Source organism: Natrinema ejinorense, assembly GCF_002494345.1.
In the GTDB taxonomy this organism is placed as follows: Archaea; Halobacteriota; Halobacteria; order Halobacteriales; family Natrialbaceae; genus Natrinema; species Natrinema longum.
Genome location: NZ_NXNI01000001.1, coordinates 113,119 through 332,566, shown reverse-complemented (window position 1 = coordinate 332,566; position 219,448 = coordinate 113,119). Strand labels below are relative to the sequence as shown.

Sequence of the window (219,448 nt, the reverse complement as noted above, 5' to 3'; positions counted from 1 at the left end):
ATCGAGATCGTCCAGCACCGCGCCGACGATGTCCGGTTTCACCGCGACGACCACCACGTCGGCGTCGGCCGCCTCCGAGACGTCCGACGTCGTCCGGTCGACGTAGTCAGCGACCGACTCGAGTGCGTCGGGATCGAGATCACACGCGATCACCGTGTGGTTCCCGGCCCGCCAGAGGCCCTTGATCAGGGCGCTCCCCATGTTGCCACAACCGATAACGCTCGTCTGTACCATCTTGTCTAGGGTGAGGAACCGAGGGAGACATACCAACTTTGGTTTCGATCCCCCGCAGTCACACTCGGCCGAATCCGAGAAGCACCGAGGAGATCCCCTCGACGATCGTCTCCCAGACCGAAATCCCGGTCAGGATCTGCAACACGGTATCGAGCCCGAAAAAGAGGAAGAGTCCCGCGCCGGCGAGGTGGGCCAGCCTGGCGTCGAAGCGGTGGGAGAACCGATCGAAGAAGTAGGCGTTGGCCGCGCTCACGGGCACGATCGCGAGCATCTCGCCGGCCCAGATCGCGGGATGGGCACCATACTGCACCGCGAGCCCGATCGTGACGAACTGCGTTTTGTCACCGAACTCCCCGACAGCCATCAGGGCGAAGATCGGGACGAACCCGCGGAGGTACGGCGGCACGTCGTAGCCGAAAAGGGAGATCTCGATCGCGTCGGCCGTCGCCGCGCCGCCGTTGGCCACCGCCGGCCGCGCGCTCGTCTCGGGGGCGGACCTGACGAGCAACGCCGCAAAGAGCAGGAACAACCCCGCCGTGACCGCGTCGAGGTAGACGGGCGGCAACACGCCCTGGATCGCCGCTCCGAAGAGGATCTCGAGGGCCGTCCAGCCGGCGAAGGCACTCGCCGCGGCGGCGACCACGATCCGAGGATCGTATCGTGTCGCCAGCGCCGCGATGATGAACTGCACCTTCTCGCCGGGGAGCACCGACAGCTGCAGGACGAACGCGGCGACGAGGATCTCGAGCCAGCCGGTCATGCGTGAAAGGTGCTGTGGGAATGCTGTCGCACAGCGATGTCACCGATCACGTCGCGGTTTAGTCGCGTCTAATGTATATGTGTTATCGTCTAATGGATACGTATCATGGGCCAAACTGCGGACGTGTTGCCGTGAGCACGTCGAACGACGGGCGGTTGGCCGAGTCGGCTTACCGATTGGGAATCGCGTTCCGAGCCACCAGTCACTCCATCGGCGAGACGTCGGTCACCGTCCCGACGCCCTTGCTGCGACCCTCGCGGAAGACGAACTTCTGGCCCTCCTCGACGAGATACGGTCGGAACTTGAACTCGACGGTGGTCTTGCCGGTATCGCCCGGCAGCAGGCGGCCGTTTTCGGGATAGAAGGCGGCGGCCTCGCCGATCGTCTCGAGGTGGACGACGGGTTCGTACCCCTCACCGATTCGGGTGGGGTGGTTGAGCACCATGACTTCGGCCTCGAACTCCCGGACCGGATCGGGGTCGGCGTCTCGAGGCAGCAAGACCATGCCGCGCTCGATCGCGCTCTCTTTGATGCCTTTGAGTGCGATGCCGACGATCCGGCCCGCCTGAGCCTGGTCGACCCGGTGGTAGTGCATCTCGATCGACCGGACCTCGACCTCCTGGAAGCGGCCGTCGGCCATCGGCCCGATCAGGAGTTCGTCCCCGGCCTCGACCTCGCCGGCCATCACCGTTCCCGAGGCGACTGCGCCGACGCCCGTGACCGAGTAACTGCGGTCGACGTACATTCGGAACTCGCCGGTGTCCTGGGACGTCTTGGGGAGCCGGTCGAACAGTTCGTCGAGCGTCGCGAGGCCGTCCATGGTGATCGCGCTGGTTTCGACGATCGGGACGACCCGCTCGCTGACCTCCTCGACGGCGGCATCGATGCCGTGACGAGCGACCCGCAGCGGCGACTTGTCGACCTCGCGGAGGAGTCCTTCGACCTCGCGTTCGACCTCTTCGATGCGCTCTTCGTCGACCGTGTCGGTCTTCGTGATCGCGACGATCGTCGGGAGGTCGGTCGCGAGCAACACGCCGAGGTGCTCTCGAGTCGTTCGCGTCGGCCCGTCGTCGGCGGCGACGACCAGCAGGCCGTAGTCGAGTTTCTGTCCGACGAGCCCGCGAATCGTCGTCCGGAGCCACGGCTCGTGGCCGACGGTGTCGACGAACGAAACGAGCCGATCGGCTTCCTGCACGACTTCCGCGCGGTCTGCCTTGCGGTTGGGGTTCCGGACCCGGACCGGCCCCTCGTCGTCGAAGCCGTAGACGGCGTAGGACAGATCGGCGGAGAGGCCCCGTTCGACCTCGTGGGGCTGGACGTCGAGGAACGCGCGGGTCGCGCCGTCCCCGTCGTCGGGTTTGCCCGTGACGAGCGACCCCACGAGGGTACTCTTCCCGTGGTCGACGTGGCCCGCCGTCCCGACGACGACGTGTTCGTCGTCCGTCTCGAGGACGCCCCCCTCGCGGACCTGTGCGACGCCGACCAACCCGTCGTTGATGCCCCAGGTCTGGACGTCTTCGATGTGCGCGTCGGCCTCCTCCGCGAGGAGCGAAAGGACGTCCATCGTCTCGGAGAACGTGTCGGGATCGACCCCGGCCAGGCCGCCGTCGTCGGTGACGCCGACGACGTACGTCGCCTCGCCGTCGCCCGAAAGGAGGCGGTGTCGCAGTTGCGCGGCCAGGCTCTCCCGTCGCCCACCCTCGAGGTGGACGTCTCGTGACAGTCGTTCCTTGAACTCGACGTTACCACCGTCCTGTTCGCCACGTTCCAGGGCCCGCTCGAGGAGGGCCCGGTCACGGCTCATATCCCCTGGTAGACGGGCACACGGCAAAAGGCTTCTCGTGGGTTGCCACAATATACCACACTACGGCTCTCGAATCGGGAAATACGCCGTCGACCGCGTCAGCCAGCCGGTTCGTGAGTTCGCTGATTCGACGACGACCAGCGGTCCGAGCGTGCCAGGCTCGCTTTCAAGCCCCTCGAGTTCGTACCGTCCCCTATGTGCGTCAGCGGTCTCTGTCAGATCTGCGAGTCCCGGCCCGCAGAGAAGCAATGCCCCAACTGCGGCACGCTCGCGTGCGAGGCCCACTTCGACGAGAGCCTGCGACTCTGTGCCGACTGTGCCTCGCAAGCCCAGCCGGGACCCGGAAACGACGACGTCGAGATCAACCGGTTCTGATCCGGAGCGACGAATCCACGGCATGACCTCGATACGTGACCGATTTCGCGAGGCCCTCGGCGTCGGCGAGACGTATCGCCTCCGACTCGAGGAGCGCGACGGACGGCTCGTCGCTGCCCATCCGAACGACTCGAGTCCGCTGGACATCGCCGTCGTCGAGGGACTCGAGCGGCTCGAGGAGCGGCCGCCGACGGAGCCGGTCAGCGTCGAAATCGTCGCTCGAGTGGTCGACGGTCGGGTGGTCGGGCGAGTGGTTAGTGCGGAACGTGAGCCCGGGTCGCCCTCGTAACCGAGACCGCGCCTATCGCGGCTCTGACTCGCAGACGGGCGGACGAACGGACGCGTAATGTCCGGTTCTACTCGGCGAATTCGTGTCGAAACGGCGATTACGGACAGACAGTCAACTTTTTGTTCGATCTACTGCAGTGATAACTATGCCCTTCAGCCGTCGTCGATTCGCTCTTGCCAGCACCGTCTCTTTGCTCGGAACCGCCGGCTGTAGCGGTTCCATGGATGCCGACTCGCTCCAGGAAGTACATCTGGTGTTGTCGAATCGGACAGACGAGTCGCAAACGTTTCACTTCGCGCTGGAAGCGGACGACGGTCTCGGCCAGTGGCACGATTTCGAACTCGCTGCCGCTGGGTACCGCGAAGTCGTTATCGAACCGGAATCAGAGCGTGAGTGGGCGGGATTTCACGCCGTCGCGGGCGACAACCAGGTATCCGGAACGCTACTGGGACAGGGGGACGAGCAGACCTGTCTCCAACTCGACTACCGGATCACGGAAGACGAGATCCACGCAACGATGTCGACGAACCAGTCGCTCTGTGACTCGTGATCGGTACGCTTTCGAGTACCGAGAGCGTTCTCGTCGAATCCGGCAACTCGAGCCGCCGTCGAAGCCACTACCGATACTGATTCAGCCGCTCTTTGAGTCGCTTTGCGGCCTGTCCGCTGGCGCTGGCGAACTCCTCGCCGTCGTCCTCGCCCGCGAAGATGATTCCCCGCGAGGAGTTGACCAGCCCGACGCCGTCGGCCAGTCCGTACTCGACGGCCGCCTCGGCGTCGCCCCCCTGTGCCCCGATACCGGGGACGAGGAAGGGGAGATCCGGTACCTGCTCGCGCAACTCCTCGAGCTCTTCGGGCTGGGTCGCGCCGACGACGAGGCCGACGTTGTCGTTCTCGTTCCAGAGATCCGCCAGCGCCGCGACGCGCTCGTAGACGGGTTCGCCCGTCTCGAGTTCGAGATCCTGGATGTCGGCCCCGCCCGGGTTCGAGGTCCGACAGAGGACGAAGACGCCCGACTCCTCGTTGGCCAGAAACGGCTGCAGGGAGTCCCGCCCCATGTAAGGATTGACGGTGATCGCGTCGACCGTCTCGAGCAGCTGTGCGTACTGTCTGGTCGTGTTGCCGATGTCGGCGCGTTTGGCGTCCAGCAGGACGGGGACGTCTTTGCCGTGGGCATAGGCGACGGTTTCCTCGAGGGCGGCCCAGCCGTCGGGATCCTCGTAGAAGGCCGCGTTCGGCTTGAAGACGGCGGCGTGTTCGTGGGTCGCGTCGATGATGCGGCGGTTGAACGCCCACCGGGGAAGGTCGTACTCCCGGAGGTGGTCGGGGAGACGGGACGGGTCGGGATCGAGGCCGACCGAGACGACGCTGTCGACCGTTCGGATGCGGTCGTGCAAGCGATCGAAGAAGTTCATGCCGGAAGTGGCCTCCCGACGGTCGAAAAGGTTGCTATACCGCTGGACGAGACGGCTCGACGATGGAGCGACCGTCTCACCGATCATCACTCGTGAGCGTTGTGAACAGTGGCCGTTCCAAATCCTTTAGACAGCAGCTACTTCATTCGTATCGTGATCGACTACCGTATGGGAATTCGACAGAACGCGGTGTCGCTCTCACGCCGACTCCGTGAACTGGTCCGGTCGACGCTCCGCGGCCCCGGAAACGAACGGGGAAACGGAACGGACCCCGACGACGAGGCGGAAACCGCGGTCGAGTCGCACGGCAATCTGTTTCACTGCTCTCGGTGCAGTGCCGTCTATATCGCCACCGAGAAGCGCGTTTGCTCCCAGTGTGAGACGGAAGTCGACCAGGTTCGGTCCACCCTTTCCTGTAACGACCGATAACACACTCGACCGTCGATACCGCCGTCTTCGAAACCGTCATCTACTGGGACGGCTCGAGTACTTCGATCAGGTTTCCTTCGGGATCGCGCAGGAACATGATCGTCGTCCCGCTCTCGGTCGTCCGGGGTCCGCTGATCGTCGGGACGTCCGCGGGGAGGGCATCGGCGAACGCCTCGAGATCGTCGACCGAGAGGGCGACGTGCGTTGCGCCCGGTTGGTTAAGTCCCGCCGCCGGAGAGCCCCGCGCCTCGGGCTCGTACTCGACGAGTTCGATCCGGGTTCCGTCCGCCTCGAGATGGGCGAAGTCGGCGCTTGCACCCTCGACACCGACGGCGTCGGAAAACGCCTCGCCGCCGACGCCGAACCGATCGGCGACCGGGAGTCCGAGGACGTCCCGGTAGAACGCGAGCGTCTCCTCGAGGTCCGAGACGGTGATACCGACGTGATGGGTACTGAGATCTGCCATTGTCAGGTGGTACGAGCGCGCGTGAAAAACGCTTCCGTCTGCGGGCCGGTCGTCCGAACAGGTCGATTTTGGGGCATCTCGCTCGTCGTCAGCGAGTTACTCCGCTGACAGCTCCGGCAGCCCCGCTTCGATCTCGTCGCGTCGGTCTTCCAGCCACTCGGGGAGGACGAGTCGATCACCGAGGGACTCGAGGTCCTCGTCGACCGTATACCCTGGCTCTTTGGTGGCGAATTCGAAGAGAACGCCGCCGTGTTCGCGGACGTACACGGATTCGAACCACTTCCGGTCGATGATTTCGGTCGGCCGGAGCCCCTGTCCGGACAGGACGTCGCGCCACTCGGACTGGTCCTCCGCAGTCGTCTGGAACGCCACGTGATGGACGGTCCCGGCACCGGGCTGGCCCCGGGGTGCCTGGGGCTCCTCGAGGACATCGACGACGTATCCGAGATCACCGCTGCTCTCGTATCGGCGGCGGCTACCGTCGGCGCCGGTTTCGCTGTACCCCATCGTCTGCAGGACGCCCTCGGTCGGCCCGGCCGTCGCCAGCGACAGCGTCACGCCGAAGAAGCCCCGAATCGCGTGTTCGTCGGGAACCGGCCCCTGGGGCAGATCACCGGCAGGTGCGTCGCCTCGAGCGACGAGTTCGATCGGGAGGCCGTCCGGATCCTCGAAGGAAACGACGGTGTCGCCGAACCGGTCGTGTTCCTCGGCGTCGATGCCGGCTGCTGCCAGCCGATCCGTCCAGAACTCGACTGCCCGCTCGGGAATCAGGAAGGCGACCGCACTGGCCTGGCCGGTGCCGACCTGCCCCTGTCGGGCGTCGGGATACGGAAAGAACGTCATGCTCGTTCCGGGGCTCCCGCCGTGATCCCCGTAGAACAGGTGATAGACGGCGACGTCGTCCTGATTCACGCTTCGTTTCACCAGCCGGAGTCCGAGCGTTTCGGTGTAGAACTCGAGGTTGCGGCGGGGATCGCTGCCGATGGCAGTTACGTGGTGGATGCCGGGAATGTCCGCGGGCATACGAGCCTGTACGCGGTTCGAGTGGAATAATCCCGCGGCCGGCCGAGGCGAGGACGGTGAACCGGTTCAGGTTACACCGCCTCGAGGAACTCGCGAAGGCGAGCACCGTAGGCGTCCGGTCGGTCGGCCATGACCCAGTGGTTCGCATCGTCCAGTCCGACGAGTTCCGCGTCGGCGACGTCCTCGTTCAGTCGTTCGGCGTAGGAGACCGGCTGGAACTCGTCGTCGGCACCCCACAGCAGGAGCGTCCGGGCCGTAATCTCACTCGGGTCGATCTCGGTCGTGTGACTCGTGTTCGTCCCGATCGCGTTTCGCGAGAGCGAGACGACCGCTTCCTCGGAGTCCCAGGGCGCGAGCATCCCCTCGACGAACGTTTCGTCCGGTTCGCCGGCCAGGGTATCCCGGAAGAGCCCCTCGAACATCTCCTGTAAGTCGTCGGGGCTCATCCCCTCGATCGTCGAGGGGAGGCCGAGATCGACGATCGTCTGGATCGGCCACGAGTCGTAACAGACCGCGTTCGAGAGGACGAGATCGTCGACCGCGTCGGGATTGTGAGCGGCGTACCGCAGCCCCACGCCACCGCCGAGGTCGTGTCCCACGAACGTGATCGTCTCGAGTCCCAGTTCCTCGAGCAGGCCGTCGATCATGGCCTCCTGTGCCCGGATCGAACGGTCGAAGCCGTCGTGCATCGCCGAGTTGCCGTAGCCGATCATGTCCGGCGCGATGACTCTGTACTCGTCCGACAGCGGCGGTGCGACCTCGTGCCAGAGGAACGACGACGTCGGAATGCCGTGGCAGAACACCACCGGCTCGCCGTCGCCGTCGTCGTTGTAGGCCACCTCGAGGTCGTGGTCGTCGACGGTAACGGTCGTCGTCTCTTGAGCCTCGGACCAGGTTTCGTACTCCATGCCGTGTCGCGCTGCCACGCCGGTGACATTAGTGATTGGCGTCCGTCGGAATGCGGACGGATTCGCGTCGCCGGGCGCCGTTGCTCGAGTCGATTACGGCTGCAGTTCCTGTGTCGCGTCCGCAAAGCGATCGGTGTTGAGGGAGTAGACGTGTTGTCTGGCGTCCGTAAAGGAGATCTGCGAGTCCACGAGGTCGTGGTCCTCGAGTTTGTTCATCGCGTAGCGAACCGTTCGAGTCGGGAGCAACGTCTCCTCGGCGAGTTGGGATTGCGTCAGCGATCCCTCGTGTGCGAGGACAGTCAACACGAGTTTGGCGCTCGGCGGAACGTCATCGACGGCAGCCGGCGCGGTTGTCGACGTGAGAACGACCTGCTCAGTCATGTACCGGGCGTTCGCCACGGACCGTCTTCAATGATCCTCTGCAATGCATCGGGTCTGCACAACCGTTGTCCGGACGACCGGGGGACCGAACAGGGCAGCGGGGATCACACCCCGAGCGCGTCGGCCAGCTCGTGGAACGATTCGACGGTTAGATCCGGCCGACCGGCGACCGATTCCCACGGTCGTCCCTTTCGATCGGCCCACACACCCTGCATGCCGGCGTGTTTGGCACCCATGACGTCGTACCAGATGGCGGTGACGTGGACCATCTCGTCGATCGGCGTTCCGGTCCTCGCGGCCGCGTGACGATAGAGTTCGGCGGCGGGTTTGAACGTCGCTACCTCGTCAGCGCTGATCGTGTCCGCCAGGAGATCGTCGATATCGGCGTGGTCGATCATCGATGACAGCATGTCGGGATCGCCGTTCGAGACGACATAACAGTCGTAGCCACCGTCCCGAAGCCGTTCGATTCCGTCTCGCACGTCGTCGAAGACCTCGAGTTCGTGGTAGACCGCCAGAATTTCGTCGCGTTCGGCTTCGGTGATGTCGACGCCGAACACGTCCAGCGCGTACTGGAGCGCGTCGCGGTTCATCTCGTAGAACGGCTGGTAGGCGTCGAGATAGTTCGCGACGAGCGTGTACTCGAGCGACCGGTGGCGCCACAGGGTCGATACCGGCTCGGGATCGTCGACGCGATCGGCCAATGCCTGCATGGCCGCATCGACGTCGACGATGGTGCTGTAAGAGTCGAACGTGATCGTCGTGACGCGGTCAGGATCGAACGACATTCGACCGAACCGTCGGTGCGAGCGCGGATAGCTCTCGGGTGATCGTCTCGACTCGCACCGTGCTAATATAAACGTCACCCGCCCTCCGTCGCCGGTTCGTGCACCGAAGCGGTCCGTGTGGCTGTCGATCACCGCCACGAACACGGTTTTGTATCGTGTCACCGTGAAACACGACATGGCAGGGACGGCCGTCATCGCCGGCGTCGGTCCGGGACTCGGAGCATCGATCGCCAGGAAATTCGTCGCCGAGGGCTGTCGCGTGGGACTGTTCGCCCGCTCGGCGGACTTCCTCGAGCAACTGGCGGCCGACCTCGGCGACGACGCACTCGCCGTTCCGACGGACATCACGGATCCCGACGCGGTCGAGGCGGGGTTTCGAGCGGTTCGGGACGCCTTCGGCCCCGTCGATATCCTCGTCAATCACGCGAGCGGCGGGTCCTGGAAGGGGATCCGGGACATTTCACCGTCGGAGTTCGAACGGGCGTGGCGCGTCTCGGCACAGGGCGGTCTGTTGTGTTCACAGGCGGCCGTCGACGACATGCTCGCCGAGGGCGGTGGCACGATCGTCTTCACTGGAGCGACCTCCGCGGTTCGGGGTCGCGGCGGCGCGGTCGGATTCAGTGCCGCCAAGTTCGCCGTCCGTGGACTGGCCGAGTCGATGGCTCGAGAACTCGGCCCCGAGGGGATCCACGTCGCCCACGTGGTGATCGACGGGCAGATCGAACCGCCGGCGGTTCGCGACGCACAGCCCGACCGCGAGGAAGACGAGTTTCTCGATCCGGACGCGATCGCCGACTCCTACTGGCACCTCGTCACGCAGGATCGGTCGGCCTGGACGCTCGAACTCGACGTCAGGCCACACGTCGAGGAGTTCTGATCGGTCCGGACCGCCGGAGCCGACGCGGACGCTCGAGCGAGCGCGATCGGCCCCCCCGGACGAGCGTTTATTTTTCGCGAGGGTGATGGGTCAGTATGACACGTGTCGCGCTGATCGCCCACGACGAGAAGAAGCCCGATCTCATCGAGTTCGCACAGACCCACGAAGCGCAACTCCGAACGTACGAGCTGATCGCGACCGGAACCACTGGGAAACGGCTCATGGAGGGGACCGATCTCGAGGTCGAACGCAAGGAGTCCGGCCCCCTCGGTGGCGACCTGATGATCGGGTCGGAGATCGCGGAGGGAAACCTCGACGGGGTCGTCTTCCTTCGGGATCCGCTCCGGGCCCAGCCCCACGAGCCCGATATCTCGGCGCTGCTGCGGATCTGTGACGTCCACGACACGGCGCTGGCGACGAACCTCGCCTCCGCGGAGTTCCTCATCGAGGGATTGGCAGAGTAGCCGTCAGCTGTCGGCGAGGCGCGATCGGTCCGGATTGAAAACCGATTCCGTCTCTGCGACGGGAACGCTATTTAATGCGTCGGCTTCGAAGGTACTGGTATGACAGTATACGAGAGCGACCTCCCCGGCGTCGGGAAGAAATTCGAGGTCGAACTCGAGGATGGCGAGCGGCTCGTCATCGTGACCCACAATACGGGGAAACGAGAGGTGTACCTGAAACCGGATGGGGACGCAGACGGCGAGAAGATCTTCGAGGCGTCGGACCGCCTCGCCCGGAAAATCGGCACGATTCTGGAGGGAGCGTACTTCCAGCCGGTACAAGCCGAACAGGTGGAGACGATGCTCTCAGACGACACCTACCTCGAGTGGTACGGCGTCGCCGAAAGCGCCGAATTCGCCGGCCAGAGCCTCGCCGAGTCGAATATCCGCGATCGGACGGGCGTCTCTATCGTCGCGATCCAGCGCGGCGAGGAGTTGATCTCGCCGCCGACGCCGGAAACCGTCCTCGAGGTCGGCGACACCGTAGTCGTCATCGGCGACCGCGAGGACTGCGCCCAGTTCGAAAACCTGCTCGGTGCTGGTCTCGAAGAGTGATCGCGACAGATGCCCTCGGTCGAGGTGAGCGCTAGTGGCGACTGAAACGGCGCTCGTCGACGTCGGGATTCTCTTTATCGCGGTCGCACTCGCGGGCGTCCTCTCGAGTCGGATCGACCAGTCGGTGATCCCGTTTTACATCGTCACCGGCGTCTTGCTGGGGTCGAACGTGCTCGGCGAACTTCCGACGCTCGCGGGCAGCGAGATCGGAATCGGTGGTCTCGCAGTCACCGTTCCCGAACTCGCCGTCGGCGGCGTCGACCTCCTCGCAGCGCTCGGTGGGCTCGCACTCGGCGAAACCGACTTCATCGTCGTCGGTGCGGAAATCGGGATCGTCCTCCTGTTGTTCTTCCTCGGGCTCGAGTTCAACCTGAATCGACTGATCGCGAGCAAGGACCGGATCGGCAAGGCCGGCTCCATCGATCTGGTCATCAACTTCGGTATCGGGCTGGGCTTCGGATACCTGGTCTTCGGGAGCTTCCTCGCGGCCTTTCTCACTGCGGGGATCGTCTACATCTCTTCGAGTGCCATCATCACGAAGTCGCTGATCGATCTGGGGTGGATCGCAAACGACGAGTCCGAACCGATCCTTGGGACGCTCGTCTACGAGGACCTGTTCATCGCCGTCTATCTGGCGATCGTGTCCGCGCTCGTCCTCGGGGGCGGGGATCTCGGGGACGCGATGGGGCAGATCGCGATCGCGATCGGCGTCATCCTCGCGTTGCTCGCGCTCGTCACCTACGGAACCGGTACCTTTCAGCGCTTTCTCGACGCCGAGACGAACGAGTTCGTGGTCGTCCGGGCACTCGGCGTCACGATCCTGGTCGCCGGAGCAGCGCTCGCACTGGGCGTCAGCGAGGCCGTCGCCGCGTTTTTCGTCGGCATGACCTTCTCCGCGACCGATCACGTCCACGACCTGGAACGGTTGCTCGAGCCGCTCCGCGATGCCTTCGCGGCGATCTTCTTCTTCTGGATCGGACTCGTCACCGATCCGGGACTGTTCACGCTCCCCATTCTCGGGCTGATCGTCGCCGCCGTGATCGTGACGACGCCGACGAAGATCATCAGCGGCTATCTCGGCGGGCGAATCTACGACCTCGACGACCGCCGATCGCTCCGGGTCGGCTTCGGCATGGCAACCCGCGGCGAGTTCTCCCTGATCATTGCGAGCCTCGTCCTGTCGGGTGCGGGCACGGGTATCGCGACCGGCACAGCCACCGACCTCTACGCCTTTGCCGTCGGCTACGTCCTCGTCATGAGCATCCTCGGCACGTCGCTCATGCAGTACTCGAGCCGGATCGAACCCGTCGCCGTCTCGCTGCTCGAGCGGCGACGCACAGGGGCGACTCGATCGACGAACGACTGAACGCTTGGAACCGTCGAACCCAGTCACACACGGCGTGACGGCCAACGGTTCGGATCGGAAGGGATAGCTTCAACTCGCTCGAGCCCTCTCTCACACCTATGCCACAGGCGGTCGTCTTCGACCTCGATTACACGCTCGCCGTTCCCGGACGGGATCGCGCGACCATCTTGGAGGAAGCCACGACCGCGGCGGGTGCGCCCTCGCTCACGCGCGAATCGTACCTTAAGGCCCACCGCCGGAACCTCACCACCGAGACGCGCGAACCCATCTTCGCCGACCTGCTCGCAGACACCGACAGCGATGCCGATCCGGCCGCCGTCGCGACGGCCTATCGCGAGACGATCGCCGACGACCTCGAGGCGCTGCCGGGCATCGAGTCCATGCTTGCAGCCCTCCGCGAGGAGTATCGCGTCGGCTTGCTCACGAACGGTCCCGTCCGCGCCCAACGAGACAAACTCGAGACCTTGGGCTGGGAGGGTACGTTCGACGCCGCGCTGGTCACCGGCGAACTCGAGGCCGGCAAACCGGATCCGCGGGCGTTCGAAGCGATCGCGGCCGAACTGGGCGTCGACCCCGCCGACGCGGTCTACGTCGGCGACGAGGTCGAGGCCGACGTTCGCGGCGCGACCGACGCCGGAATGGCCGCGATTCAGGTCCTGCTCGATGGCGGCCCCGACCCCGATCCGCGCGCAGCCGCTTCCGTCCACCAGGACGAGATCGCGACTGCGGTGCCAGCGATCCTCGCGGACCTCGAGTGAGACGACCATGCCGTGCTCCGGGACGGCGACAGCCGGTCGACGAGACGACCGAGCGGTGATCGACCGCCGGCTGCTCGAGTCCGACGGCACTGGGGCGGTGAGTCACTGGTCGCAATCCTCCGTGGTATCGGGCATCGGGCCGGTGAGTGAGCCGTCTTCAGAGACTACAGGGCCGTCGTCGTCCGTTCCCAGCCGTTTGCCCGCCGTTTCGAGTGGCCCGTCCGCTGGTTTCAGCGTTCCCGCTTTGCCGAGTCCGAAGGCTGGCATATTGTTGTAGACGGTCTCGTAATCGTCCTGGTCAACGAGGTACGTTTCGTGGAAGATCCCGACATCTCCGGTTCGTCCACTCGATCGGTTGTAGTCGACCCACGCAGGGACGTGCTTCTGGTCCGCATCGCGGGCGTATTCTCGGAGCCTGTCGAACGACTCCCAGTATTGAACCATCAGAATCGTGCGCGTGTTGAACGTAGTCTCGTAGCTCACGAGCCCGGAATCGTCCTGAGATTCGAGTTCCCGTATCATCCGCGGCATCGTCAACGCGATGGGGAGCCACTCGTGTATCTTCCAGTAGCTGTTGATGCACATCCCGATGAGGAATACGACGAACGGTTCGTCTCTCTCGGCCGTCATCCGTTTCTCGTCCATTGTCTCCTCCGAAACCGCGGGAGTAGATCAATGGCGTACCGACAGAAGCCACTTTCACCAAGATGTTGGGCCGAACCGCTATGCCAGACCACTCGTCAGTAGCCAGCGTGTCCGAAACGCGACCACAGAGAGCCCTCGCTTCGCTCGGCGAAGACCACCGGGCCCTCCCTCGATCGTTTTCACGGCGTCGTCACTCGTCTTCGACTCGTGACGTTCGTGAGAAGCATGCCCGGGGAGGGCTCCGAACCCGATCTTTACATGCCCATACTTGAATGTTAAGTCAGCATGACTGCGAACCCGGAACAGTCGATCAAGCGCCTCCGCGAACGAATCGACGAGGCCGAAGACATGAGCGAGGCCGACGCCGATGCGCTCCGACGGATGTCCGATCGCATCCGTATCCTCGGCCCGTCGAAGTACTCCGACTTCGCTCACGAGAAGTATCTCATGCGAGGCGTCAAGATGGCCCAGGAGGTCGGCGGCCTCGCCGACGCCCTCGAGGATCGCGACGCGGCCGAGCGCCTCGTCGCTTGGATCAACACTGAGAAGGCTGACTCGCCGGAGACCAACAAGGACTATCGCGTTACTCTCCGGCAGTTCGGCAAGCTCGCCAGCGACGACGATGTCGACGAGATCCCCGAGAGTCTGGAGTGGGTCCCGGGCGGGTACCCCAGCAACTACGATCCGGCGCCGGATCCCGGCGACATGCTCCGCTGGGAAGAGGACGTCCTCCCGATGATCGACGCCTGCTCGAACCTTCGCGATCGCGCGCTGATCGCGCTGGCCTGGGACCTCGGCCCACGACCGTACGAACTGTTCGACCTCACGCCGAAGCAGATCTCCGACCACAAGTACGGCCTTCAGGTCACCGTCGACGGGAAGCAGGGCCGTCGGTCGCCCGTCCTGATCCCGTCGGTCCCCTACGTTAACCGCTGGCTCGAGGTCCATCCAGGCAGCGGGAGTGATCCGCTGTTCTGCAAACTCAACTCCGGCGACTCGATCTCGAACAACCGTGTCCGCGACATCCTGAAAGAGAAGGCCCGAAAGGCCGATGTCGACCGGCCGGTCACGCCCTCGAACTTTCGGAAGTCCTCGGCCAGCCATCTCGCCAGTCAGGGGGTCTCCCAGGCCCACCTCGAGGACCATCACGGCTGGACGCGTGGCTCGGACATCGCCGCTCGGTACGTCTCGGTCTTCGCCGAGGCGAACGACCGGGAGATCGCGAAGGCCCACGGGAAGGACGTCCAGGAGGACGAACACGACGACCTCGCTCCGCTTAAGTGCCCCCGCTGCGACCGGGAGACGCCCCGCGAAAACGATGTCTGTGTCTGGTGCGGGCAGGCTCTCTCCCAGCGGGCTATCGACGAGGAAGACGAACTCGAGCGCCGCTGGATGGAAAGCGCCGGCGAGGTCGCCGACCTTGAGGATCTCACCCTCGACGACATCATGGAGGCGAAAGACGCCGTCGACGATAACGCGGCCCTCCGGCAGCTGCTCCTCGGCGACGACTGAAGACGACGCCAACATCTATTCGTCACCTCCGTCGGCATCGACAAGTTCGAGGACGCGTTCGATATCGTCCGAGATCGGGAGGTCCGCCTCGGCAATCCGCTCGAACAGGTCCTGCTTTTCTTCGACGGTCTCTTTCGCTTCGGTCTCGGGGTCAGGGGTTTTGGTACTCATTGGTCGATCTGGGATCGGATGTACTGCTGTTCGTCTTGCGGGCGATCCTCCAGCGGGATGCAGGTCACGAGCCGACCGTTGGGCTCGGCCAGCAGCATCATCTCCGTGACCTCGTGAAGTCGGACGCACTCTGCTGGCGGACTAGCCGACGGGTAGTCGATCGGGATCGCCTCGAGCCACGCGACCGCCGGGTTCAGCTGTGGCCGCGGCGATCGCTCGGTCCAGCGCTCCGGGAAGTGCGGATCGACCTCGAGGTCCTCGTAGCGCGGCGTCGGCGTCACGTCGACGTCGCTCTCGACGATGCTCATGGGGCGGTCACCCCGACTGCGAGCAGGCCGATCGTGACGAGGCCGAGGACCATCACGAGTACACCGCCGAGTCGCGGATCGACGCTCGCTCGTTCGCGATCGCGCCACACCTCACGCACACGTTTGTAGTAACCGAGATCGTGGACGATCCATCGCGCCCGGTTGCGGTGGACACCGAGCTCGTCTGCGAGATCGCCCATCTCGATCCCGCCGCTGGTCAGCTCGTCGATGTCGTCTTCAGTTACGCCAGCGGGAAGGTCAGTCCCGGTTTCTTCCTGGACGTCGTCGCCGGCGTCGGCCGGCGCGTCGTCCGCGGCGTCCTCCTCGAGGACATCGGTCTCTGCCTCTGACTCAGAGTCGATATCACTGGTGGGTGTGTCCTCGGTGGAGGTGCCGCTCCCTGCTTCGTCGACGAGGCCGGCACTGACGAGACGACCGTAGCCGGGCCCGACATCCGGGGCCGGTGCAGCAGGGTAGACGTCGAACTCCCGGTCGGAGCCTTGCCTGGCTGTCGACGCGAGCGTGACACGGCGGGCTTTCCAGACGCCGCCGTTCGGCGCTTCGAATGGTTCCTCGTCGATCTTGGCGACCTCGAACGGCGACGCCCACTCGTACCCCTCGGCCTCGAGTGTGATTCGGTCGCCTTCGTGGACCGACAGCAGCGTGTCGACGACATCGCTGGTGGTAGCTGCTTCAGACATCGCGATCACCCCGATCCGGGACCGCGTCCTCGCCGATCGCGACGCCGTCGTCGGTCGCGACGATCGTCTCGCGGCGGAACACTTCCTCAAGGCCGCCGTCGGCGACGACGCCGGCCCGCTGCTGGACCGTCTGGCAGAGCGGACACCGCTCGCCCGTCTCGACGATGACGTGGTTGATGTCGGTCGCGTCCGGACACCTGTGAGCGGTCCGACTGTCGTCGATCTCGAGGTCGCCCTGGCAGTCCGGGCAGCTCGTCGCCGGGATCGCACCGCGGGCAACGACCGTCTGGTAGTCGCAAGGCTCACACACGAGGACGACGAGGTCGTCGGGATCGTGACCGCCGTCGGTCACCAGCTTGCTCGCCTTCGAGAACTCCCCACCGTCAGGGACGGTCTCTTCCTCGTCGGCCTCGAGGGCGACCTCGCAGTCGTCACAAGTGTGGGTCTCGGCGAGTCGGCGCGGGTCGTCACGAACGTCGGCGACTGGTGTCTCGAGGATCTCGCCACAAGCGCTGACGTGCTCGCTTCCCTCGAAGTACATCGAGGCGTGCCAGTCGCCATCGATGTCCTGGACCCAGCAGACGATGCCCGCGTCGGCGTCGAAATGATCCGAGGGGACACCGTGGCGGTCCTCAAGCGAACAGTCCTTACAGACGCGACGGCCGGGGGCAGTCGGCAGCCCACACTGCGTGCACTCTCTACTCATCGTTACCACCCGCAGGTTGCGCGATCAGGACTTCCTCGTCACCGTCGTCGACGAGGATCATGTCGTCGCCAATCGTCGACGCCGCGCCCGCGATCTGCTCGGCAGCCGACCGCTCAAGCGCTCCGACGACTTCGTAGCGGGCGGTCATGCCGAATCACCCTGCAGTGCCTCGAGCCGCTCTTTCTGTTCGTGGTACGCCTTCGTACACTCGCCGGAGTGCAGCGGGTAGCCATCTTCCGTCGTCGGGTGCTCTCCGCTGTGGATTTCTTCGTGACACTCCCAGCACGTGGGCGGACGGCGCGTCTCGAACGCCTCGTCAAGCCGAGCAGGGTCCCGGACTCGGATCGGCAGCCCGACACAGCCGTGCGGGCACGCCAGCCCGATCGCGTGGGCGGGTACGTCCTCCCGAAACTCCACGCGGAGATCGGCCCCGCACCCGGGACACTGGTAGATCGAGATCACGTCGCCGAGTTCGTCGTAGTCGCCGGCGTCGTCCGGGTCGATCATGCTTCCACCCGCTCGCGCTCGAGCGTGTCCTGGTCGGTCTCCTCTTCGCTCTCCTCGTCCTCGAGGACGTACGCGACCGGGACGATCTCTTCGTCGACGAAGCGGGCGAACTCCTCGACGGTCATGCCCTCGGGTTCCCAGATCGCGAAGTAACCGGAGCCGTAGACGACCAGCCGGACGAACATGTCCCGCCAGTGGGTCGTCAAGGCGACGCCAACGTTGGACTTGACGCCGTCCTTCTTGAGCGCGCCCTTGCCCCACTCGATCGAGACATCGTCCATGTTGTACTCGCGGGAGGCCATCTCGATCGTGTAGTCTCGGCCCGCGTCGCGTTGCTGGCGGACGAACTCTGCGGGAGAGAACCCGACGGGGTCGATCCCGAATCCAGTCCGTTTGACGAACTCCGTGAACGGCCAGTCGACCTCGAGGTGTTCGTCGTTCTTCGGCGGTGTGTGCGTGCGCTCGGAGACGACCCACCCGCCGTCCTGGACGTCGGCGATCCAGTCCGAGGCGACCGTGCGTTTGCGCGTCTCGCGTTCGACCTCGATCTCGTGACCGTCCATCCCGACGATCTCCTCTTCCTTCGGGACGCGGCCAGCGACCTGTCCGCGCTGGACGGTCAGCTCGTCGTCGAGGTAGCTGACCGCCGACTCGACGTGGAGTGCGCGGTGCGTGTCGTGGTAGTTCGCGAGGGGCTCGTCAGCGGTCTCCTGGAGGAACGCGAGCGTGCCGTCGATCATGCCGACTCACCCCGCGCACTCTCGAGATCGCCCTGCTGTTCCTCGATGATCTCTTCGGCAGTCGTCGAGATCGTCCGGCGCGGGACGATCGCGGAGCCGAGGAGTCGGTCGCGTTCGATCGAGCCCGCGATGACGTCCCGCAGCGGCATCGTTCCCCGGACGCTCCAAAGTTCGCTGGGGTATCCGAGCGAGCCGTCGATGCGCTTGGAGTCGTACTTCTCGGACGGGGACCAGACGTTAACGTCGCCCTCGAGGTCTCCCGTGACGACCACCTGTTCCTCCTCGGTGGCCTCTTCGATCGCGTCTAGGTAGTCGTTGACCCACTGGCGGTACTGCTCGAGTGTGAGAACGTTCGCCATCAGACGTCACCCCCGTCGAACCCGATGGGGACAGTATAGTTGCTCGCGAGCCACGCGTCGTCGCTCTCGCCCTCGATGCAGTAGCGGTGTGCGCCGGCCATCGGGCCGCCCTCGAGCAGCTCGGGCGTGTCGGCGTTGGCCTCGGCGTCGTCGAACTGCTTGGCGGTCTCGAGGCGACGAACGAGTGCGACCGCCTCGTCGACGCCGCCGTCCTCGAGGCGCTCGAGGGAGCCACGGACGACTCCGGGCAGGGTGGTGTTGGTACTATTCGATCCGTTATCGTCTTCTGTATGGTTGTCGTCTGCGTACATGGTTACGGATGTGCCGGGGCGGGAATCTGCCCCGGATGGTTGTCGTCTGTAACCCGCGGACAGCCGGGGCGCGAGAGTTGGTACCTTGGCGCGCTCCGGCGATGGCCGCGAGTGCTTGGTTCTGCTGTTGGTCCCACGGTACACTAAAAGTGATCCGCGTCGTTTCGAAACAGCGTTTGGCGAGTAACCGGCTTCTACTACCGCTGTTACCCGCTGTAGCTGCCAGTTTACTATGGCCGCGTGTGCTGTCGTGGATCATGCGTACCGTGGTTCTATCGCGAGTCGGGTGCTGGTGACACCCGGCTCACTGCAGTTTAGTTGGTAGCTGGTGCTTCATCGACCGAGTCATCGGCCGACTGATCTGGTCGACGATTGTGACGATCGAGATACTCCCCGATCGCCTCTCGGATAACCTCCGAGCGGCTTACCGAGTCGCCCGGTTCGCTACGCTCGTAGGCAATCTCGTCGACCTCATCGATCATTTCGTCCGGGAGGCTTACCCCTGGAGATGCCATCATCACCACGTTACCAGTGTACCAGCATAAAGGTTTGGTAGCTCACCAGACTGTTTGGACCACTAGCATTTATGGTACCAAGCTACCAATCCGGTAGTATGGCAAATACTGGGATCACTGTCCCCGACGAACTGCTCGAGGACTTCGACGACAAGGTGTTCGAGCTAAAGGCGGAGGGGGAGATTGACCGCGACGCCTCGAGGAGCGAGGTCATTCGGACCCTCATGGAAGAGTGGGTAGAGGGAAACTCGACATCCGATTCGACGGCGACGGCAGCGACAGCTGACTGAGGGTTTTGGATGGGGCTGCGGAGCGTTCACAAATCTGATTCTGAAACTACCCAGACACGGCAGGAGTGGTTAGTCGAAAAATATGAATCGGATCGGTTACGAGATCGTTTGTTAGCGATCGGCCTCAAACTGTTCGTCCTTGATGGCCCAGCACTTGGTTTCGTTTCTATAGTCCCGACGGCGATGCTCTACATTGTGCTGTCTGCGTTTCCAGTAGGAGGGTTTGTTCCGACGGACCTTCGGATGGGTGCGATCTGGGCGCTCCTAACCGGCTACGCTTTTTCGGTCGAATACTGTTTCACAACTCGCCACACTCCTGAGTGAGCACCCTATCCAATACGGCGAAGGAGTCGGGTGAGTATTTCCTGGCCGTAATTTCTTCGCGGGAAACGGTACTTGGATAGTTCGGAAACATGACCAGCTAAGACCATCACGATCGCCGGTGGGATCATCGACGGACTGAGCCACCAGCGGAGGTCTTGGAGGTGTGTGTCTACTATTGGATACGACCCTGCAAGTAGGAGTGCTACCGCAGCGTTGCCTGTGGTTTGGAGGGTAACGCTCCCGATCGCGATGGCCATCGCGAACATCATATTGGTGTAGAGCGCCGTGATGAACCGGCTTGCCATCTCGTCGTTCGACTTCTCAGTGGACGATCCACCCGTCCAACTGTACTCCAGTTTCGCATCACGAACGATTATTTGCGCCATCGAAAACCCGAACGCTATGATAGCAACTGAATAAAACACTACCAGGTCCGTCAAAATAGCGAGGACGAGAACTGGGACTGTGTAGGTGAGCGACCACACACAGCTGGTGGTGGTCATAGTCGTGGCGTTGACTATGTATCGGAAGACCAACTGTGGGAGCGTGACGCGCTCACTCATTGGTGCAGAGTAGGCTGCTGTTGCCAATATGTGTTATGTATCATGTTTGATAGTCTCTCGAGGACCAAACTCGACCGGCGCTTCTAACTCTGGGTCGACGACCTCGTACACTTTCGCGTTCGTCTCGCCGGGCATCCTGATGAGATCGTAATCAGCCATCTTGCTCAGATAGTCCCACGCACGCCGCCAGCCCACGACATTGTGCCCGCGACCCTCAAAGATCGCATCCTGGTGCTCACTGTAGGCCGCTCGCATTTCGTTTCCCGAGGCCGGTCCAATCGCTCGAACGATTTCGTACAGCCGCTGGTGGGGAAGCGGCAGCGACCGGAGGTTCGCCTTCCGAATCTTCTGCATCGCATGCTCGAACGAATCCGCGACATCCTCGTCGTAGAAGTGATCGTGGTTGCGCTCGAGGGCCAACTCCGCAGCGGAGAGTACCGACTTGATCGCCCACCGAGCGACCCCGCCAGTCTCGTCGGCGATCCACTCGAGGTGGTTGTTCTGGGTCGGGTCACCGGTCAATCCATGCTCGACGCGGGGCTCGAGGATATCAACGAGCTCGTCGACGCCGTACTTGCCGAACTGGATCTGGGACTCGCCGTGGAAGTGGGGCCGGAGATCGCGATCGACGCGATTGAGCCATTCGACTTGCTGGTGCGTGATCGCGATGACCGACACGCCGTCGACGGCGAAGAGATCCTCGAGGACGTCCAGGTCTGGGATGACATCGGCCTCGTCAAGCACCAGGACGTACGGCTGGCCGTCGACGGCAGCCTCGAGGGCATCGACGAGTTTCTCCCGCGGCTGGTTTTGATGGACGACGCCCCCATCGTCGTGTTTGGTCACGGCTTCGTGGAGGATCATGTTCCGTGTCTTGCCCGAGCATTCGATCACGGCTGACTCGAGGGCATACCGCTGGCGGAGATCGCGAAGCATCCAGCGGGCCGACGCGGTCTTCCCGACGCCACTCGGCCCGTAGATCAGGACATCCTGTGCTCGCCGCCCGTGCTGTGTTGGTCTGAGCAGGTGGGAGAGTGACTGTAATTCGGTGTTTCGATGGAGGATCTGGGCATCGTAATCGTCGTCGAAGACCCACCGGGATTCAATCATACGCGACTGTTTCGATGGGTGTCATAAAAGCCGTAATGGGCTCCGTTTCGAAACAGATCTGCCGACACTCTTATCACGAAACCATCCAATCGAAACGACATGAATCGGCGAGAACTATTCCTTGGAGTGGGTACCACACTCACTGTCGGCCTTGCTGGCTGCTCGAGTGACCAGACCAACGCTGGAAACGGGAATGGGAATGGCAACGGAAACGAGGACGGGAACGGCAACACAGACAGTAGCGGGGGCGAGACTGAACCGTCGGATGATAGCGACGACACGGAAACCTCCGAGTCAGAATACGCGATCGAAGGAGACGTCCCCGAAGAGCTGCGTGTTGGTGAAGAGTATCGGTATTCGGTGACGATTTCGAACGAGGGCGATGGCACGGGAGATGGCGAAGCTCGGTTTGGGCTGGAGGCAACGGACAGGGGAAGCGGTTCCACAGACTCGCTGTTTGAGGAAACAATCGAGCTCGAGCCCGGTGAATCGGAGAGTTCCGAATCGGGTACTGGTTCGTTTGACGAACCGCGGACCATCGAATGGCGCTTTTGGGTGGAAGGGCCGGACAACTCCGACGAGGACATCCACGAAACGGTAGTCGAACTGCCCGATACCGAGTTCGGTGACACGTTCCAAACACCGACTAATCTCGAGCTTACGGCAGAAAACCCACGACTTGCAGACCGCTACGAGTATGAGAATTGGTCCGGTGAAACAGAAACGAAGCAGGCGGAATCTGGCGAACAGTTTGCCTTTATCGATTTGACAGTCGACAACGTAGGTAGCGAAACACGAGAATCGTCGAACCGCTTGAGCTTCGAGCTTATCTACGATGGCGCGCTGTACGAGCCACTTGGTGTCGAGTACGAACGCGAAGATAGATACGGCGGGTTGAACGATCTCCCCAGCGGAACTGGCGAAAGTGGCGTCCTGCCGTTTTCGGTTCCCGACAGTGCCGACATATCGGACCTTGAGTTGTACCACACCGATAGCGATTACGAAGCCGGCGAAGAGTGGGAGGTTCGCTGGAGCTGACTGTGAAAAGAGAGGGAACTACGTCACGACCGCGACCAGAAACGTGCCCTGTTCTTGCACGGTCGTGATCCCGCAGTCGGCGTCAGCGAGCGTCCGCAACACACCAGGCGGGACGCGATCGACATCCGGCCCCAGAACGACCTCGAGGACGCGCCGGCCGCCCTGGTCACGACGATCGACGAGCCGGGCGTCGTGAACGGTTGGGTGATCGGGCACGGCCTCGGCAGCGCGCTTGGGGTCGGCAGTCTGGACGCTCATGCGGTCACCTCTTCCCAGACGCCAGCGCGTTCAGCGGCCTCGGAGTGCTCCTGCAGCCACTCGCGGGCCTCGTGAACGGCGGCCTCGATGTCTTCGTCGTCGTGGTGCTCGACCCACTTGCCGTTACGCAGCGCGACCGTTGCGCAGGTCTCGGCAACGAGGACATCGAGGTGTGCGTCGAACGCGTCGCCGAGTTCCTCGGCCGCGCCGCCGACCGCCTCCGCGATCTCGTCGTCCCAGCCGTAGCGGCCGTCGGCCTCGTCGTTCGCGTACCAGGCGTTCCCGATCGCCTCGGCGAAGTAGTAGACGAGCTCGTCGCCGTCGTCGACTGTGTGCATCCAGTCCTCGAGGACTCGCGAGTCGAACTCGTCGACGCGCTCGCTGACCTTCTCCTTGACGACCTCGTTCCCGCGGTAGCTTCGTCGTGGCATCACTCCCCACCTCCGAACTGCGCGGCTTCGGCGACCTCACGCGCTTCGCTGACAGCGTCGGCGTCGATCCCGACATCGGTCGCGTACTGCTCGAGGACGTTCATGGCGCCCTCGTCGTCGCGACCGGCACGCTGGAACAGCTGTTCGAGGACGTCGACGGCGATCCGGTCGTAGATCTGGCGACCATCGTCAGCGGCCTCGGTCTCGACCCGCATCAACCGACTCTCGGGGAATGCGTACGTCTTCGACGGCTCGCTTTTGACGTTCGAGCAAGTAGACCACGTTGAAGACTCGGTCGTCTGCCGCCGACCCGAAGCGTCGGTTCCCGTAGTTCTCGAGCAGGTCGTAGCCATTCTCGTTGCTCCAGTCGAGGGCCGTCTGACCAGTATCTTCGACCACGTGAACGGGCCGCCCTTGCGCGAGATCGATGCACACGTCGCCGGTCTGGATGTCAGTGTCGTCGGTCATGTCGGTGTCGTCCGCCTGCAGTTGGTCGTCCGCACTCGTTGCGTGACTGTCCTCCTCGCTATCGCCGCTGCCGTCGGCCCGGAGCTCGGGCCCGGCGACCGCTGCGGCGATCTTACCCTGGCGGATGTCCTCCTGGGCCTCGCGCTCGAGCCGATCGCCGCGGAGACTTTCGTGCTTCTTGCTCGCTGCCATCTCAGCACACACCTCCGAACCTGAGAATGGTCCACCCGAATCGGCCGAAGTCGCCTGAGGCGAGCTCCTCGATTAGGACCGTCTCCCCCTCTTCGGTCGTCGCGTCGACGAACTGCTCGCCGGTGCCGGTCTCGAGTACAACCGGCATCTTAGAACACCTCCTCGAGGACCTCGCGAGCCTGGTCGACTGCCGAGACTGGCCGTTCGTCCCAGCCGATCTCTTCGTCGACGAACTGAAGCCAAATCTTGAGACCATCGTTCGCATTGTCAGCCTCCGGGTGGTCGGCCAGCCGGCGGGCGTGTAGAATCGGCCCCTCGAGCGAGAACACGGGGACCGCGCCCGAGTCATTGCGGTCGGCCTTGGCCTTCGTGACGACGATCCGGTCGCGCTTCCGGTCGACGTGATGATGTCGCTGCTGGGCGTCTTCGCCGATGTAGCCGTAGTTCCACGAGCGGCGCTCGAGGACGACGTCGTCGATCTGTGCCTGGTCCGCTTCGATACTCGAGTCATCGCTCGTCCTGGCCGCCATGACGCCACCGTCGGTCGCGACCGTCGCGTGGTCGCTGCAGAACCGCGACCCCTTCATGGCCTCGCCGTCGCAGCGGGCGCACGTACGTTCGTGTTCGATACCGTTTTCCGGAACTGCGTTGTAGCGTTGCATTGTCCTTCTACCCGGAGGACACAGGTCCGGTGTTCCAAGCACCGGGCCGAGAACGGTTTTCCCGACCACCCTGCGCCTCACAGTCATTACTCTATTCTCCATTGGCATAAATATTGTGCATCTTGCACATCTATTATGACAATCCACACCGCAAGGGCTTAGTGCGCACAACTGGGACTTATGCACATGGCGACTGCACAGACACCTCAAGACATGGATGCGGATGACCTGACACGGACGGATCGTGCCATCCTCGACGTGCTAAAAGAGGGGTGCGGTGGCGACGAGCCGTGGGGGATTGCAACGAAGGGGCGTCTCGTCGACGAAACCGATTTCTCGAGAAACAGTGTCTACAACCGCCTCGAGGTACTCGAAGCTGCAGGTTTCGTTGAACTGACCCACGAACCGACTCGGGAGTTCAAGTTCGTCAAAGACCCTCGCGAGGACGGTGATCCCGATGAGTAGCACCCAGTCCACCGACGAGCGGACTATTGACTGGCCTCGAGGCCACGATCGAACCGACCCAGCCGACCGCGAACCCTACCCGGGCGATCTCTCACCGACGCGCAAAGAGTCGTTCCAGTCGATCGTCGACGAGCTCGAGAAGTGGGAAGCCACCGAGGGCAGCGTCCAGATCGAGACGGCGAGCCAGCACTACGTGGACAGACCGAACATCCCCCACCAACACGACAGGCCCGACGACGTCGGCGTCGCGGCGTACTTCCGGCGCGAAAAGGCGACGGCCGACGAAGAGTTCGCTGTCTCGTGCGACTGCTGGGAGACCCAGCGCGAGAACGCACGAGCGATTGCACTCTGGGCCCGCCGACAGCGCCTGGCCGAGCGCTGCGGGGTCCGGACTGCCGCCGATACAGTCGAGACCGCCCGACTCCCTCCAGCTGACGAAGAGGCGATCGCCGCGCCGCCCGCCTCGAGCAACGATGATGGACTCGACGAGGAACCACACGAGGTCCTCGAGGTCGCACCGGACGCGCCGGATGAAATCGTCCAGGCGGCGTTCAAGACACAGGTGAAAGACCTCGAGGGCCACCCCGATACGGGCGGCTCGAGCAGACGGTTTCAGAAGCTAAAGCAGGCGCGGGACGTACTACTTGATTAGAATCTCTTTGTTCGGTCTGGCAGCCAGAGCGGTTTTTCACCGTTCTCTATTTTCTCGAAATGCTCTTCGCAGAGGAGGAGTTCGTCTGGTTTTTCAGTCGCTTCTGAGGTAACTTCTCCTACTCTCCGAAGACGCTCGAGTGTCTTCGTGGCATAGTCTGCTTCATTTAAACAGGGCTTGTCCTCGGTGTTGTAGCCACACCCCATCGAATCGGGTCGGTTGTTCTTCAGACCCCGAAAGCACCGTTGACAAATTACGCCAACTGACTCCATTGGCGGCCCCATCTCCATAAGCGAGCCTTTCGACCTCCGATCTTCTCCGCAGATAACACACTCCATATTCCAACATATTGATGGACTCTACAAAGAAGTATCCCCGTGATCTGATGTGAAGCGCCGTGACTTTTTATCCGAAGCCCCGGCCAACGCCGGCGATGCTCACTGATCGACGAGAGGACCTCCTGATCGCCGTCGCACTGGCCGAGTTCTCAGTTCACTACGAGCAAGCTGATCCCGAGCTCGCCGAGCGCGCCTGGCAGTTGGCCGCCGATCGGCTCGTCGATCACGATGTCGGGCCTGCAGAGGCCGTCGACGCGCTCGAGATCGGCGAATAGCGCGACAGTCTTATCACGAAACCGTCCAATCAGCGTGATATGAACCGACGGAACGTCCTCCTCGGAGGTTGTGCCACACTTTCGACGATCCTCGCCGGCTGCTCGAGCGACGAAACCAGTGATGACCCTGACAGTGACGATGGGTCTGAGAGTCCTGAAGAGGGCAATACGGGAGAGGGGCAACCAAGCAGTAGCGAAGAACCAGGCCCACCGGAGGTGGGGAAGATCGAACTCGTCAGCGAGTGGCAGGAGCCAGGTGATATGGAAGACAACGCGATCGAGTCTGGATCGTTGGGTGAACGAAACTGGAGTGCGTTCCAGTTTACAATTTACATCGATGAGGGTGAGCTTGAGTACACATACCAGTACGATCTCTATGGGCCCGATGACATACGGCGCGTGAATATCTCTGAGACAAACTCCGAACTGACTGGGGAAAGTGGGTGGGGGCGCTATGAGCAGAGCGTTTATCTCAACCCAAGAAGTGACTGGCCTGCTGGCGAGTACCGTGCAGAGGTTACTGTCAAGGACGAGAACAGCGGAGAGGTCAGCGAAACCAAGTCCACAACCTTCCGACTCGAGTAGCACTCACCTCTCGGCGATCTCCAGATCAACCCGCCACCGGTGCTCCTGATAACCCCCGTGAGAGAGTGACCAGTTCTGGAGCAAATAATCGCCACTCTCGAACCCCGTCCCGCTGGGGGCCGTGATCGTCACAGTCTGCTGGCCGTTGCTCGAGTCTTCGAGACGATCCGGGCCATCGGGGACGATCCGCTCGACGACCGCATCAGGGACGGTCGCCGTGTCCGCGAGCATCGCCGCCTGCTCGGGGGTTAGTCGCAGCGGGAGTGTAGTCGTCCCGCCCGTCGTCGTCCCGGAGCGCGAGACCTGTCCAACCTGCCGGTCCTCGAGGGCGATCGTACCGCGGTTGGTATCGATCGTCCAGAATCCGCCGGCCTCGTCGACGGGGTCGAACGCCGGCGATCGCGGCTCGAGGCGCTGGAACGTCAGCGTAAGCTGGAAGCGGTCAGCCGCGACTTGCTCTTCCTCGTAGCTATTGATGTACCACTCCGATCCAGCTTGGAATGGGGGCTGCTCCGAGTCAGGAGCCTCGACGATCGTCGGGTTATCACGACCGGCGGAGTCGATCGCACGGAACTGGCCGCCGTAGCCCACCTGAATGCCGACATCGCCAGCGCGGTCGAACTGTCGCCAGTGGTCGATATCATCACGTGTGGCCTCGAAGGACAACGAGAGCGTCTTCGGCGAGAGTTCGGGTTCCGTCGCCTGGATCATTCGGCGACCGATCGCCCAGCCGGCGAAGTCGAATCGGACGATCGCGCTGCCAGTGCCGGTTGCCACGACCGTACGATCGGACATCGCAGTTCGCGAGATCGCCGCGCCGCCGGTGCCGGACGCCAGCAGAGACCGATCCGCCGTAGCTGTCCGCGAGATCGTCGCACTTCCGGTCCCACTGGCCGTTGTCGATCGCGAACTCGTCCACTCGCGTGACACGGTCGCCGAGCCTGATCCGGTGGCGGTGACCGTCCGATCGAACCGAACTAAGACGCTGGTCGAATCGCTATCATCGTTACTCGAGACGGTCGCAGTCTTCGATCCGTGGTCCCCGACTTCGGTCGGCCACTCGAGGACGATCGTCGTCGACGTGCTCGCATCCAGGCTGACCGTTTGCGAGTCCTCGAGTGTTCCCCCAATTTCGAGCGTAATCTCTTGCTCGCCGGCCTTCCCGCCCTGGTTATCGATCTGCGTGTCGACTGTCAGCGTCTCGTTCTCGTCGATGGGACTGTTCGTCGACGAGACCGTGACGACGAAGTCGGCCGATGGTGCGTTGTGGACGTAGGTGTTGAGGTCAGATGCGCCAGTATAGGCGATATTATCGGTCCCTGGGGCCCAGGTAACTGAGTTGACGTAGGGGTAGGATCCACTTGCTTCAGTGAGAGTCACATCCAGCGTCCAATCGCTCGTCAGATGGACGTAGGTGTTGCTATCGTAGGAGCCGTACGCGAGATAGCTCGCATCTGGAGACCAGGCCACCGAAGTGACTCTACGCGTCGCTTGAGTGAGCGGGCTATTGGCTATCGGCGACCAGTCGCTTGTCGCGTGGATGTAGACGTTTTCATCATCTGACCCGTACGCGACATAATTCGTGTTTGGTTCCCAATCAATACTACGGACGACCCCAGTCGCCGCAGAGAGGGGGCTGTCAGCTATCGGAGACCAGTCGTTCGTCGTGTGGACGTGAACGCTGTTCCCGCTAGTACCATATGAGATATAACTACTATCCGCCGACCAAGCGACCGTGTAGACACTATTTCCAGATTGGGAGAGGGGGCTGTCGGCTATTGGCGACCAGTCACTCGTAGCATGGATGTAGACGTTATTGTCAGTTGACCCGTACGCAATGTAATTTCCGTCTGGCGACCAGTCCACTCCGTAGACGCTATTCCCGGCTTGAGAGAGAGTCTGTGAAAGCCCCCAATCAGAGACAGAATGGATGTAGACGTTATCGTCAGTTGACCCGTACGCAATATATGAACTGTCGGGTGCCCAGCCAATATCTTCGATAGAACTGCCTGCCGCCGACAGGGTCGTTGCCAGCGACCAGTCACTCATCGAGTGGACGTAGACGTTCCCGTCGTACTCCCCATACGCGAGGTAGGACCCGTTCGGGGACCAAGAGGTCGCGTAGCTCGTGCTGTTCGCCTCGGAAAGCGTCTGTGAGAGAGACCAGTCAGTCGACCCATGGCCAAATCGCAGTCGAACGCCCGGACTCTCCCACGGCCCCTCTGGATCGGTCGTCTTGACTCGAACGGATGTCGTCGCTGACTGCTGGTCCCGGAGGTTCAGCGTCGTCGAGCCGATTTCGAGTAGCTGGCCTTTGACCGCCTCGACAGGCGGTTCATCCATGTCCGAGACCAGGAACTCGACTGCCGTGTCGCTGGCGTCGTCTGCGAGATCCCAGCGGTTGCTGTCGAAGATATTCTCGATAGCATGGTCTGGAAGTTTGTCCCAGTTAGGATGCTGCTCGAGGACCCAATCGCCGAACGCGGTCCGATCGAATCGCAGGTCAGCATCGAAGATCAGGCCGTCTTCGGCGGCTTCCACGAATTCGTAGTGTTCTGTGGCGACCTCGAAGATGAACGTGTTGCGTATCTCGCCGTCAGTGTCCAGAAACGTCCCCGTGTGCTGATTGTCGGTATCAACAAGATCCTCCGGGTTCTCGAGCATGGATTTACTGCGTCGGTAGTTCGACAGTGTAAGTCACTGTCCCCTCGTCGGTATCCGAGCCGATCGTGACGGCTGCAGCCTGCAGCGTCCCGTCGATCTCGCCCTGAAGTGGCCCGTCATGCATCGCTGTCGTCGACGAAGAACTCGGATGCAGTTCTGCGCGCTCGAGCGTAACCGGGGCTGCGATGTCGCTGTCCGAACCCGAGAGCGTGATCGTGAGATCGGTCGGGTTCGTACTCGCGTCGCTCCAACTGGCGCGACTGTCGTTGTGGATATCGATACGAGTTTCTTCGTTGCCTGCGTCGTCGATCAGCGCGACGTGTGTCCAGCCGTTTGTCGATGTGATGTACTGTCTGAGGTCGGTGAATCCTGCTGCGTTGAAGTTTGACATGGGTCTATCTCAGGGTTAGTTCGTTCGCCCTCTGCGGAACAGCTCCGACGAGAGGACGAGGTTCAGTTCGCCTCGGTCAGCGGGTTCGGCCGTGATCGTGTTCGACCCCGCTTGGAGTTCCCCAGTGAGGTTGATCGTCTCCTCCCAGCTTGTGGTGTTGTCGCCGGAGATCGTCGCGATCTGAGTCCCGTTGACCGTGATCGTGATGTCGCTGGGGTAGTACTCGGAGCCGTTGAACGTCGTCGTCACGCCAGGTTGAAACGCCGCCTCGCTCGAGGTCGTGTCTTGGTTGACACCGCCCTCGGTGGTTGTACTGTCGACTCCGTGGACGTGTTGGCCGTCGGCCCAGTAGCCTGCCGCAACTGCGATGTCGAGCGATCCGTATTCGCTGGTGAAATCCGTAGTGGCTTCAAGCGAGTAGGAGTCTCCGTTTGCGTTTTCGGGAGCCTCGAGTGCCGGGAAAGGGATGGGGGATTCGGTGATCTCGCGCACACGGATGCCGTCGGAGTCTGGATAGTAGTCACCGGATGAGTCGTTTTTGAGCCGCACGGAAAGGCTCCGAACGCCCATCCCGCCTGGGCTGTTCGTCGGTGTTAGGGCCGCAACCACCGCCACCTCGGATGTATCGACACTGAACGAACCGCTGGTCGGAACGGAGCCGATAGTCGACCAGCTGTCGTCGAGCGTCTGTGGCGAACTGTAACCGGCCCGGCCAGTCGCGACGACCGTCTGGTAGTCGCTGTTGTTCGAGCTCGTCGTGTCGACGCCGTGAGAGTGCCGCCAGCTAAACTTGTGTTCGTGTCCGACGCTTTCGACCGGCGATCGCCATGCACGGCCCTGGACGGTCAGTTCGACGGTCTGTTCTTTGACGATGTCGTCCGGCCAGTTTGGGATCTCGAGCGTCTGGGGTGTGCCGCTTTCCGCCGGGTTCCACCCCGAGGTGGCCTGGCTCCTATCGACGAACCCCTGATACCCGCGATTGAACTTCTGGAGATCGGTGTTTCGCTTCGCGTCGCCCTGATTGCTCGACCGCGTCCGGAAGCGATTCGAGAGCGTGACCTGCTGCGTTTTGCCTTGCCCGTCCCAGCGCGTCGTCAGCGTGACCACACGAAGCGAGCGGGAGATGTTTTCCTCGGGGTAGTCGACGTCGACACGATCGCCGAGCGCGAGGTCGACGCCGAAGACGGTCGCCTGGACCTCGATCGCCCGCGGCTCGCCGTCGTACTCTTGGACTTGTGTTTGGGCCAGTTCCTCGAGCCGGTCTTGATCGATGATCTCCTTGTCCTCGACGCGCCGCCAGACGGGGCGTTCGCCGGCGGAGTAGCCGGAGACGACCGCCTCTGCCGTCCGCTGGTCCGGGCCGTCCTGCGCGCCGAGTGCGCGGACGTGCGTGACTTCCTCGCGGATGTCGAGCGTCTTGGAGAAGCCGTCGCCGATGTTGCCCTCCGCGGGCCCGAGTGTGATGTTGCGATCCGACCCACGCCGGTCGAGATAGTCGACCGTCCAGTCGGCGTTGTACCGGATCTCCGCGCCGGTGGCCTTGCGCTGGTCGCGGATCTGCTTGCTTCGCGATGCGTGGCTCGCCGAGTAGGAGATCGCCGAGGCGACCGTCTCGATCGTACCCGCTGACAGCGTGTCGACCGCCGTGATCGCGTCGGTGACGATCGTGCTGTCCGCGACGTTCTGATACGTCAGGTTCGCCGGCGTCGGCTCGGCGTCGGAAGCGTCAGTCTCCGGGCTCGAGAGTTGGACCGAGACGGTCCCGCCCTCGCTTTGACTGTCCTCGAAGCGACCGCCGAAGACATCCGTGCCGCCGGCTGCGACGAACAGTTTGTCGTTGCGTTCGTCGAGATCGTCCTCAACGTTGCTCCAGTCCGAGCGATATACCGTCGCTTCGGCGCGTGCCTGTTCGTCCAAGTCCTCGGTCCGCGACGCGCGGATGGCGTCGAGTTCCGAGACTGTGCCGTCAGTGTGTTCGATTCGCAGTGTGAGCATGTCTGAGGATTAGCGTTCGACCGCCCGCCAGCGGTCCTCGTCGCGGAACTCGACCTCGGTGCCGGTCTCTGCGACGACATCGCCGAGACGGCTCTCGATGCGCTCGAGGCGGTCCAGCAGGTCGTCGGTCCGGTCGGTCGACTCGAGGGCGCGCTCCATGTCGTCGCCGACGTCGCCGACAGTGACGCCGCTGTCCCGGGCCTTGTCCGTCGTCGGCGCGTCGAGGATTAGTTCGGGTCCCTGCTCGGCGAGCATCCCGATGCCGGGCGTCTCGGCGACGCCACCGCTCGCGAACGGGCTGATGCCACCGATCGTATCACCGATCGTGTCGCCTATCGATCCACCGAGCGCATCGTCCGTCGACGTTGGGTCGTCAGAGAATCCGATGTCCCCACCACCGCTGCTATCGTCACCGCCACCTCCACTGCTCCCACCACCGAGGCTTGGGCGGTCTGGCCAATCGATATCGAGGTTGCCCTCATACGCTTTCTTGACGATCTCGGGGGGTTCGGGCCAGTTGATGTTGATCTGCAGTGCTTCAGTGATTGCATCAGCGACTGTCTCGAACGCCGACACAACCTTGTCTTTGGCCGTCCCCTTGACCCAGTCGACGACCTTCTGCCACTGGTCTTTGAGGGTGCTATTCCCAACAAGGCCGTCATATAGCCCGCCGAAGACAGCGATGATTCCATCCAGGAGCGTGCCGAACGCCGCGGTGATGTCCTTATACGCCTGGCCCGACTCGACGTACGTTTTTAGATCGCTGACGAATTTCGTCGTCACCTTCCAAATCTTGCCGTTGAGGCTCAGGTACGCCTTGACTGCCGACTCGACACCATCCAGGAGCGTGCCGAACGCCGCGGTGATGTCCTTGTAGGCCTGGCCCGATTCGACATAGGTTTTCAGATCGCTGACGAACCGTGTGGTTACGTTCCAGATCTTACCGTTAACACTCAGGTATGCCAGGACCGCCGAGCGGATCCCTCGGCCGACAGAGTAGAACGCGTTATAGAGGTCGTCACGCCCGAGACTCGAGACCCAGTCGACGATTGACTGGATACCCGATTGGATGATCGACGAGGATCCACGAATCAGCCGGCCGATCGTCGTATCTGCGACGGTCAGAATCACGCCGAAAAGCGTCTTTGCAGCGGCGTGGAGGATCCTGGGGCCGTTGTTCCGCAGCCACGATGCAACCGTTTTGATAGAAGACTGTGCAGACCCGTCGCCATTGGGTCCGGTCAGTCCATCCAAGAGACTCGAGGCAGCCGTGACGATCGCGTCGAACGCGATGCTGGCTGCTGTCGAGAGGTCATTGACAGCATCCTCTTCGAGATAGTTGGCGACGGTCTCGACACTGCCGGTGATCGTCTTTGGCCCATCGGATGCCAGCCACTCGGTGACATTCGTAATCGCCGTTCGGATCGCCTTACCGAGTGCCTGGAAGCCCTGGCCGATCAGCTTGATGCCGGATGTCTTGAGCCAACTCACAGCCGAACCGATCGCGGAGTCAAGCTTCCTGCGGAGGTTGTTGAAGACAGCGACGACCTCATCGAAGCGCCCGGTTGCGATGGCGATGAAGCTCCCTACTGCAGCAGCGGCGGCAAGCATCGGTGCGCTGATTGCGCCGACTGCAGTGCTGACCGCTCCTGCAGCATACGAGAGAGCGGTCATCACAGCCGACAGCCCTCCGATCTTCGCGACGACGCCGCCCATGACAACTCCGATGGATCCAATGGCCCCACCGACCGCAGCGACCTTGGCGGCGAGACCGTCGGTCCTCTCGTTCAACGCACCGAACGCTTCGGCAGTCGTCTGGACACCCTCCGACTCGGTCACGAAGTCGTTGATCGTCTCGACAGCGCCGGTCAACACTTCGACAACGTTGGTCAGTGCTGGCAACAGCACCTCGAGGACGATCGTCCCCGTTTCGGTCAGTGGCGGGATCGCGTCAATCACCGCGCCCCCGAACGTCTTGAGTTCCGGCGCGAGTTCGCGAGTGACGCGGAGCATCCCGTCGAAGGCGCTGCCTCCGTTGGTCGACAGGTATCTGATGAACCGCCGAAGCGGCGGCAGCGAACTTCTTGCAAGATCGGTGATCGCGCTCGCCACCTGCGGGATGACGTCCATCGCGAGTTCGCCGTACTCGACCATCGCATCGCGGAACTGGTCGACCGGCCCGATCGCCTCAAGAATCCGTTCGACGAGCGTCGGGAGCGCCTCGACGGCGTCGACGAGGAGCGGTCCGAAGACGTCTCCCAACGGCTCGATGAGCTCCATGATCTCCGTCCGCGCCTCGCCGAACGCCGTCTTCAACTCCTCCATGTGGGTGACGGCACCGGTCGCCGCAAGCCCACCGAAGACAGCAACGAGACTCCCAGCCCCTGCGGCCAGCGTCCCGACGACGGCGGCCAACGGGAAGAGCGTCGTCGCTAAGGCACCGAGTGCCGGGATGAGAGCGGTCGAGATACCGACTGAGAGCGCGGTGGTGGCGGTCGACGCTGTCGCACTCGCAGAGCCGTATGCACTGACACCGCTGGCAGCCCCTGCTGCAGCGACACTCACCCCGCCGAGCCTTGCTGCTGTTTTCACCGAATCTTCGCCGAGTCGGTCTACTCGCCGGGCAGCCTGACTGGCCTCGTCGCCGAACTCGTCAGTACGTGCCCGTGCGACCTCTAAACTGCTGACATAATCGCTTGTGTCAGCACTTACCTCTGCGTGGAGTGGATTTCCTGGCATAATTCTGAAAATAGGTTCGGCGTCGGTCAGGCGGTCACACCGAGATCGTCGAACATCTCGCGTCTGGCCTGCTGCTGGCCGCGCTGTAGGTCACGCTTCCGTGCCGACATTCGCGTGCCTGTGCGCTGCTGAGACTGCTGGGACTGCTGGCGTTCGCGGACGATGTACCCCAACTTGAGGCGGGCCAACTCCTGCTGAGAATACTGGCTGATGTCCATGAACGTCAGTCCGCACTCGCTGTGCAGCCACGCGTCGAACGATGCTCGGAGCTCCGCCCGACTCAGGCCTGATTTCCCTCGGTCGCTCCCTGGGCCGCTTCCTCGAGAGCCTCGACGAAGACATCGGGATCGCCAGCGTCGAACAGCGTCGCCAGTACGGCGTTCCCGAGCGCGTCAGTCACCGCTGGCCGGACATCGTCCCAGGAGTCGGCGCCGAAGTCCTCTGGCTCGTGGACGGCGAACTCATCGAGAAGATCGGCAGTCAGCTCATCGGAGAGTTCCTCCGGTTCGTCCTCGAGGCGTTTCGTCCACTCGTTGCGCTGGCCAGTCGTCGCGGGATAGATCTCGACCTCATACTCCTGGTCGTGGATCTCGACCGTCTCCGTGGTGGCGAGCAGTTCGCCATCGCTATCTCGCTCGTGCGACGCTTCCGTGATCGACGGGGTAGTGTCTGTGTCAGACATTAGTTCGTGGCCTCCAGTTCGATGGCGGGATCTCCGCTTGCCGAGAACGTTTCCGAGATCGATGCGACAGCCTGATCGGCTTCGACGGTCCGGCTGGCGGAGTCGGTCGCGGTTGTGTTCTTGAACCGGACGATGCCGCCCGAGAGCTCGTGTTCGATGTCGGCCTGGACCTTCTGGAGCGCCTCCATCATCGACTTGTGGCTGATAAACGATCCAGCCGCGTCGGCGTCGACGCTGGCGGAGCGGTTCCCGGCGTCGATCGCCGGCGCTCGCGTCTGGTGGAGCGCCTGCGTGTTGATGTTGTTCTCGACCGTCCAGGACGCCGAGTTGATTCGGGGGCGGACGGACTCGCCGGCGGGGCGCTCGAAGCGATCACCGACGAAGAACTCGAAGCTCGAGCCGATCGGATCGGAGTGGCTGCCAGCGCCGGTCGGCGGGACGCCGCGATCACCGTCGACGGGCTGGTCATCATCCGAGTACTCGAGACCGCCGGTGAGGTCGCAAAGCGTCGTCCCCGAGCCGTCGGAGATCTCGACGTTGCCTTCCGGGTTGTCGGCGAGCCAGATGGCGTCGATGTCCGCGAACTCGGTGGTCGTCGTGACGGCGGTCGTGCCGTCGAGCGCGATCGTCTCGGTCGTGCTTGCGTCCTCGTTCTCGATGGTGATCTCCATCGTGTCCGTATCCTCGGTGGAGACGATCTCGAGGGTTGTCGACGCGCTCGGCTGATGGATCTTGACTGAGCGCGCTTTTCGCGCCACCAGCGAGAGTTCCATCAGGATCGGCTGGTCGCCCGACGGGTCGAGCGTCGGGCTGGCCGAGTCGACGCCACCGCCGCGGACGACGCTGTACTCTCGAACACCGGCGTCGTCGTTGCCGCCACCATACTCGCGACGGCCGACGGCGAGGAGCGTCCCGAGGAGGTCGTTGAACTCGTCACGAAGGATTCCGTACGCAGAGGCGTCGACCGGGTTGCCGTCCGTGTCGACGAAGAACTGCTGGAGGTCGTAGCCAACTGTCGCCTCGGGCTCTTCGGGCCCTCGGTTGTGATCGACGGCGTCGGCGGTTCCGACGCTGTCTTGTCGAGCGACGGTCACGCCGGGGTCCATCTCGAACGTCCGGATGGCGTCGCTGAATCGGTTCCACTCGGGATCGGTGGGGACTTCGCCGGGAGAGGGTTCGACAACCCACTCGTAGCGGCCTGGTAAGTGGCCGGCCTCGGCGGTCGTCCCGCTTTGGGATTCACTGAGACTCATTCGTTATCTCCTGATTTCGTGTCGGGGTCGTACAGCGAGATGCCGTCAACCGCGTCGGCGACGGCCTCCGCGACCTCTTGGACGACTTCCTGCGAGATGCCGGAGTCGTAGAACTCGATCCCCGGCGGATCGTAGTGGTCGCCTATGAGTTCCTCGCGGTAGAACTCCCGAAGCTGCTGGTTGTCTGTCTGAAGTCGCATGAGAACGTAGTCCGCTACTGGGTCTGGATCTCGGCCCCAACTGGCGTCATCGGGTCGGTGCTATGGAAGTCGGCTCCACGAATAGAGAACGACGCACTGCTCAATCATCACCGATGGCGTCGCATCGTAGTCGTTCGGCGCGTCCGCACCCCGGTAGCTGCCGAGTCCGTTGAACTCGGTGTCCTCGGGCGTGGCGTTCTCGAGGCAGACGTCCTCGACCTCGTTGATGAGCTCGTCGACGACGTCCTCTGCGTCGACGGGATCATGCTGGGACGTGTTGCCGGTGTAGCCCTCCTGGCTGGCTTCGGCCCGCGCCGTAACGAGCAGCTGTCCAGTACGGTCCTGGCCGGGACCCTCGGCAGTGATAAAGTTGTAGCCAGTGCTGCCGGGCGCCGTCTCGTTCGTCCGCTGCACTGTCAACGACGGGTACGTCTCGCCGACGTCATCGAGGGACTCGCCGATCGGGATGAACGCCTCGTTTCCAGGATCGACGGAGAGATCGTAGCCGACAGCGCCGGCTGGATCCCAGTCCTCGAGCAGCGCCTGGTCGATGAAGACCTGTTCGGCGCTGTCGGAGAGGCGTTTCTTGGTCATAGCTCGACAGCCTCGAGTTCGAGTGTCCCGTTGTGCTGATCGGCTTTGGTCTGGATCTCGTACATCGTCTGGTCAGCAGCATCCCGGATTCGAACCGGGGAATCGGTTTCCTCGCCCCAGCCGGTCCACTGCTGACCGGTGTCGTCCCGGACGCGAACGATGACGTCGATCTCCGATGTCGTCCCCGAGCGGTCTCGGTCGCTGTCCGCCGACGGCGAATCGACGCGCGCATCGTAAGCCGCGTTGGGGAGATCGGGGTAGGACACGCTCCAACCGTCGCCCTGGTCGTAGTCGACTGAGGGTTCGTACACTTCGATAGTGGTGTTGTGGAGCGTGCTCGAGTGGACGCGACGGAGTGCGCTCTTGACGGTATCTCGAGTCATCCGTCGTCCTCCAGCTCGTCGCCGAATCGGTAGGATTCGACGGTTGCCTCGTACTCGAGATCCTCGTCCGGGACGTGTCCGAGCGTGTCCTTCGCCTCGAAGTTGGTGATAACGACGACACCGAACTTGGCCTCGCCAATGAGGTCCTTTGCGTCGTCTCGACTGATTTTCTCTCGAGTCATCGGTTACATCTCCTCCAGCGTCCATGACTGCACTTCTGCCCATTCGCCGACCTGGCCGAGGTCGTTCTCCTGCCGCTTCTCCAACCGGACCGTGTCCTTCTCGACATCGTCGAACTGGGGGTCCAGAAGGATCATGCGGAAATGGAGTTGTTTCCACATGCTCACGGTGACGGAGGTTTGCATCAGGACTCGCTCTCCATCGGTGGGCGAGGGGATCCGTTGTACCATCACTCGGCCCTCCGATCAAGCAGGTAAGCAACCGTGAACAGCACAGTGATGATCGCCCACGAGATTATCCCGTGCACCCCAACTGCCGTGAGCGCAGTCATCGCCCCGAAACCGAATCCGTACAAGTAGGCTGAAGCGTGTTTCAACCCCATCTATGCGCTCACCTCGATGTCAGCCGACGCCGATGGGTCGACCTCGTCGGCAGTCGGGAGGTCGTCGGGCCGTGTCGGGACAGCACGGACGCTCGCTCGCATCGTTCCGGACTCGATCAGCCCCTTCTCCGTGATGATCTCCTTGACGCGGCGCTCGAGCGCGAACGCGATCGTCTTGACGAGTTCTCGCGGGCCGTCGATCTGCGAGAGTGTCTTCCGCGTGTTGTCTCGAACGAACGCTGAGAGATCCTGCTCGGCTTCGGCAAGTGCCGGCCGGAAGAACGGCTTGGGATCCATCTTCGAAGTCCCGTATTCCAGGTAGACGGCGTATTCGACCGCGGTACCGACGTACCACGTCCCGCCGTCACCGGTCCACTTGTCACGCTCCTCGCGGAGCTGTCGTTTGTGGGCCTCGAGGCCCTTGATATCGAAATCGAAGCCGGTCATCGATCAAGTCCTTTGGCGTCCGGCACTTCGATCGAGGCGCTCGGCTTATCGGCGCCGGCGAGCGATCCGGTCGGGTCGAGCGTCACAGCCACCTGGCCGTAGGTCGTCGCCGACAGGCCTTGGCCAGTCTCGCCCTCGAAAGAGACGTTACCCCCGCCTTCGCCAGCGGACGAGATCTGGCGTTCAGGACCGCTCGCGACGAGATGGGCCGCCAGTTGCGTGACGACGTCGTCGCGTGCCTCGGTATCGACGTTCTTGCCCTCGGTTCGCCGATCGTACATCCGACCGGCCGCGTCGATGAGCGCCTGTAGTTGACTGTCCGAGAGATCTGTCGATCCGAGTGCGTCGGCTACGTCGTCGGGTTGTACGGTCATCTCTGGAGAAGGTGGTTACTCGCGAGCCTCGGTGATCGCGTCGAGGGCGGTATCGCGATCTTTGCCGTCGCGTTCAGCGGCCTCCAGTGCTTCGAGCGCGTCCTCGGGATAGTCGTACTCGTCGAGCGTGTCTTGGATTTCCTCCACGGTTCGCTCTTGAGGAGGGAACGGTGGCATGTCACCAACCGGATCACCGCCACCGCCCTCGTCGATGGGTTCGACGTCGTGCGGGTGTGCAGCGGCGATCTGGTCGGCGATGTCCTCGGGGAGCTCTTCGCCGGGTTCGATGACGCGGTCGTTAGCGTGGTCGCGGAACGCGTGCGACCCGACCCACCGATACTGGTCGCTCACGACTGATCCCCTCTGACATCAGCCGGCAGGGCATCCTGCATTGGTCGAGGTTCTGCAGTCTGGTCGTATCGGAGACCGTCTACAGTCATGATTAGACCCCGCTGTAGTTGACGACGCCGAGGATGTCGTCGTAGGTCGATCGGAAGAACGGCACGCGGCTCGAGAGTGCCTTGTATCGAGTCGCCATCGGGCTGGGGTCCCAGGAGAGGTTTGTCGGCCCCTGGGCGTTCACGACGGACATGACGCGCGAGTCACGCACGACCATGACGACCTCGTCGTCGGGGATGAACGGCGTCTCCCGCAGCGTGACGTACGGGTGGTCCTGCTGCAGCCGCTGGCGGATGCTCATGTTGCCGTCGCCGCGCGGGTCCTTCTTGTCCAGGACGCTGTTGTGCGTCTGGTTGTAGTAGAGGTAGACACCGCGGCTGCGGGGCATCAGGTTGCGGTCGTTGTCGGAGCCGACCGTCTCGAGGTCCGAGACCATCTGCTCGACGGTGTCCTGGACGTTCGACGCCGACGCTTCCTCCCACGCGCCCGGTGCGTTGCCGGAGATCCGGGCGTCGGTCGTGAGGTAGCCGTCGACGGAGAACTGCCCGCCGTTCGGACCGGCGATCTCGACGCCCCACCCATTGGCCATGATGGCGTCTTCCTTCTCGCGGATCAGTCGGCCGGCCTCCTCGGCCTTGCGGGCTTCCTTGTCTGAGCCCATGTTCTCACTCTGGGCCTGTTCACGAGCGCCGATCGAGTAGTCGACGTGGATGATCGGCTGGGCGACACCGACGGGCAGCGTGGCCGTGCCGTCCTCTTCGCTTTTGGCCTGGCCGTCCATCGAGACGGACGCCTCTTGCTGCATCTGGCTCTCAGCCTGCTCGGTGTAGACGGTGAACGACAGGTCAGAGGAGACCGTGTCGATCCCGAGTGCGTCGTCGAGCAGCGTCAGCTCGACTTCGACCTCGTCGATGATCTCGTCCGAGCGATTCGCCCACTCGTCGTAGTCGTAGAGCTGGGCGTTCGCCCGGACGGACGTGTCGTCGTCAGGCCGGGGGTTCAGGTACCCCTTCGTGAATGCGCCGTCGAGCGTGTCCCAAAAGGACGGGCCACGCTCGCTGTTGGCGCGGATCTGCCGGCGGGCCTGCTGGCGCTGCTGGGGCGTCTGCCCGAACAGCGCAGCGCGGTGTAGTTGCGTCGGCGGTTCGAGATCGTCGGGAGTTCCAGTGTTAGCCTGCATCGGTTAGAGCACCTCCACGGAGAGGCGGGCGCGTTCACCCGCGGCCGCTCCGGAGTTGTCGTTTGCTTCGCGAGCGACTGCCAGCGCGGCGCCGCCAGTCGTCGTGATCTTCAGCGAGCCGTCGTCGTTGGTCCCGAGCCGGTCGCCCGGCGAGACGTTCGCGTTCGACGCCGTCGCGAGGTCCGAGCCCGAAGCGAGGAGTGCGTTCTGGACCGTCTCGCCGCGGGTGAACACTCGGATCTCGACCAGCGTCCCTGCCGAGATCGTCTGATCGATCGGATCGGTGTCGGAGACGTCGCGCTTGGGCGGCGTCTTCGGCACCCTCGCGAACTGTGCCTCCGGCCCCAGTTGGTCGACCGTCGAGACGGCGTCGTAGATCGGTACGTCGTCGGCGTTCGTCCCCGTCTGGACGAGGACCTCACCGGGCGTGAGGTCGCTGCCGGCCTCGCCTTCCTTGTAGCGCGGTTCGTCGTAGGTCCGGCCGGCGATGTCGGTGATGCTCTTGGACATCAGAGGTCACCTCCGATGGTGCCGTCGCTGTAGTCGTCGAGGTCGTCACCGCCCGCGGCGTTCGCGGTCGCCCTACCGGCCGCGCCGGACGCGCCGGGTAGCGTCGCGTTGCTCGACACCCCGGCCTCGATGTCCTCGAGGACCGGTTCGGGCGTCTCGAGCAGCGTCTCCTTGTCGTCTTCGTCGTACTCCGAGGAGTTCGCGACGATGCGCTCGACGCGCTGTTCCTTCTCACTCTGCTCCTGTGCGTTCGCGACGACGTCCTCGAGGCCATCCTCGGTGACGAATCCCTGGTCGGCGAGCGCGCCAGCCAGGTCGTCGACCGACATGTCTGCAAGGGTGTCGCCGCTGCTGCCACCGTTGCCGGTGGGGTCAGTGTTTGCCGTCACGTCCTCGTGGATGAGCTCGACGCGCTCGTCGCAAGCATCCTCCAGCGATTCGGCCGTGATGGCGCTGTTGCTCGTGATCTCGTTGATGAGTTGTTCTCGGTTGTCCATTGTAGATCCCGGCTCGTCGGCCGGGTCAGAACTGTTTGCCGCCGGGGTGCTCCCGACGTCCACTCCGGATTCCGCCGGTTCGTTAGAGGTCTCTTCGTCATCGCTGTCCCACCCAAGCATGGTGAGGAGGCGCTCGCCGAGCGACTGTTTGGTCTCGTCGTCGGGGTTATCGAGATCTAAGCCGTCGGTCAAATCTGCGCCACCGTTGGAGTGGGCGATCGTCTTGGCTGCCTCTCTCCCGTCACGTGTTTCCACGCCATCGGGCAGATTCGTGTTACCTTCGACAGTATCCTCGCCCGTTTCGGGGTCATCGGCCGCGGCATCAGACCAGTCGTCGACATCGGCGTTCGCGACCGGTGCCCGGACGACGTCAGCGTTTGCCGTCGCCTGCTGGGGTTTGAAGCCACAGCCGTCCTCGAGGGAACAGACCCCCGACTTCGTTGGGAGCAGGGCGATGCTGTCAGCGTTCGCGATCGCCTCGGCCTGGTCTCGATGGGCTCCGTCGTACGTCCCCGGCGGAAGCGGTTGTGGGAAGTACTGCGAGGAGACATCGAACGGGTCGCCGTTCTCGAGCGCGTCAAGGAGCGCCTCGGCCGCCTCGGCATCCTCGTTCGCCACGGCCTCGCCGTCCGCGATTGCCTCGACGCGGTCGACGTTTACGGCAAGGTCCGCGTCGACCGACCCGTCGCCGTTCCGCGAGGGATTCTCCGCGTGGCCGACAACCTTCCGTTGCCGTACCTCGTCGTCGCGATTGGCAGAGACGTAAAAGCCGTCGTGGTCAGGGTCGTACCAGGGCCGGTCGGGAAGATTCTTCGGGTGGTTGATGGTCAGCGGCGAGCGGTCCCAGTCCGGCGCCGAGTTCGCAACCGACTGCTCGGGGACGTACCCGCCGGCCAGTTCCATCGGCCGGATGAACGTGACATCCTTCGCGACCAGATGGCGATCGCCGTTGATCGTTCGCTCTTCTACCTGGTCGGGATCGACGCTGTTGGCGATGAGTGTGTAGTGCATGGTGGATCTGTCAGGAGAGGTCGGTCGGATGGACGGCCTTGTCGTCGACGTACACGTCTCCGCTGCCCTTCTCGCAGCGGACGCCGTGATACGGCAGCCCCCACTCGGTGAGGTGGGCCGCGATCTGGTTGGCCTCCGACCACGGCCGGGCCGTCCAGACGATGACCGTCCCGCCGGCGTGGTAGTGCTCGCGAACGCGCTCGACGATGTCCTCGTTCGGTTCCGGACGCTCACCAGCCCAGTAGGCGACATCGCCTGCCGTGAGCGTGTTGTCGAAGTCGACGAGCAGCCGCTCTGCGCCGTCGATCAACGCTGGTGTGTCAGACATGTTAGGCCCCACTGAGGACTGTGCCCGGAACGCGCTCGGCGAGCGGCGAGGTGGGTGGAGAACCGCCGACCGAAGGCAGGACTACGCACGTCCCGTTCGGGTGAGCAGGGGGTTTGAGCCGGTAGACCTTCCCGCGCCACTCGACGGCACCGTTTCGCATCTCCTCGAGCGTGAGCTCGGTGCCGGAGAGCCGTCGGCAGAACGGACAGCTGAAGTCCGGCGTCGCCTGCCACTCGCCGTGGCCGACGACGTCGACTCCCGCCCGCTCGTAGTTCCGAAGGGTCGCGTCGGAGTGCGCCTCGATCGTTTCCGATCGCGCCAGCGTTTCAGCCCGTGTCCGTTGCAGGTCCCGGACTTCGCCGGTGAGTTGGCGGGCCATCTTCTTCGGGTTCCACCCCTTCGCGAGCCCTTCCGTGAGTGTCTCGCGGACGTCATCGGCATCGTCCTCCGCGATGCTCTTGAGATCTTCATACGTCCGGGTGTACGCCTTCTCGAGCGTCTTCGAGAAGATCGGTCGCGTGACGATCTCGCCGTCGGGGATATTTTCGACGCTCGCGCCCTGTTGTAACAGAAGGCCCGTCGACTGGTTGACGCCACGAACCACGGCGCTGCGGATGTATGCCGCCGTCCAGTGCTTGCCATCGCGAACGTCCTCGGACGGCATCGGCTCGAGGACCTCGTCGCGAAGCGCCTGCCGGAGCCACCGGACGAACCCCCTGATCTTGCCCCGATCGGTCGGGAAGTCGAACGACTCGCGCTCGTCGGCGTTAGCCCGGAGGCCGAACGCGTCGTTCTGGTAGCCGACGGTCCGGCGGACGAGGCCGCGAACGCGTTCCCATCGGCGCCGCATCTCCTCGAGGAACTGCTGCTCGACGACGGTCGACGTCGCCCGGCCCTGGCGGTTGGCCGTCAGACTGTGAGTGTGGGAACTGCTCATCAGTCTGCCCACCCCCCGCGCCATGCCTCGGTGCCGAGCGCCTCATCCTTGAGAGCCCCGCACAGCCGTTCGCTCTTGAGTTCGCCCATGCAGCAGGCCCCACCGCAGTCGAACTGTGCGCCCATCGACGACCAGGCGTCCAGCAGGATCACGCGGGCCGGCGTCTCGGCCTTGCGCCACGAGGGTGGCATCGACCAGTCGTTGGCCGTGAGGTCCGCACCAAGGATATCCAGCCACCCGGCGAGCGTGCCGGTCGTGCTGTTTGCCTCGACGACATCGTCTGCCGGGTCCTCGAGATCGACGTCCGGGCCCTCCGTCGCCTCGAGGTCTCCAGCCCGGTAGAAGTTGACCGTCGCCTCGTCGAGCATGATGACGGCGTACACCGGCGAGTCGCTGCTGGCCTCCATCCCATCGACGGTGCCCTCCTGGACGGCGTCGTCGACGAGGCCCTTTCCGTCAGGAGTGTCGACCCAGTCGCCGGCCTCGTAGCGGGCCGCGTTCCCAGTGAACTGCTGGAACGACTCCTGTACTCGCGGGTCATCCTCATCGAGCGGTGTGTTTGCGGTTGCGCCCTCGCGCTCGGGGAACTCGCCCGACTCGACGAACTCCTCGGCACGCTCGCCACGCAGCTCGGGGACCGCTGTCTGGAGGTTCGTCACGACCTCCGACCGCGTCGACATGACATCGGCTTCCTCTTGCTCGGACATCTCGGTGAGGTCCGGCCAGATGAAGTCGAACCACTTGCCCTCGTAGTCGGGGAGGACGCCGTCGTCGAGATGATGCTGGATGACCGCCCGAGCGATGTAGGGTTCGGCGTACTGCCGCTGGCGCTCCGCGATCATGCCGAGATACTGGCGTTCGTCCTTCTCTGCCGACGCGAGCTCGCCCAGCGATGCGCCCTCGAGGACGCGCTGCGGGATACCCGTCTGCGTGGAGAGCGCCCGGACGTTGTTGTCGACGATCCCCGTCGGATCCTTGACCTCGCCGCCGAGGCGGTTCACGTCAGCGCCCTTGGTACGCAGGAACGGCTGAAGGCCGTGGTACCAGTTCTGGAGGTCCTCCTCCATCATGTCCATCGCGTCGCCGCTGGTGTCGACCTTCTCCGGATCGAGGTTGACGTTCAGCCCGTAGTCCGCTGCTCGATAGGAGAGCTCTGCCGTCGACCCGAGCGTCTTCTCGATGTCGAGGATGTTGTTGAGGACGGGCTCCTGCCGCGGTCGGGCCCGTGTCTCGCCGTCGTCCAGGACGCGTGCCGGGACGTCGACGACCCGTGAGTGGTGGACGGTGAGCGTCGTGTTCTGCTCGTCCTGCGTGCCGGCGTCGGCGTCATCGCCGAGGTCGATCTGGTACTTCACCGGCTTGCCCCAGCGGTCCGATCCGGGTTCACCCCACTCGATGTCCTCGATCATCGGCTCCGGGTAGACCCGGTAGCCGTTGATCATGTCGAGTCCCGACGCGTTCTCGACGCCGGTGAACTCGTCTTCGAAGTCCCCCGGGCCGTTCGTGTCAGCGTAGTCGATCACCAGCAGGCCGTGGCGGCCGATGCCAGCCATCCGGTCGACGCGGTGGGCGTAGTGCCAGAGATCGTGTTCTCGATCGAGCTTGGTGATCTTCTTCTCGAAGTCGGTTGGTTCGCGCTGGGCGTCCTCCTCCTGGTCGACGCGATCGCGAACCTCCGGCTCGTGCTTCCACGTCGTCTTCGGCTTCTGGGCGACGACAGCGTACGCGTACGCGTTCCGCAGGTAGAGCGCGTAGTAGTTGTCGGCGTCCCAGTCGGCGTTGTTGCCGCGGTTCGGCCAGCCGAAGGTGTCGTACCAGTCGCGGGCTTCATGCCCGGAGTCGCCGAGCTCGTTCGCGAGCGACCACCGCAGACCGTCGATGACGGCGTTCGCCCGGAGCGCTATATCGCCGGCGTCCGGCTGCTCGCCGTGCTGTGTGTTCGTACTCATTTTGTATCAGTCACCAAACAGGGGACGGCTTCTCCTCTTCAAAGTCGACGCGGTCGATCCAGACTGCCATCAGTGCCGCGTCGAGGTAGTCGGGAGAGTGGCCGAGTTCCTCCTTGATCGCGTCCTTACTCGTCGCCTGGTAGACCTCGGCGCCGTTCTTGCCTCGCGAATCCAGCGTCCGCTCCTCGTACTGGATCGCTCGGGCAGCGGCGAGCGCCTCCTTCCGGAGCTGCTGGCTCGCGATACTGCCACCCTCCTCGAGGAACTCACCGAGGTGGTAGAGCGCCTCGGCCCACTTGTCCTTCCACCGGGTGCCCTCGACGGGTTTCGTCCCGTTCTGGAAGCCGACGACGTTGGGGCATCGGTCGTTGACGTAGTCGTGGAAGCCAGGCGCGTAGCCCTTGTCCACGGCGACGTCCGGCGACGGCCACTCGGAGAGGCCGGACGTCGACGCCGTCCCGTCGACGACGTCGGGCTTCTGCTGCTCATGATTGTCGCCCTGCTCGGCGTAGTGGACGCGGAGCTCGAGATCGTGAACGCCGATCATGACGGTGTTGTCCGTCGTCCGGGCAACGTCGATCCCAACGGACTGGGGCGTCTCCCGAACCTGGCCGAGCTGCCGGTCGTATGCCGACCGGACGTCGCCCGGCTCGATCGGCCGGAGGACCGACGCCCCGCCAGGTGGGACGATGCCGCAGCGGCGCCGGTACCACAGCGAGTGGAGGTCCTCGCGGAACTCATCATTCGGGAGCTTGCTGCGATCATCGGGCAGAACTGCGCTCCTGTCTTCGGGATCGGCGCCGAGCCACGGATCCGACCAGCGGATCGCCTGCTCGAGGCCTGGCCAGGGTTCGTCGTGGTACTCCCGCCAGTCCTTCCTGAGCTTGTGGACGGTCGCGAGGCCGCCGATCTCCTCGCCCTCCTCGAGGCCGCGCTCGATCCTGACGGGCTGGGCGTCCCAGGTGGGGAACTGCAGGTGATGCCACTCGTCGTTCTCAATCAGCCGGTGGACGACATTGCCGCTGTCCTCCGGTGGGTTCGAGATGACAAGGATGCGGTCGTCCGCGTCGGTCCCCGTCGACCGGACGGCCTCGATGTGGTCGTCCGTGACGCCTGGCTTGTCGGCCTCCTCGACGATGTAGATGACGTGGTCGTTGTGCGGGCCCTGGAGGTCGTCCGGATACCGTGGGGAGACGCACTCGAAGAACCACTCGTCATCCAGGCCGGTCCGGATCTCGCGATCGCCGTCCATCGTCCGCCCGCCGAACATCGCCGGCAGCGGGCTATCCCGATACAGGGAGCGGGCCGGCTTCCAGATGTTCGTCTTCAGCGTGCCGCTCGTGCCGGCGGTGACGTTCACGATCGTGTCCGGGTTGCAGTGTAGTGCAGCGACGCCGCCCCCCGCTGCGATGTACGACTTCCCGACGCCGTTGGCCGCTGAGATGACCACCTGCTCGTGTTCGTGGAGCGCTGCGAGGATCCGGTCCTGGACGAAGGTCCGCTCGAGACCGAGGAGATCCTCGATGAACCGGGCGTAGCGATCCGGCCCCGTCGACGGCGCGTACTGCGCCATCACGTCCCGAATCGTGTCGACATCGACGCCGGCGTCGGTGGTCGTACTCATTGGAGCACCTCGCGAAGTGCGTCAGCGACGTCTTCCTGAGAGTCAGCCAGCTGGGAGTCGGGATCCTCGAGGAGACCGAAGTCTTTCAGCCACTGCCGGCGGTCAGTGCTGAGTTTCTTCTGGGCTGCCAGCACGACCGACTCGCGGTACCGTCGTTGGGTCTCGGTCTGCCCCTCGCCGACCGGGACGATCTCCGTTTCCTCGTCGACGAGCGGGTGGCCGCTCTCGAGCCCCTCGGGTTTCTCGTCTGCCCACCGATCGAGGCCGATGTCCTTTGCGTGGGTCACCGAGATCCGGAACAGCTCCGACTCGATCCCAAGCACTGGGTCACCGTGGAGCTCGCGATACTGCTCGAGGTAGTCTTCGAAGACGTCGTCGACGAACTCGCGGAGCGCGTCGTCAAGGACGTTCTGGTAGTACGAGTTGTGGTCGGCGTAGGCCCCATGGGTGACGGCGTTCGTGTTCTCTTCGGGAGCGCCGGCGCCCTCGCGCTCGCCGCCAGAGCCGCCAGCGCCGCCGTGGAACTTGCAGGGCCCCGAGTCGTTTTCAGTTCCCCAACCCTCCGGGTGGCCGCACGGCTCGCCGTTCCGGTTCGTTCCCGGACACCCACCGGAGTCGCTATCGTCGTTCATGGGGTTGATTGTATTTCAGGAATCGAGATCGAGCGCCTCGAGGACGTTTTCCGACCGGTTCGATGGCGTGTAGCCGGTGATGAACGCCCGGTGGCGGGCCACGTCCCACGGGACGTCCTTTCCGTCTGCTGGTGTGGGAAGCGAGAGGTCGATCACCGTCTCGTCGTCCCGGAGGAACCAGTGTGCGCCGGCGGCGTTATCGTAGACGTCGCCCCAGTCGAGCCGGTATACCTCGAGACCGCTATCGGTGCCGCCCTGGGCGTGGAAGTACGCCTCGGCGAGAACGTAGCACGCACCCTGGATGGGGTCGCCGTCGACGGCGTATCCGTCCTTCCGGACCCCGGGATGATCACGGATGTACTCCCGAAGGCGGTGGGCTGTTTCGTTCGGTTCGACGAGGATCTCGATCATGAGTTAGTCAGCCTCCGAAGCGCCTTCGTCGACGACGTCCTGTGCGGCCTCGCCGAGATCCTCCATCCCCTGCTGGATGTCGTCGGCGAAGATCCACACGAGTGTGACGCCCAGAGAGTACGCCGCCCAGGACAGAGTTGGGCCGCCGGCGACAACCGTTTCGACAGTCTTGGTCAGACCGAGCAGCGGGAGCGTCGGGCTCGAGGCGAGCTGCGTTGTCAGGCGCTTTGCCCGCCGACGAGTCTGTCCTCTGAACGAAAGCATCGGTCAGTCCCCGCTGCGGTCGCGTACCTCCTGGTACTCGACGTAGTCCTCTCGAACCAGCCACCACTCGAGGATGTCCGGACCACTGATGAGGACCGTGCCGAAGACCATCGCGACGATCGGCTCAACGCTGGCGTACTCGATGAGATACAGCACAACGCCGAGGACGACGATGTAAAACACGTACCGGATTGAGCGCCACATGTTTAGTGAAAGGTTGTAGTGCCGGCACGTACGCTCGACACGGCGGTTGTGTTCTCGAAGCGATTCTGCGATTCGTGACTGTGATTTTTGCGTCGACATGTCATTGGTCATCGGATTTGCGGCCGATAACGTAGGCCAGCGTCCCGATCCCGAGCGCCCACCAAGGTTCGTGTAAGAGAGTCCGGAGTGTGACGCCACGCTCACCGATGAGGAAAGCAATCGTACCGGCGATGATCCCAGCGTGGACCTCGTTGTACGTGATCGGATGGTCGATGATCGGGAGTCGCACGAGGACGCGATCGCCCTTGCGGAGTCGATCGTCGATGCACTCGGGTTGTGTCATCTGTGGAAAAGACGTCCGTGATCGGAGTCGAACCGATCCCGCGCTCGAGTGGTGTGTCGCTCGTGAAAACCCCGGAGTACCCCTACCCCGAAGTTGACAAGAAACGGGAGCGTGGCCTGCCTACAGGACGGACTCAGTGGAAGCGGTGCGCCGGGTCCCGTGGTGACACGGGAGGTCTTCCCGACCAGATCCCGGCGCGGTCGGGGCGGCCCGTGGAGTCTGTTAGTCGCGGGATGGTACCCGCCCCGAAACGAGGAGATCAGCGGGAGCGATGACAGTCCCCTTCGGCCCGACGCAGTGGGGAGTAGGCAACGCCGGGCCACATCGGGGACACGGTGTTAGATCGAGGCAGGATCGTCGGGAACGACCATGTAGCGGTCGTCGTCGGCCTTCGACTCGTCCGACGTCATCCACGGACCAGCCCACTCGATGAGTGCCTCGTCGTCATCACCTCTCGAGTGCTCGCGCCAGAGCGACACGTAGCTGTTGAGTTCGTCGACGATCTCGAGGACGTCGTCGTACTCGTCCGGACGAATCGTACCGACCGAGCCGACGTGACCGTCCGGCTGGACGGTGATGGAGGGGCCGCCCGAGATGAGGTGCAGTCCCTCGTACTCGGTGGACTCTCCCGCGGGGATCTCGCCCTCGAGGACATCGTAGAGGTCGTACTCACTATACGGATCGATCGGTGCATCGGGGTCTTTGGGTTCCATGATGAATCAGTGAATTACCGTGGTCGGACTGATGTCCGACCGGTCGTGATCGTGGTGCCGTCGGCGTCGACGACGATCTCCGAGCGCGGGTTGTTGAACGTCGGTCGCCAGTGGACCTCGTCGACGACGCCCTCGAGGCGGCGGCCGGCGAACTCGAGTTCGACCGGCTGGCCCTCGTCGATCGGATGGACCGTCATGGTCGCTTGCGAGCTCGGCGGACACAGACTGTCGTTGCGGCCTCGAAGACCTCGGTGTCCAGGCTGGCGTAGTCCTCGAGGGATTTCAGGTGGCCGACGGCGTGTTTCAGGAGATCCAGCCGTACCGGTTCGCCGAGTTCACGGAGTCGGCTGCAGAGGTTCTTCGCCCTCGAGAGTGCTTCTCGCCGGCTCAGCGGATCCGAATCGGCCCGCCCAGCGATCGCCCCACAGTCCTCGCAGACCGTGCGGGTGGGATACTTCGCGATTGCCGTGTTGTCGACCTGCCGCGTTCCGCGGAGTGGTCCTTCCGGGCCAATCTCCCCGGGCTTGGTTTTGTGGGCCCGAATCGACTCGGCCCGGGAGGCCTTCGGCTCGAGGTCGTGTCCAGTAACGCCTGCGAACGCTCGAAGGTGGCTCTCGTTGGCTTTCAGGCGGCGAAAGCAACTCGAGCAGATCTCCGGGTTGTTGAACACGTAGCGTCGGAAGACGCGATCGGGTTCGTCGCGGCCCTGGACCTCGTCAACAGTGTGGGCTGTGGTGGACATGGGTTTCAGGAGAAGCCGCTGGCTGTCGGCCACCCCCCGATGTCGTCGTTGCCTCGATCGGGGAGCGAAGTAGAGACAGCCGTTACAGTCACTGAAGGAGATATATAATCTTAAAAACGGAACAACAGGCGTCAGATTTCCGGTTATCGAGAGGGGATCTCAAAATCAGAATCTACTCGGGGAGGGTGGCTTATAAGTCAAATCTATTATATCGCTCTTTCAAAAATTCTCTTGAAACATCATAAATTAATTGAACAGCCTTGTCACGGGACATGGGATCATCAGGTTCTCTGGCAGGGTTGGAGTCGGCATGACGAGCCTGAGTACCTAATGCTTCTGGACTGTTTGCAGTCCTAGTAAACAGGTCTTCGTCACCCTCACTAATCCATGAGTTCTTGCTCGGATTCGTACCAATTTCATCCCTGACCCATTCATAGACACGATAAAGATTCACCCAGTCGTATCCATTATCAATAAGTTGGATCAATTCTGACGATTTCTGGTCCTGTTCTGGAAGATCAATATAGAGGTTCTCATATTCAAGGTCTGGTAGACCCTCTACCTGTTTTATCTCTTCACAGTTACTGCCTAAGTCACGAACTGTATTAGTGTCTGATATATTAGTGACAACAGGAACGGTGTCTGTCCGTTGTGATGGACTTAATGTATGGATCACATGAGGGCTTCCATCAGGAAGGATTACTACATTATCTGCTGCTGGGGGATGAACAGTATCAATACTTCCGAGTACAGATGCTCTCATAGAACACATCAGTTTTTTTCCTTCTTCAAGGACAGTAGAGGGTTCCTCAAACTCATTAAAACGATTTGACTCTAAAAAGGCATGAGTATCTGTGAATGTTATTTGCGGTTCATCCGTGTAAATACACCCAAGTAGGATTAAATCGTTCCTCTGACCTGCGAGGCGTACTTTCCATCCCATGACATTCACAGATACCAGAACAGAATAGTTAAAATTCGTTCTTTAATGCTGTTTGCCAGCTATAACTGAGACATGTACTCTTGCTGTGCCTTGATCAGGTTGTACTCGCTTGGATCGTAGTAGATCCGCCGACGCTGATCGTCTGGGTTGCGGTAGGTATTGATGAGCCTTTTGTCGACGAGATCGTTCGCGACGTCGCGGATACGTCGCTTCGAAAGCCCCGTCGCATCGACGAGCGAATCCTGGTCATGGACCTCGCCAGTGATTGCGAGGTAGACCAGACGGGTTGCTGGCGGTTCGTCGAGGACCTCTGGGGGCAGTTGTTCAGGCATTGTTCCGTTCACCTCGCTCGAAGTCGATCGCGACGACGCCGGTCGGCTCGAGGATCGTCATGTCCAGGCGGACCGCGTCCGACCGGCAGATGAACGCTTCGAGGCTGCCGCCGCGGGTCGTGACCGTGACCATGTCCTCGAGCGGTCGGAACTCTTCGTGACCTGGCGGGGTCGCCGGGCCCGTGATCTCGACCCAGCCCTGTGGGATCTCGCGGGCTATCTCGAGATCGATCACCAGACAGCCATCGCTGGGGTCGTTGCCGAAGCGCTCGAAGCGGTCGCGGGCCTCCTGGAGTGTCTCGAGTGACGCAGGCCCGTCGACTGTCGCGACGGGAGCAGAGTCGAGGGCGTTCTGCCAGAGCTCATGTGTGTCTTCGAAGACGCTCATGCTGATCCCTCCGCGAAGTCTGCGAGGGTCGGTTCTGCCTCCCACTCGATGGCGTCGACATCGGGGATCTCGCTTGCCGGGATCGTCCAGCAGCGGTTATCCCGCATCGCTGTCGCCGGCGAGTTCAGTACACCCTCCTCGGGCGTGTCGTTCAGGACCTCCGCGGACCAGTTGCCAGTTCGGTCCTTGGAGACGACCATGATCCGCCCGCTCTCGTGGCGGGCGTAGTAGATGTCCGCGCCGCTATCTTCTTCGAGGACCTGGTGGTTGAAGTCGATCGCAACGGCGGTCTCCTCGGTGATGTCCTCGAGGGAAGGATGTGCTTCGATCCATGTCTTCAACCACTGGTTTTGCTCGCCGATCCGCTTCCCTTCGAGCGGGTAGTAGACTGGTGCCGGGAACGTCTCCTCGAAGAAGTCGCCGAACGGCTCGAGGTACGCCTGCCCGGTGAGCATCATCAGCTCGAAGTTCGGGGAAAAGTCCTCGGGAAAGTCCTTCCAGGCGACATCGTTCCCGCAGGAATTGCCCTCGTAGCTGTTCGATCGGTACCAGAGTGCCTGTTCGACGTCGGCCCGCCACTCCTGGAGCTCGTCCTCGTCGAGATCTCGAACCGAGGTGTCGTACGGTTCGAGGCACCAGCCTGGACCGACGAGGCCGTGCTCAGCAGAGAGGATCAACCAGTTGTCGCAGTAGAGTTCAGCCCATCGACGCTTGAACTGGAAGTGCGCCGACGTGTAGAGGTCCTCGGCGGCGGTCTCTTTATCGGCCTTCTTGCTCCCGCAGCTGACGATCGCGAAGGTCTGGATGGCCTGGTTCGTCTCGGAGTCGCGATCGAGATTCATCTTCATGCCGTCTCACCTCGAACTGCGCCGCGGACCTTTCGCGAGTCGGCCTTCGAGCAGTCGAAACAGAGCGTGTTATGCGGGTGGTCGTGGCCACGGTCAATCGCATAGAGTTCGCGATCGACGGCCTCCGGGTCGAACGTTTCACCGCAGTAGGTGACGCCGACAAGGCTCTCGACGCAGTAGCCGCTGTGGCCGTTGTCGAGGTTGACCACGTAGCCGGTCGTCATGGGTTGTCACCTCCTTCGCTTCGCGTAGAGTTCTCAGATTGTGTGACTGGCTGATCAGTATCCGCGCCTGCTGATCGCCCGCCATCCGCGACAGCGAGCGGTGAACTGCTTGCTTTCGCCGTCGAATGCAGCCTGTCTCCTGGCGCGACATCAGTTCCCCCGAGACGGTCCTCCGGGAACCGAAGGTAGCGACCGACGCCCTCGTCGGAGAACTCCCCGAGCGAGCGCTGTTCCATCCGCGGCACCGGGCACGGTACCGACGGGCAGTGGGAGAAGAGCCACCACACGTACTGCCATGGGATCGCGGACCGAACCGCCTGCTTTCCCCACTCCTTTGGGACGCCCTTCGCCTCGGCCAGTTCGGCGACCGACTGGTTCTCTCGCGTATCCACGGTGACCGACGCGTCGCCGTCGACGTAGGCGTCGGGCACCTCGAAGGTAGTCTCGAAGTGCCGCTCCAGGTCGAAGTCCTCACCGAAGAACAGACCGTTGCACCGGCAGTTCGCATCGAGATCACCTGCTTTCGTCGCGCCGGGCACGTTCTCGATGATGTAGTGACCGGCATGGTCGAGGAGCCACTCGCGGAACTCGTCGGTGATGCGCGGGTTCTCGTCAAGCGCCGCCTTGGCGCTCCCGTAGTACGTCGCAGACAGTGACGAGTAAGCGGTGCAGGGCCAGGAGACCCAAATAGCGTCGGCCACGACGCCGTCGAGCGGCGGCCCGTCGTCGGCGAGCAGGTCCGCCTGAATGAACTGGCCTGGATACTCGTCACCGTATGGCTGTATGTCCACGCCGAAATACATCCGACGGGGGAACCACTTGTCGAGAGCACGCCCGACACCACCACGGCCGCAGAACAGATCGGCGACCTGAACTCGCCATTTCTGAGTCCACGTCTGCGGCCAGTGCGACCGGTCGAAGCGCGGGCGGTCTCGGACGCCACCCGACCGCTCAGTACCTCTTGTGGATGTAACGCTTTCATCACTCATCGTCGTCACCTCGAAGCTGCTGGATTCGTTGATTCGCCAGTCCGATCACGTCCGCTCGCGGCTCGTCGACTCTCGAGAGGTTCGTTTCGATCTTCTCGCGGAGTTTCCACCGGTCGTTGATCCCCAGTCGAGTCCGGCCCTCGTCGTCTTCGACTTCGAAGAGATCACCGTTGCGGCACGCGGCTCTGATCGCTTTTCGGAGTTCCTCGAGGCCGTAGCGCCCGTAGCCCGCGCCGTGCAGTGTCCCGATGACCGAGGACTTCTTTGCGAGCGGTGGCTGGCAGTGGCCCGAGTTGTGATCGACGGCGCGGATGAGTGCTTCGTAGACCTCCTTCGAGCGCTTGCGCCATTGTGCTTCCGTCTGGTCGTGCTCTTTCTGTAGCGACATGATCACGCCCTCCCGAGGTAGCGGATATGGTCAGTCTGGGGTTCGATCGCGACACCATCGTCAAGCATCTTGTTCATGTCCGAGTGGAGCCGATCGGCACTCCAGCGGTCGTCATCCTCAGTCATGGCCTCGATCACGCGATCGCGCGGAACACCACCGTTGTACTCGTCCTCGAGTTCGTTGATCGTCGACGCGAGCACCTTTCGACGCTCTTTTTGACTCTTTGACTGGCCGGTCTCGACGACGTCGGCGTCGAACTCGCCGTCCTCGTTCTTGCCAACATCTTGCATAGATCGGCCGGCCATCTCGGTCGCGATCTGTGCGTGACGTTCGGTGATGGTATCCGAGAGTTCGAACTTCGCAGCGGCCTCGGCGATCCGGACTAACGCCTCGAGGTCGCGGAAGGTGACCGGGACCGGCGAGTTGTCGCTGACATCGTACAGCCGCCGGATCTCAAGGAAGCTGTCCCGCAACTGCTCTTTGACCGCCTCGCTCTCGAATGGCGGTGCCGACTGTTGCTTCGCAACGGCGATCCACTTGCGGAAGAGTTCCGCGTCGACGATCGGGTCGGCAGCGTCCTCGTCTGTGTCGGCGACCTCACTATCCCGCTTTGCAGCATCGCGTGCGTCAAGGACGTGGTCGGCCAGCTCGCGGTCATCGTCCTCATCAGGCTGGTCCTGGACGGTGAAGATCAGGTCGAAGCGGGACAGTAGGTCCGACCGAAAGTCGAACTGTTCCGGGATGGGTTCGTACGGATCGAACCGCCCGTGTTTCGGGTTCCCTGCAGCGATCACCGAGGCCTGTGTTTCGAACGTCGCCTGCTCGCCGGCGATCGTCGCGTTGATCTTCTGCTTCGACATCGGCTCGAGCATGTGCGCCCGGACGTCGGGGTCCATGTCGTCGAGTTCGTCGATGCAGACCGTCCCACCGTTCGCTTTCACGAACGCACCGGCTTTCAGGGACCATTCCCCGTCGCCGAAGTCGTCCTGTTCGGCAGTGACGGTGAGGCCAGGGCCAGATGCTCGCCGGCTCGTCACACCGACGGTCCGCCAGCCGATGGATTCGGCCCTGTCGATCAGCTTCGACTTGCCGGTTCCGGGATCACCGATCAAGAAGACGTTCAGCGTCGACCGGTCGGTGTCGCCGTCGGCGTACTGAATCTGGCCGCCCGAAACCATCGCGAGGATGAGGGCTTTCTTCTCGAGGTCGTAGCCGTAGATCTTCGTCGAAAGAGACTGCGCGCCCACGTCGAGTGGGGATCCCTCGGCACCGTTCGCGAGGTCGCGGATGCGTTTTCGCTCGGTGTCCGTAACGTCGAGATCTTGCTGATCGGTCTGTTCGATCTCGATATGGTGCCCCTCGAGGTAGGGGTCGAACTTCGGCTGTTTCTTCGAGCCCTCGGTCTCCTGCTCGAAGTGGATAATCCCCGAGACGACAACCCGGTCGCCGACGGTGACATCACCGGCAATATCGTCCTCGACGAACGCGTCGATCTTCTGGCCGGCACCGTCGGCGAGCTCCGGCGGCACCTTGATCCGCAGTTTCTGCGCGTCGACGAACTCTGACTGGTCGAAGTTCACACGGAAGGGGCCCTGCCGCTCGCAACCCTTGCACTCGTGTGGTTCTTGGAAGCTTCCATCGGACTGGGGGACCCGGTTGAGGGTGCTGCAGAGCTGGCACTCGAACGCTGCTTCCTCGATCTTGGGGTAGACATCGGAGGTCTTCGTGATCTCCCCGCGGATCCCGCGGTAGTCCCCGAGGTGCTTCGACGGGGAGAACCCACCAGGGTAGAACGTGTACTCTTCCGGGAGGTTGTAGATGCGTGCGTGGGCTTGCCCGAGACTCACGTCGATCGGGAGATCGTAGAGCCGCAGCGCCTCCTCGAAGTACCGCCGCATCTGCTCGGGTTGCTCGAGGACGTCGTCGGCCAGATTCGGATCAGACCGGTAGATGTCGTCGTAGTTGATCTGGAGCGAGCGCTGTTCGTTCGGGTACTTCTGGGCGAGCTCCTTGATCTGGGTGCGCCCAGATTCTCGATCGTCGTAGTACGCTCGGAGGAAGTCCCCGAGCTCGTCGACGAGGTCTTTGCTCGATTCCGCCTTCGGCTGTGATTGTGACATGGGATCGATCGTGGCCGCGGTCTTTTTCCTGAGAACAAAACCGAATCAGCCGGTTTCGTCCGACAACGACGGCGTCGGACGGCGTCGGATTCGGCGGACCCTCAGGTAGTCGACAGTTGCTTACACAACTACACTTGCATCCGATTACAGCGAGATTTAGGGAGGTGGAACTCCTCGCTGGAAAATACCCATCTTCAGTTCACCCCCTCTGAGGCAGTTTTGTTCTCGGGAAAAAACGCCGCACCGCGTTTTGCCTCAGCGGCATCGACGAGCAGTTTCTTGCTCCCGTCCTGTTTGCCGACCTCGAAGCCACGGGCCTCCGCAGCCTTCCGCATCAGCTTGTAGCAGTGTTTTGCGCCGGGTTCGCCGTCGAAAACACTCCACATGATGTCGTTGTAGTCCAGTGCGGCCTTCCCGTGACCATCGCTGGCGCGACGGAAGGCGTGTTCGCGAACCTTCCCAATCTTCTCGTTGAGCGTCAGTCCATCGTACGGGCGCTCGTCGTCGATTTCGGATAGCCGTAACTCGAGAGCCGTCACGTCGTCGGTGAGATCGTCGTACTCTTCGCGGAGATATCCGAGATCCCTCTCGAGGTCGTTGACCTTCGAGAGTGCCCGTTGGGCGACCTGGAGGGCGTCCTCCGGGCGGACGTCGGGCTCATCTTTAGACACGGCGGATCACCACGTAGCCCGTCGCGCACTCGTTGCAGACCGTCAGCTCACCGTGCTTCGGGTGGTCGATGACAGCGTCGGCATTGTCTGTGCAGCCGAGCGCTCCGCAGAACGGGCCGAACCCGTCGGTGGCGGAACTCACGCTGCGACACCCCCTGTTGAGGTCTCTATCGCAGGATGTGGTTCATCCGCTCCAGGAGCTAACTGAGCAGAAACGGAGTGCCCACGTCCTTGATAGGGGGTTCTTACGTGGGCATGTAAAGAATTTGATGAGTGCCCGGGGAGGGCTCCGAACCCTCGATCTCCGCATGTCCCAGGTTCGAGGCTCGGCAGTCCTCGAGGGACACGGAGGCTTCCAAGGCGAAACCGCACCGAATCTCTGAACCCTATGAGTGCGGCGCTATGTCCAGCTAAGCCACCCGGGCTCGGTTACGGGTAGTGCGGTGTGTTTCTTTAACCTTTGTATTCGAAGTCGCCGTGCAACGTGGACCCACGGATTTATCACACGGTATTACGAACTGCGGGGCATGAGCGTTCCCGGTATCGTCACCTCTACTCTCGATGGCGAGGAGATCGCGGCGCGGGTCTCTCTTGGCAGCGATGACGAGCTCTTCATCACCCCCACGAGAACGATCGTCTACCGCGCCGACGGACTCCTGAGCGACGAATCGGCCGACGAATACCCTCACGACGCCGACCGATTGACCATCTCGGAGGGCCGACGCAAAACCAAGTTCACCCTCGAGTATCCCCTCGACGGTGAGCGGACGATCACCGTTCCCGGAAGCAAAACCGACGACGTCCTCCATCCCGTCCTCGCCGGCGTGTTAAACGGGAACGGGATCACCGACCCCGGCGAAACCGTCGTCAAGACCTACCGCTTTAGCGAACTGACGCTGATCATCACGAGCGATCGGCTCGTCAAACACATCGGTAACGCGGTCTGGGACAGCGACTTCGAGGAGTATCACTTCGACGATATTACCAGCCTCTCCTTCGAGGACGGCAGCGTCGCGACCCAGATCGTCCTCATCGCCAACGGCCGCCCCCAGCGGATCAAGGCCCCCAACGAGGAAGCGAACGATCTCCGGGAACGGCTTCAGCGGGCGCTGTTCGACTATCACGACGTCGGCTCGCTCGAGGAACTCAACGAGCGGATCGGCGAGAGCGACGAGGAAGACGCCGACAGTGGCGGCTCGGTCGACTTCGGCGGCGGCGTGGATCCCCTCGATGCTGATCCACCCGAACCCGACGATCACGACGTCACCAGTGAAGCGGTAAGGGAGACAGGGAGCCAGGACTCGACCGATCCAGTTGCCGGTGGCGGAAGTGACGGCGTGTCCGCGACGGAAGCGGCGACGACGGGAGCCGACGGCCAGTCATCGCAGTCATCGACTCGAGGGACGGCGACGACCGACGAGCAGACGACCGATCGAACGAGTCCGACCGAGGCCACGGAGGTCGAGACCGGATCGGTCTTCGAGGAAGCGACCGAAACGGATCAGTCGGCCGCTGCCAACGCCGTCGCCGACGCCGTCGACGCCGCTCCTGCCACCACGACCCAACCCGATCCCGAACTCCTCGAGCGACTCGAGGCCCTCGAGACGGCAGTCGAACGGCAAAGCGAGGTCATCGAGCGACAACAACAGACGATCGAGCAGCTGATCGTGGAACTCCGACAGGGTCGGTAGTGACGTGAGCGACGCGTCGTCGCTCCAGTATCGACGTTAGTCGTCTCGGCCGGTTACCTTTCGGATACACGAGGAGCCGAAGGGGCCGAGTTCTCCCACCTCGAACCTGATGAAGTGTCCCGTCGAGAGTCCGGAGCCACAGCGACGACAGGTGAACTCCCCGTCTTTCGTGACGACGTCCTGCTCGAAGCGGACGTACTGGCGGCTCGTCGGGCGGACGACCCCGTCGTCGCGCTCGATGATCCCGCGGAGCGCCGCCTGATCGAGGATCGTCCGCGTCACCGTCAGATCGGTCGTCACCGTCTCGATCCGGTCGACGGCGTCGGCGAGCGGGAGCGATTCGTGCTCGAGGTGGGCGAGGAGCGACAGACCGAGTTCGACGCGGTCGTCGTCCGCCTCGACAGTTACCTCGTCGCCGCGCTCGGTTCGGTCCCCATCGCCATCCATCTGTCTGTGCTGTCGTCCGCGCGCGAATAAACGTTCCCCCTCTCGAGCCCATCGAGCGTACAACCGGACAACGGGCATCGATACCCGTTCCCACGCGCTGGGAATCCGCCGGTCGTTGATACTGTCCGTTCCCTCCATTCCAAGAGAAGACAACACACACGACCGGAGCAGAGACTCCGGCGATCACAGATCAATGACTCAGACGATCGTCGATACGACTGCCGACGGACTGGCCCGGAACGGAGAGCGCGACACGGACCGCGAACGACGGGCGTCGGAGTGTCCGGAGTGTGCGGGTACGGTCGACCACGACGAAGAACACGGCGAGCGAACGTGTACGGAGTGTGGACTCGTACTCGACGCGGATGCGATCGATTACGGCCCCGAGTGGCGCACCCTCGACGACGAAGACGGACGACGGGTCGGGCCACCGGTATCGACGCTCCGACACGACAAGGGGCTCAGTACGACGATCGGCTGGCAAAACGAGGACGCCTACGGGAATCAACTCTCCGGACGAAAGCGCAAGCAACTCCAGCGGTTACGGACGTGGAACGAGCGATTCACGTCGAAAAACGCCGCGGAACGGAACCTGAAACAGGCCTTCGGCGAGATCGAACGCATGGCGTCGGCGCTGGGACTGCCGGAGCCCTGTCGCGAGACGGCCGGCGTCCTCTATCGCCGTGCCGTCGACGACGGGCTGTTACCGGGTCGTTCGATCGAGGCCATTGCGACTGCCTGTCTGTACGCGGCCGCCAGACAGCACGGCACCCCACGGACGCTGGTCGCGTTCGAATCGGTGAGTCGCGTCGAAAAGCTCCCCGTTCAACGGGCGTATCGCTATCTCTCGACGGAACTCGGCCTCCAAATCGAGCCCGCCGATCCCGTCCACTACCTCCCGCAGTACGCCTCCGAACTCGAGATCAGCGACGACGCGGAGCGGGTCGCACGAGAGATCCTCGAGGCGGCCAAGCACCGGGGCCTCCACAGCGGGCGGAGTCCGGCCGGGCTCGCAGCGTCGGCGATCTACGGTGCTGCGCGGCTCACGAACGACCGACTGACGCAGGAAACGATCGGCGAAGAAACCGGCGTGAGTTCGGTGACCGTCCGGAACCGATACCGGGAGTTACTGGACGCCTACGGGGAGGCCCGTGATCGATAGATGTCCCGGAGACAACTCGAGCGGACCGTCCTCGAGGCGCTGGCCGATGGGGAGCCCCGCTACGCCGTCGATCTCGCCGCGCGGATAGACGAACATCCGGTCACGGTCGAGGGGGCCTGTGATCGCCTCCGTGAGGATGGCGGCATCCGTTCGGTCGGCTGTCGCCGCTACGAGATTACCGCGACCGGACGCCGACGACTCGCGGACGTGCAACCAGCAACGAGCGGTTCGGACGTTCGTACCGAAGGACGACCCTGAAATCCGCGCCGCGCGAACGGCTCGGCGGTTCGAGACGGGCCGGGGACGCTCTTCCTCGAGGTTTTAGGATTCGTAGCCCGCGTACTCCATGAGGTCGGCGAAGACCTCGGTATCCATCGCGTCCCGGTAGACGATGCCGTTGACCATGCCGCCGGGATAGGAGTCCCCGTTCATCGCGTGGTTGACCTTGTGGCAGTGCATGAGGTAGATGCCGGGGTCGGCGTTGGCCTCGAACTCGACGGTGTGGCGTTCCGCGGGCGCGATATTGGTGACGTCCTGTTCGTACTGGGCGGCCTCGGGAACCTGCCCGCCGTCTTTCTCGACGAGCCGGAACCGGTGATTGTGCGTGTGCATCGGGTGGGACATGTAGCCAGCGTTGACCATGTGGAGGCGAACGGTGTCGCCGTGGTCGACGATGATCGGGGAGCCCTCCTCGGGATGGAGCGTCCGCGGGAGGCTCTTGCCGTTGATCGTGAACACGTCCGGGTTGCGATTGCGGGGACTGTAGTCGACGTCTTCGCCGGCTATCTGCCGGTTGACCCGCGAGTCCCAGTCCTTCAGGGTGAAGAAGTACTCCTTGTCCGCGGGCTCGTACCCCTTCGGATCGACGCGGAAGATTCCGTACATCCCCATGTCGATGTGGCGATGGGTCTGGTAGTGGCAGTGATACAGATGCGTCCCCGGGACGTTCGCCGGAATCGTGTAGGTGTGTTTCTCGCCGGGGTCGACCCGAATACCGGTCGTCGTTGGCACGCCGTCGTTCTCCCAGGTCTTCTGTGCGCCGTGGAAGTGTAGCGTGTGCGGGTGGTCGTTCCCGGTGTTGTCGAGGGTCACTTCGATGTCGTTGCCCTCGGTCGTCCGGAGGATCGGTCCGGGAACGCTCGGCTTCCCGTCGTCGGCCTTGAACGCCCAGACTCGCGGGAGTTCCACGGGACCCCCCATCGAGTCCATCGGATGGACGGCGTGTTGGGCCGTCACCGACTGCAGCGTCACGCTGCCGCCCTGCTCGTCGACCTGTACGACCTCCGGGGCGCTCGTCCACGGGAGGGCTGGGCCCGAGGGCTCAGTCCCCCCCTCGGACGGCTCCGTGGATTCGGCGCTCGGCTGGGCACCCCGACTCGTACAGCCGGCCATGCCAGTCAGTGCCGCCACGCCGCCGGTCGCAGCAACGAATTCGCGTCGCGATAGCCCCAGTCCGGGTGCACCGATACGATCGCTCATAACAACTGGACCTAAAAACGACCGACGTATAACGGGGCAATCCCGTTCTCGGGAACCGGGATTCCCCGAGAACATGTTCTCGGCAGGTATTTAAATGGTTCCGGGCGAGGATCGAGGGGTCGCCCCATCGCCGATGGTTTCGACTGTGACGGAATCGCCTCACCCGAACAGCCCGCGTCGCGCGGGTCGAGAGCCCAACTCGAGCGAGACGGTCCGTTCGGATCCCTCACGGGTGACCCGCAGATCGACGGTATCGCCCGGCCGAGTCTCGAGTGCGAGGTAACTGCCCAGCTCCTCCTCGGTCGTCAGTTCCTGCCCGTCGATGGCGAGGATCACGTCTCCGCCGATCGGGATCCGTCCTGCAGTCGTATAGCGAACGTCGTCACTGGGCTTGATCCAGCCGTCCGCCGGCCCGCCGGTGACGACGTCGGCGACGAGCAGTCCCTCCGATTCCTCGAGGTCGTTTGCCGCCGCGACGTCGGGCGTCACCTCGGTAAACGAGATGCCGATGTAGGCGTGTTCGTAGCGCCCCGTTTCGATGAGTGCCGGGACGACCCGTTCGGTCAGCGCCGCGGAGATGCCAAAGGCGATGTTGTCCCCGCCCCCGGAGTTGATGACTGCTGCGACGCGGCCCTCGAGTGTCATCAGCGGGCCGCCGCTGTTGCCTGGATTGACCGCGGCGTCGGTCTGGACCGCGTCCGGGATGGTGTAACCGGTCGGTGCCGGGATCGATCGATCGATCCCGCTGATGATCCCGGTCGTGACCGTTCCTTCGAGGTCGAAGGGGTTTCCGATCGCGACCACTTCCCGTCCGATGCTGGGTTGGTCGTCGACGAACGGGAGCGGGCTCGCGGCCGACGGGACGTCGTCGACCGAGATCACGGCCAGGTCGCTGTGCGGGTCCCGCCCGGCGACGGTTCCCGACCGCCAACTGCCGTCGTTGAATCGGACGTCGGCCGCGGACGAGCGACCGACGACGTGGGCGTTCGTGACGACGTGCGTGTCGTTGAAGACGAATCCAGTTCCCCGGCCGTTCTCCAGTCGAACCATCACGACCGAGTCGATCGTCTCGGAATAGACGGTCGTATACGCGCTATCGGCCGTCCCGGACGCCGCATGGGGGCCCTCATCGGTCTCGGGGTCCCCATCCGACGACTTCGTGAGACACCCCGCAACCCCTGCGAGCAACGCAACACCGCCGCGGGTAAGCAGTCGTCGACGGGTGGGTGTCGGAGTCATCAGGCTGTCCTGACCTTTCATTTCCAGACACCTATACGTTAATGATGGAGACAGTCACGACCGCTATCGGAAGTCAGTTCTCTCCCTATCGGTCCCGTGACTCGGTCCGGTTTTCGCTCGCTCCGAGCCGTTTCCGGCGAAGAGGGCCGAACGTCTTCGTCCCCAGCTACAACTCCGCGGGCCGTCTCGAGTCGACCATGCCCGAACGCACGTCGCTCGAGGATCTCGAGAAGGCCCCTCACGCCGAGGTATTCGAGGAACGAACGCCACGAACCGTTCGATTGCAGCTCACAGCGGACGAGCGGGTCCCGAAACATCGCCATCCGGAGTCCAACGTCGTCTTGCACGTTTTGGACGGTGCCGTCGAGTTGACCCTCGGTGACGACGTCTACGATCTCGAGCCGGGGGACATCGTTCGGTTCGACGGCGATCAGGACGTCTCACCGTACGCGGTCGAGGACAGTACGGCGCTGGTCGTCTTCGCACCGAAAGAGACGGGGAACTGATCGCCCTCAGCCGACCGTCGTCGCGACGCCTTTCGTCTGTCGGTAATCGCTCGCGAGCAGCGCCTCGAGCCGGGAGACGATCGCCTCGCGGTCGCCCTCGACCCACTCGACGGGCGCGTTGATCGGAACGACCAGGAAGCCACGGCCGCGAACGTCGCGGGCGTGCAGCGACTCCATCTCGAGGTCGATTCGGTGGCGCTGGGTCGTATACTCCCGGAGGACGTGGTCGGTTGCACGCGCCCCGACCGGCAGGAGAACGTGAGCGTTGATCGCGCGAAGCTCGGCGTCGAAAAAGCGCTCGAGGTCGGCGTACTCCTCGTCCGTCGGTGCCCGCCCGTCCGGGAGCGTACACATGTGGAGGTAACTCCAGAAGCAGTTCTCGAGGGTGGGGGCGTCCCACGGCCCGCCCGCGAAACCGACCTCCCGAAGGACATCCTGGACCGCGAGTCCGTCCTCGCGTTCGGTAAACGGAACGCCCGTCGATGCGCCCCCGTGAACGCCGGGGTGGTCGCCGATGACGTGGAAGTCGGCGTTGGCGTCACCGTAGCCGAACGCGGCCGTCCGATCGTCGGGATCGGAACGGTCGAACGGCGGTCGGAGTCCGAACGGGTTACTCGTCCTGTCGGTGACGGTTTGCACGGCCGGGATGAGGTGACCGGCGATCAAAACCCCACCGGTCCCGGCGGCCGGCTCGAAGGGCGGGCGTACTCTCCGTCGCGAGTTCGATGGCGGAGTATTTATATGTCAGCTGTCCTATCTTGTTGCGTGTGTATCAGGTTGGACACTACGGTGGTGCGCTCCTGGCGTACGCGCCGCTTGGCACCATCGCCTCGCTGTGGGGACACGTGGAGGTCGCGATCGTCGGCGGCCTCGTCTGTGTCGCCCTCTCGACGAGTCCCGACTACGATCACCGGGTGCCACTGATCGATCACCGCGGTCCGACCCACACGATCCTGTTCGCGTTGCTCGTCGGTGTCGGAATCGCCGGCCTGACTGCCGTTCTGGTCGACGCATCCTCGGCGTTCGCGGATGCCGGCTTCGTCGCGTTCGCCTTCCTCGTTGGGGTCGTTTCGATCGGCTCCCACCTCCTCGTCGACGCGCTGACGCCGATGGGAGTCCGCCCGTTCTGGCCGCTTTCCCGTCGTCGCTACTCCGCCGGCGTGACGACGGCAGCGAATCCCATCGCCAACTACGGGCTGTTGGGGGGCGGCATCGGGGCCGTATTCGCCGGGACCGCGGTCGTCGTGGCCGTCGGCTGAGACCGATTCAGGAGCCCGAACGGAGAATCACCGCCGACCAACGAGGACCGATTATGGCGAGAGCGGAGTATCCGCGTCACGCGTGGCATCGGCACCGCGAGCGAGGACGATCCCGGCGACGAACGTGACGAAGAGTGCGGCCGCAGCGACGAGATACGGCGTCTCGAGTGCGGGATTGATCGCCTGCCGGCCGAAAAAGAGGACGCCGACCACGAGCGGTGGTGCCGCGAACAGCGGGGCGAGGACGCGGCCGGTAAACCGACGCCGGCCGACCATCGCGGCGACGATGGCTGCTCCCAACAGGACGAGCGTCACGCCGTACTGGGTCATCTGCATCGTCGGCGAATAGTTCGAGATTTCGGCGCCGATGACCGGACTCAACACGACGTGTGCGGGCAGTGCTACGATTCCGAGCGCGAGCGCCCCGATGACGTGTGTTCCAGTCAGTCGCGGTGCCCAGACCAGCACGGTGGCGACGAGGAACAGCGTAAAGATGAGCACGGCCGTCCAGAAGTGCAACGAGAGGATGTCGATCGTGTACTGCTGGACGGTTTCGCGGCCGAGAGCGACCTGCACCGGCGTCAGGACCATCCCGAGGACGAGCAATCCGGCCACCCGCCGGTTGACGTCGGGGAGCCGCCAGGCTGCGAGCGCGGAGCCGATGATGGCGAAGCCGGCGAACATCGCGACGAACCGGTGGAACCACTCGTAGAAACTCGGGAGACTCCCCGGCAACAGGTTGTACGGACCGGCGTCACACTGGGGCCAGTTGGCCTCACAGGCCAGCCCGGATCCCGTCGCCTTCGCCGCGATCCCCAGCAGGATCGTCGCGGCGACCAGCGCGAGCGTTGCGGTCAGCAGGTGTGGAAAGCCGACCCGATCGATCACCGACCGAAGCCTCGAGGTTGGTGTGTGATTATCGTACGACACGGGCGTTCTGTCGGGGGTTAGGACGGCCGGTACTTATGTTGACCGAGTTCTCCAGTCCCCTGGGAACCATCGATCCGTCGATCGGTCGCCGATCCCTGTACGGGCGAGTTGTCCGACGGACTCGCGGATGCGGCTGTCTTTCACCGTCGATGGACGACGGCTCCTGTCAGCGAGGCTACTGGTTCCGTCGTATCGCCCTCGTGATCGGGACGACTGAGGCCCCGGCCGGTCCGTCCGCGCTCCCATCATTCGCAAGCCGGACCTCTATGCAAATACTTGTCATAGCGTTGGAGACACGAGTCACCATGATCGCCACTCGAGAAACAGCAGGCGGGAACCGGTGGGGGCGATGAATTCGGACGACGAGCCGCCGGCAGACGAGGAGCCGTTTCACCCGCTCGGTGGGGCGTGGCAGGACGATCTCGAGGAGTTGCTCGACGAGACGGAGTACGATACGGAACTCGGGATGGAGATGGGGAAAGACGCCATGCGGGTCACGAAAGGGGAGCTCTCGGAGGAGGAGTTCCACGAGAAGTATCACGACGACGTGATGGCGGAGTTCGGCGAGGACGAACGCCCGATCGCCAGTCCGGACGACGCCGAGAGCGAGGCGGAGGGGATCGGATCGACGCTCCTAGGGCTCGCCCGTGGCGAGGAGTCCCGTCGCGAAATGCTCAAAAAGGCGGGAGCCGGTGTGGGATTCGCGAGTCTCGGATGGGGTGCGGTCGATCAGCAGGAACCGGAGCCAGAGCCCGCCGTCGAGGAGGCAGGGGAAGTCGAGGGTGCAGACGAGGGAACCCAGTGGGGGATGACGATCGACCTCGAGCACTGCGACGGCTGTCTCTCCTGTGTGACCGCCTGTAATCAGGAACACAACTGGGACGAGGGAGCGAACTGGATGTACGTCCTGGCCTTCGAGGACGGCAACGTCGAGTCGCCCGAGCCTGACGATTTCGAGAGCGTTCACGACTTCAACTACCTCGTCCGACCGTGCCAGCACTGTACCGACGCACCGTGTGAAAAAGTGTGTCCGACGACGGCCCGCCATACTCGCGACGAGGGCGGCCTCGTGTTGACCGACTACGAGGTCTGTATCGGCTGTCGGTACTGCCAGGTCGCCTGCCCCTACGGGGTCAACTACTTTCAGTGGGACGACCCGGACGTCGACCGGTCGGAACTCGAGCCAGAGGGGATCTACGACGAGCGTGGACGGCCGGTCAGCCGGCGGGCCCCACGCGGCGTCATGTCGAAGTGCGTCTTCGATCCGGCCCGTCAGGACGGCAACGCGGGTGAGGAACTGATCGGAACGACTGCCTGTGAACAGGCCTGCCCGCCGAACGTGATCCAGTTCGGCGACAAAAACAACCCCGCGAGCGATCCCCAGCGATACGAGAACAATCCGGCCAGGACGCGAACGGTGATCAATCTGTTTACGGCGCTCCCGTCGCCGAATTCGGTCGAATCGTCGCTCGAGGGCGTCGACCCGAATCTGGACGCAGTCATCGATGCCGTCGACGATCTCACGGAAACCTTGATCGCCCTCGCGACAGCCGTCAAAATCACGCAGACGGACTACGAGCAGGACGCGCCACCAGGAGATAGCCTCCCGGAGAAAGAGGAGACGGTGCTCTCGGTCGTGAGCGCGATCGAAGGGAGTGGAGTCGACCTCGAGAGCGAGAACGTCCTCTCCCGCCTCGGGCTGACGGTCGAGGGGTTCGAGGGACCGAGCCAGGACATCGACATCTCCGATCGGGAAGACGTCGCCCAGGAACGACTCGAGGATTACGTCGACGCGCCCGAAGAGGAGTTCGAACTCCTCGCGGACATCGGCACGAATCCCAACGTCACCTATCTCGGAAACGCGCCGGGTCCCGAAGCCCACCAGGTTCCCGGACCGACGTCCTACGAAGACGTCGGGATGGTCGATCGGCGGCAGAACGTCCTCGACGATGAAACCGTCGGTCTCGGGCTCCGGGACGAGTAGCACCACCGACCTGTCTACGCCGTCTCACCGTCGGACGGGATACCAATCGCCACCCCCGGTCCGCCCAGCGTCCGCGAGTACGGCCACCACTCCGACGGCGGCTCGCAGTCGGCTATCGACGGTTTTCATATCTCTCGAGTCGAACGATCGGTATGGAGTTCCGTCAACGACTCATCGCAGGGAGTATCTGGATCGGCGTCGCCGCGGTGATGGCGACGACGCTCGAGCCGGGTATTCCGACGTCGGTCGGCGCAGCAATGCGGCTGTTCGTCGTCGTCATGGCCTTGTTCCTCGCAGCCGTCTACGTGTTCGATCCGTGGAACGTCGTTACCGACCCCTTCCGACAGGGCTAGTGGCAGTCCACGCCCGACTGGGGGATCGAATCCGGCGGTCTGCTCCCCGCCGACCTGCAGTCGACGGGTGGAACGGGACGAACACGGACAAGTCTGACCGACGGCACGACAGCGTTCTTCGAAAATCGAGCCGTTAGACCGTCGCCCTCAGTCGTCGGCCGGCGCGAGCGGTTGCTGGTCGGCCGCGAGCAGTCGATCGAGCGCGTCGACCATCGCCGTGACGCTCGCGCGAGTGATGTCGGCCTCGCTGCGGGCGACCGTCACCGAGCGGTCGTTGCGACCCATCGTCACCTCGACGGTGACGACGGCGTCGGTGCCGCCCGTGACCGCGTCGACGTGGTAGGACTCGAGTTCGGCGTCGGCCATCGCCCCCAGCGCCTCGCGGACGGCGGAGACGGCGGCGTCGACGGGGCCCGAGCCGGTCCCGCTGGCGACGCGTTCCTCGCCGTCGACGGCCAGCCGGATGCTCGCAGTGGGGACGGCACCCCCGCTGGTCGCGGTGAGATCGAGCAGGTCGACGACGCGATCGCGATCCTCGCCGGTGACGTCCTCGGCGATGGCCAGCAGATCGGCGTCCGTCACTCTGCGGCCACGGTCGCCGAGTTCGGTCACCCGGTCGGCGATCGCCGCGATCTCGTCGTCGTCGGCTTCGACGCCGTGTTCCTCGAGCGTCGCTTTGACGCCCGCCCGCCCGGTGTGTTTGCCCAGTGCGAGTCGACGCTCGCGGCCGACGGTTTCGGGCGCGTAGGGTTCGTACATCTTGTCGTCTTTGAGCGTCCCGTCGGTGTGGATCCCGCTCTCGTGAGTGAAGGCGTTCTCGCCGATGACCGCCTTGTTCGGCGGGAGCTGGACGCCGGTCGCCCGAGAGACGGTCTGGGCGAGTTCGTACAGCTCCTCGAGATCGAGCGTCTCGAGGTCGTAGACGTGAGAAAGTGCGATCGCGACCTCCTCCAAGGCGACGTTGCCGGCGCGTTCGCCGAGCCCGTCGACCGTACAGTGGACGAGGTCGGCCCCCGCCGAGACGGCCGCGAGCGCGTTGGTTACGCCCAGCCCGAGATCGTCGTGCGTGTGGGCACTGACCGGCCCGATTTCGGCGAGCCGGGAGACCGCCTCGTGGGTGTGTTCGGGCCCCGTGTGGCCGACTGTATCGGCGAAACAGAACCGATCCGCGCCCGCCTCGAGGGACGTTTCGGCCAACTCCTCGAGGTAGTCGATGTCGGCCCGCGAGCCGTCCTCGCCGATGACCTCGACCCAGAGGTCGTGGTCTTTGGCATAGGCGACGAGTTCGGCGGTTCGCTCGAGGTTGTCCTCGCGGGAGGTACCGACCTTCCCTTCGATGTGGCGGTCGCTGGAGGGTACCACGATGTGGACCCCGTCGACGTCACACTCGAGCGCGAGGTCGATGTCGCCTTTCATCCCGCGACAGAAGCTCGTGACGCGGGCGTCGAGATCGAGGTCGGTTACCCGCGAGATCGCCTGCCGCTCACCCGCGCCCGTACAGGCGCTGCCGGCCTCGATGACGGAGACGCCGGCACGCTCGAGCGACCGAGCGATCTCGACCTTTTCGTCGGGTGACAGCGAGACACCCGGCGCTTGTTCGCCGTCACGAAGCGTCGTGTCGAGAAGGCGCACTGTCCGATCCGATGCGATCGTCTGTTCGGGGGAGTGAGTTACAGGCAAGAGTGGTGAATTGCGGTTACTGCGGTTACGTTCGTCGGAGAATTTCACGCCCAGCCGGGTCGCCCCGACTTCCTCTATCCTCGTCAGATGGCGTCTGGCGTGCCATTGTATCTCGGTACAATGTATCACGCTCTCTTAAAACCGCCGGTTCCGAATCACGCGCTCCGGTATCGTGATGCGACTCGAGTCGGGTCGTCGACGGTATCAGCCGTCCTCGAGACGCAGTCGATCGCCGGGTTCGACGTCAGCCGCGGTGCCGGCGGGAAGTTCGACGATCAGGTCGGCCTTCTCGCGGGCGAATCCCCGCCACGGCCGAAGGGTTTCGACGCGCTGGACGACGCCGTCGACGACCCAGACCGCGTCGATGGGGACGAACACGAACAGGGTATGTAGGTCGCGGGTTCCGGTCGAGTCGAACCGGAAGGCCAACGCGTACTCGTCCGGCAGGGAGCGACGAAACATGAGTCCCCGCGTCTGACTCACGATCGAATCCGCGGTGTCGACGGTCGATGCCAGCGTCTCGTGGCCCCGTTGGGCACCTGAATCGCCATCCGTAGCGGGTTCGTGGACGAGTTGCACGCCCTCGAGTCCGCCCGGCGAGATCAAAAACGTTCTCGCTTGTGGCTGGCCCGACTCGTCGACGACGGACCGGCATGGCCGCCTGCGATCCGCGCTCAGAGAAGCGCCACGGCGACGAGACTGGCCGAGGAGACGGTGTTGATCAGAACGTGCGTCACCGTACTGCTCGCAGTGCCCCATCGGTGACGGACGACACCGAAGACGAGTCCGAGCGTCAGCAACGTCGTCAGCCGGATCACCGACAGATCGACGAGCACGTGTTTGAGGGCGAAGAGGACCGCCGTTACCCCGATGCCCACGGGAACACCCCAGTCGTCGACGAGTTCCGTCTGAACGATTCCCCGCCAGACTTGCTCCTCCGAGATTGGAACGACGATTCCGTTCCCGACGAGAAAGAGGAGCGCGAGCGCAGGTGTGGCTTCGAACGCGTCCGTCAGGCTCTCGCCGAGAGCCCCACTTGCGTCTCCGAGGCCGAACAGCGCCGTATCGAGCTGCCCAGCGCCAACGGACAACCCGTACCCGACGACCGCAGCGAGGACGCCCACTCCGAGGGCCCGCAGGTTCCAGTTCCAGTCCCACGATTCGCGGGGTTGTCCCTGCCGAAGTGCGTACCAGCTGAGGATCGCCGCGATAAGCGGGAATCCGATCGCGAGAACCAGAAAATCAGCCAGCAGCGGGTCGATTCCGACCGACCCAGCAGCCGAAACGAGTCCACGACGGAACGCGAACTCGAGGACGATCCAGCCGGCGACGACGATCGCAGCGAGTTCGATCGGTTTCGATCCGGTCATACACAACGTTCAGCCAGCAAATATATTTGTTTTATCACTCGAGTGCCGTGGATGGGAGACGAGTCGGCGGTCGCGATGTGCGGCGTGCTCGGAGCATTCAATTCCGTCCGGCTCGAACCCGAACCAGGTATGGAGAAAACGCCACAGGGAACCCCAGTCGGCGTCGACGACCCCTACGAGTTCGCGGGCCTCTGTGACCATCTCACCGGCGAGGGCCAGTGCCGATACGCCTTCGAACACTACCAACAGGACCCACAGTTCGCCAGCGAACGCGCGGACGACGACTACGCGTGTCCCGTCGTCGACCCCGAAACCGACTGGTCGTGGGCCGACTGTCCCCACTTCCGCTCGCGCAACCGCGACCGGGAGTGCGTTCGCTGTGGCCTCGCCGAAAAGCGGATGGCCCACGACGACGAGCGGCCGCTGCTCGAGGAGCACCACCTCTCCTACGAACGCGACGGTGAGACGCTGTCCCACGAGATCACGATCTACCTCTGTCGATGGTGCCACGCGAAAGTCCACAACTCGTGGGCGCGGATCACCGACGATGCACCGCCGGATCCCGACGCGATCGCGGCACTCGAGGAGCGGCGGAGCCAGGAACGATCGGAACTGGGGTTCGAATCCGCGGCCGAGCGATACGACGAACTCGACCGATGATCGGTCGAAGAGCCTACACCCTGGCTCAGACCAGTTTTCGCAACAGCCCGTAGACCGAATCGCGCAGCCGATCGGGCAGATACCGGGCGTACAGCCCGTACTGGGCGAACGGGCCGACCGGATACCGCGCCGGCGGATCGCGGGCGGTGGCCGACTCGAGGATCGCATCGGCGACGTCGTCCGGTTCGGAGGCAAAGGGACCGCCGCTCCCGCCGCCGATCAGCTGGGCGTCGTCGTAGAGTTCGTACAGCGACTCGTAGGCGGGCGTTCGTTCCTCGTCGGGGAGTTCCTCGTCGACGCGCTCGGTGAACCCCGTCTCGACCGGACCGGGTTCGACGAGGACGACGTCGATACCGAACTCGTCGACTTCCGTCCGCAGCGAGTCGCTCATCGCCTCGAGAGCGTGTTTCGAGCCCGAGTACGCGCCCGAGCCGGGAAGGGAGATCCGGCCGGCGACGCTCGAGACGTTGACGATCCGGCCCTCGCCCTGAGCGCGCATATGCGGCAACGCCGCACGGGTCAGTCGGTGGGGACCGTAGACGTTGACGTCGAACTGTCGGTGGAGATCGACCGTCGCGATGTCCTCGAGCGCACCCATCTGGGCGTAGCCGGCGTTGTTGACGACGCAGTCGATCGCACCGGCGATATCGACCGTTTCCTCGACCGCCCGTGCGACCTCCTCGGGGTCGGTGACGTCGAGCGCGAGCGTCTCACAGCCGGCCTCCTCGAGGGCTTCGATATCGTCGACGTTTCGTGCCGTCGCGAACACCTGCCACTCCTCCTCGAGGAAGGCACGGGCGGTCGCGCGGCCGATACCCGACGAACAACCCGTAATGAGCACCGATTGCTTTCGCGTGTAGCGGTCGCTCTCGACCGTCGTGGTGGCGTCGCGATCGCGTTCGTCTTCGACGACGGTTCCGTCCAGCCCGTCATCGGCTGTCCCTTCGACGTCCTCAGCGGTGGCCATACGTGATCGGTTCGAGAGACGATACCTAAGTATCGACGGTTTGTCGCGCCGATCGTACTGTTCGGATTCGAACGAGATCGGCGCACGCTTCGGAACGGTCCGACAGGGGGGACGGTTTCAGAGCCGTTATCAGCCGCGAGCGGCATTAAAACGTATGTCCCTCCCGGTTCCGGACGCGTTGCTCGGCGTTCTCCTGGCGACCGTCGCTGCCGTCGGGTTCGCGGGCCAGTTCCTGTGCATTCGGCTCGGAACCGACGAGGGGACGGTCGCCGACGCGGTCCTCGTCGTACTGCTCTGTCACGTGATCCTCGTCGTCCCGGCCGCGTTCGTGTTGCACGCGCCGCCCTACGCGGCGCTTTTCACGCCGCTCTCGGCGATCTCGTTCGCAGCCGCAGGTATCGCCGGCATGCTCGTCGCTCGAGTGTTGATGTTCACGAGCATCGAAGCGCTCGGCGCGAGCCTCACCTCGCCGGTGATCGCCTCGAACGCCCTCTTCGCGACGGTCTTCGCCGTCGTCATCCTCGAGGAGCGACTGACGGCCGGCCACTTCGCGGGAATCGTATTGATCGTCGCCGGGATCGCGGTCGTCTCCTGGGAAACGGCCGCGACGACGAGTCCCGACCAGTCGCTGCGCGAAACCGGCGCGATGTTGGTGTTGCCCCTGGCCGCCGCCGTCTGTATCGGTATCGAACCGATCTTCGTCTCGATCGGCCTCGCCGAGGGAACGCCGATCCTCCCCGGGCTCGGCGTCATGGCGACGACCGCAACGATCGGCTTCGTCGGCTACCTGGGCTGGACCGGATCGCTCGCCACCGGCCCCGTTCGTAGTTCGTCCACCGCGTGGTACGTCGCAGGCGGCGTCTCGACTACCGTCGCCTTCCTCGCGTACTTCGCGGCGCTTGCAGTCGCGCCCGTCGTCCTCGTCATGCCGCTGTTACAGCTCACGCCGCTGCTCGTCGTCGTCCTCTCCGTGCTCTTTCTCCCGCGCCAGCTCGAGCGCGTGACCTGGCGTGTCACCGCCGCCGCGCTCGTCGTGGTGGTCGGTGCGACGCTCGTTTCCGTTATGGGATAGCGTCTCCGACCACGACCCCCGAGGGCTACCCGTCGAGACCGGGTTTGGCGTCGTCGGCGTACCGATCCGCGAGTCGAACCGGCTCCGGGAGTTTGTACGACGAGGCGAGCGCGAGGACGATATCGGCTGCCGTCTCGGGGCCGACGCGGTGGCCCGGGCTGACGTAGAGGGGATTGATGTACTGATTGGGAGAGTCGTACTGGCGCGTCTGGACGGCGTAGCCAAGCAGGGTTCCGTCGGGTGCATCGACTCGCGCGTTCGATTCGATCGCGATTTTCGTTCCTTCCGGCAGCTCGTCGACGGCTTCGACCGGGGTTCCACAGAGCAGACTCTTGGCGACGCCGATGCTGGGGACATCCCTGACCACGCCGATGTGCGTCGCGATGCCGGCCTGCCGGAAGTGAATCCGACCGCTGCCGTCGAACAGGAGCAGGTCGGGATCGACCGACAGCTTCGCGAGCGCTGCGAGGATCGGCGTCCCTTCGCGAAAGGAAAGGAGGCCGGGGATGTAGGGGATCTCGAGGGGCGTTATAGCGGAGACGCGCTCGATCACCTCGCCGCCGCACGTCGCGACGACGGCGCTCAGGGCGCGGTCCTGTTCCCCCGCCTCGTTCTCGAGAAACGACTGGTCGACGCCGACGACGACCGGCGGTTCAGCCCCGCTCGCGGTCGCCTCGAGCGGATTGGAAAGAGTCGTCGGGTCGAACGAAACGTCGTCCTCGAAGACGGCGGCGTCGGCGATCTCGCGCTGGAGGGCCTCCATCTCCGCGCGCGAGAGATCGGCGTCGGGTGCGAGATCGGGGCGGGGATCGTGCATCTGTATGGGGGTGGTAGACGCCGAGCGAAAATCAGTTGCGGGGTCGTGTGGGGAGACCGCCGGTGGGGATCAGAATCGGCCGCGTCCGGGGCCGCCCGGTCCGCCGGGACCACCGGGGCCGCCGGGCCCGCCACCGCCGAACTCGAGGCGGTTCGGCGCGCTGACGTTGCGGTTTTGCTTGACGTACTGGCCGTAGGCGAGGCCGATCACGAGCCCGACGAGGTGGGCCATGTGTGCGATATTGCCACCGCCACCGAATCCGAGGAAGAAGACGCTAATAAAGGCATAGCCGGCGGTCAGCAGCCAGATCGGAACCGGGAGAATGAAGTACAGGTACACCTTGAGTCCGGGGTTCAGGATCGTCAAGACGCCCAGGATGGCGAGGGCCGCGCCGCTGGCACCGAGGACGGCAGTCGAACTCCCTTGTGCGACCGTGATACCGACCTGACCGAGCCCGGCGAGGACACCGCTGACGATGAAGAGGATCGCGAAGTTCCGCGAGCCGACGTACCGCTCGACGAGCGGCCCGAAGAAGAATATCACGATGCTGTTCCCGACGATGTGCATGAAATTGACCGGGCTGTGGGCGAAGATCGACGTGATCCACGTCCAGACGTACTCGACGTTCCACGACGTCAGCATAAACAGCGACCGGTGGAGAGACTGACTGCCGATCAACAGCACGAGCCATTGGGCGAGGAACGTGAGCCACATCAACGCGAGGAACGTGTAGGTCGCGTTCCCACGGAAGTACGCTAACGGCCCACCGGTGCCGGTATTGATCGGCACTTTGTCGGCGAGACTCGAGACCCGCGACTGTCCCCCGCCGTTGACGCTATCGTCGAAGCCGCTGTCGAAGACGCCCTGGGGATCGTTCCAGTTTTGCAACCCCGAACAGTCGTGGTTCTCGGGGAGTCGGTGGTCGCCACAGTAGGTCCCACCGCAATGCCGACAGTTGTACGGCATGTTTTCGTCCTTCCCACACACGTCGCACTTGGCCATTGAGCAGGAGTATGTTCGGCGTCGCTAAGGGATTTGGGATTTTTCCGCCGTCGTTCAGACGACCGCTGTCGGTCAACGCCGGTAAGCGCCGTTGCTGGCTGGTCGATCCGCGCGCGGACTGTACATTTTTGCCTCCCCGTCCCCCACACTCGAGTGTGCAGGAGTACGAGCGCAAGCAACTGCTCGAGCGCGTCGAGCGCGAGGGTGCGACCGTCGGCGCGGACATCCCGGAGACGATCGAGATTCAAGGCGAGGAGATCGATCTCCGGACGTTCGTCTTCGAGATCAAGCGCCGCGAGACGGTGCCCGCCGGCGAACGCGAGCGCGTCGAGCAGGCCAAGCGGAACCTACGCCGGGAGCGCCTCGAGCGACTCGAGCGGATCGAGGAGGGGACGATCAGTCGCGAGAAAGGCGAGGAACTCGCCGGGAGCATCATCGGGATCGATCGAGCGCTGAACGCCCTCGAGAACCTGGGGCCGACGGACTTGGAACGCGAACAGCAGGTCCAGCAGGCACAGGATCGCAAACGCTGGATGTCCTTCCTGAAGAAGGCGCTGGGCCAGGAGGACGACGCCAGCGCACGGAGGGGGCGATGACGACCAACGCCGAACTCGCCGCCCGCTTCGAGGAGTTCGCCGACCTGCTCGAGGCGGACGACGTCGAGTACAAGCCCCGCGCGTACCGTCGCGCGGCCGAGAACATCCGATCGTATCCGTCGCCGATCGCCGACCGGATCGAGGCCGGTGACCGTGACGCCATCGAGAACATCGACGGCGTGGGCGACGCCATCGCCTCGAAGATCGTCGAGTACGTCGAGACCGGCGGGATCGAGGAACTCGAGGAACTCCGCACCGACCTCCCCATCGACATCGCCGACATCACGCGGATCGAGGGCGTCGGCCCCAAGACCGCGGGCAAGCTCTACCGCGAACTCGGCGTGCAGACCTTAGACGACCTCGAGGACGCGGCCGAGGCCGGCGAGATCCGGGACGTGAAGGGGTTCGGCCCCAAGACCGAGGAAAACATCCGCGACAACCTCGAGTTCGCCCGTACCGTCGGCCAGCGCCAGTTGCTCGGCGAGGCGCGACCGCTCGCCGACGACGTGCTCGCCTTCCTCGAGTCCCTCGACGACGTCGACCGGTGTGAGGTCGCGGGCTCGATCCGGCGGTGGCGCGAGACGATCGGCGACGTCGACGTCCTCGCGGCGACCGACGATCGCGAGGCGGTCGTCGATCGGTTCGTCGCGTGGGACTCGGTCGACGACGAGATCGAGTCCGGCCCCGAGAAGGCAAGCGTCCGCGTCGGCGAGAGTCGCGTGGACCTGCGGGTGGTCGTCCCCGAGGAATTTGGCTCCGCGTTGCAGTACTTCACGGGGAGCAAGGATCACAACGTCAGCCTGCGCAACTACGCGATCGATCGCGGGATGAAACTAAACGAGTACGGCGCGTTCGACGTGAGCGAGGTCGCGGATGCGGAGACGGGCCAGCGCGTCGGCGACCGCGTCGCGGGCGAGACCGAGGCGGGAATGTACGAGGCGCTCGGACTCCCGTGGATTCCCCCGGAGCTTCGGGAAGACCGCGGCGAGATCGACGCCGCCGAAAACCGCGAACTCCCCGACCTCCTCACGCGCGAGGACGTCCGCGGCGACCTCCACACCCACACCGAGTGGTCCGACGGCAACACGACGATCGAGGCGATGGTCGAGGCCGCCGCCGACCGGGGCTACGACTATTTCGGAATCGCCGACCACGCGGAGGGTCCCGGTATCGTCGGCGGCATGGGGCTCTCCGACGCCGAGATCCTCGAGCAGGTCCAGGAGATCCACGCGGTGGGCGAGGAAGCCGAGATCGAGGTCTTCGCCGGAATCGAAGCCAACGTCGACGCCGCGGGCGAGATCGACCTTTCCGAGGCGGTGATCGAGGCACTGGACGTGGTCGTCGCGTCGACCCACAGCGCGCTCGGACAGGACGCAGAGACCGCGACGGATCGGCTCGTCCACGCGATCGAGAACCCGGCGATCGACGTACTGGGCCACCCCAGCGGCCGCCTGCTCAACGAACGCTCCGGGCTCGAGTTCGACGCGACCGCGCTCGGGGCGGCCGCCGCCGAACACGACACCGCCCTCGAGGTCAACTCCAACCCCCGTCGGCTGGATCTCTGGGGGAGCGCCGTCCAGGCCGCCCGCGAGGCGGGTGCGCCAATCGCGATCAATACCGATGCCCACCAGCCGTCGACGCTCGAGTACATGCGCTGGGGCGTCCACACGGCGCGGCGCGGCTGGGCCGAACCGGGCGACGTGATCAACACCTGGGAGCTCGCGACCCTTCGGGAGTTCCTGCACTGACCTCGGTACCGACCACGATCCCGATGCGCCTCCTCGTCGACGTCATGTGTGGCGGGCTCGTCTCCTATCTGCGAATGTGCAACCACGATACCGTCTACGCCGGGGATCGCGGGCTCGAGGCCGACGACGACCTGCTCGCCGTCGCCCGGGACGAGGATCGGACGGTCGTCACGCGTGACGTCGACCTCGCCGGCCGTGCCGAGGACTCGATCCTGCTCGAGTCACGCGAAGTCGAGACGGGGCTCGCGGCGCTCGCCGCCGCGGGAGTCGATCTCTCGCTGGCGGTCGCTCCCGAGTTCTGTGGGCGGTGCAACGGCCCGCTCGAGGCGGTCGCTTCGACGGCGTCGACGCCGGCGTACGCACCCGACCCGGCCGACCGCGAGGTGTGGCGCTGTCGGGACTGCGGACAGTACTTCTGGCGTGGCAGCCACTGGGATCGGGTCGCTGAAACGCTTTCGAGTGCCCGAGAGTCGGCGACGGAGCGGTGACTCGAAACGGCACCGGCGGCAGTCGCCGACGGCCGTTCGTCAAGACGACAGTACGGATCCATACCGCTCGTCGATTGGGGGCGGCGGAGTGAACGGCTCTCGGGCGTTAGTAAACCGCGACGTCGTCGAACCGGCCGTCGTAAGCGATGTGGTGTGGGTGGGTCGGCTCGGTGCCCGAGAGGAAGAGCCGATCGACCTTCTTCCAGGTGTTCTCGTAGGCGAAGTGGCCGAGTTCCATCGCCGTCGTCCGCCAGCGCTCGAGGCCGTTGTCGTAGACGACACGGCGGCCGATCCCGTCCGCGAGCGCGGTCACGATCTCCGCCTCGTTCTCGAGAGCCACGTCGAACCCGGTATGAGCAACGCCGACGGATCGCGGCATGTGTGCGTACGAGGAGGCAAACGGGGGGAGAGAGAGGCCAGCGGTGAGCTTACGCGCGCGACAATTGTTCGTGGGCAGGTGTCGCGGGTTGAAAATTTCGACGGCGTCGACCGTCTCGGCGTACGTCCGCAGGTCCGTCTCGGAGAGGCTCACGTTCGCGAACTCCGGATGGGGGACTACCACTGCCGCGTCCTGGCGGTCGAACTCGGCCATCGCCGCCTCGAGCGGGATGAAATCCGGGACGGGCTCCTCGAGGCCGATCGCGAGGACGTGCTTGCGATTCCGCCAGGAGCCAGTAAAGACCTCGCGACCGGGAAGCACCAGCAACTCCTCGTCGGAGTAGGCCGCGGCTCGCTCGCGGATCTCCGGGAGGCGGGTGAAATGGGGTGCGTAGACGATCGCATCGAGGTTGGCCCGTTTGGCCCGTTCGACGACGCGATCGTCGAGCACCTTCACGTGACAGTCGATTCTGAACGTCACTCCGTCGGTCACGATCACTACTTCCGAGACGGTCGAGTTATGCATTCTGATTTGGCGGCCGCCTCCCAGCAGCCGTCTCGACCGATGACGGCCGTCGGTTCGTCGCCGATTCCCCGCTGGCTGCCGTCCGATCGTATATTCTGGCCGAAACGCGGGCTGCGAAAAGATCATTAGGACGGCCGTTCGAATTCCACTATCGAATGGCCTGGGAATGTGGGATCGACGGCTGTGGCGCAGTCTACGAGGACGTCGAATCGGCCGTGGTCCATCAGGCGACGGAACATCAACGCCGCGAGTGCAAGGTCTGTGGGACCGTCGTTCCCGACGGCTATCTCGCGATTCGGCACGCCTTTACCGAACACAGCCGCGCCGAATACGTCCGTGCCTACGGTGCGAGCTCCGAGGAAGTCCGGGAACGCGAGGAGCTACTCGAGGAAATCGAGTCGGAGGCGAATATGCAAGCGATCGCGACGGAACTGAAAGGATAGCGAGCGCCAGCCCGGTTCGGCGCAGTACCGGTTTCGTCGCCGATGGGACGACTCCGCGTCTGTACTTGGCGACGATTTCGGACATACGGTCGGCTGGCTCGTTACTGTCTGCGAGACCCCCGGTCTCGTACGATTCGCACGGTCCGACGACCTATCGTTCGTCGCTATCGAGCACGCGAATCTGGTCGCCCCGAACCGTGACGGGAATCGGGACCGTCGCCTCGTACAGTTCGACCGTCACCTGATCTTTGCCTTCGTCGATCCGCTGGACCTGCGCTTTTTCGCCTTTGAACGGCCCGGCGATGAGTTCGATGATGTCGCCTTCGGCGATCCCCTCGACGTCGGGCTTCGGCGAGAGGAAGTGTTCGACCTCGGAAATGTCCGACTCGCCGGGGACGATGCTCTGGGCGTGTGGGATGTCCTCGAGCACACGGTTGAGGGCGGCATCGCCGTCGGCCTCGACCATGACGTACGAGGTCAACGAATCGGGTGCGAGCGCGGCGTGAATCTCGGCTTCCTCGCGGTTGATGATCATGTCCGCGACGGTACGTTCCTGGCTCGCCGTCGTTTTGACAGCGAAGATTCCCATTAGATGCCACCACCGCTGGTCAGGAACAGCATGATCGTGCCGATGAGGAATCCGATCAATCCAACCAGGATGATCCCTGCACCGGCGATTTTCGATACCTGGAGGAACTCCTCACTAGTGGGTGTGGTCGCCATTTTCAGCACCCGAACGTACGAGGTGAGGTCGTACGGAACGTCCATATATGTCTATTCACAGCGCGGCGTCTTTTATCTGTCTTTCGTGTCCGTGTGGCAGCCACGTCGACTGCGACGTCGGGCCAGCGTCGACGTCGCACTCGACGACCCCGTGTCCAAACGGCTCGGCGTCGACTCCCCGTCGATGGCCGATGACGACGCCGACGGAGCAATCGAGCACGAAGCGGAACGGGAAGCCGAGATCGAGGACGAACTCGAGCGGATCGATCGCGACCCCGACGAGGTCGATACGGGTGACGACGATCTCGTCGGGGGCACGGCGTGATCACGGCTCGTCAAAATCGAGGGCCGTTCCGTCCGTCGCTCACGGTCCCGCCCCTGGGGGCCGCTCGCGCGGTCGACCACCGATCGGGACACGGGCCCGTTCGGCGTCCGGCCGGGCCGCGAGCGTCAGGTCGACGGACTGGCGTTCGCCGTCCCGAACGATCTCGAGTTCGATCGTCTCGCCGGGTTCGGTCTCGAGTGCGAGATACGACGAGAGCGCCGCCTGGGTCGGGATTGCCTGGCCATCGACGGCGATGATCACGTCCCCACTGCCCGGTCGGTCGGTGCTGGCCGGCTCGAGGACGCCGTCCGCGGGCGCGTCCGGGACGATTTCCAGGACCAGGACGCCGGTCGCCTCCTCGAGATCGACCGTCTCGGCGATCTCCGGCCCGACGGGCTGAACCCCGACGCCCATATAGGCGTGTTCGTACGCGCCGTCGTCGATGAGCGCGGGGACGACCCGGTTCGCGAGCCGCGCCGAGATGGCGAAGCCGATCGTCTGGGAGGCGCCGGCGAAGACGACGCCGAGTACCTCGCCCTCGAGGTTCACGAGGGGGCCGCCGCTGTTGCCGGCGTTGACGGCCGCATCGGTCTGGATGGCAGCCGGAATCGAGAACCCGGTCGGGCTTGGCAACGACCGGTCGATTCCACTGACGATCCCCTGAGAGATCGAGGCGTTGAACCCAAGCGGGTTGCCGAGGGTCAACACCTCCTGTCCGATCACCGCACCGGACTCGACGAACGAGAGCCCAGCGGCGATCTCCGGCATATCGTCGACTTCCAGGACGGCGAGATCGCTGTAGACGTCCGTGCCGACGATCGACGCGGTTCGCCACTCCTGATTGCGAAACTGAATTTCGATGCCGTCCTCGGGGGCGGTCTGGACGACGTGGTTGTTCGTCACGATGTGCTGGTCGTCGACGGCGAACCCGGATCCGAGTCCGCCACCGCCACCGGGACCGGGGCCGCCCGTCCCGGCGACGGTGACGAGGACGACCGAGTCGATCGTCTCCTGGTAGACGGTCGAATACTGGCTCTCGAGTTGATCGGGTCCCCGTTCGTCCGGCGTCGTCTCGTTCGAACTCGCGTCGTCGTTCTGTGCACCGCCGGTTATGACACTGCCGAGACCGAACGCTGTCGCGGCCCCGGCGGCGGTCAATAGCCGTCTGCGAGAACAGTGGTCGGGATCTGGCGTCACGCCAGATCCCACTTCGATGAGGTGGATAAAACGGTAACCAGCATGGGCAGCGATCGAACCCGTTCCCACGGACTGCCGGGTTGTGCCGGTCGAGAACGGGACGTCAGTTCTCGCGTGCCGACTCGACCGCGTCGACGAACGACGCGGCCGTCTCTCGGACCTGCGCCATATCGCCGTCGGTGACGGCCGCATCGTCGATGATCGCACCGCCCGCACCGACTGCCGCCGCGCCGGCGTCGAAGAAGTCGGCGACGTTGTCCCGCGAGACGCCGCCCGTCGGAACGACGTCGACGTCGCCCAGCGGCCCCGCGAGCGCGCCGATGTGGCTGGGTCCGACCGTCGACGCGGGAAACAGTTTGAGGAGATCCGCGCCGGCTTCCATCGCCGTCACGGCCTCCGTGGGGGTCATGACCCCAGGCGCGACGAGGACCCCGTGTCGGTTGCAGGTCCGCACGACGTCGGCGTCGACGTGTGGCGAGACGACGAACGATGCGCCCGCGTCGATCATGGACTGAGCGCTCGAGGCGTCGAGGACGGTCCCCGCGCCGACGACGGCGTCGGTGTCGGCGAGTTCCCGGTCGACGGCCGCGAGTTGTTCGGCCGCGCGCGTTCCATCCGCCGTGATCTCGAGCGCGTCGACGCCGGCGTCGTGAATCGCGCGTGCGACCGGCACGATCCGCTCCTCGTCGACACCGCGAAGGACGGCGATAACGCCGCCTTCGACGATCCGGTCCCGGACAGTTCGTTTCTCGATCATGCGGCTGCCCCGCCCCCAGTGGTCGTTGTTCGACGCCCGTGTGCGAACCGTGCGTGCTTCGACAGGATGTACATTACAGAGAGGACTGCGCACCCCGAGTTCAAGAAATTTACTCACAATAGAGACAATCGAGGATACCGACGCGTCAGTCCTCGAGCTTGCGGATAGTGACCGACTGGGCCTCGTAATCCTCGAGGAACGCGCCGGTGCCGCCGACGGTGTAGCGCTCGCCGTCGACCTCGAGTTCAAACGCGTTCTCGATCGGGAGCGTCGAGGTGACCGGCCGGACGAGACTCTGTCGAACGTCGACGACCTCGCCGGTGAGCGACGACGGGAGGTCGGCGTCGCCGACCGGTGAGCCGGTAACCGACGCCTCGATGCGGGTGTCCGTCGCCCGATAGAGCGCGATCTGGAAGACCGCGCTCCGGAATCCCTCGTACGTACAGGGAAGGTCGTTGGGAGTCGTGACGTACCGTTCCTCGGCAGTCGGCCAGTAGTTCGCCAGGAAGGAGCCGGCGAGGACGGGAACGAGTTGCTCCTGGGTGAGTGCGATCGCCCGCGTGTCGCTCGTGGCGGTCGTGAGTATCTTGCTGGGTGCGAGCAGCCCGTGTTGGCCGTCGACCGTCAACATCGTCGGGACGAGCGCGTCCCAGGTACGGACCGTACTGGCCGTTCCGGCCAGCGAGGCGATGTCCTGGTCCCCCTCCGTCGCACCTAACAGGAGGAGGACGAGCACGCCCCGCTCGACCGTGGCTTCGAGCGTCGACCGGATCTGCGGGAGCACCGCGGCGGGCAGGGAAAGCGTCACTTCCGTTTCGGCCCCGGCCAGCAGGTTCTCGAGTCGCTTGAGTACCGTCTGCCGGGATTTGATCACCTCGAACTGTTCGTCGGCGCGTTCGGTCGCCGTATACCGCGATTGCAGCTCCGGCTCGATCTCGTCGATGCTATCAGTGAGCCGACCGACGACCGTGTCGGGCTGGACGGGGCGAATGACCGTCGGGACCGAGTGGTCGTCGACCTCGACGAAGCCACGCTCCTCGAGCTCTTCGCTGATGCTGTAGACGTAGCGCTTCGAGACGTCGGCGGCGTCGGCGATGGTACTCGCTTTCGATTCCCCGTGATCGAGAATCGCGAGGTAGGTGTCAGTTTCCTTCTCGGAGAGCCCGAATCGCTCGAGCAGTGCCGCAAGCTCGTCGTCGTCCATGTGTATCCAGTACGTCACAGATCGAGCGGTCGATGTAAAGTATGCACGGTCCGGCCGCCGCCTGCGAACGGATCGGCGACCGCTGGACGGGATCCGGTCGCTGGGCACCGCCCCGTCCCGCGCTACGTCTGCAAAGTGGGAATACATTTTTCAACAAAGTTTATTGGCCCCCGAGTGGAGTGTAAGAACGATGGAACTACACGGCGCCCTCAATGACTTCAAACGGTCACAGGGAGACCCACGGCGGTTTCCCGGTGAGCGCAGATCCACGGCGGGACTCTTCTCGGGACTCGACGAGCGTCTCGTCCACGTCGCCGCCGACGGATCGATCAGGGACTACTCCTATCCGCTCTCGGGGCTGTCCGGCATCGACCGTTCCCGCTTCGGGCTCGAAACGGATGGGGACGTTCGCTGGTTCGACGACAGCTGTGAACAACGGTACCTCGCGAACACCGCGATCGTCGAAACGGCCCACACCGTCGGCGACTCGAGCTGTATGCAGTACGACGTCACGATCGGGCGGCTCCATCTGACTCATTTCGTCCTCGAGGAGGATGCCGGGATTTCCGGCGACGTCACGCTCCATGCCTGCCTAGGGTTCGCTCCGGAGGGGCGAGCCGGACGGGTCGGTCAGCTCTGGCACGACGACGCCGTCGAGGTCCACCACGACACCGAGCGGGATTTCCTCGCGGCCTCGACCGGCCTCACCGTGAGCGGGCAGGTCCCCGAGCGATTCGCGGAGCTCCTCGCGGCGGAGCCGACCGAGTTCCCCCGATCGCCGGCGGACGACCGCTACGAGGAAGCCCGGCTCAGTCCGACCGCGATGGCCGAAATCGAGCTTGTCGGCTCGGCCCCGAGCGCGACCGTCGCGACGTTGCTCTCGGACGACGGCGACCGAGCCGACACGCTAGAGCGCATCCGGACCAGCGTCGCCGAACACGCTGATCTCGAGGCCGTGCTCGCGGCGGGTCGCGAACAGGCTACGGATCAGTTGCCCGTTCCGGATCACGGCATCGAAGATGGGACCTCGGATCTCCGCGCGCTCGCGTTGTTACGGGCGCCGACGGGGGCACGGATGGCCGGCCCCGAGTTCGACCCGTTCTACCGGTATTCCGGCGGCTACGGCTACACCTGGTTCCGAGACGATGCGGAGATATCGCGGTTCCTACTGGAGACCGATCGGCGGCTGGAACTCGGGCTCGGGTCGTGGCACGCGAAGAGCGCCCGTTTCTACGCCGAAACGCAGTTGGCCGACGGGACCTGGCCACACCGAGTGTGGCCACACAGCGGCCGGCTCGCACCCGGCTGGGCACACGGCCGGGTCGAAAACGGCGAGTCGGCGGAGTATCAGGCCGACCAGACCGCGAGCGTGGCGGCGTTTCTCGCGACGTATCTCCGTCACGTCGATCCCGATGACGAACTGATTCGAGAGACGCTCGCGGCCGCGGTCGACGGCCTGGACGCGTCGCTCGCCGCTGACGGCCTCCCCGAACGCGTCCAGAACGCCTGGGAGAACATGACCGGACGGTTCACACACACCTCGGCGACGTTCCTCGAGGCCTACGCGGCGATCGCGCGAGCACCGGTCGACGAGGCGCTCGCGGCGCGGGCCCGAGAGCGTGCCCGAACGGTCTACGAGGCCCTCGACGACCTCTGGGTGCCCGAACGCGGGAGCTACGCGATGCGGATCGAGGACGGCGAGGTCGACGACCGACTCGACGGGAGTACGCTGGCGCTGGCGTCGGCCCACACGGAATACGACGCACTCGAGGGCGTCGAGGACGACCGGCTCGATCGGCTCGTTTCCCACGTCGAAACGACCATCGACGGGCTCTATCGGAACCCGGAGGGGTCAGTCGAGGGGCTCGCTCGCTTCGAGGGAGACCCCTGGCGCGGACGCGAACAGGAGGGCGAAAAGATCTGGACGGTGACGACGGCCTGGGGCGCCCACGCCGCGATCGAACTCCGTGACGTACTGGCCGCAAACGACCGGGAGGAAGCCGAGACGTTCGACGATCGCGGTCGGTCCCTGCTGGAACTGGTCGGCCCCGACGGCCCGCTTCGCCGGGCCGGGGGCTACCTCCCCGAACAGGTGTTCGACGACGGCACGGCCGACAGCGCGACGCCGCTGGGATGGCCCCACGCGATCCGGCTCGCGACGGCGAGCGCACTCGCGGAGACGGGGCCACTGACGCGTCCCGACGACGAGGAGCGTGTGCCGGTGCGGGACTAACGGATCTCGATTGCTTCGGAACGGAAACCGGGCGTCGACGCCGGATCAGGTCGTGGCTGGCGGCGCGTTGCGTTCGTGAGAGACGACGTTACGACCGGTTTCGGAGTCGAACAGGTGAACGTCCGACTCGTCGAACGTGAGCGAGACCCGATCGCCCGGCTCGAGGTCGACGTCCGAGTCGACGCGGGCGATGAACTCGCTGCTCAGGTCGAGATGGAGGAAGTTGTCGGAGCCGACCGGTTCGACAACGTCGATGGTCGCCGTGATCGAGTTGGCTGCACCCCGGTCCGCGATCCTGACGTTTTCCGGGCGGACACCGAGCGTATACCGACTCGACTGGAGTCCCTCCTCGTGGCTGTCGACGTACGCCGCCGAGAGTTCGAACTCGAACCCGCCGTCGGGACCGGTCAAGCGGAGTCGGTCACCCTTCGGTTCGACGGCGACCTCGAGGAAGTTCATCGACGGCGAGCCGACGAAGCCGGCGACGAACTCGTTGACCGGGTTCTCGTAAACGTCGGTTGGCTTCCCCTGTTGCTGGAGTTTTCCGCCATCGAGGATGACGATTCGATCGCCCATCGTCATCGCCTCGTGTTGATCGTGCGTGACGTAGACGGCGGTGATCCCGAGTTCGTTTTGCAACCGCTGGATCTCGGCGCGCATACTCGTCCGGAGTTTGGCGTCGAGGTTGCTGAGTGGCTCGTCGAACAGGAACAGATCGGGTTCCCTGACGATCGCTCGCCCGAGCGCCACCCGCTGTTTCTGACCGCCCGACAGCTCGTCCGGTTTGTCCTCGAGGAGCTCCTCGATGTCCATCATCTCGGCCGTTTCGACGACCCGCTGCTCGCGCTCGGACTCGCTCAAGTCGGTACTCATCCGGAGCCCGAACGCCATGTTCTCGAAGACGGTTTTGTGAGGATAGAGTGCGTAATTCTGGAACACCATCGCGACGTCGCGATCCTTCGCGTGGACGTCCGTAACGTCTTCGTCGCCGATCCGAATTCGTCCGGACGTCGGTTGCTCGAGGCCGGAGAACATCCGAAGCGTCGTCGTTTTCCCACAGCCCGACGGGCCGACTACGGTCACGAACTCGCCGTCCTCGATCTCGAGGTCGAGGTCGTCGACGGCGACGACCGACCCGGCGTCGTATTCCTTCCGCAGCGATTCGACCGTTACTCGTGCCATTTTCGTGTCCGTTCGGTTAGGCGACGTATAATCTTTTCCCAAAAGATAGAATTTGGGAAGTAATATTACACCAAATATATCGGCTATTGTCTTTTCGTCCGAATGCGCGACAGGACGGGAGGCGGCAGACACGTCGAAGAGTCAGTTCGACACAGGCCCGTACATCGAGCGAGAGGCCCTGAAACGACGATAGAAGCCGATAAACATCGATACACGGTATGCGTTCCCCCTCTGACGGGGCAGCATCCTAACAATTAAATATATGAAGATATTATTCATCACTGTTTGCCATGACACTGTATCGCAGGAACGCACTCAAGGGGATCGGCGGGGTTACAACGTCGCTAACACTCGCGGGATGTCTCGGCGGACTGCTCGGTGGCGGTGACCAGGGGACGACCCTCTGGAACGAGTTCACGGAAGGCGAGCAGGAAACCCTCGACAAACACCTCGAGACGTTCAACGAGGGGCGGGACGACGAACTCCAGTCCGAGAACCTCTCCGATCTGGAAGGACAACTCAAGACGGCCATCCCGGCAGGGAACGGCCCGCACACCTTCCCATGGGCCCACGACCGGATCGGGAAGTATCAGAGCCAGGATTTCCTCTACGACGCGGCGAAGGATGTCGACCTCGACCTCGAGGGAACGTTCACCGAAAACGCTGCAGCGGCAGTTCAGTGGGATGACGGCGTCTACGGCCTCCCCTACGGGTCCGAGACGGTGTCACTCATGTACAATCCGGATCTGGTCGAGGAACCGCCGGAAACGGTCTCGGAGATGGTCGACATCATGGACGAGCACCACGAACCCGAAAACAGCACGTGGGGGCTCTCCTGTCCGCCGACGACGGGCTACTTCGTGAGCGCGTTCTTGCAGGCCTTCGGCGGAAACATCTACGATGAAGAGAACCGGGACGTCGGTATCGAGTCGGACGCGTTCATCGAAGGACTCGAACTCCTCGAGAACACCGTCTGGGAGTACGTCGCAGACGATACCACGTACGGTGGACAGATGCCGCCGTTCGCCGACGGCAACGCGCCGTTCGCGATCAACGGTCCGTGGCAGGTCAGTGGCTTCCGCGACAGTGGCGTCGACGCTACTGTCGCACCACTTCCCGAGGTCGACGGTGGCAGTCTCACGCCGTACACGGGCGTGCAGACGTGGTACTTCACGTCGGAACTCGACGGTGCGGAGGAGGCGGCGTTCGATACGACCATGGAGTGGGCGGAGTGGTACGCGACCAGCGAGGACGTCATCATGGACAACGCAACCGAACACGGCCTGATTCCCGTTCACCAGGAGTACACCGGCTCCGACGATCTCGGCGAGGACGTCGCAATGTTTGCCGAAAGCGTCGATATGGGGACGCCGATGCCGGTCGATCCGCGAGTGAACCAGGCGTTCTGGACCACGTTCGAGAGCGGACTCGAGAAGGTCTTCAACGATCAGGCGGGTGCCAAAGAAGCGATGACGTCGGCCGCCGAAGAGATCCGCAGCCGCTGGGACTAACCGCGCTCAATAGCTTCACTCCATGTCAACGTCATCATTCCTCAAACGCGTGTCCGAACGGGGTCAACAGCGGCTTCCCGGCGACGCGACGGAGATCGATCTGTTCGGCCTTCTCCTCGTGTTGCCCGGCGTCGTCCTGTTTGGCTCGTTCATGCTGTTCCCCATCACCTTCCTGATCTACCTGTCGCTGACCGACGCGACCCACGCCGGAACAGTCATCGGGGGCGGCTCGAGCGTGATCGGACTCGAAAACTACAAGCAACTCTATTCGGATTCGCAGTTCTGGACCTCGTTTGGAACCACCTGGTTGTTCGTCGGCGTGAGTCTGGTCGTCAAGATCGCGCTCTCGCTCGGGCTGGCGATGGTCCTCACGCACGCTCGCGTGGTGGGCAAGCGATTCATGCGGGCCGTCGTCATCGTCCCGATGGGGTTCCCGACGGTCTTTACGATCACGGTCTGGAAAGGGCTGTTCAGCGGTGCTCGGTTCGGCCCGCTGAACCAGTTGCTCGATTATTACAATAGTGCCATCACGGGTCTCGTGAGCGCGATCGATACGGTCGTCGTTTTCGCGACGATCAACGCGCCCGAACTACTACTCGCCGACGTCCCGGTCGGGTGGCTCACCAGCGGTCGATGGAGCGCGTTCCTCGCGTACGTCACGACGGAAGTCTGGCTAGCATACCCGTTCATGGTGATCATAATCGTGAGCGCGCTTCAGGACGTCCCGGCGGAGCTCCACGATGCGGCGAAGGTCGACGGTGCGGGCTACCTCCATAGATTCCGGCACGTCACGCTCCCGTCGATCAAGCGCCCGGTCATGTTCGGCTCGATCCTGACCGCTGCGACGTCGTTTCAACAGTTCCTCGTCCCGTGGATCTTCAACAAGGGCGGCCCCTCTCGCCAGAACGAACTCATCCTCGTCTACGGCTACCGTGAGGCGACCGCCCTCGACGAGTACGCCTTCGGCTCCGCGATCATGGTGACTGCTATCGCGTTCATCGGCCTGTTCATGTGGCTCGCGGTGAGGAAAGGCGACCTCGCCGAAGGGGTGAACGCGTAATGACATCGTCCGAAACCGAGACGCAGGTCGACGAGCAGATCGGGAGTAACGGTCGAGACCTGAGAGATACCGCGAAGACGATCGCCGCAAGCGGCGGAGCGATCGGCATCCTGGTAGTGCTCATGTTCCCCATCTACTGGGTCTTCACCGCGTCGCTCTCCCAGGGATCGGGACTGATGAGTACCGAGGGCATCTTCGCCGATCCGTCCAGCTACAACCTCGAGGCCTATCGGTGGGTCCTCTTCGAGTCGGCGTTCCAGGACGCGCTCGTCAACAGCCTGGTCGTCGTCTTCGTCACGGTCAGCGTGTCGATGTCGGTCGTCATCCCGGGTGCGTACGCACTCTCGCGACGCGACTTCCTCGGCCGCGAGAAGATCCTCTACGGCTACGTCCTGTTCACACAGGTCGGTGCTGGCCTCTCGATCGCGACGTTGATCGCGCTGTACGCGCTGTTCGTTAATCTCGGACTGAGCAACAACCTTCTCGTACTCGGTCTGTTCTACGCAGCCGGGGCGATCCCGTTCAACACGTGGTTGCTCAAGACGTTCATGGACAACATCCCGGTCTCCTACGAGGAGGCCGCGATCGTCGACGGCGCCGGCCGGTGGGACGTCATTCGGGAAGTGATCCTGCCGCTGTCGAAACCCGGTATCGCAGTCGTGCTCGTCTTCACCTTCCTGGCGGGGTGGAACGAGTTCATCATCGCACAGACGCTACTCCGGCCGAACAATTACACGCTGGCGGTCGAACTGTTCTCGCTCGCGCAATCCGGCCGGTTCGAAACGCCGTGGACCCAGTTCTCGGCGTTCGCGCTCCTGTTTGCCTCCCCGGTCGCGATCATCTACTTCTTCGCACAGAATTACGTCGAGAGCGGCCTCTCCTTCGGCGGCATGGAGGGCTGAGGACGCTTTCGAGCGGTCATTTCGTTCGCAACTAGTCGTTACCGCAACTCGCCAGCGATGCCGAGACGTCGGGTGCCGTCCCGACCGTTCGACGGCTGTAGATCGGCGTTCAATGGCTCCCGTCGCTCTCGAGGACGACTACGGTCTCGACCGAGAGCGACCGCTGTCCGTCGACACCGTCACCCACGTTCGACCCAGTCAGAAGGTCGGTTTCGACGACAGGTTCGTCGATCTCGACCGTTGCGGTCCCCGCTCCGAAGTGAAGCGCCACGACGAGGCGGCGACCGCTTTCGGGGTCCCGCCGAGCGAACGCGACGGCGGCGTCGGTGTCCACGTCATAGGGAATCCGCTCGAGTTCCGCCCCGGCTTGCAGCGCTGGATCGGTTTTCCGAAGGTCGATGAGTCGCTCGTAGTGCTCGAGCAGTTCCTCGTCGAACGCGTCCCAGTTCATCGGGTCGCGTCGTCCCGTGACGCCGGTTTCCTGTCCGTAGTAGAGCATCGGTGAGCCGGGGAGTGTGAAGGTCACAGCGCCCGCGGCCAGTTGCGCCGCCCGTCCGTGCTCGGCGAGATAGCGATCGGTGTCGTGGTTCTCGACGTACAGCAACCACTGCGAGTCGGGGTGGGAACCGCGGCGCTGCCGGTTCTCGACCGCCTCGAGGATCGCGTCGGCGGTCGTCGTATCCAGCCCGGCCGCGGAGTCGGTAAACTCGTCGGCGACCGCGTCCTCCTCGGTCGCTGTCGCCTCGTCGGCAGGGTCGTCCGTCCCGTCGCTCGTGCGCGAGTCGTCGGCACGACCGTCAGCGAACGATTCACCCAACTGCTCGAGCGTGTCGTGGAGGACGTCGTCGTGATGCATGTGGAATCGGCCGCCACCCATCTCGGTATCGGAGGGCAGCGTCTCGTCCAGGAGAAAGAACTCGCTATCGCTGCCGCCGACCCGGTCGTACACCTCGGTCCAGAAGCTCAAGGGCACGCCCCAGGCGACGTCGGCCCGAAACCCGTCGACTTTGTCGGCCCAGAAGTCCACGACTTCCAGCAGGTACGCTCGGACCTCGGGATTGCCGTAGTTCAGGTTCGGAATGCCGTCCCAGCCGAAGTAGGTATCCGCGTCCCGCTCGTCGAAATCCTCCCAGCGGTACCAGTCTCGATATCGGTCGTGATCGGGATGCGTCTCGTCGACTGCGGCCTCGTAGAACGGATGCGTATCCGCCGTGTGGTTGATCACGAGGTCAAAGACGACGCGGATACCCCGGTCGTGGCAGGCGTCGACCAGCGCCTCGAGGTCGGCCATCGTCCCGAGATCCGGGTCGACGCTGTAGTAGTCGGTCGTGTTGTAGCCGTGTGGGCCACCGAACTCCATCGGCGTTCCGAACCCGCTTTCGGCCTCGAGAAACGGTGTCAACCAGAGGACGTCGATCCCGAGGCGCTCGAGGTGATCGAGTCGATCCGCGATCGTCTCGAACGTGGGATCGTCCCGATCCGGGAACCGGCGCGTGAAAATCTCGTAGACGACCGAGTTGACGGCCCACTCGGGCGGTTCGAACGGGTGGACGACGCTGACCGTTGCCTCCGTCCCCTCGCCGTCGGGGACCAGTTCGACCGCATCCGGAACGGAGTGTCGCTCGTCTACGGCGACGGCGTAGACGCGGGTCGGTTCGTCGATCGCGCTGACGGGAATCGTGCCGTCGGCCTCGAGGACGTCCTCGTTCCGGTCGTCGACGTAGAACTCGATATCTGGGTTGCCGTCGCCGACGACGCTCGCGGTCGCCGAGAGGTGTACCCGGCCGTCCGCGACCGTCGCGTCGAGTTCGACCTGCGGTCGGGGCGCGTCGTCGTCCGGCTCGGGAAACGCGCGAACCGCCAGTTCGTGCGTTCCGTCGGGGGCCTCGAGCGCGAGCGTGTACTCGCCCGGCACGTCCGGTTCGAACTCGGCGACCGGGCCGTCGGTCGGTGTCGCCGTCGAGTCCGCGGGCGAATCGAGCACCGTCCAGTCGTACGTGGCGTCGCCGTCGGGATTCCACGGCGCGAGGTCGTCGCGCGCCTCCATCTCGTTTCCGGTCGGGTCGACGATACCTTCGTCGACGGTGACGAACCGCGGCGGCCCGGGGTGGTGTGAGCCGTCGCCGCTCTCGAGTCGAGGAGTGGAGTCGGGTTCGCCGCCGTCTGCACAGAGCCGTCGCCAGTCCATGGAATAGCTTCCGGCTCGGAAACTAAATGTGTGGTGTATTGGTACACCACGATTCCCGGACGACGACCGACCGTGCTGTCGGCCGCAGTGAGCGCTCCGCCTACGCCTCGTCGAAGAGCTCCTCGCCTTCGACCATGTGGTCCTCGACGGCGTCCATGTCGAGGGTGACGCCCAGACCGGGGTCCTCGGGGATCTCGATGTAGCCGTCCTCGATGACGTCCTCCTCGACGAGGTCCTCCCACCAGCCGAGTTCGTAGGAGTGGTATTCCACCGCAAGCGAGTTCGGGATCGCTGCGCCGACGTGGGCGCTGGCGACCGTCGCGACCGGCGAGGCGACGTTGTGCATCGCGACCGGGACGTAGTACATATCGGCGAGGTCGGCGATCTTCCGCGTCTCGCGCATGCCGCCGACCTTGGGCATGTCCGGCGCGATCATGTCGACGGCCTGCTCCTCGAGCAGGCGGCGCTGGCCGTGCTTGCGGTAGACGTTCTCGCCGACGGTGATCGGCGTCGACGTCGACTGTGTGACCTCCCGCTGGACGTCGTGGTTCTCCGGCGGCACGGGGTCCTCGAGCCACCAGACGTCGTACTCCTCGAGTCGCTTCGCGAGACGCTTCGCGCTGCCGCCGGAGAACGTCCAGTGACAGTCGAAGGCGACGTCCGCACGGTCACCGACGCGCTCGGTGACTTTTTCGACGATCGCAGCCTTGTGTTCGATCTCGGGATTCCGGAGGTGACGGTTCGCGCGGTCCTTCTCGTGACCGCTCGGCACGTCGAGGTCGAATTTCAGGGCGTCGTAGCCCAGTTCTTCGACGACGCGCTCGGCCTCGTCGGCGCAGGCCTCGGGATCGGCCTCTTCCTCGGTGTGGCAGTCGCAGTAGACCCGCATCTCGTCGCGGTACTTGCCACCGAGCAGCTGGTAGGCCGGCACCTCGAGGATCTTGCCGGCGAGGTCGTGGAGTGCGACCTCGATCCCCGAAATCGCGGTGACGGTGACGCCGCCGATCGAGCCCTCGCCGGACATCTTCTGGACGAGGTGTTCGGTCAACCGGTCGATGTCCAGCGGGTTCTCGCCCTGCAGGAACGGCGTCATCCGTTCGATGAGTTCCGGCGCGCCGGCCCCCCAGTAGGCCTCCCCGGTGCCGACGATCCCCGCGTCCGTGTAGATCCGCACGAGCGTCCACGGGAAGTTGCCGTCGACCATCGTCGTCTGGACGTCCGTGATCTCGACGTCCCGGCCACCGCCACGCTCGCGAGTGACCCCCATCGTCTCTGCCGAGAGGTCTCGCATCGTGTACTCGGCGTTCGGATCGTGCAGCTGTGAGTAGTCGACTCCCATGGATAGACATTCACTCCAATGGTAGTAATAGTTTCTACCTCCCGTGGACGCGGTACCGGTGTCGTCGCTGGTCGGAACATCGGACCCGAGACGAATGAAGCCGTTGCTTGCAACGGTCGCCCGCTCTCCTCGAGCGAGAGCGCGGCGTCACTGACCGTTACCGGCGACTCGCCTCACGCTCGAGTTCGTCGCGGACGTCCTCGAGGTCGACCTCGAGCGACTCCATCGCCGCGAAGGCGGCTCGTTTTTCCGCGGTGCGTCGGTCGATCGCCGCCGGCCCGACGGCGAACTCGATCCGACGGACGCCCTCGGCAGGGCTCGAGCAGCCGACCACCGCGACGGGGCCGATTTCGCGCGTGTTCCGCACGTGGGTCCCGCCACAGGCCGTGGCGTCCCAGGGCTCCCTCGAGGTGGTCGTTCCGGTAACGCCCTCTCGGCTCACTCTGTCGGTTTCGTCCGCGATCGTGACGATCCGGACCCGCCCCTTCTCGACGGCGGCCGCGTCGATCTCCGGATCGAAGCCGATGTCGTCGCGCTCGCGGGCCGCCGAAATCGACACGTCGTCCCACGATACCGGCCGCGACTCCCAGACGACGCGGTTGACGCGCTCGTCCAGTTCGATCAGCGTCTCGTCGTCGAGGGTCGCGGTCGTTTCGAGGTCGACCCGAACCGTCTCCGATCCGATCTCGAGACCGGCGTCCGTCACGTCCTCGAGCAGCCGCCGCGCGGCCCCGACGAGGACGTGGCCGGCGGTATGGGCCCGCGTGCAGTACATCCGGAACGACCGGTCGACCGAACAGAGGACGCGCTGGTCCGGCCGAAAGGACGGCTCTGCGGCCAGCACGTGAACGACCTCGCCGTCGACGAGCTGGACGTCCGTCACCGCGATATCGCCGATCGTCCCGCGATCGGCCGGCTGTCCACCGCCCGCGCCGTAGAAGTGACTGCGCTCGAGCCAGACCTGCCGGCCGTCGATCGCCGTCACCTCGGTCTCGAATCGCGTCACGTACGGCTCCGCTGCCGCCCGTTGCCCGGTCATCGGTCACAGTGGGTCGTCGGCGCTTAAAAGTCTGGCCGCCGAGACCGTCTCCGAGCCGAGAATAGACCCCCCGTTACTCCGCGAGGGTCACGTCCAGTCGCTCCTCGAGGGCTTCGATCAGACCGCCACCGACGCCGGCCTGCGTCGCGCGCCCCTGTTCGACTGCGAGGATGTCCGTCTCCGAGGCCCCGAGCTCGTCGGCGAGTTCTTCCCGCTGGAGGCCGGCCTCCCGCCGTGCCTCGACGAGGGCCTCGCCGTAGTCCGAAACCAGGTACGGCAGCGGATCGTCGTCGTAATTGGTTCCCTCGCTCTCCCAGTGTTTGGAGTCACCGTCCCAGACGGGGTTCGCTTTCGCGACGTTCTGGGCTGCCTTCTGCCGGCGGCTCGGTTCGTCGTCGGAGCCCGCGTCCTGCTCGCTCCGCGCCCGATTCCGGTCCTCGCCGTGTGTCTTCGAGTCGTCGTGTGGCGCGCAGTCCGGACAGACCTCGAGCTCGGCTCCGGAGACCGATGCGAGCGTGAGTGAATCGCTCTCGGCACCACAGAGTTCGCAGTTCGTCCCGCCACCGCCACCGGACGAACCGGTCGAGTATTTGGCCATGCGAGGCCTTGGCATCTGTCGCATTTCAACTAATCGGTAGCACGGACGGCCGACGACACACCGTCTCACGGGGATCGCCCGAGTGTCGGCTCGAGCGTGCCACGCAAAACCCGGTCCCGTCCACGAGTCGACTCCGGGATCGATGTCGCGACGAACTGGCTCCCCTCGGATCGCCGTGGGATGTCGCTAGCGACCGCCGTACTTCAGGACCGTCGCCCGCAACGGCAGCGCCAGCCCGCCCACCACGGGGAGAAACGCGAATACGGCGAGGTCGACGGCTAACGTGGCGGAGCCGGCCAGCGACACGCCGAACCCAGCGAGCGGGGCGAGCACTGGAACGACGTAGAGATACGACGGCGTCCAGCCCGCGCCGCGTCTCGTGTGGCGGACGATCACGCCGAACAACAGCGGCATGAGGACGGCTCCCGCGAGCAACGGACCGCCGATCAGCGTCGTCGTGGCCGCCAGCACGAGCGCGACGACGATCGTCTCGTCGATCGTCAGCGGCCCCCACGTGTTCTCCCGACGAACCACTCGAACGACGAGCAGGCCAAGGACCGCGAGGGCGACGACGCCCGCTAGTACGCCGTACCAGAGCCACCCCTCGAGTGGCGGGGTCACGACCGTGACGGTCCGGACGAACCCCACAGGTGTCTCGAGACCGTGGCGGCTCTCCGAGAGCAGCGTCCAGACGGCCGCCGGATCGCCACCGGTCACACGCAGGGCCGCCCGAAGCGAGTCGAGCGCTGCCCGATGCTCGATGGCAAACTGACCGAGACCGGCCGCGTAGACGAGCACTGAGAGCCAGAGCAACGGCAACGAGAGGTTTCGCCGTCGCCACCAGGCCGCGATCGAGGATTCAGCGTCCGATCGAGACGCGGATCGCGAGCGCGTCCCGCGGGATTGACCGGTCCCGTTCGCACTCGCGCCGTCCCTGCGTTCGCGTTGACTGCTCGATCCCGATCCGCGACGCCCCGTTCCACCGGTCCCGGTCGACGTCCCACCAGTCGTACCGGCCGTCGACGCGCTCGAACCGGCCGCTGCCGAGGAGGAGGTCCCACCCCCCACCCCGGCCGCCGATTTCGCGCCGCTCGCGCCGGCCGCCGAGGACGCGGACGCGGACGCCGTCTCCGATTCCGAGTAGCTCAGTTCCGTCCCGTCGGAGTCGTCCTCGTCGCCGTCGTCGGTCTTCCAGACGTCGGGTGAGGGGAGCCCGCTGGTCCGTTTCGCGACGTACTCCTCGTGGCCGAGTCGATCGTAGGCCTGTCGCTCGACCGGATCGCCGAGAATATCGTACGCCGTCTGAACGGCGGTGAACTGGGCCTGTGCGCGATCGTCGTCGTTCAGGTCGGGGTGGTAGACGCGAACCTGGTCGCGATAGGCGTCCTTGATCTCGTCCTGAGAGGCATCGGGCGGGATCTCCAGCAGATCATAGAAATCGTCTGTCATATGAGCGGGGGATCGATGTGGTCTGCTACGGGGATTAGCGGGGAGGGGTTATAATTTCGGTGCTCTTTCCAGTTCGGTTATACGGCCGAACGGGCGGCATCGAAGGTGTTCGACTGCCCGGCCGGCGACGCTCCGCCCGGTGCATAGCCAACGGCGTCGGTTCCACGCTCCGGAACCGGGAGTATTGCGACCGCGTCGGCCGAACGCGCCCCGATTAGGAGAAATCCCCGAGCGACGACTGGCCGGCCGACCGATCGTCGTGGGCCGGTTCCAGATCCGACCCCGGCGCCGCTCCCTCAGGGGCTGACGCCCCGTCCGGATCGGTGTTCGCGCCCGCTGGGTCGCCCTCCCAGCTCTCGAGGCTGGCCTGATCGGCGGCCGCGAACTCGAGGTTCGCCACGCGGACGCCGAGCTTGCGGACGGGCTCGCGATCGAACTCGGCGAACAGGTCGCGAGCGATGCGGTCGACGAGGTCGGGATCGTCGACGGGGCCGGGCAGCGACCGCTCGCGGGTGTTGACGTCGTACGGCGGCGTGACGGCCTTGACCCCGATCGTCCGGTATAGCGCGCCTTCCCGCCGTGCGCGGTCGGCGACGGCGGCCGCAAGCGTCTCGATCAGGTCGTACTTCGGGGCCGGGTCGTCGACCGGTTCGGCGAACGCCGACTCCCGTGAGAAACTCTTAGGGTCGCCTTTCGGTTCGACCCGCCGGTCGTCCTCGCCGCGCGCGCGGTCGTACAGCTCCCGACCGCGCTCGCCGAATCGCTCGACCAGCGGTTCCGGGTCGGCCTCGGCGACGTCGCCCGCCGTCTCCAGCCCCAGCGCCCGCAGTTCGCGGGCCGTCACGGGACCGACGCCGTGGAGCAAGTCGACCTCGAGCGGGGCGAGGAACGCCTGCACACCGTCGGGGTCGACGACGGTGAGGCCGTCTGGCTTGTCGAAGTCGCTGGCGATCTTTGCCGTACTCATCGTGGGTGCGACGCCGACGCTGACGGTGACGCCGACCTCCCGGCGGATACGATCTTTCACGTGCCGGGCGAACCCCTCCGCCACCTCCCAGGCCGTCCGCTCGGTCACGTCGAGGTAGGCCTCGTCGATGCTCACCTCGCGGACGACGTCGGCACAGTCGTGGAGGATCTCCCGGACGTCGCTCGCGACCGCCTCGTAGTAGTCCATGTCGACGGGGCGGTAGTAGCCGGTCGCCTCGCGCTCGAGGTCGTCGTCGACCTCGTCGTCCTCGAACGCCCCGCGCCGGGGGAGCCGCTCGAGGGCCGTCGAGATCGCCTGTGCGCTCTCGACGCCGAACTCGCGGGCCTCGTAGCTGGCGGTGGCGACGGCACCGATCGTCTCGCCGTCCTCGTAACCCATGCCGACGACGACGGGTTCGCCCCGGAGTTCGGGCTCGCGCAACCGCTCACAGGAGGCGTAGAAGCAGTCGGCGTCGACGTGACAGACGATCCGATCCTCGTCGTCCTCGCTCTCGACGCCCGGGAGTCGCGGCCCGTCGGACATTCGTTACCCGTCGATACGTCCGAACGGACGTGAACGTTGTGCCCCGTGACTGACGGGGTAAACGGGTCTCGAGTGTGCACGCTACACGGCCGTCAGTTGTACTCCCGCCAGCGGTACCCACACTCGGTACACTTGAAAAACCGCGTCGGCGGTTCGTCGGCCGACGCCGTCTGCTTGAGCGTGTACCAGGCTTCCTCGGCACCGCACTCGTCGCAGATGATATCCGTCGCCTTCGGTTTGCCCTCGAAGTTGGCCTCCTCGCTCGACTCGATCACGTCATCGTCGGTCTGGGACTCCGTCGTGACGAACGCGTCTTCCTGCTCGCGGTCCCGTTCGCTCGAGGCCCCGCAGTCGTCGTTCGTACAGACCATGCGCTCGCCCTGCGCTTTCATCATCGAACCGCAGTCGTCGCAAAACTGCATACTTCCCGTCTACGAACTCGGCACGCAAAAACACACCAGTTGGCCGGCAACCAGCAAACTCACTCCGTCCCCTCGAGTGCCTCGTCCTCGAGGACGAACGGACAGTCCGCAACGCGGAACGTCGATACGCTGGGCACGGTGAGAATCTCGGCGTCCTCGTGAGCGCACGCGACGTCGGGTGGCTCCGAGAAGTAATCACAGCCCTGGCAGTAGGATCGCTTCTCGACCTCGCGGATCACCCGACCGTCCGGCCCGCCCGATGGCCCGTCCGCGTCGGCGGCCTCGAGTCGTGCCCACAGACGGTCGCTGTCGGTCTCACCGGTCTCCTGCCGGTCGAACAGTTCGTCGAAGTCGGGCGCGCTCGATGGTGACCGATCCGAGTCGGTTCCGTCGGCCGCTCCCTCGGCGCTCGCGGCGAGGTCACCGAGTGGAGCGGATCGACGACTCCCATCAGCGTCGGTGTCGCCGCTGGAAGCGCCAGCCGCCACCGGGTCGGGATCGCCATCGCCTTCGTCGTCTGGGTCGCCAGCCGCCATCGGGTCGGGATCGTCGCCCTCGTCGTCGGAATCGCCAGCCGCCGGCGGATTCGACTCGTCGGGATGCGTGAATTCGAAGCGGTCCTCGGCCGCAGAATCCGACCCGTCAGTCATCGAGAGGGTCCTCCGTTTCGGTCGGTGAAACCGGCGTCTCGGCGTCATCGTCGACCGATTCGGCCTCCGCTTCGACCGCCGCGAAGACCCCCGCGGTCGTCGGCCCGTCGTCGGCCTCCACGCGGCCCTCGAGGGCCGGCGGATCGGCCGTCTGCAGTCGGTTGGAGCCGAAGACGGACGCCTTTTTCGCGACATCGGTGAACGCGCTCGCACAGTGGGGACACTCGGGTGCGGTCAGCAACGCGATGCCGACGCTCGAGCCACAGTCCTCACAGTTCGCCGTCGTGATTCCGAGCCTGTTGGCCGCCAGTTTGAGTCGGTCCGTGGCGGTTCGCCGGCGCTGTTGTGCGGCGAGCTCCTCGCGCTGCTCCCGGAGATCCACGACCGCCCGAGCGAGCAGCGTCGATCGGTCGGCGAGTCCGTCCGTCTCCGCGAGGAGGTCGTCGAGGACGATCTCGAAGTTGTCGAACCCGCCCTCCACGGTCGATTCGAGGGCCGCAAGGTCCCTGTGGGTCGCCTCGAGATCGTCCGCGGTGGCTCGATCCGGGTGGCGGTGGTCCGCCGGAGCTTTGTCGTCGAGTTCCCCTTTGAGCTGTACCACGCGAGCACGGACGTCCGCGAGGAGATCGGTGAACTCGTCGCGCTGGGCCTCGAGTTCGTCACGGTCGGCGACCTCGAAGTCGTCGTCGGTCGCGACGGTCCGGACGGCCGTCACCAGGCGACGACAGAAATCGTCGCGGCTCTCGCCGCGTCGCGTCGCTTCCGCCACCACCCAGTCGTCGACCCCTGGCGGGAGTGGAACGGAGACGCTGCCCTCGTCGCGATCCTGACTCGGCATCTACCCGTAGTAGGGACATCAACCGTATAAGAGTTTGTGAGAGTTTAGAGCGTCCCCCGATCGAAACCAGCCGTCACCGGATCTTTCGGACGTTACTGATGTCGAAGCCGCCGTCGTGAATCTCCGTTTCGAACCGGACGATGTCCTCGTCCTCGAGTCGGGAGAGCACGCCGCGGAACTGCTCGACGACGAGGGTTCTGGCCCGTTCCGAGCCGCCGCTTTCCCACTCGAACAGCAGGGTCCCGTCGGTGGCTTCCTTGAGCCGGCCGAGCTCGGTCTGTTCGAGGAGCTCCGAGTTGACCAGCAGGAGGATCAGGCCGCCCCATCGATGAGAGGCGCGTTTGAGCCCCTTCAACAGGACGGTCAGGTCCGACCAGCCGAGCCGGTCGTCGGCCGCTGCGACCAGGTCAGTGACCGAATCGATCACGACCACGCTATCCGCCGCGTGGTCGGTCAGGTACTCCCCCAGCGCCTCGAGGACGTCGGTCCGATCGTTGTGACTGCCGAGTTCGGTGATGTCGGCCATGCTCTCGGCGTACCAGTCGGTCGGGACCGGCGTCAGCTGGAAGTACTCCTCGGCGAACTCGACGTACGTTACGTCGTCCATTCCCGTCCGGACGAGTTCGTCGTCCATGACGAACTCCATCTCGGTGACGACGGCACTCCGTTCGTCGGTAAACGAGACGTAGTGGACGTCGTCGGGAACCGTCGTGCCGGGCTCGAGGTCGCCGTAGTAGAGATCGAACAGCTCGGGATCGGCGTCGATGAGCCCGCTCATCGCGGCGCTCGTGTAACAGAACTCCCGCGCGCCGGCCCCGGGTTCGCCCGCCAGAAGGACGACGCTCCCGGTCGGTGCTCCACCACCGATCATCCGATCGAGCCGCGAGATTCCCAGCGGCATCCGCTCCATACGTGTCCGTTCAGTCGGATCCGCTTACGTGTTGTGGGCAACTTCCGCTTCGTTGACGGGCGTCGAGAGCGGGTCGACCGAAACCGCTTCACCGACCGCTGGCATCACTCGTCCGTCCGAACGTGAGCCCCGGTCTCGGCCGCCGCCGTGAGAACGACCGTTCCCTCGAGTCCGCGAGCCGAGAGCGCGTCTTCGGCCGCAGCCGTGGCCTCGTCGGCGTGGATGGTATCGGTGACGCCGTAGACGACCGGTCCCCACGACGACTGGCCGACCCCCGAGAGAACCGGACACTCCCGGAGCGATTCGACGAGTTCGCCCGCGGGTGGCCGAAAGACGCCCCCCTGGGCGTCGGCGTACCAGACGCCGTTCTTGCGCCCGATCTCGGCGATCGCCTCGCCGAACGCCTCGAGGCGGCCAGCCGCCGCGGCCGGGAGCAGTCGTCGAGTGACGACGCCGGCGATCTCGTCGGCGATCGCGGGATCCGCGCGTTCGACGACCGTCCGCATGCTCGCGTCCTCGTCGTCGCCGCTGCGGCCGGGGTCGGCGTCGGGGACGACGACCAGAAACCGCCAGTCTGCGGGCAGTTCGTGACGGGCCACGACCGGGGGGACCGTCCAGTCACCCGCCGCCGGCGGCTCGGTCGTAAATCGGTTCGTCGGATGGCCGGCGTCGACGACGAACCCGCCGCCCTCGAACGTCGCGACCCCGACGCCGCTGCGGCCGCCCCGACCCATCGCGGGCGCGTGCTCGCGGATTCGTGCCTCGAGACCGTGGGCACGCGCCGTCGCCGTGAGCACGGCGAGTGCGAGCTGGGTCCCGCTCCCGAGACCGACGTGGCGTGGCAGCGATTCCTCGAGCGCGACCGCGACGCCGGGGACCTCGAGGATGTCGGCGGCGCAGTTCGCGTACTCCAGGACCAACGGATCGTCGGCCTCGACGGAAGCGGCGGGGTCAGCGGTGACGGTTACCCGCGGCTCCGCGAGTCCGATGCCGATACCGCCGTAAAGCCGATCGCGAGCGAGCGAGAGGTTCTGGAAGCCGACGTGGAGTCGCGCCCCCGCGCTGACGGTCGCCATATCGCGGCGTAGGGGAAGCGCCGTCAAGGGGATTGCGACGGTGGCAACGAATGAGACGGTCCCCTGTCCCGAGCAACCGGCGACTCCACGGACGGGTCGTGGGAGCGCCGGAATTGCCTGACAACGATCCGTATGCCCCCGATTTCGGGCGCGTCTCCCGGTTTTCCGTGTGCGACGCCGAGCCCTCGCTACGCGTCGTCGTCCTCGAGTCGACGGCTCACTCGCTGTAAGACGTCGGTCGCGCGTTTGACGTCGGCACCGCGTTCGACGAAGACGAGCGTTCGTGGCGGGGTCGTCGCCGTCGGTCGTACCCGAAGGTCGAGTTCCCTGGCCGTCTCGGCCGCTGTCTCCTGCCCGGCCTCGAACTCGAGGCGAGCACGATCCTCGTGGACGAACACGCGAGCGAGTCGGTCGTCGCGGCGAGCGATGTCGTAGGCGCGAGCGCCGTCGGGCGTCGGTTCGACGTCTCGATCGGCGTTCCTCACGGCGAAGGACGCGAGTTGGCCGTCCTCGCGGCCGTCGACTTCGCTCGAGAGGAGTTCGGCGATCCGGCGACCGTCGGTGATCCGATCCTCGACCATGTCCGTCGCTCGGTCTCGCGGGATTAACCGTCTTCGGTGTCGCGGACGGCCGACCGGGCGATCGGGACGAGATCGTCGACGTCGATGCCTTCGCGGCGGGCGTAGACCACCGCGGCGGCCTCGATCGTCAGGCCGAGTTCCCGCTGGAGGGTGTTGATCGCGCCGACGGCCTCGTGTTTCTCCATCCCTTCGGCGACCAGCGAATCGAGCACCCGTTCGAACGCCGACCGTTCCCGCAGGAGGTCCTCGTCGGGGACGAACTCCTCGGGCACCGTTACGCCGACGGGATCGAACGTGACCGCGAGGCCATCGTCGTCGCGCTCGAGGAGCCCCTCCTTGGTCGCGATATCGATCAGTCGCTTGGCTTGATCGGGGGAGAACCAGTCCCGATCGAGCGAGAGGGCGACGACGAACTCGTTTTCCTTGAGGCGACGGGTGCCGTTCTGGATGAACGGGGCGGCGACCGCGACGCGAAGGCTCATCGGAGACGACTTGCTCGAGCGGTGAGAAAACGATGGCGGTTCCGGTCGATTCGGGGGCGAACGGAGCGCCGTCCGGTGGCGATCAGTCGGACGCGCGACCGCCGCCACCGCTGTTTCGGTCCGCCCGGGACGGTGGAGGGAACTCGGCGGCAGTCGGCTCCGGCACGTCGGGGAGGACACAGCGGTCGGGTTCCCGGTTGACGTGGCGGTACTGGTCCGGCGCGTTCGCGAGCGGGTGGGCGGGGTTTTGATCGCTGTCGATCCGGGCGGCCCGCACTTCGTCGAATCCGTTGAGCCGGGCGCGAATGCCGCGCCAGTGATACCGCGTCGCGGTCGGGATGGAGACGGGACGGGGCGGCTTCCCGTCCGGATGTCGCGTCGCGAGGATGGCACTGTTGACGTTACTGGCGAGCGCGTCGTGGTCGATGAGGACGCCGACCGAGGCGTCTCGTGGCGCTCGCGCGGCGAGGACGTCCAGTCCGAGGTGGAGTGCCCGATACTCCGCGACGTTGTTGTCCGGCGGCGTGTCCGCGGTCGCGACGCGTGCGACGCGGGTGCCGTCGCGCGTTTCGATAACGGCGCCCAGTCCGCCGCCCGGTCCCCGGAAGGACCCGTCGGTAGCAACGTAGAAGTCACGATGGTGGGTCCGCGGGGGATGGGCGATGTGGGGCGTGGGCGACTCGTCGAACAAGTCCCGCAGTGCGGGCCGGCCGTGAGCGGCCATACCAGTAGTACGCGGTGTAGGTTTCTTAAAGTTATGCCAGTACTCGATCCGTGCGACGAACTCGTCCCGAGAGGCGCGCTCCTCGACGAACGTCCGGGGAGTCCGACCGTCTCGACTCCCCGATCGGCCACGACTACACCGGGATGTACCGCGTCCACGACCGCACCACCGTACCGCGTCTCGGCGACCCCGTCGAGCACGCGGGCGTCGAGAAGGGGTCTCGCTGTCCGTCGGTGAACGCTCGCTCGCGGATCGGCGGCCACCGCCGGAGCGTCTGACAGCGCGGACGCGAGCGGACGACCGACCGGCCTCGATTCGTGGCGCTGACGGACAATTATCTGACATCGAAACAGTCTCGAGACGGTATATACGACCCGAATTCGACGAAATCGAGGGGTTCGACGTTCACAACTGACGTCCTCGCGGACGGTGTCGGATCGATCGGGACCGGACTCCCAATCTGTGTTGGCAGTAGGTGTAATATCACCGGGTACCTGGAGAGTGTATGAACCAGACGACTGCCAGCCGGATGGAAGCGGCCTGTGCGCTCCTCGCGGAATCCGAACGCCGGTTCCTGCTCTACCAGCTGGCCGACGATCGAACGGTGAACCTCGAGGACGTCGTCACGCAGGTCGCAGCCTGGGAGTGTGACGCCCGTGCCGACGCGATCGACAAAGAGGTTCGACAGCGCGTCTACGTTTCGCTGGTCCACAACCACCTGCCGCGACTCGCGGATTACGACATCATCGAGTACGACCTGCGCAGCGGTGACATCGTCCTTGCGGACGGATTCGACGACATCAAACCCCTGCTCGAGCAGTTCAGGCAAACCGAAGAAAAGCCCGAGATCCGCGAACGGGCACCGCTCTGAGTCGGCCGGAGAAGTAGCCGAGTAGCTGTTTTGTCTGCGCGAGTTCGTTTCAGCGAACGCCTCGTCGCCTCGAGTCGGCGTTTCCTGGCCGTGAGCGTACTGCATCGCCGGCCCCGGAGCGATCAGTAACACATAACTGGGTTATCAATTTTCGGAACGGGTTTCAAAGACGAGAACGTTAGGATGAGAGACCAGGAGTGGTGACGATGTCAGACAGAAGACAAGAAGGGGAGCCACCACCGGTGCGAGAGATCGAATTCACGTTCGACGAGTGTGCGTATCCGTTCGTCGCCGTCTCGGAGCGGATCGATTGTCGGGTCGATCTCGCCGAAATACTCCCACGCGGCGATGGAGAGTACGCGGAGTTTTTCACTGTAACCGGCGGTGACCCATCCCAGGTTGTCAGCCTCGCCGAGGCTCACGAACGCGTCGACGCCCACCTTCTCAGCGAGTACGAAAACGGTGCGCTCTTCGAATTCCTCGTTTCGATCGACTGTCCCGCGGTGGCGCTTGCCGAACTCGGGGCGCTTCCGCAGATCGTTCACGGGAACAGCGGCACTGGACACATCGTCGCCGAAGTACCGCCACAACACGAGACGGGTGCGGTTATCGACTCGTTCCTCGAGCGGTTCCCGGCGGCAGCACTCGCCGCAAAGCGTACGAAAGACGCGCTCACGACCCCGTTTAGTCAGATCGCGTTCCACCAGGAGCTTCGGTCACGGCTCACGGAACGACAACACGAAGTACTCGAGACCGCGTTCGAGGCCGGCTACTACGAGTGGCCCCGCGAGTGCTCGGGCGAAGCGGTCGCGGCCGAACTCGGGATCACGTCGCCGACCTTCTCACAACACATCCACGCTGCCGAACGAAAGCTCCTCACGATGGTGTTCGAGCGGACTCGAGAGACGCATCGGCACTGACGCGCTCGAGGGTCTCGGTGTTACACTGCGACGACGACTCGCCCATCGCCGTGGACGGTGACGTCGCAGTCCTCGAAGCGAAAGGAGAGGCGTTCGGGTCGTGCCCGGCCCCGGGTGCGCGTAAAGAGTCGGTCCACGGCCTCCGCATCGACGACGTCGTACAGCGGTCGCATGTCGGCTGGCTCCATGCCCGTGACGGCCGCGACCGTCCGAACGATCGACGACGACGGCAGGTCGGTCCCGTCCCAGTCGTACCGGGCGGTATACGGCTCGGAGTCGGAGCCATCGCCCGGTGAATTCGCCGTCGACGTCCCGTCGTGTCGTGTCATGAACGTGCCTCCGTCCGTCCCGAGGGACCCGACGAGTTTTAGTTCAGTACCTATACCTCATGGTCGCGGGTTCGACTGACTGGTATTCCCTATGGGGGAAGCCTCGCCGTCGTCGGGCTGTGCCCGACTGCCTGAGGGATCTTCGATCCCTCCCCGTTTACCGCGAGGAGGATGTCACCGGCGAGCCCACTCGAGCATTCGCTCGTAGACCGGATCGGACGCCAGCGCCGCCGCGTCGCCGACCAGCACCAGCGCGCGCTTGGGTCGGGTAAGGGCGACGTTGATCCGTCGGTAGTCCTCGAAGATCGGCCCCTCGAGCGAGCCGGTCGCGGTAAAGGAGACGACGATGACTTCCTGGCTCGATCCCTGGAAGCGATCGACGGTGTCGACGGCGACGTCGTCGGGCACGTGCGTCGATATCTCCGACACCTGCGCGCGGAAGGGGGCGATGACGCCGATCTCCGAGCGCTCGAGGCCCGCTGCCTCGTAGGCCTCGATCAGCGCCGCGATCCGCGCGGCCTCCGCGCTGTCGGTGTACTGGCTCCGATCGCCCTCGACGTCGACGAACGAGACCGGATCCTGCAGCGACTCGGGAAGGCGATCCCGGGAGACGCCCTCGAGATCGTCCAGGGTCCGCGCCGCGACATCGGGCGTCGCGGGCCGGAGTTGGCCGTCGTAGAACTCGTTCGAGGCGAAGGCCTGGATGCGCTGGTTCATCCGGTACTGGCGATCGAGCATCACGCCGGCTTCGGGATGAAGATCGACGAGTCGTTCGAACAGCGACTCGGTGAGGTCGTTTTCGGCCCGAACGACGGGCGGAAGCTGCTCGTGGTCGCCGACGAGGACGAATCGCTCGGCCAGGTTGATCGCCGCGCAGGTTCCGGGTTCGGTGAGCTGTGCGGCCTCGTCGACCAGCGCGACGTCGAACGCCTGCTCTTTCATCACCCGCGAGCCGCAGGTCGACGTCGTCGCCGCGACTACCTGCGCGTTCTGCAGCGTCGCGACGCGATCTTCGGGATCACCCGCCCGTTCGAGCCGGTACGGTTCCATGTCGTCGCGGATGCCGCTTTCCGAGCCGACGCGGACGACCCGATCTTCGTCGATCACGTCCTCGAGTTGCTCGAGCAAGGCCTCGAGCGCGTTGTCGACGGCGCGATTGGTAAAGGCCGACAGCAGGACCCGCTCGCCGCGTTCGACCATCGCGCGGATGGCCCGAGCGATGGTGTAGGTCTTCCCGGTCCCCGGCGGCCCGTGGATCAGCGCGCAATCCGTCGCCCCGACCGCCTTCGTGACGGCCTCGTTCTGTCGGTCGTTGTTGTCGATGAACGTCTCCTCGATGGTGTCGAACGCCGGTTTTGCCCGTCCGAACAGGATCTCTTTTCGCCGGTCGTCGCCTTTCAGGAGCGCGTCGTGCATCGCGACGAGCAGGCGATCGGTCGTCAACTCCGATGGATAGACGTCGAGCCGGGTGACCTCGACCGGTTCGTCAGCCGTGATGACGATTTCGTCGTCCAACCGCTCGATTCGGGCGAGTTCGGAGCTACCGCGAACCGGATCCCCGTCGCTTGCCAGCACCAGATCTCCCTCCCGGAGCTTCGAGTTCGCGCCGCCCGTGTTGTGCGCCCTGAGTTCCCAGCGGCCGCCCTCGAGCGGTCGCTTCTCGAGGAACTCGAGATCGATGAGCGCGCGGTCGTCGTCGGCCCGCTCCTCGGCCGTCTGTTCCCAGAGTTTGGCGTACTCGCGGTGAACCTCCCGGCGTTCGTCCTCGATCGCCCGGTAGAAGCGATCGAAGTACTCGAGTTCCTCGTCGGGCAACGACTGGCCGATCTGACCGGCTTTCGACTCCTGATCCAGCCGGCCGGAGACGACCATGCAGGTGTCCTGTTCGAAGCAGTACTCGCACTTCGCGTCGGCCTCGTAGCCGGTCGGAATATCGCCCGCCGTCTCCATCGCCGCGATCTCGTTGCGCAGCCGGACGACGTACTTCAGGAGGCCATCGCCCATCGTGAACTCCTTTGCGGGGGTCAGGTCGCCGGTCTCCTCGTTGCGATCCAGCGCCGAGTTCTTCGTGTAGAGGAGGGTCCCGATATCGACGTCCCCACCGTGTTCCTCGAGCAACAGCGCGTAACAGGCGGCCTGCACCTTGTCCTTGAAGCGGGGCTCTTTCTTCAGGTTCTTGCCCGTCTTGAGTTCGACCGGCGCGCCCCGTCTGACGGCGTCGGCCCGGCCCCGAATGCCGAACGTCTCGCTGATCAGGAGCTGTTCCGACCGCCAGCTGTCTTCTTCGGTCAGCCGACCCTGCTCGAGCCAGCCCTCGATGGCCGTCGCGTTCTCCCTGATCTCCTCTTTCACGGCCGCTGGCGTCTCGCCGAGCAGGCCGAGCTGGAGCCCGCGTTCCTCGACGCGAGCCTCGATCGATTCCTCGAGGTCGCGGCCACGAAGCAGGTCGCCGAAGACCTCGTGGACGAGGGTCCCCTTGACGACGGGGTAGTTCAGTGGCACTCCCGAGAGCTTGTTCAGGTAGTAGAGTCGGGGACACTCGACCCAGTTACGGATCGACGTCACGCTCACGAGAAAGGAGGGTTCGACGACGACGTAGGAGTCGCCCGTCGTCGCGTACTGCGTCTCCCCCTGGTACTCCTCTTCTTTGGCGTTCGTCACGAGCAGTTCCATCCCCGGCTCGAGCAGTTCGGCCGACTCGGTCCACTTGTTCCACAGCGTTACCGTCGTCGTTTCGCGACCGTCCGCGACGGTCGCCGTCCCGCCGTCGCCGCGAGCGGGTGACTCGCCGTTCCGTGCGTCGTCGGCCGGCCGAAGCGGCACCTCCGCGAGTTCGCTTTCACCGTAGCTCGTGGCTACCGACCGTACGTCGACCTCGCCCGCGACGGTTCCGCGTACGTGCACAGCTATCGTCAACGGTCGAGCGATCAAAAACGCTATCGGTCACGGGATCCCGATCGAGTAACCGGCTCGAACCCGTCCGTCGACCGGCGTTCGATCCCGGTAACGACGTTTTACCGACGGTTTCGATCTCGCTCGAGCGATTACGGTGGCCGGAACGGACACGGCGCTTTTGGGATCGCGAACCCTACGTTCGATGGCATGAGTGACCCGAACGGCGACGATCGTCGGACGAGCGACGAGTCCGAACCGGGAGTCGATACCGGGACCGACGCTCCCGACGGACCGACCAATCGACGGGAAGAAGCGTCCGCCGATATCGACTCCGGCACCGGCGTCGGGGACCGGACCGAGACGGGGAGCGACCCGCGCCACGAGTCCACCCAGGTCGCAAACGAGGAGCGCCGGCGTGGCACGTCGACCCTGAGCCTCCTCGTCGCCGTGTTCGGCGCGTGGATCGCCCTCTCGGTGCTGGTCTTCGACGCTGCGGCCGCGTCGCTGTGGAACAACGTCCTGGTCGGCCTCGTCGTCGTCGTCGCCGCCGGCTACAATTACTACCGGGTGAAAAACGACGTCCCACTCAGTGCCGGCATCGCCACACTGCTCGCTCTCGTCGGGGTCTGGGTGATCGTCTCGGCCGCACTGCTCGAGATGACCGGCGGGCTGTTCTGGAGTACGCTCGCCACCGGGTTCTTGATCGCCGGACTGGCGGGATACAACGCCTACGAGGCCCGCGAAGCCCGAACCGTCGCGACCGAATCCGGACCGGGTGCTTAGACCCCGTACTCGGTCTCGAGGCGCTTGACGCGGTGTTCGGCGGCGTGGTGACCCATCGCGACGACGGAAAAACCGACCATGATGACGGCGAAGGTAATCGAAACCGCCGGCGAGACGCCGTTGACGTAACTATTGCATACCTGACCGAGCGCCAGCGAGAGCGGGGCCAGCGTCAACAGCGCGCTCTTGGCGGGAGTGGCCCGAAACAGTTCGACGAACGAGAGTGAGTGGCGACCGGACATGGGGAAAGTGTCGGTTACGCTCACTTCGGGGGAGCCAACGTATTCCTTTTGATTCGCATAGCTCGAATCGGCTGTTGGAAGACCGAACAGTCCGCGTCCGGTTCCGTTCGGTGCAATCGATACGTTCATTCTGCCGGCAGTCCAACCCTCGCGTATGCGGATTCGCGAGTGGCAGGATATACTCGAGGACGTCACCGAACGGACCGTCGATCCGGAGGACTGGCGTGCAGTCGCCGGCGACCGTGCCGGCGGCGTCGGCGAAGACATGTATCTCGCGCATCCTCGGGCCGGCGTCTTCGTCCTGAAGACGTACGCGAAGAACCCCTTCGAGGTTCGCGGCGTCGGCACGCACGTCGCCCGCAACCTCGACGACGAGATCGGCTCGTTCATGCCCGAACGCGACTCCGGCGGGCGCTTTGCGGTCCAGTCCCCGCCCGAGGACGAGGAGCAGGCCGAGACGGTCGGGAAGCGCCTCGAGACCGTCCTCGAGACCCACGCGGACGCACCGACCCGGCCACAGGACCTCTTCGACGACGTGATGGAGGCCCTCGAGAGCCCCGCCTTCGGGCCGATGGAGTACGACCAGTACGACCGGCCCGACGAACTCGAGGAACTGGCCGAGCGGTTCGAGGAGGCCGACGACCTGCTGAACGCGGAACTCGAGGACCTGATCGAGACCGACGAGGTCGATCGAGGCTTCATGTGAGCGGGGTCCGACTCGGCAGGTCACCAGCGACGCCCGTCGCCTGCGTCTGCGTCCGATGACTCTTTGGGAGCGGGCTTCGACGGTAGAGCCATGCCACCGAGCGCAAGCGCAGAGGCCGTCGTCCGCGACTACTACGACGCACTCCGCGACGGCGACCCGCTTTCACCCTACTTTTCGGACGCCGACTCGACCGTCAAGTTCGGCATCAGCGAGTCCCTGTTCGGCGGTGACGACGTCGCCGCGGCCCTCGAGACACAGACCGAGACGACCGACGAGTGGGTCGTCGAGAGCGGCCATCTCGTCGTCACCGAACGCGACGGATTCGCGACGGTCGCCGACGAGGTGGTGATGGCCTGGACGAAAACGACGACCGGCGAACGCTACCGGTTCGACAGCCGCTGGAGCGCCACGCTAGTCGAACGCGATCCGGACGACTCGAGCGAGAGCGACTGGGCCTTTACCACGATGCACGTCAGCGCACCACACGAGTTATGAGCCGGAGTCGCGGTTCGGGACGCGGCCCCTCGCGCTCGAGCGGGGTAACTGACGGGGCCAGACAACTCAAGGCCGTCTTCGTCCTGCTGGTCGGACTCTCCGGCGGCTCGATCGCCCTTCAGAGCGGCGCCTCCCCGCTGGTCATCGGCGCGGCGATACTCGGCGGCGTCGCCGCCGGGAGCGCGTTGCTCTGGTATCTGCTCTGGATTACGACCGAGTGACCGCGTGTCCGAACTGGCTTCCGGGTTTGTCGCCTACGGCGACAAACGCTGGGGGTCACGCGAAACTCGGTTCACTCGTTTCGCTTGCTCTCAACGGCTTCGTCTACGGACTCAGACGTTGACGATATCGAGGAAACCGACTCGCGCTACGCGCTCGTGGTTTCCACGCGCTCCCAGAGTGCGTCCCATGGACGCAGTCGCTGGCGATCTCGCGGGAACAGCGAGAGACTCACTGCGTTCGCCTCTCTGGCTCCCGCTCAACGGTCAGCGACCTCGCTACGGTGAGAGTCGCTGACGGTCTCGCGGGAAGAGGACCGCTTCTCGGATGTTGTCCAGTCCGAGGATCGTCATGATGAGGCGTTCGCCGCCGAGCCCGAAGCCGGCGTGGGGCGGCATGCCGTACTTGAACATCTTCGTGTAGTATTCGAACTGGTCGGGATCGAGCCCCTGCTGTTCGAAGCCCTCGATGAGCTTCTCGTGACGGTGTTCGCGCTGGCCGCCCGAGACCAGTTCCATGCGCGGATGCATCAGGTCGAAGCCGGTCGACAGCTCCGGATCGTCGTCGTGGTCTTTGATGTAGAAGGGCTTGATCTCGCTTGGCCAGTCCGTGATGAAGTAGTGGCCGCCGACGTCGTCGCCCAGCGCCTTCTCGGCCTCCGTCGAGAGGTCGTCGCCCCAGACGAGCTGTTCGTCGAGTTCGCCCGTCGCGTTGATCCGCTCTATGGCGTCCTCGTAGCTGATGCGCGGGAAGGCTTCCGCGGGTGCGCTGAATTCGTCTTCGAGGCCCAGCGCCTCGAGTTCGTCGGCGCAGTTGTCTGCCACCGCTTCGTAGGCGGCGCGGACGACGCCCTCGACGACGTCCATGGCGTCGTTCTGGTCGCAGAAGGCACCCTCGAAGTCGATCGAGGTCGCTTCGTTGAGGTGACGCGGCGTGTTGTGTTCCTCGGCGCGGAAGATGGGACCGATCTCGAAGACGCGTTCGACGTTCGAACCGGCGATCAGCTGCTTGAACAGCTGGGGCGACTGGTTCATAAAGGCCTCTTCGCCGAAGTAGGTGATCGGGAAGAGTTCGGTACCGCCCTCGGTACCGGTCGCGACGATCTTTGGCGTGTTGATCTCCGTGCAGTCGAACGTGCGGAACTGCTCGCGAACCGCACGCAGGATCTCCGAACGGATCTCGAAGACCGCCTGCACCTCGTCCTTGCGCAGGTCGAGGGTGCGGTTGTCGAGTCGCGTCGAGAGGTCGGCGTCGACCTTGCCGGAGGGGTCGAGGGGGAGTTCCGGGTCGGCGGGGGCGATAACCTCGACGGACTCGGGCGTGACTTCGACGCCCGTCGGCGCGCGCGGTTCCTCCTCGACCGCACCGGAGACTTTGACGACGCTCTCGCGGGACGCGTCGAGTCCCGTCTCAACTAGGTCCTCGTCCATCTCGTCTTTCTCGAACTTGATCTGGATCTTGCCCGAGGTATCCCGGAGAATCAGGAAGGCGATGCCCCCGAGATCGCGGATCTCGTGGACCCAGCCGGCGACCGTCACGTCGTCGCCCGGCTCGGCGTCGGCAGTGTAGGTTCTATCCTGCATACCACCCGATTGACGCAGGCGGAACTTAAGCACAGTCGTTCGGAGTCGCGCTCGTCTCGCCGATCGGATTCACTCCTCGAGCGCTCCCACGAGTTCGGCTAGGGATCCACATCGGTCGACAAATGTCCTCGTCCGTCCTCTTTTTGTCGCCTCACGCACTGTGTGGAAGTATGGGCGACCTCGAGCGACTCGCCGACGACGTTCGTCGGGCAGACACGGTCGTCGCCTTCACCGGGGCCGGTATTTCGGCTCCCTCGGGCGTGCCGACGTTCCGGGGCGACGACGGCGTCTGGGAGCGATTCGACGAAAGACAGTTCGCCTACGGCCGGTTCCAGCGCGATCCCGAGGGGTTCTGGGAAGACCGCGTCGAGTTACAGCGGACGATGTTCGACGGCGACTTCGAACCGAACACGGCCCACGAAGCGCTGGCCGCGATGGGACGGGACGGCGACCTCGAGGCCATCCTCACCCAGAACACGGACGGATTACACGGCGAGGCAGCGGCGGTCGGCGGCGAAACGAACGACGCCGAACCCAACACTGCGCGCGACACGGACCCGACCGTCCTCGAGCTTCACGGCAACTCCCAGCGGGTCCGCTGTACCGACTGCGGGAACCGCCGGGACGGCGATCCGATCTTCGAACGGGCAGCCGACGGCGACCTGCCGCCGACCTGTGACTGCGGTGGCGTGTTCAAACCCGACGTCGTCCTCTTCGGCGAGCAGCTCCCGGGGGCGGTCATCCAGCGGGCTCGATCGCTCGCCCGCGAGAGCGACGTCTTCCTCGCGATCGGCTCCTCGCTCGTCGTCGAGCCCGCAGCCTCGCTCCCGCGACTCGCCGCATCGACCGGCGCGACCGTCGGCATCCTCAACCTCGAGTCGACGCCGGTCGATGGGATCGCGGACATCGTCTCTCGCGAAGACGTGACGGACAGCCTCCCTCGATTACGGGACCTCGTCCTCGAGTGATGGGGCGTTCGAGGGACTCGCTCGCGCACTCGACGGAGAGTGACGGCGTCGGCGTCTGACAAAACAGTCGAGACCGGGGGGAGACGCGCTCGAACGGGATCGACGGCGCGCGTCAGGCGTCGTTGGCCGCTTCGACGGTCTGTCGAACCGCCTCGATGCCCTCGTCGTGCGCGAGGTCACCGACGACGATGACGTCGGCGTGCTGGGCCATCGAATACGCGGAGTCGTAGTCGTGAATCCCGCCGCCGTAGAACAGCGTCGATTCGTCGGTGGCGTGGGCCGCGGCCTCGACGACGCTCTCGTCACCGAGGATGCCGGAGTACTCGACGTAGACGATCTCCTGCCCGAACATGTGCTCGGCGACCGTCGCGTAGGCGGCGACGTCGTCCGCGCCGAGATCGCAGTTGGCCTCCGTTAGCTCCGCGACGTCGGCCTCGGGGTTCATCACGATGTAGGCCTCCGTCGTCGTCCGTTCCCAGTCGAGGTCCCCCTCGAGTCGCACCCATTCCTTGTGGGCCTCGGTGATCCAGAACGGCGAGCCGGCGTTGAAGACGGTCGGAATCAGATAGCCGTCCAGCGCGTCGTCCTCGAGGACGACCTCGGGGTTGGAGGGCTCCTGATAGAGGGCGACGTCGTGTTCGGCACAGGCCTCGATGACGGCGCTCATGTTCTCCTCGGTGATGCCCATGGTGCCGCCGACTTCGATCGCGTCGGTGCCCGTTGCACAGAGATCGCCGTAGGTCACACCCTCCGGTAACTCCTTGTCCGGATCGAGCTTGAGAATATGGTTCCAGTCATCCCAGGGGGTAGTCATACCGCGTCGTTTCCCGACAACCAGCAAAAACGCTACGGAACGGCCCCGTTCCGAGCCCCATCATCGAGATAGGCGTCGAAACGATCCGTCGAACGTCTCGGGGCGACAGGTGGGGGGTAACCGCCCCCCGATCACGATCGACGGCCGGGACCGATCGAAACGCCTCGCGGAGACGGGGACCGGTGCTCGTGAGACGGGACCAGCGAAGTCTGGGGTCCAGAGCCGGTCACTGCGTCGCTGATGCCGTCAGGTCACAGCTGTTCGGCGCTGACAGCGCGGAGCGAGCTGTCGTTCTCGACTTCCCAGATCCGCAATACGAGGTGGGCCTTGCAGTAGTATTCGGCGGTCTCGAGACCGGTCTCTCCGTTCTCGAGGACGAGCTGGCAGGTACCCCCGTTCGAACACTCTGGTGAATGTTCACACATTTGAACTCGGTTGAACTACTCGTCTCCCGGTCAAGACTTTGTCGGTGAAAGAGTTCGGTCGTCGCGCCCGAAGTGGACCCGTGCTATCGATTCGACCCGTCATACTCGGGGATACCACCGGCTACTGACGGCGATCGGACTGAGACGTTCGCGAGCGCCGACAGCACGGTCGAGACAACACGCGGGTCAGTTTCGACCCCCCAGTACGGGCGTGGACTGCCGCTAGACGCCCTGACTCATCAGGTGGCTGCGCAACACGTCGGCTTCCTTGTTCCCGGAGCCGGTGTTGACGATGACGACGGTTTCGTCGCCGTCGAACGCGCCGCGTTCGGCGAGTTCCCACGCGCCGCTCGCGGCCGCCCCTGCGCTGGGGATCAGTTCGAGGCCCGTCGTCTGGGCCACCCGGACGGCGGCTTCGAGGATGTCGGGATCGTCGGTCGCGACCGCGCCGCCGTCGGTCTCGCGGATCACCTCGAGCACCCGCGCGCTCGCGGTCGGGTCCGGCACCTCCAGTTCGCCACAGATCGTGTCCGGGTGGTCGACCGGTTCGTGTTCGTCGCGGCCGTCCTCGAGGGCATCGACGATCGGCGCACAGCCGGACGCTTGCGCGGCGTAGAGGGCCGGCGTCTCGTCGATCAGGCCCAGTTCTCGGAACTCCCGTGTGGCCTTGGCGAGGCCGACGAGTCCGGTGCCGGCTCCCGTCGGATAACAGATCGCGTCGGGCACCGCCCACTCGAGCTGTTCGGCGAGTTCGTAGAACAGCGTCTTCGCGCCCTCGTGACGGTAGGGAGTGTCGAACGACCGGAGCGAGTACCAGTCGTCGTGTTCGGCCAGTCCCTCCTCGAACGCAGCGGCGGCGTCGTCGAAGCGACCGCCGACGACGTTCATGTCGCCGCCGTGGACGTTGACCATCGCCTTGTTCGTAAAGCCGGACCGTGAAGGGAGATACGCGTGTGCCTCGAGTCCCGCGCGGGCTGCGTAGGCCGCGGCGGCCTGGCCGCCGTTGCCCGTCGAGGGGAGCGCGACGTCGGTCGCGCCGTGCTCGAGTGCTGCCGTCACGGCCATCGACGCGCCGCGATCCGTGACCGAGCCCGTCGGGTTCCGGCCCTCGTCTTTGATCAGGACGCGTCCGACGCCGAGTTCGTCGGCCAGATCGGGACAGTCGACCAGCGGCGTGGCTCCTTCCGCCGTCGTGACCGCGGACTCACGGGCGACGGGCAGCAGTTCCGCGTAGCGCCACTGCGAGTCGAACGGCCGAGATGCGAGCCGCTCGCGATCGAGGTCGATCGCGTCGTACTCGTAGGTCGGATCGAGCGCACCGCCACACGCCGGACACTGGTGTGATTCGGCGGCGTCGACGGTGGCCCCGCAGTCGACACACTCGAGGCCGTCAAAGGCGGCTGTCAGGTTCATACTGGGATGTTCGCGGCTCCGAACTAAGGGTTGTCCATCGACGGCTCAGTCCGACGCGGGGAGCGGCGATCGATCGCGATCGAAGCGAGCGGTGAGTCTCGGAGTCGGTGACCCGAACGAGAGAACGAAGAGATCAGTTGTCGCCGGTCTTCGACTGCCACTCGTAGTCGCGGCGTTTGGCGGACTTGCCGAAGCCACACGACGAGCAAACTTTCTTTTTCGTGTGATAGGACTTCTCTCCGCAGCGACGACACTTGGTGTGGGTCGTCTTGTTCTTCTTTCCTTGGCTTGGGGTTCCTGCACCAGTCATGGAGTGATCGAGACGACGTTATCGCCGCGTATAATGGTTGTGTCTTCGACTGGCGCCTCGTCGTCGATGCCGCCCTCGACGGGAATCGTGACGTCCTCGAGGACCAGGTTCATGTGTTGGTCGTAGCCGGCGAGTTCGCCGACGTACTCGTCGCCACTTTTGAGCCGCACCGAAACGCGTTCGCCGAGCGACGCCTCGAGGACGTCCAGCGGTCGTCCACTCATACGCAACACCGCAGGAGATGGATACTTAATCGTACCGGTCCGGACTCCGTCGTCTGACGGCGAGAGGACGCTACTCCCTGCCGTGGCTCGGCGAGACACGGGTGGCGTTTCGACGGTCGTCTCGAGTCCGAGACCGCGTGGCGAGGTGGCGGCATCGTCCCCCTGGCGAACCAAACGGCTAAGTGTACGCTCGTTGACCGACTGATCATGGGAGAGAAGAAATTCACCATCATCGAGTTGCACTTCGACGGCGACACGCAGTTCGGACCCGGAACGATCGGCGAGGCGCTCCCGATCGGCGGAACGAGTTCGACAGCGGAGACGGATTCCGAGACGGAGACCGAACCCGACGAGAGCGTGGCCGCGGACGACTCCGGCGGCAAAGGAAAAAGCGCCGCCGGCGCACTGATCGCACTGGTCGTCCTCGTCGGGATCGCCGCCGCCGTCAGGAAGTTCCGGGGCGATGACGAGGAGTCGGAACTCGAGCCCGAAGAGGAGCCGGACGTCATCGTCAACTAACCGCCGACCGTCCGGCGACGGCCCGCCAACCGGCCGACGGCACCGGGTCCCGACCGAGCCGAACGCTTTTGCGCTTCCTTCCCGTACCCGTAGTCGTGAACCTCTATCGTAGCGCTCGGGCCGTCGCCGGAGCGTCCGGTGACGACGCGATCGACTGGCGCTCGGCCGCCGACGCCGCCAAGGCGGCGACCGACCCCGGGTCGCTCGTCCTCGAGTCCGGCGAACGCGAGGCCTACGCACGCGACGTCCGTGACGCACGAGCGGCCGTTCGAACGGTTTCCGGCGTCGAGTTCGACGTCCCCGAGACCGTCGAGATCCAGAACCGCCACCACTGGATCGACGCCAACGTCGCCACCTTCGAGCGCGTCATGAGCACCCTCGAGACCCACACCGGCGCGTTCCCCGGCGTCGCCCGGACGATCAACACGGGGACGATGACCGTCCTCCTCTCGTTTCTCGGGCGGAACGTCCTCGGCCAGTACGATCCGCTCTTGCTCGCCGACGCGCCCGCGAACGATCACGCCCTGTACTTCGTCCGGCCGAACATCCTCAACGCCGCCGAGAAACTCGACGTTGACGCCGATCGGTTCCGCCGCTGGATCGCGTTCCACGAGGTGACCCACGCCGCCGAGTTCGGGGCCGCACCGTGGCTCTCGGATCACCTCGAGACCCGCATGGAGGAGGGGATCGCGACGCTCTCGAAGGGCTCGTTCGACCGGGAGGCGTTCCGCGATCTCGACGCGGCGATGACCGTCGTCGAGGGATACGCCGAACTCCTGATGGATCATGCCTTCGACGAGGAGTACGAGGACCTCCGGCGCAAACTCGACGAGCGACGGCAGGGCCGGGGCCCGCTCCAGAAGCTCTTCCGTCGCCTGCTCGGGCTCGGGCTGAAGGAACGCCAGTACGAACGCGGCAAGAACTTCTTCGAGCACGTCGTCGCGGTCCGGGACCTCGAGACGGCGAGTCTCGTCTGGGAGGGACCCGAGTACCTGCCGAGTCACGACGAACTCGACGCGCCGGGGTCGTGGATCCGACGCGTCGATCGTCGATAGGTGACTGCGTCCGGGCGATCGCTCTCTAATAGGTCTGCCGACAGTTTCCGACGGGCTGCCCGCCGAAACGGCGAGTGGAACCTTCAACGTTATATCGGTCGGGCCGAAAGCGTGGCGGTAATGCGCGAGGAGGCGACGGCGTTCGTCCCCGGCCACGTTACGGGCTTTTTTAGCACGCACCCGGACGAGGATCCGACGAAAGCCGGCTCACGGGGAGCGGGACTAACGCTTACTGACGGTGTCGAAGTAACGGTCGAACCGGCGGAGGAACCAACTATCGTCCTCGACGGGGCGGAAACCGACGTCGAACCGGTGACGACCGTCCTCGAGACCCTCGAGGTGACCGCCCGCGTCGAGGCCGACTCCGAGCTGCCGATCGGGGCTGGGTTCGGTGTCTCCGGTGCAATGGCGCTTGGCACGGCACTCGCGGCCAACCGCGTGTTCGAGCGCAAACTCTCCGCGAACGAACTCGTGACGGTCGCCCACGGTGCCGAAGTCCAGGCCGGGACGGGACTGGGCGACGTCGTCGCCCAGGCACACGGCGGCGTTCCGATCCGCCTCGAGCCGGGTGGCCCACAGGACAACAAACTCGACGCGATTCCGTCGCGGGCGCGCGTCGAATACGTCTCGTTCGGCGAACTCTCGACGGCCGACGTGCTCTCGGGGGAGACCGAGGAACTGACGGCCGCCGGGACGGAGGCGCTCTCCCGGCTGGTCGAGGAGCCGACGCTACTGTCGTTCATGTATGCGTCGCGGCTGTTCGCACGCGATGCCGGCCTCCTCACGGAGCGGGTCACGGAGGCGATCACCGACGTCTCGGCGGTCGACGGCCAGGCATCGATGGCCATGCTCGGTGAGACCGTCTTCGCGCTCGGAACGGGGCTGTCCGATGCGGGGTACGATCCGTCGGTCTGTGCGACGCATCCGGCCGGTGCGGTGTTGAAGTAAGCGCTCGCTTGAGCGGACGGGGACCGTCTCACGCGCAGTCCTCCCGGCCGCCTGCGAGCGGGCCGACACCATCGCGTTCGGCTGGTATCGGACCGACCCCCGCGGCGGTGTGTCACGCGAGCGATCGGCTGGGCGGTTCGCGGCCGCCGCCGACCGATCGGGCCGTTTTTTATCGACCCAATCCAGTAATCGATCGTGAGCGACTACGACACCGTCTCTGCCGACGTCGAGCACGAGGAGGAGATCCCGGAGGACCACCCCAGATATCAGGACCTACTCACCCGGCATCGGATCGAGAAGGGCGTCGAAAAAGGAATCACACACCTCCAGGGGATGCACGCCGAGGGACGTGGCAGCGCCTTCGATTACCTGCTGGGCGAGGAAACCCTGCCCAGCGCCGACGCGGCCGAACGGGCCGCCGCAGCCCACCTCCTGCTGGCGGATCACCCCGTCCTCTCGATCAACGGCAACGTCGCGGCGCTGGTTCCCGGCGAAATGGCCGCCCTCGCCGACGCCGTCGACGCCGACCTCGAGGTCAACCTCTTCAACCGCACGCCCGAGCGGATCAAGGCCATCGCCGACCACCTTCGGGAGCACGGCGCTGCCGACGTGAAGGGACTCGAGGCCGACGCGCACATTCCGAACCTGGATCACAAGCGGGCGAAAGTCGACGCCGACGGCATCTACGAGGCCGACGTGGTGCTCGTCCCCCTCGAGGACGGCGACCGCGCCGAAGCCCTCGACGAGATGGGGAAGACCGAAATCGTGATCGATCTCAATCCGCTCTCGCGCTCGCCACAGGTCGCCGACGTGCCGATCGTCGACAACATCATCCGTGCGATCCCCAACGTGACCGACCACGCGCGCGAGTTGGCGGACGCGGACGAGGCACGGCTGCGAGCGATTACCGACGACTTCGACCGGGAGCGGGCGCTCGAGGAAGCCGAAACCCGCATTCGGAACGGCATCGATCGGTAGCGAGGCTCATCGTCGAACGGGCGGCGCTGTAGCGCTGGTTCTCGATGCGTTCGACGTGGTATCGACTCGGCGATCGGATCGGTCTGGTCACTACTCGGGAGTTCCCACGCCGAAATTCGGATTCAATATATCGTCTTTTGGTTTATCAGGAGAGGACGACGGCGTGCTCGTCCGATCGTTCGACGGCGAACGACCGCGATAACCACGTCTGCGTCGCTGCACGCTCGAGTACTCGGCTGTCCGTGACTGAAAAACACTCCAGCACTCCTCGAGGAGGGCCGCCCACGAGTTATCGGGAAGACGATCTTCGGGTTCAAATATTGGAAGCGGAGAACCTCGCGAACTCCTTCTCGACGACGGGCCGGCCCTCGGTTCGCTGGCCGCGCGAGTGCGACCAGCCCGTGAATCGGTTCGGGTACTAGAACCGGCCTCGTCTCCCTATCAGTTGCTTCTTCTATCGAGATCCGAATGAGAGACGTAGATCTCAATGACTCAGCCAATCGAGGGCGAGACGAGAACGTTCGAGCGAACGTTCACAGTCGAAGACGTCCAGCAGTTCGCAGCACTTTCCGGTGACGACCAACCCCGACACACCGAACCGGACGAGGACGGGCGAGTGATGGTACAGGGGTTGCTGACCGCGACCCTGCCGACGAAAATGGGGAGCGATGCCGAAGTGTTGGCCAGTACGATGGAGTTTAACTTCCACCAGCCAGTCTATACTGACGAATCGATCACGTGTCGATCGACGTACGACACTGTCGTCGAGCGAGATGACCGCTACGAATTCACCTCGGACGTCGTTTGTGAGAACGAGGCCGGGGAGACCGTGTTGACCGCGACGATCGAGGGAATCATTCTGAAAGACGCGTGAACGGCCGGCCGCCGTCATACGGGTTGCTGGCCCGAGTGACCGGCGACCCACGGACGAGTTGTGGGGTTGCCGACGCTGACTGACAGCGGTCCGTCTCGCTTCTCGAGCGCTGTCCACAGAGAATGGGGCCGTGAACACGTCGTGAGCCTCGACCGTCGAATCGCTTATCGCTCCTCGCCAGGTTGTCACGAGTATGACCCGCACGACGTACCAGTGTCCGTGTGGTGCCCGCATCGAATTCAGACACGACCTCGAGAAAGAGCGGGGAACGGTAACGCCGAGCTGGAAGTGTACGGACTGTGGGACGCCGGTCCCAGGGATGACCGCGGAGAAAATCAGACACCAGCACCCGTCCTGACCGTCGCCTCGGTGTGAGGCGACCCGCTCGTGAGAACCGTCGTCGGAACCAGATCTAAATGGCATAACGATATATCAAACTCGTCCGATCGGCTCGGGGCAAGTTCGGGATATTGATATCCACAAACCACCAGTGTACGTACAAGTTGTGTGAGAACAGCAGGAGAGTCTGTTGACGGTTTCGTTTAGAACATTATTGCAGTGAAGACACTGGCCACTACGTGCGAATCTAACCGACGGGGACGTCTATCGTCGGCTATCGGTTATCGAGGAAATCTTTACACTGAAACATCGGTTCGGCGAGACGCTGCGGGTAGAACGCGGTTTGGCCAGTTCAGAGTGAGGAAGTTGCCGTTGCTGGCAACTATCAGGCCCGTACGCCTGCCGGTTCTGGAGCAATCCGGCGACTCTTCGCCCACGAGCCGATCGCGCCACCCAGCGCACCGGGGATAGCGTAGAACGCGAGCACGAGTATGCCGAGGATGAACACGCCAGTCGATGCGACGAGGCCCCCGAAGAGGAGGGTCGTGAATGTCGCAAAGGCTAACACGACTAGCGATCCGAAGACGGTTGCTATACCGCCATGAACCGCGCCAGAACTCATCGTTCCGCCAGCGAGGTAGCCGGCGGTGAGCCCACCGAGGACGCCGATCGTTCCCGAGTACAATACCACCATCGAGGCTTCGGATCCCACGTATATGAGACCGCTAATGAACCCGAGTGCGAGGGTCACGACGAACCCAGTTATTACAGCTGACCATTTGATACTCATCATCAATTGTTAGTACGCTGTCAAACGATATAAAGAACACTTCCGAAGATAGAGATAATCCAATTATACAGATAAAGGCACTGTCTAGTTGAGTCAGTTTGAGAAATGAGCAGGTCGTTGAGTGAATTGGCTAAGATGCTCGCAGACCTGCTCAGCGAGAGCTATGCGGCGGATTTAGAAGAATCTTGGGAGAACGAGCGGACGGCGACGCCCGTCAGGGCGTTCGCCGTCCGCCTCCACCAGACTGGTTGTTCGCTTCGGGAGACAACAACGATTCTCGCTGAATTAGGCGTTGAACGTTCTCACGGAGCGGTTTGGAACTGGGTTCATCGGCTGTCTAACAGTGGATGCGACCCGCCGACGGCGACGCCGTCGCGGGTCGCTGTCGACGAAACTGCTGTCAAGATCAACGGCGAGTAGTCTTGGTTGTATGCTGCAATAGACATCGAGACAAAAGTAATTCTCGACGTTGCGTTGTTTAGTCGACATGGCACCGATCCGGCGGCTGCGTTTCTGCAGAAACTCCGCGAGAAACATGATCTCTCCGAGGCTGAGTTTCTCGTCGATCAATTTGGCTATCGGACTGCCCTTTCCCGAGTCGGACTGAGCGGTCGGGTCAACTATACCGACCGAAACCTCATCGAAAAGTGGTTTCATACCCTCAAAATGCGCATCGACCGGTTCCATAATTCATGGGTGGGCAGTCGGTCAAGCGTCCGAGAGTGGCTTGAACAGTTCGTGCATTACTACAACCACCAAAGACCGCATCAAGCTCTCGATGGAAAAGCGCCAGTCGAGGTGATCCAGAACTAGACAGTGCCCAGATAAACAATACCTACGTAATATGATATAAATCGATGTTAGAAGATAGATTCCGTACGATTACCGCAGAACGATACGATTTACTTAAAATATATCTTTCCATATTTGTTGTGTGACAATACGTTCGGAAATCGACTACGGGACAGTCAAGAGGGAGAACGCGCCGACAGGACGGCGTGGAGCGTTCTAGTCTCTGGCCCTTTCCGCTCCTGAGGCGTTGATCGGAGGTTCGTGGACGGCTATCCGAAGAGATTCTGGAGGGTCAAGACGACGAAGAGCAGAATCACCGCTTCGGAGATGATCCAGGCGTTGCCGTTCATCCAGTCGCGGATCTTCGGGAGCGTGGTTTCCGCTCGCTCGCCCAGCACGAATACGCCAAGCGACGGAAGTGCCAGGATGAACAGCGTGAGCAGGACGAACCCGGCCGCATCCGTGACCGGGGCGCCGTTCGCCGCGAGGTAGGTGCCGACGCTCATCGAAGTGACGATGTCGGTCGGGAAGAAACCCAACAGGAGGAACCCCAGTCGAAACGAGAACCGCGGCGTCGCGGTGGTCAGCTTGCCCATCCACGCCGGTGGCTCAGACACGTTCCGCTTCCGGTAGGTGTCCACCGCTGCATAGAAGAGGAGGACGAGAACGACGACGTAGAGCAACTGTTTTGCGCTTGCACCGAGAAATCCGCCACCACCACCGAAACTGTTCCCGAGGAGGTACGCGATGCCGACGACGAGACTGATCGAGAGGAACGCACCGAAGACGTACGCCGTCGAGTTCGCTCGCCACTTTTCGCTTGTGGCGAGGAAGATAGGGGAAAGTATCTGTGGGCCCGCAATCATCACGATGGCCAGTGGGAGTACTTGTACGAGGCTCATGACTCGTCCCTCTCATGACCCGATTCGTTCTGCCGACCGGCACCCCCGTTTTTCGGAACGTGCGCCATAGACAACATCAATCTCCTTCTCTCGGAGAACCGTAAGCCAGCAACGGCAATTAGTGTTATTACATTTATATGTATGTTACTTTCTCTTTTTCATAGGTCCTGCACTCGTTTGTGGTTGCGTCGCTGCCAATCGGACCCGGCACCACAGCGAGCGCGTTGACGTGATTTCGGGGACCAAGTCGCTCGGCGACGGGCGGAGACGGAATCTCCCATGGGTACGGTTCACCCCGTTCCGATGTCGGTCCGGTCCGTTTCGGACGGAGGGACGTCTTCCATCTCGCCGACGGTCTCTGCGAACTCATCAAGCGTGTGTTCGGGTTCGACGTCGACGCGCTCGTGATCGGGGTCGGCCAACACTGGCAGGATCATCCGAACGAACGTCACGATGAACACCATCAGGAACGGGCCGAGGAAGATGCCCGACCAGCCGAACAGCGGCGGGCCGAACAGGTACGCGAACATCACGAGCCCAGTGTTGAGCAGTCGCCCGGAGAGGTACGGCCGGATGTACGTCCGGACGAGGTTGTCGAACGCGACGACCATGACCGCGAGGAACGCTATCGGGAACCAGAGGAGTCGCGGATCGACCGTCGCCGCCTGAACCGCGAGGGCCCCGGCGATCGCGAAGTAGACGATCGACCGACCGACGAGCGGGACGAGCGTGAATAGCCCTGTGACGACGGCGAACAGCACCGCCGATGGGATCGCCAGTCCGCCGGGCGCGACGACGTTAAACAGCGTGTAGACGATCGCCGAGAGGATGATAACCGCGAAGATCGTCATCGTGTAGCCGAAGTAGATCGAACCCAGTCCGCGATCGATGGCCGAGAAGTATTCGGTCGTTAGGCTGTCCTCGCCGAATACGTTCGATTCGAACCAGTCGGCGATGTCGCGGTCGCTGACCAGCAGGAAAAACGCGATCAGCAGCGAAATAAACATGTTGAACAGCACCGCGCCGATCGCCCCAACCGCCTGACCAACGGAACCGAGCAGGGTCTGCACCGACGGGTCCTGGATCAGAACGGCCGTGGTGTCGTACACCTCCGAAGGTGTGTTCGGGAGGTCGGTAACCTGAACCGGCAACTGCGCGAGGATTCTGTCGATCGGCAGGTCAGCGACCGCCGTCACCAGTTGCCCGAGCGCGACGAGCAAAATCACACCGAGCATCATCACGATCGGGACGACGATCAGGAGCAGCGTCAGCGCCGCGACGAGGGTCGGCGAGGCGATGCGCCGTTCGAGTCGCTGCGTGATCGGCCGCGCAACGTAGTAAACGAACAGCCCGAGGACGAGCCATGGGAGGTACTGGTCGACGACAAGTCCCAACACGGCCAGCAACGCAAGCCCCAGAATCCACCACCCGAGGCGGTCGTGAGCCGGCCAGACGCGGACGTTCCGGATCCGTGAATTGGTTCCATCCATAGATAGTGATACCATACCAACACCATTAACAAAATTGTACCCTCGGACGGAATTACTGGGAAACGGACTTCGAGACGGCGCAGCGGTGGAGCCGTGTTCGGTTGTTCACGTTCACCTTTGTCGCACTGCTGTACGATCTCTGGCGACTCACGGCCTATCTAGTGAACGTCGGAATGGGCCGTGATATTCGCTCATCACCGGCCGGACGATATCTCCGCGAGGGCGGCTGAAACTGCAGGCACGTTCCGTAGTCTCCCCGCGGAGAGCCACAGCATCCGTCCTTTCTGTTGAATCTTGCGTGGTGGGTCGTGTAACTGCAGATCACCGATCGTCGGTGAACTACACCAGCGGATTCAGGTACAAACGTCTCAAATCGAGCTGACTTCTCTTCGATCTCGTTTGTAGCGGTGTTAGATCCCGAAAACGTGCCCGGACGTGTGGTGCTTCCGGCCGTCGGCGCTCGTATTTTTCCGACCCCGTGAGACCGAAACACGGATTTAGCCTCGTGAAACAGTATCGGACGAGATGATCCGTGGTGGCACGCTCACGATCCGTCTCGAGCAGGTGATCGGCCCGTGACCGCGGTCGCGATCACGGACGCAGTCGACGCCTATCTCCAGCGAAAGGCCGTCGGCGATCCCGACAGCTCGGGTGCGGGTGCCTACGCCGCCAACGCCGAGTCGATCCTCCGGCGATGGGCCGAGTGGCTCGAGCGGGAACACGAGATCGGTTCGATCGTCGCGCTGTCGGTTGAGCACATGCACGCCTACGCCACGGAACTGCGTCGTCGAACCGAACGCGGGGAGTACACTGCGTCGACCGCCGACACCTACTACGCCGTGGTGCGGGCGTTTCTCTCGTGGTGTGTCCGCGGCGGGATCCTCGAGGACAATCCCGCGGCGAGCGACCGCGCCGAGGCTGCGCTACCGACGGCCGAGACGCGATCGCCGAACGACTCCTGGACGGCCGATCGGCGCCGCGAACTCGAAGGATACGTCAGGGAGCGGGCACTCGAGGCCGGCTCGCGTTCGACGAGGGAGCGACGCACGCGGTTGCGCGAGTACGCGATGGTGGCCGTCCTCGCCCACTCGAGCGTCCGCGGGGCCGAACTGTTCCGGGCGCCCGAAGACGACCGACGAACGGGTGCGACCTGGGACGACGTCGACTTCTATACGGGGACGATCCGCGTGCTGGGGAAGTCCCAGCGCCTCGAGGACGTTCCCCTCCCCGCCCGTGCCCGGACGCCGTTGCGTCGGTATCGGGTCGTTCTCGATCCGCCGTCGAACGACTGGCCGCTGTTTCCCACGGGGCACGCGCCGTCGATCGCGAGTCGGGTGCGAGCGAGCCTGCACGAACGGGGGTACGACGAGAGCGAGATCGACGCCCTGTTCACGGACGCGACGGCGATGGAACTCGCACGCGAGCGATCGATCGCGCCCCCAGCGATCACGACCGAGGGCGCCCGATCGGTGTTGAAGCGCCTCTGTGAAGGGGCCGGCGTCGACGTCGACGGGAACTACCTGACGCCACGGGGTGTCCGTCGAGCGGAGACCGACGATCCGTATCGACGCGAGGCGACGGCATCGAAGCCGACGCTTCGGGCATCGGTACTCGAGCAGTCGATCGCCGTGCCGAACGACCAGCCGTCGATTCGCGATATCGACGCGGGGCCCCACGACGAGTCGACGGAAACCGACTGATGAAAGCACCGGGTTGCTGTCGGAGGAGTCGATAGTCGGGTAGCCACAGGAAGCGGCGGTTCGGGTTGTGGGAGCCGGTCGGTTTCCCTAGACGAGCAGCCAGAGGAGTACCGTCAGGAGGAGCGTCAAGAGGAGGACGGTCGTCCCGATACCCGTCCGGAGGTGGATCGTGGACGGGCGACCGCCGTCGGTCGGTTGGCGCTCGTCGCCGTCGACCAGCCAGTTTGGAAGCCGGCCGGCGGCTGCGTCGACCGCGAGGACGGGATTGTTGCCGATCCAGTAACAGCGCGTGACCGCGCCCACGACGGCCCGGTCCACGGCAGCATAGGTCTCGGTGACGGCGAGCATCGTCCAGCGGCTGACGCTGTAGGTCGCGGGGTAGACGACCATCGCCGGATCGCCGAGGTCGAGTTTCGAGAGCGGCTTCCGGACGACGGCGAACCCGACGAGGCCGAGCGCCGTCAGGATGCCCGCTGTCCGGAGGTGACTGGCACTATAGGGGTGGAGTTTGCTCTCGCCGCTAGGATACGCGAACTCGAAGTGACCCGCACTTTCGTGAATCGTCGGCGCCAAGTCCGCCAACCCTTGCCACCAGACGCCGAAGAGAAGACAGGCACCGCCCAGTCCGAGCATCGCGACGGTCTGTCCGGGTTTGGCATCGGCGACCTCGATATCGCTCTCGCCGTGGAAGAAGACGTAGTAGCCGAGCTTGATGAACGATAGGAGAGTGCCGATCGCGCCGAGCCAGAGCAACCAATACAGCGCCTGGAGTTCCGGCTCCCCGTAGTAGTGAGGATTGGCCGCGTCGAAGAGCATCCCCTTGCTCACGTACCCGTTGAAGCCCGGAATCGCGGTGATCGAGAGTGCGCCGAGCCCGAACCCGATCGCGGTCAGGGGCATCTCACGCCAAAGCCCGCCGAGTTTGTAGAGGTCCTCCTCGCCGGTCCGGTAGATGACGACGCCGACCGCCATGAACAGCAGGCTCTTGAACAGGATGTTGTTGAACAGGTGGCTCATCGCGCCGGCGACGGCGAGCTCGGAGTACACCGTCGTCCCAATCCCGATTCCGGCGACGATGTAGCCCAGCTGCGCCTGGATGTGATAGGACAGCAGCGCCCGCATGTCGTGTTGTAATAGCGCAAAGGTCGCGCCGTAGACGGCCATCAGCCCGCCCATGTACGCGATATAGATCCCGAGGTCGCTCTGGGCATCGACCGGGAACGCCCGGTAGAGGACGAACGCGCTCGTCTTCGTCGTGTACACCGAGAGGAAGACGGAGGCCGCGATGTGCGGTCGCGGATAGGTGTCGGGCAGCCACGTGTGGACGCCGATGAAAGCGACGTTGACGCCCATCCCGAGTACGGCGAGTAAGGCCGGAATGCCGTCAGCGATACCGCCCGCGTCGTAGACGAACGTGCCCGCCTGGATGTAGTGGACGGCGACCGCCATCATCACGAGCACGCCGCCGGTGCCGTGGAACAGCGCGTACCGGAAGCCGGCTCGGACCGCCTCGCCGCCGTAGTGCCAGACCACGAGCGTGCTGGTGACGGCCATCAACTCCCACATGAACAAGAGCACGAGCCAGTCGCCGGCGAAGGCCGCCCCGATCGACGAGGCGACGTAGACGAGCGCGAGCGCGACCAGCGTCTCGCTGGCCTCGCTCGAGTAGGCGTAGATGACGCTACAGACCCCGAGGAAGCCAAGGCCGAGGCCGACCATCCGGGAGAAGTCGTCGACGTAGAAGGGGACGACCTCGAAGCCCAGGAAGGTTCCAGCCAGGTGTTGGCCCTCCGGTGCGACCAGCGAGACCGCCAGGACGGCCGCGAGGCTGAGTGCGCCGACGGCGAAGCCGGCGATCCGTGGCAGGACGAGCACGAGCAGCGCCGCCGCGAAGACCAAAAGCGGCGGGTAGGCCATCGAGAGGACGTCGAGTGCCATTAGTCGGTCACCTCCGTCACGAGTTCATCGAGGGGAGCGGTTCCCAGCTTATCGAACGGCATCCCGAAGACACCCTCGACGATCTGTCTCGCCAGGTCGAGGAAGACGGCGTAATCGGGGCCGATCCCGAGGACGACCGCACCGGTCGCGATCACGGCGATCGGCGCGAGCATGAGCCACGTGCTCTCGGTAAACGGCGAGTGTCGTTGCCAGCCGTCGGCGGGCGGCCCGCCCGTGAGGTGGTCGTCGTGATCGCCGTGGTGGTCGACGGCGTCGACGGCGTCGTCGTGGTCGTCACCAGTGTCGTCGTGATCGACGGGGTCGTCATCGGAGCGATCGGCGACTTCGGTTGGATCAGGCGACGCATCAGCTGCGTCGGCGGTCGTGTGGTCGCTCGGGTATTTGTCGACGGCGTACTCGGCGTCCCCGTCCGGTTGACCTGTGGGTTCCGTGTCGGACACCGCCGAGGAGTCCGACGGTTCTCGGTCGCGTCGGCCCTGTTCACCGCCGTCCGTGGCGATGCCGTCGTCCGGTTCACCGGGCCCGTACGAGCGGAGCACGCCGCCTCGGGGGAACTCGAGCAGCGGTTTGGCGTCGTGTCGGTCCTCGCTCTCGAAGAAGGCGGTGTAGACGACCGGCCAGAAGTAGGCGACGTTGAGGACGGCCGACAGGAGCAGTGCGGCGGCGAACAGCCAGTACTCGCCGCCCATGGAACCGGCTCCGATCAGCATGTAGAACTTGCTGACGAAGCCGGCGATCGGCGGCAGCCCGGCCATGCCGGCCGCGCCGACCGTAAAGGCAGCCATCGTCAGCGGCATCCGTTTGCCGATGCCGGCCATCTCGCTGATGTAGTCGGTGTGGGTCTCGACGTGGATCGCACCGGCACAGAAGAACAACGTGAGTTTCGCAAAGGCGTGTGCCGGAATGTGGAAGAGAGCACCCACCATCGCGTAGGGATGGAGCATCGAGAGGCCGAGGACGATGTAAGAGAGCTGTGCCGTCGTCGAGTAGGCGAGCCGGCGCTTGAGGTGATCCTTCCGCATCGCGATGATGCTCGCAGCGGTCAGCGTGAACGCGGCGACGAGCGCGACCGGGATGTTCAACCCGACCTCGCCGATACCGGGCACGTCCAGTGGCAGGTCGTGAATCAGTCCGGGCCCGTAGACCTCGAGAATGACGCGAGCGATGCCGAACGCACCGGATTTGACGACCGCGACGGCGTGGAGCAGCCCGGAGACGGGCGTAGGCGCGACCATCGCGTCGGCGAGCCACGAGTGTAAGGGCATCAGCGCGGCCTTGACGCCGAAGCCGGCGATCAGGAGGAAGAAGGCGGCCTGTGCGTAGACCGGCTCGGCCCCCGCGGCCGTCGCGAGTGCCTCCATCCCGCCGGCCTCGAAGGCCAGCGTCGGGTCGCCGACTACGCTCGTCAGCCAGTAGATCATGACCGTGCCGGCGAGCAGGAAGACCCCGCCGCCGAAGAACGTGTACGTGAGGTACTTCCGGCCGGCGATGCGGGCCTCGCTGTCCTCGTTGTGAGCGACCAGCGGGTAGGTCACCAGCGACAGCAACTCGTAGAAGACGAAGATCGTCACCAGGTTCGCCGCGAACGCGATCCCGACGGCGGCCGAGAGGCTGGCCGCGAAGGAAGCGAAAAAGCGCGTCTGGGAGTGTTCGTCGAGCCCGCGCATGTAGCCCGTTGCGTAAAAGGACGTGAAGATCCAGAGGAAACTCGCGAGCAAGGCGAAGAAGACCCCCAGCGGATCGGCACGCAGGGCGAAGTCGACTCCCGCGAGGAACTGGATCCCCGTCGAGTCCGCGAGGCTCCACCGGAAGGTTTCGCCGCCCATGACCGCGGGGAGCATGCTGACGACGATCCCGAACTTCGTGAGTGCGGCCAGCACGGACCACCCTTCGCGGAGGTTCGGCCGGCGATGCGACGCGACGATCAGGGCGATGGCGACCGCCGACACCAACACGGCGGCGAGCGGTCGGATGTCTTCGACCATTAGTTGAACACCTCCGTCAGGAACGGCTCGAGCAGGTCGGCGAACGCACCGCCCGAGAAGCCGAGGGCGACGGCACCCAGCGCGGCGACGACGACGACCGCGACCATGCCGACCGAAACGGCGTCTGCGCGGTCAATCTCGGCCGCGGCGTCGGCATCACCGCCGTCCGTCGCGACCGGGCCGGACGCGCGCGGCGATTCGACGGCCGCGGGCGGCGTGAAGTACATCTTCTCGAGCAGGCGGGCGGCGTAGGCGAGGGTGAGCATTGTACTGAGGAAGATCACGGCGGCGACGGGCCAGAGCCGGGACTCGACGGCACCCAGCGCGATGTACCACTTGCCGACGAAGCCGACGCCCGGCGGGACGCCGACCAGCGAGAGCAAGAGGACGGCCATCGAACCGGCGACGATCGGCCGCTCTTTCGCGAGGCCGGCGTACTCGTCGACGGTACGAGCTCCGTAGCTCGCGGCGACGAGCGCGACGCCGAGGAAGAGACCGGCTTTCAGGAGTCCGTGGCCGACGAGGTGGATCGCGGCTCCGATAAACGCCGTCTCGGAACTGCCGGCGATGACGACCCCGTAGGCGGCGATGACCAGCCCGAACTGCGAGACCGAGGAGTACGCGAGCATCCGTTTGACCTCGGTCTGGATCACGGCCAGCACCGTACCCGCGAGGACGCTCACGCAGCCGACGGTGAGGACGATCGCGGCCGCGTTCGACATGCCCGCCAGATACTCGACTTCGAAGACGGTGACGATCAGCCGGCCGAAGGCGTACGCGGAGGCCGTCGAGACGAGCGCCGCGATCAGCGGCGTCACGCCGTCGGGGGCCTGCTGGTAGGCGCTTGGCTGCCAGGTGTGCAGCGGCCACTGGGCGACTTTGACGGCGAAGCCGACGACGATGAACGCGAAGCCGGTCCGGATCAGCGTCTGACTCTCCGCAGCGGGGATCGCGTCGGCGAGTTCGAGCATGTTCAGCGTCCCCGTCGCCATGAAGACGAAGGCGACGCCGATCAGGTACATCGACGCGGCGATCGTTCCCAGAATCAGGTACTTCAGGGCGGCGACCGCCGACTCGGGACCGTCGCCGCTCGCGACCAGCGCGTAGGTCGCGAGGCTCGTGATCTCGAGGAAGACGAACAGGTTGAACACGTCGCCGGTCAGCGAGATTCCCAGCAGCCCGCCGACGAGCAGCAGGTAGGCGGTGTAGAACGTGTTTCCGCGCGGACCGCCCCGTCGCGTGTACGCGAGGACGCCGGTGGCGACTGCGGTCACGAGCAGGACGATCAGCATCGAGAACTCGTCGGCGACGAGTTCGATCCCGTACGTCCGTGGATAGCCACCGAGCTTGTGATGCACCTCTTCTCCACCGGTGTAGACGACGCTCGCGAGAGAGACGGCTGCGCCGAACAGGCCAAGCGTCGTGAGCCCGGCGACGGACCAGCCGGTCCGGTCGAACCAGAGACCCAGCGCGATCGGGAGCGTCGCCGCGAGGAGCGGGCCGACGATCAACAGCGGCAACAGCAGGTCGACGCTACTCATCGGCACGCACCTCCCTGAGGGTATCCTCGCGGAGCGTCCCGTACTCCGCGTAGATGCGGATGATCAGCGCCAGGCCGACCGCGGTCAGCGCGATGCCGACGACGATGGCGGTCAGGACGATAACCTGAGGCAGCGGGCTCGCGACCATGACCTCTCCAGGAACGCCCTCGTGGGGAACGATGGGTGCCGACCCTCCCTCGATGTAGGCCATCGAGATGAAAAACAGGAAGATGGCCGTCTGGAAGAGATTGACGCCGATCAGCTTCTTCACGAGGTTCTCGCTGGCGATCACCATGTAGAGCCCGATCCCCAGGAGGACGACCATCAGCACGTACGTGTAGTAGTTCGAAAGGAACTCAATCATCGTCGCTCACCTCCACGTCGGTCGAGTCGGAACTCTCGTCGGCGGTGTCGGTCTCGCGGATACCGCCGGTTCCGCTGGGCCGCTCGGGCGTAAAGCCCGCCGCCATCGTGAAGAAGAGGCTGATGATGACCCCCGAGACGATCAGCGAGATGCCGCCGATCTCGACGGCCTCGAGCCCCCACTTTGGCTTGATGTGGAAGACCTCTTTGAGCTGGTAGAACTCGAGGAACTCCCCGCCGAGGGCGACCATCGCGAGGCCGATGGCCCCGAAGATGACGACGCCGCCGGTGACAAGGCCGACGAGGACGGAGTTTCGCAGCCACTGGCGGGTCGGTTCGATCCCGAAGGCGAAGGCGAGCATGAGGACCGTGACGCCGACGATGGTACCACCCTGGAAGCCGCCCCCGGGGGCGTCGCCCCCGTGGAAGGTCATGAACAGCCCGTAAGTGAGCGTAAACGGTGCGATGATCTTGACGGCGGTCATGATCACCTGACTCTCGGTGTAGGTATCGTCGACGGACATTAGGCGAACACCTCGCGTTTCAGGACGACGAGCGTCGAGACGCCGGCGGCGAAGACGACGACCGCCTCGCCGAAGGTGTCGAAGCCACGATAGGCCGCGAGCACGGCCGTTACCGCGTTCTCGACGCCGGTGTCGTTGTACGTCTCCGTGATGTAGTGTTGGGTAACGTCGAGGTTCGACCAGACCGGCGTCTCCGTGCTGCCGACCGGGTACATTTCGGGCACGACTGCAGTACACAGCAGGAGCACGAACGCGCCGACGACGGCGACCGCCGGCAGGTGGATCCGCTCTCTGAGCCGGTCGGTCGTGGGTCGGGTCGTGCGTGCGATCGTTAGCAAGAGCAAGAGCGTGGTCACGCCGGCCCCGATCGCGGCCTCGGTCATCGCCACGTCGGGAGCCAGCAGGAACGTGTAGAGAATGGCCATCCCGAGGCTGTAGGCTCCGAAGACGACGATCACCGATAGCACGTCCCGGAACAGCGCCGTCGCGACGGCCGTCGCGAGGACGAAGACCACCAGGGAATAGGCGAACAGACTCATGTCGTTTCACCGTCCGTTTCGTCCGTCTCCGCGTCCGTTCCCTCCTCTGCGAGGATCGGTTCGACGCCCGTTTCCGCGGCCGAGCGGGCAATCGCGTGGGCCGCCGTCGGGTTCGTGATGAACACGAAGAACAGCAGGAGGACGGTGTAGATCGCCCCCTGTTTCCAGCCGAAGGCCACTGCGACGCCGGCGAGTGCAAAGCCCGCGCCGAGCGTGTCCGTCTGGGAGGCGGTGTGGGCCCGCGCGTAGATGTCCGGGAGCCGGATGACGCCGATCGTCGAGACGAGCGTGAAGAACACGCCCAGTCCCAGCAGGACGACGATCGTCCAGAACCGGATCGTCTCGATCACAGCACACCACCTCGCTCGACGGTAAACTTCGAGATGGCGATCGACATCAGGAAGTTCAACAGGGCGTAGATCAACGCGACGTCGAGGAACCACGCCTGGTCGAGCCCCGCAGCTAACAGCGCGAGGATGACGACCGTGTTCGTCCCGAGAACGTTGACCGCGAGCAGCCGGTCCTGCGTCGTCGGTCCGACGACGGCGCGATAGAACATCGCGATCGCCAGCACGACGAACAGCCCGGCCGCAGCGAGGAAGACGTCCTCGAGCGACGTCGGCGTCACAGCTCGTCACCCCCGACGATTTCCGCGTCGTCGCGTTCGCGCGGCGAGGGGATCGCCGCCGAATCGCGGCCGTAGAAGACGAACCGGATCCCGCGCTCGAGGCCGCCGTCGAAGAGGTCCTCGCGGGCGGCGGGAATCAGCGTGTGGACCAGCAGCTGCTGGTTGTTGGCCCGGACCGTCAGCGTGCCCGGCGTGAGCGTGATGCTGTTGGCTAACGCGGTCAGGGGTAGCCCGCTTCGCACGCGGGAGTTGACCTGCGTCAGCGTGGGTTCGATCGGCATCGACGGCCGAAGGATGACGGCCGAGACCGCGATGTTGGCCTTGACGATCTCCCAGAGGAGATACGGGATGTACAAAGCGAACCGGACGACCCGCAGCGGAGACTGAACGCGATCGAGGGGGACGGTAAACGTCACCCGTGCGAGCGAGACGGCGACGATACCGGCGACCGCCGCGCCGGTCACGAGATCGAACCAGTAGGTCGGATCGCCGAGCACGAGATAGAAGCCATAGGAAATCAGGAAGGTCGCGAACAGGCGGTCGAAATCCTCGGTCCCGCCGGTGAGGCGTCCGCGGCGAGCCGATCGCTCGACCGGTGCCTCGTCGTAGGCCAGCCCGATGCGCTCGAGCTCGCGCTCGAGGGGCTGGAGCAGCTGTGCGGTGACGCCGGGCTGGTACTCCGGATCGAGAACGACGCGGTCGATCCCGTGGTCGTCGGCGTAGGCGTCGAAGATCTCCGCGTAGTCGCGGGGACCGAAGAGGTACTCGTCGGCACCGAGTCGCGCCGTTTCGATCGTCACGTCGGCCTCGCCCGCGTCCTCCTCGACCCAGTTGCGCGCTCGCGAGAGCAGTCCGTCGGCGTCCTCGCGGTACTGGTCGCTCTCGGGGACATCGGCGTCGTAGGGCATCGCGACGACGAGGTGGCATTCGAGCGAGTCAGCCCCCTCGAGCCCCGACTGGACGGCGTAGCTAACCGTCTGCCGGACGGTCACCGTGTCCGACAGCGGAACGAGCAGGCGTTCAACCGCCACGGCGTCTCCCTCCTGGTGACCGTCGTTGGATACTCATAGCACTCGTTGGTACTCGAGTCAAGCGGTAGCCGTAGGAAAACGATTTCGTTATTCCCCAGTTGTCCCCCATTTCCGTGCCGTTCCCTGAAACGATCGTGACATTCAGGCCCCGTTCGGGCCGAACGGTCGGCAGAAATGAAATCCGTCCCCGCCGGCGGGCGATCGGTAGTTTTACAATCCGAGTTTCAGTAGACCAAGCTAACTTGCATGACGACAACCGAAACCGTTCACGACCGAATCGGAACCGCACGTAACGAACTCACGACCGCACAGCTACTGGCCGTTTTCGCACTCGCCGCGGCGGTGCTGTTTACGCTGCTGTTCCTTCAGGAGCCACTGGCCCACGACTCGATGCACAACTTCCGACACGCGGCCGGCGTCGTCTGTCACTGAGACCATGCTCATCGACTACCTCGAGCGGGGCGTGCTCGCCGGTTCGGTCGCCGGCATCGCGTACGGAGCATACATGACGTTCGTCGCGAATCCACTGATCGGCCACATGGAGGGACTCGCCGACGGTGGTGAGGCCGAGGGCCACGCTCACGGAGCGGGCGAACACGCCCACGCTGCCGGCGGCCACGCTCACGAAGCGGGCGAGCACGCCCACGCGGTAAGCGAGGCGACCACCGCTGCCGTGAGTATCGGCAGCGGCGTCCTCTGGGGGATCTTGCTCGGAGGGATCTTCGCGCTCGCTTTCTACTTCCTCGAGCCGGCCCTGCCCGGCCGCGGGCGAGCAAAGACCTACGTGCTGGCCGGGGCCGGTTTTCTCACTGCCTCGGTCGCGCCGTGGCTGGTGCTTCCCCCGACGACGCCCGGTGCCGAACAGGCGTTCGATCCCACGCTCCGGATCGCGATGTACGTCGGGATGATGGCCGTCGGTGCGGGCGTCGCTGTACTCTCGATCTACGGCTACAAGCGCGTCTCGAAGCGAAGTCGACCACTCGGCGGCATCACCGCTGCGGTCCCGATCGTCGCGCTCGTCGCGATTACCACGGTCGCAGCGCCGGCGATCGTCGACTCCGGTGCGATGCCGGCCGATCTCGTGGCTGCGTTCCGCGGACTGACCGTGCTGAGCCAGGCCGCACTTTGGGCGCTCGTCGCCGGCTCGTTCGGCTGGCTCCAGACGCGGGCCGGCGTTCGATCGGCGACCGATCGACGCGACGACCTCCTGGCCAGTCCATGAAGAACCGTACCGAGGAACATCGCGAACGCCTCGACGCACACGTCTTCGTCTGTACGAACGACCGCGACTCCGAGTACGCGAGCTGTGGTACGGCCGGTGCCGAGGAGACGGTCACGGCGGTCAAATCGTGGCTCCGGGAACGGGACGCGTTCTGGACGGCGGTGTCGGTCAGCGAAACCTCGTGTCTGGGGCTGTGCAGCGAGGACGGGACCGCGATGACGATCCAGCCCCGCAACACCTGGTACTCGGACGTGACACCCGAGACGGTTCCCGAACTGCTCGAGTCGGCGTTCGGGCCGAACGCGGAGCGGATCGACGACGGCTGATACGGGCCGTTGTCACCGGGACCCGGCACACCCCCACAGCGGCGCGCGGCTGGGCGGACGCTGACGGGAGCCCGTATGAGCAGGGACATCGTCGAACGACCGGGCGCGAGCGCACAACCGTTTTATCTGTGGTCTTCGATACCACGTCCGAAACAGATGCTCACCTGGCCGGACGAGACGCTCTACGAGGGAGTCGCGGCAGTCGCGACGTCCCATCCCGACCGTCGAGCCGTCGTCTTCGAGGAAACGGTATGGAGCTACGGCGACCTGCTCGCGGAGAGCCGTGCGCTCGCCCGTGGGCTCGCCGACCTCGGCGTCTCGGCAGGCGACGTCGTCGCCGTCTGGCTCGGCAACCGCCCGGAGTGGATCGCCTGCCAGCTCGCGACCGCCGCGCTGGGCGCGGCGGTGGTCGCGGTCAACACTCGGTATCGAACCCACGAACTCGAGTACATGCTCCGGGATTCGGGCGCGAGCGTTCTCGTCACCCAGGACGCGCTACGTGGACGGGACTACCACGAGATGCTGGCGACGGCCGTTCCCGAGGTCGCGAAACAGTCGGCCGAGGCGTTCGATCCCGCTTCGATTCCGGACCTCGAGGCGGTCGTGAGTCTCGAGCCGTCGGCTGCCCTGCCGGCACTTCGGGGCTACGACGACGTCCTCGAGGCCGGTGCGCAACGAGAGTCGGCGGCGTTCGAGCCCGCGACCGACCCGAGGGCACCGGCGGCAATCTTCTACACGAGCGGGACGACGAGCGAGCCGAAGGGCTGTCTGCAATCGAGTCGGTCACTGCTGAACCACGCCGCCCACGTCGCGACCCATCTCGGCGTGACCGAGGACGACGTCGGCGTCGCGACGCTCCCCTTCTGTGGCATCTGGGGGTACAACACCCTCTTCAGCGTCCTCGCGACGGGCGGAACGCTCGTCGTACAGACCCACTTCGATCCCGGCGAGACGATCCGGCTCGTCGACGAACACGATGCGACGTCTCTCACGGGACTCGGCGTGATGTTCGAACGCATGCTCGAGCACGACGTCTTCGAGCCCCCGCGAGTCGAGACGGTGGGTAAAGGCGTCGTCGGTTTCATCAGCAAGGGATTCGACGAGGCCCTGTTCGATCGTATCGAATCGACGTTCGGCTTCCCGGTGGTCCAGCCCTACGGCCTCTCGGAGGCCAACAGCCAGATCTTCGTCGGCGAGCCGTCGGACCCGGCCGAGCGACGAAAGCGGGTCGGCGGGCCGCCGATCCATCCGGCTATCGAGGCGAAAATCGTCGATCCCGAGACGCGCGAGGAGCGACCGGCGGGCGTGGAAGGCGAACTCGCTATTCGGGGCTATCTCCTCGCGGACGGCTATCTCGGAGCGCCCGAGGCGACAGCTGAGGCCTTCGACGATCAGGGGTGGTTCTACACGGGCGATCTGGCCGAGACCGACGCCGACGGCTACGTCTACTACCGGTCGCGCCTCGACGACGCCTTGCGGGTACGTGGCTTTCTCGTAGCGCCCCCCGAGATCCAGACCGCCGTCGAGGAGCATCCAGACGTGTACTCGTGTGAGGTCGTCGGTGCCCCGCACCCGCGCCACGGCGAGGTGCCGGTCGCGTTCGTCGTTCCCGACGGCGAGGCCCTGACTCCCGGGGAGCTCGAGGGATTCCTCGACGATCGCGTGGCCGATTACAAGGTTCCTGCGACGTTCGAGTTCGTCGACGAGTTCCCGACGACGGACGGGCCAAACGGGGAAAAGGTTCAGAAGACGGTCCTCCGAGAGCGGGTCCGGGATCGGTTCGGAGCGTAACGAACAGGGCTGCAATTCCGGAAACCGAGGGAGTGTGGCACAACGCTTTTCTCCCGACTGGATGTGGGTACCCCGATCGACTCCGACTCCCTCGAGTTCGCTGCCGAACCGATGCCGGCGCTGGGCGAACATACCGACGACGTACTCGAGGCGCTGGGCTACTCGAGCGAGGAGATCGACGACCTCCGTTCCCGGGACGTGCTCTGATCGTCGCCGTTTGGATCCGTCGGTGACCGGCGGCCGCTCGAACAGTCAAGTACGTCCACCCCCTACGGATCGGTGTGTTCATCGATCCCGATCGACTCGAAACACGGCTGCACGAGGAATTCGGCGGGACGAGCGGCGGGTCGCGCGTCGTCGTCCGACAGGCCGTCGATCTCGCTGATTCCGGCCAGTACGAGGACGACGCCGGGACGACGCTGACGAACGACCTCGTCATCGACGAACTGGCGGCCGCTCCCGACGGGGGGCCACCGGAGCGGTGGAACTGGTGGATCGGATCGCTCGAGGCAGCATACGGCGGCTACGACCGGTTCGGGATCCGTACGTACAGGAAATGATCGATCCGTACCGATGGCAACACCGATTAGCGTCGACGACGTAGGAACGGCTATGAGCGAACTGTCACGACCCGTCTGGCCGTCGTACCCGCTGTCGGCGCTCGTCGCCGGGCTCGGCCACTGCTACCTCGGCCGGTGGAAGCGCGGCGTGATCTGGTTCGTCTGCTACGGACTCGCCCTCGCGTTCCTGAGCGCACGGTCGCTCTCGGGCGCACTCGAGCCGGGCGACCCCTTCGTCGTGACGGCATTGCAGTTCGACGCGGTGAGCTATACCGAGGTCGCCGTTCCGCTCGCGATCCTGCTGATCTGCCTGCTCGACGTCTATCTCATCGGGCTGACCGAGCGGACCGAGGCGCTGGCGACCGGCCCCGACGAGATTCACTCGCGGACGTAAGCGGATCCCGACAGGGGCGTGAACGGTACCCGACCGCGAAGTCGTGACCGATCGCCTCGGTATCGGGCTCCCGAGCCGTTCCCGTCGCGTTCCCCGCCCCGCGTGGTTTTTGTATCCATCGGCCGAACGTCGCGTATGGGACGACTCAGTTCCGTCCTGCTGAAGGGAATCGGCGTGCTCGTACTCGCGTTCGTCGTGTTGAGCGTCGTCGGGACGATCGTCGGTATCGCGCTCTCGGTCCTCGCAACCGTCCTCTCGGTGATCGTGACGGTCGCCGTCCTGGCCGTGTTCGTCCTGGCGATCATCGGATTGGGGTCCCTCGTCGGTGGCGGTACCGAACGCGACTCACAGCCCCCAGAGCGGTCCGGAGGCCGAGTCGATCCGGAAGCACACCTTCGCTCGCGGTACGTCGCCGGCGAACTCGGCGACGCGGAGTTCGAACGGGAACTCGAAGGGGTGCTCGACGCGGACGATTTCGGTGCCGAGGACGGCATCGAGACTGGTCGTTCGCGTCGTCGACACCGGGAACGGTAGTGGAACCGGATGGAGGGAGAAGGGGTCGACGAGCGGGTTCGGCCGGGCACGGACGGGTCCGTTACTCGTCTAATGCTTCTATTCTGCTCACCACCTCGTCGGCCGTTTCGACCGACGTTTCGCCCGAGAACGCGTACAGGACGACCCCGAGGACGCACCATCCGAGGACGATGAGCCACTCGTAGGGCCACAGCAGTGCGGATTGACCGCCCGGCAGATAGAGCGCGATGAAAATCGCCGTCGTCACGAACCCGACGATCCCGACGACCGGACCCGCCGGGACTTTGTATGGCCGATCCATGTCGGGTTCGCGATAGCGCAAGACCAGGAACGAGACGACGACGATGAACCAGGCGACGACGATACCGAGTCCGCCCGCGTTGACGATCCACGTGAGCATCTGTTCGCCGAAAAACGGCGCAAGCGCGGACAGACCGCCGACCAGCAGGATCGCGTTACTCGGGGTATTGTGTTCCGGGTGGACTTTCGAGAGCGGTGCCGGAATCATTCCCGACTCGGAGAGAGCAAAGAGGGCTCGACTGCCGCCGATGATGAACGCGTTCCAACTCGTGAGAATGCCCGCAACACCCGCGAGAGCCATGATTTGGCCGGCGGCTGGACTGTCGTACAGTTCGGCCATCGCCGCCGCCGCAGGCAGCGAACTATCGATCAGGGCGCTACCGGGGAGCGCGCGACTCGAGCCCCAGATGACGGCGATATAAAACACTGCGGCCAACCCGACGGAGAGGATGATCAACAGCCCCAGCGTTCGCGCCGGAATGTCGGCTTCTTCGGCCGACTGCGGAATGACGTCGAAGCCGACGAACATAAACGGCGTCATCAATACGACGGTGAAGATGCCAGCGGTCCCTGCACCGAACGCGCTATCCGGTGACGGGTGTCCGTTGGTAATCGCCCCGGAGATCAAGACGACACCGGCGAACGCGATAATGAGGGTCATGATGATCTGGAACTGTGCGGCGATCCGAATCCCGATATAGTTCAGGTACGTGATGCCGATCGTTCCGAGGACACCGACGAGAACCCACGTCGCGTACACCGGTTCGCCGGCGATATCCCAGAGCGGGACTGCATTGAAGCCGGGGATAATGAAGGCCATCGCGGACGGGAGCGCGACTGCTTCGAACGCGGCGACGGTGACGTACCCGAAGATGATCGCCCATGTACAGACGAACGAGCCGATCGGCCCGAGAGCGCGGAGACTATAGACGTGTTCACCCCCGACTAACGGCATCGAAGCGGCGAGTTCGCTGTAAATTATCGCGACGATCCCGACGACGAACGCACCGCCGAGAAACGCGACGATCGCTCCCAGTGGGCCCCCTTCGTGGATCCAGTCACCAGCGAGAATGATCCATCCCCACCCGATCATCGCTCCGAACGCCAGAATCAGCATCTCTTTTCTCCCCAGTGCCTTCTCCAAGCCGCTCTGTGTGGTCTCTGACATGGTATTGGTTGTGATACCGTAGCATATGTCGCATAAATACGACCGTACTTATACTTTTCGCTGATGTTGTATATATAGCAAATACAGCACTAGATAATGGTCAGAATCCAACTTACACAACCCATATTGTACATTTTATAGCAGACGGATGTCAGCGGTGGGGGCTCCCCGGCGGAAGCGGGCAACCACCAGCGCTCGAGAACCATTGCTCGAGGACTATCGGCTAAACGATCGCTCAACCAACCACTCTGTACCACATCCAATAAAAATTCCTATGTTGTCTAATTTCCCATTTGTGGCCCATATAATCAGAACCGAACCAAATATACCCTAGGAGTGTGACTACGACCCATGGCCGTAGGCCCATCGATCGACGACCTTCACTTCGCGACCGAACCAGCGGTCGACGAAGTGCCGGGACCGAACTCACGGAAACTACTGACGCGGCAACGAGAGATCGATAGCAACGCGGTGGCGTATCCGCGCCGGATTCCCATCGCGCTCGAGGAGGCACGGGGGGCGACGGTTCGGGACGTCGACGGGAACACGTTCCTCGACTTTTTCGCGGGGATCGGCGTCCTGAACGTCGGTCACTCCAACCCCTACGTCCTCGAGGGGACCCAGGAGCAACTCGAGTCGGTCGCACATACGATCGATTTCCCGACCGAAGCACGGATCGACCTCATCGAGAAACTACGAACGATCGCTCCCGGCGGCTTGGCCGGCTCGAGCAACGTCGTGTTCGGCGGTCCAAGCGGGAGTGATGCGATCGAGGGGTCGATCAAACTCGCCAAACACAACACCGGACGCCACGGGATCCTGGGCTTCGAGGGGGCGTATCACGGGACGACCGCCGGCGCACTCAGTCTCACCGCGGGCAAGAAGTACAAAAAGGGGTACGGGCCGCTGCTGGCGGACGCCGTTCACGTCCCGTATCCGACGCGGGACGCGGGCGCGGGTGGCCGAGAGGCCTGTGAGCGGTGTCTCGACGCCGTCAAGCGGAAATTCGAGGCACCCTACGGCGGTCACGAAACGCCCGCCGGAATCTGGGTCGAGCCGATTCAAGGCGAGGGCGGCGTCGTCGTCCCCCCGGAGGGCTTTCTCCAGGGGCTTCGTGACATCGCGGACGACAACGATGCGATGCTGATCGTCGACGAGATTCAGACCGGGCTGGGACGAACCGGCGAGTGGTTCGCGACCGACCATTTCGACGTCACTCCAGACGCGATCACGATGGCGAAGGCACTCGGCGGGACCGGACTGCCGATCGGGGCGATGCTCTATCACGAGGACTTCGACACGTGGGGACCCGGCGGCCACGTCGGGACCTTCCGCGGCAACGCGCCGGCGATGGTCGGCGGGCTTCGAGCGATCGAGTACATCGAATCTCACGACCTGCTGTCCCACGCGACGGCGCTCGGACAGTACCTCCGCGATCGACTCGACGAGGTCGCGGAGACGACGCCGGAATTGGTGGACGTACGGGGCAAAGGGCTCTTCGTCGGCGCGGAGTTCGTCGACGCCGACGGCGACCCCGACGCCGACCTGGTCGAAGCGATCCAGACCCGCTGTTACGAAAACGGGCTCCTCGTCTGGAACGCCGGTCGACACGGGAACGTCTTGCGGCTGATACCGCCGCTCGTGCTCACCCGTGAACAGGCGGAAGTCGGGATGGACATTCTCTGTCACGCGATTCGAGCGACCACCACGGAGGGGACCAACTAATGTTCGATTTCCTCGACCTCGAGTCGGAACTCACGGACGAAGAGCGCCTGATCCGGGACACGGCACGCGAGTTCGTCGACGACCGAATACGTCCGGACATCGGCGACCACTTCGAGAACGGGACCTTCCCCACCGAGTTGATCCCGGAGATGGGCGATATGGGGTTTTACGCACCCAATCTCGAGGGCTACGGCTCGCCCAACGTCTCCGAGACGGCCTACGGGCTCTTGATGCGGGAACTCGAGGCCTGTGACTCGGGGCTGCGGTCGATGGCGTCGGTACAGGGCGCGCTCGTGATGTACCCGATCCACACCTACGGCTCAGAGACGCAGAAGGAAGCATGGCTGCCGAAACTCGGCAACGGCGAGGCCGTCGGCTGTTTCGGGCTGACCGAACCCGAACACGGCTCGAACCCGTCGGCGATGGAGACCCGCGCCGAAGCCGACGGGGACGGCTACGTGCTGCACGGCTCCAAAACCTGGATCACGAACTCGCCGATCGCTGATGTGGCTATCGTCTGGGCCCGCGACACGTCGGCCGAGGACGACCCGGTCCGCGGGTTCCTCGTCGAGACCGACCGCGACGGCGTCACGACAAACAAGATCGACGACAAGCTCTCGCTGCGCGCCTCGATCACGGGCGAGATCGGACTCAACGGCGTGTCCGTTCCCGAAGAGAACGTTCTGCCCGGTGTCTCCGGAATGAAAGGACCGCTGTCCTGCCTGACGCAGGCTCGCTTCGGCATCGCCTGGGGTGCCGTCGGTGCCGCTCGCGACTGTTTCGAGGCCGCCCGGCAGTACGCGAAAGACCGCGAGCAGTTCGGCGGGCCGATCGGCCGGTTCCAGCTCCAACAGCGCAAGCTCGCGGAGATGGGCACCCAGATCACGCTGGCCCAACTGCTCGTCTCCCGTCTGACCGAACTCAAAGAACGCGGGGAGCTGCGTCCCCAGCACGTCTCGATGGCCAAACGCAACAACGTTCGGATGGCGCGCAACCAGTCACGGATCGCCCGCGAGATGCTCGGCGGGAACGGCATCACCACCGACTACTCGCCGATGCGCCACATGGCCAACCTCGAGACCGTCTACACCTACGAGGGGACCCACGACATCCACACGCTCGTCCTCGGCGAGGAATTCACCGGGATCCCCGCCTACGAGTGAGCGGTCGACGATGGGGACCGCCGTCATCGGCGCGAGCGGACGCGAGGAGGGCTACTCCTCGTCGGCCGACAGGCCGTGTGCCTCGAGAAACGATTCGAGCCCGTAATCGCGCAGCGTGCCGATTCCCTCGCTCGTCTTGATCGTCGAGATGACGAACTTCGAACTCGTCCGGGTGATCTCGTCGATCGATTCGTAGTCTTCGACGAGTCTCTCGACCATATCCCGCGAGGTCAACCGCCCGATAACGACGAAGTCGGTATCCCCCATCGTGAAATACACCTGGTTGACGCCCTCGATAGCGGCGAGTTGCTCGCCGACTCGCTCCTGATACCCCTCACCGAACTCCGCCCAGATCTCGGAAATGACAGTGAGCCCCAAACCGATCTCGTCGAGATCGAGTTCGTACAGATCGTTCGTGATGACGCCCTCCTCCTTGAGGTTCTGCAAGCGGTAATGCACCGTCGACTTCGGGATGCCCGTCTCCTCGTGGAGCACTTCCGTGTTGTCGGTCTCCCGATCAGCGATCGCAAAGAGAATCTTGATGTCCCGCTCGTCGAGTGTGTTGTTCATTCGTGCGTTCGTTTGACGTACCTGAACCTATTCTTTTTCGGTGACCACTCCGCCGGAGTCCGTTCTCGAGCGTGATCCCACCCGGCCGAGCGTGGCCGGTGTCCTCGCGTTCCGCCTGATCGACTGGGGCGTCGATCGTCGGCCCGAAACGGATGGGCGGAGTGATCGCGCTCTGATCGATGCGAGTGACGGGACGGTAACCGATGGCATCAAACGGGCCGGGCCATTACCGCTCGGTAATGGACGTACGGTTTCTCGGCGGTGCCGGCGAGATCGGTCGGAGCGCGCTCTGTATCGACGAGACGCTCGTGCTCGATTTCGGGATGGACTCGGGGAACCCGCCGTCGTTTCCGATCGGTGACGTCGATCCCGCGGCCGTCGTCGTCAGCCACGGTCACCTCGACCACGTCGGCTCGGTGCCAGCGCTGCTGTCCGGCGACGCACGTCCCGAGATCCACTGGACGCCGCCGACCTACGACCTCACCATGGTACTCGCTCGGGACACGCTGAAGCTCCACGGCGGCAGCTACGACTGTCCGTTCACCGAGGCGGAACTCGCCCGCGTCGCGGAAGTCTCCGAGACCCACGGCTACGAGGAGTCCTTCGAGGCCGCGGGCTACGAGATCACCTTCTTCGACGCCGGCCACGTCCCCGGTAGCGCCCACGTGCTGGTCGATGACGGCGACACCCGCCTGCTCTACACCGGCGACTTCCACACCGAGGAGCAACGGCTGCTCGCCGGAACGACCGCACGGCCCGACGCCGACGTCGTCGTCTGTGAGAGTACCTACTCGGACGTGACTCGACCGCCTCGCGAGGAGATCGAACGCGAATTCGCCGAGAGCCTCCGGACGACGATCTGGGAGGGCGGTACTGTCATCGTCCCCGCATTCGGCATCGGCCGGACCCAGGAAGTCCTCTGCATCTGCGAGGCGTACGACCTCGAGTGCTACGTCGACGGAATGGGCAAACGCGTCACGGAACTGTTCTTGCGCGATCGGAACCGCGAGTTCCTTCGCGATCCGGAGCTGTTGCGCCGGGCGAGGGCCAACGCCCGGTTCGTCGACGGTCGCGACGGACAGCGCGAGCGGATCGCCGAACAGAACACGGTCATCGTCACGACGAGCGGGATGCTTCACGGCGGCCCCGCGATGACTTACGTGCCCGCGATCCGAGCCCATCCGACGAACAAGATCGCAATGACCGGCTATCAGGTCGAGGGGACGCCCGGTCGCGATCTCCTCGAGACCGGCAGCGCCGAGATCGACGGCCGAGTGATGCCGGTCAGCGCCCGGGTCGAGCAGTACGACTTCTCCGCGCACGCGGACCGGGAGGGGCTCGACGCGTTCCTCGAGTCCTACGGGGACACGCGAGTCCTCGTCAATCACGGCGACCGCTGTGCGGCGTTCACCGACGAACTGCGCGCGGACGGCTACGACGCGACCGCGCCGGACCTGGGCGCGCGCCTCGAACTCTGATCGGGCCCCGTCCGGCACGGGCAACGCCGACCGTTTTCCGACGAGCGACCGTCGTCGTGGCCATGACTGTCGACGACACCGACGCCGACCCCGGTCCCGACGCTGACGACATCCCCGCCGATCTCGAACTGAGCGACGCCGAACGGGCGGCTCTCCACGAACTCCAGTTGGGGATCGAACACGTCTACCGCGCCTACGGCACCTTGCTCGAGTTCCACCACGAGCTCGGCCACGCGATGGATCGGATGGGCGAGGCCGAAGATCGCCTCCGCGAGGCCGGCCGCGAGGAGTGGGCGAACGAACTCCGGGACGACCACCTCCCCGCGGGCGCGGTCAGCGACCAGTGGACGTTCGAACTCGTCGAGGAGTTCTCGGGGACGTTCCTCGAGGAGGTCGACGCGTTCGAGGACGTCGTCAGGGACGAACTGGCGGACGGCATCGATCACGTGACCGAGCGCCGCCAGAAACAGCGACTGCGGGACCGCGCTCGGCGAGAGGAGTAGGGGCGGAACGGGTGCAGTATCGCTGACGGGTCCCCGACCGGCGCAGTGGTCGAACGCGGCTGGTGGGGACGGTCCATCTCGGCCTCGAGAGACGTGACGACGGTCGTGAGACGGCGGCTAGAACCGATCGAGTACCTCGTCGGCGAACGTCGACAGCGCCGCCTCACGGTCGTCGTTTTGAATCCCGACGATCGCGTGATCGAGTCCGTACGACTCGAGCCGGCGGAAGTAGTCTCGGAACCACCCGACGCCGGCTCGATAGCCGAGGTGGAGCGGCTCCGGCTCGGCCGTCGGATCGTCGGCCAGCTCGACCCGGACGGCGATGGTAAACGGTTTCTCGCCGGCGGCCTCGCGCCAGTCCGTAAGATAGTCCTCGAGCGTCCGTTCGGGCAGGTGATAGAACAGCCAGCCGTCGCCGTGCTCGGCGATCCACTCGCGGGACTGGCGAGCGTGGCCGGTCGGAAGGAGGGGGAGCGTCTCGGTCGTCGGTTTGGGAACCACGTCGAGGTCGCCCTCGAGGCTCCCCCACCGGCCCTCGAGGTCGGGGAACTCCTCGCGCCAGACGGTCCGGAGCGCGCCGACGCGCTCGCGGAACAGTTGGCCGCGTTCGCCGGGATCGACGTCGAAGGCGGGGTACTCCGGATCGCGGTCGCCGGAGGCGACGCCGAGGACGAGCCGCCCGTCGGAGAGTCGGTCGACCGTCGCCGCGGATTTCGCGACGTGGAGCGGATGGCGGAGCGTGAGGACGATACTCGAGGTCCCCAGCGCGATGTCGTCGGTGTGGGCGGCGACGTGGGAGAGCCACGGCCAGGTGTCGAACGTCTGGCCCGAATCGCCGAACTTCGGCCAGTAGGTCGGGACGTCGCGGGCCCAGAGCCCGTCGAACCCGACCGACTCGGCGTGCTGTGCGAGGTGTAGTTCGTCCGCGACGGTCGGCGTCGAGCGGTTCGCTCCCGTGAGCGGAAAGCCGGCACCGAAGGTCAGGCCGTCGCGATCGAACAGGCGTCGATAGCCAGCGTTCGCGTGTCCACCGGCAGGCATTCGGTCGTGCTATCGGGCCAAGCGATATGACGGTGACGTTGTCCGGTGTCGTTGCCGGAGTCGGTGGGCAGTCCTCGACGGCGAGCGGTCGACCGGTCCCCGACGACGAGAGCATCGCCACTCGAGCCCGGTGAAAAAACAAAAGTGGGGGGTTGGCGACCGAATCGTCGAGTGACGATCAGTCGTCGGCGGGCGTCGCGCCGCTGCCGCCTTCGGCCTGCTCTTTCGTCCAGGCGAGCTTGCCACCGGCGGCGAGGATTGCGCGTTCGCGCTCGGAGGCGTCCAGCGTCGCCGTGTACTCGTCTTCGCCGTTGATGCGGACGGTGAACTCCTCCTGTCCGCTGGTGACGGCGTCGTAGACGTCGTCGACGATCTCAACGTTGTCGCCCTGGTCGATGTTCTCGTAGGTGTCCTCGTCGATCGTCAGCGGGACGATCCCGAAGTTGAAGAGGTTCGCACGGTGGATGCGTGCGAAGCTCTGTGCGAGGACGCCCTCGATACCGAGGTACATCGGACAGAGAGCGGCGTGTTCTCGCGAGGAGCCCTGCCCGTAGTTCTCGCCGGCGACGAGGAAGCCACCGTCGGCATCCAGTGCGCGCTGGGCGAAGGTGTCATCGACGCGGCTGAGGGTGAACTCGCTCAGTTTGGGGACGTTCGACCGGTACATCAGGATGTCCTGGGTCGCAGGGATGATGTGGTCGGTCGTGATGTTGTCCTCCATCTTCAGGAGCGCTTCGCCCTGAATGTCGGTGCCGAGCTGGTCTTTCAGCGGCACGTCGCCGATGTTCGGGCCCTTGATGAGCTCGTCGTCGACAGCCTCGTCGGGGGCGATGAGGTCCGTCTTGGAGCCGTCGTACTCGTCGGGGAGTTCGACGCCGGGCGCTTCGAGGTCGCCGAGTTCGTCGGCGAGGTTTCGTGGGTCGACGATTTCGCCCTTGAGCGAGGCCGCGGCGGCGACCTCCGGCGAGCAGAGGTAGACGTTGTCGTCTTCGATGCCCGAGCGGCCCTCGAAGTTGCGGTTGAAGGTGCGCAGCGAGACCGAATCCGAGGAGGGGACGTGACCGATGCCGATACAGGCACCACACGTCGCCTCGGAGAAGTTGACGCCGGCGGCCATCATCTCCGCGACCCAGCCCTCGCGGGCGAGCATCTCGGAGGCCTGCTTGGAGCCGGGTGCGACGATCGTCTCGGTCTCCATCGAGGTCTCGCGACCCTCGAGCATCTTGGCGACGGGGAGGATGTCCTCGTAGCCGCCGTTCGTACAGGAGCCGACGATGACCTGCTCGACGGACTCGCCTTCGACTTCGCTGACGGGAACGACCTTGTCCGGCATCGAGGGCTGTGCGATCAGCGGCTCGAGGTCGGAGAGGTCGACGACGATCTCGTCGTCGTAGTCGGCGTCGTCGTCGGGCTGGAGCTCGACGTACTCGTCGCCGCGGCCGACGCGCTGGAGGTAATCCTCGGTCTGCTCGTCGGTCGGGAAGATCGACGTGGTCGCACCGAGCTCGGTGCCCATGTTGGTGATGGTCATCCGCTCGGGTGCGGTCAGGGTTTCGACGCCCGGACCGGTGTACTCGAGGATCTTGCCGACGCCGCCCTTGACGGAGAGGCGACGGAGCATCTCGAGGATGATGTCTTTCGCGGTGGCCCACTCGGGGAGCTCGCCCTCGAGGCGGACGTTGACGACTTCGGGCATCTCGATGTAGTAGGGAGCGCCACCCATGGCGACGGTGACGTCGATCCCGCCGGCGCCGATGGCGAGTTCGCCGAGGCCGCCGGGCGTGGGCGTGTGGCTGTCCGAACCCAGCAGCGTCTTGCCGGGGGCCGCGAAGTTCTCGCGGTGGACGTTGTGGCAGATACCGTTACCGGGTCGGGAGAAGTGAGCGCCGTATTTACCGGCTGCAGAGCGGAGGAAACGGTGGTCGTCGGTATTCTTGAAGTCGAACTGATAAGTCTGGTGGTCGCAGTACTGCGCTGCGATCTCGGTCTGGACCTCGTCTAGCCCCATCGCTTCGAACTGGAGCCAGACCATGGTCCCGGTCGTGTCCTGCGTAAGTACCTGATCGATCTCGATCCCGATTTCCTCGCCGGTCTCGAGTTCGCCCTCGACGAGGTGGTCGTCGAGAATCTTTTCGGTGAGAGTCTGTCCCATAGCACCCAGAACTGGGCTTTCCGTCCTGATAAATCCAGCGTGTTTCTGCGAGCGGCGACCGCCGTCAGGGGCCCAAAACGGGGGGTATCGAGTGAGTATTGCCCAACGAGTGACCGTTCGTTCACCGTGGGGAACCGCTCCACCCCATACGTCGTTTCGAGCGGGGTGCCGACCGGTCCCGCGCAACGAGGGCGTGTCGAACGGTACCGAACTGGTGGGTCGATTCGAACGGATACGCTTTTCTCGTCGCCGAGGCGTTGGGTGGACAGACAACGCCATGTTCCGCTCCGGTGCCTTCGTTGCCGACCACGTCTCGCCGACGACCGACGCACAGATCCAGCCAAACGGGGTTGATCTCACCGCGGACGTCGTCTTCGAGCAGCTCGAACCGGGCCGCATCGGCCGGGACGGCAAAGAGATCGGGGACCGGATCGCCCGCCCGCTCGAGGAACTCGAACAGAAGCATCCCGACACCTACTACCTGCCCGAGGGCTCCTACGTCGTCCGCTACGGCGAACGGATCGCGATTCCGAACGGACACGTCGGGTTCGTCTATCCTCGCTCGTCGCTCATGCGCAACTCCTGTATGCTCAACACGGCGGTGTGGGACGCCGGCTACGAGGGTCGCGGGGAGGGTCTGTTGCAGGTCCACCACGATATCGAACTCGAGCGTGGGGCCCGGATCGCCCAGCTGGTCTTCGCCGAAGCCGACCACGAGGAGGTTTACGACGGAAGCTATCAGGGAGAGAACCTCGAGTCGTAGACGGCCGCCCGCTCGCAGCGATCAGTCCTCGACGAGCGAGCGTTCCGCGTTTCCAACGATCAGGAGGGTACTGGCGACGACGGCGACGGTGGTGACGAGCGGATTGACGACCCCGAGTACGGCGGCGGGGATCGCGATCGCGTTGTAGACGAACGCCAGGGCGAGGTTCTGCCGGAGCCGATCGCGTGCGGTCCCTGCCAGGGCGAACGCGTCCTCGACCGCACCGAGGTCGTCGTCGACGATCGCGATATCCGCCGCGTCGGCCGCGAGCGCCGTCCCGCTGCCCAGCGAGATCCCCAGATCGGCAGCGGCGAGGGCCGGTGCATCGTTCGTCCCGTCGCCGACCATCGCCACTCGATTATCCGCTCGCAATCGCTCTACGGCCGCCGTCTTCCCGTTCGGCGGCACGCCGGCGAAGACGTCGTCCACACCGGAATGGCGTTCGAACACCGCGGCGGCCGTTCGGTCGTCGCCGGTCAGAACGACGATATCGGTTCCGGCTTCGTCCAGCGCCGCGATCGTCTCGTCCCATCCCTCACGGGGCTCGTCACCGACGATTACGACTCCCTCCGCGGTCCCGTCTCGCCCGACGACGACCGGGAGCCGTCCGGCCGCCCGCGCGCGGTCGATCCGCGCCTCGAGTTCCCCCTCGAGCGTCCAGCCTCGCTCCCGAAAGAGGTCGGGATGACCGACCAGCACCGTTCGGCCATCGACGGTCCCCTCGACGCCGGTCGCGTGGGTTCGAAACTCCTCGACCGCCGTGTCGGCTGTCGTGGACCCGCCGTCCGCTCGAGTCGCCGCCCCGTCCGCCGCGGAATCGGGGCCGAAGGCCTCGGTGATCGCCGCCGCCGCCGGATGGGCCGCACGCCGCTCGAGAGCGACGGCGGCCGCCAGGAGGTCGTCGGGCGCGTCGACCTCGCGAACGGTCATGTCGCCGGTCGTGAGCGTGCCGGTCTTGTCGAAGACGACGACGTCGACCGCGCGAAGGCGTTCGAAGACCGTCTCGTCGAAGACGACGATCCCGCGCTCGAGGGCGGCCTGCAGGCTCGCGGCGACGGAGTACGACGTGGCGAATCCAAGCGCCCACGGACTCGCCACCATGAGCGTCATGAGGACGGCCAGCGATGCGGTCACTCCGGTCTCCCCGGCGACGAACGATCCGCCACCGACGACGACGGCAGCGGCGAGGACGATCGGGGCGATGGTCCCCGCGGCGTCGTCACCGCGGCGAGTGACACCGTGGTCTGCGCTCTGGACGTTCCAGACGACCCGCGTGAGCCGATCGATGCTGCTGGTCGTGCGCTCGCCGACGTCGACGACCGCCGCATCGGTCGTCACGACAGAGCCCCCGACCAGGTCGTCCCCCTCCCGTTTCGTGACCGGGAGCGACTCCCCGGTCACCACGGCCTCGTCGACCGTACACTCGCCGTCCGCCAGCGTCCCGTCGACGGGAATCCGTTCGCCCTCCCGGACGAGGACGCGATCGCCGGTCTCGAGGTCAGCGACGGGGATCTCCGTCGTCGATCCGTCCGAGGCGTACAGCCGAGCCGTATCGACCTGCGAGACGGTGAGGTCGGTGAGCCGGTCGGTCGCGCGGCGCTTGATCGTCGCCTCGTAGTAGGTCGCGCCCATCACGACTGCGGCCACGACGATCGTCAGATCGAAGTACAGATCGTTGCGCCCGAGTCCGGAGACGACGATGCTGAAGCCGTACGCACTGAGTATCGTCAGCGCCGCGAGCAGGTCCGTCGTCGGTCGCCGGAGTTTCAGGCTGACGTATGCCCCCCGCAGGAGGGGGCCGCCGGTCAGGTAGACGATCGCCCCCGTCATCACGAGAAACAGGGGCAGATACAGCGGCCCGCTAAAGCCCGTAAACGCGTCCTCGAAGTGTGCGATGGCCCCCCAGTCGGTAAACGAGGTCAGGAACATCGGGTAGAGAACCGCCACGAACGGGAGCAGGAGGAAGGATCCGAAGACGACCCCCACCACGTACCGCATCTCGAGCATGTCTTCCGAGCGGCGCTTCCGGAGCCCGGCCATCTCGCGCGAGCGCCGGGTCCCCCCGGTCTCGTCGTCGGCGGTCGCGTCCGATCGCAGGTACGCCGTGTAGCCGAGTCGACTCAGCGCGTCCTCGAGCGCGTCCGCCGAGATCCGTTCGGGGTCGTGATCGACCCGGACCGTCTCGGTGACGTAACTCGCCTCGGCGTCGGTCACGCCGTCGCGATCCGCGGCGACGGACTCGAGGAACGCCTCGCAGGTCGCCGAGTGCATCCCGTCGACCCGGAAGAACGTTCGGCTGGCCGCGGGTCCCTCGAGCTCCGCGGTCGAGCCGACTGGCACCCCCTCGCTATCGCGCCGGTCGGCACCGTCGTCGCCGCTCGTCCCGTATTCGGCGGCGATATCGCGACAGCCGGTCGAACAAAAGCCGTCCGACGCCGCCTCGTCGATGCGCTCCGGGAGCGCCGTCCCGCAGAGCCGACAGCAGTCGCGTCGATCGTTCCCCGCGCGTCGATTACTCACAGGAGCCACTGCGTGTTCGACGGCAATAACAGTGGCCGATCTGACCGATTCCTCGCCCGGCGTCTCGGCTCGGGAAAGTCCACGCTCAGACGGACTCCTGTCGGTCAGTTCCGGCCCAGCTCCGACCCGGTGGAGTGCGCCGGGACCCAGTGACAGCCAAACCGTCTCAGCGTCGTTCGACGACGGTCCCCTCTTCACCGACCGCGACCGCCCGCTCGCCGGCAGTCCCGATCGAAACGGCCAGAAGCGGCTCCGGGACGCGCACGTCGACGGCCGTCCAGCCGGCCGCCGCGGGGCGCTCGTAGATCGCGCCGTCGGCGTCGCAGGCGATCGTCTCTCCCTCGCGGCGAGCGAGGCCACAGATCGCCTCCTCCCCGACCCGCTCGGGCGTCCACGTCGACCCGCCGTAGCGGTGGACGATCCCGTCGTCCGCGCTCACGAGACAGTCGCCCAGCCCCAGCGTCGCGGGGGTCTCGAGGGTCCCACTGGCGTCCCCCAGCCCGACTCGATCGAACGACTCGCCGCCGTCGGTCGTTTCGAAGACGGCGTCGTTCGTATCACAGCAGTAGCCGACCGACGCGTCCGCGAGGTCGATCCCGCTTAGACTCGAACCGCTGCCGGGTGTGACCGGGTCGTCCCACGAGCACTCGCCGTCCCTGTATCGACCGCGGAGTACCGCGCCGGAGCCGTTGATGAGCAGAACCGTCTCGTCGCCGCTTGGCCCCCCGACGGCGACGCCCAGCCAGTTGTCGGTAATTGCCGCCGGTGCCGTGTAGTCCGTGTGAAGCCCCGTCTCGACCTCGAGTCGACCGACCGAACCGCTGTCGCCCGCGATCCAGACCGCTCGGCCGCCGTCGGTCGCGTCGACGCCGTTGAGTTCGTCGCCCTCGGCGGCCGGCCCGTCCGCGAGGGTGATCGACCACTCGAGGTCGGCCCCGTCATCGTCGGCAGGATCGCCGGTGAGAACCAGACCGTCCTCGCCCACGGCGTGGACCGCGTCGCTCTCGGTCACACAGACGTCACGGAGCGTCGCCTCGGTAGGAACGTCGACGAGACGCCAGCGGCGGGGGCGATCGTCCTCGCTCGTCCGGTCGGTGTCGGTCTCGCCGCTACCCTCGGCCGCGGCGCTCCCTTCGGCCTCGACATCCCCCTCGATCTCGGCGCTGGCGTCGGTCTCAGCACTGCTCTCGGTCTGGTCGCCGCCCCCGCTACTGGCGTGCTCGAGGCGTTCAGTCTCCCCGTCCCTCGTTCGCCCGGCGGCCGTCACGTCACGCGCACGGTCGACCGTCGATCCGTCAGCGTCTCGGTCGGCCGCGGGAGCAGCGTCTCGCTCCGCCGTGGACTCACCGCCGGCTCGATCCGACCCGCCCCGAACGTACAGAACGATCGGCGGAACGACGTACGAGGCGAGCGCGAGGACGATGAACCCGCGATGGAAGATCGTCAACGTTCCGAACGCGGTCAGGCCGGCCGTCGCGACCGCGTGGATCCACGTCTTCGTATAGCTGCGAAAAAACGAGACGAATCCGTCGCCGGAACGCGAGTGGGTGGCCATTGATCGAATCCCGCGATTCGCATCACCCTATCGGAGTAGCGAGCAAAAACGTACTGCAGGCACGTCCGTCGGACCGGCCGATCGATCGCCGCGCGCGAGTGTCCCGTAGCTCGTCGATCGACGCGACGGTGTCCGGTTCGCCGACTCGTTCGAACTCGAGTGAGACGAGCGTCGCCGTCTCACCGTCGACGCGTCTCGACCGAAACGCTGAGCACGCCGTTGTTGTAGACCGCCGTTCGCTCGTCGCCGAAGACGAGGTCGCGAGGGAGGGGCGTGACGGTTCGTTCGGCGACGCCGTCGGGACGGTCGACCGCGATCCGAAGGCGACGCGGGCCCACTTCGACCGTCACGTCGTCGATGGTCGCGGGGGAGATATCGACGGCGGCGCGAAACCGATCGGCCCGTCCCTCGTATACGAACTGTGTGGGAAAGGGAAACGACGCCACTTCCGAGGACGGTGGGGCAGCCATGAGTCCACGTTCCGACGACGAGTGGAAACTCCCCGGCTGGACAGTTGCACGTTTGATATGCGGTTTCCGTCGCCTTTCTCACCGGGTCGTTGCTCGTGAGAGCCGGCGATCCCGTCGACCCCCGATCGGTCGACCCCTCACAGATATCCGAGATCGGCCAGTCGCTCTTTCGTTCCCTCCTGCATCTCCACCTCGCCCGACGCGCCGCTCTCGGCGAGGGGGTCGAATCGTTCCTCGAGTCGCCGCCGTAGCGCCCGGACCCGTGCTGGCTCCTCGTCGCTGCGATCGGTGTGCTCGAACGGATCGGTCGGGACGTGGTGCAAGCGGTCGAAGCCGTCGTCGCCGCGGACGTACTTGTGCTCGTGCGTACGGACCGCCCGCAGCCGTCGATCGAACTCTCTGACCCGGTCCGGAACCTCGCCGAACCGCGCCTCGAGACGCTCGATCGAGGGCTGGGGGGCGACGTACTCGGCGAAGACGGCCTCGCGTGGCTCCGCGTCCGACTCGGGGTGAAGCGACCGACTCGACCACTGGTCGCGTAGCTCGGGGTCGTCGATACCGGCGGTCTCGAGCAACGTCGCGGGAAGATCGAGCAAACTGACGAGCTCGTTGCGCGGGTCGCCGTCGGTAAAGGGGCCGCCGTGACAGACCAGCGGGACGTTGAGCAGCGTGTCGTAGAGGTTGTACTGGTGGCCGAAAAACCCGTGCTCGCCGATGTGCTCGCCGTGATCGCCACAGACGACGAACAGGGTGTCCTCCCACTCGCCGCGGGCCTCGAGCGTGGCTCGAAGCCGGCCGACCTGGTGATCGACGTAGGCGAGTTCGGCCCGGTAAAGTCCCCTGAGGAGGGCGAACTCGTGATCGGAGATGTCGTAGTCGCCGCAGTCGTATGCGCGGGGATCCTGCCTGATAGCGGTCGCGGCCTCGTAACTGGCACCGTCGGGGAGGAACCGTTCGGCGTACGCCTTCGGCGGGTCGTACCGGACGTGCGGTTCGATGAAGTTACAGAACAGAAAGAACGGCCGGTCGTCCTCCCTGTCCGCGAGCCAGCCGTCGATCCAGGCCGTCGACCGGCTGGAACCGTCGTCCCCCGCCGGCTGGAACAGTTCGCTGTAGAGGATGTTCGCGGCATTGACGATCGGATTCCCGTCGAAGAGTCGACTGCGGGTCGCGACGAGTTTCTCTCGGAGATCCTCGCCGCGGACGACCGCACCCATGTCGGCGTCGGACTGGATGTACTGCCAGCCCTTGCGAAGGGGCGCGAACCCGCGATCGAAGCCGAACTCCTCGGTGATCCAGGTGTTGTTCGAGACGCCGACCGTCTCGAATCCCGCGTCGGCGAAGGCCTCGGGGACCGTCCGCAGGTCGTCGTCGAGGTAGGTGTGCCCGCCGTGCGTGCCGTGTTCGGAGGCATAGGTACCGGTGAAAAACGACGCGTGAGAGGGCAGCGTCCAGGGCGCGGTCGCGAACGCGTTCTCGAACGCGGTTCCCTCCTCGGCGAGCCGCGTCAGCGTCGGCGTCGGCCGTGTGCCGACGGGACGGTTACTCGAGCCGGTTCGGTCGCCGGGGGCGGATTGCAATCCGACGTGATCGGGAGTCGTCGTTCGGCCGTCCGAAAGCCGCTGCATCCCGACGCTTTTCGCCCGGGCCGTATCGAGAACCACGAAAACAACGTTCCGCACAGTACAATGTGACTCGTCCTCACGTCCGTTAGCGTCAGACATGGATAGACTACTTCAACGGCAGACAGGGAAGGTCACCGGCCCGGAGTATGCAGGCCCTAATCGAAGCGCGCGCCGGTTTTCGCCCGAAAAACCGTCCGCTTCGACACTGATCGATATCGATCCGAGAACGGCGGTCGTCAGACGGACCGACCAGTCAGTGCCGGCGACCCCACGACCCGTCCGTGGGTGCGCCGGTCGCTCGGGACAATAGCCCGGTCCGGGAACGGGTATTCATCTGCCAGTCCAACGTTCATCCGGCCGGCCGGCGTACGCTCCACGAGCGGACGCGAGTGGCCCGACCGGCGGCGAGACCGGACAGCCGGTGTCCCGTTCCGGCAGCGGGCCACCAGCACCGTCGCTCGGAGGGTTTTCGATGACACACCATGACCACGACGCGTCGACGGACGTCTCGATGGACGAACCAGCGGACCTCGAGGAGGCCGCGGAGTTGACCGAACCGGCCGGGCGAGTCGCATCAGCAGCGTCCGACGCGCTCGCGAGCGGGACGCTGCCGCTGCTCGGTGGCGGACTCCTGTTGGCAGCCGCCGTTCGGGCACTGGCCAGGAACCGACCACGTGCGCTTCCGCTGGGGATCGCCGGCAGCGGACTGATCGGATTCGGGCTTCACAACCGTCGCTCGAGCGGCGAGTCCCCGACCGACGACGGCGTCCCGGACATCGAGAGCGGAACCGAGGGGAAAGAAACGTCGGACGGGGCCGCTGCCGCCGCCACCCGCGTCGATTCCGGTCGGGAATCCGAGATCGAACCCGACGGCGAGATTTCGGCGGACCCAGGAGTCGACGACGCGGCGGAGTCGGGCTCTCGAGTCGAGTTCACCGACGACCCGGACGCGGACGAGTCCCGATCCCGGCCGGATCTCGGCGAGGAGGAAACGGAGCCCCGGCGCGAGACCGAGACCGACGACATTGCGGTCGACGTCTCCGACACGGCGATGGCCGACGAGACCAGCGAGGCGACGGGGCCCGACCCCACACAGGCCCAGCCGACCCAGACCGCGGACACGGAGCCCGAGGCGAGCCCCGCGGAGGACGCCTCGGAGAAGCAGGTCGAGCCGCCCGACGAGTCCGAGGCCGAAACGGACGAGGAAGACGCGACGGGGGACGACGACTCCGACGAAAGCGACCGCTAATTCGCCAGGAGCACGGATCCGGGGTTCCCACCAGTCGTCGGCCGAGAAAGACGAGACGGCCGGTCCGATTCGTCTCGAGGGGCCGACGCGAGGAAGTCCTGTCAGCTACCGGTTCGATAACGATTAGCTACTGAACGTCACTGTACACGAATCGCACGACAGCGTTGCGACGAGTGTGTCAATCGTTTCAGGTGCTACTGTAGAGACCTCGAGCAGTTTTCGACGTCGTAGCACTCCGTCAGAAACCGTGCCCAGAACGACGTTGCATTCACGGTCGCGTATAGACGAACAGTACGTCGAATTGTGACTCGTAAGTGAACGAAAACCGAATATATTTGGCAAGGTTATTGCTACCGGAGAGTTCTGGTGAGAGTAGAGAACAGTATGGTTGGGCAAAACGTGAGTGTACCCGGAATATTCGATGGGATGAAGGTCGGAATTACAGTTCATGACCCGGAAACAGGACAAATTCTCGATGTAAACGATCGGGTAGAGCAGTTGTACGGATACACCAAGGGAGAACTTCGGACGATGGCAGTTGAGGAGTATACTGCACCCTCGACGCAATTCACGCGAACGGAGGCCGTCGACCGCATTCGGACTGCCGCTCGTGGCGATCCACAAACGTTTGAATGGAAAGTCAAACGGAAAAACGGCGAGTATCGGTGGATCAGCATCCATCTCACACGAACGACGATTGATGAAACGAAATGTGTCATCGCCGAGATCAACGATATTACCGAGTACAAAACCCGCGAACAACTGATTCAGCTCTTAAATCGCGTTATCCGTCACAATCTCCGGAACGATATGAATCTCCTCATCGGATACGCTGACAGGATCAAAACAGCCATCGAAAACGATCAACTGCAGGAGGAAGTCGAGACCATTTTAAATATCGCATCGGAGGTCGGCACGCTCAGTGACTCGTTAGATCAGATCGAAAAAATCGTCGAACCTGGGACAACGGAGCGAGGACCCACGAACCTTCGGACGGTCGTGGAAACATGTGCTAGCGAAACGCAGTCGGAAAACACAGCGGTCGACATATCAGTTACCGGTCCGTCGGATATCTGGGTAACCGCCGACAAAGGATTGCGGTACGCGATCGAACACGCCATCGAGAACGCAGTCACCCATAACGATAGCAAGACGCCAACGGTGACGTTGACAGTAACCGAAGAGCCCGAGAAGGGCTTTGGTGTGGTCCGAATCGTCGATAATGGACCACCGATTCCGGAGATGGAAATCGAGGTGCTAGACGATGAGACGGTGATGAAAAGTACGTACCACGGCTCCGGCGTCGGCTTGTGGGTAATGAAGTGGTGCGTCGATTCACTCGGCGGCGAACTCTCGTTCGAAGCGAAGACACCTCGTGGGAACGTCGTTCGGATCTCGGTGCCACAGGCGGACCAGCCGCCGATAGAGTAGCCACTGAACGTCACTGCACACCGAATCGCATGACAGGGTGGCGAGTAGTGTGAAACTCGTTTCAGGGCCTACTGCGATCCGGACAGCGATCGCTGCCGGAGACGCCGGACGCGCTCGGTGCGGTACAGTTCGGGGACCGGAACGAGCGCCGCGACGGCCACGCCGAGTGCGCCGCTCCCGGCGAGAAGCGAGACGGGCCAATAGTAGGCGATGGCACCGACGAGGGAGACGATCACGAAGCCTGCGGCGACAGCCCTGACGGTGAGCCGGCGATCAGCTCGGATCGGCCCCTGTCCCGCGTCCAGCCCTCGAGCGAGGAGCGCGAGCTGCCAGCCCGCAAACGCGCCAAGCGACGCGCCAAAGAGGAGAACCGCATCGGGGTCCATGCTGCTCGTCACGAGGGCAGCGGCGGCGATGCCGACGGCGAGACCGAACCCGATCGTCCCGCGGTGGGTCGGATAGCGGTTCAGGAGCCCCCACGCGAGGAGGAGAAAGACGAGTCCGACGGCGACGCCCGCGACGACGTCGACGAGGTAGTGGACGCCGAGACCGACTCGAGAGAGGGAGACGGCAGTCACGAGCCCGGCGGCACCGAGGAATCGCCGCCGACGCGTGCTGACGTCGCTGTACTCGGCCAGGCTCAGGTAGACGATCGTCGACATCAGGGCGTGCCCGCTCGGGAACCCGTAGCCGGTCGCCGTCGCAGTCGCTTCGTACAGCGGGTGGACGGCCGCCGGCAGCGCCTCGACCTCTACGAGGACGCGCTCCGGTCGCGGGAGCGCGAAGACGTGTTTCAGCGCCGTGATGAGCGAGAGGCCCGCCAGCAAGAGTCCGGCGACGGCGGCGATATCGTCCCGGTCGTCGGTCTCGATCCAGTAGAGCGTCCCGACGAGGACGCCCAGAAACCACACGTCGCCCAGCTGGGTCACCAGCCCGAGCACGACGACGGCCCACTCGGGAACGACCTCGCGGAACGCGTCGAACCAGCCAAGCCCTCGAGTCATACCCCATGCTACGTCCGACGAGACATATAAACGGTTCCGCTCGGTCGGCCGATCGGACGTCGCCCGGCCGGTAGCATCGTTCCACTTTCGGCGAGAGTCTCGTTCGCTCGGGAAAACCCTCATTTCCGCGTCACCTGTAGGCTACCGAGACGCGCCAGCGGTCGGCGTGCGAGGGGACCCACATGAGCAAGCCATCGGAACCCGAGCGCGAGCGAATCGATCCGGAGTACGACCACCGCCGCGAGGACAGCGTCGACGAGGGCCGACTCGAGGCGCTCCTCGACGAGTACGCGATCGGACGGGACGACCACGAGAACGCGCCCGCCTTCGTGATCCGACCGGACGACATCCAGGAGGTGGTCGCCCTCCTGCGCGACGAGGCGGGGTTCGACCACCTCTCGTGTCTCACGCCACAGCAGTACGAGGATCGCTACGAGTCGCTCATCCACATGACGAAGTACGACCGGCGGAGCCACGAGGTGACGTTGATCGTACCCGTTCCGATCGACGACCCCGTCTGCGAGTCCGCCGAACCCGTCTTCCGAACGGCCGACTGGCACGAGCGCGAGGCCTACGATCTCGTCGGGATCGAGTACGAGGATCATCCCGACCTCCGTCGAATCCTCCTCCCCGAGTCGTGGCAGGGCCACCCGCTCGCGCTGGACTACGACCAGGACAAGCCACAGCTCGTCCACTACGCCGAACACGCGAATCCGCTCCAGGCCGACCGCCACGACGATGAGTCCGATACGATGCTCCTCAACATCGGTCCCCACCACCCGGCGACCCACGGCGTCCTCCACCTCGAGACGGTGCTGGACGGCGAGTCGGTCGCCGACGTCGAACCCGATATCGGCTATCTCCACCGGTGTGAGGAGCAGATGTGCCAACAGGGGACCTATCGCCACCAGATCATCCCCTACTCGAACCGCTGGGATTACACGGCGAACCTGCCCAACGAGTGGGCGGTCGCCCGCGCGATCGAGGACATCGCCGACATCGAGGTCCCCGAGTACGCGCAGGTCCTGCGGACGATGGCGACCGAGTTCGGCCGCATGCTCGGCCACTTCCTCGCGGTCTCGACGTTCGCCTTGGACGTCTACGGCGACTTCACGGCCATCTTCCAATACGGCATGCGCGACCGCGAAGTCGTCCAGGACATCTTGGAGGACCTCACCGGCCAGCGGATGATGTTCTACTTCTTCCGGCTGGGCGGGGTCTGCTGGGACCTGCCCGAACCCCGCGAGGAGTTCATCGAGAAGTGCCGCGATTTCCTCGACGAACTCCCCGCCAAGGTCGACGAGTACCACGACCTGCTGACCGGCAACGAGATCTTCCAGATCCGGACGATCGATACCGGGGTGCTCGAGCCCGAGGTCGCCAAGGACTACGGCTGTACCGGACCGGTGGCCCGCGGGTCGGGCATCGACTACGACATCCGTCGGGACGACCCCTACGGCTACTACGAGAACCTCGAGTGGAACGTCGTGGTCGAGGGCGGCTGTGACAACCACGCGCGGGTCCTCGTTCGCCTCCGCGAGGTCGAGGAGTCCGCGAAGATCATCGAGCAGTGTCTCGACTTGCTCGAAGAGTGGCCCGAGGACGAGCGGACGGTCCAGAGCAACGTCCCCCGAACGCTCAAGCCGGACGCCGGGACCGAGACCTACCGCGCCGTCGAGAGCGCGAAGGGCGAACTCGGGATCTACATCCGCGCGGACGGCTCGAACTCGCCGGCCCGGTTCAAGATCCGAAGTCCGTGTTTCCACAACCTCTCGGCGCTGCCGGAGATGGCCGAGGGCGAGTACGTCGCCGACCTGATCGCGTCGCTTGGCAGTCTCGACATCGTGCTGGGGAGCGTCGATCGCTGAGCCAGGGTGGTCGACCGCGGCTTCTGACCGGCCGAACGGTCACGGACGGGGAGTTCTCGAGTGGCTCCCGCAGGGAGCCCAGTTCCGACGGTGAACGTCCCCCGCCACGAGTGGCAGCAACATGCTCCGCTATCTCCGACGGGAGAGACAACTGTTAACTGTCGCGTGTCCGGACTCGAAGGTATGTCGACGTCGATCAGTAGGTGGCCACGGGCCGGTGCCGTCAGGGCTCGCTGGGCAGCGCTCGAGCGCGACTGGAAGAGCGTGGTCGTCGGTGCAACGATCGTCACACTCCTCAGTGGCTTCGGCCTGCCGATCCCCTGGTAATGGGCGTTCGCCGGCTGCTTCCGGGGTTCGTCGCTCTCTGTCTCGGTGCCGTGTTGGCCCGATCGCTCGCGCGCGTCGTCGGCGTCAATCACTTGCTCGTCGCCATCGCGCTGGGCGTCGTCGTCACGAACGCCGTCGGTCTCCCGGACGAACTCGAACCCGGCGTCGCGACGCACAAACTGTGGCTGGGGTCCGGTATCGTCCTCATGGGGGCGTCGATATCGACCGCGACCGTCCTCGAGGTCGGTGGCCCCGTCTTCCTCGTCGTGATAGCGATCACCGGGATCACGCTGGCCGTCGTCGAACTCCTCGCGCGAAACGTCTTCGGACTGTCCGAGCGGCTGGGGACGCTGCTCGCCGCCGGTGCGAGCATCTGTGGCGTCTCGGCGGTCGTCGCGGTCGCCGGTGCCGTCCGGGCACGGGAAGAGGAAGTCGCCTACGCGGCGGCGACGGTCCTGCTGTTCGATGCGATTACGATCGTCGTCTACCCGATCGTCGGCGATCTGCTGGACCTGTCCGGCGCGGTCTTCGGGACGTGGGCCGGGGTCAGCATGTTCTCGACCGGACCGGCCGTCGCAGTGGGCTTTGCCTACTCCGACGTGGCCGGCCAGTGGGCGACGATAACGAAACTCTCGCGAAACGCCCTGATCGGCGTCGTCGTCCTCGGATACGCGAGCTACTACGCGGGGAGCGGAGACGGGACCACCGCGTCCGTTCGAACCCTCTGGGCGGAGTTCCCGAAGTTCGTGCTCGGCTTTCTCGCTCTCGCCGTGCTCTCGAGTCTCGGCGTCTTCTCGTCGGCCCAGCAGGCCTCGATCGAAAACGCGTACAACTGGCTGTTCCTGCTGGCGTTCGTCGGGCTCGGAACCGAAATCCGCCTCGCCGACGTGCGGAATACCGGCGTCGTGCCCGCGTTCGTCGTGCTGCTGGCGTTGCTCGTCGGAAGCCTGCTCTCGTTGACCATCCTCTCGCTCCTGTTTTGAGTTCGTCGCCGGTCCGCCCGCTCCGGTCTCGTGGGTCGACCCGGAGCGGACCGAGTCGTCGACGATACCGGTAATACTTTCGGCCCGTCCCGACCGAATCGCCTCACCCGCGATCCAGAGCACGGAACTTACTTGACGATGAGTGCGCAACCAACCGGCATATGTCCAACGGAGAGTTCGAGGGATACGGCGGTCGGCACGTCCCAAAACCGCTTCGAGAGCCACTCGAGGAACTGGCAACGGCCTACGACGACGTCGCGAAGACCGAGGAGTTCCAGACCGAGTTCCGGGGATTGCTCGAGGAGTTCGCCGGTCGACCGACCCCGCTGTACCACGCGCGTAATCTGAGCGAGCGTTACGACGCGGAGATCTACCTCAAGCGGGAGGATCTGCTCCACGGCGGCGCCCACAAGATCAACAACTGTCTCGGGCAGGCCCTGCTCGCGAAGCGGGCCGGTCGGGAGCGGCTGATCGCCGAAACGGGGGCCGGCCAGCACGGCACCGCGACCGCGATGGTCGGTGCCCTGCTCGACCTCGAGACGGAGATCTACATGGGGAGGAAAGACGTCGAACGCCAGGAGATGAACGTCTTCCGGATGCGCCTCATGGGTGCCGAGGTCAACGAGGTCACCCGCGGTGACGAGGGCCTGGCCGACGCCGTCGACGCGGCGCTCGAGGACTTCGCCGAAAACGTCGACGACACCCACTATCTGGTGGGCAGCGTCGTCGGTCCCGATCCGTTCCCGCGGATGGTCCGGGACTTCCAGAGCGTCATCGGTCGGGAGGCCCGCGAGCAGATACAGGAACGGACGGGCGACCTGCCCGACGCCGCCGTCGCCTGCGTCGGTGGCGGCTCGAACGCGATCGGGCTCTTCCACGCGTTCCGGGACGACCCCGTCGACTTCTACGGTGCCGAGGGCGGCGGCAAAGGATCGGACTCGAGTCAGCACGCCGCCCCGCTCGCGAAGGGAACCGACGACGTCATCCACGGGATGAAAACGCGCGTCATCGACGACGACGTCGAGGTCCACTCCGTCTCCGCGGGGCTGGACTACCCCGGTGTCGGCCCCGAACACGCCATGTTTCGGGCCGTCGGTCGCTGTGAGTATCAGGGCGTTACCGACGACGAAGCGCTCGCGGCCTTCCGCGAACTGAGCGAGACCGAGGGGATCATCCCCGCCCTCGAGTCCAGTCACGGGATCGCTCGAGCGATCCAACTCGCGGAGGACGGCGAGCACGACACCATCCTCGTGAATCTCTCGGGACGCGGCGACAAGGACATGGAGACCGCAGCCGCGAAGTTCGATCTCTGAGATCGGCGGATCGACCGGACCGGAGACCGATCGCTCGGGAGTCGGGCCCCGAAACGGACGCGGTCACAGCTGTGTTCGAACGCGGTCCCGCAGTCGCGTCCCCTCGTCGGGATCGAGCCGATCGCGCGACAGCGACAGCGTCACGTCGTCGTCGGCGAAGCGCGGCACGAGATGGACGTGTGCGTGATCGACGGTCCCGACCAGGGGTCCGGAGGTGTGAAAGACGCTGAAGCCGGTCGGCTCGAGCGCCGCCTTCAGTGCGTTCCCGACAGTCCGAACCGTCTCGAAGACCGCCATGGAGGTCGATTCGTCGGTCGTGACGAGGTCCTCTTCGTGGACCGTGGGAACGACGAGGGTGTGTCCCGTCATGGCGGGATTTTCGTCGAGAAACGCGACGGTTCGCTCGTCTTCGTAGAGAACGTGGGCCGGACGCTCACCGGCGACGATCCGACAGAACTCACAGTCGTCCATAGCCGGCTTTTCTTGCGATCGAACATATAGGTAACCCTACTCGAAGACGGTGCTGACATCGGCGCTCGCAAACGCCTAGAACAACCCGTACTCCGACCGTAGCTTGCGGTAGTGCTCGAGATACCGGTCTGCCACCGCCGACCGGTCGTAGTCGGCGAAGGTATCGTCGTACTCGCGGTGTTCGAGGTCGCCCGCGGCGACGATCGCTTCGGCCAGTTCCGCCTCGCTGGTGGTCCGGAATCCCCGATCCCACCCCTCGACGAGCTCGTGAGCGCTCGAGTTCGTGTGGTACTCGACGACGCCGACACAGCCCGCCGCGATCGCCCACAGCATCTCCGTCGGGAAGACGCAGTGGTCGGCCGTCTGGACGAAGACGTGGGCCCCGCGATACGCCGCGATCCGTTCCTCGAGGTCGAGGTCGCCGACGAACGTCACGCGATCCGCGATCCGGAGGTCGCTTGCGAGTTCCTCGTAGGCGTCCCGCTCGGGGCCGTCGCCGACGACCGTCGCCTCCCACTCGCGGTCGCGGTGTTCGGCGAGAGCCAACAGCAGGCTCTCGAGGTTGGCACCCTCGTCGAGCCGTCGGGCGTAGATCACGTCGACCGCGTCGCCCGGCTCCACGGCTCGTATTCGGTCGCAGTCGATCGGATTCGGCACGGTCTCGACGACGTCGCCGTCGGCCCCGAGTTCGCGGATCCACGTCCCGACGAGCTCCGAGGGAGTGACGATCCGATCCGGTCGCCCGGTCGCGAACCGCGTCCACCGCGTCTCGGTCACGCCGCCGTCGCCGTACCACTCGAGGACGAGGGGCACTCGAGCGAGCGTCGCGCCCCAGCTGGCCGCGAGGACCTGGCTCGGCGGGCGTGCGCCGACGTGGACCACGTCCGGGCCCGCAGCCGCCAGGACGAACGGGAGTCGACAGAGAAACGAACTCCGGGCTTCCGGGCCGGTCGAAACCGCGTGATAGGTGATTTCGCCGTCTTCGAACGTGGTCTCCTCGCCGGCCCAGAACCCGCTACAGTACCAGTGGACGTCGTGGCCGCGTTCCGCCAGCAACTCGAGAACGGTCCGGAACCGCTGGTTCGTCTCAGTATCGTGGTGGTGATCCGTCTTCAACGAGACGAACGCGACGCGCATACTCGGCCGCCACGCAGTCGCGGGCTATAAAATCACTTTTTTCTCGCAGCGTACCGGCGCAACGTCGTCGTCGCGTCGTGGCGGGTGCCCTTGTTCAGTCGTCGGTCGCGTCGTCGAGACCGCGATCCTCGAGGAACGAATCGACGCCATCGAAAACGCTATCGTCGGTATCGTCCGAGTCGGTATCGGATTCGCCGTCAGTAGTGCCTTCGTCATCCTCGCCGCCATCCGGTTCGTCGTCACCCTCGTCCGGTCCATCCTCGCCGTCATCCGGTTCGGCGTCACCCTCGTCCGGTCCATCCTCGCCGTCATCCGTATCGAACGGATCGTCGTCCGTTTCCGCGTCGCTCTCGTCGGTCTCGTCCCCGTCCTCTGCGTCGTCGTCAGCGTCCCCCTCATCGTCGGTATCGAACGGGAACCCACCGTCGCTCTCGGTTCCGTCGGCCGACCCGTCGTCAGTGCTCTCGGTTTCGTTTCCGGCGGTCGAGTTCGCGTCCGACTCGTTGCTCCCGGAATCGACACCGTCGTCTCCGGAGCCGTCACCACCCGTCCCGAGCGGTTCGGCGTCACCCTCGGTCTCGGGCTCGTCGAGCGAGTCGGCCACGAACAGTTCCGGACCGACGGCCACAACGGTTAGCCCGAAGACCGCGAGGATGAGGACGGTCGTCACGAGGACGGTCCCGACCGGGGACGCGTCGGTTTCGCCTTCCATTGACCGTCCCTGCCAGATTCGGTCGTTTTGTTAAGCACAGCCATCGCCGACCGTGCCGCTCCGACGACGGGGCTCCGACTCGCCACCGGCTCGAGTCCCGAGACGGACGGCCGATCGGGCGTAATCGGCACCTACTCGCCTCCACGCACCCCACCGGCGACCGAAACGACTACGCCGTCGAGTCCGTACGGCTCTGGCATGAGCAGCTACGACATCGAGCGCTATCTGAACGTTCGGAGCGCGTACGGCGCTTCCTTCGGCCCCGACGGGGAACGGCTCTCCTTCCTGATGGATACGACCGGCACCGCACAGGTCTGGACCCTCGAGTCGGCCCGCGCCTGGCCCGAGCAGCGGACCTTCTACGACGAACGGGTGACCTTCGCCTCGTGGTCGCCCGAGCGGCCGGAACTGATCTTCGGGATGGACGAGGGCGGCAACGAGCGCGCACAGCTGTTCCGCCTCGACGCCGAAACGGGGGTGATTGAGAACGTAACGACGATGCCTACGGCCAAACACCGCTGGGGCGGCTGGAGCCACGGCGGCGAGCGGTTCGCCTTCACCTCGAACCGTCGCGACGAGTCCGTCTTCGACGTCTACGTGCAGGGTCGCGACGAGACGGGCGACGACGCACGGCTCGTCTACGAGGGCGACGGTTGGCTCTCGCTGTCGGGCTGGAGCCCCGACGACTCCCGGCTGCTCGTCTCGCAGGCCTACTCCAACTTCGATCAGGACCTGTACGTGCTCGACCTCGCGGCCGACGAGCGGGAACTCGAGCATCTCACACCCCACGAGGGCGACGTCCGCTATCAGAGCGCGAGCTGGGCACCCGACGGTACGGGGATCTATCTGGTCACCGACGACGGCGAGGCCGACACGCTGTATCTGGCCTATCTCGACATCGAGAGCGGCGAGCTCGAGACGGTCGCCGACGGCGATGGCTGGAACGTCGACGGGATCGCACTCGACGACGAGACCGGACGGTTCGTCTACTCGCGAAACGTCGAGGGCTACACCGATCTGACGGTCGGGGAGTTCGATCCCGACGACCCAACGTCGTTCGAGACGTTCGCCGAACCCGACCTGCCGGGCGGGATCTCCGGCGGCGTGAGCTTCGATCCCGACGCCGAGCGGTTCGCCCTCTCGACGACCGGTGAAACGATCAACACGAACGTCTTCGTCGTCGACATCGAGGAACGACGTTCCTCGGGCAGTGCGACGCAGTCGCACGACATCGAGGCCGGCGAGGCCGAACAGTGGACGAGTGCGCCGACTGCAGGCATTCCGCCGGAATCGTTCGAGGACTCCGAACTGGTCGCTGTCGAGAGTTTCGACGGCCTCGAGGTGCCCGGGTTCCTCACGTTGCCCGACGGAACCGACGCCGTCGAGGGTGACGGCGACGGCGTCCCCGTCATCGTCGACATCCACGGCGGCCCCGAGAGCCAGCGCCGGCCCTCGTTCTCGAGCGTCAAGCAGTACTTCCTCGACCGGGGCTACGCCTACTTCGAGCCGAACGTGCGGGGATCGTCGGGCTACGGGTCCGACTACGCCAGCCTCGACGACGTCGAAAAGCGAATGGACTCGGTCGCCGACATCGACGCCTGCGTCGACTGGCTGCAGGACCACCCCGCGATCGATCCCGACCGAATCGTCGCGAAGGGTGGCTCCTACGGCGGGTTCATGGTGCTGGCCGCGCTGACCGAGTACCCCGACCGCTGGGCCGCCGGGATCGACGTCGTCGGCATCGCCAACTTCGTCACCTTCCTCGAGAACACCGGCGACTGGCGGCGCGAACTCCGGGAAGCCGAATACGGCTCGCTCGCCGACGATCGCGAGTTCCTCGAGGATATTTCGCCGATCAATAACGTCGAGAACATCGAGGCACCGCTGTTCGTCCTCCACGGCGAGAACGATCCGCGCGTCCCGGTCGGCGAGGCCGAACAGATCGCCGAGAAGGCGGCCGAGCAAGGCGTCCCCGTCCGGAAGCTGATCTTCGAGGACGAGGGTCACGGCTTCTCGAAACTCGAGAACCGCATCGAGGCGTACTCCGAGATCGCGGATTTCCTCGACGAGCACGTTTGATCGACCGCCGATCGACGAACTAGTTAGTTGAATAATTACAAAAAGTATACATGAAGAGGTCGTGGAGTGTCGGGTATGGCCGCCATTCAGACGACCGGACTCACCAAGCGCTACGGCGAGTCCGTCCTCGCTGTCGACGACCTCGATCTCACCGTCGAGAACGGCGAAGTGTTCGGCTTTCTGGGCCCGAACGGGGCCGGGAAGTCGACGACGATCAACATGCTCCTCGATTTCGTCCGGCCGACACACGGGACTGCGTCGGTGCTCGGACTCGACGTACAGGCCGATACCGACGAGATTCGCCACCGTATCGGCGTCCTCCCCGAAGGAGCGAGCGTCTACGATCGACTCACCGCACGCGAACACCTCCAGTGGGTCATCGACACGAAAGGCGCCGACGACGACCCCGACGCCCTCCTCGAACGAGTCGGCCTCGCCGGCGACGGTGATCGCGCTGCCGGGGGGTACTCGAAGGGGATGACCCAGCGGCTGGGCTTTGGCATGGCGCTGGTCGGCGATCCCGACCTGCTGATCCTCGACGAACCCTCTTCGGGGCTGGATCCGACCGGAATGCAGGAAATGCGCGAGATCATCACCGAGGAGGCCGACCGCGGAACGTCCGTCTTCTTCTCGAGTCACATCCTCGGGGAGGTCGAAGCGATCTGTGACCGCATCGGCATCATGAACGAGGGGCGACTGGTCGCGACCGGCACGCCCGACGACCTCCAGGGCGAGTTGGATCTCGGCGCACCGATCACGCTCGAGGTCGACGCCGTTCCCGACGGCCTCGATCTGGAGCGACTCGAGGGGGTTCGATCGGTCAGCGTCGATGGGACGACGATCACCGCGACCTGTGCCGATCCCACGGTCAAGGTCGACGTCGTCGAACGCGTCGCATCGGCGACTGCCGTCCGCGACATCGTCTCCGAGGACGTCTCGCTCGAGCAACTGTTCAATACGTACACGAACGGCGAGCGGGAGGAGACGGTACCGGCCCCGGAGGTGACGGCATGAGCACGCTCGACGTCGCGCGGAAGGACTTCCTCGACGTCCGGCGATCCAAGATCGTCTGGTTCGTCGCCGGACTCTACGCCTTCTTCATGATACTGATGATCTACTTCGGGCAAACCAACGTGCCGAACCCCGACATCAAGACCGCGCTGCGGAACCTCACCGGCATCGGTGCGATGTTCATTCCACTGATCGCCCTCGTCTCGGCGTATCTGGCGATCGCCGGCGAACGCGAGTCCGGCGGCGTCAAGTACCTCCTGTCGATTCCAAACAGCCGCCGGGACGTCGTTTTCGGCAAGTATCTGACCCGGGCGGCGGTCGTCACGATCTCCATCCTCGCCGCGTTCCTCCTCAGCGCCGGGTTCGCAGTCCGCTGGTACCCCTCACTCGAGATCGAGACCTTCGTCGGGGTCGCAGTACTGACCGTCCTCTACGCGCTGACGTACATCGCCGTCGCGATCGGTATCTCGGCCGCGACGGCGTCCCGGTCGCGCGCAATGGGGGGCGCGATCGGCTTCTTCTTCGTGACGAACGTCTTGAACCTGTTTGGCCCACTTCGCCTCGCGATCAACTACGTGCTCAACGACCTCGCGGGGCTCGATATCGCCGGCAACCAGATCATGTTCGTTCAGTCGGTGCTCAGTCCGACAGCCTCGTACGTCAACGCTACGGATCTGGTCTTTCCCGACAGTTTCCGTGCCGTTCAATCGGACGTGCCGTGGTTCCTCGAGGGAGAGATGATGGTCGCCATCCTGCTTGGCTGGATCGTCGTCCCGATCGTCCTCGGCCTCTGGCGGTTCGAGCGGGCCGATCTGAGCTGAGGCCCCGACGGCGATTCAATCGATGACGCCGGTTTTCGTCGCCACGTCTCGAGCGGCCCGCTCGTTCATCCCGTCGCCGAGGATCGTGTAGCGGTCGCGGATCCGGTGGCAGGTCGTTAAGGCCTCCACCACGGTCTCGTCGTCGATTCCCAGTTCCGCCGCGGTCGTCGGCGCGTCGATACTCGCCAGCGCGTCCCGAATGTCGCGCCAGATGCCCCGGTCGCCGCCGTGGAGGTAGGCGGTCATGACCGAGCCGACGCCGACCTGATGGCCGTGGAGAGCCGTTCCGGGGGCAAGCCGATCGAGCTGGTGCGAAAAGAGGTGTTCCGCGCCGCTGGCCGGCCGCGAGGAGCCGGCGATGCTCATCGCGACGCCGGAGGACATCAGCGCCTTGGTGACGACCCAGGCCGATTCCTCGAGCCCCGGTCGGATGAGATCGGCGTTGTCGACGAGGATCTCGGCGGTCATCTCCGAGAGCGCAGCGGCGTACTCGGAGTACTCGACGTCTTTCAATCGCTGGGCGAGCCGCCAGTCCATGACGGCGGTGTAGTTCGAAATGATGTCGGCACAGCCGGCGGTCGTCAGCTCCCAGGGGGCGTCGGCGAGAATTCCGGTGTCGGCGACGACCGCCAGCGGCGGTTCCGCGGCGACGCTGTGACGGGAATCACCGTCCGGGACGGAGCCGCGATTGCTGACGATCCCATCGTGGCTCGCCGCCGTCGGAACCGACAGAAACCCCATATCGAGGTGGTGGCTGGCCATCTTCGCGATGTCGATGGCCTTCCCGCCGCCGATGCCGACGAGGTAGGAGACCGCCTCGGCCTCGGCGACCTCGATCACCCGTTCGACGGCGTCGAAGGTCGCTTTCTCGATCGTGACGATCGCTGGGTCGATCCCCGCGGCTTCGAAGTCGGCCGCGATGGGGTCGGCAGCGACGGTTCGGGGCGTCGGACTCGTGACGAACAGCGGCCGCCCCTGTAAGTGGAGATCGTCGACCACGTCGACGACCTCGCTGCGAACGCCGTGGCCGACCACGACGTTTCGCGGGAGACGGATCCACGTCGACTTCTCGAACATACTGGCCCTGACACACCCCCGGGACATGTGTTTTTCCTCGTCGGCGCGTCGATCGACGCGAACCCGCCGTGATCGGTCCCGATGTGATCGACGCGAGCGATACCCGAGCGCGTCGCTGACCCGTCCGCTTCCGCCGTGACGAATGCGATGGATTGTAAAATTTCCAACTGTAACCGGCGAATATGATCGCGGCAGTCGCGTTCTGGCTCGGCTTGCTCGTCGTCGGCCACCTCGCAGGCCGACTGTACGGCTCGTACACAACGGGCCGCGGCCATGGCGACGCTCATCGATCGCGCGGAACGTACCGATTGCTGTCCCTCGTCGGCCTCACGGCCGTCGTCGGCCTCACACTATTCGGCCTCGTCGACGCAACCGAGACGGCTCTCTCGTCGATCCATCCGGCGCTGGCCGGTAGACTGGCGGCTCCCCTCGCCTGGGTCCCGACGGCGATCGGAACGATCGTCGCGGTCCTCGTCACGTACCTCGGCGTCTTTCCCTACGCCCGCGAGCGGCGCGGCCTCGAGATCTCGGCTGCAACTGCGGTCGGTCGTCTCGCAAAGTACCTCGTCGCGATGGCGGTGCTCTGTCTCGGTATGATCGCCCCGCTGATCGTCCTCGTCAGGCTGTCGGATCCGAGTCCGTTCCTGATTCCGATCCTGTTCGCGGTGCTCCTGGTCTGGGTCTCCGTCTGGTCACAGTACAGCGTGCAGCTCTCACAGGAACTCGTCGAGCCGACGGCCCACCAGCGACGACGACTCGAGGCCGCGGCCGACCGAGCCGACCTGACGGCACCGCTCGCGGGCGTCCTTCCCGGCGAGGAGACCGAAACGGCCGGCCCCTACCTCGGCGGATCGTTCCGGAACCGGCGGTTGTACGCTACCGACCACGCGTTCGACGCCCTCGACGACGACGAACTGACGGCACTGTGTGCACGGGCAAACGCGGCCGACGACCTCCGACTCCTCGAGCGCCGAGCACTCGTCGTGTCTCTGCTGTTCGGAGTGGTCCTGACCCTGACCGTCTGGCGATCGATGCTCGTCGCGCTCCCCGCGCTCGCCATCGTCTGGCCGCTCCTGTCCTGGTACCTCCAGCGCTGTGAGTTCGCTGCCGACCGTCGCGCCGCTCGATCGGTCGGTGCCGACGACCTCGCGAGCGCGTACGAGGCCACCGCGGATCTGGCCGACGATCGCGGACGACTCCACGAACGGCTCGCGTCGAGGCCGTCGACGGCGCGACGGCTCGAGCGCATTCGCGATGCCTGATCAGAGCGTCTCGAGGATCCCGAGGACGCGCTCCTCGGCCTCGCGGTCCGGTCCGTTCTCGTCCCCGTCCCGGTCGCTCTCGAGGTGGTCGTCGACCGCCCGTTCCATCGCCTCCTCGAGCGGCGTCGATTCCCAGCCCAGCGCGGCGAGTTTCGCGGTCGAGAGCACGTGGGGATACTCCCGATAAAGGGGGTAGTCGTCGAGTTCGATCTCGCCGGCCGCAAGCTCGCGCGGGCCGGCGTGGACGACGTCGACGGTGGTGGCGAGCGACTCGGCGATCAACTCGACCATCTCCTCGAGCGTGACCAGCCGCCGGTCGCCGACGTTGTAGGCCTCGCCGGCCACACCCTGTTCGGCGACGATCCGTAGCGCGCTGGCGACGTCGTCGACGTACACGCGGTGCCAGACGTTCGTCCCGTCGCCGGGGACCACGACGCGGTCGAACCGGTTCACGCGGTCGATCCACCAGTCCAGGCGCTCGGTGTAGTCGTGGGGACCGTAGACGATCGGCGGTCGGACCGCCATGGCACGGACCCCGTCCTCGGCCGCCGCGAACACCGCTCGATCACACTCGGCTTTGCGATTGCCGTAGGTCTCGGCGGAGTCGTCGGTCGCCTGCTCGGCTGTACAGGGCTCGAGTGGCGTCTCGGTTTCGCGCTTTGGGATCTCCTCGCGACCGTACGCGGCTCCGCTCGAGACGGAGACGTAGCTCTCACACTCCCCGAAGATCCTGGTCGCGGCGCGGACGTCCTTGGGGTGGTAGGCTACGCAGTCGAAGACGGCGTCGGGATCGACCGTCGTCGCAGCTGCTTCGAGAGCCGTGTCGTTCGTCCGATCGCCCTCGACGTGGTCGACGCGGTCGTCGTCCGCGAAGGGGTCGTCGTGGGTCCCCCGATTGAAGATCGTCACGTCGTACTCGTGGTCGAGCAGGTCGTCGACGAGGTGGCGGCCGATAAAGCGAGTGCCGCCGATAACGAGTGCGCTGTCCATACGTAACCGACAGGCCTGCGGGGGAAAACTGTGGCGAACCGACGGATTACGATCGACGACGATCGGCGGCCAAACCGGCCACCGGCTCGCGGGGTGGTCGCGGTCGGTAGCGTCCCAGGAGCCACACCGTTCAGGGGAGGGTTCTTTGATTCCGTTCCGCGTAGACGGGGTCGGTATGTCAGCGCAGTTCTGGACGGATCGCACCGCCGAGTATCCACTCGAGTGCGACCACTGTCAGTATCCGATTCCGGGCGATCCCGAAGAGGGCAACGAGGGCCGATACTGTTCGGTCGCCTGCCGCGACGCCGCCGCCGACGAGTCGACGATGTCCGATCCCGGCGCCTACAAGCGGATCCGTAGCGGCGTCGAACCCCTGGACTCGCTGCTCCCGAACGGCATCCCCGCCGACTCGTTGCTCTTACTCTCGGGTGAGGAGGGAACCCGTCGCGCCGAACTGGGGATCGAACTCGCCTGGCGCGCCCTCGAGCGGGGCGAGCCCGCCGTCGTCGTTTCCGTCGCGAATCCGCCGACGGCGACGCTCGAGCGGTTCTACGCGAACGGCTGGAACGTCCTGCCGGCGCTGGAAAACGACCGACTGCGGATCATCGACTGTTTCACGTATCGACTCGACGACCGCGAGGACTTCCTCGAGAAGCGCAACGACTGGTCGGCGTTCCTCGGCGAGGCCGCCGCCGACGCCATCGTCGACGTGCGCGATCCGAGCGACCGTCGCGAGATGGCGAACAGCCTGTACGGCGCGCTCGACGACCTCGAGATGACCGAAACCGGGCTGGTCACGATCGACTCGCTGGACGAACTCGAGTCGTTGCTCCAGGGGCAACTGGTTCAGGACTTCGTCACGGAGATCCGGGCGACGGTCTCCAAGGCCCGGTTCGTCCCGATCGTCGCCGCCGCGACGGCAGCGGACGACGAGGACGACCCCGTGGAGTACGTCTTCGACGGCATCGTCGATCTCCGGCTGACCGATCAGTTGACCCCGTCGGCTCGGCTCAAACAGCTCGCCGTTCGCAAACTGGTCGGGGCCCAGTTCCTCCCGCAGTGGGTCACCTACGAGTACGAACCCGCCCGCGGGTTGTTCGCGTTCGGACCGAAGACGGACGCCCGACAGGTCTACGATATCGGAACCGATCCGTCACGGCCGAACCGTCCGCGCTAGTGGTCCACGCTTGCATTGCAGGCCGCGGGCGGAACCACCCCGTTTTTGTCGCCGCTATCCCGACCAGCCGGTATGAGCGGTACGTACGTCCTCGTGATCGACGTGAACCGATCGACGACCATCCAGGTCGGTGCGCTGGGCGAGCGGGAGTTCGCCGCCGGCGCGTACGCGTACGTCGGCAGCGCCTTCGGGCCCGGCGGCTTCAGCCGCGTCGACCGCCACCGCGAGCTCGCCGCCGGCGACCGCGAGACCCGTCACTGGCACGTCGATTACCTGCTCGGTCACGCCGCGACGCGTCTCGAGACCGCGATCACGTTCCCCGACGCCGATCGGGAGTGTGAACTCGCGGGCTCGCTCCCCGGCCAGCTGGTTCCCGAGTTCGGAGCCTCGGACTGCGAGTGTGAGTCACACCTCCTTGCGTTCCCGAACGTCGAGACCGTTCTCGAGGCGGCGGTCGATGCCGGCGGTGTCGTCGAGTAGTCTCGACCCGTCGCCTGAATTATTACGGATGCTTGTGAAACGGTAGCTATGGGTAAGTCAGAACCCGAATCCGAGTCGACGGCCGACGCCACCCCGGAACTCAACGGCGACGCGATGGGCCGGTTTCCCGTCCCCGCGTTCGACGACCTCCCCGAGGACCTGCGAGAACGGATCGAAGCCGAGACCGACCGCGCCGGGTTCACGCCGAACGTCTTCTCCGCGTTCGCGTACAAGCCCTCGCACTTCCGGGCCTTTTTCCAGTATCACGACGCACTCGTCGAGGACACGGCCCTCGAGCGCGAGGAGATCGAGATGATCATCGTGGCGGTTTCGGGCGTCAATCACTGTTACTACTGCAACGTCGCCCACGGCGCACTCGTGCGGATCTACGCCGAGGACCCGACGCTCGCGGATCAGCTGATCGCGAACTACCGAACCGCGGATATCAACGAGGCCCACCGGACGATGCTCGACGTCGCGGTCACGCTCACCGAACGGCCGACCGAGATCGAACGGGACCACTTCGAGGCGCTCCGGGAGGCCGGCTTCAGCGAGGAGGCGATCTGGGACATCGCGGCCGTGACCGCCTACTACAACATGAGCAATCGGATGGCCACCTTCGCCGAGATGCGGCCGAACGACGAGTTTCACACGCTCGGCCGTGAGTAGCCGATCCCGTCACTGGTTCCGTGAGTGGCTGATCGAGCTGCCGACAGAAAGGATTAGACAGGGCTAAAGATTAAGTTAGACGAGATGAAAGTGAGTGACTGCGGAGGTGATCACGCAACGAACGCACCACAGAGATCCACCGACGATCACACCTACCGGGAGTAATCGTGCGAGGTGGAAGACACCCGGTAGACAGCGGAACCCGACGCGCGGTTCCGATGCAGCCTGTTCATGTGTGGGCAGCCGGCATACCCGCCAGTCGGCAGGTGAGCTCCTGACTCCGATAGTGGCCACTGGCACACCTGATCGCACGACAGCGTTGGGATCAGTGTGCCGTTCGTTTCCGTGGCTACTATAGTATCGTTCCGCTGTTTCTCGATCGAACGCGCCATCGCTCGCGACGCGGAGAGGCGACTGAGGAGACTCGAGTGGCGGATACTGTGTTCCAACGTCTGACGTCTCGATTCGTATAGTAGCACCCGAACCGATTTACAACGAGACAAACGGCTATAGCCGACGTCGAGGCCACTCACAGGAGTCGGGGAGTGATCGACCGTCTGAGAACGAGATACTCGGATGACCGATCGATTCGGGGCGGTCCGTGCGAGTCAGTCGTCGCTCGCCGCGAAACTGGCGGATTCGGCTTCGACGGTCGTCTCGGGTGCGCCGGGCAGTTCGTTGCGGACGTCGTCGCTCCCTTGCTCGGTGATCGCCTCGTAGTAGGCCTCGGGCATGACCTTCACGAAGGCCTCGAGGGCGCGCTCCCAGTTGTCGAGCAGGTGCTGACCGCGCTCGGAGCCGGTGTAGGCGACGTGGTTCTCGACGAGTCGGCGAAGCATCCGCTCGTCTTTCTCCGCTAACTCGTCGTGGAGCGAGACCATGCCGGTGTTGGCCTTGGCCGCGAACTCGTCGTCGGGGTCGTAGACGTAGGCGACGCCGCCGGACATCCCGGCCGCGAAGTTGGTGCCCGTCTCGCCCAGCACGGCGACGACGCCGCCGGTCATGTACTCACAGCCGTGGTCGCCGACGCCCTCGACGACGGCCGTGGCACCGGAGTTGCGCACCGCGAAGCGCTCGCCGGCGACGCCGTTGACGTAGAGCTGGCCGTCGGTCGCGCCGTAGAGGGCCACGTTGCCGATCGAGACGTTCTCGGTCGGGTCGTAGGCCGCGGTCTCGGGCGTCCGAATCGTGAGTTTCCCGCCCGACAGGCCCTTGCCGACGTAGTCGTTGGCGCTGCCATCGAGGTGCATCGAGACGCCGCTGGCGAGGAACGCGCCGAAGCTCTGTCCGGCGGTGCCCTCGAGGTCGACCGTGATGGTGTCCTCGGGGAGGCCGGGTTCGCCGTAGCGGCTGGTGATGCGGTTCGAGAGCATCGCGCCGACGGTGCGGTCGACGTTGGTGACGGCCGTTTCGAGCGAGACCGGTTCCTGCTCCTCGATGGCGTCGGCCGCGGCCTCGATGAGGTCGCGGTCGAGTTGGTCCTCGAGTTCGTGGTCCTGCTCGCGGATCTTGCGGCGGACGTCGCTGCCGGGGTCGGCCAGCACTTCCGAGAGGTCGACCTTGCGGGCCTTCGGGTGGTCGACGTCGGTGCGCTGTTCCAAGACGCCGACCTGACCGATCATCTCGTCGACGGTCTCGAAGCCGAGTTCGGCCATGATCTCGCGCAGTTCCTGCGCGATGAACGTCATGTAGTTGATGACGTGATCGGGCTCGCCGGGGTAGCGCTTGCGCAGGTCTTCACGCTGGGTGGCGACGCCGACCGGGCAGGTGTTCTTGTGACACTGCCGGGCCATCACGCAGCCGCCGGTGACGAGCGAGGCGGTCCCGAAGATGTATTCTTCGGCACCGAGCAGGGCGGCGACGGCGACGTCGCGCCCGGTCTTCATCCCGCCGTCTGCCGAGACGCGGATACGGTCGCGGAGGCCGGTCGCACAGAGCATCTGATTCGCTTCGGCGAGGCCCAGTTCCCAGGGGAGACCGGCGCTCTTGATGGAGGTTCGCGGCGAGGCACCGGTCCCGCCGTCGTGGCCCGAGATGTGGACCACGTCGGCGTTTGCCTTCGCGACGCCCGCGGCGACCGTGCCGATGCCGGCCTCGGAAACGAGCTTGACGTTGATGTCTGCCTCCTCGTTCGCTGCTTTGAGATCGAAGATCAGCTGCTTTAAGTCCTCGATCGAGTAGATGTCGTGCAGCGGCGGCGGCGAGATGAGCCCCACGCCGGGCGTCGACTTGCGGACGTGGGCGATCATCTCGTTGACTTTCGACCCGGGGAGGTGACCGCCCTCGCCGGGCTTGGATCCCTGCGCCATCTTGATCTGCAGTTCGTCCGCGTTCGAGAGATACGTCGAGGTAACGCCGAAGCGGCCCGACGCCACCTGCTTGACGTTACACTCGCGTTCGGTGTTGAACCGCTCGGGCGGTTCGCCACCCTCCCCCGAATTGCTCTTGGCACCGATCCGGTTCATCGCGATCGAGTTGTTCTCGTGGGCCTCCGGCGAGAGCGAGCCAAGCGACATCGCCGCGGTCGAAAAGCGCTCGACGATGTCCTTGATCGGTTCGACCTCCTCGAGCGGGACCGGGTCGCGATCGGAATCGAACTCGAGTAATCCGCGCAGGGTCTGGAGGTTCTGCTGTTGATCGTTGATCTTTGCCGCGAACTCCTGGTATCGCTCGTAGTCGTTCGAGCGGACCGCCTGCTGGAGCGCGCCGACGGTGTCGGGGTTCCACTGGTGGTGGATCCCGCCCGAGCGGTATTCGAACTCGCCGTGGCGGTCGAGATCGGATTCCTCGCCGTCGTCGCCGAACGCAGCCGCGTGGCGCTCGCGGAGGTCCTCCTCGACCTCGGCGAGGCCGATCCCCTCGGTCCGGTTTTCGGTCCCCTCGAAGTACTCTTCGACGAGATCCGACTCGAGACCGACGGCCTCGAAGATCTGCGCCCCCTGGTAGCTCTCGACCGTCGAGATCCCCATCTTGGCCATGATCTTCAGGAGGCCGTCCTCGAGCGCGCCGACGTAGGCGTCGATCGCGACCTCGGTGTCGGCACCGTCGGGGCCGGCGGTGATGTCCTCGATCGTCTGGTAGGCCAGGTACGGGTTGACCGCGCCCGCGCCGTAGCCGACCAGCGTCGCGAAGTGGTGGACGGTCCGCGGGTCGGCGGATTCGACGACGAGCCCGACGTGGTTGCGCAGCCCGTTGCGGACGAGATGGTGGTGGACGGCTCCGGTCGCCAGGAGGCTCGGGATCGCGACCCGATCCTCGTCGACGCCGCGGTCCGAGAGGACGATCACGTCGTTGCCCGATTCGATCGCGTCGACGGTGTCCTCGCGGACGCGTTCGATCGCCGCCTCGAGGTCGGCGCCGAGTTCGTCGCTCTCGGGCTCGTAGGTGATGTCGATCGTCGTGGCTGTGATGTCGTTTGCCGAACAGTCACGAACCGACTCGAGTTCGGCGTCGGTCAGGATCGGCGAGTCGAGGACGAGCTGGCGGGCGTGTTCGGGCGACTCGTCGAGTAAGTTGCGCTGGAAACCCAGTCGCGACTCCATCGAGGTGACCAGTTCCTCGCGGATGTAGTCTAAGGGCGGGTTGGTGACCTGCGCGAACAGCTGTTTGAAGTAAGAGAACAGCGGTCGGTTGAACTCGGTGAGCACCGATAGCGGCGTGTCGTCGCCCATCGAGCCGACGGGGTCTTTCCCCTTCTGAGTCATCGGCTCGATCAGGTTCTCGAGTTCGTCGTGGGTGTAGCCGAAGGCGGCCTGGTAGTCTCGAAGCCCCGTGACCGCGTTCTGGGGTGCGCGGTCGTTCGTGGTGCGAATGTCGTCGAGGTGGACCTGCTCCTGGTCGACCCACTCGCCGTAGCGGTCGTCCGTGAGGTCGTCGAAGACTTCCTCGTCGGGGATGACCCGTCCCTCGTTGGGATCGGCGAGGAAGAGTTGGCCAGGCTGGAGGCGACCCCGTTCCTCGATGTTCTCGGGGTCCGTCTCGAGCGCGCCGGCCTCGCTGGCCATGATCAGTCGGTTGTCCGTCGTCACGTCGTACCGGCAGGGACGCAGCCCGTTCCGGTCGAGGACGGCACCGACGCGTTCGCCGTCGGTCGCCGCGACGAGCGCGGGACCGTCCCACGGCTCGACGAGCGAGGCGTGGAAGTCGTACCAGTCCTTGCGGTCGGCGTCCATCGCGTCGTCGCCGCGCCAGGCCTCGGGGACGAGCATTCGGAGCGCATGCTCGAGGTCCCGGCCGTCCTGCATCAGCAGTTCGAGGGCGTTGTCGACGCTCGCCGTGTCGGACTGCTCGGGGTCGTCGATGATCGGCTTGACCGCCTCGAGATCGGAGAGGACGTCGCTCTCGATGTCGGTCTCGCGGGCGCGCATCCAGTTGATGTTGCCCTGAATCGTGTTGAACTCGCCGTTGTGGATGATGTTTCGGTAGGGATGAGCGAGATGCCACGCACCGAGCGTGTTGGTCGAGAACCGTTCGTGGACCATCACGAAGTTCGATGCCATCCGCTCGTCGGTGAGATCGGGGTAGTACGTGGGCACCTGCACGCCCTTCAGCAGCCCCTTGTAAACGATCGTCTTCGCGTCCAGCGAAACGACGTAGAAGCGCTCTTTGTTGTCGATGTCGGCGTCCTCGACGGCGTTTTCCAGCGCTCGCCGAGCGACGTAGAGCCGGCGATCGAAGTCGTCGCCGGAGATGTCGTCCGCGGGCGTGACGACGACCTGGTAGACGTCGGGTTCGGCGTCGACGGCCGTCTGCCCGAGGTCGTCGTTGTTCGTCGGAACGTCCCGCCACTCGAGGACGTCGAGATCGTAGGTGGCGAAGGTGTCCTCGACGAGCGAGACGAGCGCGTCGCGTGCCCCGTCGTCCTGTGGGAGGAAAAGCGAGCCGACGGCATAGGTGTCAGGAAGGGAGGCGTCGAGAACGCTTTCGAAGAACGAATCGGGCGTCTGGAGCATGATTCCCGCCCCGTCGCCGGTGTCTTTCTCCGCACCGGTCGTCCCGCGGTGCTCGAGGTTCCGCAGTAGTTCGAGTCCGTCGGCGACGATGTCGTGGCCCCCATCCCCATCGAGGTCCATGACGACACCGACACCGCAGTTCGACCGCGCGTCGGCAGGGTCGGCGAGACCCTGTGAACGCTCGGTGGATGACGCTATATGTGGCTGTGACATACACACCCCTAGTGGAAACAACTATAAGAGGCTAATCCATTATGACTAAGCGTATTATTAACACATATATACCGATATAAGGTATTGTGGAGGTCCTTACCCACTAGCGTCACGGCTCGACAGCGTCGCCACTTCTCCCGAACTCCGGCCGGAAACGGATCCGTTACGTGGCACCCAAAACCCCGATCCGGAAAGAACGGCTTCCGGCAGCGGGGAATGTCAGAGGCACGTAGTGTTCACCCACCAGAGTGAACACCACATCCATCCACACACTTTCCGCCCGTAAGGTACCTCGGGTTAAACAATTAGGTTCGCGTGGGAGACACTCACGTCGTTTGCCAGTCGATTCGGCTCGAGTCGGGCCCAACGAAATCGGGACAGAACTCCCGTAACCGGCTCCTCGATGCGGTTTCGTATCGTAGCCCCCGGAAGTCATTGCACACCTGATCGCACGACAGCGGTGCGATCAGTGTGTCAATCGTTACAGAAGCTACGATAGGCCGGGGAGTACGTCAATAGGATTTCGCGAAGTACGCGATCTCGTCGGCAGGGTCGCCACAGACGCCACACTCGTCGTGGTCGGGTTCGGGGACTTCCCCCGCCGTCTGCCCGCCTTCGTCGGCCAGGGGCTGCATGACGATTTCGGCGGCGATCTTCTCCTTGATAACCTCCTCGCAGGCCTCGTCACCACACCACGGCGTCTTCACGTAGCCGCCGTGTTTGCCGATCGTCCCGAGGATCTCCTCGGGGCTGTGAGCTTCCCGGACGTTGTCTTCCAGGTTCTCTTCGGCCGCTTCGTAGAGCTTGTCGAAGATTTCCTCCAGGTGCTCGTCGACGGCGTCGACGATGCCGTCGCGGTCCTCGACGGTCTCCTCGTTGTCCGGTCGGTGGACGAGCGTGACTTCCTCGTCGTCGACCTCGTAGGGGCCGATCTCGAGTCGAAGCGGAACGCCGTTGAGTTCGTGCTCGTTGAACTTGAAGCCGGGATTGCGCTCGTCGCGGTCGTCGAGCTCGACGCGGAACCCGGCCGTCTCGAGTTCCTCGGCGATCCCCTCGGAGTACTCGAGGACGTCGTCTTTGGTATCCTCCTGCCAGATGGGGACGATGACGACCTGCGTGGGCGCGACCGTCGGCGGGAGCACGAGCCCCTGATCGTCGGAGTGGGTCATGACGAGCGCGCCCAGCGCGCGCCAGGAGAGGCCCCACGAGGTCGTGTAGGCCGTCTGTTCGTCCTCGTTCTCGTCGGCGAAGGTGATGTCGAACGCCTCGGCGAAGCTCTGACCGAGGTTGTGGCTGGTGGCACCCTGGACGGACTTGCCGTCGGGCATCAGCGCCTCGACGGTCGTCGTCGTATCCGCGCCGGGGAACTTGTCGTGTTCGGGCTTCTTGCCGCGGAGGACCGGAATCGCGAGCACGTCCTCGTAGACGCGCTCGTACTGGCCCAGCCGGGTCCAGACTTCCTCCCACGCGCCTGCGTTGCTCGCGTGGGCGGTGTGACCCTCCTGCCACATGAACTCCTTCGTGCGGAAGAAGGGCTTCGTCTCCGTGGCCTCCCAGCGAACGACGGAACACCACTGATTGAGCCGCATCGGGAGATCGCGGTGGCTACGGGTCCAGTCGGCCATGAACGGCGCGATGATCGATTCGCTCGTCGGTCGGACGGCGAGTCGCTCCTCGAGTTCGTCGTGACCGCCCTGGGTCACCCACGCGACCTCGGGATCGAACCCTTCGACGACGTCCTTCTCCCGCTCGAGAAAGCTCTCGGGGATGAACATCGGGAAGTAGACGTTGTCGACGCCGGTTTCTTTGAACCAGCCGTCGAGCGCGTCCTGGATGGCCTCCCAGAGCGCGTAGCCACGCGGTTTCGTGACGATGAACCCGCCCATCGGCGCGTAGTCCGCGAGGTTGGCTTTCTGGACGACCTCGGCGTACCACTCGCCGGGTTTGTGCGATTTCGACTCGGTGATGCCGAGTTCCTGGCTCTCGTCGCTCATTGGTACGTCATCCAGCCAGCGCGGTCTTAAACCATGCGAAGGGCCGACGCCGGTCAGATACGATCTGGATGCGACGACCGACGGAGAGCGAACTCGGACGGAACGAGCTTCACTCCGATGGAAACAGCACCACTACGACGAGACCGCGGCGTACGGGTTCTGCGGTCCGCATCCGGCACTCGGCTATTATCGTAGCCACTGAAACTATTTAGACACTGATCGCAACGCCGTCTTTCGATCAGATGTGCATTGACTTTCAGTGGCTACTATAGCCCGCCGACCTACGGAACCTCGATTCGCCGCTCGAGATCGAAGGGGGACCTCGATCCCTGATCGAACCCTGCCACGGTCACGGCATCGAGTCGTCGTCGACGTCGTCCAAACCACACGTCGATGCCGCAGGAACCGGACGGGTGCGTCGAGCTATTGGGGTTCGGCCGCGACGAGTCACGTTCGGCGATAATATCCCACCTAGAGTTACCAATAATGATGCCTTTTCGAAGAGTGAATTTTCCCCTCAGCGCATTATGAGATGCTATATAGTATTCGAATTAAAAGTGCGATGTTTTATTACATCAGACATAGAGCCCTAATTCGAAATGGTAAATAATAACACTCCCGGAGACCGGTCCCGGGATACTGGTATCGCTCGCCGAACGGTCCTAAAATCGAGTGCACTCCTCGGTGCGCTCGGCATCGGTGGTGCGTCACTCGGCACAGTAACCGGGCAAGCACTTCCCGATCAGCCCGAGGTCGAAGACGGAACCGTCGCCTATCAGTACTTTCACGCCGAGTGGAGCGAGATCGAAGCCGACGTCCCGCGGCTCGACGAGGCCGGCATCGACGCAATCTGGGTCCAGCAGCCCGCCGAGAGCAGCCTCGACTGGGAGGACCTCTCTTATGACGGCGAACCCGGGTACTACGATGGGACCTCGCCGTACGGCTTCCGCGATCCACATCCGCCGCTGGGCTATCAGCCCGTCGATTTGCGGAACCTCGATTCGTCGTTCGGGACCGAGACGGAACTCGAGTCGCTGATCGAGACCTGTCACGATCACGGCATCGAAGTCATCGTTGACGTCGTCCTGAATCACATGGCCAACGAAAACGGCCCGGACGGCTACGTGGAACTGCCGCAGTTCGATCGCAACGAACACTTCCACGACAACGGCACGCTCGGCGAGGATTGTCAACTGGACGGCGAGGCCGCCGAGTACGAGTGTAACCTCCTCGGACTGCCGTCGTTCAATCACGAGCTCGCCTACGTCCAGGACGAGCAACGAGAGTACATTCAGCGGATCGCCAACCTGGGTGCCGACGGACTGCGGTACGACGCCGCGGCCCACGTCTGGCCGTGGTACTTCGAATACGAGGTCAATCCGCTCGCGGACGATCTGGGACTTTGGCGCGTCGGCGAAGTCTGGAAGTACGACGTGAATCGGTTGCTCGAGTTCGCCGACACGGGGATGACCGTCTTCGACTACGCACTGTACGACGCCATCGTCGAGGCTTTCGAGGGGGGAAGCATGGAAGCACTGTCTCAGGACGCCGCTCGAGGTGTCGTTCACCACCGCCCGTCGGTTGCGGTTACCTTCGCACAGAACCACGATACCGTCGGCCCGAACGTTGAAAAAGATCAGCCCGAGGGCCGCGCGGTCGAACTCGCTGAAGCGTTCGTCATGACGTACGCGGGCATGCCAATGATCTACCGCTCTAACCCCGAAGACCGGAGCGAGCTCGACGATGGGGAGCTCCGCGACCTCGTCGCGGTCTCTCAGGAGTACGCCCACGGCGACGTGATCGACCGGTACGTCAGTACCGACACGTACGTCTACGAGCGCGAGGGCAATCTACTGGCGGCCATCAACAAGAACGAGTGGAGTGACTGGTCTGAGTGGGTCCAGACGTCCTGGACCAACACGACGCTCGTCGACCAGGTCGGTGGCCGAGAGCCAGTCACCACCAACGACGAGGGATGGGTCGAACTTACCGTCCCGGCCGAGGGCGTGGCCATGTACGTCCCCGACACGGAGCCGACCGAACCTGCCGTCGAGTTCGATTCGACCGAATACAGCGTCCTCGAAGGCGAGACGACGGGTGTCGATGTCACCGTCAGCGCCGGCGAGAACGACCTCGAGGACGACGTGACGCTGACGATCGACAACGGCCAGACGCTCATGGAGCAGGTCTCGGTCAACGCCGAGGAATCGACCGCAGTGGTGTTCGAGGTCGACAGCGCCGATCTCGAGACGGGGGAGTACGACCTCGAAGTGGCTATTTCGGCCGATTCGGACACTGCCACGCTCGCCGTCGGTGAGGAGGGGGCAGGGATCTCCCTCGAAATCCAAGCGCCGACCGCCCCCGACGAGTCGGTCTACTTCACTGGCGACACCGACGAACTCACGAACTGGGGCGGCGGCATCGAAGGAACAAATACGGGCGGCGACACCTGGGAAGTTACGATCGAGGACGCCGGTGAATTCGAGTGGAAAACCCGCCGCGGTCCCGCAGACGGAAGCGGTAACGTCTGGGAGAGTGGCGACAACCACACCGACGCGGATCGCAGCCCTGCACACCAGGGCTGGAAAGACGGATTCGAGAACGAGATCACGCTCCGGATGACGGTCGACGTCGGCCACGGCAAGTCGGTCTACTTCACTGGCGACACCGACGAACTCACGAACTGGGGCGGCGGCATCGAAGGCACCTGGACCGAGGGCAACGTCTGGGAAGTCACGATCGAGAATCCCGGAGAATTCGAGTGGAAGACCCGCCGCGGTCCGAGCGGTGAAACCGGCGACGTCTGGGAGGCCGGCTCCAACCACGACGAGACCGACCTCCACCCGTATCACCAGGGATGGGACGAGTAGCCGCATCAACAGTCGACGGCCCCGTCGACAACGGCTAACCGGTTCCTTCCTGTTCTCTCGCTTTTATGCGATCGTACCACAAAACGATTGTACATGCAAGCAATCGAGGTTTCCGAGTACGGCGACAGTGACACACTCGAGGTCGTCGACGCCGACCTGCCGGACCCGAACGCCGGCGAGGTCCGAATCGACATCGAAGCGGCCGGCATCAACTTCGCGGACATCATGCAGCGCGAGGGCCAGTATCCCGACGGCCCCGAAGCACCCTACGTACCCGGCATGGAAGCCGCGGGAACGGTCGACGCGGTCGGCGACGGCGTCGACGAGTTCTCGGAGGGCGACCGCGTCGTCGCGATGCTCGACGGCGGCGGCTACGCCGAATACGTCACCGCCGACGCGGAGTTGCTCTTTCCCGTCCCCGACGCGATGAGTTTCGACGAGGCTGCCGCCTTCCCCGTCCAGTTCCTCACTGCCCACGCCTGTCTCTTCGAGTGGGGCGGCCTCGAGCAGGGCGAGTCCGTCCTGATCCAAGCCGCAGCCGGCGGGGTCGGCACGGCCGCCGTCCAGATCGCGTCGAACGCCGGCGCGGAGGTCTTCGGCACCGCGAGCACGCAGGAGAAACTCGATCTCGCGGCCGAGCTGGGCTGTGACCACCCGATCAACTACACCGAGACGGACTTCCGCGAGGTCGTCGACGAGGAGACCGACGGCCAGGGCGTCGACCTCGTCCTCGAGAGCGTCGGCGACGACGTCTTCGATCGCAGCCTCGACGCGATGGCCCACTTCGGCCGCATGGTCACCTACGGCGTCGCCAGCGGCGTCCCCGCCGAAGTCAGCAACCGACGGCTGCTCTTCGAGAACAAGACCGTCAAAGGGTTCCACCTCGGACAGGCCTCGTTCCGCGACCCGAGCCGCGTCATGAAGGCCGTCCCCGAACTCACCGAAGGCTTCGCCAGCGGCGATCTCGAGATCATCCTCGGGCAGCCGTTCGACCTCGAAGACGCAGCCGAGGCCCACCAGTACATCGAGGACCGGAAGAGTTCCGGGAAGATCGTCCTGAAGCCGTAACCTGCCGTACTACTCGTCGGAGAGGCCGACGGCAGAAACCGATCAAAACGAGACGTCCCACTCGAGGTCGTGATCGACGAAATCGGCCTCGTCGAGCGGTTCCCCGCCCTCGAATCGGAACTCGCCGACCGCGGTGTTTCCCTCGAGGATCCCCGGCAGCCACAGTCGGTCGTCCTCCCACATCTGGTCGTAGGGTACGTCTTCGACCGAAACCCACTCCGGATGGGCCTCCTCGGACGAGGTCGGTTCGCCGGTAAACGAGCGCGTCCGATAGACGTGACAGAACGTGTGCGTCTCGCCGTCGAGGCGGAACGTGAGTTCGCCCGCCTTCTCGAGGTCCCGGACCTCGAGGCCGACCTCCTCGCGGGTTTCGCGGATAGCACACTCCCGTGGCGTCTCGCCGGGTTCGCACTTGCCGCCGGGGCCGTTGTACCAGCCTTCCCCGAGCCCGCGTCGTTTCTCGATCAGGAGGACCTCGCCATCGGATTCGCCGGTGGCCGTGAGGTCGCCGCCACGGAGCGGGAAACACAGCGTCGCTTCGATCATATTCAGCAGTTCGTTTGGAGGACGAAAAACGTGGGTTATTGCTCGAGTCGAACGGGTCCATCCTGGACGCGAGTGGTGACCTCGAAAGGGTGAGTTCGAAGTGTCTCAAATCGGTTCTCACACGCCGACTGGATGAGCAGTACAGGGAAGCTACCTATTGCGACCGATCGATCAGCCGACATGCGGAGGCGCACGCTGTCGGGCGACCGAACGATAGTGAGGGCGGCCGCCGATGTCGTGCGAGGGATGACCGAGCGGTGCGAGGGGTGAACAGCGTGAACCTCTCGAAATCGAACGGCGACCATCGGGAGCCGTGAGCAGTGAGCGAATCGGCTGGGTGGAGGTGTGGTAATTCCGTGCAGCCAGGATACAGGCTCGAATGAGTGTTAGAGAGCAATATAGCAAACGCTGTCGACATATCACACGGAACCACGCGGTACATATCATATGCGAATCTAACCCTGGCACTTCTCTCAGCCACCGATGATATTGGCAGAGCCGTACTGATACAGAGCGCGGCTACGACACGAGTCGAAGCTCGATCTACGAAGGGGAGTGAACGGTCAGTAGAGGGCAAGTGGTTAGCAGACAAGATATATGATGGAATAGTTAAAACACCCACACAATGAACAATAAACCGGTCATCTTACGCCTTAATCTGATTATCGCACTTTTGCTTAGCAACCTTGTGCTGCTGCTGATCTTTCTTCTCCCTCTGGAATTGTTACTTATCGGAGGGACTTTGATTCTCTTCCTCAGCCCTATAGTGGCTCTGCTAACAATCCGACGTCTTCGATAAGTTCGCACACTTACTTATCGGCATGTTCACTGTAGCAATGGCTGAGATCAATACCGTAGGAAGCGTTCTATGACACCCACACTGTGGTCTGCTATCGTAGCAACAGGGGATCGCCACGCCCTCCCCAACCGATTCGCTCACTGCTCACGGCTCCCGATGGTCGCCGTTCGCTTTCGAGGGGTTCACGTTGTTCACCCCTCCACCGCTCGCTCATCCCTCGCACGACTTCGGGCCGCGGTTCGTCGTGAGCGAACCGCGGCACAGCGCGCGCCACCGCAGCGTTTTCCAGGACCAGCGGGTCACCCGTCAGCGTGCGAAAAGACGAACTCCCGGACGAGCTTTCCAGCCAGTGCGGCCGCTTGCCCGTCGTCGCGGTCGTTGACCTCGACCACGTCGAACCCGCTGGCGTGCGGTGCGACTGCGTGTACCACGTCGCGGAGTTCGCGGGGCTCGAGTCCGAACGGCTCTTTGGTCCCGGTTCCCGGCGCGTAGCCGGGGTCGGCAGCGTCGATGTCGACGCTCAGGTAGACCTCGCGGTCCGTGAATCGGTCGCCGGGCGTCCACTCACGCACGTCCTCGGGCGGGACGACGGTCACGTCGTCGTCGCCCGCCCGCTCCCATTCGGCTTCGCTGCCGGTGCGAGCACCGAGGACGATCGCCTCCTCGACGGAGTCGACGTCCTCGAGGATTCGTCGGGTAACGGCGGCGTGAGACAGCGACTCCCCGTCGTAGGCGTCGTACAGATCGAGGTGGGCGTCGGTACAGACGAACACCTCGGGTTCCACCGCGCGGACGCCCGCGAGCGAGACGGTGTGTTCGCCCCCCAGCGTCAGGGGGACGGCGTCGTTCCAGACGACCTCGCGCAGGGTGCTCGTGAGATACTCGAGGTACTCGGGGACGTCGGTCCACGCGCGAACGTCGCCGCGGTCGACGACGCCGAGGGCCGAAAACTGCTGGTCCGTCCGGTGGTCGTAATCGTCGAACGGTTCGGCAAAAGATCGAATCCGCTGGGGTCCGAAGCGGGTCCCCGGCTGAAAGGTCGTCGTTGCGTCCAGGGGCGCACCGACGACCACGAAGTTCGCGCCTCCACGGTCGGGTTCGGACCCTCGCGCGTCGGACGATTCGCGTTCGTCGGCCGCCCCGGGAAACATTAGACGATCTTTCGCTGGTCTTCCATCTCGAGGTATTCGATGTTCTCGTCGGGGGAGACATCGGCGTCCTCGGGGATGCGCATCGTGATAGTCTCGTAGGTCTCGAGGTCCATGACCTGCATGTCGTTGCCGTCGACCGAGACGACCTGTCCCTGTTTGCGCTCGATGATCGGAACCCAGATCTTCGCGTCGACGGGCTGGGAGAGCGATCGCTTCTTGCCGTCGAAGACGCCTTCGGCCTCGACGCGGGCCTTTGCGCTGCCGTGTTTGCCCGGTTTGGCCGTCGAGTAGGCGTTGATCTTACAGGGGGTATCGTCGATCATGACGTAGCTCCCTTCCTGGAGTTCGCGAACTTCGGTCTGCTGTTTCGCCATGTCCCGGCGTAATCAACCGACGGCCATAAACCGTTTGGAACGCCGTGGCGACGTGTCACGTCGCCAGGAAACGGCGGACCCGGCTCTCGACGGGACTCGATCGATTCCGAGCGGACGCACCGAGCGTACCGATGCTATCGGTTGCGGTCTCGCCGAGAAGATATTACCCTATACGTATCGAAATGAAAATGATGAAATGGTTGAGATAGAGTGAAGCACGGATGGAATGGGTTCGTGCTGGTGTGTTTTCGGTCGCGTTGATCGGTGGGTTGTTCGGCTTCGGTCGACTCCTCGCGATCGGAATCAGGAGAATCGACTGGTTCGAGACGAGACTCGAGTCGACCGTTACGGGGTGTCGGTCACTGTTCACGATGGGCGCGATCGTCGGTGCGCTCGTTATCCACGCCGTCTCCCTCAGAATGCCGAGTCTGCGAGCACTGCTTCCGTCGGGACCGGTCGGGACGGCGGCGTGGATCGCGGTGGTCGTCTCGGTCACGACGGTGACGGCCATCGCCGCTACCATGGCGTTTCACCGCGGGTTCCGACCGGCCGTCGAGGCAGTGATCAACCCCGAGTTCGAGATCGACGAGCGGGACCGACGACGCGGAACGGTCGCGGCCGTCGGAGCGATAGCGTTGATAGTTCTCACCCCGTACGCGGCCGTTCTACTACGGACTGGGTCGTGGTGGGGTGCTACGGAGTCGGCGCTATCCTGTGGATCGGCTACGTCCAGTTGACACAGACGCTCCCGCCGACGGGATCGCCGCTCCGGTTCACCGTGATCTGGGGGCGAAAGCCGACGGCCGACGAACGGGAGCGTCTCGAGCGCTGTTACGCTCGGCTCGATCGGGCGCTCGGGACGCCACTGATCGTCCGGAGCGAGCGACTCGCCAGTGCTCTCTATATCGTCGGGCGCGGTGACGATAGCTTGCTCTGGCTCCGCGAACCGTTCCTCGAGGCCGCGAGCGACGACGAACTTACGGTTGCACTCGCGAAGGCGGACGAAGCGAAGAGGTATCTCCACTTCGTCCGCAGTGCCAGATACCTACTCGTGGGGCTCTTTTTCGGTCTCTGTGCCGTCGTGTTCGAGATACCACTCCCGGGAACGACTACGGAGTGGCTGCTCCTCGGCGGCGTGGCCGTCCTGCTCGTCGCCGTCCTCGTGTGGCGGACGCGGCGGTCGATCTACCGCGGCGACGACTTCGCGAGCCAAGCGGTGGGAGCCGACACCGTTTACGAGACCTATCGCCGGTTGGGACTCGATATCGGGTTGTACGCCGCTCAGGACGCGGACGATCCCGGCCGCGGACGGGACGCGAAGTTTAGCATCTTCGTGCCGACCATGAGTAAGCGCCTCGACCGGCTCGTCGATCGCTACTCGCTCGAGGGCGTCGACGCGAAACCGACGCCGAAATCGGTTCTCGAGGACGCGGATAGCGATTCCGGAACGGCCGCGGACGAACCGACTGCCGAGCAACGGGGAGACGACGCGATGGGGGCCAGCCGGTCGCGATCGGGCCCCGACGCGAGCCCCGAAACCGGATCCGACCCGGACGCCGCCGAACTGACCGCACGGCTGGGATCGCTGTCCGAAGACGAGTTCGTCCGGTTCGTCGCGGACTGCTGGGAGGCGGTCGGCTGGGAGTGTACGCGCTCGTGGCACGCGGACGAGCCGGGGACGGACGTGACGGCGACGCGATACGAACCCGATGTCGAGACGGCGGCGATCCAGGCGATACGCGCTCCACCGGGCGAGGTCGTCGGACCAGACGAAATCCGGGTGTACGACGGCCTCGAGCGGCAGGTATCGGTCGGCGCAGTCGATTCGGTGGTCCTCGTGACGACGGGCCGCTTCGCCCCCGAAATCGGGGCTCGCGCCGAGAAACGGAATCTAACGCTCGTCGACGGCGAGGAACTCGCCGCGCTCGCCGAACAGGTCGGAACGGACGAACAGCCGTCGTCCGCTTCCAGCGAGGTGTCCGAGTCCGAGCGAGCGAACGCCGAGTTCTTCTGAACGGCACCGACGGGACAACCTCGTTCGTTTCCCACGGATCGCGAATCGCGACCGGCGAGAGACGGGTGGCAAACGGGGCGATTACCAGCCGAATCCGTCAGGGTTCGCAGGGGGCTCGAGCGGGCTCTCGGGGACCCCGTCTGCGACGTCGGGATCGTTGTACGCCCGCGGCGCGACGTCGTTTGGGCCGTCGGGGTAGTACAGCGACGCCAGCAGTTGGATCTGCTCCCGGCCGACGCCGAGTTCGAACTGGCCGCCGCCGTACAACTGCACGTCCCGCTCCTCGCAGTAGGCGATCGTCTCGAGCAACGACTCGAGCGAGCCAAAGCGAGATGGTTTGATATTGAGCCAGTCGGGCTCCCAGGGGAGCGCCTCGATGTCTTCGATACCGTGGATCGGGGCGTCCCAGGAGACGCGAGAGCGGAGAGACTCCGCCTCGAAGAGCGGTCGCGTCTCGTCGGTGAGTGCCGGATCTTCGATGACGGTGTCGGGGAACGCGTCGATGACGAGTTCGTAGAGTGCCGGATCCGCCGGGACGTCGACGTCGGTTCCCTCGTACTGTCCTTTCAGATCGAGGATACGGACGGCATCCGTCCCGACCGTCTCGTCGATCGCCGCCACGAGGTCCTCGTCCCACTCCGGGGTGGGGTCGAGTTTGAACTCGAGGCCGGGGACCCGCTCGTGTAACGCCTCGAGCCGGTCGGTCGTCGGCGGGTCGCCGAGGCGGGTGCTGGCGACGAACCGGACGGGGTCGACGGTGCGACCGAGTTCGCTCCCGAGGTCGGTACCTGCCTGGCGGAGCGCGAGGTCCAGCCCGGCGCTCTCGAGCGCCCAGCGTCGGTAGTTCCGAAACACCGCTCGATCGGGTTCGCCGCCCGGAAAGAGATCGAGAGCCGCGAGCCGTTGGGAAAAGGAGTCGACGGTGTACTCGCCGGTGAGGTCGGGTAGTCCCGTCTCCGCCAGCCGGTCGTGGTCCTCGGTTTCGTAGGTGACGTCTTCGCCCCGTCCAGTGACTCGCTCGTCGGCCGGTGGTGGGCCCGAGAGCGAAATCGTCGTCGTCACGCGCGTAAACTCGCTCGAGGTCTCCCGCTCCCTGCGGTCGGTCGATACGTCGTCGATCGTCAGCGACAGGTCGGCGAGCCGGTCGTACTCCATAGCTGGTGATCGGGTGCCAGCGAAAAAACGTTTCATACGGTTTGCCGTCCCGATGTCCCGGTGGGACCGCAGGGGTGGTCGCGGTCCCACCGGGACTGACGGACAGGAGACCGCATCACTCCTCGCGCCGGCGTTGCCGCAGTTTCTGGCGCGTAAACTGCGGTCGCGCGCCGAGCGATTTGGGTTCGCGGAAGGAGCGATAGAGCTGGATCAGGACGATCACCGAAAAGACCGCGGCGACGATCGATCCCCTGGGGGCCTCGAGGGCATAGAGGACGCCCATCGAGAACAGCGACATGGTGAGTAGCATGCCGTAGACCAGTCGCTTGGCGAGATCCTCGAAGACGTTCTGTTCGTCTTCGACGCCGATCCGGACGTAGAGGTCGTCGCGATCGAGCCGGTTGAGCGCCCGCTCGGCCTTGGGCGCGATTCGGGTCAGCGACTCGCCGGTTCGGCGGAGCTGTTGGCCGGTCTGATCGAGGTATTTTCGGATCGACTCCTCGCGGTACCCCTGTTCGGTCAGGTAGTCGGTCGCGATCGAGATGAAATCGAGGTCCTCGTCGAGGGTGACACAGACCCCTTCGACGACGGTGGCGACCCGAAGGACGAGCGCGAGGTTCTTCGGGAGCCGAAGGGGGAATTCGTAGATCGAGTCCTCGACCTGGCCGACGATCTGGTTGACCCGGTACTGTTCGACGTCCTCGCCGCGGGCGTCCTGGATGGCGATCTCCATCACCTCGGCCATCACTCCTCGATCGGCGTCGGGACTGAGCGTGCCGATCTCGACCAGCGCGTCGAGGATGCCGTCGATGTCCTGATTGGCCACGGCGATGTAGAACTCGACGATCTTCTCCTGGACGAACGAGTCGACCCGCCCCGACATCCCGAAGTCGTAGAAGACGATTTTCCCGTCGTCGGTCACCGCGAGGTTCCCCGGATGCGGATCCGCGTGGAAGACGCCGTCCTCGATGATCATCTGCAGGTACGACCGCTCTAGGTTCTCCGCGATCTCCGTCCGATCGATTCCCTTGCGATCGAGTTCCTCGAGGTCGTTGATCTTCGTCCCCTCGATGTACTCCATCGTGAGCACGCGCGGGCCCGAGTGGCTCTCGATCACGCTGGGGATGCGAAACCGATCGTCGTCCGCGAAGTTCGCCTTGATCTCGGTGAGCATCTCGGCCTCGCGCTCGTAGTCCATCTCTTCGCGGATCGTCTTCGAGAACTCCTCGGCGAGATTCTCGAGGGAAAACGACCGGGCGTCGTCGACGAAGTACAGCAAGATCGGGAGCGACCACTTGATGACCCGCAGATCGGCCCGGACGAGGTCCTCGATCTCGGGCCGGCGGATCTTCACCGCGACGTCACGGCCGGCCTCGCCCGCCGGCTCCCGCGTGCGCTCGGTCGCAGCGTCGAGACGCGCCCGATAGACTTGTCCCAGACTCGCGCCGCTTATCGGGTCGGTATCGAACGCGGCGAAGCGTTCGTCGACGGGGCCGAGTTCGTCCTCGAGTACCCGTTTGGCCTCGGGCCAGGGCGCCGGCGGCACGTCGTCTTGCAGCGACGCGAGCACGTCGATGTACGCCGGCGGCAGGACGTCGGGGCGAGTAGACAGCAACTGGCCGAGTTTGATGAACGTCGGGCCAAGCGTCAACAGCGACTCGAGCAATACTTCGGCCCGGTGGCGGTGGGTCTCGGGGTCGACCCGTCGGGGCCGGCCAAAGAGGAGGAACCGCCGTCGGTCGCGGGCGTAGGCGAGCAACAGCGGCAGGAAGTGCCATGCGACGATGACGAATCGCTTGTATGCGCGGAGGGAAGCCAGCCTCGGTCACCCCGTGTTAGGAGTCCTCGTCGACGATATCGATCGTCGTCTCTCCGCTGGCCCCGCGTTTCGGAAGCGTCAACTCGAGGACGCCCCGGTCGACCGTCGCCTCGGCACCCGCGTCGGACGCGTCGTCGGGTAGCGGGAGGTCGACGTCGAAAAACAGCGAGCGGTTCTCCTCGAGGTAGCGGTAGTCGCCGCCGGGCTCTTTCTCCCGGGTGGCATCGATGGAGATCCGACCGTCCTCGATCGCGAGCTCGAGGGACTCGGCGGAGGCGCCGGGCACGTCGAGCACGAGCAGATACGCATCGTCGCTCTCGAGCAGATCGAAGAAGACGTCCTCCGAGAGGTCCCGCAACGCGTCGCGGAGCGCTGACATGGACACAGGTTCGAACGCCGATACGAAAAACCCCGCGGTCGCGGCGAGCCGTCGGCTCCGTGAGTGGGAGTGAGCCGTCACCGATACCATATCCACAGGGGGTGGGGTCGCCCCCGTCGACGGTCGGTCGGAGCGGTCCTGGTTCGACATCGGTGGCGACCCAGAGCGGTCCTCTTCCGGTGTACTCATTTATTTGGGGGGAGCATCACTCTGGGATATGCCGGATCTCTCAATTGAGGATAACAAACTTACTAGCGACTCTAACGAGATTACTTTTGACTACGAGATCGAGGACGTTATCGAATGTGACAGCGTGATCGTCGTTCGCCTCGGTATCCCTCCGGACGAAGCTCACAATCGAAACGTAGTCGGGATCGATAAGACAGGCGCTAGACGGTGGACGATTCCCGAAAGCCCTCTCGGGTCCGTCGAAGACAACCCGTATATGGGTCTCAGTTTACGTGACGGCGAGCTCTGGGTGGGGGACTGGCGAGGATGGACACACCGAGTCGATCCCGAGACTGGTGAACTTTTCGAACGCGAGTTCAGGAAGTAGGGAACAGGTGTGTCGTTCGTTGGTTGGCGAAATCGAAGCAGTGTATTCAACCGTCAGCCAACGGCGACGCGAACCTGCTGACGGCATGTTCTCCGTTCACCACACAGTTGAAGTTACCGGGAATAGCGACGGTCACTGCGGTAACTGTGCCTCCTGTAGAACGTTCGTCGGGACGAGAAAGCGGGTCGCTGACAGCCCGACCCACCCACGAATAGCACGATCTGACGACGGGTTCCCCCACGTTTTTGGCCTCCGGCGACTCGAGTCACCGTATGGAAGGAGCCGACCGCGAGCGCACGGAGGCCGGGTTCAAGGTGCGGACGCCGGTCGACGAGGCGCGTCACGTTCTGAGGGAGGCAGTGACGGGGGACGCAGCGGACGCGGACATCCCTTGCGGGACCGAAACCGTCGACGTCGACCGTGCGGACGGCCGCGTCCTCGCCGCACCGGTCACGTCGGCTCGAGACGTCCCCCACTACCAGCGGGCGGCGATGGACGGCTACGCCGTCCGGGCCGCGGACACGTTCGGGGCCAGCGATCGGTCGCCCGAAGTGTTGCGGATCGCCGAGCCCGCCGCCGACACTGCCGGCAGCGACGAGCACGCGACCGCCGACAGTATCGCACCCGGGACGGCCGCGCGGGTCCACACCGGCAGCGCGCTCCCGGCGGGGGCCGACGCCGTCGTCATGATCGAACGGGTGACCGAACTCGAGTCGGCGGGCGAACTCGAGGTCCAGGACGCCATCGCGGAGGGGGAAAACGTCGCGCCCGTCGGCGAGGACGTCGAGGAGGGGCAGGCGCTCTACGAGGCGGGCCACCGGCTCCGGCCGTCGGACCTCGGCTTGCTGCGGTCGGCGGGCTACGGCCGCGTCGCCGTTACCCAGCAGCCGACCGTCGGCGTCGTCCCGACCGGCGAGGAACTCGTCGCGGGAGATCCCGGTCCCGGCGAGGTGATCGAGACGAACGGGCTGACGGTCTCGCGGCTGGCCCAGCGGTGGGGCGCTCGCGTGACCTACCGCGACGTGGTCACCGACGATCCCGAGTCGCTGCGCGTGGCGATTCAGCGGGATCTGACGAAGGACGTGATCGTCACCACCGGCGGGTCCTCGGTCGGCGAACGCGACCTGCTGCCGGAAGTGATCGACGACCTCGGCGAGGTGCTCGTCCACGGCGTCGGCCTCAAGCCCGGTCATCCCGTCTGTCTCGGACTCGTCGAGGACACGCCCGTGCTCGCGCTGCCGGGCTACCCCGTCGCCTGTATCGTCAACGCCGTCCAGTTCCTCCGGCCGGTCCTGCGCTGGCTCGAGGGAACGACGCCCGATCCTCACCCGATGACGCGGGCCCGCCTCGACCGCAAACTCCCGAGCGAACCGGGGACCCGGACGTTCGCGCGGGTCCAACTCGAGCCACGCGATGGCGATCGGGAGGGAAACGGGGCCGACGAACCGGCGTACACGGCGATCCCGACGCGTGCGAGCGGCTCGGGCGTGCTCTCGAGCGTCGCGCTGGCGGACGGTTGGGTGGTCGTCGACGACGACCGCGAGGGGATTCCGGCGGGCGAAACGGTTCCCGTCGAGAACTGGGAATACGCGCCGTAGCGCCGCTGGGTCAGTGGCGGCCGACCGATCGTGGCGTCCGGGTGCCGGGTGCGGTCGACCGGACCGGTCGACGCTGGAGCCGTAAGCACTGCATTACGGGAAGCCCGCGGCCGACGAGACGCGGTAGGTGTGCGATACTAAACAGCGGGGACACCGTCGAGACGGGAGATGGATTCCCCTCCGATTCGCGACGAGACGGTGCTCGTGACCGGCGGTGCGGGGTTTATCGGCAGCCACCTCGTCGACGCCCTCGTTCCCCAAAACGAGGTCCGGGTGCTCGATAGCTTCACGACCGGTGACCGAACCCATCTCCCCGACGACGTGACAGTGATCGACGGCGACGTTCGAGACCCCATCGCTCTCCAGCGGGCGGCCCGCGGGGTCGACGTCGTCTTCCACCACGCCGCCGTCGTCAGCGTCTCGCGAAGCGTCGACGAACCCCGACAGAGCAATCGCACGAACCTCGAGGCGAGCCTGCTGCTCCTCGAGCAGGCCCGCCAGGAGGACGCGCGGGTCGTCGTCGCCTCGAGCGCAGCCGTGTACGGCCACCCCGAGGAGCTCCCGCTCACCGAAACGGCACCGACGAACCCGACCACACCCTACGGCGTCCAGAAACTCGCGACCGACCAGTACGCCCGCCTCTACGAGGACCTGTACGGGCTCCCCACCGTCACACTGCGATACTTCAACGTCTACGGTCCGCGCCAGCAAGGACCCTACAGTGGCGTCATCTCGACGTTCCTCGAGCAGGCACGGGCGGGCGACCCGATCACCGTCGAGGGGGACGGCCAGCAGAGCCGGGATTTCGTCCACGTCAGCGACGTGGTCCGGGCGAACATGCGTGCGGCGGCGACCGATGCGGTCGGCGAGGCGTACAACATCGGCACGGGCCAGCGAACGTCGGTTCTGACCCTCGCCGAGACGATTCGTTCGGCGACCGGCTCGTCGTCGCCGATCGTCCATCGCGAACCCCGTGCCGGTGACATCAGACACAGCGGTGCGGACACGTCGAAGGCGACGCGCGACCTCGGGTTCACCGCTCGCGTCGGTCTCGAGTCGGGGATTCGGTCGCTGGTCGATGATCGGCAGGAGAGATCGACTGACGAAACCGTCGGTGGTGGGATCGAGGAACCCGAAGAGCGGTTCGGATAATGACGTAGAAGGCGTTGTCGTCCGCCGTCGTGTTCGATCGGGAGAGAGTAACACCAACGTATTTTTACTGGCTAAATCCGGGGCAAATCCGCGCTAGCCGTTCCGAACGTCCGTTCGAGTTTATTCGATTCCTCGAGCAAAGAGTATCGGTACCATGTCCGGCACGTGTTTCGCCGCGAGTGACCACACGCCGGAGTCGCGGTCCGGTCCCCGGTCAGCGTCTCCTGTATGCGGACATTTCGCCGAAAATCGGTCGGTGAAACGGAATGCCGGATTGGCGTGAGATACTGTCTGGAGAGTAACAGAACATGAGGTATAAAAAACGATTTGTAGAGCGCTCACGAGGGTACAGGACATGAACCACGCGTATACGACCGCTCCACAGCCATGAGCATCGGATGCTGGGGTTTCACTCCGACCGAGGCGCTCGAATCGTCGACCGACGGTGTGGTCGCATCCGCGGTTACGGCGAGTTCCCGGCTCGGGTTCGGCTCGGAGGCCGTGCGGCCGCTTCAGGGTGAGGGAAGCGCTCACGTCGCGGCTCTCGCCGGGATGATCGCCCTCGCGGTACTCGGCGGGATACTCGTCGCTCGGAATCGATACGAGGAACCGCCCTCGTTCGCGAACCAGAGCGACCACCCCCGCGAGGAGTTCGTGACCGATCGGGAGCGCATTCGGCAACTCCTCAGCGAGAACGGTGGCCGGATGAAGCAATCGAATATCGTCGATTCCGTCGACTGGTCGAAAGCGAAGGTCAGTCGGCTGCTCGCCGACCTCGAGGAGGACGACCAGATCACGAAACTTCGGCTCGGGCGGGAGAACCTGGTCTGTCTCCCGGGGTACGAACCGACGGCTTCGAAATCGCCCGAACAGGCAAACGACGACTAGCGAACGTCCCAGAACTGTACTGGAGTCGAATCCGGCTGGGGGTCTCGAGTTCGGCCTGCAGCCGACGCGTCGGAAGGGACTGGCGTCCCGCGTCGATATCCCATGGTCGAAGCTGGCTGGGGATGCCCAGCCCGGTCCTGTGAGTAGTTCGATCCTACAGCCGATGCGTGAGCGGCACCGAACGACGGTCGATCGCTCAGAGACGCGAGAGCGGGGCCAACGTTCACGCTCGATCATCGAGCGACCGGTGGCGTCGGCGACCGCCCGATGATGTCAACAATCGTTGGTTTCCGTGGTCGAAGCTGCCACTGAATAGGTCACCGCAGGATCGTAGTATTCGATTTCTCAACGTAATGGTTCTCCCGGTTTATCCGCGCTACTCACGTCAGAGATGATGCCCACACGGGCAACTATGAACGCACGCAACCAGTTACTCGTCGTTCTTACCGCGCTGATGCTCGTTTGCTCGAGCGGGGCGATGGTGGTAGCCGCGACATCCGGTGACGCCATCGATCAGAGCAACGACGTCAGCGAGGACGAGTACGACACCGCGGACAACGAATCGACAGAGGAAACGGCAGACGAACAGGAGGTAGCTGAAACGGCGGACGACACGGACGCTGAACTGGAGCCCGACGCCGACTCCGAAAACGAGTCGGATGGCTCACAAGGCGCGTACGTGACGTTTAACGACCAGACGATCGAGGACGATACGGTCGTCGTCGAGAACGTCTCGCTGGCGAGTCCGGGCTTCGTGACGATTCACGATAGCAGTCTTCTCGAAGGAAACGTCCTCGAGAGCGTCATCGGGACCTCGGAGTATCTCGAAGCCGGCACCTACGAGAACGTCGAGATCACGCTCGACGAGTCGCTCGAGGATGAGGACACCCTGATCGCGATGCCACATCGCGACACGAACGCCAACCAGGAATACGACTTCGTCGAGAGCGAAGGGATGGCGGATACGCCGTTCACGCTCGCCGATAGTGAAGAACCGGTGACTGACGATGCACTGGTCACCATCGATGGAGTCGACGACGAAGAGCCGGCCGACGATGACGAAACCGACGAGGACGAACTCGACGAAGAGCCGTTCGACGACAACGAAACTGACGAGGACGAATTCGACGAAGAGCCGTTTGACGACAACGAAACTGACGAGGACGAACTCGACGAAGAGCCGTTCGACGACAACGAAACTGACGAGGACGACCTCGACGAAGAACCGTTTGACGACAACGAAACCGACGAGGACGAACTCGACGAGGAGCCCATGGATGAAGAACCCATGGACGAGCTGCCGATCGATGGTGACGAGCAGCCGATCTTCGTCACCGTCGAGGAGCTCTCCGTCGAAGACGTGAACCTCGAGAACACGACCGTTTACGTTCTCGTCGTTGGCGAGGATATCGACGCTGACGAGCTCCCCGATGAGATCGACAACGTCACTGACGAGGACGACCTCGACGAAGTGCCGATCGACGACAACGAAACCGACGAGGACGAATTCGACGAAGAACCGATCGACGACAACGAAACCGACGAGGACGACCTCGACGAAGAACCGATCGACGACAACGAAACCGACGAGGACGACCTCGACGAAGTGCCGATCGACGACAACGAAACCGACGAGGACGACCTCGACGAAGAACCGATCGACGACAACGAAACCGACGAGGACGACCTCGACGAAGTGCCGATCGACGACAACGAAACCGACGAGGACGACCTCGACGAAGTGCCGATCGACGACAACGAAACCGACGAGGACGACCTCGACGAAGAACCGATCGACGACAACGAAACTGACGAAGACGAGCTCGACGAAGACGGAGTAGTAACTGCCGAGCCGTTCAATGTCAGCAACCTCTCGGCACCCGAGAGCGCAACGGTCGGTGAGACGATCACCGTGACGGCGACGATCACGAACCCCGCCGACGAGGAACGAACTGAGAGCGTTCAGTTCCGTCTCGAGGGTGATCTGGTCGCCGAACAGAACCTCACGCTCGAGGGAGACGAGAGCACGGACGTCGAGTTCGAGGTCGATACGACCGGTATCCCGGCCGGCGACTACGTCCACATGGTGTTGACCGACCAGACCGGTGAGGTCGCGTTCCTCGAACTCACCGAAGACACCGACGAGGACGACCTCGGCGAGGACGACCTCGACGAAGAACCGTTCGACGACAACGAAACCGACGAGGACGACACGAACGAGACCGACGACGGTCTCGAGGAAACCGACGAGAACGATACGGCCGACGACTCCGGTCTGGCGATCGGACTCGTTCTGGCCTGAGCGAGGAGGCAACCCAACGGCCAGCGCGTCTTTTCGCTGTCGGAACGAGTACGTTCGTTAGAGACCGGGAGAGGCGTTAGTCTCGAGTCCGCCGCGGGGAGTACCGATCTCCAGTGTCAGCCCAGCAGTCGATAGAGACTGCTCGCAGCGACGGCGAGGACGATGAGGACACTCGAGAGCACCGGATCGATACGCGAGACGACCGGCAGGTCGAGTCCGGCGGCCGCGATGAGGGCGAGAGCGAGGATACAGAGCCCGAAGTGGAGCCACAGAACCCGCGAGTGCTCGGTGGCGTGGCCGTTGACGTACTGGAGGATCTCGTCGAAGTGACGGCCGGCCTGAATCGTCTTTGCGTCCGAATCGTACTCGATAACGGCGTCCTCCTCGAGCTGGGGGAGGTGCGTCTGTTGGAGAGAGACGTAGACGCTCTTGTAAAGGTTGTTCGGGACTGGCGTCGTCTCGGATTCGGTAGCGGCGATCTCGGTTGCGACATCGGAGACATCGATCTGTCCGCCCTCCTCGGCGAGCAGTTGGACGATGGCCCGTCGTCTATCGTTGCCGAGGATATGAAACACCTCGCTCTCTGCGAGTTGCTCAGTTCGGTCCGTTTGAACTGACATCGATCAGAGAGAAGTGGCGAGAGTTCTCGAGTGGCAATCCACCGCCAGTGACCATATACGCCCCACTTCACTCACCACTAACTTTAACTTTTGCAGATTACACGCTCCCCTGGTTCGAACCGGGGGAACCTGTCGTTCAGCAGTCTCCGTAGGGATGTGGTACACTCGTCAACGCGACTCAGTGTTGAGGGGACTGCTGATCGCAGCGGGTCGTGTCGCCACAGCGACTCGATGACGGAATCGACACCGTCGAGGGTGGCCCCTGTCGGACGAGCGATACCCTGCGGTCGGCATACCGTCGGCGACCAGTCACCGAGGGTTCGTCGGCCGTTCGGTGTGCGTCGGGACGAAGAGAAAGCCGTCAGTATTCGTGTGATCCAAGCCGGATACCGGAAAACGAACCGTGCGACGGCGGGAGTTAGTCACCGGGGAGGTGCCCACCGGATTGCATCTCCCGATAGGTCGTACAGGAGGGACAGCCGTGGACGACATCGCCGTTATCACCGAAGACACGAGCGAACTGCTGTGTTACGTGTGTCCCGCAGTTTCGACATCGAGCGCCGGCTGTCGACGATTCCATGGGATTCCAGTCGTGTTGTGTGGCGTTCATGGGTCTAGGTACTCGGTCGGATATCCCGGTTTCGGCGCGATACCCGTCCGAGCATCATCGTATCGAGGGGAGCAAACGTGAATAAAGGATGTCGACCGTTCACTAGGGGGGAGGGTCTGGGAACCTGGAAACAACCCCTTTCCAGCCGCTAACGGGCCTCAGAGTGGGTAGAACCGCAGAAGTGAAAATCGAATTGTCGGCTGGACTCAACCCGAGTTCAGTCGTCTTGGATCGTATTCCCAGCGCAAACAGCGACTTGATCGGACCGTCCACCGGCCGAAATACGTAGTTTCCGGTTCGAAATACGATCTTACGTCTCGGAACGATCTACCGGCCGCAGATAAGGTACATCGTTATAAAATACCACTATCGCTTACCGATTTTCGTGCCGGAACGTACTGGTGGAAACCACGATGGTGGTGGCCAACCTGCTGACCCGCTCGAATCGTCCCCTCTCATGGAGAGCGAATGGAGCCCATCCACTCGAGCCGAATAACTATGTCAACACAAGCGAGTAACACACGATCGGAATCGACTACCAATCCAGCAGCCCAGCTCGACGTCCTCGGGGACGACTGCGCGCGGACGATCCTCGTCGCAACGAGCGAGGGCCCGAAGACGGCAAAGGAACTGACCGAGCGAACGGATAGCTCGTCGGCGACCGTCTATCGACGAATCAATAACCTTCTCGAGAGCGATCTCATCGCGGAATGTGTGCGGTTCGACGACGACGGTTCGCATACGACTGCCTACGAAGCGACCGTCGATATTCTCCGCGTTCGGATCGATGCGGACGGGATCGACGTCGTGGTTTCGGATACCGAAGAGTGATCCCTTCGAACGGACCGAAATCCAGTTACTCAGCCGATCGAGACGGAACCCGACCCGGTCTCGACCGGGTGTAAGCTGGCGTGACGGAGTCGACGACACCGTCCCGAAACCGCGTGACTTTCAGGAGAACGATCTATTTCGCGCGAGTAAGACGATCTAAACCGAGCGGATCGGTCCTGTATGAGACGGATAACAAACATCTACTCAGTAGAACGGTCCGTGTGATTGAACAATGCACGATCTGACCGGCTTCCAGCGTGATCTGTTGTACGTGATCACGGGTGCAGACCGACCGTCGGGACAGACCGTCAAAGACGAAGTCGAGAAGTACTACAGTTCGGAGATCAATCACGGGCGGTTGTATCCGAACCTGGATACGCTCGTCAACAAGGAGCTGGTCGAAAAGGGGCAACTCGACAGGCGAACGAACTACTACGCGATCACCGATGCCGGTCGCGAGCGGATCGAAGAACGCCGAGAGTGGGAGTCCCAGTACGTCGACTTCTAGACGTTCGAGCGCCCAGAGATGACATCGCCGAGCCGGTCGGTTGGCAGCGGCCGACCGCGTCCACGGAGCGTGGTACGTCCTCGAGTAGATGACGGTCGGTCGATCGGCGTGTAACGGAGAGCCCTCGGTCCGATAGCATCCGCGCTGTCCCGGTGTGAGCCGAGAGAACGCTCGGTTCGTGACGGTAACACGGGCATAACAAAGCACGGAGGAGGGAACCGATCAAACGAGAATGGTACTCGTATCGTCCGTACGGAGACCGAACGCCCAACAGCGAACGCCGGTGTCTCGTCGATGAGCCATGGAACGAGTCGCTGGACGCGATTCGGGTTCGTTCGCCGATACCCGTTCGATCTCGCGACCGTCTCGATCAGCACGGCGCTCGCCACCCTGATCGCGACCTCGTTCCCGAGTGGGAGCCTCCTGCGCCTGTTCGTGACGGTCCCGCTGGCCCTGTTTTTTCCGGGCTATGCGCTCGTCTCGGTGCTGTTCCCGGCGACGGAGCGAGACGCAGGTGAGGCGGCAGCGACGACCGCGGAACGACGTCCCCGCGGTATCGATGTCATCGAGCGGCTGGGGCTGGCGTTCGTGCTGTCCGTCGCGACTCTTCCGCTCATCGTCTTGGCCTTGCCGCTGGCGGGGCAAGCGCTGACTGCAACAACCATCACGACGACGCTCGGCCTCCTCACGGTCGTCGTTGCACAGCTCGGCGTCGTCCGACGGCTCCGGACGCCCGACGGTGAGCGATTTACCGTCGCACCGATCGCGAACCTCAAGTCGATCAGCGGGGACCGAAACGCGATCGCCACGGTATCGTCGCTCCTGCTCGGCCTGGCGATCGCGGCGGCCGTCAGTACGCTCCTCGTGGCGTTTCTGGTGCCCGCGTCGGGAGGCGGGTTCACCGAACTCGCGCTCTACAGCGAAGACGAGGACGGGGAACTCGTCACCGGCGCGCTTCCGAGCGAGGTCGAACCGGAGGAATCGATCCCGCTGACGATCGCGATCGAAAACAACGAGGGGACCGACCAGGAGTACACGGTAGTGGTCCAGGAACAGGTCCTCGAGAACGGCAGCGTCGTCGATCGAACGGAGTTGCGACGGATCGAGGCGAGCGTCTCCGACGGGGCGACGGGGAGCGGGGAGCGATCGATAACGCCGACGGCGGAGCCGGGTGAAACGGTGCGAATCAGCGTGTTGCTCTACGAGGACGACCCGCCGGCGACGCCGACGACGGAGAGCGCGACTGAAGAGACCCACTTCTGGATAACGGTGACGGAACCGTAATTCTCGAGGACGACTCCCCGGCTGAACCGGGCGCGGAGCAGAACGGGACCCGACGAGCTATCGACTCGGACGGCCAAGCGGGAGGCCACTCCCTGGCCGGCGGGAGACGTACTGTGCGATCGACAGCAGGAGGATGACTGAACAGAGACCCAGGACGACGATGGCCGCCGTCAATGGACCGACCGCGAACACCGAGAGCCCGAACGCGACGACGCCGAGGGCCGTCACCGCGGCGTAGAGTCGGTGCCATCGCCGCTGCTCGTCGAGATGGCGATCGAGGTAGGGTTCGAAGCGATCCTCGCTGGGAAGGAGGTCGATTTCGTGGCCATCCGGATCCCAGTCGACGATCCCGTGATCCTCGAGCATCGGCAGGTGGGTCTGGTACAGCGAGATGTAGACCCGCCGACGCTGTGTCCGAGTGACGTCGTCGGGATCGATCTCGTTCTCCCAGGCGGCGACCTGTTCGACGAGCGGCGCGAGATCGCAGGAGCCACCCTGTCGTTTCAGATACTGGACTGTTCGCCGCCTGCGTGCGTTGCTAAATACGTCGAACAGTTCGGCCTGCGTGAATTCGGTGTCAGACATGTGTCCCCTCGTCGTATCGGATTGGACCCCGTTCCGGTCTCCCGGATGTAGTCGGATACCTCACACCTCTGGATGCCAGCCTGTGACACTTTACTATCACTCTGCTACCCACCCGAAAGGGAATTGTACCAGTTAGCGCCGATGACTGACGGCTCCGTCGACGTTTCAGGGATCTCATCGGGCTCGGCGGCCCCTATCGCGACGGGACGCGGGTTACGCAGGGCGATCGCGGTCGCCCGTCTCGGCGACGCTGTAGTTCGTGGCTACGGGACGCTCAAGCCGGGGATAACAAAGCCTCGTTACCGGCTGGTTGAGCACGATTGCCCACGCGGGTATCGATTCACTATGATACGAATATGCGACCGACCACAGCATCGACTAGCGGTCCGGACCGACGCCACGACACGCCGTCGTCGGGTCCGCTCGAGGGGCCCACACGGGTCCGATGACGAGGAGGGTGGTCGCCGATGAGCGAAACGGTACGCGATGTCGTTCGCGGCGACGACTGTACCGTCGACGCGGACGCGACGGTCGGCTACGGCGCGTTCGACGAGCCGACCCGAATCGGCGACGGTGCGACGATCAGGGCCGGGTCGATCGTCTACGGCGACGTGACGATCGGCGACGGGTTCGCGACTGGACACGACGTGCTGGTCCGTGAGGGGACGACGATTGGTGACGACGTCCTCGTCGGCACGAAAACCGTCATCGACGGCGAGACGACGATCGGTGACGACGTCAGTCTCCAGACGAACGTCTACGTTCCGACGCGGACGACGATCGGCAGTAACGTCTTCGTCGGGCCGGGTGCCGTGTTGACGAACGACGAGTATCCCGTCCGAACCGACGACGGGCTCGAGGGGCCGACGATCGAGGACGGCGCGTCGATCGGGGCGAACGCGACCCTGTTGCCTGGCGTTACCGTGGGCGAGAACGCGTTCGTGGCGGCCGGAGCCGTCGTCACCACGGACGTCCCGGCCGACAGCCTCGCCGTTGGGACGCCGGCTACCGTCCAGGAACTCCCGGAGCCACTCGAGGGGGCGAATCAGCTCGCATGAGCGACTCCGAACCGAACGCCGAGAGCGGTCCGGACATCGACCCCGACGGCGAGCCGACGCCGGTGCCGATCGCCGATCCGGAACTCGGCGCCGATGCCCGCACGCGAGTCGAGGCCCTCCTCGCGGACGGCCGGCTCGCCGACGGGCCGGAAGTCAGGCGCTTCGAGGCGGAATTCGCGGCCTACTGCAACGCCGACGAGGCGGTCGCGACGGCCAACGGGACGGCCGCGTTACACGCCACGCTCGAGGCCATCGGGCTCGAGGAGGGCGACGCGGTGATCACCTCGCCGTTTTCGTTCGTCGCGAGTGCGAACGCGATTCGGCTGGCCGGGGGCAAACCCGTCTTCGCCGATATCGATCCCGAGACGTACACGCTGGCTCCCGCCGAGGTGGAACGTGTACTCGGCGAGCGAGACGACATCGTCGGAATCCTCCCCGTTCATCTCTACGGCCTCCCCGCGGCGATGCCGGCGCTGTGTGACCTCGCGGCCGAACACGACCTGTTCGTCGTCGAGGACGCCTGTCAGGCCCACGGCGCGAAGATCGACGGCCGGCGAGTCGGCCAGTTCGGCGACGCCGCCTGCTTCTCGTTTTATCCGACGAAGAACATGACCAGCGGCGAGGGTGGAATGATCGTCACCGACCGCGACGACATCGCCGACCGGGCCGCGAGTTACGTCGACCACGGCCGGCAGGCGGACGGAACCGACGGCTACGATCACGCCGCCCTCGGGCACAACTATCGGATGACCAGCATCGCGGCGGCGATCGGGCGCGCCCAACTCGAGCGGCTGCCCGAGTTCAATCGCGCCCGGCGGGAGAACGCCGCCTACTACGACGAGCGTCTGGCCGACCTCCCCCTCGAGACGCCGACGGAACCGGCGGGAACCCGTCACGTCTATCACCAGTATACGATCCGAACGGCGGAGCGCGACGCCCTCAAGGCGACGCTCTCCGAACGCGACGTCGGAACCGGGATCTACTACGAAACGCCGATCCACCGCCAGCCGGCCTACGAGACGGTCAGCACGGCCGCGGCACGGTTGCCGCGGGCCGAGCGAGCGGCCCAGGAAGTCCTCTCCGTGCCCGTCCATCCCGGCCTCTCGAAGCGCGACCGACGGACCGTCGTCGAAACAGTCCGCGATCACTTTGCCACCCAATGAGTACGAACCGACGGACGGACGCGACGACCGAGGAACCGATCCGGGCCGGCGTCATCGGCGTCGGCGCTATGGGTGAAAACCACGCGCGCGTCTACGACGAACTACCGACCGTCGACCTCGTCGGCGTGACCGACCGGGACGACGAGATCGCCGACCGAGTCGCCGACGCGTTCGATACCGAATCGCTCCCCCTCGAGACGCTCCTCGAGCGGTGTGAGGCAGTGACGGTCGCCGTCCCGACCGCCGCCCACGCCGACGTGGTCTCGACGTGTCTCGAGGCGGGAGTCCACGTGCTGGTCGAGAAGCCGATCGCCGAAACCGTCGACCAGGGCGAGCGACTGGCCGAGCAGGCCCGCGAGGCGGGGCGGGTCCTACAGGTCGGTCACATCGAACGGTTCAACCCCGCGGTCCAGGCGGTCGACGCGCTGATCGACGACCTGGACGTGATCGCCATCGAAGCCCAGCGGCTGGGCCCGCCGATTGATCGAACGACGACGGACAACGTCAGCTTCGACCTGATGGTCCACGACGTCGATGTCGTCGGCTCGCTCCTCGGCGAACGGCCCCGCTCGGTCGCCGCGATGGGGACCGAAAACGGCCAGTACGCCACCGCGACGATCGAGTACGGCGACGCCGTCGCGACGGTGACGGCCAGCCGCGTCACGCAAAAGAAAGTACGAAAGCTCACCGTCACCGCCCGCGAGTGTCTCGTCGAAGTCGACTACCTCGAGCAGTCGGTGTTGATCCACCGCGATTCCTATCCGACCTATCTCTCGGACGACGGCCAGCCGCGCTACCGCCACGAGAGCGTCGTCGAGCGACCGCGTGTCGATACCGGCGAGCCGCTCCGGAACGAACTCGAGTCGTTCGTCGAGGCCGTCCGGACCGGGTCCGAACCGACGGTCACCGCCGAAGACGGCATCCGGGCCCTCGAGACGGTACAGCTGATCGATCGACTCGCCATGGGGCCGAACGAAGACAGCGACGACCCGCCACGCGAACGGGAGGTGGAGGTCTGATGGTGGAGCGACCGATCGACGGCATCGACGGGGACGAGGGGACGGAGGGCCAGCCCAGCGACGGGCTCTACGACTCGAGCCAGTCGCCCGACGAGCAGCGTGACCAGCTTCGGAACGGCGAGTTGCCGGTCGCGGTCTACGGGCTCGGCAAGATGGGGCTCCCGCTCGCGGCGGTCTACGCCGAGACGACGGGGAACGTGATCGGGGTCGACGTCGATCCCGCCGTCGTCGAGACGGTCGCCGACGGCGAGAGCCACGTCGTCGGCGAACCCGGCCTCGACGAGCTGGTCGCCCGACAGGTCGGGGCCGGTCGGCTCGCCGCGACGACCGCCGGGACAGCCGCTGCCCACACGGCGCGGATCCACGTGCTCATTGTCCCGACGCTGCTGGACGACGAGAACGAGCCGAACTTGACGACGGTCGAATCGGTGGCCGACGATATCGCGGCCGGCCTGGCCCCCGGCGATCTGGTGATCGCCGAGTCGACGCTCCCCCCCGGAACCTGTCGCGACGTCCTCCGCCCGCACCTCGCAAGCGAGAGCGGGCTCTCGACAGACGCGTTCGGACTCGCCTTCTGTCCGGAACGAACGTCCTCGGGGACGGCGCTCCGGGACATCCGCGGCCAGTACCCGAAAGTCGTCGGCGGCGTCGATTCGGAGAGCACGCGGGCCGCGGCGATCGTCTACGACGAACTCTCGGCGAACGAGGTCCACCCCGTCTCGGACGCGACGACGGCGGAGGCCGTCAAGGTGTTCGAGGGGATCTACCGCGACGTCAACATCGGCCTGGCCAACGAGCTGGGTCGGCTCGCGGACGAACTCGAGATTTCCGTTCGCGAAGCGATCGAGACGGCCAACGACCTGCCGATGTGCCAGCTGCACGATCCCGGTCCGGGCGTCGGCGGCCACTGCATCCCCTACTACCCGCACTTCCTGCTCGAGAGAACCGACGAGCCCATGGACGTCACGCGGACGGCTCGCCGGGTCAACGACGGAATGCCCGCGGTCGTCGTCGAGCGCCTCGAGCGCGAACTCGAGGAAGCGGGGACGGACCTCGCGGCGGCCTCGGTCGTCGTTCTCGGCGTGACGTATCGGCCAGGGGTCGAGGAGACTCGCGCGTCGCCAGCCCTGGGAGTCATCGACGGGCTACTCGAGCGGGGGACGGACGTCGCGGGCATCGACCCGCTCGTCGACCCCTCCGAGTACGGTGCTCGAGCGGTGACGATCGACGACCTCCCGGCCGAGGCGTTCGACGCCGCCGTGATGGTCACCCCACACGGGGCGTTCGACCGGATCGACTGGGAGGCCCTCGAGCCGATGGTGGTCGTCGACGGCCGGGACGCGATCGATCTCTCGGCGACGGCCCACCGGGAGTACGACCTCGCGGGCTCGAGCGACGGCCGACCGCCGCGTGGGGACGAGCGAAGCGGAGAGACCGGTCGAACCGTATCGACGCCGACGAACGCGACGACGGACGGACGGACGGATGTATAAGGGCAAACGGATCGCCGTCGTCGTCACGGCCTACGACGAGGCGGCGTTCGTCGGCCGCGTCATCGAGACGGTTCCCGACTTCGTCGATCGGATCTACGCGATCGACGACAGCTCGCCCGACGACAGCTGGGACGTGATCCGGCGGGTCGCCGAACGGATCAACGCAGCGGAAGCGAGCGACGCGACCGAGCGCGCGTTGCCGGTGGCCGACGGCGGCGACGACCGCCGCGTCGTCCCGATCCGTCACGAGGAAAACCGCGGCTACGGAGCGGCGGTCAAGACCGGCTACCGACGGGCCGCCGAGGACGGAATGGACGTCGTCGCCGTCATGAACGGTGACGGACAGATGGATCCGGAAATCCTCGATCGGATCATCGATCCGGTCGTCACGGGCGAGGTGGCATACGCCAAGGGCAATCGTCTCAGCGACCCGGCGGATCGCGACGCGATGTCGACGTTCCGGTTCGTCGGGAACGTGATGCTCACCGCCCTCTCGAAGTTCGCGTCCGGCTACTGGTCGATCGGCGACCCACAGAACGGCTACACCGCCATCTCTCGGGACGCGATCGAGGAGCTCGACCTCGAGTCGGTCACCGACCAGTATGGCTTCCTCAATCATTTGCTCACCCATCTCAACGTGGCGGGCTGTCGAGTCGCGGACGTTCCCATGGAAGCCGTCTACGGCGACGAGGAAAGCAGCATCAGGTACGTGCCCTTCGTCCGGTTCGTCTCCCTGCTGTTGCTCCGGAGCTTCTGCTGGCGGCTGAAGACCCAGTACGCGGTCAGATCGTTCGATCCCGCGATCGTCTACTACGGTGCTGGTACGGTGGGCCTGGCCGGCGGACTCGCGGGGCTGGCCCGCTCTGCCCTCCGAGCGACGACCGGAACGGACGGCTTCACCGCTGGCATCTCCTCGTTCGTCGCTACGCTGCTCGGCGTCGTCTCGCTTGGCACCGCGATTCGGCTCGACGCCGAGGCGAACGAGGAGCTCTCGGTACCGTGTGCTGACCACGACGGCGACCGAGAACGGAATCGCGACGCCGACCGAGAGCCGGACCGCGATCCCGACGATCGAGCGGCGGGCCAGTATCCGCCCGAACGGTGACCGCAGCGTCGGGCCTGCCGCGATCTCGGTTCGATCCTGCGGGCGGTCGTCGCCACTCTTCGGTCTGCTGTACACCATCGACGGCGTACCCGCAAGACAGTTCGCGGTACATCGGTACAGCAGACCGTCTCAGTCGATCGAGTGGGTGACGATATCCTCGCTGTCACAGGCCGGACAGTTGCTCGTCTCGGCCGAAACGTTCGTTCCACAGGTTCGACACTCGTGGACGACCGTGACCGACGAGCCATCGTTGCCGTTCCCCGTCGCACGCTCGGCCGCATTCGGGCCGGAATCGGTGCCGGAGAACAGTTCACTGAGCAGTGTGGAGAGACTCATAGGACAGGGGACTAGTTACCCATTATCTAAGGGTGAATAAAAGCGTTTCGTGACGACTGAATACCAGCCCTCGAGCGTCGTCCGTGCTGATACTGTTCATTGGATCGACTGTGATCGGGGTCGGAGTACCCGCCTCGTCGAGCCCTCGAGTCGTTCGAGGTTCCCGCGGGATCGAGCCACATCGACCAGTAGCTCGGTCAGGTTCACGAGATCGCCGACGTACTCCTGCCGGCGGCGTTGCCAGCGAGCCCCGACCTCGTCGTCGCCGAGGAGGGCGAGGGCTCGATCGCAGACCGCGTCGTACTCGTCGAACTGCTCGGCCAGGCCGACGCGCTCGAGTTCCTGGAACTCGCCGTACTCGTGATCGTCGGTGCCGCGATAGCGGATGGCGGGCGTGCCGAGCAACGCGGCTTCGTTGACCATCGTCCCGGTGTCGGCGACCAGCAACGAGGCCTCGGCCATGGCGTCGTGGATCATGGCGGGATGGAGGTCGTAGGGGCGGGCAGGGAGGTCTCGCAGGTCCATCTCGTCGCCTTCGTCGGAGACGAAGACGGTTGCGGCCTCGCTGAGACGGTCGATCAGGTCCCGTCGCTGGTCGGGTCCGAACCCCTCGAGCGCGGTGTCGTGGAGTGCATCGAGGGCGTTGAACCGCACGATGACGTACGGTTCGTCGGGATCGACGTCGAGGTACTCGCGGATGTTGTCGATCCCCTCGAAGACATCGGGGTGGAGATAGGCACACTCCTTGAAGCCGTCGAACGTATAGTGGGCGGCGCCGAGATCGCGGCGGGTCACGTCGGGGGAAATGATACAGTCGGCGAAGGGACGCGAGACGGTGTGGTTGAAATCGCCGGGCTCGTCGTCGAGTACGAGCACGACCGGCGTTCGCGTGAGCGTGCCGGCGACGGCCGCGTAGGGACCGCGACCGAAGACGACGTCGGGGCCGAACCGGATCGCCTGGAGCCCGATCGAGAGGAACTGGCCACCCAGTTCGCGGCCGAACGCGAGCGTCGAGTAGCCCTCCGTTTCGTGGTCGCCGTACACCCGGTAGGGAACGTCGAAATAGTCGAGGAGATCGGTCGTACAGGCGTACTCCCGAGTAAGCACGAGCACGTCGTGTCCCGCCCGCCCGAGGCGGTCGACGGCGTGTCGGTACAGGTGGACGTGTGCGGGCGTATTGGCCAGGACGAGGATCCGCATCGGCCACACCTACACCCCCTCGACCCTTTGTAATCGTATCGCTACGGGGGTCCACGGTCCGAAAGTACCGGCTACGAGAGACACATCTAGCTGTACGTGAAGAACAATTCCGGAGCGAGGTGGCTAACAAAACGGCTCCGGTTCGTCCCTGCGCACGACTCGAGATGGACGTTCTCACGGTGACGACGAACGAAGACGCCCCGTTCCTGACCCAGCAGGTTGACGCACTCGAGGAGCGAGGGGTCTCCGTTTCGACGGTGTCGATCGCAGGGGCGGTCGACGCCGATACCGACCGGAGCCCGACGGATTACGTCCGAACCGTTCCACGACTCCTCCGGGAAGCGAGGAACGGCTACGACCTGCTCCACGCCCACTACGGGTTGACCGCGCCGATGGCGCTCGCACAGCTCCGAACGCCGGTCGTCCTCTCGCTGTGGGGGTCGGACGTACACGGCCCCGTCGGCCCAATCAGCCGGCTCTCCGCGCCGTTCTGTGACGCGGTCGTCGTCATGTCCGAGGAGATGCGCGAGGTGATCGGCGACGGCTGTACGGTGATCCCCGACGGCGTCGACCTCGAGACGTTCCGGCCGGAGCCACAGGCGCGGGCCAGGGAACGGGTCGGGTGGGACGACGGGGAGGACGCCTACGACGTACTCTTCCCGTACTCGCCCGCACGCGGGGTGAAAAATTACCCACGCGCCGAGCGTATCGTGACCGTCGTCGACAACCTCCTCGAGCGGTCGGTCCGGCTCCGGACCGTCTACGGCGTCGACCACGATGCCGTGCCCGACTACATGAACGCCGCCGACGCGCTCCTGTTGACCTCCCACAGCGAGGGTTCGCCCAACTCGGTGAAAGAAGCCCTGGCCTGCAACTGTCCCGTCGTCGCCGTCGACGTCGGCGACGTCCGGGAGCGACTGGCCGGCGTCGAACCCTCACGCGTCGCCACCAGCGACGAGGAACTCGTTCGGGGGTTGATCGACGTCCTCGAGCGTGGGGAGCGCTCCAACGGCCGCGAGGCCGCCCGCGAAGTCAGCATCGACCGGACGGCCGACCGGATGCTCGGGGTATACGAGCGAGTCGCTGGGAAAACAGTCGAAACCGGCAGCGAGAAGCGGCGAGCCCAGCGGGGCGGTCGGCTCGAGTGAGTTCCCGTCGAAGCACAGATTACACTCGACGTCGCCTTCGAGGGAGACAGCTGGTGGAACGCGCTCGAGACCGGGACCCCTCGAAGCTGAATACGAACGAAAACCCACCGTAGCGGTCCAGGCTACCGCACTTCCGCCCGATACCACTCCATCGCCTCGGGCACGTGGGCCTCGAAGGGCCGATACTCGTACCCCAGTTCCTCGCTGGCTTTCCGCGAACTGTAGAACAGTCGCTGGGTCGCGAGGTCGGCCATCTCCCGATCGAAGGGGAACACGCGGCGGTCGGCGACGGCGTCGACGACCGCCGCGACGGGGCCGGCGGCGTGGATGGCCGTCGCGGGAACTCGGATCCGCGCCGGCGAGCCGCCGACGGTCTCGGCGATCCGGGAGACCGCCCGGTCGTAGGTGAGGTTCTCGCCGCCGAGGATGTAGTGCTCGCCGGCGGTACCGCGGTCGTATGCCGCCAGCAGGCCGTCGACGACGTCCGAGACGCCGACGATGCTCAGTCCGCCGGGGAGGTGTGCGGGCATCGTCCGTTCGACGCCCATCGAGAGCAGTTGTGCGGTGAACGCCCCGTCGCCGGGACCGAAGATCGACGTGGGATGGACGGTGACGGCGTCTCCGTCGGTGTCGGCGTACCGATCGACCAGGTCCTCCGCCTCGGCCTTCGAGGCCTGATAGGCCCCGATCGGATCGGCCACGTCCGTCTCGTCCGCGAAGTCGTCGTCACTCGGGGGTCGACGCGTCCCGGCCGTGCTGGTGAACACTACCCGGCCCACGTCGCCGTCGCGACAGGCCTCGAGTACCCGCTCGGTGCCGTCGCGGTTCACTTCCCAGATCGTCTCGGGGCCGGCTCTCCAGAGGCCGATCCCCGCGAGGTGGAAGACGGCGTCGGCTC

At 64.6% G+C, this 219,448-nt stretch carries 243 protein-coding genes, 1 tRNA gene and 1 pseudogene (2 of these 245 running past the window's edge); 94 read left to right on the top strand and 151 right to left on the bottom strand.

All coding sequences use genetic code 11. The features are described from left to right. From proC to CP557_RS01700, 3 genes are all read right to left on the bottom strand, one after another. Nucleotides 1–234, bottom strand: the start of a protein-coding gene (gene proC / locus CP557_RS01710; protein ID WP_097378311.1) for a pyrroline-5-carboxylate reductase. It extends 543 nt beyond the left edge of the window; the window shows 234 of its 777 coding nt (coding positions 1–234); the start codon lies at nt 232–234; the stop codon falls past the left edge of the window. Between the two features lie 58 nt (nt 235–292). Then, on the bottom strand, nt 293–994 hold the full coding sequence (locus CP557_RS01705; RefSeq protein WP_097378310.1) for a TMEM165/GDT1 family protein: 702 nt from the start codon (nt 992–994) through the stop codon (nt 293–295). A gap of 202 nt (nt 995–1,196) precedes the next feature. Continuing rightward, the gene (locus tag CP557_RS01700) at nt 1,197–2,798 is read right to left on the bottom strand and encodes a GTPBP1 family GTP-binding protein (RefSeq protein ID WP_097378309.1); all 1,602 of its coding nucleotides are present in this window, start codon (nt 2,796–2,798) and stop codon (nt 1,197–1,199) included. A gap of 195 nt (nt 2,799–2,993) precedes the next feature. Here CP557_RS01700 and CP557_RS01695 point away from each other — a divergent pair, with 195 nt between their 5' ends. The 3 genes from CP557_RS01695 to CP557_RS01685 all read left to right on the top strand — a co-directional run bounded on the left by CP557_RS01695 (nt 2,994) and on the right by CP557_RS01685 (nt 4,012). Next, complete coding sequence (locus CP557_RS01695) at nt 2,994–3,173, top strand: hypothetical protein (RefSeq protein WP_097378308.1); 180 nt, start codon at nt 2,994–2,996, stop codon at nt 3,171–3,173. Between the two features lie 22 nt (nt 3,174–3,195). Further along, a complete protein-coding gene (locus CP557_RS01690; RefSeq protein ID WP_097378307.1) occupies nt 3,196–3,462 on the top strand; it encodes a hypothetical protein in 267 nt (88 codons plus the stop codon). A 145-nt stretch (nt 3,463–3,607) separates the two neighbouring features. Then, the gene (locus CP557_RS01685) at nt 3,608–4,012 is read left to right on the top strand and encodes a hypothetical protein (protein ID WP_097378306.1); all 405 of its coding nucleotides are present in this window, start codon (nt 3,608–3,610) and stop codon (nt 4,010–4,012) included. 67 nt (nt 4,013–4,079) lie between these two features. Here CP557_RS01685 and pyrF read toward each other — a convergent pair whose 3' ends face one another. Continuing rightward, nucleotides 4,080–4,877, bottom strand: a complete 798-nt coding sequence (gene pyrF / locus CP557_RS01680; protein WP_097381488.1) for an orotidine-5'-phosphate decarboxylase — start codon at nt 4,875–4,877, stop codon at nt 4,080–4,082. A 168-nt stretch (nt 4,878–5,045) separates the two neighbouring features. Here pyrF and CP557_RS01675 point away from each other — a divergent pair, with 168 nt between their 5' ends. Continuing rightward, nucleotides 5,046–5,306, top strand: coding sequence for a hypothetical protein (locus CP557_RS01675; protein WP_097378305.1), 261 nt, complete (start codon nt 5,046–5,048; stop codon nt 5,304–5,306). Nucleotides 5,307–5,346: 40 nt separating this feature from the next. Here CP557_RS01675 and CP557_RS01670 read toward each other — a convergent pair whose 3' ends face one another. From CP557_RS01670 to CP557_RS01650, 5 genes are all read right to left on the bottom strand, one after another. Beyond that, nucleotides 5,347–5,772 carry a VOC family protein gene (locus CP557_RS01670; RefSeq protein ID WP_097378304.1) on the bottom strand — a complete coding sequence of 142 codons (426 nt, stop codon included), beginning with the start codon at nt 5,770–5,772 and terminating at the stop codon, nt 5,347–5,349. 96 nt (nt 5,773–5,868) lie between these two features. After that, on the bottom strand, nt 5,869–6,795 hold the full coding sequence (locus tag CP557_RS01665; RefSeq protein ID WP_097378303.1) for a ring-cleaving dioxygenase: 927 nt from the start codon (nt 6,793–6,795) through the stop codon (nt 5,869–5,871). 71 nt (nt 6,796–6,866) lie between these two features. After that, nucleotides 6,867–7,703, bottom strand: coding sequence for an alpha/beta fold hydrolase (locus tag CP557_RS01660; RefSeq protein WP_097378302.1), 837 nt, complete (start codon nt 7,701–7,703; stop codon nt 6,867–6,869). A 93-nt stretch (nt 7,704–7,796) separates the two neighbouring features. Continuing rightward, a complete protein-coding gene (locus tag CP557_RS01655; RefSeq protein ID WP_097381487.1) occupies nt 7,797–8,084 on the bottom strand; it encodes a MarR family transcriptional regulator in 288 nt (95 codons plus the stop codon). 104 nt (nt 8,085–8,188) lie between these two features. Further along, nucleotides 8,189–8,872 carry a haloacid dehalogenase type II gene (locus tag CP557_RS01650; RefSeq protein ID WP_097381486.1) on the bottom strand — a complete coding sequence of 228 codons (684 nt, stop codon included), beginning with the start codon at nt 8,870–8,872 and terminating at the stop codon, nt 8,189–8,191. A gap of 175 nt (nt 8,873–9,047) precedes the next feature. Here CP557_RS01650 and CP557_RS01645 point away from each other — a divergent pair, with 175 nt between their 5' ends. From CP557_RS01645 to CP557_RS01625, 5 genes are all read left to right on the top strand, one after another. Further along, complete coding sequence (locus CP557_RS01645; RefSeq protein WP_097378301.1) at nt 9,048–9,749, top strand: SDR family NAD(P)-dependent oxidoreductase; 702 nt, start codon at nt 9,048–9,050, stop codon at nt 9,747–9,749. Nucleotides 9,750–9,844: 95 nt separating this feature from the next. Beyond that, nucleotides 9,845–10,213 (top strand): methylglyoxal synthase, encoded by a 369-nt coding sequence (locus CP557_RS01640; protein ID WP_097378300.1) that lies wholly within the window; start codon nt 9,845–9,847, stop codon nt 10,211–10,213. Nucleotides 10,214–10,312: 99 nt separating this feature from the next. Continuing rightward, on the top strand, nt 10,313–10,807 hold the full coding sequence (locus CP557_RS01635; protein ID WP_097378299.1) for a cation:proton antiporter regulatory subunit: 495 nt from the start codon (nt 10,313–10,315) through the stop codon (nt 10,805–10,807). 34 nt (nt 10,808–10,841) lie between these two features. Then, the gene (locus CP557_RS01630) at nt 10,842–12,173 is read left to right on the top strand and encodes a cation:proton antiporter (RefSeq protein ID WP_097378298.1); all 1,332 of its coding nucleotides are present in this window, start codon (nt 10,842–10,844) and stop codon (nt 12,171–12,173) included. A gap of 98 nt (nt 12,174–12,271) precedes the next feature. Next, complete coding sequence (locus CP557_RS01625; protein ID WP_097378297.1) at nt 12,272–12,931, top strand: HAD family hydrolase; 660 nt, start codon at nt 12,272–12,274, stop codon at nt 12,929–12,931. A 102-nt stretch (nt 12,932–13,033) separates the two neighbouring features. Here CP557_RS01625 and CP557_RS01620 read toward each other — a convergent pair whose 3' ends face one another. Then, a complete protein-coding gene (locus CP557_RS01620) occupies nt 13,034–13,576 on the bottom strand; it encodes a DUF4188 domain-containing protein (protein ID WP_097378296.1) in 543 nt (180 codons plus the stop codon). 285 nt (nt 13,577–13,861) lie between these two features. Between CP557_RS01620 and CP557_RS01615 the strand changes: the two genes are divergently transcribed. Further along, on the top strand, nt 13,862–15,088 hold the full coding sequence (locus CP557_RS01615) for a site-specific integrase (protein ID WP_097378295.1): 1,227 nt from the start codon (nt 13,862–13,864) through the stop codon (nt 15,086–15,088). A 15-nt stretch (nt 15,089–15,103) separates the two neighbouring features. On the opposite strand, the gene CP557_RS22375 is transcribed toward CP557_RS01615, so the two are convergent. The 10 genes from CP557_RS22375 to CP557_RS23440 form a co-directional block, all read right to left on the bottom strand. Continuing rightward, nucleotides 15,104–15,259 carry a hypothetical protein gene (locus CP557_RS22375; protein WP_169924322.1) on the bottom strand — a complete coding sequence of 52 codons (156 nt, stop codon included), beginning with the start codon at nt 15,257–15,259 and terminating at the stop codon, nt 15,104–15,106. Further along, nucleotides 15,256–15,567, bottom strand: coding sequence for a hypothetical protein (locus tag CP557_RS01610; protein ID WP_097378294.1), 312 nt, complete (start codon nt 15,565–15,567; stop codon nt 15,256–15,258). The genes CP557_RS22375 and CP557_RS01610 overlap by 4 nt, the downstream gene beginning before the upstream one ends. Then, a complete protein-coding gene (locus tag CP557_RS01605; RefSeq protein WP_097378293.1) occupies nt 15,564–16,268 on the bottom strand; it encodes a hypothetical protein in 705 nt (234 codons plus the stop codon). The genes CP557_RS01610 and CP557_RS01605 overlap by 4 nt, the downstream gene beginning before the upstream one ends. Next, entirely contained in the window at nt 16,261–16,974 is a 714-nt protein-coding gene (locus tag CP557_RS01600) for a hypothetical protein (RefSeq protein ID WP_097378292.1), read from the bottom strand. The genes CP557_RS01605 and CP557_RS01600 overlap by 8 nt, the downstream gene beginning before the upstream one ends. Further along, complete coding sequence (locus CP557_RS22370) at nt 16,967–17,122, bottom strand: hypothetical protein (RefSeq protein WP_169924321.1); 156 nt, start codon at nt 17,120–17,122, stop codon at nt 16,967–16,969. The genes CP557_RS01600 and CP557_RS22370 overlap by 8 nt, the downstream gene beginning before the upstream one ends. Beyond that, nucleotides 17,119–17,481: a hypothetical protein gene (locus CP557_RS01595; RefSeq protein ID WP_097378291.1), complete on the bottom strand. Its 363-nt coding sequence runs from the start codon at nt 17,479–17,481 to the stop codon at nt 17,119–17,121. Before CP557_RS01595 ends, CP557_RS22370 begins: the two co-directional genes overlap by 4 nt. Continuing rightward, complete coding sequence (locus tag CP557_RS01590) at nt 17,478–18,221, bottom strand: hypothetical protein (RefSeq protein WP_097378290.1); 744 nt, start codon at nt 18,219–18,221, stop codon at nt 17,478–17,480. Before CP557_RS01590 ends, CP557_RS01595 begins: the two co-directional genes overlap by 4 nt. Continuing rightward, complete coding sequence (locus tag CP557_RS01585) at nt 18,218–18,580, bottom strand: hypothetical protein (protein ID WP_097378289.1); 363 nt, start codon at nt 18,578–18,580, stop codon at nt 18,218–18,220. Before CP557_RS01585 ends, CP557_RS01590 begins: the two co-directional genes overlap by 4 nt. Beyond that, the gene (locus CP557_RS01580; RefSeq protein WP_097378288.1) at nt 18,580–18,891 is read right to left on the bottom strand and encodes a hypothetical protein; all 312 of its coding nucleotides are present in this window, start codon (nt 18,889–18,891) and stop codon (nt 18,580–18,582) included. Before CP557_RS01580 ends, CP557_RS01585 begins: the two co-directional genes overlap by 1 nt. 314 nt (nt 18,892–19,205) lie before the next feature. Further along, entirely contained in the window at nt 19,206–19,406 is a 201-nt protein-coding gene (locus tag CP557_RS23440; RefSeq protein ID WP_394340604.1) for a ribbon-helix-helix domain-containing protein, read from the bottom strand. A gap of 98 nt (nt 19,407–19,504) precedes the next feature. Between CP557_RS23440 and CP557_RS01570 the strand changes: the two genes are divergently transcribed. After that, the gene (locus CP557_RS01570; protein ID WP_006649668.1) at nt 19,505–19,696 is read left to right on the top strand and encodes a CopG family ribbon-helix-helix protein; all 192 of its coding nucleotides are present in this window, start codon (nt 19,505–19,507) and stop codon (nt 19,694–19,696) included. 329 nt (nt 19,697–20,025) lie between these two features. On the opposite strand, the gene CP557_RS01565 is transcribed toward CP557_RS01570, so the two are convergent. Together CP557_RS01565 and CP557_RS01560 are read right to left on the bottom strand one after the other, a co-directional pair. Then, nucleotides 20,026–20,583: a hypothetical protein gene (locus tag CP557_RS01565; RefSeq protein ID WP_097378286.1), complete on the bottom strand. Its 558-nt coding sequence runs from the start codon at nt 20,581–20,583 to the stop codon at nt 20,026–20,028. 33 nt (nt 20,584–20,616) lie between these two features. Then, nucleotides 20,617–21,693, bottom strand: coding sequence for a Cdc6/Cdc18 family protein (locus CP557_RS01560; RefSeq protein ID WP_097378285.1), 1,077 nt, complete (start codon nt 21,691–21,693; stop codon nt 20,617–20,619). A 99-nt stretch (nt 21,694–21,792) separates the two neighbouring features. Between CP557_RS01560 and CP557_RS01555 the strand changes: the two genes are divergently transcribed. Then, nucleotides 21,793–22,731: a DUF4352 domain-containing protein gene (locus tag CP557_RS01555; RefSeq protein ID WP_143825000.1), complete on the top strand. Its 939-nt coding sequence runs from the start codon at nt 21,793–21,795 to the stop codon at nt 22,729–22,731. Nucleotides 22,732–22,749: 18 nt separating this feature from the next. Here the strand turns inward: CP557_RS01555 and CP557_RS01550 are convergent, their stop codons facing one another. From CP557_RS01550 to CP557_RS01535, 6 genes are read right to left on the bottom strand one after another with little or no spacing between them, the layout of a single operon-like run. After that, nucleotides 22,750–22,989: a hypothetical protein gene (locus CP557_RS01550; protein WP_097378283.1), complete on the bottom strand. Its 240-nt coding sequence runs from the start codon at nt 22,987–22,989 to the stop codon at nt 22,750–22,752. Further along, a complete protein-coding gene (locus CP557_RS01545; protein ID WP_097378282.1) occupies nt 22,986–23,420 on the bottom strand; it encodes a hypothetical protein in 435 nt (144 codons plus the stop codon). Before CP557_RS01545 ends, CP557_RS01550 begins: the two co-directional genes overlap by 4 nt. Beyond that, entirely contained in the window at nt 23,420–23,635 is a 216-nt protein-coding gene (locus CP557_RS23370) for a hypothetical protein (protein WP_342746463.1), read from the bottom strand. The genes CP557_RS01545 and CP557_RS23370 overlap by 1 nt, the downstream gene beginning before the upstream one ends. Further along, complete coding sequence (locus tag CP557_RS23365) at nt 23,610–24,080, bottom strand: hypothetical protein (protein ID WP_342746462.1); 471 nt, start codon at nt 24,078–24,080, stop codon at nt 23,610–23,612. The genes CP557_RS23370 and CP557_RS23365 overlap by 26 nt, the downstream gene beginning before the upstream one ends. A gap of 1 nt (nt 24,081) precedes the next feature. Continuing rightward, on the bottom strand, nt 24,082–24,228 hold the full coding sequence (locus CP557_RS22365; RefSeq protein WP_169924319.1) for a hypothetical protein: 147 nt from the start codon (nt 24,226–24,228) through the stop codon (nt 24,082–24,084). 1 nt (nt 24,229) lies between these two features. Next, nucleotides 24,230–24,742, bottom strand: a complete 513-nt coding sequence (locus CP557_RS01535; RefSeq protein ID WP_245852861.1) for a hypothetical protein — start codon at nt 24,740–24,742, stop codon at nt 24,230–24,232. A gap of 186 nt (nt 24,743–24,928) precedes the next feature. Between CP557_RS01535 and CP557_RS01530 the strand changes: the two genes are divergently transcribed. Beyond that, nucleotides 24,929–25,207, top strand: a complete 279-nt coding sequence (locus CP557_RS01530; RefSeq protein WP_245852859.1) for a helix-turn-helix transcriptional regulator — start codon at nt 24,929–24,931, stop codon at nt 25,205–25,207. Beyond that, on the top strand, nt 25,200–25,859 hold the full coding sequence (locus CP557_RS01525) for a J domain-containing protein (protein ID WP_097378280.1): 660 nt from the start codon (nt 25,200–25,202) through the stop codon (nt 25,857–25,859). The genes CP557_RS01530 and CP557_RS01525 overlap by 8 nt, the downstream gene beginning before the upstream one ends. Here CP557_RS01525 and CP557_RS22010 read toward each other — a convergent pair. Next, nucleotides 25,856–26,197 (bottom strand): hypothetical protein, encoded by a 342-nt coding sequence (locus CP557_RS22010; RefSeq protein WP_143824999.1) that lies wholly within the window; start codon nt 26,195–26,197, stop codon nt 25,856–25,858. The two genes, CP557_RS01525 and CP557_RS22010, sit on opposite strands and share 4 nt — an antisense overlap. Nucleotides 26,198–26,292: 95 nt before the next feature. Between CP557_RS22010 and CP557_RS01520 the strand changes: the two genes are divergently transcribed. Continuing rightward, nucleotides 26,293–26,472 (top strand): hypothetical protein, encoded by a 180-nt coding sequence (locus CP557_RS01520; RefSeq protein WP_097378279.1) that lies wholly within the window; start codon nt 26,293–26,295, stop codon nt 26,470–26,472. Between the two features lie 39 nt (nt 26,473–26,511). Continuing rightward, entirely contained in the window at nt 26,512–27,057 is a 546-nt protein-coding gene (locus tag CP557_RS01515) for a hypothetical protein (protein WP_097378278.1), read from the top strand. Nucleotides 27,058–27,060: 3 nt separating this feature from the next. On the opposite strand, the gene CP557_RS22855 is transcribed toward CP557_RS01515, so the two are convergent. The 41 genes from CP557_RS22855 to CP557_RS01320 form a co-directional block, all read right to left on the bottom strand. Further along, nucleotides 27,061–29,106 (bottom strand): WD40 domain-containing protein, encoded by a 2,046-nt coding sequence (locus tag CP557_RS22855; protein WP_342746480.1) that lies wholly within the window; start codon nt 29,104–29,106, stop codon nt 27,061–27,063. A gap of 619 nt (nt 29,107–29,725) precedes the next feature. Then, nucleotides 29,726–30,112 (bottom strand): hypothetical protein, encoded by a 387-nt coding sequence (locus tag CP557_RS01505; RefSeq protein ID WP_097378276.1) that lies wholly within the window; start codon nt 30,110–30,112, stop codon nt 29,726–29,728. Nucleotides 30,113–30,127: 15 nt separating this feature from the next. Beyond that, complete coding sequence (locus tag CP557_RS01500) at nt 30,128–32,107, bottom strand: phage tail protein (RefSeq protein ID WP_097378275.1); 1,980 nt, start codon at nt 32,105–32,107, stop codon at nt 30,128–30,130. Between the two features lie 9 nt (nt 32,108–32,116). Then, nucleotides 32,117–34,699, bottom strand: coding sequence for a hypothetical protein (locus CP557_RS01495; protein ID WP_143824998.1), 2,583 nt, complete (start codon nt 34,697–34,699; stop codon nt 32,117–32,119). Between the two features lie 173 nt (nt 34,700–34,872). Further along, nucleotides 34,873–35,064, bottom strand: a complete 192-nt coding sequence (locus CP557_RS01490) for a hypothetical protein (protein ID WP_097378273.1) — start codon at nt 35,062–35,064, stop codon at nt 34,873–34,875. Nucleotides 35,065–35,126: 62 nt separating this feature from the next. Further along, nucleotides 35,127–35,528, bottom strand: coding sequence for a hypothetical protein (locus CP557_RS01485; protein ID WP_097378272.1), 402 nt, complete (start codon nt 35,526–35,528; stop codon nt 35,127–35,129). Further along, nucleotides 35,528–36,781 carry a hypothetical protein gene (locus tag CP557_RS01480; RefSeq protein ID WP_097378271.1) on the bottom strand — a complete coding sequence of 418 codons (1,254 nt, stop codon included), beginning with the start codon at nt 36,779–36,781 and terminating at the stop codon, nt 35,528–35,530. Before CP557_RS01480 ends, CP557_RS01485 begins: the two co-directional genes overlap by 1 nt. Then, a complete protein-coding gene (locus CP557_RS01475) occupies nt 36,778–36,981 on the bottom strand; it encodes a hypothetical protein (RefSeq protein ID WP_097378270.1) in 204 nt (67 codons plus the stop codon). The genes CP557_RS01480 and CP557_RS01475 overlap by 4 nt, the downstream gene beginning before the upstream one ends. A 60-nt stretch (nt 36,982–37,041) precedes the next feature. Further along, nucleotides 37,042–37,575: a hypothetical protein gene (locus tag CP557_RS01470; RefSeq protein WP_097378269.1), complete on the bottom strand. Its 534-nt coding sequence runs from the start codon at nt 37,573–37,575 to the stop codon at nt 37,042–37,044. Further along, the gene (locus CP557_RS01465; protein ID WP_097378268.1) at nt 37,572–37,958 is read right to left on the bottom strand and encodes a hypothetical protein; all 387 of its coding nucleotides are present in this window, start codon (nt 37,956–37,958) and stop codon (nt 37,572–37,574) included. Before CP557_RS01465 ends, CP557_RS01470 begins: the two co-directional genes overlap by 4 nt. After that, nucleotides 37,955–38,140 (bottom strand): hypothetical protein, encoded by a 186-nt coding sequence (locus CP557_RS01460; protein ID WP_097378267.1) that lies wholly within the window; start codon nt 38,138–38,140, stop codon nt 37,955–37,957. Before CP557_RS01460 ends, CP557_RS01465 begins: the two co-directional genes overlap by 4 nt. A 3-nt stretch (nt 38,141–38,143) precedes the next feature. Continuing rightward, the gene (locus CP557_RS01455; RefSeq protein WP_143824997.1) at nt 38,144–38,323 is read right to left on the bottom strand and encodes a hypothetical protein; all 180 of its coding nucleotides are present in this window, start codon (nt 38,321–38,323) and stop codon (nt 38,144–38,146) included. 197 nt (nt 38,324–38,520) lie between these two features. Next, nucleotides 38,521–38,967 carry an HK97-gp10 family putative phage morphogenesis protein gene (locus tag CP557_RS01450; protein ID WP_097378265.1) on the bottom strand — a complete coding sequence of 149 codons (447 nt, stop codon included), beginning with the start codon at nt 38,965–38,967 and terminating at the stop codon, nt 38,521–38,523. Beyond that, a complete protein-coding gene (locus CP557_RS01445) occupies nt 38,964–39,341 on the bottom strand; it encodes a DUF4054 domain-containing protein (RefSeq protein ID WP_097378264.1) in 378 nt (125 codons plus the stop codon). Before CP557_RS01445 ends, CP557_RS01450 begins: the two co-directional genes overlap by 4 nt. 15 nt (nt 39,342–39,356) lie before the next feature. Beyond that, nucleotides 39,357–39,692: a hypothetical protein gene (locus tag CP557_RS01440; protein ID WP_097378263.1), complete on the bottom strand. Its 336-nt coding sequence runs from the start codon at nt 39,690–39,692 to the stop codon at nt 39,357–39,359. 91 nt (nt 39,693–39,783) lie between these two features. Continuing rightward, entirely contained in the window at nt 39,784–40,920 is a 1,137-nt protein-coding gene (locus tag CP557_RS01435) for a hypothetical protein (protein WP_097378262.1), read from the bottom strand. Between the two features lie 3 nt (nt 40,921–40,923). Continuing rightward, nucleotides 40,924–41,430 carry a hypothetical protein gene (locus tag CP557_RS01430; protein WP_097378261.1) on the bottom strand — a complete coding sequence of 169 codons (507 nt, stop codon included), beginning with the start codon at nt 41,428–41,430 and terminating at the stop codon, nt 40,924–40,926. Further along, complete coding sequence (locus tag CP557_RS01425) at nt 41,430–42,938, bottom strand: hypothetical protein (protein WP_097378260.1); 1,509 nt, start codon at nt 42,936–42,938, stop codon at nt 41,430–41,432. Before CP557_RS01425 ends, CP557_RS01430 begins: the two co-directional genes overlap by 1 nt. A gap of 10 nt (nt 42,939–42,948) precedes the next feature. Next, nucleotides 42,949–43,266, bottom strand: a complete 318-nt coding sequence (locus CP557_RS01420; protein ID WP_097378259.1) for a capsular biosynthesis protein — start codon at nt 43,264–43,266, stop codon at nt 42,949–42,951. 1 nt (nt 43,267) lies between these two features. Continuing rightward, complete coding sequence (locus CP557_RS01415; RefSeq protein WP_169924318.1) at nt 43,268–44,203, bottom strand: phage minor head protein; 936 nt, start codon at nt 44,201–44,203, stop codon at nt 43,268–43,270. After that, on the bottom strand, nt 44,203–46,152 hold the full coding sequence (locus tag CP557_RS01410; protein ID WP_097378257.1) for an anti-CBASS protein Acb1 family protein: 1,950 nt from the start codon (nt 46,150–46,152) through the stop codon (nt 44,203–44,205). Before CP557_RS01410 ends, CP557_RS01415 begins: the two co-directional genes overlap by 1 nt. Before the next feature lie 10 nt (nt 46,153–46,162). Next, nucleotides 46,163–47,776, bottom strand: a complete 1,614-nt coding sequence (locus CP557_RS01405; protein ID WP_097378256.1) for a hypothetical protein — start codon at nt 47,774–47,776, stop codon at nt 46,163–46,165. Further along, nucleotides 47,773–48,408: a hypothetical protein gene (locus CP557_RS01400; protein ID WP_097378255.1), complete on the bottom strand. Its 636-nt coding sequence runs from the start codon at nt 48,406–48,408 to the stop codon at nt 47,773–47,775. The genes CP557_RS01405 and CP557_RS01400 overlap by 4 nt, the downstream gene beginning before the upstream one ends. A 15-nt stretch (nt 48,409–48,423) precedes the next feature. Then, nucleotides 48,424–48,819 (bottom strand): hypothetical protein, encoded by a 396-nt coding sequence (locus CP557_RS01395; RefSeq protein WP_097378254.1) that lies wholly within the window; start codon nt 48,817–48,819, stop codon nt 48,424–48,426. 3 nt (nt 48,820–48,822) lie between these two features. After that, nucleotides 48,823–49,083 (bottom strand): hypothetical protein, encoded by a 261-nt coding sequence (locus CP557_RS01390; protein ID WP_097378253.1) that lies wholly within the window; start codon nt 49,081–49,083, stop codon nt 48,823–48,825. 3 nt (nt 49,084–49,086) lie between these two features. Beyond that, nucleotides 49,087–49,287, bottom strand: a complete 201-nt coding sequence (locus CP557_RS01385) for a hypothetical protein (protein ID WP_097378252.1) — start codon at nt 49,285–49,287, stop codon at nt 49,087–49,089. Between the two features lie 100 nt (nt 49,288–49,387). Beyond that, entirely contained in the window at nt 49,388–49,630 is a 243-nt protein-coding gene (locus tag CP557_RS01380) for a hypothetical protein (protein ID WP_097378251.1), read from the bottom strand. 338 nt (nt 49,631–49,968) lie between these two features. Continuing rightward, nucleotides 49,969–50,343: a hypothetical protein gene (locus CP557_RS01375; RefSeq protein ID WP_097378250.1), complete on the bottom strand. Its 375-nt coding sequence runs from the start codon at nt 50,341–50,343 to the stop codon at nt 49,969–49,971. Nucleotides 50,344–50,357: 14 nt separating this feature from the next. After that, a complete protein-coding gene (locus CP557_RS01370; RefSeq protein WP_097378249.1) occupies nt 50,358–50,540 on the bottom strand; it encodes a hypothetical protein in 183 nt (60 codons plus the stop codon). Then, the gene (locus CP557_RS01365) at nt 50,537–51,085 is read right to left on the bottom strand and encodes a hypothetical protein (protein ID WP_097381484.1); all 549 of its coding nucleotides are present in this window, start codon (nt 51,083–51,085) and stop codon (nt 50,537–50,539) included. Before CP557_RS01365 ends, CP557_RS01370 begins: the two co-directional genes overlap by 4 nt. Before the next feature lie 190 nt (nt 51,086–51,275). Further along, a complete protein-coding gene (locus tag CP557_RS22005; RefSeq protein WP_143824996.1) occupies nt 51,276–52,028 on the bottom strand; it encodes a hypothetical protein in 753 nt (250 codons plus the stop codon). A 59-nt stretch (nt 52,029–52,087) separates the two neighbouring features. Further along, nucleotides 52,088–52,360, bottom strand: coding sequence for a PaaX domain-containing protein (locus CP557_RS01360; RefSeq protein ID WP_097378248.1), 273 nt, complete (start codon nt 52,358–52,360; stop codon nt 52,088–52,090). Next, nucleotides 52,353–52,748 carry a hypothetical protein gene (locus CP557_RS01355; protein ID WP_097378247.1) on the bottom strand — a complete coding sequence of 132 codons (396 nt, stop codon included), beginning with the start codon at nt 52,746–52,748 and terminating at the stop codon, nt 52,353–52,355. Before CP557_RS01355 ends, CP557_RS01360 begins: the two co-directional genes overlap by 8 nt. Then, nucleotides 52,745–53,596, bottom strand: coding sequence for a DUF6884 domain-containing protein (locus CP557_RS01350; protein ID WP_143824995.1), 852 nt, complete (start codon nt 53,594–53,596; stop codon nt 52,745–52,747). Before CP557_RS01350 ends, CP557_RS01355 begins: the two co-directional genes overlap by 4 nt. Next, the gene (locus tag CP557_RS01345) at nt 53,593–53,820 is read right to left on the bottom strand and encodes a hypothetical protein (protein ID WP_097378245.1); all 228 of its coding nucleotides are present in this window, start codon (nt 53,818–53,820) and stop codon (nt 53,593–53,595) included. Before CP557_RS01345 ends, CP557_RS01350 begins: the two co-directional genes overlap by 4 nt. After that, on the bottom strand, nt 53,817–54,809 hold the full coding sequence (locus tag CP557_RS01340; protein WP_211290160.1) for a DNA cytosine methyltransferase: 993 nt from the start codon (nt 54,807–54,809) through the stop codon (nt 53,817–53,819). Before CP557_RS01340 ends, CP557_RS01345 begins: the two co-directional genes overlap by 4 nt. After that, the gene (locus tag CP557_RS01335) at nt 54,802–55,197 is read right to left on the bottom strand and encodes a hypothetical protein (protein WP_097381483.1); all 396 of its coding nucleotides are present in this window, start codon (nt 55,195–55,197) and stop codon (nt 54,802–54,804) included. Before CP557_RS01335 ends, CP557_RS01340 begins: the two co-directional genes overlap by 8 nt. Nucleotides 55,198–55,199: 2 nt before the next feature. Further along, the gene (locus CP557_RS01330; protein ID WP_097378244.1) at nt 55,200–57,317 is read right to left on the bottom strand and encodes a minichromosome maintenance protein MCM; all 2,118 of its coding nucleotides are present in this window, start codon (nt 57,315–57,317) and stop codon (nt 55,200–55,202) included. A 194-nt stretch (nt 57,318–57,511) separates the two neighbouring features. Further along, entirely contained in the window at nt 57,512–57,988 is a 477-nt protein-coding gene (locus CP557_RS01325; RefSeq protein ID WP_097378243.1) for a hypothetical protein, read from the bottom strand. Next, the gene (locus tag CP557_RS22360) at nt 57,981–58,130 is read right to left on the bottom strand and encodes a hypothetical protein (RefSeq protein WP_169924317.1); all 150 of its coding nucleotides are present in this window, start codon (nt 58,128–58,130) and stop codon (nt 57,981–57,983) included. Before CP557_RS22360 ends, CP557_RS01325 begins: the two co-directional genes overlap by 8 nt. Before the next feature lie 132 nt (nt 58,131–58,262). After that, nucleotides 58,263–58,413 (bottom strand) — tRNA-Met (locus CP557_RS01320). 102 nt (nt 58,414–58,515) lie between these two features. On the opposite strand from CP557_RS01320, the gene CP557_RS01315 reads away from it, so the two are divergent. Beyond that, nucleotides 58,516–59,679 carry a DUF7115 domain-containing protein gene (locus CP557_RS01315; protein WP_097378242.1) on the top strand — a complete coding sequence of 388 codons (1,164 nt, stop codon included), beginning with the start codon at nt 58,516–58,518 and terminating at the stop codon, nt 59,677–59,679. Nucleotides 59,680–59,715: 36 nt separating this feature from the next. On the opposite strand, the gene CP557_RS01310 is transcribed toward CP557_RS01315, so the two are convergent. Then, nucleotides 59,716–60,126, bottom strand: coding sequence for a DUF5830 family protein (locus tag CP557_RS01310; protein WP_097378241.1), 411 nt, complete (start codon nt 60,124–60,126; stop codon nt 59,716–59,718). A gap of 193 nt (nt 60,127–60,319) precedes the next feature. Here CP557_RS01310 and CP557_RS01305 point away from each other — a divergent pair, with 193 nt between their 5' ends. Together CP557_RS01305 and CP557_RS01300 are read left to right on the top strand one after the other, a co-directional pair. Further along, the gene (locus CP557_RS01305; protein ID WP_097378240.1) at nt 60,320–61,288 is read left to right on the top strand and encodes a transcription initiation factor IIB; all 969 of its coding nucleotides are present in this window, start codon (nt 60,320–60,322) and stop codon (nt 61,286–61,288) included. After that, complete coding sequence (locus CP557_RS01300) at nt 61,289–61,546, top strand: phenylalanine--tRNA ligase subunit alpha (protein WP_097378239.1); 258 nt, start codon at nt 61,289–61,291, stop codon at nt 61,544–61,546. Nucleotides 61,547–61,609: 63 nt separating this feature from the next. Here CP557_RS01300 and CP557_RS01295 read toward each other — a convergent pair whose 3' ends face one another. Next, nucleotides 61,610–62,767, bottom strand: coding sequence for a multicopper oxidase domain-containing protein (locus CP557_RS01295; protein ID WP_097378238.1), 1,158 nt, complete (start codon nt 62,765–62,767; stop codon nt 61,610–61,612). 159 nt (nt 62,768–62,926) lie between these two features. Further along, nucleotides 62,927–64,006: a S1C family serine protease gene (locus CP557_RS01290; protein WP_097381482.1), complete on the bottom strand. Its 1,080-nt coding sequence runs from the start codon at nt 64,004–64,006 to the stop codon at nt 62,927–62,929. A 197-nt stretch (nt 64,007–64,203) separates the two neighbouring features. Between CP557_RS01290 and CP557_RS01285 the strand changes: the two genes are divergently transcribed. Next, entirely contained in the window at nt 64,204–64,512 is a 309-nt protein-coding gene (locus CP557_RS01285) for a cupin domain-containing protein (RefSeq protein WP_097381481.1), read from the top strand. A 6-nt stretch (nt 64,513–64,518) separates the two neighbouring features. Here the strand turns inward: CP557_RS01285 and CP557_RS01280 are convergent, their stop codons facing one another. Continuing rightward, nucleotides 64,519–65,151, bottom strand: a complete 633-nt coding sequence (locus CP557_RS01280; RefSeq protein WP_097381480.1) for a uracil-DNA glycosylase family protein — start codon at nt 65,149–65,151, stop codon at nt 64,519–64,521. Between the two features lie 128 nt (nt 65,152–65,279). Here CP557_RS01280 and CP557_RS01275 point away from each other — a divergent pair, with 128 nt between their 5' ends. Further along, entirely contained in the window at nt 65,280–65,771 is a 492-nt protein-coding gene (locus CP557_RS01275; protein WP_097381479.1) for a metal-dependent hydrolase, read from the top strand. A gap of 51 nt (nt 65,772–65,822) precedes the next feature. Here CP557_RS01275 and CP557_RS01270 read toward each other — a convergent pair whose 3' ends face one another. Beyond that, entirely contained in the window at nt 65,823–66,701 is an 879-nt protein-coding gene (locus CP557_RS01270) for a COX15/CtaA family protein (RefSeq protein ID WP_097378237.1), read from the bottom strand. Nucleotides 66,702–67,050: 349 nt separating this feature from the next. Between CP557_RS01270 and CP557_RS01265 the strand changes: the two genes are divergently transcribed. Next, nucleotides 67,051–68,685, top strand: coding sequence for a 4Fe-4S ferredoxin N-terminal domain-containing protein (locus CP557_RS01265; protein WP_097378236.1), 1,635 nt, complete (start codon nt 67,051–67,053; stop codon nt 68,683–68,685). 152 nt (nt 68,686–68,837) lie between these two features. Then, nucleotides 68,838–69,038 (top strand): hypothetical protein, encoded by a 201-nt coding sequence (locus tag CP557_RS01260; RefSeq protein ID WP_097378235.1) that lies wholly within the window; start codon nt 68,838–68,840, stop codon nt 69,036–69,038. A 147-nt stretch (nt 69,039–69,185) separates the two neighbouring features. Here the strand turns inward: CP557_RS01260 and CP557_RS01255 are convergent, their stop codons facing one another. The 3 genes from CP557_RS01255 to CP557_RS01245 all read right to left on the bottom strand — a co-directional run bounded on the left by CP557_RS01255 (nt 69,186) and on the right by CP557_RS01245 (nt 72,088). After that, entirely contained in the window at nt 69,186–70,718 is a 1,533-nt protein-coding gene (locus CP557_RS01255; RefSeq protein ID WP_097378234.1) for a (R)-citramalate synthase, read from the bottom strand. A 204-nt stretch (nt 70,719–70,922) separates the two neighbouring features. Then, entirely contained in the window at nt 70,923–71,297 is a 375-nt protein-coding gene (locus CP557_RS01250) for a DUF192 domain-containing protein (RefSeq protein WP_097381478.1), read from the bottom strand. Nucleotides 71,298–71,392: 95 nt separating this feature from the next. Next, nucleotides 71,393–72,088 (bottom strand): CPBP family intramembrane glutamic endopeptidase, encoded by a 696-nt coding sequence (locus tag CP557_RS01245; RefSeq protein WP_097378233.1) that lies wholly within the window; start codon nt 72,086–72,088, stop codon nt 71,393–71,395. Nucleotides 72,089–72,217: 129 nt separating this feature from the next. Between CP557_RS01245 and CP557_RS01240 the strand changes: the two genes are divergently transcribed. Then, the gene (locus CP557_RS01240; protein ID WP_097381477.1) at nt 72,218–72,748 is read left to right on the top strand and encodes a DUF7097 family protein; all 531 of its coding nucleotides are present in this window, start codon (nt 72,218–72,220) and stop codon (nt 72,746–72,748) included. 25 nt (nt 72,749–72,773) lie between these two features. Here the strand turns inward: CP557_RS01240 and CP557_RS01235 are convergent, their stop codons facing one another. Continuing rightward, a complete protein-coding gene (locus CP557_RS01235; RefSeq protein WP_097378232.1) occupies nt 72,774–73,715 on the bottom strand; it encodes an SDR family oxidoreductase in 942 nt (313 codons plus the stop codon). Nucleotides 73,716–73,869: 154 nt separating this feature from the next. Between CP557_RS01235 and CP557_RS01230 the strand changes: the two genes are divergently transcribed. Beyond that, complete coding sequence (locus tag CP557_RS01230) at nt 73,870–74,787, top strand: DMT family transporter (protein WP_097378231.1); 918 nt, start codon at nt 73,870–73,872, stop codon at nt 74,785–74,787. Nucleotides 74,788–74,812: 25 nt separating this feature from the next. Here CP557_RS01230 and CP557_RS01225 read toward each other — a convergent pair whose 3' ends face one another. Beyond that, complete coding sequence (locus CP557_RS01225) at nt 74,813–75,604, bottom strand: endonuclease V (protein ID WP_097378230.1); 792 nt, start codon at nt 75,602–75,604, stop codon at nt 74,813–74,815. 69 nt (nt 75,605–75,673) lie between these two features. Continuing rightward, nucleotides 75,674–76,606 (bottom strand): rhomboid family intramembrane serine protease, encoded by a 933-nt coding sequence (locus CP557_RS01220; protein WP_097378229.1) that lies wholly within the window; start codon nt 76,604–76,606, stop codon nt 75,674–75,676. 155 nt (nt 76,607–76,761) lie between these two features. Between CP557_RS01220 and CP557_RS01215 the strand changes: the two genes are divergently transcribed. From CP557_RS01215 to CP557_RS01205, 3 genes are read left to right on the top strand one after another with little or no spacing between them, the layout of a single operon-like run. Next, complete coding sequence (locus CP557_RS01215) at nt 76,762–77,202, top strand: DUF5788 family protein (RefSeq protein ID WP_097378228.1); 441 nt, start codon at nt 76,762–76,764, stop codon at nt 77,200–77,202. Then, a complete protein-coding gene (gene polX / locus CP557_RS01210; protein WP_097378227.1) occupies nt 77,199–78,950 on the top strand; it encodes a DNA polymerase/3'-5' exonuclease PolX in 1,752 nt (583 codons plus the stop codon). The genes CP557_RS01215 and polX overlap by 4 nt, the downstream gene beginning before the upstream one ends. A gap of 23 nt (nt 78,951–78,973) precedes the next feature. After that, a complete protein-coding gene (locus tag CP557_RS01205) occupies nt 78,974–79,438 on the top strand; it encodes a DUF5615 family PIN-like protein (protein ID WP_097378226.1) in 465 nt (154 codons plus the stop codon). 106 nt (nt 79,439–79,544) lie between these two features. Here CP557_RS01205 and CP557_RS01200 read toward each other — a convergent pair whose 3' ends face one another. Continuing rightward, nucleotides 79,545–80,297, bottom strand: a complete 753-nt coding sequence (locus tag CP557_RS01200) for a PHP domain-containing protein (RefSeq protein ID WP_097381476.1) — start codon at nt 80,295–80,297, stop codon at nt 79,545–79,547. A gap of 200 nt (nt 80,298–80,497) precedes the next feature. Between CP557_RS01200 and CP557_RS01195 the strand changes: the two genes are divergently transcribed. Further along, the gene (locus tag CP557_RS01195; RefSeq protein WP_097378225.1) at nt 80,498–80,785 is read left to right on the top strand and encodes a DUF7565 family protein; all 288 of its coding nucleotides are present in this window, start codon (nt 80,498–80,500) and stop codon (nt 80,783–80,785) included. Nucleotides 80,786–80,936: 151 nt separating this feature from the next. On the opposite strand, the gene CP557_RS01190 is transcribed toward CP557_RS01195, so the two are convergent. Both CP557_RS01190 and CP557_RS01185 read right to left on the bottom strand, forming a co-directional pair. Continuing rightward, nucleotides 80,937–81,374 (bottom strand): transcription elongation factor Spt5, encoded by a 438-nt coding sequence (locus CP557_RS01190; protein ID WP_097378224.1) that lies wholly within the window; start codon nt 81,372–81,374, stop codon nt 80,937–80,939. Continuing rightward, nucleotides 81,374–81,553: a protein translocase SEC61 complex subunit gamma gene (locus CP557_RS01185; RefSeq protein ID WP_097378223.1), complete on the bottom strand. Its 180-nt coding sequence runs from the start codon at nt 81,551–81,553 to the stop codon at nt 81,374–81,376. Before CP557_RS01185 ends, CP557_RS01190 begins: the two co-directional genes overlap by 1 nt. 40 nt (nt 81,554–81,593) lie before the next feature. On the opposite strand from CP557_RS01185, the gene CP557_RS01180 reads away from it, so the two are divergent. Further along, a complete protein-coding gene (locus tag CP557_RS01180) occupies nt 81,594–81,833 on the top strand; it encodes a hypothetical protein (protein ID WP_143824994.1) in 240 nt (79 codons plus the stop codon). A 39-nt stretch (nt 81,834–81,872) separates the two neighbouring features. On the opposite strand, the gene CP557_RS01175 is transcribed toward CP557_RS01180, so the two are convergent. The 3 genes from CP557_RS01175 to CP557_RS01165 all read right to left on the bottom strand — a co-directional run bounded on the left by CP557_RS01175 (nt 81,873) and on the right by CP557_RS01165 (nt 84,991). Then, the gene (locus tag CP557_RS01175; RefSeq protein ID WP_245852856.1) at nt 81,873–83,030 is read right to left on the bottom strand and encodes a S1C family serine protease; all 1,158 of its coding nucleotides are present in this window, start codon (nt 83,028–83,030) and stop codon (nt 81,873–81,875) included. A 103-nt stretch (nt 83,031–83,133) separates the two neighbouring features. Then, complete coding sequence (locus CP557_RS01170) at nt 83,134–83,787, bottom strand: bifunctional 4-hydroxy-2-oxoglutarate aldolase/2-dehydro-3-deoxy-phosphogluconate aldolase (RefSeq protein ID WP_097378220.1); 654 nt, start codon at nt 83,785–83,787, stop codon at nt 83,134–83,136. A gap of 145 nt (nt 83,788–83,932) precedes the next feature. Next, the gene (locus tag CP557_RS01165; protein ID WP_097378219.1) at nt 83,933–84,991 is read right to left on the bottom strand and encodes a TrmB family transcriptional regulator; all 1,059 of its coding nucleotides are present in this window, start codon (nt 84,989–84,991) and stop codon (nt 83,933–83,935) included. A 190-nt stretch (nt 84,992–85,181) separates the two neighbouring features. Between CP557_RS01165 and CP557_RS01160 the strand changes: the two genes are divergently transcribed. Further along, nucleotides 85,182–87,224, top strand: a complete 2,043-nt coding sequence (locus tag CP557_RS01160) for a glycoside hydrolase family 15 protein (RefSeq protein ID WP_097378218.1) — start codon at nt 85,182–85,184, stop codon at nt 87,222–87,224. Nucleotides 87,225–87,269: 45 nt separating this feature from the next. Here CP557_RS01160 and CP557_RS01155 read toward each other — a convergent pair whose 3' ends face one another. Further along, nucleotides 87,270–88,406, bottom strand: a complete 1,137-nt coding sequence (locus CP557_RS01155) for an ABC transporter ATP-binding protein (protein WP_097378217.1) — start codon at nt 88,404–88,406, stop codon at nt 87,270–87,272. Nucleotides 88,407–88,696: 290 nt separating this feature from the next. Here CP557_RS01155 and CP557_RS01150 point away from each other — a divergent pair, with 290 nt between their 5' ends. Genes CP557_RS01150 through CP557_RS01140 form a run of 3 tightly spaced genes read left to right on the top strand, consistent with a single transcriptional unit; the run spans nt 88,697 to nt 91,879 of the window. After that, nucleotides 88,697–89,917, top strand: a complete 1,221-nt coding sequence (locus CP557_RS01150) for an extracellular solute-binding protein (RefSeq protein ID WP_097378216.1) — start codon at nt 88,697–88,699, stop codon at nt 89,915–89,917. Nucleotides 89,918–89,939: 22 nt separating this feature from the next. Beyond that, nucleotides 89,940–90,977, top strand: a complete 1,038-nt coding sequence (locus tag CP557_RS01145) for a carbohydrate ABC transporter permease (protein WP_097378215.1) — start codon at nt 89,940–89,942, stop codon at nt 90,975–90,977. Beyond that, entirely contained in the window at nt 90,977–91,879 is a 903-nt protein-coding gene (locus tag CP557_RS01140; RefSeq protein WP_097378214.1) for a sugar ABC transporter permease, read from the top strand. Before CP557_RS01145 ends, CP557_RS01140 begins: the two co-directional genes overlap by 1 nt. Before the next feature lie 109 nt (nt 91,880–91,988). On the opposite strand, the gene CP557_RS01135 is transcribed toward CP557_RS01140, so the two are convergent. From CP557_RS01135 to CP557_RS01070, 14 genes are all read right to left on the bottom strand, one after another. Continuing rightward, nucleotides 91,989–94,067 (bottom strand): alpha-amylase family glycosyl hydrolase, encoded by a 2,079-nt coding sequence (locus CP557_RS01135; protein ID WP_097378213.1) that lies wholly within the window; start codon nt 94,065–94,067, stop codon nt 91,989–91,991. Nucleotides 94,068–94,167: 100 nt separating this feature from the next. Further along, nucleotides 94,168–95,406 (bottom strand): mandelate racemase/muconate lactonizing enzyme family protein, encoded by a 1,239-nt coding sequence (locus CP557_RS01130; protein WP_097378212.1) that lies wholly within the window; start codon nt 95,404–95,406, stop codon nt 94,168–94,170. 157 nt (nt 95,407–95,563) lie between these two features. Continuing rightward, a complete protein-coding gene (locus CP557_RS01125) occupies nt 95,564–96,445 on the bottom strand; it encodes an alanine--tRNA ligase-related protein (RefSeq protein ID WP_097378211.1) in 882 nt (293 codons plus the stop codon). A gap of 73 nt (nt 96,446–96,518) precedes the next feature. Beyond that, the gene (locus CP557_RS01120) at nt 96,519–97,043 is read right to left on the bottom strand and encodes a helix-turn-helix domain-containing protein (RefSeq protein WP_097378210.1); all 525 of its coding nucleotides are present in this window, start codon (nt 97,041–97,043) and stop codon (nt 96,519–96,521) included. A 186-nt stretch (nt 97,044–97,229) separates the two neighbouring features. Beyond that, entirely contained in the window at nt 97,230–98,492 is a 1,263-nt protein-coding gene (locus tag CP557_RS01115) for a J domain-containing protein (RefSeq protein ID WP_097378209.1), read from the bottom strand. Nucleotides 98,493–98,706: 214 nt separating this feature from the next. After that, nucleotides 98,707–100,002, bottom strand: a complete 1,296-nt coding sequence (gene dinB / locus CP557_RS01110; protein ID WP_097378208.1) for a DNA polymerase IV — start codon at nt 100,000–100,002, stop codon at nt 98,707–98,709. A gap of 92 nt (nt 100,003–100,094) precedes the next feature. Further along, a complete protein-coding gene (locus tag CP557_RS01105) occupies nt 100,095–100,424 on the bottom strand; it encodes a transcription factor S (RefSeq protein ID WP_097378207.1) in 330 nt (109 codons plus the stop codon). Nucleotides 100,425–100,483: 59 nt separating this feature from the next. Beyond that, nucleotides 100,484–101,074, bottom strand: coding sequence for a hypothetical protein (locus CP557_RS01100; RefSeq protein WP_097378206.1), 591 nt, complete (start codon nt 101,072–101,074; stop codon nt 100,484–100,486). Beyond that, nucleotides 101,067–101,912 (bottom strand): hypothetical protein, encoded by an 846-nt coding sequence (locus tag CP557_RS01095; RefSeq protein ID WP_097378205.1) that lies wholly within the window; start codon nt 101,910–101,912, stop codon nt 101,067–101,069. Before CP557_RS01095 ends, CP557_RS01100 begins: the two co-directional genes overlap by 8 nt. 73 nt (nt 101,913–101,985) lie before the next feature. Next, nucleotides 101,986–102,822 carry an RAD55 family ATPase gene (locus CP557_RS01090; RefSeq protein WP_097378204.1) on the bottom strand — a complete coding sequence of 279 codons (837 nt, stop codon included), beginning with the start codon at nt 102,820–102,822 and terminating at the stop codon, nt 101,986–101,988. A gap of 104 nt (nt 102,823–102,926) precedes the next feature. Then, entirely contained in the window at nt 102,927–103,898 is a 972-nt protein-coding gene (locus CP557_RS01085; protein WP_097378203.1) for a beta-ribofuranosylaminobenzene 5'-phosphate synthase family protein, read from the bottom strand. A gap of 188 nt (nt 103,899–104,086) precedes the next feature. Further along, the gene (locus tag CP557_RS01080) at nt 104,087–104,479 is read right to left on the bottom strand and encodes a hypothetical protein (protein WP_097378202.1); all 393 of its coding nucleotides are present in this window, start codon (nt 104,477–104,479) and stop codon (nt 104,087–104,089) included. Nucleotides 104,480–104,502: 23 nt separating this feature from the next. After that, a complete protein-coding gene (locus CP557_RS01075) occupies nt 104,503–104,961 on the bottom strand; it encodes a DUF2240 family protein (RefSeq protein ID WP_097378201.1) in 459 nt (152 codons plus the stop codon). An 82-nt stretch (nt 104,962–105,043) separates the two neighbouring features. Beyond that, nucleotides 105,044–105,685: a ribonuclease H family protein gene (locus CP557_RS01070; protein ID WP_097378200.1), complete on the bottom strand. Its 642-nt coding sequence runs from the start codon at nt 105,683–105,685 to the stop codon at nt 105,044–105,046. 50 nt (nt 105,686–105,735) lie between these two features. Here CP557_RS01070 and CP557_RS01065 point away from each other — a divergent pair, with 50 nt between their 5' ends. From CP557_RS01065 to CP557_RS01055, 3 genes are all read left to right on the top strand, one after another. Further along, nucleotides 105,736–105,963, top strand: coding sequence for a hypothetical protein (locus CP557_RS01065; protein ID WP_097378199.1), 228 nt, complete (start codon nt 105,736–105,738; stop codon nt 105,961–105,963). Nucleotides 105,964–106,190: 227 nt separating this feature from the next. After that, nucleotides 106,191–106,556: a DUF7344 domain-containing protein gene (locus CP557_RS01060; protein ID WP_097378198.1), complete on the top strand. Its 366-nt coding sequence runs from the start codon at nt 106,191–106,193 to the stop codon at nt 106,554–106,556. Nucleotides 106,557–106,762: 206 nt separating this feature from the next. After that, nucleotides 106,763–107,476, top strand: coding sequence for a helix-turn-helix domain-containing protein (locus CP557_RS01055; protein ID WP_097378197.1), 714 nt, complete (start codon nt 106,763–106,765; stop codon nt 107,474–107,476). A 20-nt stretch (nt 107,477–107,496) separates the two neighbouring features. Here CP557_RS01055 and CP557_RS01050 read toward each other — a convergent pair whose 3' ends face one another. Together CP557_RS01050 and CP557_RS01045 are read right to left on the bottom strand one after the other, a co-directional pair. After that, nucleotides 107,497–107,805, bottom strand: coding sequence for a HalOD1 output domain-containing protein (locus tag CP557_RS01050; RefSeq protein ID WP_097378196.1), 309 nt, complete (start codon nt 107,803–107,805; stop codon nt 107,497–107,499). A 174-nt stretch (nt 107,806–107,979) separates the two neighbouring features. Then, complete coding sequence (locus CP557_RS01045; RefSeq protein ID WP_097378195.1) at nt 107,980–110,709, bottom strand: AAA domain-containing protein; 2,730 nt, start codon at nt 110,707–110,709, stop codon at nt 107,980–107,982. 198 nt (nt 110,710–110,907) lie between these two features. Between CP557_RS01045 and CP557_RS01040 the strand changes: the two genes are divergently transcribed. After that, nucleotides 110,908–111,483 carry an SPW repeat domain-containing protein gene (locus tag CP557_RS01040; protein WP_097381475.1) on the top strand — a complete coding sequence of 192 codons (576 nt, stop codon included), beginning with the start codon at nt 110,908–110,910 and terminating at the stop codon, nt 111,481–111,483. On the opposite strand, the gene CP557_RS01035 is transcribed toward CP557_RS01040, so the two are convergent. After that, nucleotides 111,480–111,725, bottom strand: coding sequence for a hypothetical protein (locus tag CP557_RS01035; protein ID WP_097378194.1), 246 nt, complete (start codon nt 111,723–111,725; stop codon nt 111,480–111,482). The two genes, CP557_RS01040 and CP557_RS01035, sit on opposite strands and share 4 nt — an antisense overlap. Nucleotides 111,726–111,879: 154 nt before the next feature. Here CP557_RS01035 and CP557_RS01030 point away from each other — a divergent pair, with 154 nt between their 5' ends. From CP557_RS01030 to CP557_RS01020, 3 genes are all read left to right on the top strand, one after another. Then, nucleotides 111,880–112,431: a helix-hairpin-helix domain-containing protein gene (locus CP557_RS01030; RefSeq protein WP_097378193.1), complete on the top strand. Its 552-nt coding sequence runs from the start codon at nt 111,880–111,882 to the stop codon at nt 112,429–112,431. A 90-nt stretch (nt 112,432–112,521) separates the two neighbouring features. After that, the gene (locus tag CP557_RS01025; protein WP_097378192.1) at nt 112,522–112,926 is read left to right on the top strand and encodes a nuclear transport factor 2-like protein; all 405 of its coding nucleotides are present in this window, start codon (nt 112,522–112,524) and stop codon (nt 112,924–112,926) included. After that, the gene (locus CP557_RS01020) at nt 112,923–113,147 is read left to right on the top strand and encodes a hypothetical protein (RefSeq protein ID WP_097378191.1); all 225 of its coding nucleotides are present in this window, start codon (nt 112,923–112,925) and stop codon (nt 113,145–113,147) included. The genes CP557_RS01025 and CP557_RS01020 overlap by 4 nt, the downstream gene beginning before the upstream one ends. A gap of 276 nt (nt 113,148–113,423) precedes the next feature. Here CP557_RS01020 and aspS read toward each other — a convergent pair whose 3' ends face one another. Then, nucleotides 113,424–114,728: an aspartate--tRNA(Asn) ligase gene (gene aspS, locus CP557_RS01015; protein WP_097378190.1), complete on the bottom strand. Its 1,305-nt coding sequence runs from the start codon at nt 114,726–114,728 to the stop codon at nt 113,424–113,426. Between the two features lie 170 nt (nt 114,729–114,898). On the opposite strand from aspS, the gene CP557_RS01010 reads away from it, so the two are divergent. Continuing rightward, nucleotides 114,899–115,696: an SIR2 family NAD-dependent protein deacylase gene (locus CP557_RS01010; protein WP_097378189.1), complete on the top strand. Its 798-nt coding sequence runs from the start codon at nt 114,899–114,901 to the stop codon at nt 115,694–115,696. A gap of 112 nt (nt 115,697–115,808) precedes the next feature. On the opposite strand, the gene CP557_RS01005 is transcribed toward CP557_RS01010, so the two are convergent. The 5 genes from CP557_RS01005 to CP557_RS00990 form a co-directional block, all read right to left on the bottom strand. After that, entirely contained in the window at nt 115,809–116,510 is a 702-nt protein-coding gene (locus CP557_RS01005) for a phosphoglycerol geranylgeranyltransferase (RefSeq protein ID WP_097378188.1), read from the bottom strand. Between the two features lie 251 nt (nt 116,511–116,761). Then, nucleotides 116,762–116,935, bottom strand: a complete 174-nt coding sequence (locus CP557_RS22355) for a hypothetical protein (protein WP_169924316.1) — start codon at nt 116,933–116,935, stop codon at nt 116,762–116,764. A 222-nt stretch (nt 116,936–117,157) separates the two neighbouring features. Further along, nucleotides 117,158–118,348: a threonine synthase gene (locus CP557_RS01000; RefSeq protein ID WP_097378187.1), complete on the bottom strand. Its 1,191-nt coding sequence runs from the start codon at nt 118,346–118,348 to the stop codon at nt 117,158–117,160. Between the two features lie 133 nt (nt 118,349–118,481). Further along, nucleotides 118,482–118,658, bottom strand: coding sequence for a 50S ribosomal protein L37e (locus CP557_RS00995; RefSeq protein WP_006108486.1), 177 nt, complete (start codon nt 118,656–118,658; stop codon nt 118,482–118,484). Next, nucleotides 118,655–118,882 (bottom strand): LSM domain-containing protein, encoded by a 228-nt coding sequence (locus tag CP557_RS00990; RefSeq protein WP_097378186.1) that lies wholly within the window; start codon nt 118,880–118,882, stop codon nt 118,655–118,657. Before CP557_RS00990 ends, CP557_RS00995 begins: the two co-directional genes overlap by 4 nt. Nucleotides 118,883–119,089: 207 nt before the next feature. Here CP557_RS00990 and CP557_RS00985 point away from each other — a divergent pair, with 207 nt between their 5' ends. The 6 genes from CP557_RS00985 (at nt 119,090) to CP557_RS22350 (ending at nt 123,614) form a co-directional block, all read left to right on the top strand. Then, complete coding sequence (locus CP557_RS00985) at nt 119,090–119,401, top strand: hypothetical protein (protein ID WP_097378185.1); 312 nt, start codon at nt 119,090–119,092, stop codon at nt 119,399–119,401. Between the two features lie 95 nt (nt 119,402–119,496). Beyond that, nucleotides 119,497–120,456, top strand: coding sequence for a zinc-dependent metalloprotease (locus CP557_RS00980; RefSeq protein ID WP_097378184.1), 960 nt, complete (start codon nt 119,497–119,499; stop codon nt 120,454–120,456). Nucleotides 120,457–120,576: 120 nt separating this feature from the next. Beyond that, a complete protein-coding gene (locus tag CP557_RS00975; protein WP_097378183.1) occupies nt 120,577–121,404 on the top strand; it encodes a pantoate kinase in 828 nt (275 codons plus the stop codon). Nucleotides 121,405–121,599: 195 nt separating this feature from the next. Next, nucleotides 121,600–122,382, top strand: coding sequence for a 4-phosphopantoate--beta-alanine ligase (locus tag CP557_RS00970; RefSeq protein WP_097378182.1), 783 nt, complete (start codon nt 121,600–121,602; stop codon nt 122,380–122,382). A gap of 487 nt (nt 122,383–122,869) precedes the next feature. Next, a complete protein-coding gene (locus CP557_RS00965; RefSeq protein ID WP_097378181.1) occupies nt 122,870–123,256 on the top strand; it encodes a hotdog family protein in 387 nt (128 codons plus the stop codon). Between the two features lie 193 nt (nt 123,257–123,449). Then, a complete protein-coding gene (locus CP557_RS22350; RefSeq protein WP_169924315.1) occupies nt 123,450–123,614 on the top strand; it encodes a hypothetical protein in 165 nt (54 codons plus the stop codon). A gap of 366 nt (nt 123,615–123,980) precedes the next feature. On the opposite strand, the gene CP557_RS00960 is transcribed toward CP557_RS22350, so the two are convergent. After that, nucleotides 123,981–124,385 (bottom strand): DUF5518 domain-containing protein, encoded by a 405-nt coding sequence (locus tag CP557_RS00960; RefSeq protein WP_097381474.1) that lies wholly within the window; start codon nt 124,383–124,385, stop codon nt 123,981–123,983. A gap of 135 nt (nt 124,386–124,520) precedes the next feature. Between CP557_RS00960 and CP557_RS00955 the strand changes: the two are divergent. Then, nucleotides 124,521–125,198, top strand: a pseudogene (locus CP557_RS00955) (IS6 family transposase). Nucleotides 125,199–125,446: 248 nt separating this feature from the next. Here the strand turns inward: CP557_RS00955 and CP557_RS00950 are convergent. Together CP557_RS00950 and CP557_RS00945 are read right to left on the bottom strand one after the other, a co-directional pair. Next, nucleotides 125,447–126,079, bottom strand: a complete 633-nt coding sequence (locus tag CP557_RS00950) for a GAP family protein (RefSeq protein ID WP_097378180.1) — start codon at nt 126,077–126,079, stop codon at nt 125,447–125,449. A gap of 290 nt (nt 126,080–126,369) precedes the next feature. Continuing rightward, nucleotides 126,370–127,569, bottom strand: a complete 1,200-nt coding sequence (locus tag CP557_RS00945; protein WP_097378179.1) for an AI-2E family transporter — start codon at nt 127,567–127,569, stop codon at nt 126,370–126,372. A gap of 575 nt (nt 127,570–128,144) precedes the next feature. Between CP557_RS00945 and CP557_RS00940 the strand changes: the two genes are divergently transcribed. Continuing rightward, nucleotides 128,145–129,269, top strand: a complete 1,125-nt coding sequence (locus CP557_RS00940) for a tyrosine-type recombinase/integrase (RefSeq protein ID WP_097378178.1) — start codon at nt 128,145–128,147, stop codon at nt 129,267–129,269. A gap of 87 nt (nt 129,270–129,356) precedes the next feature. On the opposite strand, the gene CP557_RS00935 is transcribed toward CP557_RS00940, so the two are convergent. The 9 genes from CP557_RS00935 to CP557_RS00895 are packed head-to-tail and all read right to left on the bottom strand — an operon-like array spanning nt 129,357 to nt 137,839. After that, the gene (locus CP557_RS00935) at nt 129,357–131,207 is read right to left on the bottom strand and encodes a Na(+)/H(+) antiporter subunit D (protein WP_097378177.1); all 1,851 of its coding nucleotides are present in this window, start codon (nt 131,205–131,207) and stop codon (nt 129,357–129,359) included. Next, nucleotides 131,207–133,213, bottom strand: coding sequence for a proton-conducting transporter transmembrane domain-containing protein (locus CP557_RS00930; RefSeq protein WP_097378176.1), 2,007 nt, complete (start codon nt 133,211–133,213; stop codon nt 131,207–131,209). The genes CP557_RS00935 and CP557_RS00930 overlap by 1 nt, the downstream gene beginning before the upstream one ends. After that, nucleotides 133,213–134,754 carry a proton-conducting transporter transmembrane domain-containing protein gene (locus CP557_RS00925; RefSeq protein ID WP_097378175.1) on the bottom strand — a complete coding sequence of 514 codons (1,542 nt, stop codon included), beginning with the start codon at nt 134,752–134,754 and terminating at the stop codon, nt 133,213–133,215. The genes CP557_RS00930 and CP557_RS00925 overlap by 1 nt, the downstream gene beginning before the upstream one ends. Further along, nucleotides 134,747–135,118 carry a cation:proton antiporter subunit C gene (locus tag CP557_RS00920; protein ID WP_097378174.1) on the bottom strand — a complete coding sequence of 124 codons (372 nt, stop codon included), beginning with the start codon at nt 135,116–135,118 and terminating at the stop codon, nt 134,747–134,749. The genes CP557_RS00925 and CP557_RS00920 overlap by 8 nt, the downstream gene beginning before the upstream one ends. Continuing rightward, nucleotides 135,111–135,641 (bottom strand): MnhB domain-containing protein, encoded by a 531-nt coding sequence (locus CP557_RS00915; RefSeq protein WP_097378173.1) that lies wholly within the window; start codon nt 135,639–135,641, stop codon nt 135,111–135,113. The genes CP557_RS00920 and CP557_RS00915 overlap by 8 nt, the downstream gene beginning before the upstream one ends. Further along, nucleotides 135,641–136,180: a DUF4040 domain-containing protein gene (locus CP557_RS00910; RefSeq protein ID WP_097378172.1), complete on the bottom strand. Its 540-nt coding sequence runs from the start codon at nt 136,178–136,180 to the stop codon at nt 135,641–135,643. The genes CP557_RS00915 and CP557_RS00910 overlap by 1 nt, the downstream gene beginning before the upstream one ends. After that, complete coding sequence (mnhG, locus tag CP557_RS00905; protein ID WP_097378171.1) at nt 136,177–136,530, bottom strand: monovalent cation/H(+) antiporter subunit G; 354 nt, start codon at nt 136,528–136,530, stop codon at nt 136,177–136,179. Before mnhG ends, CP557_RS00910 begins: the two co-directional genes overlap by 4 nt. Beyond that, nucleotides 136,527–136,808 (bottom strand): cation:proton antiporter, encoded by a 282-nt coding sequence (locus tag CP557_RS00900; protein WP_097378170.1) that lies wholly within the window; start codon nt 136,806–136,808, stop codon nt 136,527–136,529. Before CP557_RS00900 ends, mnhG begins: the two co-directional genes overlap by 4 nt. Next, nucleotides 136,805–137,839: a monovalent cation/H+ antiporter subunit E gene (locus CP557_RS00895; RefSeq protein ID WP_097378169.1), complete on the bottom strand. Its 1,035-nt coding sequence runs from the start codon at nt 137,837–137,839 to the stop codon at nt 136,805–136,807. The genes CP557_RS00900 and CP557_RS00895 overlap by 4 nt, the downstream gene beginning before the upstream one ends. Before the next feature lie 246 nt (nt 137,840–138,085). Here CP557_RS00895 and CP557_RS00890 point away from each other — a divergent pair, with 246 nt between their 5' ends. The 8 genes from CP557_RS00890 to CP557_RS00855 all read left to right on the top strand — a co-directional run bounded on the left by CP557_RS00890 (nt 138,086) and on the right by CP557_RS00855 (nt 142,666). Continuing rightward, a complete protein-coding gene (locus tag CP557_RS00890; RefSeq protein ID WP_097378168.1) occupies nt 138,086–138,271 on the top strand; it encodes a CbtB domain-containing protein in 186 nt (61 codons plus the stop codon). A 4-nt stretch (nt 138,272–138,275) separates the two neighbouring features. Beyond that, nucleotides 138,276–139,061: a CbtA family protein gene (locus CP557_RS00885; protein WP_097378167.1), complete on the top strand. Its 786-nt coding sequence runs from the start codon at nt 138,276–138,278 to the stop codon at nt 139,059–139,061. Further along, nucleotides 139,058–139,387, top strand: coding sequence for a (2Fe-2S) ferredoxin domain-containing protein (locus CP557_RS00880; RefSeq protein WP_097378166.1), 330 nt, complete (start codon nt 139,058–139,060; stop codon nt 139,385–139,387). Before CP557_RS00885 ends, CP557_RS00880 begins: the two co-directional genes overlap by 4 nt. A 75-nt stretch (nt 139,388–139,462) precedes the next feature. Continuing rightward, nucleotides 139,463–141,178, top strand: a complete 1,716-nt coding sequence (locus CP557_RS00875) for a class I adenylate-forming enzyme family protein (RefSeq protein WP_245852852.1) — start codon at nt 139,463–139,465, stop codon at nt 141,176–141,178. A gap of 63 nt (nt 141,179–141,241) precedes the next feature. Continuing rightward, nucleotides 141,242–141,385, top strand: coding sequence for a hypothetical protein (locus tag CP557_RS00870; RefSeq protein WP_245852850.1), 144 nt, complete (start codon nt 141,242–141,244; stop codon nt 141,383–141,385). A 74-nt stretch (nt 141,386–141,459) separates the two neighbouring features. After that, entirely contained in the window at nt 141,460–141,738 is a 279-nt protein-coding gene (locus CP557_RS00865; RefSeq protein WP_097378164.1) for a hypothetical protein, read from the top strand. Nucleotides 141,739–141,790: 52 nt separating this feature from the next. Then, nucleotides 141,791–142,132: a hypothetical protein gene (locus CP557_RS00860; RefSeq protein ID WP_097381473.1), complete on the top strand. Its 342-nt coding sequence runs from the start codon at nt 141,791–141,793 to the stop codon at nt 142,130–142,132. Nucleotides 142,133–142,267: 135 nt separating this feature from the next. Beyond that, nucleotides 142,268–142,666, top strand: a complete 399-nt coding sequence (locus tag CP557_RS00855; protein WP_097378163.1) for an SHOCT domain-containing protein — start codon at nt 142,268–142,270, stop codon at nt 142,664–142,666. A 61-nt stretch (nt 142,667–142,727) separates the two neighbouring features. Here the strand turns inward: CP557_RS00855 and CP557_RS00850 are convergent, their stop codons facing one another. Then, the gene (locus CP557_RS00850; RefSeq protein ID WP_097378162.1) at nt 142,728–144,134 is read right to left on the bottom strand and encodes an APC family permease; all 1,407 of its coding nucleotides are present in this window, start codon (nt 144,132–144,134) and stop codon (nt 142,728–142,730) included. A 351-nt stretch (nt 144,135–144,485) separates the two neighbouring features. On the opposite strand from CP557_RS00850, the gene CP557_RS00845 reads away from it, so the two are divergent. Both CP557_RS00845 and CP557_RS00840 read left to right on the top strand, forming a co-directional pair. Next, complete coding sequence (locus tag CP557_RS00845; protein WP_097378161.1) at nt 144,486–145,859, top strand: aspartate aminotransferase family protein; 1,374 nt, start codon at nt 144,486–144,488, stop codon at nt 145,857–145,859. Continuing rightward, nucleotides 145,859–147,022 (top strand): acyl-CoA dehydrogenase family protein, encoded by a 1,164-nt coding sequence (locus CP557_RS00840; protein ID WP_097378160.1) that lies wholly within the window; start codon nt 145,859–145,861, stop codon nt 147,020–147,022. Before CP557_RS00845 ends, CP557_RS00840 begins: the two co-directional genes overlap by 1 nt. A 51-nt stretch (nt 147,023–147,073) precedes the next feature. Here the strand turns inward: CP557_RS00840 and CP557_RS00835 are convergent, their stop codons facing one another. Next, a complete protein-coding gene (locus tag CP557_RS00835) occupies nt 147,074–147,592 on the bottom strand; it encodes an Lrp/AsnC family transcriptional regulator (RefSeq protein WP_097378159.1) in 519 nt (172 codons plus the stop codon). Between the two features lie 239 nt (nt 147,593–147,831). Here CP557_RS00835 and CP557_RS00830 point away from each other — a divergent pair, with 239 nt between their 5' ends. Continuing rightward, complete coding sequence (locus tag CP557_RS00830; RefSeq protein WP_097378158.1) at nt 147,832–149,070, top strand: MBL fold metallo-hydrolase; 1,239 nt, start codon at nt 147,832–147,834, stop codon at nt 149,068–149,070. Between the two features lie 62 nt (nt 149,071–149,132). Next, nucleotides 149,133–149,573, top strand: a complete 441-nt coding sequence (locus CP557_RS00825) for a hypothetical protein (RefSeq protein ID WP_097378157.1) — start codon at nt 149,133–149,135, stop codon at nt 149,571–149,573. A gap of 117 nt (nt 149,574–149,690) precedes the next feature. Here CP557_RS00825 and CP557_RS00820 read toward each other — a convergent pair whose 3' ends face one another. Together CP557_RS00820 and CP557_RS00815 are read right to left on the bottom strand one after the other, a co-directional pair. Next, complete coding sequence (locus CP557_RS00820; RefSeq protein WP_097378156.1) at nt 149,691–150,614, bottom strand: LLM class oxidoreductase; 924 nt, start codon at nt 150,612–150,614, stop codon at nt 149,691–149,693. A 178-nt stretch (nt 150,615–150,792) separates the two neighbouring features. Further along, entirely contained in the window at nt 150,793–152,766 is a 1,974-nt protein-coding gene (locus CP557_RS00815) for an aconitate hydratase (protein ID WP_097378155.1), read from the bottom strand. 277 nt (nt 152,767–153,043) lie between these two features. On the opposite strand from CP557_RS00815, the gene CP557_RS00810 reads away from it, so the two are divergent. Next, entirely contained in the window at nt 153,044–153,529 is a 486-nt protein-coding gene (locus tag CP557_RS00810; protein WP_097378154.1) for a deoxyuridine 5'-triphosphate nucleotidohydrolase, read from the top strand. Nucleotides 153,530–153,550: 21 nt separating this feature from the next. Here the strand turns inward: CP557_RS00810 and CP557_RS00805 are convergent, their stop codons facing one another. The 4 genes from CP557_RS00805 to CP557_RS00790 all read right to left on the bottom strand — a co-directional run bounded on the left by CP557_RS00805 (nt 153,551) and on the right by CP557_RS00790 (nt 159,798). After that, nucleotides 153,551–156,049 (bottom strand): heavy metal translocating P-type ATPase, encoded by a 2,499-nt coding sequence (locus CP557_RS00805; protein WP_097378153.1) that lies wholly within the window; start codon nt 156,047–156,049, stop codon nt 153,551–153,553. 166 nt (nt 156,050–156,215) lie between these two features. Then, a complete protein-coding gene (locus CP557_RS00800; RefSeq protein WP_097378152.1) occupies nt 156,216–157,604 on the bottom strand; it encodes a beta propeller repeat protein in 1,389 nt (462 codons plus the stop codon). Nucleotides 157,605–157,783: 179 nt separating this feature from the next. Next, nucleotides 157,784–158,074 carry an Hsp20/alpha crystallin family protein gene (locus CP557_RS00795; protein WP_097378151.1) on the bottom strand — a complete coding sequence of 97 codons (291 nt, stop codon included), beginning with the start codon at nt 158,072–158,074 and terminating at the stop codon, nt 157,784–157,786. A 137-nt stretch (nt 158,075–158,211) separates the two neighbouring features. Then, nucleotides 158,212–159,798, bottom strand: coding sequence for a sulfatase (locus CP557_RS00790; RefSeq protein ID WP_097378150.1), 1,587 nt, complete (start codon nt 159,796–159,798; stop codon nt 158,212–158,214). Between the two features lie 373 nt (nt 159,799–160,171). Between CP557_RS00790 and CP557_RS00785 the strand changes: the two genes are divergently transcribed. Then, complete coding sequence (locus CP557_RS00785; RefSeq protein WP_097378149.1) at nt 160,172–160,948, top strand: prolipoprotein diacylglyceryl transferase; 777 nt, start codon at nt 160,172–160,174, stop codon at nt 160,946–160,948. A 384-nt stretch (nt 160,949–161,332) separates the two neighbouring features. Beyond that, nucleotides 161,333–162,379, top strand: a complete 1,047-nt coding sequence (locus CP557_RS00780) for a PAS domain-containing sensor histidine kinase (protein WP_097378148.1) — start codon at nt 161,333–161,335, stop codon at nt 162,377–162,379. 68 nt (nt 162,380–162,447) lie between these two features. Here the strand turns inward: CP557_RS00780 and CP557_RS00775 are convergent, their stop codons facing one another. Further along, nucleotides 162,448–163,383, bottom strand: coding sequence for a phosphatase PAP2 family protein (locus CP557_RS00775; protein WP_097378147.1), 936 nt, complete (start codon nt 163,381–163,383; stop codon nt 162,448–162,450). Nucleotides 163,384–163,565: 182 nt separating this feature from the next. Between CP557_RS00775 and CP557_RS00770 the strand changes: the two genes are divergently transcribed. The 4 genes from CP557_RS00770 to trpB all read left to right on the top strand — a co-directional run bounded on the left by CP557_RS00770 (nt 163,566) and on the right by trpB (nt 167,874). Next, nucleotides 163,566–165,251: an NADH-quinone oxidoreductase subunit D gene (locus CP557_RS00770; RefSeq protein ID WP_097378146.1), complete on the top strand. Its 1,686-nt coding sequence runs from the start codon at nt 163,566–163,568 to the stop codon at nt 165,249–165,251. Nucleotides 165,252–165,434: 183 nt separating this feature from the next. After that, nucleotides 165,435–165,578, top strand: coding sequence for a hypothetical protein (locus tag CP557_RS22345; protein ID WP_169924314.1), 144 nt, complete (start codon nt 165,435–165,437; stop codon nt 165,576–165,578). Next, nucleotides 165,578–166,561: a YeiH family protein gene (locus tag CP557_RS00765; protein ID WP_097378145.1), complete on the top strand. Its 984-nt coding sequence runs from the start codon at nt 165,578–165,580 to the stop codon at nt 166,559–166,561. The genes CP557_RS22345 and CP557_RS00765 overlap by 1 nt, the downstream gene beginning before the upstream one ends. Before the next feature lie 161 nt (nt 166,562–166,722). Further along, nucleotides 166,723–167,874, top strand: coding sequence for a tryptophan synthase subunit beta (trpB, locus tag CP557_RS00760; protein ID WP_097378144.1), 1,152 nt, complete (start codon nt 166,723–166,725; stop codon nt 167,872–167,874). 63 nt (nt 167,875–167,937) lie between these two features. Here trpB and CP557_RS00755 read toward each other — a convergent pair whose 3' ends face one another. The 3 genes from CP557_RS00755 to CP557_RS00745 all read right to left on the bottom strand — a co-directional run bounded on the left by CP557_RS00755 (nt 167,938) and on the right by CP557_RS00745 (nt 170,194). Next, nucleotides 167,938–168,345 (bottom strand): HIT family protein, encoded by a 408-nt coding sequence (locus CP557_RS00755; protein ID WP_097378143.1) that lies wholly within the window; start codon nt 168,343–168,345, stop codon nt 167,938–167,940. 75 nt (nt 168,346–168,420) lie between these two features. Beyond that, nucleotides 168,421–169,482, bottom strand: coding sequence for a glycosyltransferase family 4 protein (locus tag CP557_RS00750; protein WP_097378142.1), 1,062 nt, complete (start codon nt 169,480–169,482; stop codon nt 168,421–168,423). Between the two features lie 94 nt (nt 169,483–169,576). Continuing rightward, nucleotides 169,577–170,194, bottom strand: a complete 618-nt coding sequence (locus CP557_RS00745; protein ID WP_097378141.1) for a hypothetical protein — start codon at nt 170,192–170,194, stop codon at nt 169,577–169,579. Nucleotides 170,195–170,392: 198 nt separating this feature from the next. On the opposite strand from CP557_RS00745, the gene CP557_RS00740 reads away from it, so the two are divergent. From CP557_RS00740 to CP557_RS00730, 3 genes are all read left to right on the top strand, one after another. Then, entirely contained in the window at nt 170,393–172,273 is a 1,881-nt protein-coding gene (locus CP557_RS00740; RefSeq protein ID WP_097378140.1) for a S9 family peptidase, read from the top strand. A gap of 75 nt (nt 172,274–172,348) precedes the next feature. Next, entirely contained in the window at nt 172,349–173,287 is a 939-nt protein-coding gene (locus CP557_RS00735; RefSeq protein WP_097378139.1) for an ABC transporter ATP-binding protein, read from the top strand. Then, the gene (locus CP557_RS00730) at nt 173,284–174,105 is read left to right on the top strand and encodes an ABC transporter permease (protein ID WP_097378138.1); all 822 of its coding nucleotides are present in this window, start codon (nt 173,284–173,286) and stop codon (nt 174,103–174,105) included. The genes CP557_RS00735 and CP557_RS00730 overlap by 4 nt, the downstream gene beginning before the upstream one ends. 15 nt (nt 174,106–174,120) lie before the next feature. Here CP557_RS00730 and CP557_RS00725 read toward each other — a convergent pair whose 3' ends face one another. After that, a complete protein-coding gene (locus tag CP557_RS00725) occupies nt 174,121–175,182 on the bottom strand; it encodes an NAD(P)-dependent glycerol-1-phosphate dehydrogenase (RefSeq protein ID WP_097378137.1) in 1,062 nt (353 codons plus the stop codon). A gap of 182 nt (nt 175,183–175,364) precedes the next feature. Between CP557_RS00725 and CP557_RS00720 the strand changes: the two genes are divergently transcribed. After that, nucleotides 175,365–176,444, top strand: a complete 1,080-nt coding sequence (locus CP557_RS00720; RefSeq protein ID WP_097378136.1) for a M48 family metalloprotease — start codon at nt 175,365–175,367, stop codon at nt 176,442–176,444. Here CP557_RS00720 and CP557_RS00715 read toward each other — a convergent pair whose 3' ends face one another. Beyond that, the gene (locus CP557_RS00715) at nt 176,445–177,434 is read right to left on the bottom strand and encodes an NAD-dependent epimerase/dehydratase family protein (protein ID WP_097378135.1); all 990 of its coding nucleotides are present in this window, start codon (nt 177,432–177,434) and stop codon (nt 176,445–176,447) included. Nucleotides 177,435–177,609: 175 nt separating this feature from the next. On the opposite strand from CP557_RS00715, the gene CP557_RS00710 reads away from it, so the two are divergent. The 3 genes from CP557_RS00710 (at nt 177,610) to CP557_RS00700 (ending at nt 179,760) form a co-directional block, all read left to right on the top strand. Beyond that, entirely contained in the window at nt 177,610–178,611 is a 1,002-nt protein-coding gene (locus CP557_RS00710; RefSeq protein ID WP_097378134.1) for an RAD55 family ATPase, read from the top strand. 72 nt (nt 178,612–178,683) lie between these two features. Continuing rightward, nucleotides 178,684–179,091, top strand: coding sequence for a GIY-YIG nuclease family protein (locus CP557_RS00705; RefSeq protein ID WP_097378133.1), 408 nt, complete (start codon nt 178,684–178,686; stop codon nt 179,089–179,091). A 48-nt stretch (nt 179,092–179,139) separates the two neighbouring features. Further along, a complete protein-coding gene (locus tag CP557_RS00700) occupies nt 179,140–179,760 on the top strand; it encodes a peroxidase-related enzyme (RefSeq protein WP_097378132.1) in 621 nt (206 codons plus the stop codon). A gap of 608 nt (nt 179,761–180,368) precedes the next feature. On the opposite strand, the gene gltB is transcribed toward CP557_RS00700, so the two are convergent. Beyond that, a complete protein-coding gene (gene gltB / locus CP557_RS00695; RefSeq protein ID WP_211290159.1) occupies nt 180,369–184,925 on the bottom strand; it encodes a glutamate synthase large subunit in 4,557 nt (1,518 codons plus the stop codon). 512 nt (nt 184,926–185,437) lie between these two features. Next, on the bottom strand, nt 185,438–186,919 hold the full coding sequence (gene proS, locus CP557_RS00690; protein WP_097378131.1) for a proline--tRNA ligase: 1,482 nt from the start codon (nt 186,917–186,919) through the stop codon (nt 185,438–185,440). Nucleotides 186,920–187,518: 599 nt separating this feature from the next. Here proS and CP557_RS00685 point away from each other — a divergent pair. Continuing rightward, entirely contained in the window at nt 187,519–189,789 is a 2,271-nt protein-coding gene (locus CP557_RS00685) for an alpha-amylase domain-containing protein (RefSeq protein WP_245852848.1), read from the top strand. A 93-nt stretch (nt 189,790–189,882) separates the two neighbouring features. After that, on the top strand, nt 189,883–190,857 hold the full coding sequence (locus CP557_RS00675) for a quinone oxidoreductase family protein (protein ID WP_097378130.1): 975 nt from the start codon (nt 189,883–189,885) through the stop codon (nt 190,855–190,857). 42 nt (nt 190,858–190,899) lie between these two features. Here the strand turns inward: CP557_RS00675 and CP557_RS00670 are convergent, their stop codons facing one another. The 3 genes from CP557_RS00670 to CP557_RS00660 form a co-directional block, all read right to left on the bottom strand. Continuing rightward, a complete protein-coding gene (locus tag CP557_RS00670; RefSeq protein ID WP_097378129.1) occupies nt 190,900–191,403 on the bottom strand; it encodes an 8-oxo-dGTP diphosphatase in 504 nt (167 codons plus the stop codon). A 1,098-nt stretch (nt 191,404–192,501) separates the two neighbouring features. Continuing rightward, complete coding sequence (gene speB, locus CP557_RS00665; RefSeq protein ID WP_097378128.1) at nt 192,502–193,353, bottom strand: agmatinase; 852 nt, start codon at nt 193,351–193,353, stop codon at nt 192,502–192,504. Then, the gene (locus CP557_RS00660) at nt 193,353–193,727 is read right to left on the bottom strand and encodes a translation initiation factor IF-5A (RefSeq protein WP_097378127.1); all 375 of its coding nucleotides are present in this window, start codon (nt 193,725–193,727) and stop codon (nt 193,353–193,355) included. Before CP557_RS00660 ends, speB begins: the two co-directional genes overlap by 1 nt. A gap of 221 nt (nt 193,728–193,948) precedes the next feature. Between CP557_RS00660 and CP557_RS22340 the strand changes: the two genes are divergently transcribed. Further along, on the top strand, nt 193,949–194,464 hold the full coding sequence (locus tag CP557_RS22340; RefSeq protein WP_169924313.1) for a hypothetical protein: 516 nt from the start codon (nt 193,949–193,951) through the stop codon (nt 194,462–194,464). After that, entirely contained in the window at nt 194,410–195,741 is a 1,332-nt protein-coding gene (locus tag CP557_RS00655; RefSeq protein WP_211290158.1) for a restriction endonuclease, read from the top strand. The genes CP557_RS22340 and CP557_RS00655 overlap by 55 nt, the downstream gene beginning before the upstream one ends. Before the next feature lie 81 nt (nt 195,742–195,822). Here CP557_RS00655 and CP557_RS00650 read toward each other — a convergent pair whose 3' ends face one another. The 3 genes from CP557_RS00650 to CP557_RS00640 all read right to left on the bottom strand — a co-directional run bounded on the left by CP557_RS00650 (nt 195,823) and on the right by CP557_RS00640 (nt 199,094). After that, on the bottom strand, nt 195,823–196,896 hold the full coding sequence (locus CP557_RS00650; RefSeq protein ID WP_097378125.1) for an enolase-like domain-containing protein: 1,074 nt from the start codon (nt 196,894–196,896) through the stop codon (nt 195,823–195,825). A 115-nt stretch (nt 196,897–197,011) separates the two neighbouring features. Then, entirely contained in the window at nt 197,012–198,655 is a 1,644-nt protein-coding gene (locus CP557_RS00645; protein ID WP_097378124.1) for an ABC1 kinase family protein, read from the bottom strand. A gap of 76 nt (nt 198,656–198,731) precedes the next feature. Then, nucleotides 198,732–199,094: an Hsp20/alpha crystallin family protein gene (locus CP557_RS00640; RefSeq protein WP_097378123.1), complete on the bottom strand. Its 363-nt coding sequence runs from the start codon at nt 199,092–199,094 to the stop codon at nt 198,732–198,734. Nucleotides 199,095–199,311: 217 nt separating this feature from the next. On the opposite strand from CP557_RS00640, the gene CP557_RS00635 reads away from it, so the two are divergent. The 5 genes from CP557_RS00635 (at nt 199,312) to CP557_RS00615 (ending at nt 205,590) form a co-directional block, all read left to right on the top strand. Further along, nucleotides 199,312–199,650 (top strand): hypothetical protein, encoded by a 339-nt coding sequence (locus tag CP557_RS00635; protein WP_097378122.1) that lies wholly within the window; start codon nt 199,312–199,314, stop codon nt 199,648–199,650. 272 nt (nt 199,651–199,922) lie between these two features. Next, the gene (locus CP557_RS00630; protein WP_097378121.1) at nt 199,923–201,248 is read left to right on the top strand and encodes a molybdopterin molybdotransferase MoeA; all 1,326 of its coding nucleotides are present in this window, start codon (nt 199,923–199,925) and stop codon (nt 201,246–201,248) included. 168 nt (nt 201,249–201,416) lie between these two features. Beyond that, nucleotides 201,417–202,400: an NAD-dependent epimerase/dehydratase family protein gene (locus CP557_RS00625; RefSeq protein WP_097378120.1), complete on the top strand. Its 984-nt coding sequence runs from the start codon at nt 201,417–201,419 to the stop codon at nt 202,398–202,400. Nucleotides 202,401–202,787: 387 nt separating this feature from the next. Continuing rightward, on the top strand, nt 202,788–203,288 hold the full coding sequence (locus CP557_RS00620; RefSeq protein ID WP_097378119.1) for a helix-turn-helix transcriptional regulator: 501 nt from the start codon (nt 202,788–202,790) through the stop codon (nt 203,286–203,288). A gap of 412 nt (nt 203,289–203,700) precedes the next feature. After that, a complete protein-coding gene (locus tag CP557_RS00615) occupies nt 203,701–205,590 on the top strand; it encodes a DUF7282 domain-containing protein (protein WP_097378118.1) in 1,890 nt (629 codons plus the stop codon). Nucleotides 205,591–205,706: 116 nt separating this feature from the next. Here CP557_RS00615 and CP557_RS00610 read toward each other — a convergent pair whose 3' ends face one another. Both CP557_RS00610 and CP557_RS00605 read right to left on the bottom strand, forming a co-directional pair. After that, on the bottom strand, nt 205,707–206,210 hold the full coding sequence (locus CP557_RS00610) for a DUF7344 domain-containing protein (RefSeq protein ID WP_097378117.1): 504 nt from the start codon (nt 206,208–206,210) through the stop codon (nt 205,707–205,709). A 418-nt stretch (nt 206,211–206,628) separates the two neighbouring features. Next, a complete protein-coding gene (locus CP557_RS00605; RefSeq protein WP_162834899.1) occupies nt 206,629–206,790 on the bottom strand; it encodes a DUF7563 family protein in 162 nt (53 codons plus the stop codon). 528 nt (nt 206,791–207,318) lie between these two features. Between CP557_RS00605 and CP557_RS00600 the strand changes: the two genes are divergently transcribed. From CP557_RS00600 to CP557_RS00590, 3 genes are all read left to right on the top strand, one after another. Continuing rightward, nucleotides 207,319–207,651 carry a winged helix-turn-helix domain-containing protein gene (locus tag CP557_RS00600; RefSeq protein ID WP_097378115.1) on the top strand — a complete coding sequence of 111 codons (333 nt, stop codon included), beginning with the start codon at nt 207,319–207,321 and terminating at the stop codon, nt 207,649–207,651. Nucleotides 207,652–207,883: 232 nt separating this feature from the next. Next, the gene (locus CP557_RS00595) at nt 207,884–208,159 is read left to right on the top strand and encodes a helix-turn-helix transcriptional regulator (RefSeq protein ID WP_097378114.1); all 276 of its coding nucleotides are present in this window, start codon (nt 207,884–207,886) and stop codon (nt 208,157–208,159) included. Nucleotides 208,160–208,453: 294 nt separating this feature from the next. Further along, nucleotides 208,454–209,443, top strand: a complete 990-nt coding sequence (locus tag CP557_RS00590; RefSeq protein ID WP_097378113.1) for a DUF1616 domain-containing protein — start codon at nt 208,454–208,456, stop codon at nt 209,441–209,443. Nucleotides 209,444–209,500: 57 nt separating this feature from the next. Here the strand turns inward: CP557_RS00590 and CP557_RS00585 are convergent, their stop codons facing one another. Beyond that, a complete protein-coding gene (locus tag CP557_RS00585; RefSeq protein ID WP_097378112.1) occupies nt 209,501–210,028 on the bottom strand; it encodes a DUF7344 domain-containing protein in 528 nt (175 codons plus the stop codon). Between the two features lie 467 nt (nt 210,029–210,495). On the opposite strand from CP557_RS00585, the gene CP557_RS00580 reads away from it, so the two are divergent. From CP557_RS00580 to CP557_RS00560, 5 genes are read left to right on the top strand one after another with little or no spacing between them, the layout of a single operon-like run. After that, nucleotides 210,496–211,086, top strand: coding sequence for an acyltransferase (locus CP557_RS00580; protein WP_097378111.1), 591 nt, complete (start codon nt 210,496–210,498; stop codon nt 211,084–211,086). Further along, nucleotides 211,083–212,249, top strand: a complete 1,167-nt coding sequence (locus CP557_RS00575) for a DegT/DnrJ/EryC1/StrS family aminotransferase (RefSeq protein WP_097378110.1) — start codon at nt 211,083–211,085, stop codon at nt 212,247–212,249. Before CP557_RS00580 ends, CP557_RS00575 begins: the two co-directional genes overlap by 4 nt. After that, nucleotides 212,246–213,268 (top strand): Gfo/Idh/MocA family protein, encoded by a 1,023-nt coding sequence (locus tag CP557_RS00570; RefSeq protein WP_097378109.1) that lies wholly within the window; start codon nt 212,246–212,248, stop codon nt 213,266–213,268. Before CP557_RS00575 ends, CP557_RS00570 begins: the two co-directional genes overlap by 4 nt. Next, nucleotides 213,268–214,761 carry a nucleotide sugar dehydrogenase gene (locus CP557_RS00565; protein WP_097378108.1) on the top strand — a complete coding sequence of 498 codons (1,494 nt, stop codon included), beginning with the start codon at nt 213,268–213,270 and terminating at the stop codon, nt 214,759–214,761. The genes CP557_RS00570 and CP557_RS00565 overlap by 1 nt, the downstream gene beginning before the upstream one ends. Beyond that, a complete protein-coding gene (locus CP557_RS00560) occupies nt 214,754–215,866 on the top strand; it encodes a glycosyltransferase family 2 protein (RefSeq protein WP_097378107.1) in 1,113 nt (370 codons plus the stop codon). The genes CP557_RS00565 and CP557_RS00560 overlap by 8 nt, the downstream gene beginning before the upstream one ends. Nucleotides 215,867–215,995: 129 nt before the next feature. Here the strand turns inward: CP557_RS00560 and CP557_RS00555 are convergent, their stop codons facing one another. Together CP557_RS00555 and CP557_RS00550 are read right to left on the bottom strand one after the other, a co-directional pair. Continuing rightward, nucleotides 215,996–216,202, bottom strand: a complete 207-nt coding sequence (locus CP557_RS00555; RefSeq protein ID WP_097378106.1) for a hypothetical protein — start codon at nt 216,200–216,202, stop codon at nt 215,996–215,998. 96 nt (nt 216,203–216,298) lie between these two features. Continuing rightward, the gene (locus tag CP557_RS00550) at nt 216,299–217,402 is read right to left on the bottom strand and encodes a DUF354 domain-containing protein (RefSeq protein ID WP_097378105.1); all 1,104 of its coding nucleotides are present in this window, start codon (nt 217,400–217,402) and stop codon (nt 216,299–216,301) included. A 119-nt stretch (nt 217,403–217,521) separates the two neighbouring features. On the opposite strand from CP557_RS00550, the gene CP557_RS00545 reads away from it, so the two are divergent. Then, complete coding sequence (locus CP557_RS00545) at nt 217,522–218,550, top strand: glycosyltransferase (protein ID WP_342746461.1); 1,029 nt, start codon at nt 217,522–217,524, stop codon at nt 218,548–218,550. A gap of 122 nt (nt 218,551–218,672) precedes the next feature. Here the strand turns inward: CP557_RS00545 and CP557_RS00540 are convergent, their stop codons facing one another. Next, nucleotides 218,673–219,448, bottom strand: the 3' portion of a protein-coding gene (locus CP557_RS00540; protein ID WP_097378103.1) for an NAD-dependent epimerase/dehydratase family protein. The gene runs 205 nt beyond the window's last position; only the last 776 of its 981 coding nucleotides appear in the window; the start codon falls outside the window, past its right edge; the stop codon is at nt 218,673–218,675.

Bases quoted from the DNA above. Each gene is read 5' to 3' on its own strand.
- CP557_RS00620 (WP_097378119.1), top strand. From the start codon at position 202,788: ATGAGCATCGGATGCTGGGGTTTCACTCCGACCGAGGCGCTCGAATCG.
- CP557_RS00565 (WP_097378108.1), top strand. From the start codon at position 213,268: ATGGTGGAGCGACCGATCGACGGCATCGACGGGGACGAGGGGACGGAG.
- CP557_RS01360 (WP_097378248.1), bottom strand. From the start codon at position 52,360: ATGCCTGAACAACTGCCCCCAGAGGTCCTCGACGAACCGCCAGCAACC.
- CP557_RS00625 (WP_097378120.1), top strand. From the start codon at position 201,417: ATGGATTCCCCTCCGATTCGCGACGAGACGGTGCTCGTGACCGGCGGT.
- CP557_RS00715 (WP_097378135.1), bottom strand. From the start codon at position 177,434: ATGGACAGCGCACTCGTTATCGGCGGCACTCGCTTTATCGGCCGCCAC.
- CP557_RS01260 (WP_097378235.1), top strand. From the start codon at position 68,838: ATGGAGTTCCGTCAACGACTCATCGCAGGGAGTATCTGGATCGGCGTC.
- CP557_RS00605 (WP_162834899.1), bottom strand. From the start codon at position 206,790: ATGGAATCGTCGACAGCCGGCGCTCGATGTCGAAACTGCGGGACACAC.
- CP557_RS00720 (WP_097378136.1), top strand. From the start codon at position 175,365: ATGATCGCGGCAGTCGCGTTCTGGCTCGGCTTGCTCGTCGTCGGCCAC.
- CP557_RS01115 (WP_097378209.1), bottom strand. From the start codon at position 98,492: ATGACAGACGATTTCTATGATCTGCTGGAGATCCCGCCCGATGCCTCT.
- CP557_RS23440 (WP_394340604.1), bottom strand. From the start codon at position 19,406: ATGGCATCTCCAGGGGTAAGCCTCCCGGACGAAATGATCGATGAGGTC.
- CP557_RS01530 (WP_245852859.1), top strand. From the start codon at position 24,929: ATGGCGACTGCACAGACACCTCAAGACATGGATGCGGATGACCTGACA.
- CP557_RS01640 (WP_097378300.1), top strand. From the start codon at position 9,845: ATGACACGTGTCGCGCTGATCGCCCACGACGAGAAGAAGCCCGATCTC.
- CP557_RS01290 (WP_097381482.1), bottom strand. From the start codon at position 64,006: ATGACTCCGACACCCACCCGTCGACGACTGCTTACCCGCGGCGGTGTT.
- CP557_RS00890 (WP_097378168.1), top strand. From the start codon at position 138,086: ATGACGACAACCGAAACCGTTCACGACCGAATCGGAACCGCACGTAAC.
- CP557_RS00635 (WP_097378122.1), top strand. From the start codon at position 199,312: ATGCCGGATCTCTCAATTGAGGATAACAAACTTACTAGCGACTCTAAC.
- CP557_RS00610 (WP_097378117.1), bottom strand. From the start codon at position 206,210: ATGTCAGTTCAAACGGACCGAACTGAGCAACTCGCAGAGAGCGAGGTG.
- CP557_RS00810 (WP_097378154.1), top strand. From the start codon at position 153,044: ATGTTCCGCTCCGGTGCCTTCGTTGCCGACCACGTCTCGCCGACGACC.
- CP557_RS01035 (WP_097378194.1), bottom strand. From the start codon at position 111,725: ATGTCCGGTCGCCACTCACTCTCGTTCGTCGAACTGTTTCGGGCCACT.
- CP557_RS01085 (WP_097378203.1), bottom strand. From the start codon at position 103,898: ATGGCGACCGTCAGCGCGGGGGCGCGACTCCACGTCGGCTTCCAGAAC.
- CP557_RS01165 (WP_097378219.1), bottom strand. From the start codon at position 84,991: ATGGACGACGACGAGCTTGCGGCACTGCTCGAGCGATTCGGGCTCTCC.
- CP557_RS00815 (WP_097378155.1), bottom strand. From the start codon at position 152,766: ATGGGACAGACTCTCACCGAAAAGATTCTCGACGACCACCTCGTCGAG.
- CP557_RS00785 (WP_097378149.1), top strand. From the start codon at position 160,172: ATGACACACCATGACCACGACGCGTCGACGGACGTCTCGATGGACGAA.
- CP557_RS00660 (WP_097378127.1), bottom strand. From the start codon at position 193,727: ATGGCGAAACAGCAGACCGAAGTTCGCGAACTCCAGGAAGGGAGCTAC.
- CP557_RS01480 (WP_097378271.1), bottom strand. From the start codon at position 36,781: ATGAGTCTCAGTGAATCCCAAAGCGGGACGACCGCCGAGGCCGGCCAC.
- CP557_RS01560 (WP_097378285.1), bottom strand. From the start codon at position 21,693: ATGATTGAATCCCGGTGGGTCTTCGACGACGATTACGATGCCCAGATC.
- CP557_RS01185 (WP_097378223.1), bottom strand. From the start codon at position 81,553: ATGGACGTTCCGTACGACCTCACCTCGTACGTTCGGGTGCTGAAAATG.
- CP557_RS01190 (WP_097378224.1), bottom strand. From the start codon at position 81,374: ATGGGAATCTTCGCTGTCAAAACGACGGCGAGCCAGGAACGTACCGTC.
- CP557_RS23370 (WP_342746463.1), bottom strand. From the start codon at position 23,635: ATGCGGGTCGAGACCGAGGCCGCTGACGATGGTCGCCAGATCTACGAC.
- CP557_RS01515 (WP_097378278.1), top strand. From the start codon at position 26,512: ATGAACCGACGGAACGTCCTCCTCGGAGGTTGTGCCACACTTTCGACG.
- CP557_RS01490 (WP_097378273.1), bottom strand. From the start codon at position 35,064: ATGGACATCAGCCAGTATTCTCAGCAGGAGTTGGCCCGCCTCAAGTTG.
- CP557_RS01075 (WP_097378201.1), bottom strand. From the start codon at position 104,961: ATGAGCCTTCGCGTCGCGGTCGCCGCCCCGTTCATCCAGAACGGCACC.
- CP557_RS01380 (WP_097378251.1), bottom strand. From the start codon at position 49,630: ATGACACAACCCGAGTGCATCGACGATCGACTCCGCAAGGGCGATCGC.
- CP557_RS01620 (WP_097378296.1), bottom strand. From the start codon at position 13,576: ATGGACGAGAAACGGATGACGGCCGAGAGAGACGAACCGTTCGTCGTA.
- CP557_RS01340 (WP_211290160.1), bottom strand. From the start codon at position 54,809: ATGAGTGATGAAAGCGTTACATCCACAAGAGGTACTGAGCGGTCGGGT.
- CP557_RS01220 (WP_097378229.1), bottom strand. From the start codon at position 76,606: ATGGCCAAGTGCGACGTGTGTGGGAAGGACGAAAACATGCCGTACAAC.
- CP557_RS01090 (WP_097378204.1), bottom strand. From the start codon at position 102,822: ATGGAGCGGATGCCGCTGGGAATCTCGCGGCTCGATCGGATGATCGGT.
- CP557_RS22375 (WP_169924322.1), bottom strand. From the start codon at position 15,259: ATGAGTACCAAAACCCCTGACCCCGAGACCGAAGCGAAAGAGACCGTC.
- CP557_RS01695 (WP_097378308.1), top strand. From the start codon at position 2,994: ATGTGCGTCAGCGGTCTCTGTCAGATCTGCGAGTCCCGGCCCGCAGAG.
- CP557_RS00790 (WP_097378150.1), bottom strand. From the start codon at position 159,798: ATGTCTGACGCTAACGGACGTGAGGACGAGTCACATTGTACTGTGCGG.
- CP557_RS01095 (WP_097378205.1), bottom strand. From the start codon at position 101,912: ATGCCGAGTCAGGATCGCGACGAGGGCAGCGTCTCCGTTCCACTCCCG.
- CP557_RS01610 (WP_097378294.1), bottom strand. From the start codon at position 15,567: ATGAGCATCGTCGAGAGCGACGTCGACGTGACGCCGACGCCGCGCTAC.
- CP557_RS01375 (WP_097378250.1), bottom strand. From the start codon at position 50,343: ATGGAACCCAAAGACCCCGATGCACCGATCGATCCGTATAGTGAGTAC.
- CP557_RS01350 (WP_143824995.1), bottom strand. From the start codon at position 53,596: ATGAAGATGAATCTCGATCGCGACTCCGAGACGAACCAGGCCATCCAG.
- CP557_RS01470 (WP_097378269.1), bottom strand. From the start codon at position 37,575: ATGACCAAGAAACGCCTCTCCGACAGCGCCGAACAGGTCTTCATCGAC.
- CP557_RS01150 (WP_097378216.1), top strand. From the start codon at position 88,697: ATGACACTGTATCGCAGGAACGCACTCAAGGGGATCGGCGGGGTTACA.
- polX (WP_097378227.1), top strand. From the start codon at position 77,199: ATGACGACCAACGCCGAACTCGCCGCCCGCTTCGAGGAGTTCGCCGAC.
- CP557_RS01465 (WP_097378268.1), bottom strand. From the start codon at position 37,958: ATGACTCGAGATACCGTCAAGAGCGCACTCCGTCGCGTCCACTCGAGC.
- CP557_RS01205 (WP_097378226.1), top strand. From the start codon at position 78,974: ATGCGCCTCCTCGTCGACGTCATGTGTGGCGGGCTCGTCTCCTATCTG.
- CP557_RS00825 (WP_097378157.1), top strand. From the start codon at position 149,133: ATGACTGTCGACGACACCGACGCCGACCCCGGTCCCGACGCTGACGAC.
- CP557_RS00595 (WP_097378114.1), top strand. From the start codon at position 207,884: ATGCACGATCTGACCGGCTTCCAGCGTGATCTGTTGTACGTGATCACG.
- CP557_RS01295 (WP_097378238.1), bottom strand. From the start codon at position 62,767: ATGAGCGATCGTATCGGTGCACCCGGACTGGGGCTATCGCGACGCGAA.
- CP557_RS01635 (WP_097378299.1), top strand. From the start codon at position 10,313: ATGACAGTATACGAGAGCGACCTCCCCGGCGTCGGGAAGAAATTCGAG.
- CP557_RS01020 (WP_097378191.1), top strand. From the start codon at position 112,923: ATGAGCCGGAGTCGCGGTTCGGGACGCGGCCCCTCGCGCTCGAGCGGG.
- CP557_RS00735 (WP_097378139.1), top strand. From the start codon at position 172,349: ATGGCCGCCATTCAGACGACCGGACTCACCAAGCGCTACGGCGAGTCC.
- CP557_RS00675 (WP_097378130.1), top strand. From the start codon at position 189,883: ATGCAAGCAATCGAGGTTTCCGAGTACGGCGACAGTGACACACTCGAG.
- CP557_RS01410 (WP_097378257.1), bottom strand. From the start codon at position 46,152: ATGAGTACGAACACACAGCACGGCGAGCAGCCGGACGCCGGCGATATA.
- aspS (WP_097378190.1), bottom strand. From the start codon at position 114,728: ATGCAGGATAGAACCTACACTGCCGACGCCGAGCCGGGCGACGACGTG.
- CP557_RS01565 (WP_097378286.1), bottom strand. From the start codon at position 20,583: ATGAGTGAGCGCGTCACGCTCCCACAGTTGGTCTTCCGATACATAGTC.
- CP557_RS00830 (WP_097378158.1), top strand. From the start codon at position 147,832: ATGGACGTACGGTTTCTCGGCGGTGCCGGCGAGATCGGTCGGAGCGCG.
- CP557_RS00745 (WP_097378141.1), bottom strand. From the start codon at position 170,194: ATGGAAGGCGAAACCGACGCGTCCCCGGTCGGGACCGTCCTCGTGACG.
- CP557_RS00700 (WP_097378132.1), top strand. From the start codon at position 179,140: ATGGGTAAGTCAGAACCCGAATCCGAGTCGACGGCCGACGCCACCCCG.
- CP557_RS01555 (WP_143825000.1), top strand. From the start codon at position 21,793: ATGAATCGGCGAGAACTATTCCTTGGAGTGGGTACCACACTCACTGTC.
- CP557_RS01265 (WP_097378236.1), top strand. From the start codon at position 67,051: ATGAATTCGGACGACGAGCCGCCGGCAGACGAGGAGCCGTTTCACCCG.
- CP557_RS01520 (WP_097378279.1), top strand. From the start codon at position 26,293: ATGCTCACTGATCGACGAGAGGACCTCCTGATCGCCGTCGCACTGGCC.
- CP557_RS01125 (WP_097378211.1), bottom strand. From the start codon at position 96,445: ATGACCGGGCAACGGGCGGCAGCGGAGCCGTACGTGACGCGATTCGAG.
- CP557_RS01570 (WP_006649668.1), top strand. From the start codon at position 19,505: ATGGCAAATACTGGGATCACTGTCCCCGACGAACTGCTCGAGGACTTC.
- CP557_RS01550 (WP_097378283.1), bottom strand. From the start codon at position 22,989: ATGAGCGTCCAGACTGCCGACCCCAAGCGCGCTGCCGAGGCCGTGCCC.
- CP557_RS00935 (WP_097378177.1), bottom strand. From the start codon at position 131,207: ATGGCACTCGACGTCCTCTCGATGGCCTACCCGCCGCTTTTGGTCTTC.
- CP557_RS01285 (WP_097381481.1), top strand. From the start codon at position 64,204: ATGCCCGAACGCACGTCGCTCGAGGATCTCGAGAAGGCCCCTCACGCC.
- CP557_RS01355 (WP_097378247.1), bottom strand. From the start codon at position 52,748: ATGAGCGTCTTCGAAGACACACATGAGCTCTGGCAGAACGCCCTCGAC.
- CP557_RS01625 (WP_097378297.1), top strand. From the start codon at position 12,272: ATGCCACAGGCGGTCGTCTTCGACCTCGATTACACGCTCGCCGTTCCC.
- CP557_RS00555 (WP_097378106.1), bottom strand. From the start codon at position 216,202: ATGAGTCTCTCCACACTGCTCAGTGAACTGTTCTCCGGCACCGATTCC.
- proS (WP_097378131.1), bottom strand. From the start codon at position 186,919: ATGAGCGACGAGAGCCAGGAACTCGGCATCACCGAGTCGAAATCGCAC.
- CP557_RS00800 (WP_097378152.1), bottom strand. From the start codon at position 157,604: ATGGCCACCCACTCGCGTTCCGGCGACGGATTCGTCTCGTTTTTTCGC.
- CP557_RS01505 (WP_097378276.1), bottom strand. From the start codon at position 30,112: ATGTCAAACTTCAACGCAGCAGGATTCACCGACCTCAGACAGTACATC.
- CP557_RS00575 (WP_097378110.1), top strand. From the start codon at position 211,083: ATGAGCGACTCCGAACCGAACGCCGAGAGCGGTCCGGACATCGACCCC.
- CP557_RS00550 (WP_097378105.1), bottom strand. From the start codon at position 217,402: ATGCGGATCCTCGTCCTGGCCAATACGCCCGCACACGTCCACCTGTAC.
- CP557_RS01450 (WP_097378265.1), bottom strand. From the start codon at position 38,967: ATGACCGGCTTCGATTTCGATATCAAGGGCCTCGAGGCCCACAAACGA.
- CP557_RS01330 (WP_097378244.1), bottom strand. From the start codon at position 57,317: ATGTCACAATCACAGCCGAAGGCGGAATCGAGCAAAGACCTCGTCGAC.
- CP557_RS22005 (WP_143824996.1), bottom strand. From the start codon at position 52,028: ATGGGATGGAAAGTACGCCTCGCAGGTCAGAGGAACGATTTAATCCTA.
- CP557_RS00650 (WP_097378125.1), bottom strand. From the start codon at position 196,896: ATGGAGTACGACCGGCTCGCCGACCTGTCGCTGACGATCGACGACGTA.
- CP557_RS22370 (WP_169924321.1), bottom strand. From the start codon at position 17,122: ATGACCGCCCGCTACGAAGTCGTCGGAGCGCTTGAGCGGTCGGCTGCC.
- CP557_RS00775 (WP_097378147.1), bottom strand. From the start codon at position 163,383: ATGACTCGAGGGCTTGGCTGGTTCGACGCGTTCCGCGAGGTCGTTCCC.
- CP557_RS00630 (WP_097378121.1), top strand. From the start codon at position 199,923: ATGGAAGGAGCCGACCGCGAGCGCACGGAGGCCGGGTTCAAGGTGCGG.
- gltB (WP_211290159.1), bottom strand. From the start codon at position 184,925: ATGTCACAGCCACATATAGCGTCATCCACCGAGCGTTCACAGGGTCTC.
- CP557_RS01345 (WP_097378245.1), bottom strand. From the start codon at position 53,820: ATGACGACCGGCTACGTGGTCAACCTCGACAACGGCCACAGCGGCTAC.
- CP557_RS01040 (WP_097381475.1), top strand. From the start codon at position 110,908: ATGAGTGACCCGAACGGCGACGATCGTCGGACGAGCGACGAGTCCGAA.
- CP557_RS00615 (WP_097378118.1), top strand. From the start codon at position 203,701: ATGAACGCACGCAACCAGTTACTCGTCGTTCTTACCGCGCTGATGCTC.
- CP557_RS01600 (WP_097378292.1), bottom strand. From the start codon at position 16,974: ATGAGTAGAGAGTGCACGCAGTGTGGGCTGCCGACTGCCCCCGGCCGT.
- CP557_RS01170 (WP_097378220.1), bottom strand. From the start codon at position 83,787: ATGATCGAGAAACGAACTGTCCGGGACCGGATCGTCGAAGGCGGCGTT.
- CP557_RS00795 (WP_097378151.1), bottom strand. From the start codon at position 158,074: ATGGCTGCCCCACCGTCCTCGGAAGTGGCGTCGTTTCCCTTTCCCACA.
- CP557_RS00750 (WP_097378142.1), bottom strand. From the start codon at position 169,482: ATGCGCGTCGCGTTCGTCTCGTTGAAGACGGATCACCACCACGATACT.
- CP557_RS01140 (WP_097378214.1), top strand. From the start codon at position 90,977: ATGACATCGTCCGAAACCGAGACGCAGGTCGACGAGCAGATCGGGAGT.
- CP557_RS01235 (WP_097378232.1), bottom strand. From the start codon at position 73,715: ATGGCCACCGCTGAGGACGTCGAAGGGACAGCCGATGACGGGCTGGAC.
- CP557_RS01335 (WP_097381483.1), bottom strand. From the start codon at position 55,197: ATGTCGCTACAGAAAGAGCACGACCAGACGGAAGCACAATGGCGCAAG.
- CP557_RS01030 (WP_097378193.1), top strand. From the start codon at position 111,880: ATGCGGATTCGCGAGTGGCAGGATATACTCGAGGACGTCACCGAACGG.
- CP557_RS00580 (WP_097378111.1), top strand. From the start codon at position 210,496: ATGAGCGAAACGGTACGCGATGTCGTTCGCGGCGACGACTGTACCGTC.
- CP557_RS01070 (WP_097378200.1), bottom strand. From the start codon at position 105,685: ATGGCCGCTCACGGCCGGCCCGCACTGCGGGACTTGTTCGACGAGTCG.
- CP557_RS01675 (WP_097378305.1), top strand. From the start codon at position 5,046: ATGGGAATTCGACAGAACGCGGTGTCGCTCTCACGCCGACTCCGTGAA.
- CP557_RS01605 (WP_097378293.1), bottom strand. From the start codon at position 16,268: ATGTCTGAAGCAGCTACCACCAGCGATGTCGTCGACACGCTGCTGTCG.
- CP557_RS01315 (WP_097378242.1), top strand. From the start codon at position 58,516: ATGAGCGTTCCCGGTATCGTCACCTCTACTCTCGATGGCGAGGAGATC.
- CP557_RS01000 (WP_097378187.1), bottom strand. From the start codon at position 118,348: ATGAACCTGACAGCCGCCTTTGACGGCCTCGAGTGTGTCGACTGCGGG.
- CP557_RS01420 (WP_097378259.1), bottom strand. From the start codon at position 43,266: ATGTCTGACACACCAGCGTTGATCGACGGCGCAGAGCGGCTGCTCGTC.
- CP557_RS01580 (WP_097378288.1), bottom strand. From the start codon at position 18,891: ATGTACGCAGACGACAACCATACAGAAGACGATAACGGATCGAATAGT.
- CP557_RS00975 (WP_097378183.1), top strand. From the start codon at position 120,577: ATGCGCGAGGAGGCGACGGCGTTCGTCCCCGGCCACGTTACGGGCTTT.
- CP557_RS00995 (WP_006108486.1), bottom strand. From the start codon at position 118,658: ATGACTGGTGCAGGAACCCCAAGCCAAGGAAAGAAGAACAAGACGACC.
- CP557_RS01050 (WP_097378196.1), bottom strand. From the start codon at position 107,805: ATGACACGACACGACGGGACGTCGACGGCGAATTCACCGGGCGATGGC.
- CP557_RS01475 (WP_097378270.1), bottom strand. From the start codon at position 36,981: ATGCGACTTCAGACAGACAACCAGCAGCTTCGGGAGTTCTACCGCGAG.
- CP557_RS00960 (WP_097381474.1), bottom strand. From the start codon at position 124,385: ATGAGTATCAAATGGTCAGCTGTAATAACTGGGTTCGTCGTGACCCTC.
- CP557_RS00930 (WP_097378176.1), bottom strand. From the start codon at position 133,213: ATGGTCGAAGACATCCGACCGCTCGCCGCCGTGTTGGTGTCGGCGGTC.
- CP557_RS00820 (WP_097378156.1), bottom strand. From the start codon at position 150,614: ATGCCTGCCGGTGGACACGCGAACGCTGGCTATCGACGCCTGTTCGAT.
- CP557_RS00585 (WP_097378112.1), bottom strand. From the start codon at position 210,028: ATGTCTGACACCGAATTCACGCAGGCCGAACTGTTCGACGTATTTAGC.
- CP557_RS22340 (WP_169924313.1), top strand. From the start codon at position 193,949: ATGGAATGGGTTCGTGCTGGTGTGTTTTCGGTCGCGTTGATCGGTGGG.
- CP557_RS22365 (WP_169924319.1), bottom strand. From the start codon at position 24,228: ATGCCGGTTGTACTCGAGACCGGCACCGGCGAGCAGTTCGTCGACGCG.
- CP557_RS00850 (WP_097378162.1), bottom strand. From the start codon at position 144,134: ATGTCAGAGACCACACAGAGCGGCTTGGAGAAGGCACTGGGGAGAAAA.
- CP557_RS01300 (WP_097378239.1), top strand. From the start codon at position 61,289: ATGTCCCGGAGACAACTCGAGCGGACCGTCCTCGAGGCGCTGGCCGAT.
- CP557_RS01060 (WP_097378198.1), top strand. From the start codon at position 106,191: ATGAACCAGACGACTGCCAGCCGGATGGAAGCGGCCTGTGCGCTCCTC.
- CP557_RS00600 (WP_097378115.1), top strand. From the start codon at position 207,319: ATGTCAACACAAGCGAGTAACACACGATCGGAATCGACTACCAATCCA.
- CP557_RS01370 (WP_097378249.1), bottom strand. From the start codon at position 50,540: ATGACGGTCCATCCGATCGACGAGGGCCAGCCGGTCGAACTCGAGTTC.
- CP557_RS01005 (WP_097378188.1), bottom strand. From the start codon at position 116,510: ATGACTACCCCCTGGGATGACTGGAACCATATTCTCAAGCTCGATCCG.
- CP557_RS01615 (WP_097378295.1), top strand. From the start codon at position 13,862: ATGACTGCGAACCCGGAACAGTCGATCAAGCGCCTCCGCGAACGAATC.
- CP557_RS01025 (WP_097378192.1), top strand. From the start codon at position 112,522: ATGCCACCGAGCGCAAGCGCAGAGGCCGTCGTCCGCGACTACTACGAC.
- CP557_RS01155 (WP_097378217.1), bottom strand. From the start codon at position 88,406: ATGGCACGAGTAACGGTCGAATCGCTGCGGAAGGAATACGACGCCGGG.
- CP557_RS00560 (WP_097378107.1), top strand. From the start codon at position 214,754: ATGTATAAGGGCAAACGGATCGCCGTCGTCGTCACGGCCTACGACGAG.
- CP557_RS01225 (WP_097378230.1), bottom strand. From the start codon at position 75,604: ATGCACGATCCCCGCCCCGATCTCGCACCCGACGCCGATCTCTCGCGC.
- CP557_RS01405 (WP_097378256.1), bottom strand. From the start codon at position 47,776: ATGAGTACGACCACCGACGCCGGCGTCGATGTCGACACGATTCGGGAC.
- CP557_RS01685 (WP_097378306.1), top strand. From the start codon at position 3,608: ATGCCCTTCAGCCGTCGTCGATTCGCTCTTGCCAGCACCGTCTCTTTG.
- CP557_RS01100 (WP_097378206.1), bottom strand. From the start codon at position 101,074: ATGACTGACGGGTCGGATTCTGCGGCCGAGGACCGCTTCGAATTCACG.
- CP557_RS01700 (WP_097378309.1), bottom strand. From the start codon at position 2,798: ATGAGCCGTGACCGGGCCCTCCTCGAGCGGGCCCTGGAACGTGGCGAA.
- CP557_RS00945 (WP_097378179.1), bottom strand. From the start codon at position 127,569: ATGGATGGAACCAATTCACGGATCCGGAACGTCCGCGTCTGGCCGGCT.
- CP557_RS00915 (WP_097378173.1), bottom strand. From the start codon at position 135,641: ATGTCCGTCGACGATACCTACACCGAGAGTCAGGTGATCATGACCGCC.
- CP557_RS23365 (WP_342746462.1), bottom strand. From the start codon at position 24,080: ATGGCAGCGAGCAAGAAGCACGAAAGTCTCCGCGGCGATCGGCTCGAG.
- CP557_RS00855 (WP_097378163.1), top strand. From the start codon at position 142,268: ATGGGACGACTCAGTTCCGTCCTGCTGAAGGGAATCGGCGTGCTCGTA.
- CP557_RS00640 (WP_097378123.1), bottom strand. From the start codon at position 199,094: ATGTCAGCGCTCCGCGACGCGTTGCGGGACCTCTCGGAGGACGTCTTC.
- CP557_RS01585 (WP_097378289.1), bottom strand. From the start codon at position 18,580: ATGGCGAACGTTCTCACACTCGAGCAGTACCGCCAGTGGGTCAACGAC.
- CP557_RS00710 (WP_097378134.1), top strand. From the start codon at position 177,610: ATGTCAGCGCAGTTCTGGACGGATCGCACCGCCGAGTATCCACTCGAG.
- CP557_RS01665 (WP_097378303.1), bottom strand. From the start codon at position 6,795: ATGCCCGCGGACATTCCCGGCATCCACCACGTAACTGCCATCGGCAGC.
- CP557_RS01430 (WP_097378261.1), bottom strand. From the start codon at position 41,430: ATGTCCAAGAGCATCACCGACATCGCCGGCCGGACCTACGACGAACCG.
- CP557_RS01650 (WP_097381486.1), bottom strand. From the start codon at position 8,872: ATGTCGTTCGATCCTGACCGCGTCACGACGATCACGTTCGACTCTTAC.
- CP557_RS00725 (WP_097378137.1), bottom strand. From the start codon at position 175,182: ATGTTCGAGAAGTCGACGTGGATCCGTCTCCCGCGAAACGTCGTGGTC.
- CP557_RS00965 (WP_097378181.1), top strand. From the start codon at position 122,870: ATGACTCAGCCAATCGAGGGCGAGACGAGAACGTTCGAGCGAACGTTC.
- CP557_RS01595 (WP_097378291.1), bottom strand. From the start codon at position 17,481: ATGATCGACCCGGACGACGCCGGCGACTACGACGAACTCGGCGACGTG.
- CP557_RS01425 (WP_097378260.1), bottom strand. From the start codon at position 42,938: ATGCACTACACACTCATCGCCAACAGCGTCGATCCCGACCAGGTAGAA.
- CP557_RS01655 (WP_097381487.1), bottom strand. From the start codon at position 8,084: ATGACTGAGCAGGTCGTTCTCACGTCGACAACCGCGCCGGCTGCCGTC.
- CP557_RS01305 (WP_097378240.1), top strand. From the start codon at position 60,320: ATGACTCAGACGATCGTCGATACGACTGCCGACGGACTGGCCCGGAAC.
- CP557_RS01435 (WP_097378262.1), bottom strand. From the start codon at position 40,920: ATGCAGGCTAACACTGGAACTCCCGACGATCTCGAACCGCCGACGCAA.
- CP557_RS01195 (WP_097378225.1), top strand. From the start codon at position 80,498: ATGGCCTGGGAATGTGGGATCGACGGCTGTGGCGCAGTCTACGAGGAC.
- CP557_RS00875 (WP_245852852.1), top strand. From the start codon at position 139,463: ATGAGCAGGGACATCGTCGAACGACCGGGCGCGAGCGCACAACCGTTT.
- CP557_RS01080 (WP_097378202.1), bottom strand. From the start codon at position 104,479: ATGGTCGAGGATCGGATCACCGACGGTCGCCGGATCGCCGAACTCCTC.
- CP557_RS01670 (WP_097378304.1), bottom strand. From the start codon at position 5,772: ATGGCAGATCTCAGTACCCATCACGTCGGTATCACCGTCTCGGACCTC.
- CP557_RS01395 (WP_097378254.1), bottom strand. From the start codon at position 48,819: ATGATCGAGATCCTCGTCGAACCGAACGAAACAGCCCACCGCCTTCGG.
- CP557_RS00860 (WP_097381473.1), top strand. From the start codon at position 141,791: ATGAGCGAACTGTCACGACCCGTCTGGCCGTCGTACCCGCTGTCGGCG.
- CP557_RS22345 (WP_169924314.1), top strand. From the start codon at position 165,435: ATGTCGACGTCGATCAGTAGGTGGCCACGGGCCGGTGCCGTCAGGGCT.
- CP557_RS00730 (WP_097378138.1), top strand. From the start codon at position 173,284: ATGAGCACGCTCGACGTCGCGCGGAAGGACTTCCTCGACGTCCGGCGA.
- CP557_RS01245 (WP_097378233.1), bottom strand. From the start codon at position 72,088: ATGACCGGATCGAAACCGATCGAACTCGCTGCGATCGTCGTCGCCGGC.
- CP557_RS00925 (WP_097378175.1), bottom strand. From the start codon at position 134,754: ATGAGTAGCGTCGACCTGCTGTTGCCGCTGTTGATCGTCGGCCCGCTC.
- CP557_RS00740 (WP_097378140.1), top strand. From the start codon at position 170,393: ATGAGCAGCTACGACATCGAGCGCTATCTGAACGTTCGGAGCGCGTAC.
- CP557_RS01010 (WP_097378189.1), top strand. From the start codon at position 114,899: ATGGGCGACCTCGAGCGACTCGCCGACGACGTTCGTCGGGCAGACACG.
- CP557_RS00910 (WP_097378172.1), bottom strand. From the start codon at position 136,180: ATGAGTCTGTTCGCCTATTCCCTGGTGGTCTTCGTCCTCGCGACGGCC.
- CP557_RS01105 (WP_097378207.1), bottom strand. From the start codon at position 100,424: ATGCAGTTTTGCGACGACTGCGGTTCGATGATGAAAGCGCAGGGCGAG.
- CP557_RS01135 (WP_097378213.1), bottom strand. From the start codon at position 94,067: ATGGACTGGCGACGGCTCTGTGCAGACGGCGGCGAACCCGACTCCACT.
- CP557_RS22855 (WP_342746480.1), bottom strand. From the start codon at position 29,106: ATGAGTGACTGGTCGCTGGCAACGACCCTGTCGGCGGCAGGCAGTTCT.
- CP557_RS00990 (WP_097378186.1), bottom strand. From the start codon at position 118,882: ATGAGTGGACGACCGCTGGACGTCCTCGAGGCGTCGCTCGGCGAACGC.
- CP557_RS01400 (WP_097378255.1), bottom strand. From the start codon at position 48,408: ATGAACGACGATAGCGACTCCGGTGGGTGTCCGGGAACGAACCGGAAC.
- CP557_RS00590 (WP_097378113.1), top strand. From the start codon at position 208,454: ATGAGCCATGGAACGAGTCGCTGGACGCGATTCGGGTTCGTTCGCCGA.
- pyrF (WP_097381488.1), bottom strand. From the start codon at position 4,877: ATGAACTTCTTCGATCGCTTGCACGACCGCATCCGAACGGTCGACAGC.
- dinB (WP_097378208.1), bottom strand. From the start codon at position 100,002: ATGTCCGACGGGCCGCGACTCCCGGGCGTCGAGAGCGAGGACGACGAG.
- CP557_RS01145 (WP_097378215.1), top strand. From the start codon at position 89,940: ATGTCAACGTCATCATTCCTCAAACGCGTGTCCGAACGGGGTCAACAG.
- CP557_RS01705 (WP_097378310.1), bottom strand. From the start codon at position 994: ATGACCGGCTGGCTCGAGATCCTCGTCGCCGCGTTCGTCCTGCAGCTG.
- CP557_RS01485 (WP_097378272.1), bottom strand. From the start codon at position 35,528: ATGTCTGACACAGACACTACCCCGTCGATCACGGAAGCGTCGCACGAG.
- CP557_RS01500 (WP_097378275.1), bottom strand. From the start codon at position 32,107: ATGCTCACACTGCGAATCGAACACACTGACGGCACAGTCTCGGAACTC.
- CP557_RS00770 (WP_097378146.1), top strand. From the start codon at position 163,566: ATGAGCAAGCCATCGGAACCCGAGCGCGAGCGAATCGATCCGGAGTAC.
- CP557_RS22350 (WP_169924315.1), top strand. From the start codon at position 123,450: ATGACCCGCACGACGTACCAGTGTCCGTGTGGTGCCCGCATCGAATTC.
- CP557_RS00835 (WP_097378159.1), bottom strand. From the start codon at position 147,592: ATGAACAACACACTCGACGAGCGGGACATCAAGATTCTCTTTGCGATC.
- CP557_RS01230 (WP_097378231.1), top strand. From the start codon at position 73,870: ATGTCCCTCCCGGTTCCGGACGCGTTGCTCGGCGTTCTCCTGGCGACC.
- CP557_RS01660 (WP_097378302.1), bottom strand. From the start codon at position 7,703: ATGGAGTACGAAACCTGGTCCGAGGCTCAAGAGACGACGACCGTTACC.
- CP557_RS01455 (WP_143824997.1), bottom strand. From the start codon at position 38,323: ATGCAAACCTCCGTCACCGTGAGCATGTGGAAACAACTCCATTTCCGC.
- CP557_RS00985 (WP_097378185.1), top strand. From the start codon at position 119,090: ATGGGAGAGAAGAAATTCACCATCATCGAGTTGCACTTCGACGGCGAC.
- CP557_RS00765 (WP_097378145.1), top strand. From the start codon at position 165,578: ATGGGCGTTCGCCGGCTGCTTCCGGGGTTCGTCGCTCTCTGTCTCGGT.
- CP557_RS01385 (WP_097378252.1), bottom strand. From the start codon at position 49,287: ATGTGGCGCTCAATCCGGTACGTGTTTTACATCGTCGTCCTCGGCGTT.
- CP557_RS00840 (WP_097378160.1), top strand. From the start codon at position 145,859: ATGTTCGATTTCCTCGACCTCGAGTCGGAACTCACGGACGAAGAGCGC.
- CP557_RS01545 (WP_097378282.1), bottom strand. From the start codon at position 23,420: ATGCCACGACGAAGCTACCGCGGGAACGAGGTCGTCAAGGAGAAGGTC.
- CP557_RS01645 (WP_097378301.1), top strand. From the start codon at position 9,048: ATGGCAGGGACGGCCGTCATCGCCGGCGTCGGTCCGGGACTCGGAGCA.
- trpB (WP_097378144.1), top strand. From the start codon at position 166,723: ATGTCCAACGGAGAGTTCGAGGGATACGGCGGTCGGCACGTCCCAAAA.
- CP557_RS00880 (WP_097378166.1), top strand. From the start codon at position 139,058: ATGAAGAACCGTACCGAGGAACATCGCGAACGCCTCGACGCACACGTC.
- CP557_RS00920 (WP_097378174.1), bottom strand. From the start codon at position 135,118: ATGATTGAGTTCCTTTCGAACTACTACACGTACGTGCTGATGGTCGTC.
- CP557_RS01130 (WP_097378212.1), bottom strand. From the start codon at position 95,406: ATGGGAGTCGACTACTCACAGCTGCACGATCCGAACGCCGAGTACACG.
- CP557_RS22010 (WP_143824999.1), bottom strand. From the start codon at position 26,197: ATGGAGTGTGTTATCTGCGGAGAAGATCGGAGGTCGAAAGGCTCGCTT.
- CP557_RS01535 (WP_245852861.1), bottom strand. From the start codon at position 24,742: ATGCAACGCTACAACGCAGTTCCGGAAAACGGTATCGAACACGAACGT.
- CP557_RS01525 (WP_097378280.1), top strand. From the start codon at position 25,200: ATGAGTAGCACCCAGTCCACCGACGAGCGGACTATTGACTGGCCTCGA.
- CP557_RS00950 (WP_097378180.1), bottom strand. From the start codon at position 126,079: ATGAGCCTCGTACAAGTACTCCCACTGGCCATCGTGATGATTGCGGGC.
- CP557_RS01415 (WP_169924318.1), bottom strand. From the start codon at position 44,203: ATGAGCAGTTCCCACACTCACAGTCTGACGGCCAACCGCCAGGGCCGG.
- CP557_RS00755 (WP_097378143.1), bottom strand. From the start codon at position 168,345: ATGGACGACTGTGAGTTCTGTCGGATCGTCGCCGGTGAGCGTCCGGCC.
- CP557_RS01445 (WP_097378264.1), bottom strand. From the start codon at position 39,341: ATGACCGTACAACCCGACGACGTAGCCGACGCACTCGGATCGACAGAT.
- CP557_RS22355 (WP_169924316.1), bottom strand. From the start codon at position 116,935: ATGTGTGAACATTCACCAGAGTGTTCGAACGGGGGTACCTGCCAGCTC.
- CP557_RS01055 (WP_097378197.1), top strand. From the start codon at position 106,763: ATGTCAGACAGAAGACAAGAAGGGGAGCCACCACCGGTGCGAGAGATC.
- CP557_RS01690 (WP_097378307.1), top strand. From the start codon at position 3,196: ATGACCTCGATACGTGACCGATTTCGCGAGGCCCTCGGCGTCGGCGAG.
- CP557_RS00705 (WP_097378133.1), top strand. From the start codon at position 178,684: ATGAGCGGTACGTACGTCCTCGTGATCGACGTGAACCGATCGACGACC.
- speB (WP_097378128.1), bottom strand. From the start codon at position 193,353: ATGTTTCCCGGGGCGGCCGACGAACGCGAATCGTCCGACGCGCGAGGG.
- CP557_RS01240 (WP_097381477.1), top strand. From the start codon at position 72,218: ATGGAGAAAACGCCACAGGGAACCCCAGTCGGCGTCGACGACCCCTAC.
- CP557_RS01460 (WP_097378267.1), bottom strand. From the start codon at position 38,140: ATGACTCGAGAGAAAATCAGTCGAGACGACGCAAAGGACCTCATTGGC.
- CP557_RS01120 (WP_097378210.1), bottom strand. From the start codon at position 97,043: ATGGCCAAATACTCGACCGGTTCGTCCGGTGGCGGTGGCGGGACGAAC.
- CP557_RS01390 (WP_097378253.1), bottom strand. From the start codon at position 49,083: ATGCTTTCGTTCAGAGGACAGACTCGTCGGCGGGCAAAGCGCCTGACA.
- CP557_RS00685 (WP_245852848.1), top strand. From the start codon at position 187,519: ATGGTAAATAATAACACTCCCGGAGACCGGTCCCGGGATACTGGTATC.
- CP557_RS00845 (WP_097378161.1), top strand. From the start codon at position 144,486: ATGGCCGTAGGCCCATCGATCGACGACCTTCACTTCGCGACCGAACCA.
- CP557_RS00885 (WP_097378167.1), top strand. From the start codon at position 138,276: ATGCTCATCGACTACCTCGAGCGGGGCGTGCTCGCCGGTTCGGTCGCC.
- CP557_RS01160 (WP_097378218.1), top strand. From the start codon at position 85,182: ATGGAACTACACGGCGCCCTCAATGACTTCAAACGGTCACAGGGAGAC.
- CP557_RS01590 (WP_097378290.1), bottom strand. From the start codon at position 18,221: ATGATCGACGGCACGCTCGCGTTCCTCCAGGAGACCGCTGACGAGCCC.
- CP557_RS01365 (WP_097381484.1), bottom strand. From the start codon at position 51,085: ATGTCCACCACAGCCCACACTGTTGACGAGGTCCAGGGCCGCGACGAA.
- CP557_RS01310 (WP_097378241.1), bottom strand. From the start codon at position 60,126: ATGGATGGCGATGGGGACCGAACCGAGCGCGGCGACGAGGTAACTGTC.
- CP557_RS00780 (WP_097378148.1), top strand. From the start codon at position 161,333: ATGGTTGGGCAAAACGTGAGTGTACCCGGAATATTCGATGGGATGAAG.
- CP557_RS00670 (WP_097378129.1), bottom strand. From the start codon at position 191,403: ATGATCGAAGCGACGCTGTGTTTCCCGCTCCGTGGCGGCGACCTCACG.
- CP557_RS00570 (WP_097378109.1), top strand. From the start codon at position 212,246: ATGAGTACGAACCGACGGACGGACGCGACGACCGAGGAACCGATCCGG.